Consider the following 230,686-nt stretch of genomic DNA (forward strand, 5'->3'; position numbering starts at 1 on the left):
GCGGCGGCGCAGAAGGTTTTCATGAATCGGAGCGTCGGTCTTTGCCGCGTGGGGATCGGCGGTCCCTTTCAATGATCGCCGCCAAGGAACGAACATTCGGCCGGCTGCACTCGGAATCAATGAAGAATGCGGTCTCCATCGGCACGAGATACTCCACGGCGGAATTGATCCCCACCAGATCGCCATGGGAATCGAGGACCGGGCCGCCGCTGTCACCCGGCTGGAGCGGCACGTCGATCTTGAACTTGCGGTTGCCGGTAAACGGGCTCTCCGGTGTGAGTTCGGTGGAAAGCTTGCCTGGGGCCGAGCGGAAACCGGTGGCGATGCCCGCGTGGATCACCGGCGTGCCTACTGGCAGCCATTTTTCCGGTGAGGTCCAGTGGTAGTAAAAAGGTGTTGGGATCGGCGCGTGGAGCACGGCCACGTCACCACCATAGGAGCGCCAGACGATGCGTGCCTTCGCGATGCGGACATTGCCGCTATTCCGATAGACCACGAAGACCCTGCGGCCAGCGGACTGGGCCAGCACGTGGTCCGCGGTGATGAAATAGCCGTCATTGCTGACCGGCGTGGCGGAGCCGCCATCGGTATCGCCGGGCGAACTGACGAGGGTGAAACGGCTGCCCGGCGAGCCGGAGAGTTCCTTGCGGCTGGTGATCACCACGGCCGTGAGGCGCTGGGACGCGGCGTGGCGTGCCGCCGGGCCGGGGATGGTCGGGTCCGGAGGAGGAGCCGAACAGGATTGCAACGATACCGCGCCGACCACCGCGAGCATGAGGCACTTGAGCGAATGTTGCATCCCGGGACAGTGATACACGGTTCCGGTACGGAGTCACCGGGTTTTGTGTTAGGCGGGCAAAGTTCACGCTTCCCGGCAAGGAGCCGTGGATGAAGAAGCGACATCCCTATGCCAACAACGCCTCGACCGCTTTCCGGTAGGGTGAGGGCATCGCCAGTGTGGCGATGGCTTCCTCCGGATGCCAGGATTCGCCCTCGCGGGCCGGGGCGTCCGCGCATTCGTGGATGTGCATCGTCACGTGGAAACGGGTGATGCCGTAGGTGCGGGTGGCGATCTCCGGCAGGTCCGCGGTTTCCTCCGGCGTGCGTTCCGGCAGCTTCCACAAGCCCTGCCGGCGCTTGCCCTGTTCCTGATGGAGAAGGATGCGGCCCATGCGGTCGCGTGCCCAAAGGACATGGGTGTGGATGCGCTCGGTCTTTGGCTTCGCGGTCTTCACCGGTAGGGCGGATGGTTCCGGGGTTTTGCAGAAGGCGGACACCGGGCAGGCCAGGCAGTCCGGCACGCCGGGACGGCAGAAGGTCTGCCCCAGCTCCATGATGGCCGAGTTGTAGATGCGCGGGCGATGCGGATCGGCAAGGCGCTCCGCCACTTCCCACAAATGCTTCAGTCCGGAGGGCGAATCGACCGCGTGATGATAGTCGAGCAACCGCGCCAGCACCCGGGCCACATTTCCATCCACCACGGCGGCGGGCCGGTCGTGGGCGAAGGCTCGCAGGGCATTGGCAGTGTAGCGACCGATCCCCGGCAGTTTTTGCAGCGTATCGAGCGAATCCGGGAAACCGCCCGCCGCAGTGACGGCCCGGGCTGTTTCCCGCAGCATCCGCGCGCGGCGGTAGTAGCCGAGGCCTTCCCACGCTTTCAGCAGCGGTTCGTCCTCCGCCACCGCCAGTGTCGCGGGGTCCGGAAAGAGAGAAAGAAAGCGCGTGTAGTAACCACGTCCCAGCACCGTGGCGATCTGGGTCTGTTGGAGCATCACCTCGGACACCAGCACCGCCCATGGATCGGTGGTCCGCCGCCATGGGTAGTCCCGGCCGTTTTGTCCGAACCACACTGCCAGCGCGTCTCGGAACGGCAGAGGTTCATGGAGGGGATCGCGGGTGGCTCGGGGTTTCAGCACGCGGCGACGATGGCGCGGAATTTTCGGATTTCGATTTCCGATTTCAGGAAGGTACGCTCGGGGCATGTCGCTGACGTCCTACACCGCCCCGCTTACCGCCGCCCAGGCGCAGACCCTGCGCGAGGTGTTAGAGCGGCAGGGCTTCGACTTCGAGCCGAAGCAGTACGCACTCTACTCCGCCCGCAAGGGCAAGCTGAACGTCACGGTCTATGAAAAAGGGCCGAAGGTGCTGGTGCAGGGGAAGGAGACGGAGGATTTCATCACCTTCACGCTGGAGCCGGAGATCCTCGGCGAGGCGAAGCTGGGCTACGAGGAGGTGAACGATCCCGAGATGTTCGCCCCGCACTTCGGCATTGATGAGAGCGGGAAGGGGGATTTCTTCGGCCCGCTGGTGATCGCCGGAGTCTATACGGATGGCAGTGTGGCCCGGAAGCTGATGGAGGCCGGGGTCATGGACTCCAAGCGCATCTCCAGCGCCGCGAAGATCCGCAAGCTCGCGGAAATCATCCGCAATACCCCCGGCTGCCAGTCCGAGGTCGTCGCCATCGGCCCGGAGAAATACAACGAGATGCACGCGTCCTTTGGCAATCTCAACCGCCTGCTCGCCTGGGGCCACGCCCGGGTGATCGAGCTGTTGCTCGCGAAGCGCCCGGACTGCCCGCGCGCGCTGAGCGACCAGTTCGCCCGGCCGGAGGTACTCCAGCGGGCGCTCAAACAAAAAGGCCTCTCCATCCAGCTCGACCAGCGGACCAAGGGTGAATCCGACATCGCCGTGGCGGCCGCCTCGATCCTCGCCCGTGAACGCTTCGTCACCTGGATGGACAAGACTTCCGAGGCCTGCGGAGTGACCCTGCCGCTGGGCGCATCCGCCGCCGTGATCGCCGCCGGGAAGGCCCTCGTGGCCGCCTGCGGGGCCGAGGCGTTAGGGAAGGTGGCCAAGCTCCATTTCCGGACTACCGGTGCCGTTCTCGGATTGTCAATGGCTTCTGACGATGAATCTGCGGAGGATGGCACGGAATCCGCATGATTTTTTCCGTTTTTTTTAGCGGACAATCGGGCCCGCTCATGTAGTCCTCCCCCCGCAGCTTTCCTGACACATCCCATGGCCACCATCACCAAGCGCGAACTCGTCATCAAGATCACGGACCAACTCGGCGAACGGGGAATCGAAGTCACCCAGCAGGTGGTCTTCGATGTCGTCCAGTCGCTCATCGACGAGATCACGGAGTGCCTCGCCCAAGGGGATACCGTCGTCATGCGCAATTTCGGCGCCTTCCAGGTGCGCGAGATGAAGGCCAAGATCGGCCGCAACCCGAAGAACCCGGACAAGGACGTCCCGATCCCGGCCCGCGCCGCGGTCAAGTTCAAGCCCGGCAAGGAAATGAAGGAGAAGGTGGCCGCCACCCTCCAGGTCATCCGCGAGCGCGACAAGGCGTGAGCACTTCCCGGCAAGCCTGTTCCAACCCCCGTCCCGATCCGCGGACGGGCTGGCGGCTTGCCCCTCTCTTCCTCCTTCTGGCGCTGACGGCGCTTCTGTTTCCGTCCTGCGCCTATCCGGGCGGCTACCGTGGCTATCAGACCCGCGGTTACACCACCCGCGGCGAGTATTATCAGCCGATGAGCGTAGAGGAGGCGCTCAACTACCAGGAAAGCGGCGTCGCCTCTTGGTATGACGAGTCCTCCTTCCTCGGACTGAAGCGCGGCACCACCTCGCTCGGCGAGAAGGTGATGCCCTGGCATCTCATCGGCGCCCATAAGACCCTGCCGCTGCCGTGCATGGTCCGGGTGACGAACCTCCAGAACGGTCGCAAGGTGAAGCTCCGCATCAACGACCGCGGCCCCTTCATCGCCGGGCGCCTGTTGGACGTTTCTCCGCGCGCCGCACGCAAGCTGGGTTTCAGCGAAAAGGGGCTGACCCGCGTCCACGTCGAGGTTCTCTCGGTGGGGGACGGGTCGTATGAAAGAAAACGCTCCCGCAAATGGTTCTTCGGGTTACTCTAACACCCGATGAAAGCCCTCCTTGCTCTTGTTCCCGTCCTCGCCCTGGCCTCCTGCGCCACCAGCCCGCTCGCTCCGCCCGCCGGTCCCGGCACCGTTGACCACATCGTGCTGATTTGGCTGAAGAAGCCGGGCAATGCCGCCGACAAGCAGGCCATCAGCGCCACCGCCGATGAGTTCCGTGCCATCCCCGGCATGAAGTTCTACGACAAGGGCACCGCCCTGCAGAGCGACCGCCCGGTGGTCGATGACTCCTTCGACTTCGCGCTGGTTTCCCGCTTCGAGTCCGCCGCCGCCCTCCACGCCTACGAGAACCACCCGCTGCACCAGAAAAAGGTCGCCGAGGTGCTCAAGCCGCTGTCGAAGAAGATCGTGGTGTATGATGTGACGCGGTAAGTGTCATCTCGCATGGGCTGGCTTCCCGCCCGCGCCATCCCCGAGCTGCAGCTCGCCCTCGCCGCCAAGTTCCTTGGCTGATCTCGCCAAGGAACTTGGCTTCTTGCTTCCCATAGCAACAAGGACGGCGACACCAAGCAGGCCGAAGCCATCGACGAGGATATGGACCCCACATCAAGATCGAGCGATAGAGCGAGGGGAGACGGATTCTCTGCTCCGATCAACTTGCGAGGTGGGGAGAAACGAGATTGCTGGGCTTAGTTATATAGAATCCAAAACGATTATTTTCTAATTTCAAGAGAGTTGAGATGAAGAGGTTTGAAATTGCTTGAACCTATGATCCGAGTTTGCGCTAATCATGCACGTATGCCTCTCAATACACATACCATGGAGATCGGAAATCTAGTCGTGAAATTTGGCGACAACCTCAATCTTTTGGATTTATATGATGAAGTGGTAAAACCTGCATTTTTCGATAAAACGCTAAAGCGCATTTACGACCAAACAGAGTATTTGTTAAACGGTTGTGCATTGGTGCTATTAGATCAACAAGCGCCCACAGTCGGAATTGTGGGAAGGCTCGTTAAAGATACCATCCTAGAACGGGAGCAAATTTTCGATGGATCCAAATTGGTTGATGCTGACGGAACCCTCGAGTCTTCCCCCTCTTCGATGTTTGTGTTAATACTCAATAATCACAGGTTGCTTTATGTTAAGGAACATCGAGGATCGCCCTCTATGGAGGTTTTTCGAAGCACTATCGCCAAATTTCTCAAAATCAAGCATAGGACTTTTATTGAAGCTAAATTCAAAGCCTCAGAAGAGGATGAAAATGGGAAGAGATTAACTAAGAAAAAGTTGGTCGAAATCTATCCGTATCCCGAAGTCGATTTGACCCACGTTGGATCAAACGAAAGCGTAAGAGATTTCATTCATAAATTTAAAACCATTGAGTCTGTCACGACTAAATTGGTCCCGACTAATAGCGAGCTGGACAATGATCTGATGTTCGATGCTGTTAGGGATGCGCAAAAAAGAATCAACAGCAAAAAGACTACGCTGAGATATGAAAATAACGAGGGACTCAATAAAGAAGAAACTATAGATCAAATATCCTCTCTCGCATCACAAGGTAATCACGAGTTTAGTCTCGCAGGAGAAAGTCCCTCGGGAGGCAAAATGAAAGGCAATAACGATGATCTAAAAATCCAAGTTCCGATTGAAAAACCCTCGAGGAAAAATAAGCGAGAATCCAAGTCTCTTTACCAAAAATTTGTGGCGTTGGTGGAGAGTAATATTGTTCAAGTGGGCAAGCAGGGCCGAAGAACCCTAAATAAAATTTCTGAAATATCCCAAAATCTCCTTCCATGAAATTAGGCTCACTTAAGCATGAAGAGCTTTTAAAAGAAAAAACTCTATGGGCAATTTACAAAAGATCGTTATCAATTAAAGATTCCATTTTTAATTGGAGTTGCGGTATATTAGTCTTTATTTTGTTTTTTGCATATTGTTGGGTAGAGCCTGAGACCAAAAACATTCATAATCTGCTGCTGAAATTAGCAGAACTGGGATTCAATTTTGCCGTCAGCATATTGGGGTTCCTGATTGCTGGATTCACTATTTTTGCTTCCCTTGCTAAGCCGGCACTTTTGCTGACAATGCTCAAGCATCCCCATAAATCGAGCGGCATGAGCTATTTGAAATATAATTTCTTTACTTTGGTTCGTGTGTTTATCTATTTTTTGGTGTTTGCGGCTTTACAGATTGGAATAATTGCCATGGGTCAACCCGAAGGGTTAATATACGCTCTTATAAAGAGATTGTCGGATTTGGAATCGATTCTCTATTTTGGAAATAGATTCATGTTGATTTTGAGCGCCACATTCTGGGTATTTGTGCTCATGCAGTTGAAGTCATTCGTTTTCAACGTGCATCATATTGTTATGACCATGATCAAGTTTGATGCTGTTAGCCACAATGCACGAGTCAGAGATGGCGAGCAAATTTGAGAATGAAAATAATTTCCTACTCATGTGGCTCAGCTTGATTATTTGTGTTTAATCACTTTTTGAGGGGTGGGGATACCTCAGATCAAAAGCCGTGGAGTCAGATTCAGGCCCGGTATGTTTAGTCGCACCAATAGTTCGCAAGTTGGGTATTAGGCCATTACGCAAAAATCTGCGGGATTGGCTCTACTTGTCGGCTGCTTGGCACAGCACTGGTGGCCGGCTTTGTTTCAAAGCCTTGTAGAGCTTCCCCGAGGGCCTGCCGCAGATTCATTGCGCCCGATCGCGGAGCTGGCGCTTGGCGGTTTCCCAATCAAGCTCGCGGATGTTTCCGGTCGCCACTTCGCTGGCCGTAGAAGCGAGAGCGTCGCGCTGCCAGGCAGGAGAGTCGAATGTGGATTCGTCAGCCGCAAGATCCTCCCAGAGAAGGTGCATGGCTTGCAGCTTCTCGATCCGGGACATGGTCCTGAGATCCAGCGCGGTCACAACAGCGATGTAGCATGCATCCGGTCGCCCGGCAAGGCGGGACCAGCCCGCTTACCAGGACAGATCGCTACGCGAACACCTCCGCGATCGGCTTGCCCTTGTCGGCGATTTGGAAGGGTCGCTGGCTGGGGGACATGATCGTCAGGTTCCATGGCAGGCCGAGGGCGGCCGCGATGGTGGCGTTGAAGTCCTGCACGTTCACCAGCTTGTCCTTCACCTTGGCACCCGAGGCGTCGGTTTCGCCATACTTGAAGCCGCCCTTGATGCCGCCGCCTGCGAGCAGGCAGGTGAAGGCTTCCGGATGGTGGTCGCGGCCCATCTTGTGCTCGGTGTTGATGACCGGGGTGCGGCCGAATTCGGTGGCGACCACGACGAGGGTATCCTGCAGCTTGCCGCGCTTGTGGAGGTCTTCCAGCAGAGCGGCGTAGGCTTGGTCGAATTCCTGGCAGCGTCCCTGGATGGCGGTGAAGTTGTCGTAGTGGGTGTCCCAGCCTCCGAGCTGGACTTCCACGAAGCGGACGCCGTGCTCGACGAGGCGGCGGGCGAGCAAGCAGCCCTGCGCGAAGCGGCCGGTGCCGTAGAGCTTGCGCGTTTCTTCCGTTTCCTGGCGGATGTCGAAGGCGGCGAGGTCCTTGCTGTTCATGAGGCGGATGGCCTCGCGGTAGAGCTCCTCGTAGGCCTTCACGTCCGCATTGGCGTAGCGGTCGTGGAACTGCTTGTTGAGCTTGTCGGCCAGCGAGAGGCGGCGGTCGAAGTCCTCCGGTGGAACATCGCCCGGGCGCTTCGAATCCTGCAAACCGTCCGTCGCATTGCCGACGAGGGCCGCGCCGAACTTGGCGCCGAAGAAGCCGCCGCTGGCGAATTCCGCGGAGCTGTCCACAGCCACGAAGCCGGGGATGTCCTGGTTGATGCGACCGCCGAGCTGGAGCACCCACGCCCCGAGCGCCGGGTGCTTGATGGTGCCACGCAGCGCGTAGCTGGTGTGCATGATGTAGGTGCCTTGCTCGTGGGCACCCTGGGTGGAGTTCATCGAGTTGATGACGGTGATCTTGTCCATCATCGCGGCGGTCTTCGGCAGATGCTGCCCCACCTGGATGCCATCGACCTTGGTCGGGATCACTTCCATCGGCCCCATCACGTCCTTCTTCTTCGGCTTCGGATCGAAGGTGTCGAGGTGGCTCATGCCACCATTCATGTAAAGGTAGATGACGTGCTTGGCCTTGCCTTTCGGTCCGGCGGCAGGAGCAGTGCCGGCGGCGGCAGCGGTCGCCGCGCTCAAGAAGGGCAGCACATGAACGCCGAGACACATGCGGGCCGCGGTGGCCATGAAGCGGCGGCGGGTCGGCTCATCGCCGTGCGGGATGTCGTCGGGCAGGTTCATTGCAGGAAGAGGAATTCGGAGGACATGACCAGGGCGGAGACGATGTTGCGGTAGCCCCGTTCCGGGGAACTCTTCACTTCATCGAGCATCCAGCCCATCTCCTGGTCGGTGGGCGGGCGGCTGAGAATGGCGAGGTAGAGGCGGCGGATCTTCTCGTCGTTCGACGTGGCCCCCTCGAGGGTCTTGTAGAGCGCGGCCTTCGGGTTGTTCACGAGCTGGCGCTGCACGAAGCCGTTCATGAGCGAGAGCACCTGGCCCACGTTCGGCTCGCGGCTGGAGGCATCCACCACCTCGCGGTTCGATTGGCCGAAGAGGTAGAGGAAATGGTCGCCGGGCGCGGGCGAGGGCAGCTCCGAGGCGCGGACCTGGGCATCCTTGTTGTAGGTGTGGATGCCGCTCATCATCATCGATTCCCCACCACCGCCGCCATCGGACTTCACGTCCTGAAGCAACTTTTGGAAGTAGGCGCGGACATCGGATTCTTTCTGCAGCGCCAGCACCTCCTTCGAGACCTGGATCATGTTCTTCTTGCCGACGAGCACCGGCTTGCCACCCACATAGATACGATCGTCCAGCGTGCGGCGCGGTTTCAGATCGGGATTGCCACCGGAGAGAGTGATGAGGGAATCCCAGATCTGCTCGGAGCTGAGACGTTCGATCTTGCGGCCGTGGAAGTCATCGCCGCCCGGAACGATGGACGTGTCCGGGTTGGTTGCGAACTGGAAGGTGCGGGTGTAAAGCAGCACGCGCTGGTAAGCCTTCATGTCGAACTGGAGATCCACCATGAGCTGCTGGAGATAGCCCATCAGCTCCGGGTAGTTCGATTTCTCCGCCTCCACATAGGTATCGACCGGCTCATAGACGGCCTTGCCCATCACGCGCTTCCACATGCGATTGGCGATGTTCGAGGGGAACTGTGGGCCGGTTTTGGAAACAACCCAGTCGGCGAGCTTCTCGCGGCCGTTGTTCTCATCGCGGCGGTCGGACATCAGCACGATCTTTCCGAAGGGCGTGCGGCCACCCACCAAGTCGCCGGGTTTGCCGTTGTGATACTCGGCCTGGTAGTCCTGCGGCAGGGCGATACGGCCGGAGCCGCCGCCTGCGAGGCTCATCCCATACACGCGGTCCCACATCACCTGGGCCACGGAGTATTCGGGGCCGCGGCGCTCGTCCTGCCGGGTGAGTTCGCTCCAGAGCGGCTGCATCAGCTTCTGGTTGAGTTCGCCCTGGCCGTTGGTGAAGGCGGCGAGCTCGTAGAAATCCTTGCGCTCCGGCTTCTCGTCCGGGCTGGCGTGGTTGTCGTGGCACTGGGCGCACTCCATCCGCGAGGCGAGGAAGATGCGCATCGAGTTCGCGATGTTGTCCAGCGGCATGCCGCGGTCGCGGGTGTAGTAGCCCACGGAAGCGGTCTGCGGATCCCAGCCATCGCCATTGCTGGCGAGCAGGCGGCGGACGAACTCATCCCACGGCATGTTGCTGTCCACGGCGCGGCGCACCCAGTCGCGATACGGGGCCATGCTGGCACCACCGCCGCCGATGCGCTGGTCGGTCAGGCGCAGCAGGTCGAAGGTCCAGTTCGTCAGATGGCTGCCATAGCCGGGCGAGTTGAGCAGGTAGTTCACCAGCTCCTGGCGCTTGTTCGGATCGGAAATGTCCAGGAAATCGCGGGCTTCCTCGCCAGTGGGGATGCGGCCGATGGTCACGAGGAAGACGCGGCGCAGGTAGGTGGCATCGTCCGTGGTGGCGGGGACGGGCAGCTTCTGCTTCCGATACCAGTTCGCCACGTGCTGGTCGATGGTGAGCGCGGCCTTCTTGAGGTAGGCCGGGTCATCCTTCGGAGCCTTCATGCCTTGGCCGCAGGCCAACGGCGCGGCCGCGACGAGGCCAAGCACGGCCATGGTCCATCGAACGAAAAGGGGTTTCATGGGTTTCTGGGCTTTGCCAACGTAGTCAGGACCCTTGTTGGCGTCAACCAGACCCTACGGAATGGACCCGTTCCGCATTTCGGGTTTCTGCGTATTTTTTCAGCTTTGTGTCACGGTTGCGAGTTGAGCGGCGGGTGGAGACTCGCCGGAAGACAGGGATTCGGGCAGATTCCCGCACCGTCCCGCAGCCGCGGGCAAGTATCGCCAAGGGCTCATGGTTTTCTGTTAGTGTCTTTCCGGAGCGCCCGTAGATCCTGCCCGTCTCATTGCATTCCACAAACCCATGAAATTTTTCCAACCCTCGCTTCCCGCCGTCTTGCTCGCGGCAGTGGCGGGTGTCGCCCCGCTGGCGGCTCCAGCCGCGACCTTGCCCGCCGGATTCGCCGAAACCCGGATCGCCACCGGCCTGAATCCGGTTACCATGACCTTCGCTCCGGACGGGCGGCTGTTTCTCTGCGAAAAGCAGGGCCTGCTGCGCGTGATCGAGGGCGAAAAGCTGGTGGAGAAGCCGCTGCTCGACCTCACGGCGAAGGTGGATGGCTGGAACGAGCGCGGGTTGCTCAGCGTGTGCTTCGATCCCGACTACGCCCGCAACGGCTGGATCTACGTCTATTACACCCACAACCGCAAACCGGAGGACACCAGCCACCAGTCCAGCAACAACCGCGTAAGCCGCTTCACCATCAAGGGCGGTGCGATCGACCCCGCCACGGAAACAGTGATCCTGGAGCTTACGGACCTTTCCAAGATCGGCTGGCACAACGGCGGCGGCCTCCGCTTTGGCAAGGACGGCAAGCTCTACGTCGGCACTGGCGAGAACGCCAATGGCGGCTACGCCCAGGACGGCGGCAACCTGCTCGGAAAACTGCTCCGCATCAACAAGGATGGCTCGATCCCGAGCGACAATCCCTACTACCGCGAGTTCAAGGACCAGAACCGGGCGATCGTCGCGCTCGGCCTGCGGAATCCCTTCAGTATCGCGGTGCAGCCCGGCACGGGTCTGCTTTACCTGAGCATGGTCGGCGCGAACTTCGAGCAGATCGAACGCTACGAAACCGGCTCCGCTCCGGAGGCGGTGAATTACGGCTGGCCGGACATCGATGGCCCTCCGAAGAACAACCAGAAGCAGCCGCCCGGCTATCGTGCTCCGGCCTATGCCTACGATCACGGCAGCGGCAAGGGCGTGGCACTGTGTGCGGGGGATTTCTACAATCCCGCCAAGCCGGGCGCGGATGCGTTTCCCGCCGAATACACCGGGAAGTTTTTCTTCAGCGACTACGGCGGCTGGATCAAGCTGATCGATCCTGCAAAGCCGGAAACGCGGCTCGATTTCGCCACCGGCATCGACCGCCCCATCGCCGTCGCCACGGCACCGGATGGTGCGCTGTGGTATATCGAGCGCGCGGGCATTCCTGGTGGTTCGGATGCTTCCAATACCGCCAGCAAGAATGGCTCGTTGTGGCGCATCCGATGGAGCGGTGGGGGGCAACCGACGAAGCTCGCGATGGTCCGCCAGCCGGGCGGAGCGAATGTCGGCACATCGCTCGGGGACATCCAGGTGGCCTTGCAAGGCGAGGATGGAAAGACGCTCACTTCTGCAACGGACAGCATCACGATTTCGCTCAACGCGAATCCGGGGAACGGCAGGTTGATCGGCTCCACCACGGTGGCGGCGGTGAATGGTGTCGCCAGTTTCTCCGGGCTCTCCGTCGACCAAGCGGGGCGGGGCTACACGCTTCGTGCCAGCAATGGCAAAGGAGAAGTGACCAGCGCCGCGTTCGACATCGCGAATGGAACCGCAGCCCCAAGGATCGCACCCGGGAGCGGGAACTTCACCGGTCCGGTCACGGTGCGGATCGTAAGCGACACGCCGGGAGCCACGTTGCGTTACACACTGGATGGCAAGGACCCGACCGATGCTTCGCCGGTTTACAGCACGCCATTCCAAATCACCGCGAATCAGACGGTGAAGGCCATCGCCGGCAGGAAGGGTCTCACCGCCAGTGCCGTGGTCAGCGCGGATCTCAAGATCACTGGCAACAAACCCTATGGACTCGATGACCGTCCGCCGGTTGCCGGACTGAAACTTCCTGCCACTGCAGAGGCAGGCCTTCCCGCCACGCTCTCCGCCACCGGTATTTTCGCGGACCGGAATCTGACGCCGAAGCCGGGAGTGGTTCCATACTCGCTCAATAGCGGCGCGTGGGCGGACGGCGCGCGCGTCCAGCGTTGGATCGCGCTGCCGCCTTCGGGCAGAATCAGCTTTTCATCGACTGGAGAGTTCACGTGGCCGGGCGGCACCGTGTTGGTGCAGCATTTCGAAATCGCTTCGCGTCGTCTGGATACCCGCGTGCTGGTGCTCGATACCACCGGGAAGTTCGGCTACGGAGCCAGCTATCGCTGGCGACCGGACAACAGCGATGCGGATCTCGTTCCGGAGGGCGGTCAGGAGGAAGTGCTGAAAGTCGCCGATGCTGCCGGAGCAACACGCGAACAAACGTGGACCTATCCCGCGCGCGGCCTCTGCGTCATGTGCCACACGCCGAATGCGGGTTTCGTGCTCGGTCCCAAGGCGCGCCAGCTCAATGGCAATCACGCTTACCCCGGTGGTCGCACGGACAACCAGCTCCGCACCTGGAGCTATCTCCAGATGTTCGAGAAGGCTTTGGATGAATCCGCGATCAAGGGCTACGCGCATACCGTTGCGATCAATGACGGCAGCGCCACGGTGGAAGCCCGCGTGCGTTCCTATCTCGATGCCAACTGCGCCCAGTGCCATCGCCCGAATGGAACCGGTGCGCTGTGGGACGCCCGGCTTGACACGCCGCTGTCCGGACAGGGAATCCTTGGTGGAGAGGTGCGGAACACGCTCAACATTGAGGGAGCGAAGATCGTCGCCCAAGGCGATGTCGCGAAGTCGATCCTGCACCACCGCATGGCCTCGACCTCGCTCACCGAACAGATGCCTCCGCTCACCCGCAACGTGCCGGATGCCGAAGCGTTGAAGGTTCTGGAACAGTGGATCCGCGGCGAGGGGAAGAAATAGAAACCACGTTCAGCTTTCCTGAGCCTGCGCATGCCGTCGGGCTTCGAGGATCGCACGGCGGGTGACGAGGCCGACGAGTTTCGGTGTTTCCGCACGGTCCACTACCGGCAGGCGGCCGATGCCATTGCGGATCATGCGATCGGCGGCATCGGAGAGCGGTTCTTCCGGATGAATCGTCACCGGCCGGGTTACGCCGGCTTCCAGAATGGTGCTGTGGGGCGCGATCTCCAATGCGGCGAAGAGATCGGCACGGGTGATAATGCCGAGGAGCGTGCCATCCGTTGCGGTGATGGGGATCAAACGCACGTCGTGCCACGGCGAGCCGTGAGTGCCGAGTCGTGCGGCGATTTCCGCCACCGTGTGCTGGGGTGCGGCGGTGAGAGGCTCGCGTTCCATCACCGCATCCACCTGCAGGGCGTGGAGGAAATCCGGCTCGTAGTCGCTGGGGATGCGCACGCCGCGGCGGGCGAGTTTTTCCGTCATGATCGTCTCCCGCATCAGCACGCGGGACACCAACACCGCCGCGCCGCAACCCAGCAGCAACGGCCCAAAGGCCCCGACCGCATGCGTTGCTTCAAAGGCGAAGGCCACGGACGCAAGGAATGCCCGCGAGGCTCCCGCGAACGTCGCCGCCATGCCGATCATCACTCCGAGTCCCACTGGAAACGCCTCGAAGCCCGGTACTCCGTGCAGCGCATGGGCCGCCAATGCGCCGAAGGCTCCGCCGATGGTCATCAGGGGCGCGAGCGTGCCACCCGAGGTGCCGCTGCCGAGCGCCACCAACCATGAAATGAACTTCAGCACTGCCAGCGTGGCGATGGCCTTGAGGGCCATTTGTCCATCCAGCAGTTCGCGCAGGTTGTCATAGCCCACGCCGAGCGTGCGCGGTTCCATCCAGCCGATCGCACCGACGACGACTCCGCCGATGGCGGGCCACCACATCCAATGGATGGGCAGTTTCTCAAATTCATCCTCCAGCGCATACACCGCCTTGGTGATGCCCACGGCCAGCAAGCCGCATACACCACCGATCACGAACGACCCGAAGGAAAGCGGCAGGTCCGGCGTTTGGTTGAACGCCAGCGGGAACATCGGCAGCGGTTCGTGGAAGAACGAGCGCAAGGCCATCGCCGTGCCCGTGGCCAGTGCCACCGGTAGGAAACTGCGGCCTCGGTATTCGAACAACAGCAGCTCGATCGCCAGCAGCACCGCCGCCAGAGGCGTGCCGAAAATCGCGGTCATGCCCGCCGCCGCTCCGGCTGCCAGCAGGATCTTCCGCTGCACCGGACTACTCGGCAGCCATTGACCGAGCAGGGAACCGATGGCACCGCCGGTGGCAATGATCGGTCCTTCCGCGCCGAACGGACCGCCGGTGCCAATGGACACTGCGGCGGAGAGCGGCTTGAAGATCGCCACCCGCGCCGGGATGCGGCTGTCCGCGGTGCCGATCGCCTGCATCGCTTCCGGGATGCCGTGGCCGCGGATCGCCGGACTGCCCCAGCGTGCCATCACGCCGATGATGAGTCCGCCGATCACCGGCACGGCGATGCCCCAGGCACCCCAGGTGGAGAAATCCGGCTTTGATTCCGCTGTGGAAAAGACGCCATGGAAGGCAAGATTCGTGCACAACCGGATCAGGGCGATCAGACCAACGGCGGTGAGGGTGACGATGCCGCCGAGCAGCACGGAAAGAAGGGGCACGCGGGCGCGTGACCAGAGCGAAGGAATCATGAAGGATCGAGCGTGGAGAGAAAGTTCACGATTTCCGGGCCGAGGTGCTTCAGCTCGGTGCGATGCACGCGGCTGAGACGCTCGAGACGGGCGGAGCCTTCCAGGGTGAGCTCCAGCACCATCGCGCGGCGGTCTTCCGGAGACGGTCGCTTGGAGACGAGGCCGGCTGCTTCCAAGCGCTGTACCAGTTCCACGGTGGTGTGGTGGCGCAGTTTCAACCGTTCCGCCAGCACACCGACGGTGGTGGTGCCTGCCTCCCGGCCGCGGATGGCGAGCAAGGCTTGGTGCTGCTGCGGCTTCAGTCCCTCCTGGGCGGCAGCACGCTCACTGAAATGAAGGAAGCGGCGCAGGGCGTATCGGAAGTCCGCCAGTCGCTTGTAGTCGGAGTCTATGAGGAGCGGCTCGGTCATTGGCGGGAGTCATTTATATCGTAATGCGATATAAATCAAGTGGGATATGTTACGGTGGGTCTTTAGCTCCTGCCGTGCCAGTGCGGAAAGTTCCCGGTCCTTGACGAGTCCGCGACCACCACGACAGTCGCGGGCATGAGTGCTCCGCAGATTCCGCGTGATCAGGGGACGACGGCCTTTTCCGGAAAGGCAGGAGACTATCAGGCGGCTCGTCCTTCCTATCCGCAGGCGTGGTTTGCGGCTTTGGAAGGGGAAGGTTTGCTCGGGCCGGGGGAGGTGATCGCAGACATCGGCGCAGGCACTGGTTTGCTCACAGCGGGTTTGCTGGATCGGGGCGCGATCGTTACAGCGGTGGAGCCAAATGACGCGATGCGATACGCGTGTGATGAATGGCTTGGAGGGCGCGAGAGCTACAGCAGCGTCTCCGGCACGGCGGAAAACACTTCCCTGCTGGATGCGTCCGTGGATCTCATCACGGCGGCACAAGCGTTCCATTGGTTCCAGATCGAGGAAGCGCGGCGCGAGTTCCTGCGCATCCTGAAGCCCGCCGGCCTGGTGGCCCTGATCTGGAATGACCGCATTCCTGAAGACCCGCTCCAGCAAGCTCTGGCGGAAATCATGGAGGAGCTCGGCGGGGTGATGCGGAATGCCGTGCTGTCCCAGGAAAACAAGGCAGGGGTGCCCGCGTTCTTCAATGGGCCGTATCGCACGCTGGAGTTTTCCAACGAACAACTGCTCACCCGCGAAGGATTACATGGCCTGTTGTTCTCGCGCTCGTACATGCCGCGCCGCGATAGCGTGGAAGGCGCGCGGGTGGTCGTGGAAACGGACCGCGTCTTCGACCGCTTTGTGGAAGCGGAGACAGTGCGGATTCGTTACCGCACCGTCACGATGCTTGGTCGGCCGGTTACGGCAGGATCATGAACAGGCCGCCGCTGCTGGCCCAGTTGGCGATCTTGGTCGGCACCCAGCGGCGCTCGAAGCTCGGACCCCACGAATCGCTCACCGCGAGTTCATCGGTCTTCTCGTTGTAGCCGATGATCATGCAGATGTGGCCGTTCTTGTCGGGCTTCGGCAGCTTGGCGATCTCGGCGGCCTTGGTGGAGATCTGCGTGATGTAGGCGCTCCAGTCGGACACCAGCTTGCGGTTGGAGGTGTTGTCGTTGGCAGCCTTCGCATACTCGTCCACCGCATGCATGGTCCACATGACCGGCACGCCTTCGTCGATGTAGCGCTTCACGTCGCGGATGCGCAGTTCCTTCACCGGTTCGTCCTTGGTACGGCGGCCCTTGCTGTAAACGGCGCGGCGGACGTTCTCGAGGAGCTTCTCCACGGAGGTTCCGCCGCCCACGCCGGTCCCGCCGATCATGGCCAGCAGATACATGTCCGCGTCGATGCCCATGGTACGCATGGCGCGCTCGAAGGTGGCGGGCACGCAGTAGCCCTTCGGCCCCTGGTCCACCATCGGGATCTGGGTGGCATAGACATCGCCGTTGGATTCGCGGACCACGCTTTCCTTGCGGTGGCGGCGCACGATCTCGCCCTTGGTCGCGATGGTCTTGCCTCCGGCGGCGGCGAAGTCGAGCGGCACCATCTGTAGTGAAACGTACTCGCCCTCCTCGGAGGACAGCAGCAGCGACTGGCCATTCCAGTCCCAGCGCTTGATCTGGCGGCGGGTCTTGCCTTCGCCGAAGCGCTGGATCACCGGTGCGCCGAGAGCCTCCGAGATGGATTTTTCAATCGCGGCTTCGTCCCGCTTCATCGCGGCTTCCAGTGTGTTCGCGGTGGCCTCGGTGCCACCCTCGAAGTGATCCTGGCCGGTGCCGGCCTTGCTTCCGAAATCACCCTTGTTCGCATAGACGATCGAGAGGCTGGTCGCGTGGCCTTCGCCATCCGCATAGAGCGCCACCGAGTAGGGGCGCGCATCGAACAGCCGGTAGCTGTCGCCCGCATAGAGCCGCCAGCTTTTGCTGTCATTGGTGGAGGATTCCTCGCGCAGGGAAAGTGCGGAGGCGATCCCATTGGCGGCGCGGGCCTCGAAGGGGGCGCCGCTGAAAAGCTTGTGACCGGCGGTGCCGTTCAGCTTGGTGATCTCCTGCTCGAGTAATCCGGCGGCTTCGTCGAAGTATTTCTGGTCGGCGGGGAGGAGGAAATCCGGCTTTACCTCGAACAGCCTGCCATCCGCACGACGGCGCAGGAGGTAGATGCCGTCCGCCTTTCCTTCGAAGCGGACGTCGATTTTCGCACCGCTGCCATCGCCTAGCTGCCGCCAGTCACCGACGGCAGCCCCGGCAGGGGAGAAAGGAAGAAGCGCCAAGGCGCAAACAGGCAATGAACGGAATCGCATCCCTGCAACCAACCCGTTTTCAGCCGGATGCGCAACCCGGCTTCGCGGAATTTACGCGAGCGCAAGGCGGGAATCCTCGGCGAGCTTCGCGGAGAGTTCCGGCCAGCCGCCCGGCACCTGCATGTTGAAGCAGTGGAGGTAGACGGCGACCAGCTTCGGGTCGAAGCCGCCCTCGACCAAGCGGTCCACGGCGGTGTTGAGGCGTTCGGCGTCGATCTTCTTCGGCAGGTCGCCGACCACGGAGCCCTTGCCGTCGTGCGGGATGCCCATGCCGTCGCAGAAGGCGGCCAGCATGCCCTGGTTGCCAGCCATCAGCCAGGCTTGCAGCAGGTGCTCGCCGATGGTGTCGCAGGCTTTGATCTGGAGGGTCTTGGCGATCCACGCGTATTGCTCGGCCATCGATTTCTTCTCGACGAAGACCGGGCGCAGCTTGCGGTTCTGAGCCAGGGTGGCCACGGCGGAACGATAGACGTTGCGGTCGTTGGCGCGGAACCAGTCCAGCATCTGGGTGATGAGGGCGGGATCGACGGCGGAGTAAAGTTCGTGGGATCTCACGGCGGGAAATTCGGTCCGGCAGTCAAGACGGGCTGTCTGCCGGTGGCAAGGGCGGAAAAAACGGACCCGGTGCGGGGAGAAGGGCTGTTGCCGCCTCCCGCCCGCGCTTGTCCGTCCTCCGGTCCTCTGTTGGAATCGGCTGATGTCGAACGATCCCTATCGGACTCCCGCCGCGCCGCCTCCGTTGCCACCACCGTCATCCGGGCGGATCGGGGATGACATGGGGATGAGGCTGCTGCTTCCGGTTGGGCGGTCCATGTGGGCGGTAGCGGCTGGATATTTAGGTCTGTTTTCCTTTTTCATCTTACCTGCACCGTTTTCCCTGCTGGTTTCGCTGATCGCGATCCGGAAGATCAAGGAGAGTCGGCAAACCGCGAAACCCCTCCACGGCATGGGACGTGCGGTATTCGGATTGGTGATGGGGATCCTTGGGACTTTGGCGCTGCTCTTTGCCCTCTACCTCAACTTTGTTGCCCGGAGTCGTCTCTGAGGATGGAATCTCCGCCCCGATCCGGAATGGCAGCCGGTGGGCGATTTTGCTAACAAGGTTTGCCATGATACGCTGCCTGCCCCGCGGGATCTGTTCCCCATCCTACCACCTCGAAGGCGAAGGTCATCAGGCAGAGATCCTGTTCAATGCCTTCGGTGAAGGTGGTGAACTGGTGATCGATGGCCGGAGTCTCACGGTCGAGAAGCAGGGCTTTCTCAGTGGGAGTTGGGCGCTCGTGGACGGCGGACGGGTCATGGCTACGGCCGGCAAGACCTCCGCTTTCACCCGCACGATCGAGGGCGAGGGACCGTCCGGCGCTTTCCGGTTGAACGCGGAATCGGTTTTCGGACGGACGATGTTGCTGGAAACCCGAAACGGCACGGCGGTGATTTCACCGGATCATGCCTTCACCCGCCGGGCGTCGATTGGTGGTCCTGCGGCGGATTTCACCACCGCCTGCTTCGCGTTCTGGCTCACCGGGATGCTCTGGCGGCGTGCCGCGAAGAATTCCTCCACGGCTCATAGTCATCCCGTGGGGTGAGGTGGCGGTCGGTGTGGAATGGTGCCACGGGATTGTAGTTTGCGCATCGGCGCATCCGGGTCATCTTCGCGGCGATGCCCCATCGCGTGGAAATGTGGCGCACGCTGCGCTGGCTCGGAATCGCCGCGGTGCTGACCGTCGCGCTTTACCTGTTCGTGCTGCGGCCGTTCGAGCGCGCCGCGGCGGGTGCCAGCGCCACGCTGGAACACAGCCTCGACAAGGTGCTGGCCGCGGTCACCAATTCGAATACCCGCGTCGTCGAGGGACGGGCCGAGATCGCGGAGACCTCGGAGATCACGGAGCTTTCGCTGCTGGAGATGCGGATGAGCGCCACCCGTTCGTTCGAGAAAGAGGACTTCATGCTGAAGTATTTCCCGCTGGGCACCAAGAAGGTGATTCTGCGCGGGCATTACCGGGTGAAGGCCGGTTACAAGCTCAAGCCCGGCGTTTCCCTGCGGATCGAGAAGGGGGAGCCTGTGGCCAGCTTTCCCCGTGCGGAGATCCTCTCGGTGGAGCTGATCGACTTCGACGTGCTCAACGAGGAGAACGGTTGGTTGAACAAGGTCACGCCCGTGGACCGTGCCGCCGTGTTGCGTGAGTTGCGCGAGCAAATGCGCCAGGAGGCGGAACGCAGCGGCATTCTGGAAACGGCGGAGTCCACCTTGAAGACCCGCCTGCGCGATCTGCTCGGCACCGACTCCGTGCGGGTCGAACGCCAGGAGCGGTAGGCGTGCGTCCTCCTTTTTTTCGTGCCGCCCGCAAAAAGTTGTAACCTTTCGGCCGCCTTTTTCGGAGGGTGGGCATGGAAAGCACGCCGACGAATGCCTCCGATCCCGATGACGCGACCTTGCTCGGCCGCTGGTCCCGCGATTGCTGCGAGCGTTCGTTCCACCTGCTGGTGACGAAATATGCCGCGTTGGTCCATCAGGCCGCCCGGCGCCTCGGCGTGGATGACACCATTGCGGAGGAAGCCGCGCAGGCGACCTTCATTCTGCTCGCGCGCAAGGCTTGCACCCTCGCGGACCGCCACTCTTTGGCCGGATGGCTTCACGTCACCGCCATGCACCAGTCCCGCAACCTGAAACGCCGCCAGATCCGCGAATACCGGAAGCGCCACCGTTATGGAAACGAGTTCGATGGTCCCTCCATCCCCACGTGGGATGACGGGCAACCCGAACTGGCCCGCGCGATGGCCGCCCTGCGCCCGGGGGACAGGGAGATCCTGTTGCTCCGCTTTTACCGAGCCCTGAGCGTGAAGGAAATGGCCGGTGTCACTGGCCTTTCCGTGGAGGCCGCCCAGAAGCGGCTGACCCGTGCGGTGGAGCGGCTGCGTCTCAGCTTGTGCGAACGGGGTGGGGTGTCCTCTTCGGCCGCCCTCGCCGCGTGATCCCGACCGCCCTCTTTTCCTTATGACCAAAAAGACCGCCCTCATCGCTTCCGCCGCCGCCATCGTAGCCGGAGCTGGCATTTGTGCCCTCCTGCAGCCATCCGCCGCGACGAAAAACAATACCGTTCCCTCGCTGGCGACCAGCAGGGACAAATCCGTTACTGATCCCGGGAAGGGCGATGGATCTTCCGCGCCCGGCCGGGCCAACCGCGAGCGCCCCGCCACGACGCTGTGGCCGGATCTTGCCGCGAAATACGGTGAATCCCGTACCAATCTTTCCCGCCATACCATCGACGGATTCCTCGGCCTGCTCGATGAAGTCCTCGTGCTGGCGGAATCCGCGGATGATCTCGGCACGCTTGCCGGAAAGAAACCGGGCGACGACCCGGATCTGGGAGATCTGCCCGAGAAGCTGAAACTCACCGCCGAACAGAAAGCCGCAGCCGCCAAGCTGGTGGCCGAGAGCCAGAAGCGGCAGGTGGAGGAACTCCGCAAGTTGTCCTCGGATCTCCGCAAGGAGCCCAAGCCGTTGGTCGAGCTGGCTCTCGTCGCGGATGCCGCGGCCCGCAAGCAGATCACGCAGGAGGAGTACCAAGCGAAGGTAAAGGAGGTGGATGCCGCGCTGAAATCTTCGTTGGGAAGACCCTCGTTGAAGCTTCAGGCCGGAAATGGCGGGGATCAGGATGCCCTGCTCCGCGATCCGACCGCCCGCGCCGGATTTGAGAAGCTGCTCGATCCCACCCAGTCTGAAGCGTTCCAGGAGATGGTTGCCGCCCAGCCCCAGGGAGAGAATCCGGAGGAGAGCATTGCCGACACCTTCAAGCCGATGGAGTTGGAGAAGCTCGACCAAACCCTCACTTCCACCAAGTCGATGATGGAGGGCGTCCGGAAGATGATGGAGGGCATGAAGACCCTGCCGAAGGAGGCGCAATAACAGCCTGCCGCGGCAGGGGTACGGGACGTGGGGTAGGAGATCCCAGTGATTCGTGTGTAAACGCGCTCCCGTATGCCCTGCCGCTGGCATGGGCGGAATCATGACTTCGTTTCATGCCGGTGGCGTGTTCGGCGGGTCGGGACTGCGGGATCTGCGTAAGTTCACGGAGGTCTAACAGGGCAATTTGCATCCGCCCGAGATCTCGGGTGGACATTCGGGAAAGAGAGGCTTCGTTGGGCGCGTCTCCACCTTCGTGAATCCCCACGCCGTGACGGTGACGCCGCGGCCTCTCCTGCCATGTGGATCGTCCTCTTTGCCCTCCGCTACAAGTACACCATCGGAGTCTTCGCCATCCTGATCCTGCTGTTCGGGGTGATGTCCGGTAAGAAGATGTCCACGGACATCCTGCCGCGGGTGGAAAGCCCGGAGATCACGCTGGTATGGAACTACACCGGCCTGAACGCCACCGAGATGGCATCCAAGATCACCTCGTTCTCCGAGATCGCCACGCTCAACAACGTGGATGACCTGGTGGAGGTCCGCTCGGAGACGTCCAATGGCGTGAGTCTGGTGAAGTTGAAATTCCAGCCCTATGCGGACATCAACACCGCATTGGCGCAGGTGACTTCTGTTTCGCAGACGATCCTGCGGCGCATGCCCACCGGCACCACGCCGCCGCTGATCATCCGCACCAGCCCGTCGAGTGTGCCGATCGTGCAGCTCGTGATGTCCTCGGACACGATGACGAACGGCCAGCTCTTCGACTACGCGCGCCTCTCACTGCGCGGCAAGATCCAGAGCATCCCCGGCTTGCGCCTTTCGCTGCCGTATGGTGGTGCCGCCCGGCAGGTGATGGTGGATCTTGATCCGGACGCGCTCAATGCGTTCGGTCTTTCCGCCGCGGATGTGACCCGCGCGATCAGCACACAGAACCTGACGCTGCCCTCCGGCTCTCTGCGCGAAGGCGCGCGCGAACTGCCGGTGACGCTGAACGCCAGCCCGGACAACGTGCAGGCTTTCCTCGATCTCCCGATCCGCGCCGTGAACGGTAAGATGATCCTGCTGCGCGATGTGGCCAACGTTCGCGACGGCGAGGCGCTGCCCACCAATCCGGCACGCCTGAACGGCCAGAACGCCGTGATGGTGTCCGTGCTCAAGCTCGGCAGCGCGTCCACCGTGGATGTGGTGAACGGCATCCTCGAACGCATGGAGGAGATCCGCAGGGAAGCGCCTCCGGGCATGACCATCGAGCCGATCTTCGACCAATCGGTGTTCGTGAAGTCGGCGGTCGATGGCGTGCTGAAGGAGATCCTGCTGGTGGGCGGCCTCGTCGCGCTGGTAGTGCTGCTGTTCCTCGGCTCCTGGCGTTCCACGCTGATTGTGCTGACCTCCATCCCGTTGGCGCTGCTGTGCTCGATCATGGGCCTCTATCTGGTCGGCGCGACGTTCAACCTGATGACGCTCGGTGGTCTCTCATTGGCGATCGGCATCCTCGTGGACAACGCGCTGGTGGAGATCGAGAACATCAAGCGGCAGATCGCGCTCGGGAAGGGCGTGAAGCAGGCGATCATCGATGGCGCGCGCCAGGTGGCGTTCCCGGAGTTCGTGTCCACGCTCAGCATCTGCATCGTGTTCCTTCCGATCTTCCTGCTCAGCGGCACGGCCTCGTATGTGTTCCGGCCGCTGGCGCTGGCGGTGGTGTTCTCGATGATCGCGAGCTACTTGCTCTCCCGTACTTTGGTGCCCACGCTGGCCTCGTTGATGCTGCCGGCGGAGGCGCGGAAGGAAGCGGAACTCCGCGCGCGGACGACGAAACGCTTCGGTCTTTTCAGCATCCATCACGGCATCGAGCACGGCGTGGACCGGCTCGGGGAGGTGCAGGGCGGCATCCTCGGCTGGGTCTTGCGCCACCGCTGGGTGGTGATCATTCCAGTGCTGGTGGCGGTGGCCATCGGCACGTTCTCCGGGATGCACGCGGGCCGTGAATTCTTCCCCCGCACGGACGCGGGCCTGATGCGCTTGTTCGTGCGTGTGCCGACCGGAGCGCGTGTCGAAGACACCGGCATCGTGATGGCAGAGATCCAGCGCGAGATCCGCAACATCATCCCGGCGGAGGATCTTGCTTTCGTTGTCGAGAACATCGGTGCGCCGAACTCGGTGAACCTCGCGTGGGTGGAGAGTTCCTCGATCAGTTCCGCGGATGGCGAAATCCTCGTGCAGCTCGCTGAGAACCATCGCCCGACGATGGGCTATGAGAAAGCGGTGCGCGAGATGCTGGCGGAAAAGTTTCCGAAGGTGCAGGCCTTCTTCCGTCCCGCCGATGCCACCAGCCAGACGCTCGCCTCCGGCTCACCGACCACTTTCGAAGTCCGCTTCTCCGGCCGAGATGTGCCGGGTAACATCGCCCTTGCGAAAGAACTGCGCGAACGTTTCGCCAAGGTGCCCGGTGCCGTGGATGTCACGCTTCGAGAGGTGCTCGACCAGCCCGGCTACCTGATCCGCGTGGACCGTGCCCGCGCGGCCTATCTCGGCGTGACCGCTCAGGACGCGTCGAACGCCATCCTGGCCGCGCTCGGCAGCGGCGGCACCGTGGCGCCGAACTTCTGGGCGGATCCGGAAAAGGGCGCGTCCTATGACGTGCAGATCCTGGCCCAGCCCACGGCGCTGAACTCCTCCGAGCAACTGCTCAATCTTCCGATCCGTCCCAGTGCGGGAGGCGAGCCGGTGTTGCTCCGCGCCTTCGCAACCTTGGTCGAGCAACGCACGCCCGCGAGCGTGTCCCGCACCACCTTGCAGCCGACTTTCACCGTGGTGGGGAACGTGCAGGGGCGCGACCTCGGCAGCGTGACGAACGAGCTGGAAAAGATTCTCGATGAGATGAAGCACCGGCTGAAGGAGCAGAAGAAGGTCGGCACGGACATCAAGCTTCAAGGCCAGGCCGCGCTGATGGAATCCGCCTACTCCGAACTCATCGGCGGTCTTGGTCTCGCGGCCGTGCTGGTGTTCCTGGTGATGGTGATCAACTTCCAATCGTGGTCGCTGCCCTTCGTGGCGATCAGCGGTCTGCCGCTCGCCGTCTCCGGTGCCGTCGCCGGGCTTTATCTCACGAACACACCGCTCAGCGTGCCCGCGCTGATGGGCGTGATCATGGTGGTGGGTGTCTCCACCGCAAACAGCGTGCTGGTCAGCAGCTTCGCACGGGATCGCCAGGTGCTGGAAGGTGCCACCGCCGCGGAGGCCGCCATGGATGCGGCGACCACCCGCCTGCGCCCGGTGATGATGACCGCGCTGGCGATGATTCTTGGCGTGATTCCAATGGCTCTCGGCCACGGCGAAGGCGGCGAGCAAAATGCTCCGCTCGGCCGCGCGGTGATCGGTGGTCTGGTCTTCGGCACCTTCGCCTCGCTGTTCATCGTGCCCGTCATGTTCGCCATCGTCCGCCGCCGCTGGCAGCCGCCGGTGGAGGAAACCGTCCACATCGAACCGTCTCCGCTCGCCGATCCGGCTTGAACCTCCTGCCCCTCCTTATGCCGTGAAACGTTTCATTCCGCTTCCGCTCTTCATCGCCTGCGTCACTCCGGCCTTTGCCGACAAGGTCCAGGTCAAGGTGGTCACGCCCGCTGCGGCGACCGCGCCGCGTGCCTTCGAGGTGCCCGCCCGCACCGAGCCCGCCGAGTCCGCCACCATCTTCAGCCGAGCCACCGGTGTGATCCGCGAGCGCAAGGTGGACATCGGCGATCGCGTGAAGGCTGGCGACGTGCTGGCCGTGATCGATGCTCCGGAAATCGCGCTTCAGATCGAAGCCGCGCAAGCCGCCATCGACCAGGCCACCGCCAAGGCCAAGGTCGCTCGCACCGTTGCGGACCGTGCGGAGGGATTGCTCCGCGAAAAGGCCGTCTCGAAGGAGTCGTCCGAGCAACAGTCCGCCACGGCGGAGGAATTGGAGGCTTCGGTGCGTGCTTCGAAAGCGGAACTGGGTCGCCTCAAGGAACTCCAGGGCTTCATGATCATCCGCGCGCCGTTCGATGCCACCATCGCCGCGCGTAAGATCGATCGTGGCGATCATGTCAACGGAGACCCTTCGTCGGCGGATGCCTGGCTCTTCCAGCTCTATCGCATCAATGAGCTGCGCGTGGTCGTGCAGGCCGCGCCGGACCTCGCGTTGCGGGTCGCGGAAGGCACGGAGGGCAAGGTGGGGTTCCCCGAGCTGCCCGGCCAGCGTTTCACCGCCAAGGTGACCCGCACCAGCCGCGCGCTCGAAACCACGTCCGGCACCATGCGCGTGGAGCTGATGTTGAAAAACGAGGACCGCACCCTGCCCTCCGGTCTCACCGGCAGCGTGACCTTCGATCTCGCGCCCGCGCCGGGCACTTTCCTCGTCCCGAACAACACGTTGCTTGTCCGTGGCGGCCGCACCTACGTCGCCGCCGTGCAGGATGGCAAGGTGAAGCTGGTGGAGGTCGCGCAAGGTCGCAATCTCGGCGAGCAGGTGGAGATCACCTCCGCGGGTCTCACCGGCCAGCCGGTGATCGTCAGTCCGAACGCGCTCATGCGCGAAGGTGATGAAGTGGAAGCCGTGCCGCTGCCGCCGAAGAAGAACTGAGATTCCTCTTCTTCGTAGCCGGAGTCGTGAGACTTCGGGCGGGGGGGGGATGTGGATCATTCCCGTTAGCTACGATCCATCTCGTAGTTGTCAGGCCTTTCCTATGGAAAGCGCGGCTTCCCATTCGACGTGCTCGCCGGGCAGCCCGTGCTCCATCAGTGACGCGCGGACTTTCTCGAACGACGGCTCGATGATCCCCTCGCGTTCGATCTGCACCTGATCCGCCTCCCATTCGGGATTCACGTGCTTCGCCAGCACCCAGCACGCCCACGCCCGCGCGGTGCGGCGCTCGATTGCATGACCGCTCATGCGGGTGGCCAGATGCTGGTAGTGGCGGCGGGGATTGCCGAGGAAGCCGCCACGATCCTCCTGGCGGAGAATCCACCCGACAGCCCGGTACGGAATCGGATGATTCTCGAGAACCGCTGCATCCTGCGTGCCGCACAATGTGGCACCCATCGCACGATTCAACATCAGCAGCGCCTGCGCGGGCAGGCCTTCCAACCATCGGGATTGTCCGCACAGCAGAGCTTGCCGGTAAAACTCCGCGCCGCGATTCCCATCGCGATGCTCAGCCAGTCGCGATGCCGGATGGCGCTCGCCACCGATGTCCGGCAGATGCGGACACGGGGTGGTGATCGTCGTATCGACGGGCTTGGCCATGGTCGGCAGCTTCGCCGGATTCGCGGCCCATGCAAGCGGTGGCTCCAACGGTTATAGCTCCTGCGGCTTTTGCTGGCCTCCACGGGACTGTTCTGATGAACTGGTCTCCGCGCCATGAACCGCATCGACCGCCTTACCGGCATCATCCTGCTGTTGCAGAGCCACCGCGTGATCACCGCGGAGCAGATCGCCGCGCATTATGAGATCAGCGTGCGCACGGTGTATCGTGATCTGGCGGCGCTGGGGGAGGCGGGCGTGCCGATCATCGCGGAGGCGGGTATGGGCTACAGCCTGATGCGTGGCTACCACATGCCGCCGGTGATGTTTACGGAGGATGAAGCGGCGGCCCTTTTCATGAGCGGCGAGATCGCCGAGCAGATCGCGGACGAGTCCTTGCGCGACTCGCTGCGCGCGGCCTTGCTGAAGGTGCGCTCGGTCCTGCCTGCGGATCGCCGCGACTATCTCGACCGGCTTTCCGAGCGAACCAAGGTGTGGCTGAGCCGCCGGTCCGTGCAGGAGGACGAGGAATGCCATCAGGCGTTGATGCGCTTGCAAGAGGCCGTGGTCCGCCGCCGTTGCACCGCACTGCGTTATGATGCGGGCAACCGTGGCGAGATCACCACCCGCATGGTGGAACCGTTGGGAGTCGTTTTCTACGCTCGCCAGTGGCATCTCATCGCCTGGTGCCGGATGCGGAAGGCGATGCGTGATTTCCGGCTCGACCGGCTGGTCGACTGGGAAGTGACGGACGAGTCCTTCCTAGGGCACGAGGATTTCTCCCTCAGCGAGTTTTTGGAGGAAGCGATCCGCGGGCGGGAGCTGGTTCCGGCCACGGTGATCTTCCACCCGCAGGTCATGGAACGGGTGCGCGGCGAGATGATGTGCGCCCGGACCCGCGAGACGCGGCTGCCCGACGGACGCTACCAGGTCGATACGTTGACGGGTTCTCTGGAGTGGCTGGCCGGATGGTTGATGAGCTTTGGAACGACGGTGGAGGTGGCGGAGCCGCTGGAACTGCGGTCGATGGTCCGGAACCTCGCCTTCCAGATCGCGGAGGCCCATGCAGGAGCTTTTGAAAATATTCCAACACTCCTGACATAGGGTTGTCAGTGGCATGGGTTTGGATGTGGACGTCCTCCGATGAGCGGGGACGAAACCATCACCTCAAACGAATCCAACCCTATGAAAAAGAACGCCCTGAACTGGTTCGAAATCCACGTCGCCGACCTCGCCCGCGCCAAGCGCTTCTATGACACGATCCTGGACACCACGCTCCAGACCGTGGAGTGCGAAACGGGCTGCCAGATGGCCATTTTTCCTCACGAGCAGGGACAGGGCATCGGTGGTGCGCTGACGAAGATGGACGAATGCGGCCCGGCGGCCGGTGGCACCGTGGTCTATCTGAATGTCGAGGGTGACCTCGATGGAGTGTTGTCCCGTGTCGTTGCCGCGGGAGGCAAGATCGTCCGCGAGCGCATGGCCATCCCGCCGCACGGTTTCATCGGCATCATCGGTGACACCGAGGGCAACGTCGTCGGTCTCCACAGCATGGTGTGAACCTGTGGCTGATCCCTGCTTCCGGAATATTTCCGGAGGCAGGGATGCTTTTTGCCAGCGGAGGACAAATGATCCCGGCGTTTCCCATTGCCATCCTAACCGCTTTACCCTTCGCGCTCCGTCGGCTTGCATGTCTCCGGATCATGGAGACGCAACCCCCTGCGCGTACATTCTGGTGCTTCATCAGCTACCGCCACGCCGATAACAAGGATTCCGGCCGCCAGTGGGCGACGTGGCTGCACCAGCAGATCGAGACCTACGAGGTGCCGTCCGATCTGGTCGGCACCGTCAATGGACGGGGCGATACGATCCCCGAGCGGATCTTTCCCGTCTTCCGTGATGAGGACGAGTTGCCCGCGAACGCTGATCTGGCCTCGCCGATCTACCGCGCGCTGGATGCCTCGAAGTTCCTCGTCGTGCTGTGTTCGCCGCGGGCGGTGCAGTCGAGCTACGTTGCGGACGAGATCGTGTACTACAAGAAGATCGGCCGCAGCGACCGGGTACTCGCGGCGATCCTCGATGGCGATCCGCGCGACAGCTTTCCAAGACCCCTGCAACATCCCGTCGATGCGAATGGAGTGTTGATTGAAAACGAGCACGCCGAACCCATCGCCGCGGATTTCCGTCTCGTCGATGACACGCAGGGGTGGACCAGTCCGGAGGCTTACCGGCAGGCCTTGGAAGGCAATGGCGTGGCGCGCAAGGAAATCGACCGCCTTGTGACCGACTACAAGGGCCGCCTCGAACTTGGGAAACTCAAGATCATCGCTGGTGTGCTCGGCCTGCCGCTCGGCACGCTGACGCAGCGTGACAAGGTCTATCAGCTAGAGAAAGAGCGCCGCCGCGCCCGCATTTTCCGCCGGGTGACGGCAGCCATGTCGGTGCTGCTCGTTGCCGCGATTGCCGGCGGCGTGTTTGCCTCGATCAAGCAGCGCGAGGCGGAAGCCCAGAGGCTGGCGGCCGTTTCAGCCCGTGACGCGGAGGCCACGGCGCGTTCGCTGGCGGAATCGCGGCGTGTCGAGGCGGAGGATGCGCGGGGTGTCGCGGAAACGCGCCGGACCGAGGCGGAACAGGCGAAGACGCTCGCGGAGCAGCGCCGCGTGGAATCCGAGTCCCGCCTCGCGAAGAGCAACATCCTGCTCGCGGACCGCCTCACCCGCGAGGGCAACACCATCGATGCGGCGAGCGCCTTGTGGGAGGTGCCGGAGCACGAGCGCCAGTGGGACTGGGGCTATCTGCTCGGCCGCGCGTATCCGGAGACGGGCTATTTCCAGATCTCGAATGCGGATGGCGTTCCCCTTGCGGCGCAGGCCTGCGCGCTCGATCCTTCCGGGCGCCAGGCGGCGTTCTGGGGCGGGGATTTGTTGAAGCGCATCCGCATCCAGCCGGACGGTGCTGCTACGATGGATACCGTAGCCGTGAAAAACGGCGTGGCGCAGGCGGTGGTGAGCCGCTCCGGTGCCATGGCATTTCTGGATGGCAACGTGGTGCGCGTGATTTTGCCGGACGGCAGGGAGGCACCCCCGCTGGAACTCGCGGACCAGGAGCCGGAGATTTTCCCGCCACTTGCCTTCCTGGACGATGCCGGAACGATGCTGGTGCTGAAGTCCGGCGAGTCCTGGCGGATTCTCCGTGCGTCCGAGCAGGGTGTGGCTGAGTTCGGGCGGATCGAGGAGAATTTCGAATCGGAACGTTTCTGCGGCAGTTCGGCGGACGGGCATCGCTGGCTCGCCGCATCCTCGGATACGGGAGTGACCGTGTACGATGAGGAAGGCCGCATCGTGGACAAGATTCCCGGCGTCTGGCAGGGAAGCGCGGCCATTTCGGAGGATGGGACGGTGGCGGTCGGAGACATCACCGAGTCGGTGGAACTGCGCATGCCCGATGGCAAGCACCGCAAGCTCTTCACCGGCGAAGAGGGAGCGATCTCCCACTTGGCCACCGGTTGCACGTTGCGGTGGATGGGCAAGCGGCTCTTTGTCCGTACCGCGCATCAGGTGCGGATGTGGGATCTGCGGATGAAGCCGCCGAAGGGAGAAGAGCTTTCGCCGGGAGTGTGGGAAATCCCCGGTGAGAGCACGGTGCGCATGGCAGTCGGCGATGCGTGGATCGCCGTGACCCTGGTGGATGGCTCCATCGCCATCGCCTCGACCGATGATATGACCGAGATCCAGCGTTTCCGCGGGCATTCCGGAGAGGTGCGGGATCTGCGCTTTCCATTCGATCATCTCCTCGCCAGTGCGGCGACGGATGGCACCCTGCGCTATTGGACGCCCGGAACTCACACGCGGATGGGCACGCAGACCGCGGAGATCAAGGATTCCCTCTTCAAGGGGAATCCCGATGTGTGGCCGGGCCTGGCCAAGGAAAACTCCGATGTCGGCCTACTGCCGGTGGGACCTGGAGTTCCGCCAGGGACGACCATCAAGGTGTCGTCTCCGGACGGGCGCTTTCATGCCACCACCGGCGAAGACGGACAGGTGCGTCTTTGGAAAGGCGATGGCACGGAGCCGTCGATCGTGTTGCCTGCACTTGGCAAGCGCGGCATCGGACTGGCCTTTTCGAAGGACGGTCGCAGCTTGGGCGCGGAATCGTTCGTGCCAGGGGAGTTTCTGGATTTCGAGCAGGAGTGGAACACCGAGCCGTGGACGCGTGTGCAGCTCGGGATTGATGCGTCGGCCGATTGGCGGAAGGCATACGAGCAGGTTTTCGAGAAGCGCTTCGAGGCCGCTTGGAAGACGCAGGGGAGGTGAGGCGCTACGTAAGAAGATGCGAAGCCTCAATTTCTGCAGAGCCCGATCGCCCTTCGCACGACCTCGGCGGAGTGACGGAAAGCAGTTGCCTCGGCATCATTCAGCACGGGTTTCAGCACTTTCTCGATTCCGCCGCGACCCACCACGACGGGCAGGCTCAGGCAGACATCGCTGACGCCTTCATAGCCATCCACCCGTACGCTGAGAGGCATCGTCCGTTTGTCGTCCAGCGCGATGGACTCGAGAATGGCGGAGGCGGACATGGCGATGCCGTAGCTGGTGTGACCCTTGCGGCGGTAGATTTCCTGGCCCATGGTCGCAGCTTGTTGGAACATCGCGCGCCGTTCCGGGGTGTCCGCGATCCGTTCCGCGCCCGCATGGGCCATGCTCATGGCGGGGAACTGCGTGTCACCGTGTTCGCCGAGGATGTAGGCGCGGAGATCGTCCGGATAGATGCCGAGCTCGCGCGAGAGCAGGTGCCGGAAACGCATCGAGTCCAGCAGTGTGCCGGTGCCGAAAACCCGCGAGGCCGGCCATCCGGTGATACGCAGCGCCTGCCAGGTGAGAACATCCACCGGGTTCGTCACCATCAACAACAGCGCGTTTGGCGAGGCTTCCACCAGCGGAGGCAGCATCTTTTCGAGCAGTCGCGTGTTCGCCGGTCCCAATGCGAGGCGGTCTTCCACTTCCTGCGTTGCCGAGGCGCAAAAGACGATCACGTCTGAGCCCGCTGTATCCGCTACCTCTCCGGCACGGATCTTCACCGGCGCGGGATAGAACGATTCGCCATGCGCGAGATCCAGTGCCTCGCCGTGCATGCGATCGAGATCACGTCCGACCAGCACCAGTTCGCGGGCGAAGCCGCGCAGTGTCACGGCAAACGCGAGGGCCATGCCAACCTTTCCCGGCCCGATGATGGAGAGCTTCATGACAGTGAGCCTAACTGCTGCGACATCCGATGAAAGACCGGGATGGGACGGAGATGAAACTCAACAAACATTGACCATCTGTATTTTCCGTGGATGTATCGCGGATATGACAATGCAACAACAGCAGTATCCCCGGACTTCCGGTCTTGCGATCGCCAGTTTGGTGACGGGGCTTCTGGGCCTGGGGTTGGTGGCCGTGATCTGCGGACACATCGCCCTCTCACAGATCAAGAAGTCCGCGGGCGCGCTCACTGGAAAGGGCATGGCGGTCACGGGTCTGGTCGTCGGCTACGTGACGATCGCGCTGGTGATGCTGCTCATGGTTCCGATGCTGTTCATCGGTGCCAGGGCTTGGAAGAAAGGTTCCGATCGCGCCGGCTGCATCATGTATCAGCGCAATGTCCAACAGGCGGTCCGCACCTATGAGGTCGCCAACCGTCTCAAGCCCGGTGCCCGGATCGATTGGGGCAAGGTCACCCTGCCCACCGGCACCAGCCTCACCCAACCCTGCCCGGCGGGTGGAGCCTATGTCATCAGCGAGACGATTCCTTCCGTGGGTGACATGGTGGTGGAATGCCCGCACGCGGGTGTGCCGGACAAGCATGAGCCGGCCGATCACCACGATTGGTGACCGGCATTCCCGCCGGGTGGCGGTTCCTCAGCGGGCCGCCACCAGATCGTAGCCGCGCCAGTCGCCGATGGTCACATCGGCGAAGCTGCCCACCGGAATGGTCTCGTCCACATGGACGGAGCCATCGATTTCCGGCGCGTCCCATTCGGTGCGGGCGATGCCGGGTTCTTCAACGAGGACGCGGACCTGCTTGCCGACCTGGGCCTGGTTGGTCTCACCAGCCACCTTCTGGAGTTCCTGCATCGCACGGGACCAGCGGCTCTTGCGGGTCATGTGGTGGACGTGGTCGCCCATCTTGTAGGCGCGGGTGCCTTCCTCCTTCGAGTAGGAGAACACGCCGGCGCGCTCGAAGCGGAACTCACGGATGAACTGGAGAAGCTCTTCGAAGTCCTCTTCGGTTTCACCGGGGAAGCCGACGATGAAAGTGGTGCGGATGCCGAGATTCGGGATGCCCGCGCGCATGCGGCGGAGCAGGTCGCGGATGTAGTCGCCGTTGGTCTGGCGCTGCATCAGCTTGAGCATGTTGTCCGAGATGTGCTGGAGCGGGATGTCCACGTACTTCGCGACCTTGTCGCACTCGGCGATGGTCTGGATGAGTTCGTCGGACCAATGCGCCGGATGGGTGTAGAGCAGGCGCACCCAGAACTCGCCTTCGATCTTGTTAATCTCGCGCAGCAACGTGGCCAGCGATTCGCCCTTGGTGGAATCGACCGGGGACTTCGGGTTCGGGCGGGACTCGGTCCACTTGTCCATGCCGAAGTAGGTGGTGTCCTGGGAGATCAGGTTGATCTCCTTCACGCCGGATTTCACCAGAGCTTCCACTTCCTTCACCACGGACTCCTGTGTGCGGGAACGGTGGCGGCCGCGGATCTGGGGGATGATGCAGAAGGTGCAGGTGTGGTTGCAGCCCTCGGCGATCTTCACGTAGGCGAAGTGCTCGGGAGTGAGGCGGAAGCGCGGCGTGGTGTAGTCCGGCACGTACTGCGGCTTCAGCGTCACGAAGTCGCGCGGGTCTTCCGTGGCGGCGGGGCCTTCGGTTTTCTGGACCTCGGCGTCGTTCTTCTTGCCGAGCAGGTTTTCGATGATGGGCGCGACCTTGGTGATCTGGTCGAGGCCGATGAAGGCGTCCACTTCCGGCATGATGCCGGGCAGGTCCTTGGCGAAGCGCTGCGACAGGCAGCCCGCGACGATGATCTTCTGGCGGGCGCGCTCCGGATTGGTGCCGCGCTCGTTGACCGCGCCGAACACCGTGTCGATCGACTCCTGCTTCGCCATGTCGATGAACGAGCAGGTGTTCACGATCAGCACGTCCGCCAGATCGGCCTCGGAGGTGAGCGTCATCCCGGCTTCAGCCAGATGGCCCATCATGACTTCGGAGTCGATGAGGTTCTTGGCGCAGCCGAGCGAGATGAGACCGACGGTGGTGGACATGGTGGAAAGGGGTTCGGAAATCAGGGCAAAAAACCGCCCGCGGCGGTGATGGTCCGGCGCGGGCGCGGATGAAAGGGGAAATATGGTCCCCGGGCAATCCAACAGTTCAGAACTGGGGCGGCACGATCAATTCGTCGCCCGGCTGCGGCTTGAACTCGCCGAAGCTGGCCATCGGACTGCCGATCGCGCCTTCCGGCGTGATGTCGGTGATCTTGATCTGGCCGAGGATGCCGGTCTTCTTGCGGATGCCAAGGACGGAGCCGACCTGGACATAGGCTGGCATCTTGATGTCCATGACGACCACTCCGCCGAGCTGCGGGTCTTCCTGGTATTCCTTCACCACGGCCATGACGAGGGCGTCGGAAATCTCCCGGGCGCGGCGCATCTCCTGATTGCGGGATTCGAGTTCGCGGCGGTTGATCAGCAGGTTCTCGTCATCCGCCACGCGGGCCTTGCGCTCGGCCTTGCTCTTGTCATTGGCGAGCTGCTGGAGTTCGGCATCCTTGGCGGCGAGCTGGGCCTTCGCTTCCTCCAGTTCGGCGGCGGAGGGTGCGGGTGTGGGAGCGGGTGCCACGGGGCGGGCGGTGAGGGCCTCCCGTTCGGCTTTCAGGCGCTGCATTTCGAGGTTCAGTTCCTCGATCTGCTGCTTCATGCGGAGCTGATCGTCCGGCGGGGCAGTGGCGACGCCCTGTTTCATGCCGTTCCACGACATGGCCAGGGCCCCGATGAGGAGGGCCACGGTGGCGCCGAGGAGGATTTTCATCGTATCCATGGCGGGGGAAGGTGGTGGGGCGTCCGGCGAATGTCAACGCGCCGGGTGAGCGGGTTTCAGCCCGCCGCCCGCCTCGCCGGTGATCTCCACCCGCGTTCCCACCCGGCACTTCTCGAAGATCAGCGGCTGGATGGCGGCGGGGATCCGGATGCAGCCGTAGCTCAGCGCGGACCGGGGCACGACGTAGCCGACGTGCAGCCCGACGCCGTCCCAGGTCAACCGCATCCAGTAGGGCATGGAATAGCCCTCATAGACGGCGTCCTTCGGCGGTTTCGGCAGATCCGTGGAAGGGCCGAGATCGGCTCCGGATTTCGAATCCCTGTAACGACCGTAGCGATTCGAGCGCTTGTCCGCGATTTTTTCCGTGATCCGGAAGGAGCCGGTCGGCGTTTCGTGGCCGGGCTTGCCGGTGGAGACGTCGGTTTCGACCACCACCGCATCGTGGGCATCGAGAATCCGTGCCTTTTGCTCGGTCAGGTCGATTTGAACGTGGGTGTCCTTCGGATGAAGGGCGTCGTAGCGGGCCCGGTCGACGTGGAACACCGGCTTCGGTGGCTCCGGTGGCGGCGGGGTCTTCCACGTGCAGGCAGACAGCAGGAGGGGCGAGAGACAGAAAACGGTGCGACGAATCACGCCCGCGACGTTAGGAAGACGGCGCGCGCGTTGGCAAGTGGAGCGGAGCGCCGCCTTTGTATCCGCTTGGGGAAAGAGAAAGCCGGAAACCTTGCGGCTTCCGGCTTCCTGATGCGCGGGTTTTTGGAAACGGGTCGGAATCAGGGATTCAGGATCACGCGGTAGAAGGCTTTGCCCGCCGGGGGCTCCGGATCCATGTAGAAGGTCGCGCCAGCCTCACCCGCCACGACCGCGATGGTCTGCCAGCTTCCGGCTGCAAGCGTGGTGCTGCGCTGCACCGTGAAGGTGAATCCCGCGGCGCTGGTCCAGTAGATGCCGCCGCCGCTGAGCAAGGCCATGAAGCGGGAGGTGCCGTCATTCGGGATCATGCCGAGACGGTATTCGGTCAGGTTGTCCGTACCATCGCGGTCGTAGTCACCGCCGGGGATCTGATCGAGATTGCCGAAGTAGGCGGTTTCCCAAGCGTCCGGCAGTCCGTCTCCATCGCTGTCGCCTTCCGTGAAGCGGGTGGTGGCGATGAATTCGGAGGCATCAAGCACCCGACTGCTGATGCGGATCTCATCCAGATCGCCGGTGAAGCTGTCGAAGCCCGTGAAATTGCCCGCTGCATTGTATTCCGTTTGTCCGATCACCCAGGAGGCATTGGCCACGGTGGTGGGGAAGGCTCCGCTGATCGTGGTGCTGCCTTCCAGCACATAGGCATTGTCACCGGGTGCCTTGAGCCACAGCGAGAGGGTGTCCGCGCTGATGGTGACCGCGGCGGAGTACCAACTTCCCGCGCTGATGGTGCGGGTGCTGACGACTTCATGTGCGGCGGGTGCGGCATCCACCATCCCCGCCACCACCTTGTTCGCCGCATTCAGTTTCAGCGTGAAGGGCGCCTGGTAGGGGGCGGTGGCGCCGGTGGGGTTGCCTCCCTTGCCGATGATGCCCTGAGCGGTGCCGGTCAGGGTGGTGCGGAACGAGGCCTCCACCGTGTAGGCGCTGAAGACCATCGTATTGATGGGGGCGGTGCCGGGTGTGTAGATATTGTCGCAGGTGTAGCGGTTTCCGGCCACGGCGGTGAAATTGAGCGAGGCCCGGTTCATCGCCCGCGTGTTGGGAACGGTCCAATCGGCCGCCCGTGTGGTGTAGGTCGGCGCGGTGTAGTCGGCGTAGGTGATCATGTCATTGCCGCTGCCGCTCACATCCTTCACTGCTCCCGCGACTTGCGGATAGGGAACGAGGCCGGCGGTCAGCTCCTCAAAGCGCCAGTAGGCGAGGGTGGGCGGGGCGGTGTCCGCCGCCTTGGGATTGGTGCCCGCGTGATATTCGATCAGATCCGAGCGACCATCGCCGTCGCTGTCCGCGGTGCCGTCCACATGGGCGATGGCTTGGGCGAGGCTCTCGTTTGCCAGGCCGAAGTAGTGGATCTCCCAGCCGTCCGGCAATCCATCGCCATCCTGATCCGGGGACGAATACAGGTTGGTGGGATTGGTGTTGGCGGTGAACTCGGCCAGATTGCTGTAGAGATCGCCATCCGCATCGACTCCCGGTTCGCAGGAAGCCGGACTGCCGAAGAAATGCGTCTCCCATCCATCCGCCATCTGATCGGTATCGGCATCCGGGAAGCTGAGGCGGCTCGCGGGATCGGTCTGGGCGGTGAACTCCTCGAGGTTGGTGTTGTAGTCGCCGTCCGGATCGTCGGTCGGGAGGCTGGCAAGGCTGCCGAAGTAGTGCCTTTCCCAGCCGTCCGGAAGGCCATCGGTATCCGTATCCGGGAAGGAGTTCCGGGCATTCGGGTTGGTGGAGGCTGCGAACTCCTCGGCATTCGTGCACCAGTCATTGTCCGGATCACCGGTGCCGGTTTGGTCGAGATTGCCGAAGTAAGCGGTTTCCCAGGAGTCCGGGAGGCCGTCGTGATCCGAGTCGGTGGGAATGACTGTCAGCAGTCCGGTGGCGGTGGAGAAGCTGTAGTTTCCATCCGGGGAGACCCAGACATTGCCTGCCTGAAACCAATCCTGCACCGCGAAGGTGGTGCCGAAGGTGGCGGCCATGCTGTTCACCACCAGCAGCGGGTAGGTCGTGCCCACCGTGGTGGAGGCACCGGTCAGGTTGATGGTGAAGATGCCATTGAAGGCGAATGGCGTGGCGGTTCCGGTGCCTGACACCGTGTTATACGCGCCCGAGGTGCCGAGCGCGAAGGCCAGCTTGCCGGTGGTCGCGGTGAGCACCGCGCCGCTGAGGCCGTTCACCTGGATATTGCCGGTGTAGGTATTGGCTCCGCTCAGAACCACTTGGCGACCGGAGGTGGAACCGTTTGAAGACAGCACAAGCGTGCCGCTGCTGCCGACGACGGGGGCATTGAGCGTGATCGTGGCGTTGTTCGCGAAAACAGTGGAGGTGCCCGTGCCTGCGACCGTGATCTGGTTCCCCGCGATGATGAAGGCGGTGGAGCTGTTGCTGGCGTTGTTGATGGTCGCACCATTCCACGTGAAGTTGTTCACGGTGATGGTGTTGATGTTGGTGCCCCCCTTGTAGACGAGGGAGGAGCCGTTCAGAGTCAGTGAATCTCCGCCGAAGGTGAAGTTCGTGGTGGCGTCCGCGGGAGTGCGCAGGCTGAGCCCGGTGGGAACGATGTAGGCATTCCCCGCCGCCGGGGCCTGGTTGTTCGACCAGGACAGCGCCGCGTTGAAGGAACTGGTGTTGATGGCGTTAGTGGCGGTGAGGGTGACATCCGCCGCGAAGGCCGGGGAGACCGTGGCCATCGCTGCGGCAAGCATTGTCCTAAAATAGCGTTTTTTGACGGATTTCAGACAACCGAGAGGGGTTCTATGAGTCGACTTCATGGGAGGTTTGAATTTGTATTAAAGCGATAATAACAATATTCCGGACTGTGGCGCACTCGCTGGGTCGCACCTCGTTAAAAGATTGATACATAAGGTAATTTTCGATTTTCACCGTAGGCTCGAAGCGGGTAATTAGATTGTATGATTACGACTAGTGCGTCGGCATCCTCCCGGTGAAATGCAATTCTCGTAGTCTCACGTAGGCCGGTTTTCCGTGGAAAACCGCTCATGGGGCCAAGCGTGATTTGGGAAAGGGAAGGGGGTGCCGGAAGGCACGGGATGGTGTCGCGGAGGTGCGTCCGCCACCTCGGATGCCCCGGAAATCACCGGGGTTCCCCGGTAGTTGACCCGTCCGGGACCCGTTGCTAGCGTCCGCCCCCTTCCCATGAGCGCGGACGCCCCGAACTACAAAGACACGCTGACCCTGCCGCAGACGACTTTCCCGATGCGCGGGGATCTCGTTGAGAACGAGCCGAAGCGTTTGGCGAAGTGGGAGGAGTCCGGGCTCTATCAGCGGATCATTGCCCGCCGCCAGGAGCAGAAGGCCCCGAAGTTCATCCTCCATGATGGCCCGCCGTTCGCGAACGGTGATGTCCACATGGGCACCGCCCTCAACAAGGTGCTCAAGGATCTCGTCGTGAAGTCGAAGACGATGGCGGGTTATGAAGCCCCGTTCATCCCGGGTTGGGACTGCCATGGTCTGCCGATCGAGTTCAAGGTGGTGAAGCAGGCCGCCGGGCTGGAGCCCGCGGAGATCCGCCGCCGTTGCACCGAATTCGCGGAGAAGTTCATCGATATCCAGCGCGGCTCGTTCCGCCGTCTCGGCGTGTTCGGAGACTGGTATAATCCCTACGTCACCATGGCCCCGGGCTATGAAGCGGAGATCCTGCGCGTCTTCGCGAAGCTGGTGGAGAGCGGTAGCGTCTATCAGTCGAAGAAGCCCGTGCAATGGTCCTATGGCGCTCACACCGCGCTGGCCGAGGCCGAGGTGGAGTACAAGGAAAAGGAAAGCCCGGCGATCTTCGTGAAGTTCCCGCTTTCCGCCGAGGCCGCGTGCAACCTGGGCGCCGCTGGTGCCTCGATGGTCATCTGGACCACCACCCCGTGGACGCTGCCCGCGAACCTCGGCGTGGCCCTGCATCCCGATTTCACCTACATCGTCGGCCGTTTCGAGCGCGATGGCCACGAGGAGACCCTCGTCGTGGTCCGCGAGCTGGTGGAGACCTTCGAGCAGAAGACCGGCGTGAAGCTGGTGGAAACGCTCCAGGAGCGGAAGGGCCGCGAGTTCGAGAACCTCGAAGCGCACCATCCGTTCCTCGACCGCACCTCGAAGCTGATCCTCGGCCAGTTCGTCACCACCGAGACCGGTTCCGGTGCGGTTCACATCGCTCCCGGCCACGGTGCGGACGACTATGTCGCCGGCCAGCAATACGGCCTCGGCCTGCTTTCGCCGGTCGATGACGATGGCAATTTCACCGTCGAGGTCGGCGTGCCGGAACTCGTCGGCCAGCACGTTTTCAAATCGAACGACCGCGTCATCGAGATCCTTGAGGAGAAGGGCGCGCTGCTTGGCCGCGAGAAATACATCCACTCCTATCCGCACTGCTGGCGCTCGAAGACCCCGATCATCTTCCGCGCGGTGGAGCAGTTCTTCATCTCGCTGGAAACCCTGCGTGGCGAGGCGCTGAAGGCCATCGACGGCGTCGAGTGGCTGCCCGCGTGGGGGCGCAACCGCATCTACGGCACCGTGGAATCGCGCCCGGACTGGTGCATCTCGCGCCAGCGCACCTGGGGCGTGCCGCTGCCGGTGTTCTTTGATGAGAACAACGTCGCCATCCTTTCCTCGGATCTCGCCTGCAAGGTCGCCGATCTCGTCGAGAAGGAAGGCACCAACGTGTGGTTCGAGAAGACCGATGCCGAACTCGCCGAACTGCTGGGACTCCCGGCGGGCGTGAAGAAGTGCAAGGACACGCTCGATGTCTGGATCGACTCCGGTTGTTCGCACGTCGCGGTGATGGAGAAGCGCCCCGAGCTGCACGCTCCGGCGGATCTTTACCTCGAAGCCACCGACCAGCACCGCGGCTGGTTCCAGAGCTCGCTCATGATGAGCATCGCCTGGCGCAAGGCCGCGCCCTACAAGGCCGTGCTCACCCACGGCTTCGTGGTGGACAAGGACAAGAAGGGCAAGCTCTCCAAGTCCGAGGCCGAGAAGGCCGGCAAGCCGATCGACGCCGCCCACTTCTACAACAAGTACGGTGCGGACATCGTGCGCCTGTGGGTGTCCTCCGTGGACTGGCAGAATGAAGTGCCGTTCAGCGAGGATCTCTTCAAGCAGGTGGCCGAGCCCTACCGCCGCCTCCGCAACACGCTGCGCATCCTGCTCGGCAATCTCGATGGCTTTGATCCGGAGGCTGACCGCGTCGCGCCGGAGGATATGCCGTTGCTGGACCGCTGGATCTTGGAGCGCCTCCACTCCGTGGTGGCCGAGTGCCGCAAGGCCTACGAGGGCTACGAGTTCCGCAAGGTCTTCAACGCTCTCAACCAGTTCTGCACCACCGATCTCTCCGCCGTTTACGTGGACGTGACCAAGGATCGCATGTACTGCGATGCCCGTAGTTCGCTGCGCCGCCGCGCTTCGCAGACGGCGATGTTCGATGTCTTCAACGCGCTGGCGAAGCTGCTCGCGCCGATCCTCGCCTACACCGCGGACGAGGCGTGGGAGCATGCCGGGTTCTGCGACAAGAGTGTTCACGAGCACGACTTCCCGGAGCCGGATGCGGCCTACGCGCCGGGCAAGGCGACGGAGGACGTCGAGCGGTTGTTCCAGATCAAGGCGCTCATCCAGACCGCGATTGAAAAGAGCATCCAGGCCAAGGAATTCACCCGCAACAACGAGGCGGAGGTCGATCTCATCGTTCCTACGGGAGAGTCCGTAATTGCCTTGCTGAAGGACAAGGAGCTGGCCAACGAGTTCTTCATCCTCGCCGGATTGAATGTCACCGAAGGCGCGGAACTCTCCGCCATCGCCCGCAAGACCAGCCTCTGCCTCTGCCCGCGCTGCCGCCGCCACGAGCCGTTGCTTGAAAGCGGTCTGTGCGAACGCTGCGATGAGGTGATCGCCGTGGTGAACGCCTGACTCCCACCACCATGCCCTCCCTGAAGAAGCTCCTGCTTTTCATCACCCTGCCGCTCTACATCCTCGACCAGTGGTCGAAGTGGTGGATCGTGCTGAATTTCCCGGCTCCCGTCCGGGATCTGGAGGGGAATCTCCATTGCTATGCGGAGGTGAAGATCCCGGGCTTCTTCAGCCTTTCCCGCGTGCATAACCAAGGCGTCGCCTGGGGCATGGGCAACGGCTCGGACTGGGCGCCGATCGTCTTCCTGTTCGTGCCGCTGATCGCCCTGACCCTGATCCGGGTGTTCTGGAAGAAGGGCCTCTTCAACAACCTGTTCTCGCGGATTGCGGTGGCCCTGCTGGTGTCCGGAATTCTCGGAAACCTGACCGACCGGCTGACCCAGGGCTTTTTCCTGGAGGAGTTGAAGGGGGCTCCTTTCTTCCACCGCCTTGCCGCCGGGTATGTCGTGGACTTCCTCGATTTCACCATTCCGGTCGTCAATTACCAGTGGCCGTCCTTCAATGTGGCGGATTCCTGCATCTGCGTGGCCGCCACCCTGTTGTTCATCAGCGGGCTGAGGGAAGAGAAGGCGAAGGAGCGCAAGAAGGCCGCTGCCTCGGCCTGACTTGCCAGTTGTCCGTTGTTAGGGCATGATCCCGCAGTGGCGACCGGCGTGAGAACCATCGGATGGGCGGCGTGGCTGTGGATTTTCCTGGCCATGATGCCGCTGGCCCGTGGCCAGGTGATGGCCGGTTTCTCCGAAGACGGCGCGCCGCCGCCGCGACCGGCTTTCAATGTCCAGGATGATGCCGGGCTTTTCACCCGCAATCCGGAGGTGCTGCGCGGCATCTCGGACCGGTTGCGGGCGCTCGAGCAGAAGCACCAGTTCCGGATGTATGTCCTCATCGAATCCGTGGTCATCGGAGCCACGCCGGTGGATCTGGCGGCGAAGCTCCAGCAGGCCTGGCTTCCGGATGGGGATGGGGTGGTGCTGGTCTATGAGGTGGACACGAAGACCTTTGGCATGGGGCGTCCCTACGACTCGGGGGATGTGACCCGCCCCGGCAAGGGCATGCGCATTCCCTCGTTTGTGGCGGCGGATGCCGTGGAGCGTATCCGCAGCCAGCTCACCGCCAGCCAGCAGGATACCTCGTCCGATCCGGCGGAATTGCTCGACCGCCTGACGACGCTCTTCGTCCAGGAGTTCGGAACGTATCTCGACCGCAGCACCCAGCCGACTCCCGGGGATGCCTCGACGGAGAAGTTCTTTTGGATCGGCGGCGGCTTGGTTTGTGTCCTCGGCGGTGCGGTCTGGTGGACGGCACGGCGCTTCCGCAGGTCGGAGCAGGTGCTGCGCCGGGTGTTCCGGTTTCCGCCGGTGCCGGACGAACAGAGGCTCGGAGCCCCGTTTGGCGCGATGGTCAGTTCGCGCCCGTTTTCCCCGCCCGGGTCAGCGAATCGACCTTGAGCGGGGTTTTCCGCACCGGCAGATGGTGAGGAAGCAGCGCGGAGAACAGGTGGATGAGCGGAAAGGTGGCCAGCGCCAGCAACAGGCCCAGCACGATCGCGCCGAGGATGAAGTTCCCGGCATGCACGGTGCCCACGACCGGGAAATTTTTCTCCATGCTCAGGATTTCCGGCAGCGGCAGGTGGAAGTGCTTCTGCACCCAGTTGCCCAGGAACAGTTGGGCGGCCCACATCGGCGCGTAGGTGAAAGGGTTGCTCAGCCAGCAGGCGGCCATCGCAAACGGCACATTCGCCCGCATCCGCATCGCCACGATGGCGGCGAACAGCGACTGCGCCGGGATCGGCAGCACTGCGAAGAACATCCCGACCGAAAGGCCGGTTGCGACCGTGTCCCGGCAGGGCTTCCACAGCCGCCGCTCGAACAGCGGATGGGTCATTTTCCGCCACCATCCACGGTGCCGGAGCTTCGGATGGCGGAGGGCACGATACATCTTCCGGACCATCCGGAGGTAGCGATGTTTCATTCCCGTTCGCACGGCCGGAACATCCGTCCTTCCCGACCGTGACGCAACCGCAAATCCCTTGCCGGACGCAGGCAACATCGTCACGGTGCCACCGCACATGGAACATTGGCAATCGCTCCTCCTCGGCCTGATCGAAGGCATCACCGAGTTCCTCCCGATCAGCTCCACGGGACATCTGATTGTCGCCCAGCGCCTCATGGGCATCGGCACGATCTCTCCGGCGGACAAGGAAGCGGCGGACGCCTTCGCCATCTGTATCCAGGGCGGGGCCATTCTTGCGGTGCTCGGACTCTACTGGAAGCACGTGAAACAGATGCTGCTTGGCTTGATCGGGAAGGATCCCGGAGGCCTGAAGCTGCTCTTTAATCTCATCGCCGGATTCCTGCCAGCTGCCGTGGTCGGGCTGGTGCTGCATCATTGGATCGAGGACCACCTGTTCGGCCTGTGGCCGGTGGTAACCTCCTGGATGGTGGGAGGCGTGGCGATCCTTGCCGCCGTCTGGTGGCGGAAGAAGAATCCGGACACGAGTAACAAGCGCGAGCTCGGCCACCTCACTTGGCAGCTCGCCCTCATCATCGGCCTGCTCCAGTGCGTGGCCATGTGGCCGGGCACCAGCCGCAGCCTGATGACCATCGCCGGCGGCCTGCTGGTCGGTCTTACGGTCCGCGCCGCGGTGGAATATTCCTTCCTGCTCGGCGTCCTCACCCTCACCGCGGCCACCGCCAAGACCGCCCTCGACAAGGCCCATGCCAGCGGCCCGGAGTTCGCGCACCACTTCGGCACCGCCAAGCTGATGCTGCACCAGTTCGGCGCGGCGAATCTCGCCATCGGTGGCATCGCCGCGATGGTGTCCGCCTTCCTCGCGGTGAAGTGGCTGGTGGGCTATCTCCAGCGCCACGGGTTGGCCGTGTTCGGCATCTATCGCGTCGCCATCGGGGGGATCGTGGCCGCCTTGATCCTGACCCACACCTTTTCCGCCTGAGCGGCGGAAACCTCCCGGAATGTCCGACTCCGAAGCCCCGGTTTACTCGCCATGGCGGGCGGGGTGGTATGCCGCCAAGGCGAACCTGATTCCGGGTCTGATTCTCCAGGCCGCGGCCATCGCCCTGCTGGTGGCTTATTACCAGAGCCAGACCCTGCGCGAGGCTCTCGGCCATGTGGAGCAGTGGAAGGCGGCGGGCGGGTACGCCTATTCCGCCACCAGCAGCGCGTTTTTCTGCGGCCTGCTGCCGTGGTTGTTCCGGATGGCGATCCCATCGCTGCGGCCGCGTTCGCCTTTGTCGGAACTGATCTTCGGCCTCGTTTGGTGGGCGGTTTCCGGGATCATCGTCGATGTCTTCTACACCGCCCAAGGACGTTGGTGGGGCACCGGCACCTCGGTTGGTGTCATTGCGGTGAAGATGCTCATCGACATGGGGATCTACACGCCGCTGTGGGCCGCGCCCGCCAATGCTTTGCTGCATCTTTGGAAGGCCCGCGGGTTTCCGCTGAAAGGCCGCATTTTTGCTCCCGGCTGGTATCGCCGCATCGTCCTGCCTAACCTCCTGCCGAACTGGATGGTGTGGATCCCGGGTGTGGCGGTCGTTTACAGCCTGCCGCCGCTGCTGCAACTGCCGGTGGCAAACCTGATCTGCTGCTTCTGGGCGCTGCTATGCATCAGCATCGCGGGGGAGACGACGGAAGGGCCATAGTGCCTTGTATGGTTTCCCTGAATATCACGTCTTCAGGGAGGGTTTTTTGATTGCTCCTGCGTGGGTGGAGGAATGCAATCGCGGGGATGATTCTCCGCGGCACCCGAACCGGCCTCCGCCTCGCCTTCATGCTGGCGTTGGCAGTGCTGATGCTCTCCGGAGTCGTGCGCGCCCAGTCCACCGTGCGCATGCCGCTGGCAGATGGGTTCGATTTCCCGGTGGGGAAACCGAATGGCGCGGGCTACTACATCGCGCGCGGTGTGCGCCTCACGTCCCCCATTCACTTCGGCGAGGACTGGAATGGCCGCAATGGCGGCGATACCGATCTCGGCGATCCCGTCTATAGCTGCGGCGACGGCGTCGTGACCTGGGCCTACAACGTCCACCAGGGCTGGGGGAACGTGGTGCTCATCCGCCATGCCTACCGCGACCCCGCCAATGGCCAGGTGAAGTACTGCGATTCCCTCTACGGCCACCTCAACGAGATCATGGTCAAGGTGGGCCAGACGGTGAAGCGCGGAACCCAGATCGGCACCATCGGCAGCAACTTCGGCATGTATCCCGCGCACCTTCACTTCGAAATCCGCCACAACATCGCCATCGGCATGCAGCGTGAGTCCGTGAACCGCGATTGGGTGAACTGGGCCGTGCCGACCGACTTCATCAACAAGTACCGCCGCCTGAACCGCGAGTGGGGCCAGGTGTCCGTGCCAACCGGCACCTACACCGAGTATCAGGGCTTCAAAGGACTCTGAGATGGCGATCCGAGCCCGACAAAGCACCGGGTCCAGCGTATTGCTGGTGATCGTGGTTGCCTGCCTGTGGGGCTGGGGGCAATGGAAAAAGTCCCATCCTTCCGCGGACGCGCCGCCTGCCACCAAGTCGTCCTCCGTTCCCACCAAGACCGCTCCTTCCCCGGCTTCCACCGACCGACAGGGGCGCTACGACGTCTATCGTGGCTGCACCTTGGCAAACGAGAAGCACAACGATGGCGACAGCTTCGAGGTGCGTCTCCCGGACGGCCGCACCGAGGTGTTCCGCCTCTACTTTATTGATACTCCGGAAAGCCAGTTCCGCACCTATCGCGGTGGCGATGACAATCACACCCGCATCAAACAGCAGGGCGATTACTTCGGTATCAGCTCGGAGCAGGCGGTGGACATCGGGCGCCGGGCGAAGGAGTTCATCCTGCCCCTGCTGGCGAAGCGCCCGTTCACGCTCTACACCGTCTGGGACAGCCCTTTCAACGACCAGCGTTACCATGCATTCATCGAGGTGGAGCAGGAAGGAAAGACGCGCTGGCTGGACGAGTTGCTGATCGAACGCGGCTTCTGCCGGATCTTCACCAAGGGCGCGGACATGCCGGACGGTACGCCACTGAACCGCCGTAAGGATCAGCTCCACGCCATGGAGCGCGAGGCGAAAGCCCGCCGTGCCGGGGCTTGGGGATTGCGTTGATTCGGTTGGCCCGGTTGAGTTGCGGGGTGTCCGCCGCCGCTTTGATCGACTCGTCCCGCCGCCTTGAGTCCGCTCTCCATGGAGCCCGGTTTTCTCCACCGGTTTCCCATGCCTACAATCCGCTGGAATACGCCCGCGTCCCACATGAGCTCTATCTGTCGAAGTACGGAAAGGGGAAAAAGCGGGTGCTTTTCCTCGGGATGAATCCGGGACCCTTCGGCATGGCCCAGACCGGCGTGCCCTTTGGCGAAATTGCTGCGGTGCGTGATTGGATGGGGATCGAAGCGCCGGTTGGCAAGCCGGTACCGGAACACCTGAAGCGCCCGATCGAAGGCTTCGCTTGTCCGAAGTCCGAGGTCAGCGGCCGACGCCTGTGGGGCCTTTTCGCCGAGCGCTTTGGCACGGCGGAAGCGTTCTTCAAGGATCACTTCGTGGCGAACTACTGCCCGCTGGTGTGGATGAGTTCCACCGGCGCGAATCTCACGCCGGACAAACTTTCCTCCGCTGAGATGGAGCCGGTGGAGCAGGCTTGTCTCGCCCACCTTGCGGAAGTGATCGGGATTCTCCAGCCGGAGTGGCTGGTCGGAGTCGGCGCGTTTGCGGAGGAGCGCTTGCGCCGTGCGGCGGCAAAGGCGGGCGGGGAGTTCAAGATCGGCCGCGTCCTGCATCCGTCGCCCGCTTCGCCCGCCGCCAACCGCGGCTGGTCGGAAGCCGCCACGAAGCAACTCGTGGCCCAGGGTGTCTGGAGCGCATAGACGCTGGTGTGTATAAAAGCAGAGTCGGGCGATTATCGAATCTCCACTCCTCCCCTATGCCAGCGGGATTTCGTGTTTTTTGTGAGACTCGATTTCGTCCGACTCTTGGAAACAAAGTCGTCCGGAAAAGCAGAACCGCAACCGTCCTTACGGAACTATTAGAGTGTTCGGTGGAGCATCGGTTTCGGCCGAAAAGACAGAGGGCGGAAAATAAAATGTGAGATCGCGGGCGGGGAGGCACACCCCGGGGAGTGGACGTGCTCATCGTCCCCGATTGCTTCTCTCACCATCCTCCCCGGGAAACCATGACGTCCTGCCCTCTCGTTGCTTCGTGCCTTTTCGCCGCCGCCTCCATTGCCCAAGGAGCGGTGGTTCTCAACAACGGCAATTTCGAAAACACCGGCGGCACCTTCCCGACCGGGTGGACCACGCAAACCGGCTTCGGCACGCCCACCGCCACCACAGGGCTTGTTGTGGGAAGCACCACCGCCGCCAATCTCTCCGGTGGCAGTGGCACGACCAATCAATCCATCTACCAGGATTTCGCCCCGACCACCGCGGACTCTCCCGCGAATTTCCAGTTGGATCTCGCCTTCCGTATTTCCGCGGAGGCCCAGACCGCGCGCATCCGCTTCCGAGGCAACAACAACGCCACCGATATCATGGCGATCCGGTTCACCGCCACCAACACCGGCACCACTGATTCCGTGGACGTGTACAACGGGGCCTTTGTCACTGGTGTGAGCGGCATCACCATCACCGCGGGAGCGACCAATTTTCTCCGCATCACCGGTAGCAATTTCGGAACCGCGTCCGCGACCTATACCATCGGGTTTTCCACGGATGGCGTGAACTACGTGACGGGAGCCGCCTCCACCGCGTTCTTTTCCGGGAACCGCGCCGTGCCCATCGAGACGCTGGTGTTCGAGGGGGGCACCACCGCGGGCACCAGTTTCCGGGTGGACAATGTGTCACTCATCCCTGAGCCATCCATCGTGGGGTTGGGAGGGCTCGGGATGCTGCTCGTGCTGCGCCGCCGCCGTTGAATCCGGGTACAAAAGGAGAGCCGGGCGATTTTCTTGATCTTCACTCCTTCCTTCAAACCTGAGTTCGGAATTCGTGTTTTTACAGACCAGTTCGTCCGGCTCTTGGAAAGACAGTCGCGCGGGAATGACTCCGCGCAACTGGTTTTCAGAAACTATTCCGCTGTTCAGCGGAGCAGGTTCCATGCGCTGACCAGCGCCTTCAGGCCGGCCATCTCGATGGAGGGATCGACTCCGCAGCCCCAGACGATGCGGCCGTCATCGTGCTGCACCTGGACATAGGCGGCGGCATTCGCGTCCGATCCGCCACGCACGGCGTGGGAACGGTAGTCGGTCACCTTGAAGTCCTTCAGACCGATGCTTTCCAATGCGTGTACGAAGGCGTTGATCGGGCCGTTGCCGGTGCCCTTGATCTGCTTTTCATCGCCATCCAGGCGCACGGTGGCCTTGCACTCCACATTGCCGCGCGTCTCGGTGTGGTGACCCAGTTCGTAGTCCACGACCGTCAGCGGTGAGGTGAGGTTGGTGAAGCGCAGATAGAAGGCATCGCGGATCTCGTCCGGGGTCAGCTCGCGGCCCAGTTGATCGGCCAGATCATAGACATACTTGCCGACCTGCGGGTGCATGGCCTTCGGCAGATCCAGGCCATGCTCGCGGTCGAGGATGTAGGCGATGCCGCCTTTCCCGGACTGCGAGTTGATACGGATGATCGCCTCGTAGGAGCGACCGATGTCCTGCGGATCGATGGTCAGATACGGAACGCCCCACGGCACCGCGGGATCGATGGCGGTTTCCTTTTCACGACGGTCCAGGCCCTTCTTGATCGCGTCCTGGTGGGAACCGGAGAAGGCGGTGAAGACCAGCTCACCCGCATACGGCTGGCGTTCGGAGACGATCATCTTGGTGATGCGCTCGTACACCGCGCGGATCGCAGGCAGGTCGGAGAAATCCAAACCGGTCTCGATGCCGTGGCCGTTCATGTTCAGCGCCACGTTCACGATGTCCAGATTGCCGGTGCGCTCGCCATTGCCGAAGAGCGTGCCTTCCACGCGGTCCGCGCCGGCCATCAGGCCCAGCTCGGTGGCGGCGGTGCCGGTGCCGCGGTCATTGTGGGTGTGCAGCGAGACGATGACCGAATCGCGGCGGTCCAGATGACGGATCATCCACTCGATCATGTCTGCATGGATGTTCGGCGTGGTCCACTGGACGGTGTCCGGCAGGTTCACGATCATCTTCTTCTCCGGCGTCGGTTGCCAGACACCGATGACCGCGTTGCAGATCTCCGCGGCGAAATCGAGTTCGGTGTCCGAGAACGATTCCGGCGAGTATTGCAGGATCACCTCGGTCTGCGGAATGGTGGGCACCAGCTCCTTGACCAGCTTCGCACCATCGACCGCCAGCTTCTTGATGTCCTCGCGCGAGGCATCGCTGAAGGTCACGCGGCGTTGCAGCGGCGAGGTCGAGTTGTAGATGTGGACGATCGCGCGCTTCGCTCCGGCGATGGCTTCGAAGGAACGGCGGATCAGGTGCTCACGGGTCTGTACCAGGATCTGGATGGTCACATCCTCCGGGATGCGGTCCTCCTCGATCAGGCGGCGCAGGAAATTGAACTCGGTGTCCGCGGCGGACGGAAAGCCGACCTCGATCTGCTTGAAGCCGATCCGGCACAGCAGGTCGAAGAACTCGAGCTTCTCCTCGACCGACATCGGCTGGGGCAGCGCCTGGTTTCCGTCGCGGAGGTCGACGGAACACCAGATCGGGGCCTTGGTGATGGTTTGGTCCGGCCAGGTGCGGTCAGGCAGCCGGACGGGCGGGAAAGGTCGGTATTTGGAAATCGCGGTGGAATTCATGGAAAAATGGAAAGCGGGAAAGTAGTTGGTTCGTGCCGGGTGGCGGAAACAAGATCCGGCCCGCGAACAAATGCGGGACAACGGATGACCGAAGATAGTAAGAGGGTAAAGTTCAGCGGGAGGCCAACCCTAGAAGGAGGTGGCCGAGCAGAAGGAGCTCGCTGGACTTGATGGTCACGGCGGGAAGTTGGGAGATCGGACCGGGGCTGTCAAGCCACCCCCGCCAGGATTCTCAGCGCCACTGTCGCTCCGAACTTGATCGGAATCTTCCTGCCCCTACGCTCCCCGCGTGTTCCAGATCGTCTTCAACGAAATCAGCGCGGCTGAAATTTCCCAGCTCGGCACGCTCGAACAGCTCGAATTGCTCGATGAGTTCAAGGTTTCCGAAAAGGATCTGGAGAATCTCGATGGCGACCGCTTCGGCAAGATCGAGCGCGATGGCAAGACGCTCTACCGCTTCCGTTCGAAGGACTACCGCTTTTATTTCATCGTGAAGGATGGCTCGGTCATCGTCCATCGCGTCCTGCACAAGGGCACGTTGTCCGATTTCCTGTTCCGCTCGAAAATGCCCGTCGGCGAGGACGAGGAACTGGCGAAATCCAAGCACTTCTGGAAGCTCATCGACGAGGGCCGCAATGCGAAGCGGGTCTGAGGGACAGTCAGATTTTACTTCCGCCGCCGGGAACCCGTCCGATAGGTTCCGGTAACGATGAAATGGGCGATTTATTTGGTTCTGGCAGTGCTCGTGGCGGGCGGGTGGATGTATCATTTGAAGCCCGATTCCGCGATCGCCCCTCTTCAGGAGAAGATTGCCCACGCGGAGGCCTCCGGTGAGAGCGAGGAGCTTGAGAAAATCGACAAGTGGCGTGCCGACATCAAAGGCAAGGAGGATGAGAAGACCTTCACTGGCATCCTGCTGGCATTCCTTTCGGCCGGTCTGGTCGGAGTCGTGGTCGTCATGGAGGTACTGCCCGCCGTGGCCCACCGCTTCACCCACGCGGTTTACGACAGCGCTGAAGAGGTGGAGGTGGACGTGATGCACGACGCCCGCTCGAAGGTCGCCCAGGGCGATTACCACGGTGCGATCGAAGCCTTCCGCACGGCGGCTGCGGCCGATCCGATGAACCGCCTGCCATGGGTGGAAATCGCCAAGATCCAGCGCGAAAACCTGGATGACCCGATGGGCGCGATCCAAACCTTCCGCACGGCGCTCGAAAGCCAGGAATGGGAGCTCAATGACGCCGCCTACCTTCTGTTCCGCCTTGCCGAGCTTTACGATGAAGATGCCAAGGACCGCATGACCGCAGCTTCCATCCTCAACCAGGTGATGGAGCAGTTCCCGAACACCCGCCACTCGGCCAACGCGCGCCACCGCCTGCACGAGTGGGGCCTGATCTGATGCCATGCAGCGGCGGTTGGGCGGCTTTTTCCGGCTGAACCCGCTGTTCGGTGGTGCATTGGCCGCGGTGATCGTCATCGCGGCTTGTGGTGCCGGGCTGGCGTGGGGAATCGCCGCCGCCTTGGTCATCGCCGCGTTCGCTTGGTGGCTTACCGGCTGGCGCGGCGCGTTGTTTGCTCTCCTTTGTGGTCTCGCGGCGGAAGGTTCCCTCTGGAAACGGGAAGCCGATCGCACGGCGGCCACCCGCGCTTTGACCAGTCAGGTGCGACCCACCGTGGCGGGACGCTTGCTGGCGGACGCCCGTCCGACCACCGGCGGCTGGTCCGCGCCGGTCAAGCTGGAGAACGGTGGCGCGAAAGTCTGGTGGCTGGGAATTGGCGTTCCCCCTGTGGAGGACTCCCGGGTTGAGTCCCGTGGCAAGTTTTCCGATGCGGAAGCGCCGCGTAATCCGGGGGAGTTCGACCAGATCCAGTGGTTCCGGCAGCAAGGCCTCTCGGCGATGTTCTCGGCGGAACCGGGAACCATCACGACGGACAAGTGGGCGGAGGCCGCCGCGTGGTGGCGTCGGAAATTCCGCGAGGCGGTGACTGTCGGCCTGCAGGAGGACAGCCAGGAAGCGCAGGTGATCCGGGCCGTGGTGGTGGGTGAGTATCCGCGCGGCGAGGATGAGTTGATTGCCGCCTATCGGGACAGCGGCGCGCTGCACGCGTTTTCCGTCAGCGGCATGCATGTGGCCTTGGCGGGCATCATCGCGTGGTGGCTGCTCGGTCGTCTGCGGGTGAGTCGCCGTGTAGCCGTTCCGCTGCTGATCGTGTTGATGTTCGGCTACTCGTGGATCAGTGGGAATAGTCCGCCAGCGCTGAGATCCGCGTGGATGGGGGCGGTCTTTCTCAGCGCGTTCCTGTTTCGTCGCGAGCCTCGTTTGCTGAACTCGCTCGGGCTGGTGCTTCTGGTGACGGCGCTATGGGAAGGGCGTCTGTTGTTCCTGCCCGGTGTGCAACTTTCCTATGGAGTCGTCGCTGTGATCGGTCTGCTCGGAGGCCCGTTGTGCGAATGGCTGGGCCGCTTTGCGAAACACGATCCCTATATCCCCGGCGTCTTGCTCACCGATGGCCAGCGGAAGTGGTATTCCTTTCTCCGCAAAGGAACCGACAACATAGCGGTGGCCGCCGTGGCCTGGCTGGGATCGACCCCACTCACTCTCTGGCATTTCCGAATGAGCACGCCGGTCGCGGTGCTGGCCGCGATTCCGATGTCACTCGGGATCTTCGCGCTGATGGTGCTGGCGGCGTTTTCGACCTTTCTGTTTCCCTTTTCGAAAAGCGCCGCCGCATGGGTGAATCAACTCAACGGTCGGGTGGCGTATGGCTGCACCTCGATGGCGGGAACTTTCGCCAGCCTGCCGCTCGGAAACACCCACTTCGACCGCGTCCCGAAGCCGTTCCTGCTGGTCTACGATCTGGAATATGGAGCAGGAGCCACCTGCTTCGCATCCGATTCCGGCTCGGTGCTGATCGATTGCGGCGACCGCCGGACCTTCCACCGCACCATCGCCTCCTCGTTGAAGAACCTCGAAGTGAGCCCGGACGCCGTCGTCCTCAGCCACGCCGATGGCGGCCATGTCGGCGGCGGTGTGGAGCTGCTTCAAACCGCGAAGATCCGCCAGGTGGTCATGCCGGTCGAGAAGGCCCGCAGTTCCCTCTACAAGGTCTGGCAAACGGAAGCACCTGCCGCCGGGGTGAAACTCCTCGCCGCCCGCGATGGCATGCGGCTGCCCTTTCCCGCGGGCGCGGAATTGGAGGTCGTCTCCGCGCCCGATCCGGCGGGGAAAGACGGTGTGGCGGACGATCGCGTGGCCATCTACCGCCTCCATTGGCAGGGCTGGCGCATTCTTCTCGTGAACGATGCCGGAGAGAAAACCGAACGCCGCCTCTTGGAAGCCGGAACCGATCTGAAAGCAGATGTCTTGATCGCCGGGCATCACCGCACGGATCTCTCGCTGAGCGATGACTTCATCCAAGCCGTCGCGCCGAGGGCCATCATCGCCAGCAACTCGGTGTTCCCCGTCTCCGAGCTTCTCGATCCGGACAAGGTCGCTTGGTGGCGGGAGAGGGGAATCGCGGTCTTCGACCAACGCGAAAGCGGCGGCGTGACCGTCCGGGTGGAGAGCGATGGCGCGTTGGTGATCGAGGGCTTCGCCAACCACGCGGAGCGCAGGTTCACCCGATGAACCTTGGGGACACTCCATTCTGATTGAAGGTCCCCGGAGGCTCCGTATCATCCGCATCATGATATCTCCCCGGTCGTGGGTTTGGATGATGTGCCTGATGAGCCAGGCTGGTGCGACGCCACTCTCCGACCAAAGGAGCATCCATCACGCTTGGTTCGCTTCCTCGGGCGACCGGATCGTTACCTGCGCCGCAGAAACCCGGTTTCGGTTCTGGGATTCCACCACGGGAGAGCCGGTTCCGACCGAGATCGACCAATTTGCGGGCGGAAGGGATTCCTGGAGCCACGTCGATCTGGCGGGCAAGTGGATCCTCACCGGCTCGAAGCAAACCGGCAGCCGGTTGTACGATTTCCAAACCGGGAAGGCACTGTCTCCGATGATCTCCGCATTCTTCAGCCGTGAAGAAGCCAACGCGGTGCTTTCGCCTGGAGGCTTCCGCCTGATCGCTTTCGAGCGACCGGATGTGGCTGGAATCTACGATACCAAGACGGGGCGGAAGCTCACGGAAATCCCTCTTTCTCTATCCTCCGATGATGGCGATTCCCTCCCGGAAGGTGTCTTTGAGGAAAACGGCAAGCGGGCGTGGATACTCGACACCGGCGGAGTGATCCGTTGCCTTGATACCACGACTTGGAAGGCATTGGGAGAGACCATCTGGCATCCCGGGGAAGGATATTTCAAGGGGCTGGAGATCAGCGCGGATGGCCGTTACGTGCTCGCCTATAGCGACGTTGCCGATTGTGGGGGCAAGGGAGTGGCGTGTGTCTGGGATGCGCTCACCCGTCGTCCGGCCGGCAAGCCGGTTGAGCGATCCTGGGGTGCTGCTGCGGAGTTCGTCGAGGGCGGGAAACGGGTCCGGTTCTCTTTCGGGCGTGGAGCCAGCTATGTCGCACAGTTGCCCTCATTGAACCCCGACTACTATCTCCCGGTGGATGATGAAATAGGTAGTCCAGGGGTGCTGTCCGCCGATGGAGGGAGCACATTCGTCAGTTGGGGACGGGATGAAACCATTGTCTTCACCGATGCCGCCACCGGCGCCTCGCGAGGTAACTATCACACCCATCAGCCCATCGTTGCCGTGGTGGCCAGCCCTGTGAAGGATCGCGCGGTGGCGTTGCTGGGGCAGACCCCGAAGCTGGGCGAAAAGCCCTCTTCGTTCACCTTGGAGAGGGTGGATCGGAGAGAGGGAGCCGTGCCGGGAGAGCCGCTTTCATGCTCGGCTTCCGCCACACTGATGAACGAGGATGGCTCGCTGGACTCTTGGGTGCCCATGCAAATGTCCCCGGATGGGACGCGGGTGATGCTCCTCGCCAATGGCCGGGTCAGAATTTTCCAAGTTGCGGACCTGAAGGAACTCGCTTCCACCGCCCCCGTTTCCACGCCGTAGTCGATGCGTTCAGGCGGTTGCCGGTTTCCGCACCTGCAGCCGCCACATGCATTTCCCTTCCGCCTCCCACTGGATCTGGAAGTCGGTCTTCGGGTAGAAAAACGAATCCTCCTGCCACTCCAGCCGTTCGAAGCGGCCGAATTTCCCCATCTCCTCCACGCCCCACTCATAGTATTCCGGGTGGTCGGTCATGAAGAGGAACTCGCCGCCGGGCTGGAGAGCAGTCCAGATGGCCTCCAGAAACGGCTGCTGGATCAGGCGGCGGCGGTGGTGCTTCGCCTTCGGCCACGGGTCGGGGCACAGCAGGTGCAGGCGGCTTACGGATGCGGGCGGCAGCAGCCACTCCACCGTATAGCGGCTTTCCAGCCGCAGCACCTTGGCATTGGGGAGCCCGGCCTTGCCAATCCGCTTGCTCACCTTGCGGACACGGCCCAGCAGGCGCTCCACTCCGAGAAAATTACGCTCCGGGAATTGCTCCGCCATTCCGAGCAAGAACGAGCCATCGCCGCAGCCGAGATCGATCTCCAGCGGCTGGCCGTTTTCGAACACGTCCCGGGGCTCCCAGCGCTGGAAATAGTCCGCAGGGACGAACTCGGCGGAAAACGCGGTGCGGGAACGGGGTGGCTCGGCGGCGGTCACAGGCCGGATCGCAAACCGGCCCGGGGCCGTCCGGCAAGCCGATTTGCGCCTGTTGGAAAGGTGGGTTCGACTTGACGCTGTTTCCCGTGCGTCCCTAGCCTGCCGGAACGCAACCGGGGCCGCCGCCCTGCCACCCGATCAACCAAACCACCTTTCCGACCGTGGACCTTCAGGAAATCCGCAAGATCGTCGAGCTCATGAACGAGCACGGCCTGACCTATTTCGACCTCACCGGTGAGGATTTCCACATCAAGATGAAGAAGGGCCCGGATCTCGAGGCCCTGCGCGGCCTGATCGGTTCGATCCCCGCCGCCGCTCCGGCTGCTGTTGCCGCTCCTGTTGCCGCCGCTGGTGCTCCGGCTGCCGCAGCCGCTCCCGCCGCCGAAGGCGCGGAAATCACCTCGCCGATGGTCGGCACCTTCTATCGCAAGCCCGCTCCGGACGCCGCGAACTTCGTGGAAGTCGGCACCGCCGTTTCCGAAGGCCAGACCCTCTGCATCATTGAGGCGATGAAGGTCATGAACGAGATCAAGGCCGAGCGCTCCGGCACCATCTGCGCGCTGGTGGCCGAAGACGGCAATCCGGTCCAGTTCGGCGACGTCCTCTTCCGCATCAAGTGATCGGTTTCCGTTCGGAAAACTGAATCCTGCAACTCGCAAACCTCCTCATGTTCAAGCGCGTCCTGGTCGCCAACCGCGGCGAAATCGCCCTCCGCATCATCCGCGCCTGCCGTGAGCTCGGCGTCGAGTCCGTGGCCGTCTATTCCGAGGCGGACGTGGATTCCATGCACGTCCACCTCGCCGATGAGGCAGTCTGCATCGGACCCGCTTCCAGCAAGGAGAGCTACCTGAAGCCGGACCGCATCATCGCCGCCGCGGAGATCACCGGCGCGGATGCCATCCACCCCGGCTACGGCTTCCTTTCGGAGAACGCCCGCTTCGCGGAAATCTGCGCCACCTCCGGCATCAAGTTCATCGGGCCGTCCGCTTCCGTCATCTCGATGATGGGTGACAAGGCCACCGCCCGCGCCACTGCGGTGGCAAATGGCGTGCCGGTCACTCCGGGCTCCGGCATCATGGTCGATGCCGAGTCCGCGCTGAAGGAAGCGAAGAAGATCGGCCTGCCGGTCATGATCAAGGCGACCGCCGGTGGCGGTGGCCGCGGCATGCGCCCCTGCTTCAAGGAAGAGGACTTCATTTCCCTGTTCCGCGCCGCCTCGAATGAAGCCCTCGCGGCCTTCGGCAATGGCGAGTGCTACCTCGAAAAACTGGTGCTCAACCCGCATCACATCGAGTTCCAGGTCATCGCGGACACCCACGGCAATTTCATCCACCTCGGCGAGCGCGATTGCTCCATGCAGCGCCGCAACCAGAAGATCATCGAGGAATGCCCCTCACCGCTGCTTTCCCCGGAACTGCGCGAGCGCATGGGCAAGGCTTCCGTCGATCTCATCAGCGCCATCGGTTACGAGAATGCCGGCACCATTGAGTACCTCGTCGATGAAGCGGGCGAGAACTTCTACTTTATGGAGATGAACACCCGCATCCAGGTGGAGCATCCCGTGACCGAGGAAGTGATGGGCTGTGAGCTCATCAAGGAGCAGATCCGCGTCGCCGCCGGCGAACCGCTCTCCCGCCACGTGCTGGATGCTTCCCCGCGCGGCCACTCCATCGAGTGCCGCATCAATGCGGAAGATCCCTACAACAACTTCTGCCCCAGCCCGGGCAAGATCGACCTCTGGTACGCTCCGGGCGGCAAGGGCGTGCGCGTGGACACCCACGTCTACTCCGGCTACACCGTGCCCCCGCACTACGACTCGATGATCGCCAAGCTCATCGTGACCGGCGCCACCCGTGAGATCGCCATCGCCCGCATGAAGCGCGCCCTCGGCGAGTTCATGATCCGCGGCATCAAGACCACCATTCCCTTCCAGCTCGAAATCATGAACCATCCGGATTTCGTCAACGGCACCTACGACATCGGCTGGGTGACCCGCTACCTGGAAGAGAAGAAGGCCTGAGAAGGCGGCAGCATGTTCGCCAGCGCGAAACTCTACGCCATCCTCGATCTCGGCTATGTCCGGCCGGAGGATGCGGCCAAAGTGACCGCCGGGCTCCTGTCCGGCGGTGCTCATCTTCTCCAGCTCCGCGCCAAGGGCCGCGATCGAGCTACGATCACCGCAGTAGCTCGCGAATTGATCCCGCTGTGCCGCGCCGCCGGGGTGCCGTTCATCCTGAACGACTATCCCGATCTCGCCGCCGGGCTGGATACCGATGGCGTCCACATCGGCCAGGACGACGGCCCGCTCGCTGATGCGCGGGCCATTGTGGGTGAGGGAAAGATCATTGGCCGCTCGACCCATTCCCTGGAGCAGGCCGAGGCAGCCCTGGCGGAAGGATTCGACTACATCGGGTTCGGCCCGCTGTTCCCGACCCCGACCAAACTGGGCCGTCCCGGCATCGGCATGGAAAACGTTGCCGAGATGGAACGCCGCGTCGGGTCGAAGATCCCGGCCTTCTGCATCGGCGGCATCAAGCGCTCGAATCTTCCCGAAGTGCTCGCCGCAGGCGCGCGCCGCGTGGTGATCGTGTCCGATCTCCTCACCGCCGAGGACGTGGCCGCAGCCACCCGTTCGGTGGTGGCCAGGCTCTTCTGAGCTTCCCGGCGGATCTTTCGCCCTTCCAAAGGGTTTTCCCTTGAGCCTTCCGCCTGCGTGTACTCTCATCGCGGCTCTGGTCGGTTAGATCCTTCCAGATCAATCATTCTTCTTTTCTCATGGCCACTCCCTCTGCTGTCCTCGTTGGTGGAACGATCGCGATCGACCACGTCAAAACCCCGGCGGCGGAAGCGGAGAATCTGCTGGGTGGCTCGGCTTCGTATGCCGCCTTGGCCGCGTCCTATTTCACCTCGCCCGTCCACCTCGTAGGCATCGTCGGCCAGGATTTCCCACCGCAGCACCTCACGATGCTGGAATCGCACGGCGTGACCCTCGATGGCGTCGAGCGATCGCAAGGAGACTCCTTCGCCTGGTCCGGCGAGTATCATGAGAACATGAACGACCGCACGACCCACAGCGTCTCGGTCAATGTGCTCGAGGACTGGGAGGTCAAGGTGCCCGCCGCGCTGGCCGCCAGCCCGATCGTCGTGCTCGCGAACATGTCCCCGGACAACCAGCTCCAGTTGCTCGACCAATGCACCGCGCCGGAGCGGTTCGTCGTTGCGGACACCATGGACCTCTGGATCAACATCGCCCGTGGGCGCCTGCACGAGGTCCTGAAGCGGATCGATCTGCTGGTTATCAATGAAGGAGAAGCCCGCGATTTCATGGGGACCTCCAACCTGATCCTGGCGGGTCGCCGCCTTCTCGAAACCGGCCCCCGCAATGTGGTGATCAAGCTTGGCGAATTCGGAGCCATGCTCTTCTCCGAACAGGAAACCGGCTCCGCCGATTGGGCGCTTTCCGAGAATACCTTTTTCCGCTGCGCCGCTTTCCCGCTTCGCGAGGTGGCCGATCCCACCGGGGCTGGCGACACCTTTCTGGGCGGTCTTGCCGGCCATTTGGCTTCCACGGGCAAAACCCGTTTCGGCTTCGAGGACATCCGTCGCGCGGTCGTCCAGGGTTCCGTGGTGGCATCGTTCACCTGCGAGGCATTCTCCACCCGCCGTCTGGAGACGCTCGATACTGCGGAAATCGCCCGCCGTCTCGATCTCTTCAAGCGTATGAGCGATTGGTGAATTCAGGGACACGCTTTGCGGATCGCAGTTGCATGCCTAAAAAGTTTTGCGGTGTCCTCAATTTCGGCCTTCCGGCCTCCCGGGAAGCTCCCACGGCATCCCTAACAAGGAGGATTTTTGCCTTTTGCGGCATAAATTTTTAGGCTCGTTCTTCAAAATTTGTATGATTGTAACCATCTTAAAATAAATGGTTTGTATTCAACTGGGCTGTTGGGGGGCCTAGGGTTCCTAAAATGCACCCGGAAATCCGCAGAATTTCCTTGCGCAGAGGACCCGCTCCCTGTTCTTTGGCTACGAAACCTACTGCTCCGTGGTCGCCGTGTGCGTGACGATTGCGTCACGGGCCCACTGGGTTAAATCCTCGACGTCCCTCCAAACCGACCTTAAATCCAACCCGTCATGAAACCATTTCACTCCTTCGCCATGCTCGCCGCGATCGCCGCGGTCGGTCAGGCATTTGCTGTTGACGCCACCACCACGCCGGTTGGCTATGAATCCCTGCCTTTGACTGCAGGCTTCAACTACGTTGGCCTGCGTCTGCAGTCGCCGGTGGTTGTTGCTGGCAAGCTCACGGCGGTGACGGCAACTTCGATCAGCGATTCCAGCGTGAATTTCGGAACCCTGCTGACCGGAACCTCCACTTACATTCTTGAAGTGACGAACGCCAATGGCGTCACCCAGGAATTCTTGGGTTCGAGCGCGAGCGGCAGCACCATCACTCTTCCGGTGGACCTGACCTCCAAGGCTGCGGTCAATGACTCTTACAAGATTCGTGCTGCGGCGACCCTCAATTCCGTCTTCGGTGCCAGCAATTCCGCTGGGCTTGGCACGGGTTTCTTCGGTCCCGGCACGGACTTGGTTTACCTTCCGAACGGTGCGGGTGGTTTCGACCAGTATTATTATGACGATGGCCAGGCAACTTGGGCGGACATCAACGCCAATCCGGTGAACGGTGCTCAGGTGGCAATCCCATACAGCGATAGCGTTATTCTCAGCCTTGGCGCCCCGGTTAATCTGGTTGTCAGCGGCGAGGTGAAGACGACCGCGACTGCCTACGCCCTTACTGCGAATTCCTTCAACTACACCGGCAGTGTTTATCCCGCCGGCTCGACCCTTGCGTCGGCCTTTAACGCGGCTCTGCCGAACATCGACAAGGGCTTCTTCGGTCCTGCGGGCGACATCTTCTACGTTTCGAACGGAGCGGGTGGCTTTAACCAATATTACTACGACGATGGTCAGGCCTCCTGGGCCGACATCAATGCCAATCCGGTGGATGCAACCACCATCTCCCTGCCTTCCGGTGTTGTGATCTACAACGATGGCGCTGCTGCCAACCTTGTGGCTTCCGCTCCGGCCAGCTATTCCTCCCTCTGATTTTTACGAAGCCAACATTCCAAGCGATTTTTGATCTATGAAATTAACCGCCTTTTTTGCCGCCCTTGTGGCTACCGTTTCGATGGCAAATGCCGCTGTCACGGTGACCGTTCGTAACTTCAGCAGCGCTACCGTGGGTGTTCCGATCGTGAACTCCGCTGGCGTGCCGCTTGACCAAGGTCAGGCCTTTGCTTCTGCCGGTATTTTCACCTCCGTGCCGAATTTCAGCACCGCGACTGCCGCTCAGATTCTTGCCGCATTCACTCCGCTTGACTCCACTCCGGTGGCTTTGAATGCGACGTTCGACGGTCTGTTCAGTGCTGCTGACATGAGCGGTGGTGCCTATCCCGGTGGTTTCTCCGGTTCGAACGCTTACATTGTTGTGGGTAACAACGCGACCCTCGCGAGCTCCACCGCAGTTGCCGTCTATTTCGTGTCTGGCAACGTGTTCACGCCTGTTGACGGTGTGGGTAACGCCAGCGTGACCCTCAGCGGCACCACCACTGCCGGTTGGGTGTATGGAACGCTTACGCCTGTGACCGTGCAGCCGAGCTTGGCGAATGCGGCGTTCACCACGGGTGTCCAGCTGATTTCCGCTCCTGTGCCGGAGCCTTCCGCCGCCCTCTTGGGTGTCTTTGGCGCTCTTGGCCTTCTCCGCCGCCGTCGCTAATACGGTTTCTGAGAAGAATTTTCAAAAGGGGCGGGTTTTACCCGCCCCTTTTTTTTGGCGAAAGAGAAGGAAAGAAGAGAAGCTCGAATCATTTCGTGGGAATTCGTTTCCGGAGTGGCGCGTTTCGGCGGCTGTTGCCCCAATAGTCCCACTTGAATCGAGATGAGAAGCCGGTAGCTTGAATCCAACGGATCAGATGCGAAAGGAAACCTTGTTGATGGGGGCGGGAGGGCTTGTGGTGGTCGTCACTGGATTCTATTTCCTGCGACCTCCAGCCACGGAGGTCAATTCAGGCAGCGGAGTGGCAGCGGATGGTCATTCTGCCGGGCGACCCAAAGCTGCAGCCGCTACCGAGACCCAGCCTCGGCCGCTGGTAGGAGGGAAACTGGTGGTCGTGGAAGGGCGGGTGGGACCCAAGGCAAGCCAGGGAACAGTCAGGCTGAAGCGTTTGGACGGAGCCCTCATTTCCGCCCAGGAGCTGACCATTGAAGAAGATGGCGGAGTCATCTTGATGGCCCCGGTGACAGTAGTAATGGAAAATGGAGGAGAAGCCATTCTGCGGGAAGGCTCCGTGACGGTGGACTTGGATGGCCTGATGAAGCCCTCGGGTGGAAAATTCGAAGTGGTCCGGCAACCAGCGAACCATAAGGGCGCCCCGGGCAAAGCTCCCGAGCTCCCGGCGCTGCCGCCATTACCTGAAAAGCGTTCGGAGTGACGGCTTCAACCCATCAGGGGTCTTCATCTTCGTGGTGCCCTCGCCCGGGGCCCCGGCTACATGGAGATCAGTTCAAGGAGTCGATTCGAAGGGATCGGCCTTGCGGAGGTGAGAATATCTTCAGGAGGTGGCGGCAGATTCACCCAGCTCCGGCAGCCACCGTATTTTGGAGCATAGGGGAATTCCCAAGGTTCGGCGAGTTGGCTGACTTGGACGAGCGCCACGTGGATGCTGCCTGCTGTCATGCCTTTGCCTTCCCAGTCGAAGCGCTCGCGGACAAGGTCGGGAGCATAGATGTGATAAGGTGCCAGAGCTTCGACCTGCGACCAATCGGCCAAGGTCTTCGCCCAAATGGCTTTGGCGTGGTGCGTGATGCGAACGAGGTCGCCGGGCTGCCACTCGGGCATGGGACTCACCGAGCCCTCGGTCACATGATCGCCCTGGGCATGGAATCGGGTCGGGAAGAGAAAGAAGGATTCGTGGGCGAAGGAAAAACCGGCGCGCCCTTCATGAATGCCACCCTTGCGCAGGATTACCGTCTGGCGGCCGGACGCGAGCGCGTCACAAACCACCTGCCATTCCTTGAAGCCGATCGCGTCTGACATGGGTGAAGACTCCGGAATCCGGATTCCAGAATCCAGAGAAGAAATCGGGGATGGGTAGGGGAGGATGTGCTCTGGACTCCGGAGGGCGGGGCTACTAGCGTCCCGCCCATGTCGAACGTCACCACCCGCTTTTTCCATACGGGAAGCGCCACCGATCCGATCCGTTTACGCGACGGCGGAGAGATGGAGGAGGTGACGCTGGCCTATGAAACCTGGGGTGAACTGAATGAGGATCGTTCCAATGCGATCCTGCTGTTTCACGCTCTTTCCGGTTCGCATCATGCCGCCGGCTTCAATCCGGATATTGAGGCGATCAACGGCATCTGGCAGCCGGAGCTGCATGAAGGCTGGTGGTCCGACATGATCGGGCCGGGCCTCGCGCTCGATACGAACCGCTATTTCATCATCTGTGCCAACTACCTCGGCGGCTGCTATGGTTCCAGTGGCCCCGCGTCGTTGGACCCGGAAACGGGCAAGCCGTGGGGCTCCAGGTTTCCTCATGTGACTGCCGCCGATCAGGTGGAGATCCAGGCCCGCTTGCTGGACGACTTCGGCATCGGGAAACTGGTGGCCGTGATCGGACCTTCCGTCGGTGGCCTTCTGGCACTGGCCTTCGCCACAAGATTCCCGCACCGCGTGGCAAACGTGGTTTCCATCGCTTCCGGCTATAAAACCACGGTGCTCAACCGTCTGGTGCTGTTCGAGCAGATTCTCGCCATCGAGAACGATCCGAACTTCAATGGCGGTGACTACTACGAAGGTGCTCCGCCGCTCTACGGCCTGGCACTGGCCCGTATGATCTCCCACAAGACCTTCGTCCACCTCGATGCGATCGAGCGCCGCGCCCGTCAGGACGTGGTGCAGCCGGATGACGTGCTGGCATGGTACCGTGTGCGGGACCAGTTTCAGAGCTATATGCTGCATCAGGGGAAGAAGTTCGTGAAACGCTTCGATGCGAATACCTATCTCCGGATCAATGACATGTGGTCGCGGTTCGATGGTGCGCAGGAAGGGGATGCCGGTTCTCCGGAGGATCTTTTCGCCCGGGTGAAGGATGCGGGCCAGAAGTGGCTGGTTTTCTCCATCGACTCGGACTTCTGCTTTTATCCCGAGGAGCAAACGGAACTCGTCACCCACCTTGAGAAGGCCAAGGTGGATGTGATGCACATCACCGTGCATTCGGACAAGGGTCACGACTCGTTCCTGCTGGAACCGAATCTGTACACGCCCCATATCGCGTGGGTGCTGGGTCGCGCCTGAGCAGACCCGGTTCGGTGGAAGAGCTGCTGCAACACATCCCGCTTCCACCAGGAGAGCGTTGGGGTGGGTTGTGCCTTCGTTCCTCTCCCGCGAAATGCCGCATGTTCCTACGTAAAAACCAGTTACGTGATGGGATATACGCGATCTCGTTAAGCTTGCTTAAGGATTTTTAATTGTGCGCCGACCTGTTGTGGCCGATTTTGTGCCCGCGCGATTCGGCCTCCCAAGTCCCCCACATGGCGGGCCGCCGTTCAAAGTTCACTCCCCCTCCCTATGAAAAATATCTCCCTCGCGGGACTACTGTGTCGTCGTGCCCTCGTTCTGCTGGCCCTGACTCCGGCAGCCATGGCGGCCACCGTGTTCACGGAGAACTTCTCCAGCACGACCCTCGTTGACAAACCGAACTCCTATTTGGGCGGTTACTATGGCAACCCGGTGAATTTCGGTGAATGGGCCCGCTCTGGTCCGACCATCAGCCTGTCTTCCGGCACGCTCCAGGTCTCCAGCGACAGCGGCTACCGGGGTGCGGCGATCCTGCTTTCCCCATCGCTGTTTCCCTCCGCCGGAGCCTACACCCTTTCGTTCGATGTCGTCAGCTACACCGGTGATGCCAATGACACGGCCACCGTGGCCGTCTGGCAGGGTTCCGGCTACGATATGAGCCGCTCGAGCGGAAATGCGCTCATCCTTCACACCCAGACCGGCCAATTGCAGGCCCTCGGCTCGGCGAGTTCCAGCATGCTGGTTTCGGGCAGCTACAATGCCGCGGCAACCGGGGTGACACTCGATTTCAACTACGATGGAGTTAGTACTGTCGCTCTGTTTTTCGGAGCGACCACCGGTGGTTATCCGTTCCCCACGGTGCGGTATGACAATATCTCCGTGACCTCGAAGGCTGTGAGCGCGGTGCCGGAACCTTCGGCCGTGGCCATCCTTGCGCTGCCGCTCGGGCTCGCCCTGTGGCGCCGCAACCGCCGCGCCTGAGCTACAGCCTCCATCGTGCGAAGGGAGCCTCCAGAGTGCAGGCTTCCGCACTCTCCAGTACGCGTGAGCAGGTCAGCCACCCGTCCCGGATCTCCACGCAAGTGGCTTTGCCGGGAGGGAGGAAGGCACCCGTATTGATCACCAGCCTGCCGCGTCGCTGCCAGATTCCGCCGAGGTGGAAATGGCCGATGACGACGATCTCGGCCTTTGGGAAAAACTGCTCTGCGAATTCGGCGGCAGCACCTCCCTGTGAAAGCCACGCGTAAAGCATGTTGAGCGCCCGTTGCGGCGGGTGGGCCGCTTCCCAGACGCGCTGCCACAGCTTCTTGCCCTTTGGGAACACCCGCGGCACCAGATTGCGGGCGATTTCCCGCGCCAGCCGGAGCCGTTCTCCGGCATCGCACGCGGCGGCATGATGTTCCCGCCAGAGACGGCGGATCATCTCCTGGCCATGGATCGCTTCCCGGCTCCAGGGCGAGCCATCGAAGAACAATGCGTCGCCGTGGGTAATCAGGATACGACCACCGGCCAATTCCAGCCAACCGGTGCCCGGCCAGCCCGGATCATGGTTCCCGGAGAGGAAGACCGGCTCGGCACCTTCCTCCGTGCAGATCGTCCGCAGTTCTTCCAACATCTTGGCCGACCGCTCGCGGAATGGAATCGCCAGCTCCTGCCACGTGTCGCCATTGAAAATGACCGTGCCCGCTCCAGCGATGAGCGGCCGCAGCGATTCCACCTGTCCGATCCGTGACACACGGTGACCCAGGTGCAGGTCGGACAGGATGCGGATGGGTTCCTTCATTTGCCGCCGCCCCGGCGCTGGCGGACGGCTTCGTAGAGGCACACTCCGGTGGCCACGGAAACGTTCAGGCACTCGACTTTCCCGGCCATCGGAATGGAGGCCAGGAAATCGCAATTCTCCTCGGTCAGGCGGCGCATGCCTTTCTCCTCCGCGCCCAGCACCAATCCCAGCGGACCCTTCAAATCGAGCTCATAGATCGATTTGTCCGCACGGTCGGAAGTGCCTACCAGCCACAGCCCGCCGGCTTTCAGCTTCTCCATCGTGCGCGCCAGATTGGTGACTTGCACGAAGGGCACATGATCGGAAGCCCCTACTGAAATCCGGCGGACGGTATCGGTGATGCCCACCGCCTTGTCCTTTGGCGCGACCACGGCATGAACGCCCGCGCCATCGGCGGTGCGGAGGATCGCGCCGAGATTGTGGGGATCCTGCACACAGTCGAGGATCAGGACGAACGCATCCTTCTTGTCCGCGAGCAGGGCGTAGAGATCCTCTTCATCCATCGAGGGCGTGGTTTCCTCGGTTTCACGGACGTGGCGGTTTTCGCGTGCCTGGTGTTCGTGGCGGCCGGGGCCGCGCGGACGTTGCTTCATGCGCGCGAGCATGGGGAGGCGGGGGAAGCCGGGCAATCCCGGATCGGTGGATGCGTTCATGACTTGCCGAAAAACGCGGGACCGGCGAGGATGCGGGAAACCGGAAATCTCATGAAACTGGACGACCTGCGGGAGAGCGAGAATGTGGATGACAATCGGGGTAGGGGCGGTGGCCGCGGCGGACTGGCCCTGGGAGGTACGGGCACGATCATCGTGGTCGTCATCCTGCTGCTGATGGGGAAGGACCCTCGGGCGCTCCTCAATATGGCGGATCAAGGCGGGCCGGTTGCCTCCGCTCCGGCTTCACCAGCGGATGAAAAGATGGTGTCCTTCGTGAAGAAGGTGCTCGGCAGCACCGAGGATGTCTGGACCGTGGAGTTCCAGAAGCTGGGCCGGAACTACGACAAGCCGCGCCTCGAAATCTTCACCCAGCGCACCCAGTCCGGCTGTGGCCTGGCGGATGCCGGGATGGGTCCCTTCTATTGTCCTGCCGACCAGAAGGTGTACATCGATCTCTCCTTTTACCGGGAGTTGAAGGAGCGCTTCGGCGCGCCCGGGGATTTCGCCCAAGCCTATGTGATCGCCCATGAGGTCGGCCATCACATCCAGCACGAGCTCGGCTTGTCCCGGCCGCTGGACGAGGCGCGGTCACGTGGTGCCAGCCAGTCCGAGCAGAACGCGCTCTCCGTGCGCCTGGAACTCCAGGCCGATTTCCTCGCAGGCCTGTGGGCGCGCAAGCAGGATGACAAGAACAAGTTCCTCGAACCCGGGGACATCGAGGAGGCGATGCGCTGTGCCCAGGCGATTGGCGATGATACGCTGCAGAAGCAGGCCCAAGGCCGGGTCGTGCCGGATTCCTTCACCCACGGTTCGTCCGCGCAGCGGGTGAAGTGGTTCATGAAGGGCTACCAGACCGGAGATATCCGGCAGGGCGATACCTTCAGCGCGCGGGATTTGTGAGAGGCGGACCTACCGCTCGATGCTGAAGCCGCGCACGCCTTCCAGCAGCGGAATGCTTTCGCTGCGGACGTGTTGGATATGGTGCGCCACAGCGGACTCCTCGGTGATCTCTTTGAGGAAGTCCTCGAGCTCGTCCTTCTCCCCCATCATCTGCATCTCCACCGTGCCATCGGGAAGATTCCGCACCCAGCCGCAGACTTCGAAACCGCGGGCGAGATCCTTGGTCGTGTAGCGGAAGCCCACACCTTGGACGCGGCCTTCGAAGATGACGCGTTTGGCAATCATGAGGGGCCAGCGTGGGTGTAGGCCGCGAGCCCGTCGAGGAACATCTGCACCGCGATGAGGATGAGCAGCAACCCCATCAGCCGCTCCAGCGCGGCCGTGCCCTTGTTGCCCAGCAGCTTCAGGATCAGCGGTGAGATCAACAGGATCAAGGCGGCTGCTCCCCATGCGATGCCGAGCGCCAGCGCGGATTGCGTGCGCTGGTCGGGATATTTGTTCGCGAGCAGCAACAGCAAGGCAATGGACGAAGGACCTGCGATCAATGGCACGGCGAGAGGAACGATGAACGGTTCGTCGGTGGTCGCATCCGTCAGCATCGACTTCGCGGGAAAGACCATCCCGAGCGCGATCAGGAACAACAGGATGCCACCCGAAATGCTCAGAGTCGCCGGGCGTACTCCGAGAACCGAAAGAATGGTCGAGCCCGCGAGCAGAAACCCCAACAACACGATGAGGGCGAAGATCAACTCGCGGATCATCACGCGCCGCCGCTTCTCCGGGGCCACCTTGGCGAGAATGGTGTGGAAGATCACCATGTTGCCGAAGGGATCGAAGACGAGGAACAACGTGAGGGCGGTGGCCGCGAGATTCATGACGATGATGGAAAAGACAAAACACCCGTGGCCGCGGAGCCACGGGCGGGATACAAACGAACCGAAGAAAAAAGCTGTGGCGGCTCAACGGCGACCCGCCGGTTTTGCCGCCGGTTGGGCTCCCTTGAACGGGTTGTCTTCCGGCTTGAAGGGCGCGATCTTCAGCTTGCTGCCGAAGATGTCGTCGGCCGTGCCTCCCTTGACGCTGGTGTAGGAAATCGGAGCGCTGCGCTTGCCGTTGGAGTCGTAGGTATAGACCAGATAGCGGACCGGCATCTCCTTGCTCGGATTCTGTGGATCGAGGCGCTTCACCCGCGAGTCGAACATCTGCTCGGCCACGAGCTGGCCGTCACTCTTGCGGTAGCCGTAGCTGACCTTGAAAAGCTCCGTGCCCAGTCCGTCGAAAATCTTGCAGCTGATCGGGTTGGTGTTCGCATCCATCCGATAGATGGTGCGGAGCTGCACGTCCCCCCGCGGCGAGAGATTCCGGGTTGTGAGCGTCTTGTTGTCCGGGCTGCGTTCGAAGACGGTTTTCGAGCCATCGTCCTGACGCATCACGCGGACGTTCGGGCCGTCCACCGCGTCGATGCCTTTCTCGGCGGAGAGGCCCGTGCCTGCCGCTGCGAAAACCAAAGCGAGAACCGAATTCCGGATTGTCAGGCTCATCATGGAGCGCAAGCTAGAGGGAGCCGGGTGTTAGGGCAAGCGGCAGTTTTTCGCATGAAATGGAGGATCAAAGGTCGCGGATTGGACCTCTCGCGGGGCGTGGTGATGGGGATTTTGAACGTCACTCCGGACTCCTTTTCCGATGGCGGACGTCATGCCGCCGTGGAGTCGGCGCTTGAGCATGCACGCCGGATGATCGCGGAGGGCGCGGAAATCATCGATGTGGGAGGTGAATCGACCCGTCCCGGAGCGGCGGAGGTCTCCGCGGAAATCGAAATCGCCCGGACCACACCGTTGATCCGGGCGCTGCGGCGCGAATGGGACGGCTTCATTTCCATCGATACCTGGAAGGCGGCCGTGGCTGCGGAGGCCTTGGCCGCTGGTGCGGACATCGTGAACGACATCTCCGGACTGACCCGGGATCCCGGCATGCCGGATGTATGCCGGACCAGCGGCTGTGGCGTGGTGGTGATGCACATGCAGGGCACCCCGGGAACGATGCAGATCGCTCCACATTATGAGGACGTGGTGGAGGAAGTCCGCGCCTTCTTTGCGGAACGGCTGGAGACATTGGCGGCGGGAGGATTGGACCCGGCGGCCTTGTGCTTCGATCCCGGCATCGGCTTTGGGAAAAGCCATGAGCACAATCTGGCTTTGCTTCGGAATCTCCCGCGCCTTGCACCGGATGGCTTCCCGCTGCTGCTGGGAATCTCCCGGAAATCCTTCATCGGGCGCATTCTGGGCAGCAGCTACATCGGAGAACGGGACTGGCCCACGGTCGCGATCACCGCGTACACCCGCAGGATGGGCGTGATGCTGCACCGCGTGCATGAGGTGCGGCCGAATGTCGAGGCGCTGCGGATGATCGAGGCCATTCTCGGCCCGCAGTGAGTGGCCGGAGGATCTCCCGTCCGTTCAAGGAGCGGGCTTCTGGCTGACGGCGTAGCGGTATTTCACCACCGCGTCCACCAGACCGGCGGCCACCGCAGTGCGATAGTCGTCGTTTTCGATCAGGCGTGCCTCGTAAGGATGCGTCACGAATCCGCATTCCACGAGAATGGCGGGATGAAGCACACCGCTGAGTACGCTCCAACGGGCGCGCTTGATGCCGCGGTCGAAGGTGTTGGTGCCGAGCCGGCGCAGTACGGACCCATGCGCCGCGGTCGCCAGCGCGATGTTGGCGGAGTCGTGCTCGTTGCCATTGAACATGCTGTAGTCGCTCGACTTCAGGCCCTTGCCGTAGTGGGCCACGCCTTGCGGGGAAAGTGCGAAGGTCTCGATGCCACGGGCGGCACGTCCGCCGGAATTGAAATGGATGCTGATGTAGATCGCGTTTTCCTTCACCGCATTGGCCACGTTCACCCGCTCCTGGAGCGAGAGATACACGTCGCTGTTGCGGGTCATGACCACCTTGAAGCCTTTGGCCTCCAGCATGGTCTTGACCTTGGAGGCGACCATCAGGGTGTAGCCGGCTTCAGTGCCGAGTGGATTGGTGGCGCCGTTGTCCTTGCCGCCGTGGCCGGCATCGAGGATCACCGTGCGGAAATCACCGCCGTTCTGGATGTAGTTCGGACGCAGGACCGGGTCGATGAGTTTCGCCAGATCCATCCGTGAAACCACGGCCTTCGCGCCGGAAGTGGCGACCGGATAGCTGAAGACGAACTTCACGCCGTTCATCACGCATTCCTGTGAGCCGACCTTCAGTTCCATGATGACCTTCGCATTCTCCAGCCGGATGGCATCTCCGGTACGGGTCATCTTGCCGAAGTTGTAGAACCCCTTCAGGCTGTCCACCGTCACGTAGTCGCGGTCATTCATCTTGATGACCTCCCATGGGCCTTGCATCTCGGCCCGTGCGGATGGGATGAATCCCAGCAACACGGCGGCCGCAAGGCAGCAGGGCTTGATGGCGGAGAGGAGGGATTTTCGCGGCATGGCGGCAGGGATTTTCGCGATCGTCGCTGAGGGGCCGTATACGCCGATTCCCCGGCCATGACAACGTCATTTCCGCGGTCCTTCGGATGAACGAAACAACAGGTCAGGGAATGCCATCCAGCTCTCGACTTGGCAGCGGGCCGTCGCCTAGGCTGCCCTCATGCTGCATATCGAACCCGTTTCATCCGTCCGCGCCCGCTGGGGCGAGGGTGCGATCTGGTGGAAAAACGCTCTCTACTACGTGGATATCGAGGGCCACCAAGTCCATCGCTACGATCCCGCCAGCGGTGAGGAACGCTCTTGGAATGTCGGCCAGCGGGTCGGCACCGTGGTGCCAAGGGACGGCGGCGGACTAGTCATCGCCGGAGATCATGGATTGCTTTTTTTGACCGAGGAAACCGGTGAATTGACCCCCATCGCTGATCCGGAACCTGACAAACCGGACAATCGCTTCAACGACGGCAAGTGCTCCCCGGACGGCCGCTTTTTCGCTGGAACGATCAGTTTGGTGAAGAAAACCGGGGATGCCCGGCTCTACCGTCTCGATCCGGACCTGTCCCTGCACGAAGCCTTCGGGCCGGTCACGAATTCCAATGGCATCGTCTGGTCCGGTGACAGGAAGACTGTCTATTATATTGATACGCCACGCCGCGAGGTTCTGGCCTTCGACTATGACAAGGGCCATCTCCGGAACCTCCGCAGCGTGGTTTCCACCGAGGCGATCGACGCTTCTCCGGACGGCATGACCATCGATTCCGGGGACCGCCTGTGGGTGGCCTTTTGTCACGGCGGCTGTGTGGTCTGCTACGATCCGACGACTGGCGGGGAAGTGCGCCGCGTGGAGATCCCCGCTCTGGAAACCACCTCCTGTGCGTTTGGTGGACCGGGTCTGGCGGATCTCTACGTCACCACCGGCATTCACAAATCCGTGGAGGAGGAGCACGGCGGCCGCCTGTTCGTCGTCCGCGGGCTGGGGGTGAAGGGCGTGGAGGCCAATGCCTTTGCTGGATGAGGTCAACTCATCACCCAAGCTCCTACCGATGATTTTGCTTGATGTCTCGCGCTGAAAAAGCGGTCTTAAACCCCGATTTCCAAATTTTCCCAAATCCATGAAGAAGGTTTCCCTCATTGTGACCCTGATGGCCTTGGCCGGTCTGGTGGCGTGCAAGCCCTCCGGCTCCTCCGGAAAAACCCGCGTGGCGGTGATCCCGAAAGGCACCACCCACATCTATTGGAAGTCGGTTGAAGCCGGTGCCAAGAAGGCTGCGGACGAGCTGGGCATCGAGATGACCTTCATCGGGCCGCAGAAGGAAGACGACCGCTCCCAGCAGATTGACTTGGTTCGCAACCAAGCCCTTCAGAACGAAGCCATCGTCCTCGCCCCGCTGGATGCCACCGCGCTTCGTGACGCGTCCAAGGAAGTGGCGGACTCCGGCAAACCGGTGGTCATCATCGACTCCAGTCTCGCGGACAGCGCCTCCTTCATCACCAGCTACGTGGCCACGGACAATGTCGAGGGCGGCCGCATCGCCGCACGCCGCCTCTCCGAGGTGCTCGGCGGCAAGGGCAAGGTCGCGGTGCTCCGCTACATGCAGGGCAGCGCTTCCACCGAGGACCGTGAAAAGGGATTCTTGGAGGAAATCAAGAAATTCCCAAATATTGAGGTGGTCAGCTCGGAGCAGTTCTCCGGAGCTACGGCCAGCACCGCACAGGACACCGCCACCAATATCCTCACCCGCTTCGCGGAAGGGGATGCCCTCTCGATCCAGGGCATCTTCTGTTCGAACCAGACCAACACCTTCGGGATGCTCCAGGCGCTGCGTGGCAAGAACGTCGCGGGCAAGGTGAAGTTCGTCGGCTTTGACTGCGATGCCACCTTCTTGGATGCGCTCAAGAAGGGCGAGATGAACGGCACCATCCTGCAGGACCCCGTCAACATGGGCTACCTCAGTGTGAAGACCGCCGTGGCCAAGCTCCGTAATGAAGCGGTCAAGCCGCTGATCGACACCGGCGCGACGCTGGTGACTCCGGAGAACCTTTCCGATGAGAAGGTGGCCGCCCTGATCAAGACCCAGGTGCCCTGATTGATCCCCTTTCGGATCTGGTCGAATCCCCGGCATTCATCCATCGTCGCCCGATGTCGAACGAGTCCCATCCGCGTCTGCTGATGCGTGGCATCCGCAAGACCTTTGGTTCCACCATCGCGCTCGGGCGGGTGGATCTGGAGGTGCTGCCGGGTGAGGTTCATGCCCTTGTCGGCGAGAATGGCGCGGGGAAGTCCACCCTGATGAAGGTGCTGTCCGGCGCGCACTCGCCGGACGAGGGTGAGATGCTTCTCGATGGCCAGCCATACTCTCCGCGTAATCCGCTTGAGGCGCGCGCGCGTGGAGTGGGGATGATCTATCAGGAGCTTTCGGTGGCTCCCCACCTGACGGTGGAGGAGAACATCGTGCTCGGCATGGAGCCCGTGCTCGGTCCTTTCGTGGACCGCCGCACGATGCGAGCCAAGGCCTTGGAAGCGCTGGCCCGCTTCGACCATCCGGATCTCCGTCCGGACATGCGCGCGGGGGATCTCTCCGTGTCCGCCCAGCAGTTGATCGAAATCGGCCGCTCGCTTGCAATGGGCTGCAAGCTGCTGGTGTTCGACGAGCCGACCTCATCGCTTGCCCAGAAGGACATCGAGCGCCTGTTCCAACTCATCGACAAGCTCCGCGACCAAGGCATCTCCATCATCTACATCTCCCACTTCCTGGAGGAAGTGAAACGCCTCGCCAGCCGCCTCACGGTCCTGCGTGACGGCTCCGTGGTGGGCACCCGTGATGTGGCCACTTCATCGCCGGATGAAATCGTGTCGCTCATGGTGGGCCGCGACGTGGAGGACCTCTATCCGCGCACGCCGCGCACGCCCGGCGATACGCTCCTGAAGGTGCAGGGCCTCGCCGGAAACAAGAAGCCGGTCTCGGCTGGATTGGAACTCCGCCGTGGTGAGGTCGTGGGCATCGCGGGTCTCGTCGGCTCCGGCCGCACCGAGTTTGTGCGCGCGTTGTTCGGCCTTGATCCGATCCGTTCCGGTGAAGTGGTGATGGCCGGCGCCTCTGGCGCCGCCAACCCCCGCAAGCGTTGGGGACAGGGCATGGGCATGCTCAGCGAGAACCGCAAGGAAGAGGGCCTCGCATTGAATCTTTCCATCGCCGATAACATCACAATGACCTGTCTGGAGCGGTTCGGCTCGGCGGGCAGCGTGATCCCGTCGAGGCAGAACGCCGCTTCGAAGAAATGGATCGAGCGTCTCGGTATCAAGTGTCAGGGACCGTCGCAGAAGATTGGCGCTCTCTCCGGTGGAAACCAGCAGAAAGCCGCCTTCGCGCGGTTGCTCGAGCATGATGTCGACGTGCTGCTTCTCGATGAGCCGACGCGCGGCATCGACATCGCGGCGAAGGCGAAGATCTACGAGGCCATCAATGAGATCGTCACCGATCCGGTGCGCCCACGGTCCGTGATCATGATTTCCAGCTACCTGCCGGAGCTGTTCGGCACCTGCGACCGCATCGCGGTCATGAGCCAGGGCCGCCTGACCCGTGCCGTGCCGGTGGCCAATCTGAAGCCGGAGGACGTCATGCGCGTCGCCACCGGCAAAGCCGATGACCTTCCCGGTTGAATCCGCATTCCCCACTCATTCCATGTCTCTCCGTTCCGTCTTCACTCTTCTCGGCCCGTTCCTGGCTCTGATCGTCATCTACTCCATCTTCGGGGCGATGAGGCCGGTCATGTTCTCGTCCGATGTCATGCTGAGCGTGCTGACCCAGACCGTGATCGTGGCCACTGCCGCCATCGGGATGACGCTCATCATCATTTCCGGAGGCATCGACCTCTCGGTGGGATCGATCATCGCATTCGCCTGCGTGGTCGCGGCGACTTTGATCACGAAAGGCTATCCACCGGTGGCGGTGTTTGCGGCGACGATCGGCTTCGGCGCACTCTGTGGTTTGTTCAATGGCAGCCTCACGGTGGGCCTCAAGCTGCTGCCCTTCATTGTCACGCTTGGCACGATGCAGATCTTCCGCGGCGGTGCGAAGGTGTATTCCCACGGCTCTCCGGTGAACCTTCCTTTCGATGTTACCGTTTACAAGGCATGGATGGGTGGCAAGGGTCTGCCCTACGGCGTGTGGATGATGATCGGGCTTGTGGTGTTGTTCACCGTGATCCTCCGCTACACCCGCTTCGGCCGCTATGTGTTCGCCGTCGGCTCGAATGAAAACACCGCCACGCTCTGTGGCGTGAATGTGCCAAAGGTGAAACTGCTCGTTTACACCATCGGTGGTGCGATGGCCGGCCTTGCCGCGATGATGAACGTGGCGAAGTCCTCGCAAGGCGATCCGACCACGGCGATGGGCCTGGAGCTCGATGTGATCGCCGCGGTGGTGATCGGTGGTGCCAGCTTGTCTGGTGGTGAGGGATCGGTGCTCGGTGCCTTGATCGGCGCGCTGCTGATGACCACCATCCGCACCGGTTGCGTGCTGCGTGGCATCCCGACACCTTGGACGGAGATCATCACCGGCGCCATCATTGTCATCGCCGTGATCATCGACCGCCTGCGCCACCGCACGGCGGCCTGAAGTCATCTCAGCAATTCCTCCCGCCAGGCGTCATAGTCGTCCGGCGCGGATCGGGGAGATTTCGGCCTCCTCGGATGGGACGAGAGCGGGTTCATTTCGCCGGCCCGTTGAAGGGATTGCGATGGGACGATGCATCGGTGGGCGCGTCCTTCGCGGGGGTGCTTTCCGCCGTGCCTGGCGTGGCAGTCGTCGTGACGGGCTTCTGGCTTTCGCCGATCCAATCGCCCCAATGGCCGAGGAAGAACTTTTTCTCCTGCGTCAGGAACTTGTCCGAGTGACCGAGGATCGGTCGCAGCGAGGTGGTCATCTGCAGCGTGACCAGTGCGAAGACTCCGCTCCAGATGACGAGCGGTCCCTTGCGGTTCGCGCCGGTGGAAAACACGGCGGTCTTGAGAAAGCGCAGTCCGAAGAGCAAGGCCACCAGCCATGCTCCGATACCGAGCGCGCCGACGAAGCCATATGAGTCGGTCGATTCGGCGAAGATCCACACGGCCGGTGCGAAGCCGAGCAACAGGAGTCCCGCGAGGGCAAGCGCTCCCGCGAAGCTGGCGGCGAGCTGCTGGACCGAAAGTCTGCCACCCGCCAGCGTGGAGAAGATATAGAGGCTGGGGAAACAAATCGCAGCGGCGATAGCCACACCCGCGGTGATCTTCAGCGGCGCGGCCCAGAGTTGCTCATGCTTGTGGAAGCAGCCGATGACCACGCCGAAGAGCAGGAACGACACCAGCATGATCCCGGCAAAGCGGCCCGTGGCCCCATGGCCGGGTTTGGCGAGGCGGTGGACGAGTTCATACGGACGGCGCAGCAATGCTTCGAAAAGCGTGCGGAGATCGAGCTTGTCCGGCAGCGGTGCATCCAGCGGCGGCGGAGTGGCGGGCTCGGGAGCGGGTGGAATTTCAGGCGTTTCCATGGTGGTGGTCAGTTGGAGGGTTGGGTGCGGAAGGCGGAGAAAACCGGTACGCCGATCACGATGATCGCGAGCGTCAGCCAAATGCCGGCGGTGAATCCATCGCCGGCGATGTGGACGAGGGAACCCCAGATCGTTTCGTAGAAATTTCCCTTCAGTGGCTGTGGCCGCAGGAATTCAACCTCCATCCCGGGCAGTCCGAAGAACGGGCGCAACACCCACGAGAACTGGGCGCCGAGAAAGCCATTGCCCGCCAGCCAGGCGATGAGCGTGGCGCGGGCGGCGGCGCGTGTGGGCGCACGGGCTGCGAGCAGCCGGTAGAGGTGGGAGTTCGCCACCACGCCCGCGAAGCCGATCAGGAAGGTGTGGATGACCTGATACGCGGCGTAGGCCGTGTCCGCTTCCGGAGTCCCCGGCACGGGTGCGTTCCACGCGAGGAAGAACGTCACCGGCGCCAGCGATCCGAGAATCAGTGCGGACACGGCCGTGGCCATGAGGAGAGCCAGAAACGATTGCCGGATGCCCAGGCCGGTGCCGAGCAGCAGGGCTAGCAGGCCATTGAGCAGTCCATTGCATCCCAGCGTGAGCGCCACCAGCAGCGGCATCTTCACCGCCACGTATCCCGCCATCAGCGGCGAGCGCCACCAGCCGACGGTGAAGCCATAGAAAGCGAGGCCGATCACCGTGACCATCGCCGTCTGCCACACGCGCCGCGAGCCCGGCTCATCAAGCCAGGAAGCGTCGGGTTGGAGAAACGAACGCAGGGTCACGGCTTCAATGAAACGGAGCGTGGTGAAGGCTTCATTCGTACTCCGTGGCATTTGCGTGAAGATTCGGAGAATGCCTCACCGATCTTCGATCACGGTTTCAGCGCGCCAGGGGCTGTTGAGCGGATGAAAAAGAGCGGACCAGAACCACGGCGAAACGTCGGTCCACGTTTGGCCATTGGCTTCGCTCACGATCCGCTCGCGGATGGTGAGGTCCTGCCCCGGACGGCTTGCATTGAAACGCGACCAACGGCTGCCATCGCCGTGTTCCTCCACGATGGCATCCGTGGTGAGAAACCCGGCGGCACGCAGGCAGTCCCGCGAAGGATGAAGGCGGCGGGTCGCCTTGGTGACGCGACGCAGGATCACCTGCCGGTCGCTCCAGGTGAAGCTGCCGAGTGTGCCCGGAAACCCATTGGCGAAAGCTTCTTCCACCGGCGTGGCAGGCAGCGGTTGCAGCGGAAGCGTCACTCCCGCGAAGGAAAAGACCGCAGGCGGGCTGGAAAGCGGTGCGGGCGAAATGTCGCGATGAGAGAGGATCGACAACCACGGCCCGGCCATGGCGGCGAACACCAGCACCACCACGTCATGACGATGGATGGGAAGGACTGGTGCGGATGAAGAAACCGCGCCACGGCTTCTTGCCGCGAACCACCACATCACGCCGAGCACCATGGAGGTGCAGAGGAGTCCCGCGCCTTCATGGAAGATTCCGGCGGAAGGGAGCTTGCCGCAGGTTTCCGCCACCAACAGGAGCGCCCGCAGCATGTTCGCGGGAATCGCGAGCATGGCGGCCATTGCCAGCAGTGCTATCGAACGGTCGATGGACAGCCGGTGAAAGGCGGAGAGAGCGGCTCCGGCCGCGAGGATATGCCACAGCATGCGGATGCCGCTGCACGCGGGATCGACATTGATCGTTTGCCCGTCGGTGAGGATTCCGGTTCCCGCGCGGGAGGCCGTCACGCCACTGAGATGCAGGATCTCCACCACGCCCGCGGCGGACAGCGCCCGCAGCGGATACCCGGCCCAGAATTGCAGCGAGGCGATGACCGGCAGGGACAGCATCAACAGCGCGGTGATGCCAGGCCTACGATGCATGCCGTAGAAAAGAGCGACTCCGGCGACTGCGGTCGCGGCGCGCAACAGCGGTGGAAGCCACGGCGTGGCCAATGCGCTGGCCAGCAACAACAATGCGCCGCCGCCACGCGAGAGGGGGGTGGGGCGGATCGAACGGCGGTCGCGCCATGCCAGTAACAGGGCCAAGCCGAGCGCGGCAAGGCCGAGCGGTTCATCGCTGCCATCGTCCAGCCGCCGGATGAACCAGACGATTACCGGCAGCAGCGAGGCGGCAATCAGCCACACGGTGAGCCAACCGCGCGATGGCTTGTCCGGCGCTGGCGCGGTATGACCTTCCGTGATCATGGCCGGTGGCAGGGAAACCAAGGCGTTCATAAGATTCAGCGGCGGCGTTGAAGGGCCAGCAGGGTGACCAGCAATGAGATCAAACCAATGGCGTCCGGCTCGGGGACGGAGCCGTTGACCACGATGGGCTTTGGCGTGGTGCCAATCGCGCTGTTCGAGACACCTGCGGGAAGCGGCAGCGGTTGCTTCACGGTCTGGGCCAGTCCGTCGAATCCGCGTGGCGTTTCATCCACCGCCACGAATGAGGTGTAGGGCGTGAGCAGTTGGTAGGTGAGACCCAGCGCGGTGACTTCGCGGATGCTCTCGGGGCTCGCGACGGGAATGCTACGATCCGAGGTTGGCACCAGTTCATCCTCCAGATGGCGCACACGTTCACGCGCCCACAATACCGGCAGCGCGGGGTGATCGGTGCCGCTGGCGGTGGCTTCCGCAAGATCGACGGATTTCTCGAATACTTCGCCGTGTCCCGCGATGCCGCGGATGATAATGCGGCCCTTTGCTTCTCCGCTCCAACGACCGGCGATCACCAGCGGGCGGTTGGCGAAGAGATCGGGATACGGCGAGGGTTCGATGCCGCTGAGTTCCACACCTTCGGCTTCCACGCGGATCTTGGCCAGCACCGGGCTGGCGATTAGATCGCGGAAGCGGGTGACGGTTCCATTCACCTCGGAGGGCTGGGTGATCACGAACGGCTCGCCTTGTCCGGCGCGGGCCATGCCTTCGATCAAGTGGCGGTTCACCGACGAACCGATGCCGACGGAAAACAGGTTCGCTTGTCCGAGACGGGAGCGGATGCTGGTGAAGACCTCGCGCTCGAATCCCACAAAGCCATCGGTCATCACCACGATCGAACGAGAGCGACCTTCGCTCCCCGGCAGTGCGAAGGCGCGGTCCAGTGCCTGGCCGAGTTCGGTGCCACCTCCCGATTGCTGTTTGGTGATGAAGTTCCGGGCCTGCTCGACCATCGCCGGCGTGTTGGCCACCGGACTGAGCGAAAGCACCTCGCTGCCGCCGGAAAAGGTCACGATGTTGAACGTATCGTCGGGCCGCAGCACCGAGGTGAGCTGGGTGAGCAGATCCTTTGCGGTTTGCAGCGGGAAGCCCTGCATCGATCCCGAGATATCGAGGACGAAGACATAGTCGCGCAGTGGGATGAGGTCGGGTGTGACGCGTTTCGGCGGTTCCACCTGGAGCAGGAAGTGGTTTTCCTTTTCACCCTTGTGCAGCAGCAGGCCTGCGTCCACGCGATCCTGGCCGAGCTTCCAGCGCAGGATGAAATCGCGGTTGGCAGCTTCTTCCCCGGTCTTTGTCACCAGCTTCACGGCGGCCGTGCTCTTCGATTGGAAGTCCACGTTCACCGGATGGCTGGTACACTTCACTTCCGCCAGAGGCAGCGCGGTGGAGAGATTGACCGCGAGCTGGAAGCCTGCGGGCGAGGGCTTGCCTTCCTCCAGATGCGGATTGGCGGACCACGTTTCCGTGGCCCCGCCCATCTGATGACCGTAACGCGGGCCGACCACCGTGGGAAAGACGAACTCGTAGGTGCCATCGGTGGCGGGAATGCTTTCCGACCACTGGACGGTGACGTGGATGTCATCCCCGGGCAGAATGTTCGCCACGGACATTTGGAAGACGTTCGGTCGCTGCTCCTCCAACAGCGCGGCGGTCCTCTTCTGCGACTTCGCCTGCTCGTATTCGGTCTTCGCCGCGGTCTTCTCCTTGATGCGTGCGGTGATCGTACGTCCGCCGGTAGCCAGCGTCATGCCATGGACGGCGGCGCGGGTGGAGGCGGGGAAGACGTAGATGGCCTCCATCGGCTTGTCGCCGGTGTTGGCATAGACTTGTTCCAGCGAGATGCGTGCGATGGTGCCGTCGATCCACACATCCGCCGTGCTCGATTTCAACGGCAGGTTGCCGCCGGACTTCTCGCCGCTTGCCGTAGTGGCGTGGAAGTACGGTGCGGCGGTGGTCTCGCCGGGAGACGCGGCGGCGAGGAAACCGAATACGGCGGCGAAATAGATCAGGCGGAGCAGGACTTTCATGGCGGTCGTCTGTGTGGACGACGCGATGAAGAGGTCCGTGTGTGAAACGCTGGTCCGGCTCCGGTGAAAGCTTCGTGAAACCCGTGTGAACGTGGTGGTTAGACGAGGATATCCTTCACCACCTTGCCCGCCACATCGGTCAGTCGGAAATGGCGGCCTTGGTGGAAGAATGTCAGCTTGGTATGATCGAGCCCGAGCTGGTTGAGGATGGTGGCGTGGAGATCGTGTACATGCACGGGATTCTCCGTGATGTTGTAGCCGAAGTCATCGGTCGCTCCGTGGATGATGCCAGGCTTGATGCCGCCGCCCGCCATCCACAGCGAGAAGCACCGGGGGTGATGGTCGCGGCCGTAGTTGCTGGCAGTGAGAACGCCTTGTGAATAGGCGGTGCGGCCGAACTCGCCGCCCCATACCACCAGCGTGTCCTCGAGCATGCCGCGTTGTTTGAGATCCCTCAACAGGCCCGCGCAGGGCTGGTCGATTTCCTTGGCGAGGCCGGGCAACTGTCTCGGCAGGTTGGCGTGGCTGTCCCAGCCGGGATGGTAGAGCTGGATGAAGCGCACGCCGCGCTCGGCGAGGCGGCGCGCCTGCAGGCAATTCGCGGCGAAGGAGCCGGCCTGCGCCACATCCGGTCCGTAGAGATCGAGCACCGATTGCGACTCGTTCGCGATGGTGGTGGCCTCCGGCACGCTGGTTTGCATACGATAGGCCATCTCGTATTGGGCGATGCGCGATTCGATCTCGGGATCGAGTTCCTTTTCGAACGAAGCGCGGTTGAGGTCGCCGAGCTTGTCGAGCAGCGCGCGCCTGCCGCTGCCGCAGATGCCATCGGGATTGGTGAGGTAGAACACCGCGTCCTGGCCGGGCGAGAAGCGTACGCCCTGATAGCGTGAGTCGAGGAATCCACTGCCCCAGAGGCGGGCGTAGAGCGGTTGATCGGTCATCTTCTTGGTCACCAGCACCACGAACGCGGGCAGGTTCTCATTCATGCTGCCGAGGCCGTAGTGGATCCACGAGCCCATGCTAGGCCGGCCGGCAATCTGGGAGCCGGTCTGGAAGAATGTCATCGCCGGATCGTGGTTGATGGCCTCGGTGAACATCGACTTCACCAGACAGATGTCATCGATCATGGCGCCGGTGTGCGGCAGCAGTTCGCTGACCATGGTGCCGTTCTTCCCCATCGGCTTGAATTTGAAGTGGGAGCCAGCGAGCGGGAGGATCGCCTGGCTTCCGCTCATACCGGTGAGGCGCTGGTTGCCGCGCACGGAATCGGGGAGGCCTTCACCGTTGCGTTCGCGCAGGAGTGGCTTGTCATCCCAAAGGTCATGCTGCGCGGGGCCGCCGCTCATGAAGAGATAGATCACGCGTTTCGCCTTCGGTGCGTAGCCGGGGAGAAGTGGCGACACGTTCTCTCCAAGCGCGCGGTTGCCGAGCAATGATCCGAGCGCGAGGCCGCCGAGGCCTGCGGACATGCGCGAGAAGAAATGACGGCGGGTGATGAAGAAGGGATCGGCCATGGTCAGCGGAGGGTGATGGCTTCGTCCAGATTGAGCACGGCGTTCGCCAGCGCGGCGGATGCGGCGAGTTCGGGAGCAGGCAGGTCCGCGGGAGCTTTGAGATCACCGACCTTGAGATAGGCTTCCGCCTGCTTCGGGTCGGCTTGGAAGGTTTCGAGCTGGGAGGCATAGAGCTCGTCCAGCAGCTTGCTTTCCCGGGCGTCCGGTTGCCGGTCGAGCGTTTCACGGAAGACCCATGCGGCACGCGCGGCGGGATCGCCGCCGCCTTCCTTCATCATGCGGATGGCGAGCGCGCGGGAGGCTTCCACGAACTGCGGATCATTGAGCATCACCAGCGGTTGCAACGGCGTGTTCGTCTGCTGGCGTTTGACCACGCACACCTCACGGCCGGGTGAATCGAACGCGAGCATGCCGGGTGGGGGGGCGGTGCGGCGCCAGAAGGTGTAGAGGCTGCGGCGGTAGATCGCGGGCGCGGCGTCGCGTTTGTATTCCGGGAGGAAGTTGTTGAGCGCGCGCCAGGTGGCGGCATCGGGCAGATAGGGCTTCACCGAGGGGCCGCCGATGGTGGCCTGCATGAGGCCGGAAAGCGCGAGGGCCTGATCGCGGAGTTCTTCGGCAGGCAGGCGCTTGGCCGGGCCGCGGGCGAGCAGCACGTTCGAGGGATCGCGCTCGCGGAGGGGACGTGATGTTTTCGAATCCTGGCTGTAGGTGGCGCTGAGCACGATCTGGCGGCAAAGGCGTTTCATGTCCCAGCCGTGGGCGATGAAATCGCGCGCGAGCCAGTCGAGCAGTTCGGGGTGCGAAGGCAGTTCGCCCTGCGCGCCGAAGTTTTCCGAAGTCGCGACCAGACCGCGTCCGAAGAAGTGCTGCCACACACGGTTCACCTGCACGCGGGCGGTCAGCGGATGATCCGGCTGTGTGAGCCAGCGCGCGAGGCCGAGGCGGTTGCGCGGAAGATCGGCGGACATCGGTGGCAGGGCCGCGGGAGTTTCACGCGGGAGAGCATCACCTTGCGGTGCATCGTAGGTTCCGCGGGAAAGAATGTAGGCCGGGCGCGCCTCTTTCATTTCCTCCATGACGGGGAGTTCCTTCACGCCGTCGAGGGTCTTGCGGAGCGCGCTGCGGAGACCTTCAAGATCGGCCGTGGCTTTGCGCAGATCCGGATCAATGGCGGAGAAATAGAAGTCGCGGAGCTTGGCCAGCCCTGCATCATCCTTGGGTTGTCCGGCGATCTGATCGGAGAGCGACTTGTCCTCGGCAAGAGCTTCCACTTCAAAGGGGGTGATGGCGCGCTTGTAGAGGCGGATGTCATCGACGGCACCATCGCGCAGTCCGGAATCGCGGACGCGCTCGCCGAAGGCGAAGCCGCTGCCACTGCCGCTGTTCTTCGAGAGATGATCGCGCACGGTGTCCAGCGGAGCGGCCTGGCCATTGAGGAAAACCTTCAATCCGGCGGCGCGGGAGGAACCATCGTAGGTCACCACCACATGAGTCCATTGCCCGGAAGGAACGATCGGTTGCGACCGCACGGAAATGCAGTTACCCGGCCATTCGCGGGAAACCTGCCAGCGCAATCTGCCGTCTTCCAGCAGCAGCTCGAAACCATTGTAGCCGGGATCATAGCCGGCGCAGTTGTGGAAGACGACCTGACGCTTCGAGACGGGTCCGGGCTTCAACCAGAAGGCCATCGAAACGGGGTCCTCGCGGTTGGTGATACCGGGGTTGCCGAGGTTCAGCGGATCATCGCCAGTGAAGGACAACGCCTGGCCGCGATGGCCCGGCACCAGCTTGTTCTTGGGATCGGTGGTCGCGGGTTTCTTCGGATCGGCGGTGTTGTCGAGATTGTTCCGATCCAAGGCATCCAGATCACAGGAGACCATGAGATCCACAGTGGGGCCGGAAGGTGCGGCGAGCCATGCCTGGAACGCGGCTTCCTTTTCCGCACGCTGTTTTGCGAGAGCCGCTTCCGCCTGCGTGATCGCGGCGGTTTGGGCGGCAATGGCGTTGTCCTGCGTGACGGTGGTGAGCAGCAGCGAGGGATTCGGCTGGATCGAGCCATTGCCATGAAGGAGGCCCCACTCGTCGATCGAGTTGAAGAACGCCCCAAGCGAATAGTAGTCGTGCTGGGTGAGCGGGTCGTACTTGTGATCGTGGCAGCGGGTACACTCCATCGTGAGGCCGAGGAAAGCCGTGCCGACGGTGTGGACACGATCCGAGACACCTTCCTGCCGGAATTCCTCTTCCACGCTGCCGCCCTCCTGGGTCTTGCGGTGGACGCGGTTGAAGGTGGTGGCAATGCGTTGCTCGCGGGTGGGGCTCGGCAGCAGGTCGCCCGCGAGCTGCCAGGTGATGAACTGGTCCCAGGAAAGATTGCGGTTGAGCGCATCGATGACCCAATCGCGATAGGGCCAGGCATTGGTATCGAGGTCGGACTGATAGCCATAGGAGTCCGCATAGCGCGCGACATCCAGCCAATCGACGGCCATCTTCTCTCCGTAGTGGGGGGAGGCCAGCAATCGTTCCACGGCCCGCTCTCTCGCTCCGTTCTCCTTGTCGGCGAGGAAGGCATCGAGTTCCGCACGTGTCACCGGCAGACCCGTGAGGTCGAAAGTCACGCGCCGCAGCCAACGCTCCGGAGACGCAGGCGTGGATGGCGTGAGGCTTTCCTGGTCGAGACGGGCGGCGATGAAGCGGTCGAGATCCTCCTTTGGCCAGGCGGCGTCTTTCGGAGTGGGAACCGCAATCGAGGCGGGCAGCGGTGAAAAGGACCAGTGCTTCTCATAGACCGCACCTCCGGCGATCCAGCGGGCGAGCAGATCACGCTCGTGATCGTTGAGTTGGCGTGGCGATTCCGGCGGAGGCATGACCTCCTTCGGGTCCTTCTCATGGATACGCTGGATCAGATGACTTGCGGCTGGGTTGCCAGGCACGAAAGCTTTTGCGGCGAGCGCATCTTCGCGTCTGTCGAGCCGCAGATCCCCCTTCCTTCCCGCGGAATCCGGGCCATGGCACTGGATGCACTTGTCGGAAAAGATCGGCCGGATATCCTTGTTGTAGGTGGGCACCGGCTCGGCGGCATCCGCAAGCATCGCACCGGCGAGGAGGCCGGGTGCGAGCGCGATGGGATGGAAGGATCTGGGCATGACAGGAAGGCCGCCTTTGTATCCCATCGTGAATTCGGAGGCGTTCGGTTGTCCGCATGAGCGGATTTCAAACACGACGATCGGAGACAAAATGCGGCGTAGCATTCAACGCCGGGACATCGCCCGGACTATCAAGCTGACGCATTTGTGGGGTTCAGACGAGGGGCAGGCTGAACGTGGCGGTGGTGCCTCCCTCTTCGGCAGGCTCCAGTGTGATCAGCCCCCCGTGCAGCTCTGCGGCCTCCCGGACCAGCGTCAGGCCCAGGCCGGTCCCCTTCCGACCCATCGTATGATGGCGCAGGGAGTAGAAACGGTCGAAGATCCGTTCCTGGGCATAGTCGGGGATACCGGGGCCGTGATCGCGGATCGTAAGGGAGACCCGATGATCGGAAATGGTGGTGTTGATCTTCACCACCGATTCATCGGGCGAGAAGTCGATGGCATTCTCCAGCAGGTTGGTGACCGCGGCGCGCAGGATGAAGGCATCGCCGCGCACGGGAATGGCTTCTTCCGGAGGCGACCAATCGAGCCGGACACCGGCGAGTTCCGCCAGCGGCTTCGCCTGGTCGATGGCTTGGGCCACCACCTGGTTGAGGTCGAGCGTTTCGGCGGAATCAAGCCGTACCTTGCTTTCGATGGCGGAGAGTTCCAGCAGGCGGTTGATGAGCCGCTCGGTGCGGGCGGATTCGGCACGGATGTTTTCGAGGAAGCGATGGCGGGTTTCCGCGGGCATGTCTTCGTCCAGCAGCTCTGCCGCACCACGGATGGCGGCCAGCGGACTTTTCATCTCGTGGGTCAGGGTCTGGATGTAGTGCTCGACGTAGGCGCGTCCTTCCAGTGCTTCCCTCATCGATTCCAACGCGTGGGACAGGGTATTGACCTCGCGGCCGATGCCGATCTTCGGCCGCTTCGGGCGCTCGCCGCGTTCGATCGCGCGGGCATACTCCGTGATCTTGCCGATGGGGCGGTAGAGCCAGAGGAATACCACGGTGATCAGAAACAGGGTGCCGCCGCCGATCAGGATGAAGGCGCGGTAGATCACCTGCTTGCGCTCCTTGATCATCGGGAGCGCGTCGGCCTGGGGCTTGAAAACCGTCAGCACACCGGAGGGATGCGCGGGATCACCCACCGGAGCGGCCACATAGAGGATCGAGGAGTTGGAGTCGGCCTGATCGTTGCGGCTGCTGCGGGCTCCGTACTCTCCTCGCAAGGTGAGTGCGACGTCCCGGCGCTTGGAATAGTCCTGACCTTCGCGCTTCCCGCCTTCCGAGTCGAAGATGACCCTGCCCAGGGCATCGGTGAGATAGACGTTCGTTCCAACGTTGTGCTTCGTGTGCTCGAAGATGGTTGCGACGAACGTCCGCTCATGCGCGCCATCGAACACCTCGCGGAGGTGGTCGGTGTCGAGCTTGCCGTGCTCCATTTCATTTTCCACCAGCTCCGCGAGCAGGTGCGCGGAGTCCACCATCACTTCCTCGGTGGCTTGGAACGTCTGGGGCTCGACTCCGGACAGGAAGTAGGTGGCGAGCTGGTAGAACCCCAGCACCATGATGAAGCCGATGAAGAAGAGGGTGACCCGGGTGAAACGCACTGGCTCAAATCCTAAGGTGCAAATTCAAAATCCGGAAAGAACATCCGCAGCCGTGGTTCATGCCGTGAAGGAAAGCAGGTAACCGAGGCCGCGGCGGGTTTGGATATAGTCCTCGGCCCCGATCCGGGCGGCGCGGAGTTTCGAGCGGATGGACTTCACGTGGGCGTCCACGGTACGGTCGGTGACGGCGCCCGGATCTTCCCAGGCACGGTCGAGGAGTTGGTCGCGGGTGAACACGCGTCCCGGGTGGGAGAGGAGCACCAGCAGCAGCTTGTACTCATGGGCGGTGAGATCGAGCGCCTTGCCGTGGCAGTGGATGCGCATCGCCGAGGTGTCGTGATGCAGGGCGGTGGCGGGAGCGGCAACCGTGGGCGCGGTGCCGGACGGGGCGGTTGTTTCACCGTTTCCACCGGCGCGGCGGAGGATCGCCCGGACACGGGCGACGATCTCGCGGGGAGAGAAAGGCTTGGTCACATAGTCGTCCCCGCCGAGTTCCAAGCCGAGGATGCGGTCGATTTCCCCGTCGCGCGCGGTCAGGAAGAGGATCGGGACCGTGCTGCTTTCGCGCAATTTCCGGCACACATCGAGGCCGGTGATGTCCGGCAGGCCGATATCGAGGATCACGAAGTCGTGCTTTTTTTCCGCGAAGGCATCGAGCGCCTCGCTGCCGGTCAGCGCGTGCGTGACCTCCAGTCGTTCTGTTTCAAGGGCATAGACGAGAGTGTCGGCGATCGCCGGTTCATCTTCGACAAGGAGGACGCGGGGCATGAGGTTATTCCAACCTCCTTCCGTGAAATGCCAATGAAGAATGGACGAATTCGACCTGCCTAACGAGGCGCGTGAGGGCTTGATCCCTTGCGGTCCGGTCCGGTAGTGTCACCCGAGTGAGCCGCTGCGTATTTTCCCTGATCCACCATCCGCCTGCCGGATTCGGGAGCTTCGGACCTCGAACCGAGCCAGAAAACCGGTGATGCAGCACTCCATGGGAGCACGTCCGCTGAAAATGTTCCTGTCCGCCGGTGAGGTGAGCGGCGATTTTCAGGCGGCCCAACTGGCGCGGACGCTCCAGCGCATCCACCCCGGAGTGGAACTCGTCGGCTACGGTGGTGATCACATGCGGTCCGCTGGGGTGGAAATCCGCTGCGACACCGCGGGCTGGGGCTACGTGGGCATTCAGGAATCGCTGCGATTTCTCCCGGAAATGCGCCGCGCCCGGGCCAAACTGGCGGAACTGCTCAAGACCGAGCGCCCCGATCTGGTGGTGCTGGTCGATGGCGAGGCTTTCAATGAGCGCCTGGTCGCCGTGCTCCAGCGCGAGCGGATTCCTTTCGTCCACTATTTCGTGCCGCAGGTTTGGTTCTGGGGCCGCTGGCGTGCCCGCCGGATCGCCCGGCAAGCCTCGCTGGTGATCCCAGCCTTCCCGAAGGAGCTGGAGATTTTCCGCGAATGTGGTGCCCGCGCCGAGTGGTTCGGTCATCCCTTGCTGGATCTGGTCGAGAAGTCGGAAGAACCCTGCAACGAGGGTGGAGAGGATCGCCGCCCGGTGGCTCTCATGCCGGGCAGCCGGGTGCAGGAGATCGAAAGCCACGCGCCCACTCTCATTGCCTCCGCCAAACAACTGCGGAAAAAGAATCCGGGAATGAAATTCCTGCTTCCGGTCGCAGCCCAGCACCTCCGCGCGCCGCTGCTGCGCATGATCGAAGCTGCGGACATGACCCACGCCATCGAGCTGCGCCCCGGCTGGTCCGAGCGTGTGGTTTCGAAGTGCCGTCTGGCACTGGTGGCCTCCGGTACCGCCACGCTGGAAACCGCCCTCGCAGGCGTGCCGATGGTGGCCTTCTACAAGGTCCGCAAGTTGACCTTCTGGGCGGCGAAGCTGCTGGTGAAGAGCCGCTTCGTGGCGATGCCGAACATCCTGCTGGACGAGTCCGTGGTGCCGGAACTGCTGCAGGAAAATTTCACCGTCGATTCGATCGTCTCCGAAGCATCCGCCCTGCTGGATGATCCTGCTCGTGCTGCGGAAATGCGCCGGAATCTGGCCCGCATTCCTGCGGTGTTGGGTGGTCATGGCGCCATCGAGCGCGCGGCGTGGGCGCTGGTGCATCTCACTGCCGAGCACGAAGCGGTACCCGTGGGCGTGCCCTGCCAACTGAAATCCGCCTGAGGAGCCGCGCCGTGTCCCGCTCCCGCCGGCTGCTGATAGGAGTCATCACCGCGTGCCTCATCCAGCTCGCGAGGCTGGTGGTGCGGACCAATTTCTTCCTGGCCCGCTGGCTTCCCGACCGCTGGTTGGCGAGACTCGGCCATCCCGTTGCCGTTTTCATGCGGCATAGTCACAAGGACAAGATCCTGTCGCGGATGGAGCAGGTGCTGGGGCCGTTCGAGTCGGAGGGTGGGCGGGAGCGCGTTTGGCGGCTTCATTTGGAACACATCGGCCGCTGCGTGTTCGAGCCGTTCCAGATGTACTGGTCCACCGATGAGGAGCTGGTGGCGAACATCACGATTTCCGGTGAAGATCTCCTTCAACAAGCTTTGGCGGAGGGAAAGGGCGCGGTGCTGTTCCTCGATCACATGGGGAATCCCGGCTCGTTGGTCGCGGCCTTCGGTCTCCGTGGCTACGACGTGGCCATCGCGGGCAATCCGGTGATCGCCGTGGAAGACATGGTCGCGCGGTTGTTCAAGCGCGGGCGGGTGGAACGCGTGCTGCTGGGGGACCGCATGCCCGCCCGCATGGCGGAGATTCTCAAGCGCAACGGACTCTTCGGCATCTTCATCGATTTTCCGGTGGTGCTGAAACACAATGTCATCCTCCCCTTCGGCCGGACCGGTGCGAGCGTGAACCTCGGCCCTGGATTGCTGGCTCTGCGGCAGGGATCGCCCGTTTTCAGCGTCACCAGCACACGGACCGGCCCGAACCGGCATGAGGTGGTGGTGAAACCCCTTGCCCGGCCCAATCCCGCGCCATTGCGCCCGGCTGCGGCCGAACTGGTGGGAAATGCTTTTGATTCCATGGTCGAAACCCTCCGCGTTCATCCCGATCAGTGGTGGCCGTGGGACGAGGTTTGTCTTGAAAACCCTCCTGCTTCCTGTCTCTCAAACGAGCAATCCGCCCCGATATGAGCGCCACCCAGACCCCTGCCCGCACCCCGGGGCCCTCGCGCCTGGACCTTCTGAAGCATTTCTTCCGTTCCGGCTTCCGTTTCGTGGAGGCTCTCACGGAGGAGGCGGAAAAACACGGTGACACCTTCGTCCTGCCGCTGGAGGTGCCGACCTATATCCTCCGCAATCCGGATGACATCAAACACATCCTCGTCTCCAACCCGCTGAACTACCACAAGACCGGTGGCCTGACGGTGGGTGAGAAGGTGATCGGCCAAGGACTGGTGAGCAGCGAGGAGCCGTTGCACGGCAAGCAGCGCCGGACGATGCAGCCGATGTTTCACAAGGCATCGATCTCGAAGTTCACGGAGATGATGCTGGAGTCCACCGCGTCCCACACCCGGGATTGGAAGGACGGCGACTCCATCGACATGTCGCTGGAGATGATGCACCTCACCATCACCATCGTGGGGCTGTCGCTCTTCAACGTGGACCTCTATCGCGAAGGCCGCGAGCTGGGCATGGAATTCAACCGCGCGCTGAATCTGGTCACGCGCATCCAGCTCATGCCTTTCCTGCCGAAGTGGGCGATGGGCTCGCTCCAGCGCAAGCTTGACGACAGCATCTCGAAGATCGACGAGGCGATGGCAAAGATCATCTCCGACCGACGCAAGCTGCCGGAAAGCGAGTGGCCTCACGACCTGCTCAGCATGATCCTCGCATCCCGCTACGAGGATGGCTCGCCGATGCCGGACAAGCTGGTGCGGGACGAGGTGGTGACCATCATCCTCGCCGGTCATGAGACGGTGGCGAATCATCTCAACTGGACGTGGTACCTGCTGGCCCGCCACCCCGAGGTGCATGACAAGCTGCTCAAGGAATGGGACGAGGTGCTGGGAGGTGAAGAACCTTCCATGGAGCACATGGGACGCCTGCCCTACACGCTGATGGTGCTGGCGGAATCCATGCGCCTTTATCCACCGGCGTGGACGTTGGCGCGTCGCGTCGTTGCCCCGGAGAAGCTGCCCAGCGGGCTGGAGCTGAAGGCGGGCGACGAACTACTAATTATGCAGTACGTCTCGCACCGGAATCCGGCGTATTTCCCGGAACCGGAGAAGTTCATTCCCGAACGCTTCTCGGCGGAGAACAAGGATTCCATCCCGAAGTATGTGTACTATCCCTTCGGGCTCGGGCCGCGCTTTTGCATCGGCGAGGGTTTCGCCCGTTTGGAAGCGCTGCTGTTGCTGGTGAAGATGGGGCGTCGCTTCCGCTTTGAAATGGCGCGGTCGGGCGAGGTGCGGCCGGAAACCCTGATCGCCCTGCGTCCGCGCAAGGGCCTGCCCATGATCGTCCGCAACGCCCGCTGACCCCGGTTCGTTTCCGCATGTCGCAGAAGCCTGAAAGCCGGATGCCAGCAGGGGTGCCGGATCCGCCGTGGCGGATTTCAGCAGCCTGCTGGCTGGTGATCGTGCTGTTTCATCTGCTGCGCTGGATGCCGCGGCGTTGGATGTACGGGCGGGTCTCGAAGCGGCTCGGTTTGGCCGCCCGCCATCATCTCAAGGAGCGCGTGATGGATCACGTGACCCAGGTGCTCGGTGAATTCGAGTCGGCGGATGCGCGGGAAAATTTCTGGGAATCCCATGTCGATCATCTCGGGCGCTGTGTGCTGGAGCCCATCGACCTGAGCTGGATGCCGCGCGCGGAGATGTTGGAGCGGATCGAAGTCGGTGGTTGTGAAATCCTCGATGAAGTCCGGAGCGAGGGCAGGGGAGCGGTGTTGTTTCTCAACCATCTCGGTAATCCTGCGACGGTCGTCGGTGCGCTGGGGCCCCGTGGGTATGATCTGGCCATCGCGGGCAATGCGATCAACTACGCGGACTCGAAGGGCATGTACCGCCTTGACCGGTTGGAGAATCTCATCCAGCGGATGTTCCGCAGCGTGGATGTGGAGCGCGTGTTGCTCGGTGAGGAACTGCCGGCAAAGATGGCCCGGGTGCTGGCGCGGAACGGTTTCTTCGGGATGTTCATCGATTTTCCGGTGGAGGAGAAACACAACGTTGCATTGCCTTTTGGCGGACGGCTGATGGACGCGCACATCGGTCCCGCCCTGTTGGCTTTGCGCCACCGCGTGCCGGTGTTGATGGTGACCTCCCATCGGACGGGTGAAAACCGCCACCGCCTGGAGATCACGCGGGTGCCACTGCCGCCTCCGGAGCTGCGGTTGCAAAAGGCGGCTGAAGAATTGCTTCGATCCGCGCTGGGCCAGATGTTGAATTCCGTCCGGCAGCATCCCGATCAGTGGTGGCCGTGGGACGTCGTCCGCCTTTCCCCTTTTCCTTCTTCCGAATCATGACCGAACCCATCAAGCCGAATGGACGCGCCGGCGAGCCAGTGCCCGGCAGGCTTGAGATGGCCGCACGGCATTTCTTCGGGTGGGTTTACACCTCGACGTTCGCTTGGTTGAGGAGCCTGCCGGATGACCGGGCCATCGTCCGCGCACGGAAGTTCAGCAAGCTCTTCATTCACGCGGAGGAAGTCTTCGCGCGGCGGAATGTGCCGCTGGCCAATGATCCCGCGCTTGCGGAGGAAATTCATGCGGGCCGCTTCGAGTATCTGAGCCGCCTCCATGTCCACATCGCCAAGCTGCAAGGAGCGGGTCCGGAAGGTGTGCTCTCGCAGGCGGTGGTTTCGGGAGAAGAACATCTCGTGGAAGCATTGGCTCAGGACAAGGGCGTGCTGATGGTTTCCGCACATGCGGGAACGTGGTGGCATGCTCCCGCGGTGGCGGCCTCGCTGGGGCATCCGGTTTCCTCGGTGCTCACGCAGCATTTGCCGAATGCCATCGTCCGTTATCTGGAACAGGTCGCACGTGAACTCCACTGCGCGCTGACCTTCGTGCGCATGGGAGCTTACGAAGGGGCGAAGGCCGCCTTCCGTCAGAAAGGCATCTTCTATCTCTCCTTCGACTTCGCCTCGCGCTCCGACCGCAGCATCTGGATGCCGGTGGGGAATCATGGCGTGTTTCCGGTGGATACCGGCCCGGGGGTGATGGCGGTGCGTCATCAGGTGCCCGTCGTGTGGGTGGATACCTGGCACGATGAACAAGGGCGGTCCAACATCCGCTTCCTGCCCGCGATCCAGGCAGGCAAGGGGACCGGATATTCCGCACCCGGTCTGGTGTTGGAGTATTTCCGGAAGCGCCTCGCCGACCAACTCTCGCGGAATCCGCAGCAGTGGTGGTTGCTTGGCCACGGTCATTTGAAGGCGCGCTCCGAGATTCCTGCGGATCCCGTGTTTTCCTCCTCCCAATCGCATTCCGCATGACCCAGTCCACCCAACGGCGCGCACCCGGACCCGGCATCGCCGCCTTTGTCGGCAATGTCCTCCGGCACAAACTCAACTTCGTCGACTATCTCGTCGAACTCGCGTCGCGTCATGGCCATCTCTATTCGCTGCCCATGGCGGTGCCGACCTTTGTGATCCGTGATCCAGCGGACGTGAAGCATTTGCTCGTCAGCAATCCACTGAACTATCACAAGACCGGCAGCTTGACCGTGGGGGAGAAACTGTTGGGCCAGGGGCTCGTCAGCAGCGAGGAACCGCTTCATGGCAAGGAGCGGAAGATGATGCAGCCGATCTTCCACAAGTCGTCCATCGCCGGATTCGGCGAGATGATGGCCGGCGCGACGGAACGCCACATCGCGAATTGGAAGGATGGCGACCACCTCGACATGGCGGAGGAGATGATGCATCTCACCATCTCCATCGTCGGCCTGTCGTTGTTCAGCATCGATCTCTATCACGAAGGCCGTGAACTGGGGAACGAGTTCGGGCGTGCGATGAAACTCGTAACCCGTATACAACTGCTGCCGCCGCTGCCGTCATGGATCACCGGCGGTATCCACCGTCGTTACGATGAATCCATCGCCATCATCGATGCGGCGATGACGAAGATCATCTCCGATCGCAAGGCACTGCCGCAGGAACAGTGGCCGAACGACCTGCTCTCGATGCTATTGTCCGCGCGCTATGAGGATGGCTCCCCGATGCCGGACAAGCTGGTGCGTGATGAGGTGGTGACCATCATCCTCGCCGGTCATGAGACGGTGGCGAATCATCTCAACTGGACCTGGCACCTGCTCTCGAAGCATCCCGACGTTCACGGGAAGATGGCCGCTGAATGGAATGAGGTGCTCGGAGACCGGGTGCCCGCCATTGAGGATGTCGGTCGCCTCGCCTACACCAGCGCGGTGCTGGCAGAGTCGATGCGCCTCTATCCGCCGGCATGGACGCTGGCGCGGCGGGCGGTGGGCGAGGACCGTCTGCCATCCGGCATGGAGGTGAAGCCGAAGGACGAGTTCCTGATGCTCCAGTACGTCTCTCATCGTAATCCGGACTGGTTCCCTGACCCGGAAGCATTCCGGCCGGAGCGCTTCGAAGCCGGGAACAAGGAAGCGATCCCGAAGTTCGCCTACTATCCCTTCGGGATGGGGCCGCGCTATTGTATCGGCGAGGGCTTCGCCAAGCTGGAGGCGATGATCGCGGTCGTGCTCATCGGCCGCCGCTTCCGCTTTGAGATGGCGCGGAGCGGTCGCGTTGGAAAGGAAACCCTCGTGACCCTGCGGCCGCGGAAGGGGCTTCCCATGATCGTCCGGAAACGCTCCTGATAGTGTCCGATGATCCCCCCTCGTCATTTCGTGCCCGAGATCCACGATGTCCATCCGGGCATGGAGCGGGAACTCGATCTGCTGCTGAATGCATTCCCGGAAGCCGCGCGTCCGATGGCGATGATGCTGGTGGTGCCGGACTGGTCGGGAAGCTTTCCGCTCGACCGGCATCCGGGATTCGTCCGGCGGCTGAAGGAATTTCCGGGGCGCAAGGTGCTCCACGGCTACACCCACACGCTGGGGCGGAATCTCTTCAACACGCTCTTCTACGGCACCGAAAATCATTCGGAGTTTGCTTCGCTCTCTCCGGCGGTGGCGAAGGAACGCCTTGCGCGGTCGAAGGCGCTTTTTACGGAAGCCTTTGGTGAGGAGCCTTCGTGGTTCTGCGCTCCCCGGTGGGAGCAGAATGCCGCCGCGCGCGAAGCATTGGGTGAACTGGGCTTCGAGGGTTTCATGCTGTCCGGGCGCTATGAAACCCTGTCCGGACAAAAGGTGGAAATACCCGCCGTATGTTTCGATGACGGAGACTTGGGATGGCGGCATGCCGTGAACCGGGCGATCCGCCGTGGTCAATTCCGCCGCTGGCTGGCGGATGGCACCACCTTCCGGCTGACCCTTCATCCCGCCGAATTGTCCGTGCCGGAAACCTGGCGCCAGGTGACCGACCTGATGAAGACCCTTCAGGACGAGGGCTGGCAGCCGCTTGAATTCAGCGAAACGTGGTTCTCATGAATGCCGATCCGCGGGTTTCCATCGTGGTGGCTTCTTATAACGAAGCCGGGAGCATCGCCGCCTGCGTTCGTTCGTTTGCAGCCCAGCGTTGTGATGGAGGTTTCGAGATCATCATCGTGGATGACCGCAGCACCGACGAAACCGGTGAAATCCTCGCCTCCCTGAATCTCGATCTGCTGCGGGTGATCCGAATTGATCGCTTCGAGCATGCGGTACTGACTTCGCGACAGGTGGCGCTCGATACCGGTTTTCGCGAAGCGCGCGGAGAGATCCTGGTGGTCACGGATGCGGATGCGATCGTGCCGGAGGATTGGGTCGCGGGATTGTGCGCGAGGCTGGATGAAACTAGAGCGGACTTGGTTGGCGGTCCTGTGCGCTTTGCCGCCCGGTCGGACGGGGGCAACCGGTCGAACGCGCTCATGCAGACGGTGGACGGAATGTTTTACATCGGCGTCTGTTCGGTGCTCAACCGGCTTGGATTCAACTCGGGCTTCGTCTTCGGCAACTGCGCGTTCCGGAAGGACGCCTACTTCAAGATCGGCGGCTATGAGGCGATGGGCTTCGGGCTGACCGAGGATCTGGTGTTCGGGAGAGCGTTGAGAAAAGCCGGTGGTCGTATCGCGTTCGTGGCACAGCCAGCGGTTTCCGTCCGGGCTTGTAGCTCCTGGCGGGTGCTGCTGGATCGTGCCCAGCGTATCAGTGCGGGCGGCTGTTCCGCGCTGTCGGTATTGCTGGGAGTCTGGATGCTGCTGTGGGTGATCACCGCCGTGGGCGCGATGATTGCGCCCGCATGGTTTTTGATCCCGTTTGTCATCCGCTGGCTGGCGGGGGCCGCATTTGTCGCCTGGTGGCTGGCGCGCGGCGGTTTGTGGAGATTGCTTCCCGCGGCGTTGATCTTTGAACCGGCGGCGATCCTGACCGGCCTCGCGGTGATGTGGCGCGGACGGAGGGTGAAACGGGTCGAGTGGGGCGGCCTGACCTACGACCGCTGATGCTTCGGCTTGCTGGAGCCGGCATGGATTTTCCGCCACATGAAGCTGGGACGGTGGATCCAGTGTTTCCAAGTGCCGGCGAAGCGATGATAGACGTGCCCTCCGCTGAAGGCCTTTTTCCGGAGCAAGCGCAGGCCGTGTGAAACCACCGCGTCCTTGTCCATCACCTCCTGGAAGCTGTGGCCGCCTTTCTCCACGAATTCGATCAACGCATTCGTGAACACCACCGGGCCGGTGCGTGACAGGGTGGCATAGCGGTCCGATCCCTTCACATTCAGGATGCTGGCGGCCACGTGTTGGAGTACGAGTGCGAGGAACGGATGCCGTGCCTCCGCGGCGAAGGTCCATTGGCAGTACTGCGTGGGATGATCGCAGCGGAAGCGCTCGAATCCGACCAGCGCCCGGTCCTCCTCCCGGATCCAGTGATCGCAGGGCTCCAGGCATGCGGTGTCCGCATCGGTGTAGAGACCTCCGCGGGTGTAGATGGTGACGTAGCGCCACAGGTCGGTTTTCTCCACCTGCTTGTCGAGGCGGTGATAGAGATCCACGATGTCGATCCCGAGATCATCCAGCACGCCTTGGCGCTCGCTTTCGAAGAGCTCCTCGCAGTCCCGGTCGTCGAAGAGATGGAACCGGTAGCCGGGATTCATGCTCTGCCAGCCGTCGAGATACTCGCGCATCCACTTCGGCCACGTTTCCGGGGCTTTGTTTTTCCAGGTTACGTAAATGTCGCGCGGGATCACGGGGCGGATTGGAGTATGGCGAGGTTCCGCGGCGTGCGCAGGCCCGTCAAGGGTTGAGCAAGGAACCGGCGGGATGAATTTTGCAACTTTTTCCACACCGGCTGTTTCATGTGCGAACGGAAGCATCCGTCATCCCATCCTCAATTCATGAAACAACACCTCACGATCCTCGCGGGATTCTCCGCCCTCGTCATCAGCACCCAGTCGGCCCGCGCCGAGGGGGAAACCGAAAAGCCAGCCGAGCAGCGCGGCGGCGGCGCGGCCAAGGAGCGCATCCTCGGCAAGTTCGACACCAACAAGGACGGCGCCCTGTCGAAGGACGAGGTGGCTGCCATGCCCGAGCGCCTCTCCAAGCGCTTGCTCGAGCAATGGGACACCGACAAGAACGGCGAGCTTTCGAAAACCGAGATCGACGCCATCAAGCCCCCGGCGGGTGGCGGCGAGCGCCCGAATCGTCCGAAGCGCGACGGTGGCGAGCCGAAGAAGGAAGGCTGACCCAATCTCCAACAGAACGACTGCGGAACGCCGGACGGTGACGTCCGGCGTTTTGTTTTGGTGAAAAGAATCCCGCGCAACTTTTCGCTGTTGGAGCGCTTTCATCGGCAGACGGGCGATCCCCGTCGTTCCACCATCCACCATGAAACGATACCTCATGCTGCTCGTTGGTTCCACCGTGTTGCTGGCGGTTTCCCCTCTGGCCTCGGCCGCGGAGGGTGCCGGCCATCACAAGCATCACCGCCACGCGCACAAGCACCACAAGCATCGTCATCACAAACACCACCATCATCACAAGCATCACGCGTGACGGATGAAATGACGCCACTTTGCAAGTGGTGCGTATCTCACGCCGGACGGCAACGTCCGGCGTTTTTGTTTTTCAGAACCGGCGGGTTTATTTCCTGCAATTCCAATCGATCTACGTGATTCATCGTATAAGCAAAGGGGCCACCGGAAAACCACGTATCTATTTGCGAACGATTGGAGGCAAATCCGGGAATGGCTCCTTGACCGGGCGGAGCTGCGGGCTTAGCGGATGCCTGCCTTTTAGGAAATATCCGTGTCTATAATTGCATGAAACTCAAGAAACGAGCTTTGTTTGTGGCCCTTGGCCTGATTCTCCCTGCTTCCGCATCCACCTACAACTGGCAGGTCGCCGGAACCAACGACAACTGGAGCACCGGTGGTGTGGATGCCAACTGGTTTGTCGATGCGGGCACTGTTCTCTCTCCATGGGTGGATGCGAATGACGCCGTCTTCAGCGCCGCCACCGGTGAGACCGTCGCATTGAACGGCACCGTGGCACCTACTACGACCACCGTAGGATCTTCCAACGGAAGCTGGACCTTCAGCGGCACCGGCGTGCTCGGCGGCACCGGCACGCTCGTCAAGAATGGCACCGGCACGCTGACACTGGCGAACACCACCGTGAACACCTACAGTGGCGGCACGACGATCAGCGGCGGTACGCTTTCGATCGGCACCGGCGGCACCGGTGCGGCCACGTCCACCGTCGGCGCGCTCGGCACGGGCGCGGTGGCGATCAACGGTGGCGCCACGCTGAAATTGTGGATCAAGAACGACAACGCTGCGACCGCTCCCTGGACCTTTGCCAATGCCATCAACATCGACGGTGGCAACATCCTGAACGAGGACGGCATCAGCACGGTTTCCGGTGCGGTCACGGTCGGGGCTTCCGGCGCGACCTTCCGCAGCAAGTGGAATGGCAAGGCGCTCAAGCTTTCCGGCGTCATCTCCGGTGCCGGCGCGGTGACCGCCGCTCGTGCTGCGGATGGCGGCGGTGAGGCGGGAGCCACCGTGATTCTTTCCGGCGCGAGCACCTATTCCGGCGGCACCACCGTCGCTTCCGGGACTCTCCAACTGGGTGACAATGCCGCCACCGACTATGGTGGCACGGGCCGCATCGTCGGCACCCTCACGGCGAACACCGGCACCACGGTGATACTCGCGGGCAGCAACGTCTTCGGCTACAACACCGGCGCCAAGGTCAATGCGGTCAACCTCAACGGCGCCACGCTCAACCACACCGGCAGCGCCGACAATGGCTGGGGGGTCGCCTACACGCTTACCGGCGCGACCATGCAGACCACCGTCGCGGGAGGCAGGTTCTCCTTCGGCAACAACACTTCGGTCACCACCGTGGCCTCCGCGAACGCTTCGACCATCTCGGGGCAGATCAATTTCCGGGAGAACAACACCGGCAACACGGTGCCCTTCAATGTGGACGATGGCGCTGCTGCCACCGATCTGCTCGTGAATGCGAATATCCAGGGCGGAGCGGTTGGTCTGACCAAGTCCGGCACCGGCACCATGGTGTTGAACGGCGCGAATACTTTCACCGGTCCGTCAACGATCAATGCAGGCTCGCTGGTGCTCGGATCCGGGGGTTCGCTGGCATCTTCCGCGGTTACGGTGAATACCGGAGCCGGGTTCCAGGTGGCCGCCACGGGGAAAACGCTTCCGGCGCTGACCGCCAATGGCACCACCACCCTTGGTCTTGCCGCGCGGACAGCCGCGACCACGACGGTGACGGGCGCCGTGACTTTCGGAGCGGGAGCCGCCACGACGGTCAACGTGCTGCCCTTGAACGTTCTCCAGGTCGGCCAGGTATATGACCTCGTCACTGCGGGGAGCATCACAGGTTCCTCCACTTTCACCACCGCGCTGCCGGCTGGTTCCCGCGCCGCCGGTACCACCGCCATCAACGGCAACAAGATCCAATTCACGGTCACAGCGGGCACGGGCAATCTGGTCTGGAACGACGCAGCCGCCACCGGCGTGTGGGATCTGAACACCACGGCAAACTTCAACAACGGTGGCTCGAACGACGTGTTCAAGGTCTCCGATGCCGTTACGTTCGATGACACCATCGGAGCAGGCACCCGGAACATCACGTTGACCGGGGCTCTCTCGCCCGCCCAGGTCACGGTCAACAATTCCTCCGGCGACTATACCCTGGCGGGTGCCGGCAGCCTCACTGGCGGCGGAGCTCTCGTGAAGAGCGGCTCATCGAAGCTCACCCTCGGCTCGGCGGTCTATGGCCTGACCGGTGCGGTTACGGCAGGTGGTACCGGCACGTTTGACCTCGGAGCCAAGACGATCACGCCCTCCTCGCTCACGCTTTCCGGTGCGACTCTCGCCAATGGCACCGTTTCCAGCGCGAGTGTCGATGTGCAGTCGGGCACGTCCACCGCGGTGATCTCCGGCTCCGGTACGCTTGCGAAGACAACGGGCGGAACGGTGACGCTGAATGCCGCGAACACCTACACCGGCGGCACCACCGTCTCGGGCGGCACATTGGTGGCCGCGACCGGAAACGCTTTGGGAACCGGTACCGCCACGATCAACGCGGGAGGCACGCTCGATCTGGATGTCGGCTACGGGCTCTCCAATACGATGACCGTCAATGGCGGCACGGTGGCGATCAAGCGGGGCACGACTTTCACGGTGGATGCACCCACGCTCGTATTCGCGGGCACCGGTGGCACGGTGACTTCCTACGCCGGAACGGGTGACACCGCGACCCTCCAGGGCTTCGATGTCAACAGCACCGATATCCAGGTGAACACCGCGTCCACCGGCACCATCGACTCCAGCGTCGTGATTTCCACCCGCACCTATGGCTTCCGCTTCGATGTCAATGGTACGGGCAATCTTGTGGTGGCCGGTCCCATTACGGGAACCGGAGCCGCGGCAGGTGCAGTGGAGGCCGGCACCATGATCGGCACGGACAGCACGGCGATTTGGAAGCGCGGCTCGGGCAACCTCACCCTGACGGGTGCGAGCACGTTCACGGCGGGCACGAGCGTGCCCATGACCAGCATCCAGGATGGCTCCCTCACCCTTTCGGGGGGGAGCAACCGTTTGCCGGTGAACTCCGCGGTTTATCTGGGCAACACCGCCAACACGAGCGGCAAGCTCATCCTGAACGGCGTCGACCAGACCATCACGGGTCTTGCGAAGATCGGCACGGGAACCGCTTCCGCCGTTGTCGGCGCCTCCGCGGCGACCTCCACTCTCACGGTCAACAACACCAACGACTACGTCTTTTCGGGCAGCATCGGTGGAGCGACTCCGACCGAGAAAAACATCGCCATCGTGAAGAGCGGCACCGGCAAGCTCACGCTGTCCGGCACCAACACCTACTCGGGCGATACCACCGTCAGCGGTGGCATTCTCTCGCTGGGTGCGCCCTCGCTCGGCGATGCATCGAACCTGCGGGTCAGCGATGGCTCGGTCCTGGACCTCAATTTCTCCGGCACCGATACCGTCGGCAAATTGTATATCAATGGTCTCGAAACCACCGCGGGCACCTGGGGAACCAGCCTGTCCGGCGCCACGAACAAGGATGACATCCACTTCACGGGCACCGGCGTGCTGAATGTGACCGGGCTCGCGGCCGCCGCCTATGACAACTGGGCAACCCTCAAGGGGCTGGACTCCGGTAACAACGGCAAGACCCAGGACCCGGACAATGACGGTGTGAACAACTTCGAGGAGTTCGCCTTCGATGGCGATCCGAAGTCCGGTGTCTCCGACGGCAAGACCGTGGTGAAGGTGGCAACGGTCAACGGGCAGTCCGTTCTGACTTTGACGATGCCGATCCGCACCAACGCGGTGTTCCCCGGTCCGGTCAACCCGGGTGAACTGGTTTCGGCGAGTGTGGATGGTGTCATCTATCACATCCAGGCCGGATCGAATCTTGTGACCTTCCCGTTCGGAGTGGATCAGGTGTTAGGGTCCGATGTGACAAGCGGATTGCCAGCGAACCTGCCGCCGCTCACCTCGGGCTGGAGCTATCGCTCGTTCTATGTGCCGGGTTCCGATCCGGCGGGCAATCCGCGTATTTTCATGCGCGCGAAGGTCAACGAATGATCCGCCGACCGGCCGTTTGAATGATTCAGCCCGCTCCGTTCGCCCGGAGCGGGCTTTTTTTGTGATCGCGGTGGGTAATTGGCATGGAATAAAGGGAGGCGTCTTTTCGTAGACCCCTCATCTGCATGTTTAAGCCCGTCCTCCTGTCTCTTGCCGTTTCCGCCGTGCCCCTTGTGGCCAAGGAATCCTATGAATTGTCCGCTCCCGTGGCCGAAGGCCTGGATGATCCCATCGAACTGACCGTCCTGCCGAACGGCGATCTGTTCGTGATCGAGCGCGAAGGCCGCGTCCTGCGTGTTTGTCCGACAACCGGCGGCACTTTCGAGATCGCGAAATTCGATGTTTCCGCCCTGCGTTCCAACGACCCGGACAGCCCGGTCGCGCGCGAGGAAGGATTGCTCGGCATCACGCTGGATCCGAAATTCGCAGCCAACGGTCGTCTCTACATCTACTACAGCGATCCGGTCAAAACCATCAACCGCTTGTCCCGCTTCGTATATCGCGATGGCAAGATCGACCGGACTTCCGAGAAGATGCTGTTGGAGATCCCTGTCGAGCGGGACCGCAAGGTCTGTCACCAGGGCGGTTCGCTGGCTTTCGGGCCGGATGGCCTGCTCTACCTCAGCACCGGGGACAATACCAATCCGTTTGAAAGCAACGGCTACGCGCCGATCGACAACCGGCCGGACCGCGTCCAGTTCGATGCACAGCGCAGCTCGGGCAATACCAACGATCTCCGCGGCAAGGTGCTGCGCATCCGCCCGACGGAGGATGGCTACGAGATTCCCGCCGGGAACCTTTTTCCGAAGGGCACGGCCAAGACCCGGCCGGAGATCTACGTGATGGGCTGCCGGAATCCCTACCGCATCTCGCTCGATCCGAAGGTGGGCACGCTCTACTGGGGTGAGGTCGGTCCCGATGCGGGAGACAATGGCCCGCGTGGGCCGCGAGGCTATGATGAGGTGAACCAAGCCCGCAAGGCGGGCAACTACGGCTGGCCCTTTGTGATCGCGAACAACCTGCCGTATCCGATCGTGGATTTCACCACCGGCCAGCCTGGCGGGATGACAGATCCCGCCGCGCCGAAAAATCCCGGCGCGCGCAATACCGGCCTGCCGGTGCTGCCGCCCGCGAACTCCGCCTTCATCTGGTACCCCTACGCGGACAGCCCGGAATTTCCCGTGATGGGGAAGGGCTCGCGCAATGCCATGGCGGGTCCGGTGTTTTACTACAACGCTTCCCGTAAATGGAACATCCTCGGCAAGGAGGACGACCACACGCTGCTCACCTACGATTGGGCCCGCGGCCGGATCTGGAAGGCCAAGCTGGGCGAAGGCGAGAAGCTCGTTTCGCTCACGCCCTTCGCCGACAAACTGGTGCATCCCATCGACATGGAGCAGGCTGCGGACGGCACGATCTGGGTGCTCGAATACGGCACCAACTGGTGGTTCAACAAGGATGGCCGCGTCCGCCGTCTGCGCCCGGGTACCGACAATCGAGCTCCTGAGCTCGCTGCGGAGGCCGTGGCGGGACAGCCGGGCACCTTCACCGTGAAAAACACGTCGGATGCGGACGGAGATACGGTGTTCGTGCATTGGTTCCTCACCACCGGAGCGGGCGAAAAGGATCTCGGTACGGAAGCCACGGTGAAAGTGGCGGAGGGCTCCGGCACCGAGTTGCGGGCGGTGGCCGCGGATGGAAAGGGTGGGGTGACGATCAAACGCTTCCCGCTGGTGAAGCAGGACGCACAGCCCGCATTGGCGCTTGAGTTGGAAGGAAAGCCGAAGTCGCTTGGTTTCGGGGAGACCGTGAAGTTCCAGGTGAAAGCTCCCTCCGCACCGGATGCGAAAACGGTGTCGGTCCGTGCCCGCTATATCCCACCCACGGGGCATGATGCGGGTGGTCCGGAGTTCGCGCCCGGGATCCAGGAACTGGTGACCTCGCGGCTGTGCCTTGCCTGCCATCAGGTGGATCAGGCTTCCGTGGGGCCGAAGTATGTGGACGTCGCCCTGCGCTACCGCGATCGCGCCGATGCTGTGAATTATCTCAAGGATCGTGTGCTGAAAGGCAGCACCGGCGATTGGGGCGAGGTGCCGATGCCGGCCCAGGCGATCAGTGAGGCGGAAGCGGACAAGATCGTGAAGGCGATCCTGCATCTCGGTGATGGGATCTCCGCGACGAAGGGCACGCTTTCCGGCGAGCTGAAACTTCCCGCAGCTCCTGCCAATGCAGCGCCGGGTGGAGCATGGGAGATCACTGCGGAAGCCACCGGCTATCTCACCACCCGCGCGCGCGTGAACGCGAAGTGAGGCTTGATAGCTATGGTTGGAGCGCGGACTTCAGTCCGCTTTTGAATGTGGCAGCGAAGCTGCTGAACAACAGATGCGGACTGAAGTCCGCGCTCCGACTACAGCGAACGACCTTAGGAGAAATTCTGCGCGTCCATATCGAAGACCACCGTCACGTCATCCGGTAGCGAGGTCTTTTCCAAGACCTGCTGCACGTGACGGGACAGCGGTCTCGCCGCCGGGCCGCGCAGGGTGATCTGGAATCGGAATTGGCCATGGGATTTCACCAGTGGTGACGGCAGCGGTTCGCCGATGTTCAAATGCGGTGGTGCATTCTCCAGCAAGCGCCGGTGCAATGTCTGGAGCGTGAACTCCGCGCGCCGTTCATGCGTGGATCGTGCCGTGAGCACCGCGCAGTGGGCGAAGGGCGGGAAGGAGAACTGCTGGCGGAACTCCAGTTCCTGATCCGAGAAGCCATCGAAGTCATGCTGGCGCGCGTACTGGATGGAAGGCGAATGCGGCGTGAAGGTCTGCACGATCACTTCGCCTTCCAGTTCGCCACGGCCCGCACGCCCCGCCACCTGGGTGAGCAGTTGGAACGTGCGCTCGCCCGCGCGGAAATCCGGCACATGCAGGCCCACGTCTGCATTGAGGATGCCTACCAGCGTCACGTTCGGGAAATGCAGCCCCTTCGCGATCATCTGCGTGCCGATGAGGATGTCGATCTTATGGGCCTTGAAAGCATTGAGCGTGTCGCGAAGCGCGTGCTTGCGACGCATCGCATCCGCATCGATGCGCGCGAACTTCGCCTTGGGCAGCAACCGCTGCAACACGTCCTCCACCTTCTGGGTGCCGTAGCCCTGCAGGACGATTGAGGGATCATGGCACTCCGGGCATTTGCGTGGTACTACCGCCTGATGGCCGCAGACGTGGCAGACGAGGCGGTCATCGGTGCGATGATACGTCAGCGCCACGGCACAATGCGGACATTGGCAGACATGGCCGCACTTCGGGCATTGCAGCGACCGCGCGAAACCGCGGCGGTTCAGGAACAGGATCGATTGCTCGCCTTTTTCGAGACGTCGTTCGAGCGCGGTACGGAGCCGGTCGGACAGGATCGGATGCGGCCCTTTCTGCTTCATCGCCTCCAGCTTCATGTCCACCACGCGCACCAGTGGCATCGACTGCCCATCGGCGCGCTGGTCGAGACGGACGAGGTGATACTTCCCGCTGCGCGTGTTCTGCCACGACTCCAGCGAGGGCGTCGCGGAGCCCAGCACCACCGCGCAGGGCTCGAAAGCGGCGCGCAGCACCGCCACATCGCGGCCATGGTATCGCGGCGGATTCTCCTGCTTGTAGGAATTCTCGTGCTCTTCATCGACGAGGATCAGCCCGAGGTCCGGCAGCGGCGCGAATACCGCCGAGCGCGCGCCGATCACGATCCGTGCGACACCCTTGCGGATACGGTGCCATTCATCGAAGCGTTCGCCTTGGGAAAGGTTCGAGTGCAGCACCGCCACCTTGTCCTGCATCCCGGCGAAGCGCGCCTTGAAGCGCTGCACCGTCTGCGGGGTCAGGGAAATTTCCGGCACCAGCACCAGCACCGTCTTGCCGAGATCGAGCGCGTGCTGGGCGGCCTGCAGATACACCTCGGTCTTGCCGGAACCGGTCACGCCGAGCAGCAGGATCGGTTTGCCCGGTGTGGCGATGGATTCGTTGATGACTTCGAGTGCCTTCGCTTGTTGGGGTGTCAGCACGAGCGGTTTGGATTCCAGGATTTCCTCCACACCATCGGCTTCCGGATCGCGGCGGACCTCTTCGGTTTCGATGCGCAGCAGCCCGGCTTTTTCCAAGGCTTTGAGGGCGGCATTCGAGCCCTCGCCCAGATCGGCCACGGCCAGCCTTCGATCCGGAGCATGCATCAGCAGGCTCAGCAAAGCATGCTGACGGGCCGCGCGTTTCTCCAGCTTCGCCAGGACATCCTCGGCAGGCGGAGCATCCAATACGGCGATGCGACGGGTCTTCGCGGAATTCTCTTCCGTGCGGACCGCTTCCGGCAGCAGCGACCGAACCACCGACTCCAAACTGGATCCATAGTAGTCCGCGATCCAGCGTCCGGTTTTCAGCAGCACCGGCGTGATCAACGGCTCCGGATCCACCAGCGATTCCAGTTCTCGCAGGGCGAAATCCTCCTGCGGACTTTCCGCAAGCGAGAGCACGGTGCCGGTGGCGGATTTTTTCCGCAGCGGAACCCGCACGCGGCAACCCGGCTGGACGGGAAATCCGGCGGGAATGGCGTAGTCGAAGACGAGCTCGGAGGGGCCGTCGATCAGGACGCGGGCATTGGGCATCGGTGCCCGGGAGTTCTAAACGCGGATCGGCCCGCTGGGGCGCGAAAAATTCAGAAGGATGCGGGAACCTGTCAGGCGGAGGGAGCCACCAGGAAACACTCGGCATCCAGCGTGGTGCCTGCGGGCAGCGCCAGACCACCTTCCGGCAGGGCCGGGCCATGGACGGAAACCGCGCCATGGTCACCGTGCCGCAGGTAGAAGCCCGGCAGCAGTTTGCCCCACGTTCCGGCCTTGCGTCCGGCCTGCGGCTCGCTGGTGGCGTAGGCGAGCGGTGGGTCCGGCATCGACATCGCGATGATCGTGCCTTCCAGCGCCAAGCACGGGCAGTGGACCAGTCCCGGTTTTTCGACGGAAATAAGGGCTTCCGGGCTGAAATCGTAGAACACCACCGAGGCATCGGCCGCATGCTGGATCGCCTCCCGCAGGACCTGTCCTCCGATCCAATGCTGGATAAACCGGGCGCTGAAGGTCGGTTCGAGTCGGCAAGTGGTGTCGAATTGCTCCGGGAACGCGGTGGTCAGGGCAAACAGTTCGTCCGGCAGTGGATCTCCGGCGAGCGTCGCATAGCTGCCGCGGCGTTGCAGCGCGTTGATCTGGCCGAGCTGGTAGCCATTCGCCCACAGCAGCCCGTGGCGGGTGTCCACGCCTTCTTCCTGGAAATGAATCCCCACGGCGGCGGCGGAAGCCTCCAGCATCGCATCGCGGACCTCTTCGAGATCCGTGGTTTTCGCATCCAGCGCCGGGCCGAAGGCGACATTGACCGCGTGAGGCAGCTTGTGCGGCAGCTTGCGGAAGAAACGTCCGCCTTCGAAGGAAAAGATCGATCCCCAGGCTCCGGCCGTCCACACCGGCACCAGCGGACACTTCGCCATCCGTGCGATCAATTCGAAGCCGCGCTGGAGCTCGGACAGCGTGCCGGTGCGGGTCAGTTGGCCCTCCGGGAAGAGGCACAGCACGTCGCCTTCCTTCAGGGCATCGGCGGCGGTGCGCAGCGCCTCGCGGGCATTGCCGCGTTCGATCGGCACGGTTTGGAAAACCTTGCAGAACGCGCCCACCCACGGGTTGTCCATGAAGGTCGCGTCCATCACGAAGCGGACCTTGCGCGGACACGCGGCGGAGAGGAAGAAGGCGTCCGCCCAGGTCACGTGGTTCGGCAGCAGCAGCACGCCGCCGTGTTTCGGGACGTTGTCCTCGCCCGCCACGCGGACGCGGTAGATCGTTTTGATCAGCGCCAGACCGATCAGGCGGATGAAATCCGCTCCGAAGTGGCGGAACGTGATCGCCGCCATGAACAGCGAGAACGCGGTGATGAACAGGAACTGGACCGCGAACGAGACATGCGCCGCCTCCAGCACCAGTTGCAGCGCCACCGCCACGATTCCGGCGAGACTGTTCAAGAGATTCGACGCGGAGATCACCGCGCCGCGGCGCTCGTCGGATGGCTTTTCCTGCACCATCGCCTGCAGCGGCACCAGGAACACGGCACCGGACGCGCCCGCAATGACGAGCATCACCAGCATCAGGATCGACTGTGGATCGGCGAAGGCGAGGATGGCCGAGGAAATCGCCATCAACGTGGCACCCAGCGGTGCAAGGCCCAGTTCGATGTTCCGGCGGCTGATGAAGCTCGCCAGCACGCTGCCGCCGATGATGCCGATACCGGGCATCGCCCACAGCCCGGCGAAGGCACCGCCGGTGCCCGCTCCGCCATGGAACATGTGCTCGGCGATGGAGAGGATCACCAGATTGATGAACCCGCCGAAGCCCCAGAAATAGGCCACGCCCAGTCCGTAGAGCAGCAGCGAGCGGTCTTTGAAAAACTCACCGAGGTCACGCAGGTGGCTGATGGCTTCGTTGAAAGAAAACGGTCGGTTGGAGTTCGGCTGGCTCTTTTGGGTGACGTGGGCGAGACCGATGGACAGAAGGCACAGCCCGATGAGCGTCCACATGGGTACCAGTGCCGCATCCCAGCCGTGATCGTGCTGTTTCAGCCCGTGGTCGAACCACGCACCCCCTGCGATCTGTCCGGCCAGGATGGCCAGGACCACCGTCCCTTCCATCACCCCGCTGGCGAAGCCGAGGCGGCGTGCGCCCACGTATTCCTTCACCACGCCGATTTTCGAGGGACTGAGCAGCGCCGCCTGGAGGGAAATGAAGAAGAAGGCGGTGATGCAGAGATCGAGGTGCTTCAGCTTCAGGGAAAAGATCAGGAAACCCAGCACCGCGAGCTGCATCCATGAGGTCCAGCGGATCACGGAGGTTTTGGCGAAACGGTCCGAAAGCCAGCCGGCGGTGGGCGCGAAGAGCACGTAGGGCACCACCAGGCAGAGGGCGATGATGTGCTTGCTGGTGTCTGTCAGATTCGGGTCGAGGGCGACTCTCTTGGAGAAGATCCACGCGGCCAGCGGCATCAGTACGAACTTCGCCGCGTTGACGTTGAAGGACTGGAGGATCTGGAGGAAGACCAGGGACCAGAAGGAGGCCCACTCCCGGCGGGTCGGTTGCTTGATGTCGTCTTCCAGCATGTCGGGCCGGAAGCTAACGGTTTCGGGCCGGGGAGGAACCCAAAATTGGCTCCCACCACCCACCCGGCCTGCGATTCCGGCCGGGCGGGCGGGGGAAATCCGCTTCAGCGGGTGGTATAGCCGCCGTTCGCGAAGATCGTCTGGCCGGTGATCCACCAGCCATCCGTGACCAGGAATTTCACCAGCGGCACGATGTCTTCGATCTTGGTCAGGCCTCCCAGCGCTGAGGCGGACTGGTGATAGGCCACGGCTTCGGGGGATTCCTGTCCGTAGAAAAACGGCGTGTCCATGGGCCCGGGGGCCACTGCGGTCACGGAGATTCCCCGCGGGCCGAACTCCTTCGAGGCCGCCCGGGTGAAGTGTTCCACCGGGGCCTTCATGCCGCCGTAGGTGGAATACCCGCCGGTATAGGCGGCGAGCAGGGAGGTGACGATCGAACAGATCTTCCCTCCATCCTCCAACTGGCGTCCTGCCTCCTGGATGAAGAAATAGGCGGCCTTGGAATTGATGGCGGACATCGAGTCATATTCTTCCTCGGTGGTTTCCACGAAGGGCTTTTTCAACACCTTGCCGACCGTGTTCACCGCGATGTCGATGCGGCCATAGTGCCGCTTGCAGGCTGCGAAAACGGCCCGGACGTCTTCGACCCGGGTGAAATCGCCTTGGAAGGCGAAGGCTTCGCCTCCAGCGGCCTGAATATCGGCCACGGTTTTCCCGGCGTCAGCCCGGGTGGCATCGCTGTTGTAGTGGACGAGGATTTTCGCGCCTGCGGCAGCGAAGGTGCGGCTGATCAGGCCTCCGAGGTTTTTGGCACCTCCGCCGATCAGGGCGACTTTTTGATCAAGGGTATGGGGGGACATATGATTTCAAGGGATTCGGCCACTTTCTATCATCTCATGGAATCGTCCACAGGAAAGGTGGATGAAATTCATCTGCTGGAGTCATGCGGGATTGGCCGGAGCCGTCATGAGTTCCACACTCGGGTATGAAACTGGTGGTCTTGGCCGTTCCCAATGCCTCCCGCAGCGAGATCAGCGGCTGGGAGGATGATCCACGCGCCGGGCGGGTGCTGCGGGTCCGGATCGCCGCGCCGCCGGTGGAGGGGAAGGCGAATGCCGCACTCCGCGATTTCCTCGCGAAATCCCTTGGTCTGTCGAAAGCCGCCGTGGTGCTGGAAAAGGGCGATGGCTCACGGGTGAAGACCTTCCGGATTCCGGATGGCACCGCTTTGCCTTGAGCGGGGCTTTGGCATCCGCTCCAAAGCTTTCGGCATTTGGAACAATCCGGTCACTATTCGGGACTTGGCTTGGCCGGAAAAGCTCCGCGGTATCCGGATTGAATGCGCTCCCTCTCCACTCCCCGTCGTGTCCTGCTTCTGTTGGCCGCGGCTTCGTTTGTCGCCTCCGCCCATTCGGACAGTGTCCTGGGCATGCTCGATGATGTCCTGGTGACGGGAAAGGCCGAGGACGTGATCGGCGAGGCCACCACCTCGTCCTCCGGTTATGCCAGCCATGAGGAATTGATGGAGCGGCCCTACCTGCGCCGCGGCGAGCTCTTGGAAACGGTGCCCGGAATGGTGGTCACGCAGCACAGCGGTTCCGGCAAGGCGAACCAGTATTTCGTGCGTGGTTACAACCTCGATCACGGTACCGACTTCGGCGTGTTCGTGGATGGCATGCCTGCCAACATCCGCTCCCACGCCCACGGGCAGGGATACTCGGACATCAATTTCCTGATCCCGGAATTCATCGGCCGCCTCGACTATACCAAGGGTCCCTACACTGCGGAAAATGGCGACCTGACCACCGCGGGTACCGCGAAGTTCGGCCTCGTTGATTCGCTGGAGCACGGTTTCCTGTCTCTCACCGCGGGGGAGGATTCCTATTTCCGCTCGGTGCTCGGGGATTCGTCCAAGGCGGGTTCCGGAGTCCTCACCTTCGGCCTGGAAGCCAGCTACAACGAGGGTCCGTGGGTGCTGCCGGAAGATGCGCATCGCCTCAACGGCTTGCTGAAGTGGCATCAGCACGAAGGTGACGACGAATTCTCAGTCACACTGATGGCGTCCGATGGCAAGTGGCGCTCCACCGACCAGATCCCGCAGCGTGCGGTGGACATGGGCCTGATCGACCGCTTCGGCTACATCGATCCCTCCGATGGCGGGGATTCCCAGCGCTACAGCTTGTCCGCGAATTTCAAGCACCGCGAAGGCCGGGTGCTGTGGGAGGGCAATGTCTATGCCGGGTTCTACCACCTCGATCTTTTCTCGGACTTCACCTACTTCCTGAATGATCCGGTGAATGGCGACCAATTCCGCCAGAGCGATGAGCGGATCTTCGGCGGCGCGAACATCAAGGCGACCCTCGACGATCTGTCCTGGTTCGGCCACGAGACCCGTGTCAGCGGCGGCTTCCAAACCCACAACGACTGGATTCTCGATCTGGGCCTCGCCAATACCTACCGCCGTGCGGACCTCTCGGTGGTTCGCGAGGACGATCTGTATTCCGGCAACTACTCGATCTGGGGCGAGGCGGAGACGAAGTGGACGCCGTGGTTCCGCTCCGTGGCCGGGCTTCGCGCGGATGCCTTCGCCTTCAGCGTGAACAGCAGCCTGCCCGCAAACAGCGGCACCGAGACCGACTTCATGGTCAATCCGAAGCTCAGCCTGATCTTCGGCCCGTGGGACAAGAACGAGTTCTATGTGAACGCCGGTACCGGCTTCCACAGCAATGACGCCCGCGGCACCACCCTGCACATTGATCCCTCCACCGGCCTGCCGGCTTCGCCGGTCGATCCGCTGGTGCGGACCTTCGGCGCGGAGGTCGGCTGGCGCGCGCACCCGACCAAGACGCTCGCGACCTCGCTGGCGCTGTGGACGATCAAGAGCGACTCGGAACTGATCTACGTGGGCGATGCCGGAAACGTGGAGGCCGGTGGCGCGACCACCCGCATCGGTGTGGAAGCCACCGCTTACTGGCGTCCCACCGATTGGGCGTCGTTCGATGGCGAGCTGGCTCTCAGCCAAGGCCGCTACGACGATCCGAATCTCAGCGGCGGGCCATGGATCGAGAACCAGGTGCCGGTGGTGCTTTCCACCGGGATGACGCTCGGCGGAAAAACCGGCTGGTTCGGCGCGCTGCGCTCGCGCTGGTTTTCAGCGCGCCCGCTCACGCCGGACAAGCGTTTCGAATCGAGCGAATCGTTCCAGGTGAACGCGCGCGCCGGTTATCGCACCGAGTGCTGGGAACTGGCGCTCGATGTATTCAACCTGCTCGACCGCGCGGACAACGACATCGAATACTACTACACCTCCCGTCTTCCCGGCGAACCGCTCGGAGGCGTGGATGACTACCACATCCATCCCGCGGAACCACGGTCCGTGCGTGTGACGGCGACGTACCGCTGGTAATCGTCATCTTCTCCACCAGCCATCTTGCGTTTTTGCGGACGCGGTGCTAACCAACGGTTCGATGAGCCGATGGTTGAGGCAGCTCGATCTGCGATGGAATTCCTGGCTGAGTGCCAGGCCCTCGGCCGACGCTGAAAAGGGGCCACTTCCCCATGAGGATACCGGCCTTACGGCCTGGTGCCAGGAGACCGCGAAATCGCTCGATCTGCCGGAGCTCGCGCGGCGTGTCCGGGTCACTTGGAACGGCCGCATGCAGACAACCGCAGGTCGCGCATGGTGGCCGGATCGTCTCATCGAGATGAATCCGAAGCTCAAGGACTTCGCTCCGGAGGAGCTCTGGCGCACGCTCCGTCACGAGCTGGCGCACCTCATCGCCTACGAGCGCAGCGGCCGCCGCCGTATCGAGCCACATGGCGAGGAATGGCGCGTCGCGTGCGCCGAGCTGGGGATTCCCCATGAACAACCGTATCACTCGCTGCCGCTGAAGCGCCGCCGGATGAAGCGGAATTTCGCCTACACCTGCCCGTGGTGCTTGGAGACCTTCCGCCGCGTGCGCCGCATCCGCCGGGTGGTGGCCTGCTATCCCTGTTGCCAGAAGCACAGCGCCGGAGCCTTCGATCCGCGCTTCAAACTGGTGGAGCAGAAGCTGAACTGAGGCCGTTCCCGCCTGTCGGCCGGGAGCTCTGTTTCCTGATGGGCCTAGGGTTCCACGGCGGATTAACACCTTGCCACTGAACCCTTTCCCCTTTTGTCTCCCCCCATGCCGACCGACTCGATCCTCTCCACCGCCCGACAGTACCTCGGCGTGGACCCGACCGTTTCCGTCACGCTGGAACCCATCAAGCGCGGGGCGTCCGGCCGAACCATCGTGCGGGTGAAAACTCCCGGCCGCGATCCGTTCATCGGCGTCCATTGGACCGACGAGCGCGCGGACAACGCCAATTTCGTCCCCGTCGCCCGGTTCCTGAAGAAAGCGCGCATCCGCGTTCCAGAGATTTTCCATGAGAATGCCAAGCGCCATGTCGCGCTGGTGGAGGATCTCGGCGACATCGATCTCTATTCGCTCCGGGAGCAACCGTTTGCGGAGCGCGAGCCGCTGTACCGCTCGGCGCTGGGGCAGATCGACCGGCTGTTTTATGCGAAGGCTCCGAAGGAGTTCGAGTTGATGCCGCCATTCGATGCCGCGCTCTACCGTTGGGAGCAGGAGTATTTCTTTGATCACATGGTGGAAGGCCACCTCGGACTCGATGCTGGTGTCCTGCGCGAGGACCCGGCTTTCATCGCGCTGGCGGAGCGCCTCGGCTCGGGTGCCCGCCATCTCGTCCACCGCGATTTCCAGTCCCAGAACCTGATGGTCAGGGATGGGGAAACCTGGCTGGTCGATTTCCAAGGCCTGCGCCGCGGTCGCCAGGAATACGACCTCGCCTCGCTGATCTTCGATCCCTACCTCGACCACTCCGCGGAGGAGCGTGAGCGGCTGCTGGAGATCTGGGAGGAGATCGCCGATGAGCGCCCGGAGACGTCCATTTTCCACGAATGCGCCGCCCAGCGGCTGATGCAGGCGCTGGGAGCCTACGGCAATATCCTCAAACGGCGCGGGGACGAGTGGTACCGCCCGCACATCGCGGTGGCCTCGCGGCTGCTGATGGAAGTCGTCACCGGCACGCCTCTGGAAAAACCGCTCTCCGGCGTGCTGGCGGCTGCCGTGGCCTGATCCTTTTCCGCGATGGTGAAGCTGTTCCAACGCCGGTTCCGGGTGCTGCTTGCAGCGGCTCTTGCCGGATTCGGCGTGTGGAAACTCTCGACCGACACCCCTTGGCTGCGGCCGGTGGACCGGGCCTCCTTCCAATCGGTGGCGGGTGCTTTTGCCAATCCGCCGTTTTTCATTTCAGGGGAGGGGACCTACCAGCAGCCCTGGGGGCTCCGCACGCTGGCCGCCCCGGACCGCAAGGCGAAGGGAACGCTGCCGGCGGCGCTCTCCATTGGCGATGACAAGGACGGTGTTTTCCAAGCCTCGCCACCGTCACCGGTGGACTACGCGGTGATCCTGCGGAACCTGGACCGGCTGGGCGTGAAGCACGTCGCGATCGGCGCGGTGATGGCGTGGGACTCGTCCGATCCCTATGCGAGGGAGGCGTTTTCCTCCCGGCTCAAGGCTTTCGAATCGGTGACGGCGGTTTCGCCGCTGAGCCGCGCGCCCACGGAGGATCCGATGCCCGCGGAATTCGCCCGGAGTTCCATCCCCGTGGACCGGGTCCGGGGTGATGTCAGCAAGCTGCCGGTGGTGAATCATCTGCCGGTGCCGCGCACGGTGCTGGGAGATGGCGCGAATTTCGCCGGATTCTCGGAATTGGAGTCGGAGCCGGCATCCGAAGCCCGGCCTTTGGCGGCACGCTGGGGTGACCGGGTCGTGTTCGCCTTTCCAGTGGTGGCGGTGATGGCGGAAAGGGGGCTTGAAGCCGAAGGCGTGGATCTACGGCTTGGCTCGTACTTGAAGCTCGGTCCGGAAGGCCCGGTGATCCCCGTGGACGAAAGCGGGCGGGCCACGGTCGCTTTCGCAGAGAAGACCGATGCCACTCCTGTCGAGTTCGTGCTGGATGCGGAATCTCTCGCTTCGGATGGCAGCGTGCTCATCCGGGATGACCGCACGGTGGCGGATCGTTCGGCAGCGCGCTTCTCCGCCGCCGTGGCGCCGTTCATGGCCGCGATCCGTTCCGAGGCCGGGCTTTCCCCGCCCCGGGAATTCCGGCGGCTGTCTTGGGAAGTGGAGATTGGTCTGATTTCCCTGCTGGTGGTTTTGCTCGTGATCGCGGCGGCACCTGGCAGCTTCCGGGTGAAACTGTGGTTTGGCATTTTTCTCGGCCTCCTGCTCGCGGCGCAGATCATCACGATGAATTTCTCGGTGTGGCTGCCGGGCTTGTCCTTTCTTGGTGCTCTGGCCGGAGGGTTCATCGCCGCATGGCCGTTCGAACGGAGTCGGAAGACGGGTGCGGCCGTGGTTTCCGCAGCGGTGGTTGAGCCCTCCATGCCCGTCCATGCGGAGAAAAAGCCCGTGCCGGTGCAGGAGGAATTCCACTTGGAAGCGGAGGCGGTGACCATTCCACCGGAGCCCGCCGCGAAGCCCGTTCCGGAGAAGAAAGCCGCCCGCAAGAAAGAGACAGCCTCACCGCCGCCTGCTCCCGCCAAGAAGGCAGCCAAAAAGGCCGCGAAGAAGGTGGCCAAGAAAGCACCCAGGAAGAAAAAGTAAGCCGCCGCAGCTCCCGCTTTCCAATTCCCCGCCAACCTTTCAGATTTCCCGCCCGCTCATGAGCCTCCAGCAAACCATCGACAAAGCCGACGCTCTCATCGAAGCCCTGCCGTATCTCCAGGCCTTCCGTGGCAAGACCTTCCTGATCAAGATGGGAGGCTCCGCGATGGAAGATCCGGATCTCGTCGCCAAGGTGATGCGGGACATCGTGTTCCTCGAAGTGGCGGGCATCAACCCGATCGTCGTTCACGGCGGCGGCAAGGCGATCTCCGCGGCGATGAAGGATGCCGGGCTGGAAGCGAAGTTCGTGGGTGGCTTCCGCGTCACGACCGATGAGGCGATCGACATCGTTTCGCGGGTGCTTTCCGAGGAATTGAATCCCGGCCTTGTCCGCATGATCCGTGATTTCGGCGGCAAGGCGGTCGGCATCGCGGGCACGGATGTGTTCATTGGCGAGAAAACGAAGGGCATCGATCCGGAAGGCAAGCGCGTGGATATCGGTCGCGTGGGTGAGGTGGTCGGCTGTCACCTGGAGCACATGGATGCCGCCCACAACGCGGGCATCGTGCCGGTGATTTCGCCATTGGCGGCGGAACTGGCGACCGGCAAGCCGCTCAACATCAATGCCGACCTCGCCGCCGCCGCGCTGGCCAAGGAACTGCGCGTGGCAAAGCTCGTTTACCTCTCGGATGTGCCGGGCCTGATGAAGGACCCCTCCGATCCCTCCACGCTCATCAAGTCCGTCAACCGCAAGGAGGCCGACGAGCTGATTGCAGATGGAACGATTTCCGGAGGCATGATCCCGAAGATCCGCAGCGCCGTGGATGCTCTGAATGCCGGTGTCCGCAAGGTCCACTTCGTGGACGGCCGCCTGCCCCATGCGTTGCTGCTGGAAATCTTCACCGATGGCGGCATCGGCACCGAAGTGGTGCGGTGATCCATTCGGGGTTACCCGTCGCCGGAGTGATTGAAACTGCCTCGTTTGAGGAAGACCACAGTCTGGCGCATGGCCTCACGGTTGATCATGAGGAAGGGATGGGCGGTGGCGATCACCAGATGATCGGCCATTCCTTCCAGCCGCGTGCTGGTCACCGAGACTTTGCCATCATCGGGGCCGGGAATCATGAGGCTGTTGATCCAGTTGATCGAGCGGCTTCCGGCGATGATGCCGGCCCGGAAAGCCGGGGCTCCGAGTTTTTTGGGCACCGAAGCCTCCCGGGTGCCGAGCTGGCCGCCCGCCGGGCCATGGATCCAGGTGAAGAGTTTCCACCTGCCGAGCCGGTCAACGACCTCGCTGCCGGCGTTCGGTGGTCCCAGCATCACCACATTGCCAATCGGAGCGTCCGGATGCCTGGCCGCGTATTCACGCACCAGAATCCCGCCGAGCGAGTGGCAGACGAAATGTACTTCCACCGCACCCATGGAGCGACAACGCTCCAAGGCACCGCCGACCACTTTCTCTCCCAGCATGCCGATGTCCGCCGAACGCGACGGGTAGCCGGCGTTCACGACCCGGTAGCCCGCGGCTTCAAGGAAGCGCTGCATCGGCCGCATCGAGCGCGGTGTCCTGCACAGGCCGTGCAATAGCACGACCTGGACGTGTGCGGGCGGAGGAGAATCAGCGGGCATGATCGCACGTCATGCTATGCCAGCTTCGGCAATCGGGATAAATCGATAGTTTTCCGAGTATCATCGGCAGAATCAATGAGAGGAGGCAGTCCCCCTCAAATCGGATCCAAGCGCTTTTTGAATGCGACGGGGGCGATGGCGATACAGGAAACGATCGAGATGACGATGAAGGCGACGAAGATGGAATCCCACCCCCAGCGCTCTTCCAGCCAGATCGGAACCTTGGCGGAGCAGAGGGCTCCGATCGATCCGATCCCATTGATCACTCCGGCGACGGAGGCGGTCTTGGCGGCTCCTCCCAGGTCCTGTGCGGCGGTGCCGGAGACGATGGAATCCGCGATGTAGAGAAACGCTCCGATTCCTGCGAGCCCCATGCCGTGGGCGAACAGGTTGCTGCCCGCGGCTCCACCGAGCTGCCGGTAGAGGACAACGACGAGGGTCATGATGAGCAAGGCCACAAAGGCCAGCCGGGTGCGGTTGTCGGGGAACCAGCGTGCGGCGATGTAGCCGCTGGGGAGAAGGCCGATCACACCTCCGATCTCGAAGGCGAGCGAGGTATAGGCCGCGGTGTCATTGCCGGCTTTGGCAACCTCCCTGAGATAGAGTGGCAGCCAGGCGAAAAAGGTGTAACGGATGAACTTGATGCCCGTGTAGGAGATGCCGAGCAGCAGCACCGAAGGATGGCGGATGACTTCGGAGAAGCTTTTCTCCCTCGCCTCCGGTTGCCGTGTGGCGCCAGGGCGGATGTCATCTTCTTCCTCGTCATAGCCGGCATCTTTCGGCCGGTTGATGAGGAACAAGCCCTGCACGATGCCGACCACCAGCACGATGAGTCCCGCGGCTTGGAAGAGGTGCTTCCAGCCATAGTGTTGGACGGTCCAGCCCGCAAGGGCGGTGGCGGAAAGGCTGCCGAAGATATAGCAGGTGAGCCAGAATCCCATCACGCGGCCGCGCTTCAGCGGCGAGACCCATGAGGAAACGACCTTGCAGGTATTGGACCAACCGGTGGCTTGGAAGAAGCCATTGAGCGTGTAGGTCACGATCAGCAGCCCCATGAGAGGGAACACGCCGAAAGCCAGAGTGGCCAAGGCGGACAGGATCATGCCGGCGCAGATAGTGATGCGGGGGCCGATCCGGTCGCCGAGATAGCCGCTCACGCCCTGCCCGATCATGTAGAGAAGACTGAAGCCGAAGTTGGCGTCCCCGATGAGTTGCTTGCTGTAGCCCGCGTCGATCAGGGCTCCGGTGGCCACGCCGAGGTGCTTGCGGGTGAAGTAGTAGAAAAAATACGCGAGGTAGGAGAGCACCACCATTCGCGTTTGCATGGAGAGCGGGGCGCGCCGTGCGGAACCTGCTTCCAAACCGGCGGGGGAAATCGAAACGCTCTGATCCATTGGAAACCCGTATCGTGAGTGGCGGCGGCGTTTCATACAATGGCAGGAATGCAAGGACAATGGGTGATTTGACAATAGCCCTGTGAAAGGAATGCCAAGTGGTTAGTGGATTCGCCAAAATTCCATGGCCGAATTTGCGGCGGAATGTCCGTAAATGATCCATGTATATTTTTGATTATGAGTATTTTGCAACAAAAGTTAGTCTAACATTTTTGTTGCCAGAAGGCGGCGGATCTGGAGTTGTTTTGCGATTCCTGGGGTCTCCGTTTTGCAGGAGGAGATCGCGGGGATACTCCGCATCCGGTGCCATCGGTGCAGGTCATGCGGGGCGTTCGTTGCCCATCGTATCCCAGAAAAACCATGAAAAACCCGTACCGGACGCTCGCATTTGCGGGCGCATGTGTCGGCGGCGCTGCCGTCGTCGCACTCTGGCCGCAGGCTGTCCGCCTGTGGCATTCGGAACCGGCCGTCCCCCTTGCGGACGCTGGTTCGATCCATCCCGCCGCTTCCACCAAAGCGATGGCTCCAACCTCCCAAGCGGCCAAACCGGTTGCGACGGAGCCGGTGAAACTCACCGATGTGGAGGGGCGGGATCTTTTCGCACGCCTGGGCGAACTGGAAAAGGGCGGCCACCTGTCGCTGCCGTTGCCGGGTGGTGCGACTCTCGGCGGTCGCATCGGCCATGTGCTGCATCACCCCAACGGCGCCGTCACCGTGGGTGGCGCACTCGATGATGGCAGCGGAAACTTCGAACTCGCCCGCGAGTTCTCGGGGCCGCGCGGTTTCATCCTCCAGCGGGGCCGGCGCACTTCGTACGAGTATGCGAATGATCCCTCGGGCAACCTCACCGTTACCCAGGGATCGAGCGAGCGCATCCTTTGCGACACCATGCCGAAGCCCGTTGACCAACCGCCCGCCGATCCGAAGGAGAGCGCGGAGGGAGAGGCGATCGCGATCTACAATGGCGGTGAGACCGTCGGCATGATCGGTGATCCGGTGCCGATTCTCCACAGCCGTCCGCAGGCAGCGGCGACCATCTATCTGGACCTCGATGGCCAGGTGGTGGAGAACAGCGGGTGGAGCTCCGGACGGATCGTGGCGAAGGCCCACAACATGACCACGGCCACGATGACGGACATGTGGCAGCGGGTTGCCGAAGACTACGCGCCCTTTGATGTGAACGTGACCACCGACCTGCAGGCCTATCTGAAGGCTCCGCAGGGCAAGCGCGTCCGCTGCGTGGTCGCCCAGAACGGGCCCGCCAGCGACAGCGCCGGCGGTGTCGCCTTTGTCGGCTCGTTCACCTCCTCCGGTGACGTCGTGTGCTGGGGCTACTACACGGGCAAGGCAGGGGCGGAAGTCTGCTCCCATGAAGTCGGACACACGCTCGGCCTGGGTCACGATGGAACCTCCACGGAGGGTTACTACGGTGGTTATGGTAGTGGCGAAACCGGCTGGGCTCCGATCATGGGTGTCGGCTACTACAAGGAACTCACGCAGTGGAGCAAGGGCGACTATCCCGATGCGAACAACACCCAGGACGACCTCGCGATCATCGCGGGCAAGGCTCCGATACGTGCGGACGACCATCTGCCGCTCGCCAATGCCCAGGATGCCAGTCCATTGACGCTCGATTCATCCGGCAATGTTTCCGCCTCCGGCGTGATCCAAAGCCGCGATGACGTGGATGCCTTCGTCTTCACGACAGGCGGTGGCGCGGTGACGCTGAACTTCAACCGCTTTCCGACGAGTCCGAATCTCGACATCAGCGCCAAGCTCTACGACTCCTCCGGCACGCTGGCGGCGTCCTCGAATCCCTATGGCGATCTCGATGCATCGATCAGTGCCACGCTGGCGGCGGGCACCTATACCGTGACGGTGGATGGTGTCGGCCAGGATACCTGGACCACCAGCGGGTACGATGACTACGATTCGCTTGGCCAATACACGATCACCGGCACGGTGGCCGCGCCCGGGTGGCGCTTCCGCATTCCGGTGAGCGCGCTGGCGGGTGCATCCGTCGGCACCGTGGCTCCCGGTACTGGATCGGCGTATTCGATCACCGGAGGAAACACCGGCAGCGCCTTTGCGATCAATTCGGCCACCGGCAAGCTGACCGTCGCCACCGCGAGCGCGCTGGCTTCGCAAAAGGTCTTCACGCTCTCGGTGGCCTGCACCATCGGTGGCAGCGCCACCACGCTGACCGTTCCGGTGAGTGTGGCCCAGGATCGCGGCCTGAAGCGCGAGCTCTATACCGGCATCACCGGAACGAACGTGACCGATCTGACTTCGAATGCGGCTTACCCGAATTCTCCTTCGTCCACTTCGGTGGTGGAGATCTTCGAAGCTCCCACCAATGCGGCGGACAACTTCGGCGAGCGTGTTTCCGGCTATCTCGTCGCACCGGGTACCGGCAGCTACCAGTTCTGGATCGCCTCGGATGATTCCAGCGAGCTGTGGCTGTCCACCGATGCCAATCCGGCGAACAAGGTGAAGATCGCCTATGTGAACGGCTACACGCCCGCGAGAACATGGACCACCTATGCCTCGCAGGCTTCGGCCTCCATTTCGCTCACCGCCGGACAGCGCTACTACATCGAGGCGCTCCACAAGGAAGGCGGCGGCGGTGACAATCTCGCCGTGGCCTGGCAAGGCCCGGGTATCAGCCAATCGGTGATCGGCTCGGAGGCTCTGGAGTATCCCGGCGCCCGTCCGAACCGCGCGCCGGTGCTCACCAACTCGACCTTCCGGATTTCCGAAGGCGCGACCACTGGCACGACCATCGGCACGTTGCTGGCTTCGGACCCGGAAGCGGGTTCCGTGCTGAGCTACACCATCACCGCGGGCAATACCGGCAGCGCCTTCGCGCTGAATTCGTCCACCGGGGTGCTCACCGTGAATGGAACGCTGGGCTTCGCCTCGCTGCCCACCTACGCGCTGACCGTGCAGGCGACAGACGCGGGCGGACTCACCTCCACCGCCGAGATCATCATCGAGGTCAGGCCGCTGGGCATCAAGCGCCAGGTCTGGACCGGCGTGGCCGGTTCCACCGTCGCCGATCTGACGGCGCTGGGGACGTATCCCAACAGCCCGAACAGCACGTCCTACATCGACATCTTCGAGACGCCGGTGAATTCCGCGGACAGCTACGGCCAGCGCCTCAGCGGCTATCTCCGGGCTCCGGATTCCGGAAGCTACACGTTCTGGATCGCTGCGGATGACGCCAGCGAATTGTGGCTTTCCACCGACATCAATCCCGCGAACAAGGTGAAGATCGCCTTCACGACCGCCTGGACCAATTCGCGCGAGTGGTCGAAGTATGCCTCGCAGAAATCCGCGTCCGTCACGTTGGAGGGCGGGAAGTTCTACTACATCGAGGCGCTGCACAAGGAAGGCGCGGGCGGCGACAACCTCGCGGTCTCCTGGTCGGGTCCGGACTTCGGCCAGGTGATGCTCGGAGTTCCTCATGTCACCCAGCAGACCTACAACCACGGCGCTCCGGTGTTGAATGACCTGACGGTGAACACGTCCGATCTCAATACCACGGTGGCGACGCTGGAAGCGAAGGATTGGTCGGATCCCGGGACATCACTGGCCTACACGATCACCTCCGGAAACAGCGCGGGCTATTTCGCGATCGACTCGTCCGGTGCTCTGACGACGACCGTGCGCCCGGTGCCGGCGGGCACCTATGTGCTGACGGTGAACGTGGCGGACAACGGGCCGACATCGCTCTCCGATACGGCGAATGTGACCGTGAACGTCTATCGCTCCACGCTGAAGCGCGAGCTGTGGGCCGGCCTGAGCGGCGGCAATATCACCGACCTCACCGGTGCGGCGGCGTATGCGGGCTCTCCGAACGCCATCGACTACCTCGGCGCGGCGGAATACAGCAACATCGGCGACAACTATGGAGCTCGTACCAGCGGTTGGTTCACCGCGCCGTCCACCGGCAGCTACTACTTCTACGTGGCTTCGGACGATGCCAGCGAGTTGTGGCTTTCCACCAATGGCGACCCGGCGAACAAGGTGAAGATCGCTTCCGTGAGCGGTTACACCGGCGTCAAACAGTGGACGGCGCAGGCTTCCCAGAAGTCGGCTTCCATCGCCCTGACCTCCGGCACCAGCTACTATCTGGAGGTGCTGCACAAGGAAGGTGGAGGCGGTGACCATGTGGCCATCGGTTGGCAGCCCACATCCGGCGGTTCCATCACGGATCTGCCGGCCGCGAATCTGGGCGTCTATCCGCCTGCGGGAACGGCGGCCAACGACCTCACCGGTGCGGACATCGGCAGCGTCGGAGCCGCCGGCAGCAGCAGTTACAACAACGGCGTCTATGCCGTTTCCGGCAGCGGTGCGGATGTGTGGGGAACGGCGGATGCATTCCGCTTCACCCGCAAGGCGATCACCGGTGACTGTGACATCCGCGCCCGCGTGACCTCGCAGACCAACACCGATCCGTGGGCGAAGGCGGGAGTGATGATCCGCGAGACGCTCGCGGCGGATTCGAAGCACGCCGATGTCGTGGCCACTCCCGGCAATGGGTTTGCATTCCAGTACCGGACCACTGCGGGCGGAACCAGCACCCATGTCGCCGGACCGGCGCTCAATGCCAACCTGAACAACTGGGTCCGCCTGGTAAGGGCTGGCAATCTGTTCACCGCCTACTCTTCGGCGGATGGAGCAAGCTGGACGACCATCGGCTCAACCACGATCACGATGGGTTCGCCGGTTTACGTCGGCCTCATGGCATGCAGCCATGTCAGCGCCACGCTGAGCGCCGCGACCTTTGACAAGGTTTCGGTGGTGGCCGTGCCAAGTCCCTGGCTGTCCTCGGACATTGGTTCCGTGGCCATCGCAGGCGGGGCGGTTCATGGCAGCGGCGTCTTCACGCTCAATGCATCCGGAGCGGATATCTGGAGTGCGAACGATGCCTTCCGCTACACCTACCAGTCCGGCACCGGAGATTGCGAAGTCACGGCCCGCGTCACCGGTGTGGCGAACAGTGATGGATGGGCGAAGGCGGGTGTGATGATCCGGGAAACGCTGGCCGCCAATTCGGCGAACGCCACCATGCTCGTCACTCCGTCCAATGGAGCCTTGTTCCAATACCGGTCCGCCACCAGCGCGTGGTCGAGCAGCGTGCAGAACACCGGCGTCGCCGCGCCGCTGTGGGTGCGGGTGAACCGCACGGGCAACACATTCACCGCCTATCGTTCCAGCGACGGAACGACGTGGACGACGGTCGGCTCCACGACCATCACCATGGGTACGAATGTTTACATCGGCCTCGCCGAAACGAGCCACAACTACGGTGTGCTCGGTCAGGCGCAGGTGGACAACGTCACGGTGACTCCGTAACAGGCACCGCATTCCAGCGGGCGGTGGAGTGATCCGCCGCCCGCTTTTCGTTTCATGGCAGCTTTTGCCAGGCGTCGATGCCACCGGTGACGTTCAGCACGTTGCTGAATCCGGCATCAAGCAGCGATTGGACGGCGCGCGCGGAACGGCGGCCGGATTTGCAGTGGATCAGGATCTCGCGGTCGCGTGGCAGTTCGTTGATGGAATCATCGAAGGAACCGAGAGGGATCAGGCAGCTGCCGGGGATGCTGGCGGCGGCATATTCGTCCGGCTCGCGGACATCGACGAGGATGCCTTCGAAGCCGCTGTCGAGGCGGCGCTTGAGTTCCTCGGCGGAGATGGCGGGGAGTTCCGGATTCATGGAGCAGGAGGTGGAGGCAAGGGTTTCGGGATTGCGGATGGAATCGATGGATGGGTGGTCGCCGCAGAGCTTGCAGGCGGGATCGCAGCGCAGCGTCAGCGTCCGGAAGGAACTGCAGAGCGCGTCGTAGCAGGTGAGCTTGCCCAGCGGGACCTCGCCGATGCCGAGCAGCAGCTTGATGGCCTCCATGGCTTGGAGTGAGCCGATGATCCCCGGCAGCACGCCGAGAACGCCGGCCTCGTTGCAGGACGGAACCGCGCCGTCCGCAGGCAGCTCCGGGAGCATGCAGCGGTAGCACGGTCCGCCGAGATGCGGGGCGAAGACGGTCATCTGGCCATCGAAGCGGAAGATCGAACCATAGACGTTCGGCTTCTTCAGGAAGAAGGAGACGTCATTGGAAAGGAAGCGGGTGGGGAAGTTGTCGGTGCCGTCCACGATCACGTCGTAGGGGCGGGCGATGGCCTCCGCGTTGTCCGGCGTGAACATCTCCGGGTACAGGTCCAGATGCACATGCGGAGACAGTTCGCGGAGACGGGCGGCGGCGCTTTCGAGCTTGGGTTTTCCGACCCACGATTCGCCATGGAGGATCTGGCGCTGGAGATTGGAGCGGTCGACGGTGTCCGGGTCCACCAAACCGATGCGGCCCACGCCTGCTGCGGCCAGATACAGGGCTGCGGGACAACCGAGTCCCCCGGTGCCGATCAGCAGGACGGAGGAGGCCTTGAGCTTGCGCTGGCCCTCCTCGCCCACTCCCGGAATGAGAAGATGGCGCGAGTAGCGTTCGCGGTCGTCGGCGGTGAGCGGAGGAAGCATCGCTGGGGAGGAATGAAGGCCTTTCCGGGGTCCGTGCAACCGTAATTTCCCGGCTCCAACAATCGGATTCCCCCTTTCGGAAACGCGCATCCGGGGTTATCCATATGCCATGGCCGAAGTTCTTTCGACGTTCCTCCTGCAGCCGGGCGATCCGGCCCCCAATTTCTCGCTCCCGACACCCCGCGGGGAAATCCTCAGTCTGGGTGATGTCTTGGGAGCCAATGGCTTGCTGGTGGTGTTCGCCTGCAACCACTGTCCCTATGTCGTGCATCTGGCCGATGCGCTGGGCAATTTCGCCCGCGAGATCGAGGCGCGCGGCGTGGGTACGGTGGCGATCATGTCCAATGACTTGGAGAAGTATCCGCAGGATGCTCCCGACAAGATGTTGGAGTTCGCCCGCGAGCACTCCTGGGATTTCCCGTACCTGGTCGATGAGGATCAGAGCGTGGCGCAGGCGTATCGTGCGGCCTGTACGCCGGATTTCTTTTTGTTCGATGCGGAACTCAAGCTCGCCTATGCAGGCCAGTTCGATGATTCGCGTCCGCGTGGCAGCCTCCAGCCGCATGGTGGCGACCTGGGTGAAGCGGTGCGCCGCATGATCGCAGGCGAGCCGCCGATGGCGCGCCCTTATCCGAGCAGCGGCTGCAACATCAAGTGGAAGCCCGGGAACGAACCGGCGTGGTTCTGAGCCTTTGCACGTAGTTCCTCCTTCAGGAGGGTGGGGAGGATTCCGAATGGAAAATCGAGCGTTCCTGTCGAAGGAGGCGATGTTCTTTTTCAGGACGGGGCCGCTGCGTGAATCTGGTTGGCTTCACCCCGCCCGCCTGAAGGCGGAACTACGTACGAAGAATTACGATATGTATCGTACTTCCTGCAGGTAGAGCCCGTCGGAGGGCGCGCAGAGCGGGGATTTGCCATGGGGGAGGCCGGCGGGTTGGTCCAGCAGTTTCCGGAGGTCGTCCATGCGGATGCGGCCCTGCGCGGCATGCACGGCCGCGCCGGTCATCAAGCGGACCATCTTGTACATGAAGCCATCACCGCACCAGGTGACGCGATAGCCATCCGGCAATGCCTCGAGCTCTGCGGCGGTGATGGTGCGGTGCCAATCCGTTTCCGGAGTCTCATTGCCACGGTTCGCGGCGAATCCTTGGAAATCGTGGCGTCCGGTGAACACTTGGAGCGCTTCCTGGAACACATCGGCGTCCAACAATCGCGGCACGTGCCATGCCAGACCGGCCTTGAAGGGGGACAGCACCGGATCGGTGCAGAGATCATAGCGATAGACTTTCGCGACTGCTGAAAAGCGTGCGTGAAAATCCGGAGCCACCTCTTCGCAGGAAAGAATGCGGATTGTTGCGGGCAGCTTGGTGTTCAGTGCCGGAACCCAGTTGTAGGGGTTCATCGTCAGATGCTCCGGAGCATCGAAATGCGCGGTCTGGGCCAAGGCATGCACGCCCGCATCGGTGCGACCGGACCCTTGCAGGGCGATGGGCTCCTTCGCGGTCAGTGCCAGCGCTTCCTTGATGTGGTCCTGGACGGTGTTGTTGCCGACCTGGGACTGCCAGCCTTCATAGGAACGACCGTCGTAGGCGATGGTGAGTTTCAGGCGCACGGCTAACAGGTTTCTTCCATCCAGAGGTTGAGGATTTCCACCGCCGCGGCCTGGTCGATGACCGACTTCTGCTGCCTCGCCTTGCGCCCTGCTTCGCGGAGTTTGCCAGAGGCGGCGCTGGTGGTGAGGGTTTCGTCCACGAACACCAGTGGCAGTTCCGGCAATTTCTCCTGAAGCTTCGCTGCGAAAGCCCGGACCTTTTCCGCGGACGCGCCTTCGCTGCCGTCCATCCGCACCGGCAGTCCCAGCACCAAGGTCTTGATGCGGCGTTGGGCGACGATCTGCGGAATCCGCTCGAGCGGATCGGTTTTCGTCCGGTCGATGGTTTCCACCGGATGGGCGAGGATGCCGAAATCGTCCGTGGCGGCGACACCGATGCGGGCGTCGCCGTGGTCGATGCCGAGGGCGGGATGGTGCGGGTCGCTCACGCGGAAAATTCAGAGCAATTCCGGCGGTAGCAGGTCGACGAGCTTTTTGATGCCGTCCGCCTGATGGCGGTTGGCGATCAGGAGCGCGTCCTCGGTCTGCACCACGATCAGGTCGTCCACGCCGAGCAGCGCGATGCGGCTGCCTTTGCGCGCGTTGAAGACGATATTGTTCTCGGACTCGAGTTCGGTGATCGGCTGGTTGACACGGTTGTGCTCGCCGGACTTTTCGAGGTAGTTCGCGACAGACAGCCATGAGCCGACGTCATCCCAATCGAAGGTGGCCTCGATGTTCAGGACGCGGGCGGCTTTTTCCATCAGCGCGTAGTCGATGGAGATCGGGGTGAGCTTCGGGAACTGCGCGGCTACGGTGGCGGCGATGTCGCTGGAACCGCGCATTTCGGAAATGAAGCGCGCCAGCTCCGGCGAGTGCTTGGCCAGTTCGCGGATCACGGTCGGCAGGGACCAGACGAACATGCCCGCATTCCAGGAGAAACCACCGTGGGTGAGGAATTGCTCGGCGAGCTCGGGCGCGGGCTTTTCGCGGAAGCGCTTCACCTCGCGCGGCTTGTGTTCGAGTTCCACGCCCGGGATCGAGGCGCGGTCGCCGCGCTCGATATAACCGTAGGACGGGCATGGCCAGGTCGGGCGGATGCCGATGGTGACGAGGCCGTCCGAATGTTCCGCCGCGGAGATGGCGTCCCGCATCACGGAGTGGTAGGCCTCCACGTCCTGGATGAGCTGGTCGGCGGGCAGTACCATCATGGTGGCGTCCGGATCGCGGGCGGCGACGAGACCGATGCCGAGGGCGACAGCCGGCGCGGTATCGCGCTTGGCGGGTTCGGCGAAGATGTTTTCCGCAGGCAACATCGAGGCGACTTCACGGACCCCGGCTTCCTGCTGCGAGTTGGTGAGGATCAGGATGTTTTCAAGAGGCACGAGGCCTTCGAGGCGGCGGATGGTTTGTTCGAGAAGGGTATCGTCTCCGAAAAGCTGGAGGAGCTGCTTCGGGCGCGTGTTCCGGCTCAGCGGCCAGAAGCGCGTGCCGGATCCTCCGGCGAGGATCAGGGCGTAGGTTGCACGGGAGGATGGCATGGCGCGGCCATCCTACCGGCGGTCCGGCGATCGGGAAGCGGAAACGAGGTTCCTTCGTTTCCGGGGTTGTCGCGGGGTGACAAGTTGCTAGATTGTCCGCATGCAGACTGACTCCGCGGACACGCAGCGTGACTGGATCGAAACCACGGCCCTGGTGGCTCCCGGCCTTCTTGGTGCGGCGGCCGGGATGCTGTTGTCCGATCTGATGCACCGCAACGCGCGCCGTGGCGTGGCCATCGCCCTCGGCGGCCTTGGCATCGCGGCGCTGGTGCCGCTGCTTGTCGGCGGCATCGCCAACAAGGTCAACGGCCCGGAATCCGCACGTGGCGCGCGCCGCCGTCTCGCTGGCATCCGCGATGCCGGTGACGGCCTCTCCGATTTCCACGATGTGGATGAGGACTTGCGCGAGCAGGGCGTGATCTGATCAAGAAGCAAGGAAGGTTCCTCCTCCCTGAACCCGCCTGAAGGCTCAACTCCTTTAGAGTCCCGCCATGCCGGTGCCGCCGCTGAGCCAGATCCCGTCCCACGTTGTCGCCTTGGACGACTACGAGGCGCTGGCTCGCGCGCACATGGACGAGGCCGCATGGGCCTACATCGCAGGTGCTTCCGCGGACGAATGCACGATGCGGGAAAACCACGAGGCTTTCTGCCGCCTGAAGCTTTCCCCGCGCGTGCTCGGCGACTTCACCGGCGCGAGTACGAAGATTGAACTCTTCGGCCGCACCTTCGCCCATCCGGTGTTTCTCGCACCCACCGCCTTCCACAAGCTCGTCCATCCGGATGGCGAACTCGCCACCGTGCTCGGAGCGGCGGCAATGGAGGCGGGCATGGTCGTCAGCACCTCCGCCACGGTGCTGTTGGAGGACATTGCCGCCGCGGCCCGGATGCCGCTGTGGTTCCAGCTCTACATGCAGCCGGATTCCGCTCACACGCTGGAGTTGGTGAGCCGTGCGGAAGCAGCAGGTTATGAAGCGTTGGTCCTCACCGTGGATGCCCCGGTCAGCGGCCTCCGCAACCGTGAACAACGCGCCGGATTCCAGATCCCCTTCGGCATCGAGCCGGTGAATCTCCGCAATCGCCCGGCGTTGCCATTGTGCGACTCCGTGTTCGATCCCGCCTACATCGCACATCTGCCGCGCTGGAAGGATCTCGCCTGGTTGCGATCCCACACGAAGCTGCCGATTATTCTCAAAGGCATCCTCTCCGCCGCCGATGCCGCCCTGGCCTTGGATGCAGGAGTCGATGGCATCGTCGTGTCCAATCATGGCGGACGTACGCTGGATGGAGTACCCGCTGCGATTGATATGCTCCCCGCGATTGCGGATGAAATCGGCGGGCGTATCCCGATCCTCATGGATGGTGGCATCCGCCGCGGCACGGATGTGCTGAAGGCCCTCGCCCTCGGAGCCTCCGCCGTGATGGTGGGCCGCCCGATTCTCTACGGCCTCGCCGTTGCGGGTCCCGTCGGTGTCGCACACGTCCTGAAAATCCTCCGCACCGAATTGGAGGTCGCCATGCTTCTCAGTGGTTGCCCGACCATCGCCTCCATCTCGCGCGAGGTCTTGGTGTGACCGTGGCGGCGGTTTCCAACCCGCCAAGCTCTGTCACTCTCCCAACACCCGCTCATACGCCCGGATCACCTTGCCGGTCATCGCCTCCAGCGTCACCTCTGTCGCCACCAGATCGAACGACGGCTGCAACCGCGCCTTCAGTCCCGGCAGATCCGCCAGCGCGTGCTTCAATCCGCGCTCCAGCTCATCCACCGAATACGGCTGCATCAGCGCCTCATCCGGCAGGAACTCCGCCGCGAAACCCACCCGTGTGGAAATGCACGGCACCTTCATGTGCAGCGCTTCCGCCAGCGTGTAGGGACCGCCCTCATTCCGGGACGCCACCACGAACAGATCCGCGCAGCCCATCAGGCCCACGGCATCATCGCGATGCCCCGCCATCCACACCCGGTCATGGAGCGCATGCCTCTCAAGCAACGTCTCCAGCTCGGGCCGCTGCAGGCCCTCGCCCACCATCCACAAATAAAACCCCGGCACGCGGGCCATCGCCTCCAGCAGCAGATCCATGCCCTTTGCCGGAACCAAGCGGCCCACGGTGCAGAACACCGGCTGACCGTTGGCGGGAAAGGGGGGCTTCGTCGCCATCGCCGCCTCACGGGTTCCCGCAGGCGGGGGAGCGATCGAGTTCCAGATCACCGTGGCGGGCAGCCCCTTGAGGGATTCCTTCACCTGGGCGCTCGCGGTGATGATCGCATCGTAGCCGCGGAAGGGACGGTTGGTGGACTTCGTGTTCTGGACCGTCGCCACCCGCTTGATCCCCGGCAGGAAGCGGCGGATCGCCTTCACCAGCGCCCCGGCCTTGTTGGCGTGGGCATGGACGATCTGCGGCTTGCGGCTGAGAATGTTGTTCCGCAGCTCGAGGAGGTTGAAGGGATTGATCCGCCCGCGGTCCATCCGGTGCGGGACAAAGGTCACCTGCGGCGAAAAATGCGGGCGCATCGTCTCATCCGCCACCACTGAAACCTCATGGCCGATCGCGGCCTGGCGGTTCGCCAGTTCGATGACGTTCTTCTCCAGTCCTCCTTTTTCGCCGACGCTGGCGAGCACATGACACACGCGGATCACGGGGGCAGGCTAGGAAACCCCGGCCGGATGCCAAGTTCCAACGCCGTTTGCAAATTGCCCCCTCCGAACTTGATCCCCGCGCCGCCGCCCCCCACGCTGCCCGCCATGAGTCTGTTGCGTCGCTTCAAGGATTGGAACGAAATCCGCTGCTGGGAAAGCAAAGGCCGGCCTTCGCCGCCGCCGCATGCCATCAAGCAGCAGGTCCTCCGCGAGTTCGCGCAGCGCTACGGCCTCGAGGTTCTGGTCGAGACCGGCACCTTCAAGGGCGACATGATGGAGGCCATGAAAAAGGACTTCCGCCAGCTCTACTCCATCGAACTGGCCCCGCATTTCCACGAGCGCGCCGTCCAGCGCTTCGTCAGCGACCCGAACATCACCATCCTCAAGGGCGACAGCGGCAAGGTCCTCGAAACCCTCGTCCCCAAGCTGGAAGGCCCGACCCTGTTCTGGCTCGACGGCCACTATTCTAAGGGCGACACCGCCCGCGGTGACGAGGACACCCCGATCATGCATGAGCTGGCGCATATCTTCGCCCGCCCGGAATTGAAGTCCGTCATCCTCATCGATGATGCCCGCTGCTTCATGGGCCAGACCGAGCAGGTCTATCCCTCGCTGGAAAGTGTCCGCGAGTTCGTGGCGAAGCACCGCCCGGACTTCACCTTCGACATCGATACGGACTCGATCCGCATCGCTCCGAAGTCCTGACCCAGGCCATGAGCGAGAACGTCCGCGCGGACAAGTGGCTGTGGGCGACGCGTTTCTTCAAGACACGCTCCGCCGCCGCGAAGGCCTGCGAAGGCGGCAAGATCAAACGCGCGGGCCATCCGGTGAAGCCCGCCACCCCCCTGCATCCCGGGGATGTGCTGGAGGTGCCGTTTCATGATGGCCCGGGCATCCGCACCATCACCGTGACGGGCTTGATCGATCAACGCGTCGGCGCGCCCCAGGCTCAGGCCTGCTATATGGAAAGCACGCCTCCCGAAGTGATTGCGGCGAACAAGGAGTTCCTGAAGGAGAAGCACGAACGCCGCCTCGAAGGTGGCATGCTCGGCCGCCCCACCAAAAAGGACCGCCGGGACATTCAGAAGTTCCGGGGATTCTTTGAATGAGATACGGGGTCTGGCAGGTAGCGCGAAGCTGAGCTTCGCGTGCGTCTCATGGAGCTTTCCCCAAGAGGGATGCCCCGATTCGCAACGTCCCCCTCCCGCACGCGAAGCCAAGCTTCGCGCTACACTGCCGCGCGCCCGACGAAAGATCCGCGAAAATTTTCGATTGCCAATATACCAATAGGGGGTATATGTATATGCATGAAGCGCGACGACAAATCCCGCAAACCCCTTCTCACCCGCGTCAACCGCATCGCCGGGCAGGTGCAGGGCGTGGCCCGTATGATCGAGGAAGACCGCGACTGTGCCGAGGTGCTCAATACCATCTCCGCCATCCATTCCGCCTTGCGCGGCCTTGAATCCACCCTTCTCGAGGATCACGTCCGCCATTGCGTCTGTGATGCCGCCAAGGAGCCGAAGCGACTCGAACAGCGCCTCGATGAAATCATCACCCTCTACAAGCGCCGCTTGGCCTGATTGCCATGAAACAACCTTCCTGCCACACTCCTGAACCCGTGCCATCCTGCTGTGGTGGCAAACCCCAACCGGTGGAAACTTCCGCGCCCAATCCCTCCTGCTGCGGTGGTGGTGGCGAAGAATCCGCTCCCTCCTGCTGCGCGCCTCCTTCTTCCGGGAAGAAGCGCATCGATTGGCTTTTCTGGGCGTCCATAGCTCTTGTGGCCATCGGCATGGCCGGGCACCTCTGGTTTCCCGCGGGGCCGAAGTGGTGGCACGAGTTCTCGCACGGCACCTATGAAATGATGATGAAGGCCTGGTGGGGGATTCTCGCCGGTATCATCGCCGTCGGGGTGATCGGTCGGCTGCCGCGTGAACTCGTGCTCGGCTTGCTCGGCAAGGGCGGCAGCTTCTCCGGCATTCTCCGCGCGACCTTCGCCGGTACGCTGCTGGACCTGTGCAACCACGGCATCCTGCTGGTAGCGATGCAGCTCTATCGCAAGGGTGCTTCGCTTGGGCAGACGTTGGCCTTCCTGATCGCCAGCCCGTGGAACTCACTCTCGGTCACGCTCTTGCTCGCGGCCATGATCGGCTGGAAATGGACCGTCGCCTTCCTGCTGCTGTCGATGATCATCGGCATCATCACCGGTTGGATCGTGGACAAGCTGGTGAAAGCCGGACGTCTGCCCGCGAATCCGAACGCCCATGAACTGCCCTCCGACTTCCGATTCGGCCCGGCGTTCCGCACCGCGATGAGCGATCTCAAGCCGACCCCCTCCAATCTCGGCCACATGCTGAAGGACGGTCTCGCGGAGTCGAAAATGATCCTGCGCTGGATTCTGTTCGGCATCGCCCTCGCGGCTTTGATCCAGGCCTTCGTGCCGGATGATGTGTTCTCCAGGTTCTTCGGCCCCAGCTTGATAGGCCTCTTCATCACCTTGATCGCCGCCACCGTCATCGAGGTCTGCTCGGAAGGCTCCAGCCCCATCGCTGCGGATCTCATCACCCGCGGTGCCGCGCCGGGAAATGCCTTCACTTTCCTGATGGCCGGGGCCGCCACCGACTACACCGAGATCGTGGTGCTGCGCCAGACCACCGGTTCATGGAAGGCCGCGCTGATCCTCCCGCTGTTGACCACTCCGCAGGTTCTGATCATCGGCTGGTTGCTCAACCAAGGCTGGTGACAATCCACTTGCGACCCTGCGGAGCGGGCTCCACCCTGTTAGCGAAGGTTTCTGATCCATGCGCCGCGAATTCCGCCTCAAACACGCGCTCGCCTGCTCCGCGGCGGTCCTGCTGGTGGCGGTGATCGTCGGCACCTCGATCTACGGCACCCGGCAGAATCTGGACGATTTCGCCGCGATGCTGCATGCCCGCGAAACCCTCCTGGAGGTTCAGCGGCTGAAATCCGCCGTGCAGGATGTGGAGAGCGGCCAGCGGGGGTTCATCATCACTGGCACGGATAGCTATCTGGACCCCTACCGCAGGGGCCGTGAGGATGCCGCCGCCCATCTTGAAAAAGTCTCCACCCTTGCCCGCGGGGATGCGTCGATCGCGGCTCACGCGGCCGCCTTGCGCCGATTGATCGCCCGCAAGCTGGGCGAGATCGAGGATGTCGTAGGGGTTCGGCGCACGGGAGGCTTCGATGCTTCCCGTGAGATCGTAGAAAGCGGGGTGGGTAAGGAACTGATGGATCAAATCCGGGATGAGTTTGCGGCCATGGAGAGCGAGCTCCAGGTCACGATGTCCTCTCATCAGTACAGCGCCATCCAAAGCCTCAAGCAGACCAACAACGCCATTGTGGTGTGCGGCATGATCGCCCTGGCGGGTGGTGCCGTGTTTTCGTGGATGCTGTTCCTCTATCTCGGGAACCAGGATAAGCAGCACCAACTCAGCGTGGAGAAGGAAACCGCGCAGAAGGCGGACCGCGCGAAGAGCGAGTTCCTCGCCATGATGAGCCACGAGATCCGCACGCCGATGAATGCCATCCTCGGCTTCGGCGAACTCCTTCACGACTCCGCGACCACCACCCGCGAAAAGAAGTTCACCGAGGCCATCCTCACCAGCGGCAACTCCCTCCTCACCCTCATCAATGACATCCTCGATATTTCAAAGATCGAGGCTGGCAAGATGGAGATTCACAGCGAGCCCGTGCGGATGGATGAATTGGAGCGGAACCTTGCCGTTTTCTTCGCGTTCCGCGCTTCGGAAAAGGGGCTCGACTACCGGGTGATCCTGGACCCCTCGGTACCGCCCGTGCTGGTTTTCGATCCGCTGCGGGTCCGGCAGGTGCTGCTGAACCTCATCGGGAACGCCCTGAAATTCACCCGCGTGGGATCGGTCGCCGTCAAAATAGGCCCCTTCAAGCCGATGGGGGGCAAGTCCCGCGGCATTCTGAGATTTCTCGTGGAGGATACCGGCATCGGCATTCCGGAGGACGAGTTGGAATCCGTGTTCCGCCCCTTCTTCCAGATTGATTCGCATGACCGCCGCGAGTTCCAAGGCACCGGCCTGGGGCTGGCGATCAGCCGTCGCCTTACCTCGATGATGGGTGGTTCCCTCAATGTGGCCAGCCAGGTCGGCAAGGGTTCGAAATTCCGATTGGAACTGCCGGTCCAATTAGCGGACGAAGGCGAGTTGGAGGAATTGCCGGACGCCCCCGCGGAGGTGGATTTCGATCGCCTTATTCCTTCGAAGATTCTCGTCGCGGATGCCGGGGAGTTCGACCGGGAGGTCATCCGTGGCTTCCTGGCGGACAGCGACCATCAGATTTTCGAGGCGGAGCGCAGCGAGGAGGTGGCGGACATCTGCGGGTGCCACCGCCCGGATGTGATCCTTTTGGATCTGTGGTCGCCGGGATTGGATGGCCGTGCGATCCGCAAGAAGCTGAAGGCTGATCCTGCCACGCGGTCCATTCCGCTGATCGCGGTTTCCGCCACGCCTTTGCTCGACGATGGTTCAGGCCTGAGTGCCTTGTTTGAGGGTGCGCTGGAAAAACCCATCAACCGCGCCGCCCTTCTCGCCCAGTTGGGAAAAATCCTGCCTGCCCGTCAGACCGCACCCCGGAAAGCCGCTCGCGGGGATACCTTGGTGGACGGCGGCTGGAGATTGGAAAGGCGGACCACTGCCGAATGGTCGGATCTGCTCGCCGCCTTGCAGGGACCGTTGGCCCGCGAGGCGGAACGCCTTGCGGCTGTCATGCCGATGCAGGCGTCGCTGGAATTCGCGAAACGCCTGGCGGCCCGGGCCGATGACTCCACGCCGCCGCTTGCCGGCTTCGCCGCGCAGTTGCAGGGACATCTGGAAGCCTTTGAAACCGATGCTGCGGCTGCATGCCTGCGGCGTCTTCCCGCACTTGCGGACTCGCTTACCACCGCTCTTTCCACCCATACTGCTCCGTGATGCATCACCCGCGTTCCGTCATCCTTGTCATCGACGACGAGCCGAAGAACATCCAGGTCGTCGGTTCCCTGCTGTTGCGCGAGGGCTACGAAATCATCACCGCCCGTGGAGGTGAGGAGGGACTGGCGAAGGCCCGCGAGGTGAGGCCGGATCTGATCCTGCTGGATGTGATGATGCCCGGCATCAGCGGCGTGGAGGTGGCGTGCCGCCTGCAGGACGACCCGGATTGGCCCGCGGTCCCCATCATTTTTCTGTCCGCCGCCACCGACAAGACCTTCATCATCGAGGCTCTCTCGGCGGGTGGCGTCGACTACGTCACCAAGCCCTTCCATGGGCCGGAGCTGCTGCGCCGCATCGAACTCCATCTCGGCTTGCGTCGCACCAGCCGCCGGTTGGAGGAGGAAATCGCCGAGAAGAACCGTCTCGTCGAGGTCCTTGCCCATGACCTGAAGAACCCGCTCGGCTCCGTCCGCTTCTCCGCCCGCCTGTTGGAGGAACAGCAGGCCGGGCCGAAGGTGGACCGTCTCGCGGGGATGATCCTGGAGGCCTCGGATCGCGCCATCGAGATTGTCGAGTCACTCTTGGAGATCCGTTGGGTGGAGAATGCCAAGGCCACTCTGAAATCAGAGCCTCTGGATCTGGCGGAACTCCTGGCCGAGGTGTCCAAGGGTTTTTCCACCCGTGCCGATGAGAAGGGCATCGATCTCCGAAGCGCACCCGTCGCGGGAGCGGTGGTGGTCGTCGCCGACCGGGGATGCTTGCTGCGGGTGCTGGAAAACCTCCTCTCGAATGCCCTGAAGTTTTCTCCTCCCGGCACCACCGTCACCTTGGCGGCGCGTCGTGATGCGGATGTGGGCATGGTTTCGATCGAAGACGAAGGGCCGGGCATCCCGGATAGCGAAATCCCGCGCCTGTTCCAGCGCTATGCCCGCCTGAGCAGCCGCCCGACCGGCGGGGAATCCTCCACGGGACTCGGCCTCAGCATCGTGAAGGAATTGACCGAGGCGATGGGAGGCTCGGTGGGCTACTACACTTCTCCCGGAGGCGGCGCGGGATTCAGGCTGAGGCTGCCGCTGGAAGCCTAGGTGGAAAACGAAAACACCCCGGAACCACGCGGATTCCAGGGTGCCTCGGGGGTTCCTTGGGGAGAAAAGTATCAATGGCTGCGGCTGCCGCGAGGGTCTTGTGGACTCTGGCCGCGTCCTTGGCTCCGGCCTTGGCCACCGCCGTTCGGCGGGCCACCTTCGGAGGGCGGCGGTCCGGGTGGGCGACCCGGCGGGCGCATTTCTTCCGGGCTCAGTTGGCCGTCGCCGTTTTTGTCGAGTTTCTTCAGGGACTCGGCGGCCGCTTGAATTTCATCGGCGGAGATGATGCCGTCGTGATTGAGATCGAGCGCGGCGAAAAGGGGCGGTGGCGGAGGCTTGGGCCGGTCCTCGTTTTCCATCGGTGCCGGTTGCTGGTCATAGGCGGCCGGAGGTGTATCCTCGGTGCCACTGTCCTCGCCGTCGCGGGGCGGAGGAGGAGGTGGTTGCACTTCATCCATGGAGATTTCACCATCACCATTCCTGTCGAGAGAGGAGAGGTCGGCGGAAGCCTTGGCCAGTTCGTCGGCGCTGATGGTGCCGTCCTTGTTGGTATCAAGCACCCGGAGAATAGGACCCGGCGGACCCGGCCGCGGAGGTGGCGGCGGTCGATCGTGGTCTTGAGCCGAAGCGAGTGAAGCGAGGGCCGCGAGCAAGGCGGCTGTGGTCGTGGTTTTCATAGTTCGATGAGATGGGGCGGCCCTCATGGATCCGCTGAAGATGGAACCATCCACTTGTTAAGGAACTATGTCTGAGATGGCGGGAAATTGTGAAATTGGTGTAAATCACGTGGGCTGTCTTTTTTGTAAAGATGGGGTAAAACGGTTCGCTCGTCGCACCCTCATTGGGTGATGATCCCCCCAAACTCCCGGCATGAATTCCACTGAATCCGACAATGGAAGACCCCTTTTGCTGGTCGATGACGACCGCAAGCTCTGCGGACTGATCCGTGACTATCTCACGCCGCTGGGCTGGAAGGTGGATATCCGCCACACCGGGCCCGAGGGCTTGGAAGCTGCGGTTCAAGGAGGCTATCAGGCGGTGATTCTGGATGTGATGATGCCCGGGATGGATGGGTTTGATGTGCTGAGGGAGCTGCGGAAGCGTTCGGATGTGCCCGTGCTCATGCTGACGGCGATGGGGGATGAGGCGGACCGCATCGCCGGCTTGGAAACCGGTGCCGATGACTATTTGCCGAAGACCTTCTCGGTCCGCGAGTTGTTGGCCAGGTTGCGGGCCGTCACCCGCCGGCACGCGGGGCCTTCCGAAAAGAAGGGACCCAGCGAATGGGCTGCGGGCGAGCTCCGTCTGTGCGAGGATTCCCATACCGCGGTCCTCGGTGACCGGCCTCTGGAGCTGACCGCGCTCGAGTTTGCCCTTCTCACCGAACTGCTTCGCTCCAAGGGGCGAGTGAAAACCCGCGAGCAGCTCATCGAGCAGGTGTCCGAACGGCGTTTTGATATTTTTGACCGTTCGATCGACGTCCATGTTTCGGCCTTGCGGCGGAAACTCGGAGACGATCCGCGGGAACCGCGGTATATCCGCACGGTGCGGGGCGTCGGCTACGTGCTCGGCGATCCGGATTCCCGTTCATGAAAAGTTCCTGGCGACACTCCCTGCTGGCAAAGATGCTCGGCTGGCTGGCGCTGCATCTGTTGGTGCTCGCGCTCATCTTCGGGGGATTGCTCGCTCTTCAACTGAGACTGGGGCTGGATTCCCTGCTCGCCGGACGCACCGGTGATCACCTGAAGGACCTCGGAGAAGTGGTGGGTGCGGAGTTGCGCGCGACCCCGCGCACGGAGTGGCCCACCGTGCTTTCCCGCCACTCCGCCAGCCGCGGTTTGCAGTTGGATGTCTGGCAGCCGCCGGAGCGATGGGAAGCAGGTGCTTTCAAGGGAGTGCCCCGTAATGTCATGGACCGGATCCGGGAAGCCCGCCTGCCCCAGTCCCAGCGTTCCCAGAATCCTCCGCCACTCCAGGGGCGGCCACCCGGAGATCGTCCGCCGCCCCCGCCGCCTCGCGCGGGTGGCGATGACCTCTTTGATGGCGGATTGCTGGGGGATGGACCGCCCGAAAACCGCCGCCAAGGCCCGCCGCCAGGGCGGCGGAATGAACAGGATGAGGACTTCCAGCCCCCCCGGGGTCGCCCGTTGCCCGCATCCGCTCCCGTGTTTCTTGTGCGCGGTGAGAGCGGTAATGGATACTGGGCCGGTATCGAATTCCCATTGCGTCCGGCTCCAGGAACCGGAGGTCCCCAGCACGCGTTGCTCATTGTCCGCAGCGAGGATCTGTCCGGCAATGGCCTGTTCTTTGAAATCAGGCCGTGGATTTTCGGCGGATTCGCCGTGTTGGCGGTCAGCGTCGCTTTTTGGGCGCCCTTTGCTCTCAGCATCACCCGCTATGTGGGGCGCCTCACCCGGGCCACCGAGCGGATTGCCGAAGGAGACTTCCAAGTCACCGTGGAGACTTCCCGCCGTGACGAACTCGGTCGGCTTGGAGTCGCCGTAACTGAAATGGCGGGGCGGCTCGATCGTTTCGTTTCCGGCCAACGCCGGTTCCTCGCGGACGTGGCGCATGAACTCTGCGCACCGCTCGCCCGGGTGCGCACCGGCATCGCCGTGCTCGAACAGACCGTCCCGGAAGACAACCAGGCCCGGCTTCTCTCGGTAGATGATGACGCCGGCGAGCTTGCCCGCCTCATTGATGAAATCCTCGCCTTCTCTCGCGCCGGAGCCGGACGCCCCCAGCTCCGCACGACCGAATTGGAGCCGTTGATCAGGGATGTGGCCGCGCGGGAAGGGGAAGAACTTGAGATCGCCTTCATTCTTGAACCTGATCTGACCGCACATGTGGATCTCCGGCTGTTGTCGCGTGCCTTCGGCAATCTGGTGAGGAACGTGAGAGTTCATGCAGGTGCGGGCGCCAAGCTGGAGATCATGGCTCGCCGCTTGGGCGCACAACTCTCGGTCACCTTTCGGGACAATGGTCCGGGTGTCCCTGCCGAGGACCTCCCCAGACTGTTCGAACCCTTCTACCGTCCCGATCGCTCCCGTACCCGGGATACCGGTGGTTCCGGTCTTGGCCTCGCCATCGTCCGCACCTGTATCGAAGCATGCGGTGGCCGGGTCTCCGCCTCGAATCCTTCCGAGGGAGGGTTTGAAGTCGCCGTGTCCCTCCCGGTCGAGTGACCAACTCTCAAGACCCCCTGTCGGGTCTCGCGACAGGTAATGCCGCTCGCCGGGAACTGCGTTCGCTCCCAGAGCCCTTCCTCAGAGATCTTCGTATGTAGCCGGAGTCGTGAGACTTCGGGCGGGGTTGACTCACCCTCATCCCAGCACCCCAACGTGGAAGCATGAAGGGAATCTGCACTGAAGGGACCCCAATCTCCCCGTACAGCGACTGGTTCCTCTCTTCTTCTCTTCTCTTCTCTTCTCTTCTCTTCTTCTCCCACCTTTCAAAAACATCCCCTGCGCGGGGTCCTCCATGGATCTGTTAGAGAGTTGGATTGGAGCGTGTTGCGGGGTGGAAACCCCGCTCCATTCCGCTCATTTCCGGGGTTCGTGTGTGGCGTCTCCCGCCTCCTTCTCCGCCCCTTTCTTCACCCTCTCCAACGCCTCGCAATCCATTCTCCATCAATCCTCCGTGAATCTACTATTACTGTAGTAATAACACTCTTCTCCGCCCTCGTGCTCTCCTACCTCCCCTCATGAACCCGATTTCGTCCCCCTTCGTCGCCGGAACCCGCATTTGCCCCCTGTTGGAGGGTGGAATGAGGGAGTTTGGGTGACGTTGTCGTCAGATTTTTGGCGGATTCTTTTATTGATTTTGAGCGGATTGCGACGAGAATAGATGCCCTTTTGGAAAAAAGATCACGAAAGGCATTGACCCGCGGGGTCCGTTCAGGGTAGCTTGCGCCCGTCGCCGCTACGAAGCGCGACACGAGAGACCGACAGCCGGTCGCGGTGGAAACACCCGATCGGCTTCTTAGTCCCCTCGAAACGGATCTTTGACAATGCGGCTCAGCACGAACGGTGCCAACACTCTGGAAAGAGTCTCTGGCATGGCGGTTTGGAAGCTGAGCGGAAAGAAAAAGGCTAAATTGTGTGCTGCGCGCCTTGAGAGGTGCGCAGGCTGAACCAGGAAACCTGGTCAGTAGGTCCAATTTAAGCAGGCTCTTTAAGAGTCTAGCACTATATTTTACGGAGAGTTTGATTCTGGCTCAGAACGAACGCTGGCGGCGTGTTTAAGACATGCAAGTCGAACGGATTGAAGTTGTAGCAATACCGCTTCAGTCAGTGGCGCACGGGTGAGTAACACGTGAGTAACATGCCCTTCAGTGGGGAATAGCCCAGGGAAACTTGGATTAATACCCCATGGTCTCGCAAGAGTAAAGGCGGCCGCAAGGCTGTCGCTGGAGGATTGGCTCGCGCCCTATCAGCTTGTTGGTGAGGTAACGGCTCACCAAGGCAACGACAGTGCACTGGTCTGAGAGGACGATCAGGCACACTGGAACTGAGACACGGTCCAGACACCTACGGGTGGCAGCAGTCGAGAATAATTCACAATGGGGGCAACCCTGATGGTGCAACGCCGCGTGGAGGATGACGGTCTTCGGATTGTAAACTCCTGTCATCCGGGAGTAAGACCTGGCTGTGAATAGCAGACAGGGTTGATAGTACCGGAAGAGGAAGGGACGGCTAACTTCGTGCCAGCAGCCGCGGTAATACGAAGGTCCCAAGCGTTGTTCGGAATCACTGGGCGTAAAGGGTGCGTAGGCGGTTAGGTAAGTCAGATGTGAAATCCGGGGCTCAACCCCGGAACTGCATCCGATACTGCTTGACTTGAGGACTGGAGAGGTGACTGGAATTCTCGGTGTAGCAGTGAAATGCGTGGAGATCGAGAGGAACACTCGTGGCGTAAGCGAGTCACTGGACAGTATCTGACGCTGAGGCACGAAGGCCAGGGTAGCGAAAGGGATTAGATACCCCTGTAGTCCTGGCAGTAAACGGTGTGCGCTTGGTGTGAGGGATTCGACCCCCTTGTGCCGGAGCTAACGCGTTAAGCGCACCGCCTGGGAAATACGGCCGCAAGGCTAAAACTCAAAGAAATTGACGGGGACCCGCACAAGCGGTGGAGTATGTGGCTTAATTCGATGCAACGCGAAGAACCTTACCTAGGCTTGACATGCATCTCTAAACACGTGAAAGCGTGTGACCCTTCGGGGAATTTGCACAGGTGCTGCATGGCCGTCGTCAGCTCGTGTCGTGAGATGTTGGGTTAAGTCCCGCAACGAGCGCAACCCTTGTGACTAGTTGCCAGCGGGTAATGCCGGGAACTCTAGTCAGACTGCCCAGATCAACTGGGAGGAAGGTGGGGACGACGTCAGGTCAGTATGGCCCTTACGCCTAGGGCTGCACACGTACTACAATGCCCAGTACAATGAGAACCGAGACCGCGAGGTGGAGGAAATCTATAAAACTGGGCCCAGTTCGGATTGGAGGCTGCAACTCGCCTCCATGAAGCCGGAATCGCTAGTAATGGCACATCAGCTACGGTGCCGTGAATACGTTCCCGGGTCTTATCACACCGCCCGTCACATCATGGAAGCCGGTCGCACCCGAAGTGTTCGCGCCAACCGCAAGGAGGCAGAGCCCTAAGGTGTAGCTGGTAACTGGGATGAAGTCGTAACAAGGTAGCCGTAGGGGAACCTGCGGCTGGATCACCTCCTTTCTACGGAGAATGCCAAACAGCTGGTCTGTCACTGGCAAGGTCGACTCCTCCATCATGCAAATGATGGTTTGGGAGCGAGAAGCGAGCAATCGCCCTCACAACATTCAAATCCTTTGACTTGCGTAAACCAGCATGGTTCGCAGCGCACGATTTAGTCTTTATCTTTTCATTCGCACCTCCAGAGAGGGGTATAGCTCAGTTGGTAGAGCGCCAGCTTTGCAAGCTGGATGTCCAGGGTTCGAGTCCCTGTGCCTCCACCAGCTGAGAAGTTGAGAGAAGTTAGTTGAGAGATGAGAGTAATCTGACTCTCAGCCATCGACTCTCGACACTCAACCAACTAAAGGGCCTGTAGCTCAGTTGGTTAGAGCACGCGCTTGATAAGCGCGGGGTCACTGGTTCGAGTCCAGTCAGGCCCACCATCTCTCAAGAGTGAAGCGAATCTGCATTGTAGGAAGAGAGTCCGCTCTTTGACATCCGCATGGAGAAATAAGTTTTTCCTGACTGCATATTGATTGCTCATATGAGCGCTCTTTACGTGGTCTTGGAATACTCTAAATTCCCAATTAATGTTTATGGCAATTTTGTTGAACACTCAGCAATGAGTGAAGACTCAACGATGGCTGATTTCGAAAGGAATCAAGCTACGAAGGGCACACAGTGGATGCCTTGGTGCTAACAGGCGATGAAGGACGTGATAAGCTGCGATAAGCTTCGGGGAGCGGCAAATACGCTTTGATCCGGAGATTTCCGAATGGGGTAACCTGGTGGTGTTAATACGCCATCGTTTCTTTCTGAATCAAATAGGGAAGAAGACGCGATACCCGGTGAAGTGAAACATCTCAGTAACCGGAGGAAAAGAAAGAGAATCGATTCCGTCAGTAGTGGCGAGCGAAAGCGGAAGAGCCCAAACCGGAGACTTGTCTCCGGGGTTGTAGGACCCCGACGTGGGAGTTGTGACGATAGGAGAAGCGCATGGAAAGGCGCGACACAGAGGGTGACATCCCCGTATCCGAAATTCGATCGACCCCTAGGGTGTTCCTGAGTAACACAGCACACGTGGAACGTTGTGTGAATCTGCGCAGACCACTGCGTAAGGCTAAATACTAGTTAGCGACCGATAGTGAACCAGTACCGTGAGGGAAAGGTGAAAAGAACCGCTGTGAGCGGAGTGAAATAGAACCTGAAACCGTGTGCCTACAAGGTGTCAGAGCCCTTCGGGGTGATGGCGTGCCTTTTGCTTAATGAGTCTGCGAGTTAGTATCTGTGGCGAGCTTAAGTTCTTCTGGAACGGAGGCGAAGCGAAAGCGAGTCCCAATAGGGCGACATAGTTGCAGGTGCTGGACCCGAAGCGGAGGTGATCTACCCTTGGCCAGGTTGAAGCGTAGGTGATACTACGTGAAGGACCGAACCGGTGAATGTTGAAAAATTCTCGGATGAGCTGAGGGTAGGAGTGAAAGGCTAATCAAACCCCGTGATAGCTGGTTCTCCTCGAAATGCATTGAGGTGCAGCGTTATGTGCTGATGAGTGGGGTAGAGCACTGAAAGGGCTAGGGGGCATACCCGTCTACCAAACCCTATCAAACTCCGAATACCACTCAATGGAGCATAGCAGTGAGACGGTGGGGATAAGCTTCATCGTCAAAAGGGAAACAACCCTGATCAGCAGCTAAGGTGCCTAAATTACGCTAAGTGGAAAGGATGTGGAATTTCACAGACAGTGAGGATGTTGGCTTAGAAGCAGCCACCATTTAAAAAGTGCGTAATAGCTTACTCATCGAGAGATTCTGCGCCGAAAATGATCGGCGATAAGCGTAATACCGAAGCTCTGGGTGTCACATTTATGTGGCGCGGTAGAGGAGCATTCTCAGTGCCTTGAAGCGGGAGGGCGACCGACCGTGGAGTGCTGAGAAGAGAGGATGCAGACATAAGTAACGATAAGACCGGTGAAATCCCGGTCCGCCGTAAACCCAAGGTTTCCAGGGCTACGTTTTTCGTCCCTGGGTTAGTCGGGACCTAAGGTGAGGCCGATGGGCGTAACCGATGGACAGCAGGTTAATATTCCTGCACTTGCGAACCTTAAACTAGGATGACGCATGGATGGAGGTAACTAAGTAATTGAATTCCGAGGTGAGGCTACGGCCGATCCGCATTACCGAAGTCCGTGCCTAGAAAAGCCCTAGCGCATGCTAAGCAACCCGTACCGCAAACCGACACAGGTGGGTGGGTAGAGTATACCAAGGCGTAAGAGTGAACCCTGGTTAAGGAACTCGGCAAATTGGCCCCGTAACTTCGGGATAAGGGGTGCCTGATTTCCAGGCCGCAGTGAAATGGCCCAACCGACTGTTTAGCAAAAACACAGCATTGTGCCAAGACGTAAGTCTACGTATACGATGTGACACGTGACCAATGCGGAAAGATTAAGGTAAGAGGTTAGCCGCAAGGCGAAGCTTTGAGCCCAAGTCCCCGTGAATGTCGGCCGTAACTATAACGGTCCTAAGGTAGCGAAATTCCTTGTCGGGTAAGTTCCGACCTGCACGAATCGTGTAACGAGTTGGGCGCTGTCTCAACCAGGTGCTCAGTGAAATTGTAATGGCGGTGAAGATGCCGCCTACCCGCAGAAGGACGGAAAGACCCTATAGACCTTAACTGTAAGCTGTCATTGGTTTTTCGATTTTCATGCTCAGCATAAGTGGGAGGCGTTGATGTGGCCCTTTAGGGGTCGCGGAGCCAACAGTGAGATACCACCCTTGGGTGTTGGAAGATCTAACCTCGACCCGTGAATCCGGGCGGGGAACAGTGTCAGCCGGTCAGTTTTACTGGGGCGGTATCCTCCTAAAGAGTAACGGAGGAGCGCGAAGGTGGGTTCAGCACGGTCGGTAACCGTGTGTCGAGTGCATAGGCATAAACCCGCCTAACTGTGAGGCCAACAAGCCGAGCAGATACGAAAGTAGGCCTAAGTGATCCGGCGGTAGAATGTGGAATTGCCGTCGCTCAACGGATAAAAGGTACCTTAGGGATAACAGGCTGATTTCGCCCAAGAGTTCATATCGACGGCGAAGTTTGGCACCTCGATGTCGGCTCGTCGCATCCTGGGGCTGGAGAAGGTCCCAAGGGTCCGGCTGTTCGCCGGTTAAAGCGGCACGCGAGCTGGGTTCAGAACGTCGCGAGACAGTTCGGTCCTCTATCCTCTGTGGGCGCAGGAAAATTGAGGGGTTCAATTCCTAGTACGAGAGGACCGGAATTGACGCACCTCTGGTGCACCAGTTGTTCTGTCAAGAGCATGGCTGGGTAGCTAAGTGCGGAAGAGATAAGCGCTGAAAGCATCTAAGCGCCAAGCTCCTCCCAAGATGAATTTTCCCTGAAGGATCGTGGAAGACTACCACGTTGATAGGCTGGAAGTGCAAGTGTGGTAACATATTCAGCTTACCAGTACTAATCATCCGTTCGGCTTGATTCCATCGGAATCGTTGCCGTTGTTGAAAGGGATTTGGATCCCGAGACCGTGTGAGAGGCTCGAGTGGATCGGTTAAGTTAGGAAAATGAAGTTCTCCGTGTGGATGTCAGGGAGCGGACCGCGATAGGAATCGAAGGTCCGCTGCTCTAATCCTTTAACTTGAAATGACGAAGCTGAAGCTGTTCGTCCTCAGAGTCCCAGTTTTGACGGTTGCCCATACAACAGGCCACTGACCAAGATTGCCCTCTGGTGACCACAGCGCGGTGGAACCACCCGGTCCCATTCCGAACCCGGAAGTGAAACGCTGCAGCGCCGATGGTAGTTGGACGATAGGTCCTGTGAGAGTAGGTCGTCGCCAGGTATTTGCCCGTCCTTGTCGAAAGATGAGGACGGGCTCTTTTTTTGCTCAGATGGCGTGCGGGTGGACGCTGCCTGTCTGCCTGTCGCGCGTGTCTGCCCCAGAAGCACGGCACCCGTGCTTGATGAGGCAATCCAATGACGCAAGCGCACCCTCGTGACAAAACCGGCAACAAAGAGCCGGTCGGGCAAGCGGAGGACAAGAAACAACATCTGCATTTTTGCTGCGGACTGGTTCTGAATACGTTAGTAGGTGCTGCGTGCGTTCGCTCCCCCTGTTGCTTTTGACGTTGGTGATGGTGTTTTCGGCCAAGGAGGCTCGCGCCAGCGCCTATGATGATTGGATTGCTGGTTATCCTGGCATTGTGGATCCTTCTCCACGCGGGGATGCGGATGATGATGGCATTCCGAATGGGATCGAGTTCGTCCTCGGCACTCGTCCCGACAGCCCGGATGCTCGGACGGTTCTGCCGGAGATGGCGCTGGTTCGGATTACTACGCCCGGCGTCGTACCTCCGGGAGATTATCTGAAAGTCACCTGGCGGCGCGCGGATCGTGCCAACGAACTCGATCCGTCAGTCGAAATCTCCACCAATTTGATGGATTGGAGAGCAGCCGCCGGCGGCACGGAGGGCATTGTGATCCGGGAGTTTGCAGAAGGATACGGTCCTTTTCTGGATCGTGTGGAGGTTTATATTCCCATGGCTCTCGCGGTGAATGGCCGGTTGCTGGCCCGCTTGAAGCTGCCTTCCACACAAGCGTGACTTGCACGCGGGACAGGGAGGACCAAACTCCCGGCGTGAATGTTCTCGTCACCGCCGGCCCGACCCGCGAGCCGATTGATCCGGTCCGCTACCTGAGCAACCGTTCTTCGGGCAAGATGGGCTATGCCATCGCACACGCGTTCGCGCATGAGGGACACCGGGTGCTTCTGATTTCAGGTCCAACTTCCCAGCCCATCCCCGATCATGTGGACTATCTGCCGGTGACGACCGCAGAGGAAATGCATCAGGCGGTTTCGCGTCACATCGCACGAATGGACATCGCGATCTTTGCGGCGGCCGTGGCCGACTACACACCCGCTCATGTGGAACCGCAAAAGATCAAGAAAACAGGTGCCCGTCTTACCTTGGAGCTGGTTCGGACTCGGGACATCCTCGGCTCGGCGCGGGAGCCCTTTGGATTTACCGGAACGCTGGTCGGGTTCGCTGCGGAGACGGAAAACCTCGAACAAAACGCCCGCCACAAGCTGAGCTCGAAAAATTGCGACCTGATCGTTGCCAACGATGTTTCCCAGCCCGGTACCGGCTTCGATTCGGACCGGAACGAAGTCATTCTCGTGTATCCCGATCGCAGCGTGGCATTGCCTGCGGACGACAAAGTCCACCTTGCCAATCACCTCGCCGAAGCCATCCTCGAACTCGCCGCCGGCAAGGCGGATCGCTGATTTCTTCCTCCTGCCCTCATGACCGATCTCGAACTCGCCGTCCACGCCGCTCTGGAAGCGGGCAAGCTGCTTCACTCCCACTTCGGCCAGGATGCCGCGGTGGATGAGGCCACCCATCACGATATCAAGCTCGCTCTCGACAAGCAGTCCCAGGATCTCATCACCGGCATCCTGCTCGGTGCGCGTCCGGATGACGCGCTCTATGGCGAGGAGGGCTTGGCGGGGAATCAGGATGCAGCCCGCCAGTGGATTGTCGATCCCATCGATGGCACCGTGAACTTCTACTACGGCATCCCCCATTTCTGCGTCTCCATCGCCCTGCGGGTGGAGGGTGAGATCACCGTCGGCGTCATCCATGATCCCATGGTCGGTGAAACCTGGACTGCGGTGAAAGGTGTGCCGCCCCAGCTCAATGGCAGGGCGATCTCGGCCAGCCCGCGCACGGAGCTGGAGGAGTCCATCCTCTTCGTCGGCTGCGGCAAGGATGGCGACGCCCTGAGCATCGGACTGGAGCGCTTCAAGAAAGCCTCCCTGCGCGCCCGCAAGATGCGCATGATGGGTTCCGCCGCGCTTGGCATGGCTTACATCGCCTGCGGCCGCCTCGATGGCTACATCGAGTCCCGCATTTCCCTGTGGGACATTGCGGCAGGCAAGTTGATCGTCGAAGGGGCCGGTGGAGCGGTGGACCTGCACCCCGTGCCCGGCAAGCCGGACGTGTGGTCGATCGTCGCCACCAACGGCAGGATCCCGATCGCCGAAATTCTCTAACCTACCTCTCTACTCCCATGGTTGGCATTGGCTACGACGTTCACCGTTTCAAGGAAGGCCGCCCGCTCGTGCTGGGTGGCGTGACCATTCCACATACCCATGGTCTCGATGGTCATTCCGATGCGGACGTGCTCTGTCACGCATTGGCGGATGCAGTGCTCGGCGCTCTGGGCCAGCCGGACATCGGGTTCTTTTTCCCACCCGGCGATCCGACCTGCGCTGGAATCTCGTCGCTGAAAATTCTGGAGAAATGCCGGGATCTCGCCGCCGAGGCAGGAGTGTCCATCGTCAATGTGGACGCCACCCTCGTGGCGGAAGTTCCGAAAGTGCTGCCTCATCGTGAGGCCATGCGACAGAATATCGGGGCAGCCTTGGGGATCGCGCCCCAGCGGGTCGGCATCAAGGCCACGACGAACGAAACGATGGGCTTCGTCGGCCGCCGGGAAGGCATTGCCGCGATGGCCGTCGCCCAGGTGGCTTGACCGATTGTTCCACGGACGCTATTCTCACCCACGTGTTCACGGCGAAAGCCCCGAAGCCCCAGAAGCGCCCGTACTTGGACGCTTGGCTCAAACGTACGCGGCGGCAGCTTGCCCCCAGCGGACGCCTGTCCGAGGCGGCCCTGATCCTGGCCCGCGAGGAGGGTGGTTCCCATGACTCATGGCGGCTGCGCCTCAGGCAATTTCTGGATGGAGCGGAGACTCCTTCTCTGGAATTGCTCACCCGGATCGATGCCTTGTTGGCTCCTGTGAAAGCCAAGGTTGCGGTGGTGCAGGGCCAAGTGGCCTTGTTCTAAAACTGCCCTTTGGGACAGGCTTTGCAGGCCTAAACGGCTATACTCCTATTGGCCAAAAGGTCTGGCATTGCACATGGCACGGCGGATGCTGGTCGCGTGATAACTCCGTTTGCAAGATGCAAGCGTATATCTTATCTTTTTTGAATTCGTAGATTGACGGAACGCTGGCCTGCTGTTGCTTCTAGCCGACCGTCCGGCCCGACGGGAAAACCCGCCCCAATTTTTCCGATGCATCGTCTTCCGTCTCGTTCCAGCGTGTTCAGATTCCGTCTGGCCTCCTTGCTGGTCTTCATCGCTGCGGGTTTGTTTTTGGCTGCGCTTGGCGAGATCGGCGCGGGATTGTTCCACGACACGCGCAGCGAGGTTTTGACTGGTTTGTGCCTGCTGGGCGGAGCGTTTGTGACATTCCTGATTCATGTGGTGGTCGCCAGCCGCGCACGTTGCCCGCTGTGTACGATCCCGCCCTTGCTGAAGAAAGGCTGCCAGAAAAGCCGGAAGGCCAAGCGTTTCTTCGGCAGTTACCGGCTGCGTGTGGCAGGTGGCATTCTGTTCCGCGGGGCCTTCCAGTGCCCCTATTGTGGAGAGCCGACGAAGCTGATGGTGCGCGAGAAGCCGTTGGGCGGGATTGACAGCCAGTTGGGCGGCACCGAAGGTTCAGGCCTTCGCTGATGAAAAACGCCCGAAAGCTCGCAATCGGCGCGGCAGGCTTGCTCCTTGCCGCCTCTTCCCTTTCCCTCGCGGAACCGACCATGCCTGAGACTCCCAAAGACGTAGCCGCCGCTCCCGCTGATGCTGAAAAGACCGCCTCCGGTCTTGTTTCGAAAGTCCTGACGAAGGGCACCGGCACCGAGCATCCTTCCGCCGCGGATACCGTGACCGTTCACTATTCCGGCTGGACCACGGACGGCAAGCTGTTCGACAGCTCCGTGCAGCGCGGCGAACCGACCAGTTTCCCGCTCAATGGCGTGATCAAGGGTTGGACCGAAGGTGTGCAGCTCATGGTCCCCGGCGAAAAGCGCCGCTTCTGGATCCCGGCGAATCTCGCCTACGGTGAGAATCCGGGTGGAGGTCGTCCGGGTGGCCTGCTTGTGTTCGATGTCGAATTGATTTCCATCAAGCAGGCTCCCAAGGCTCCGAAGGACGTGGCCGCCGCGCCTGCCGATGCCGAGAAGACCGCTTCCGGCCTCGCCACCAAGGTGACCACCAAAGGCACCGGCAAGGATCACCCGAAGGACATCGATACCGTCAAAGCGCACCTCAATCTCTGGAGCTCGGACGGTACGCTCATCAACAGCACCGCGGAGCAGGGCGAACCGGCGGAAATCCCGCTCGACGCACTCCGCATCGGCGGTCTCGCCGAGGGCCTCAAACTGATGGTGACCGGTGAGAAGCGCACCATCTGGATCCCCTCCAAAGTCGCCTTCGGTGAAACGCCGCCTCCGGGCGCTCCGGCCGGTGGCCTTGTGGTGGAAGCCGAGCTTATCGGCATCACCCAGGGCGTTGAACCGCCACCTGCTCCAGCCGATGTCGCCGCCGCGCCTGCCGATGCCGAAAAGACCGCTTCCGGCCTCGCTTCCAAGGTTCTGACCAAAGGCACCGGCACCGACCACCCGAAGGCTTCGGACACCGTGACCGTCCACTACTCCGGCTGGACTACCGATGGCAAACTTTTCGATAGTTCCGTGAAGCGCGGCACTCCCACCAGCTTCCCGCTCACCGGCGTGATCAAGGGCTGGACCGAGGGAGTGCAGCTCATGGTTCCCGGTGAAAAGCGCCGCTTCTGGATCCCGGCCGATCTCGCCTACGGTGAGAGCCCGGGTGCCGGTCGTCCGGGCGGTCTGCTCGTGTTCGACATCGAGCTGATCAAGATCGGCAAGTGATCGCGCCGTGACCGGATCGTCTCTCCGTATCCTGGCACTCGCTGCGGCGGTGTTTTCGGTGTCGTGCGGCCACAAGAGCCGCCCGGCACCGCAGCCGGTGACCAAGCCGGCTGTCACTGCCAAACCTGCGGCACCCGCCCAAGGGCGCGTCTCGGTCATCGACATGAGCGCGTTGTTCTCGCTCCAGCAGAGCGGGAAGGTGCTGCTCTACGATGTCCGGCCGTCGTTCGTCCATGGCTTCGGTCATCTGGCGGGAGCCGTCAGTTGGCCGCGCGGCTCGTTCGACCAGGACTATGCCCGTCATGAGCCGGAGATCCGCGCCGCATTGGCTGCGGACAAAAATGTGGTGCTGTATTGCACCGATGCCGCCTGTCCGGATTCCCGGGCGGTGGCGGCCCGGCTTGCCGAGAAGGGATTCTCCGTCTCGGTGCTCGAAGGTGGATATAACGCCTGGAAGGACGCCGGCATGCCGGTCGAGTGACCGGCTTCTTTCATCTTCAACCTCCTACTCCATTGTCCATGTCCACTCCCTCCTTCTCCAACGTCACCGTCGATGCCAAGGCCAACGTCTATTTCGACGGCAAGGTGGTTTCGCACACCGTCCGCTTCGATGACGGCACCAAGAAGACTGTCGGTCTGATCTACGCGGGTGAATACCACTTCGGCACCGGCGCTCCGGAGCGTATGGAGATCATCGCGGGTGAGTGCTCGGTGGTGTTGGATGGCGCTTCCGAGACGCTGAAAGTGGCCGCGGGTTCCCACTTCGATGTCGCCGGCAACAGTGGTTTCACGATCCACGTTGCAGAAGGCATTTGCGAATACGTGTGTTCGTTCCTGGAGGCGTGACAAATCCCGCCGCCGCTCGCCATCCGGCGGCAATTTCGCTGGCGCGGACCCGGGTTTTCCGGATGATCCGCGCCGTCCGATGTCGCGATTCCGATCCATGACCGCCGCTTGGGCGCTGCCGCTCTGTGTGGCCGCCGCTCTCAGTTCCTGCATCCGTATTCCCGTCTCCACGGATCTGAAAAAAGTGCGGGTGGCGGCGGTGATTCCGGCCGCTTCCAAGGTGGAAGCGAAGGGAGCTGCGACTTCGAAAGATCCGGATGTGATGGTCTGGATGATCGCGGACAATCTTCATACGGGCATGGTCTTTCCGTATGACTGGCTGCTTGAGAGCGGCTTCCGTCCGCCCGCGGATTTCCCCAAGGCCAAGTATGTGACCATGAGCTGGGGCAATCGCGAGGCCTATCTCAAGAAAGCCTGGCTGACTCCATGGCAGGCCGTCCGCGCGCTGTGTTGGCCCTCGCCCTCGGTGATGGAGATCATTCCCTTCGACTACAATGTGGTCGATGTCTGCCACTACCAGCACGTCTGGAGGAAACTGGTGCCGCGGGATCGTGGCCCGGCCGTTGCCTCCTTCCTGAATGGCTGCGTGAGCCATCATCCGGATGGCACGCCGATCGTGCTCGGCACCTCCAGTTGGGGCAAGGGTGTGGTCGTCGAGTCTCCGTGGAAGTACAACATTCCGCGCGTGTGCAACATCTGGACGGTTCAGGTGATGGAAGCGTGCGGCTGCGAGGTACATCCGTGGGGCGCGATGACCGAGAACGGCGTCGTGAAGCAGGCGGAAAAGCCGCGCAATGGCTTCCAGAAGATCTGGGATGCCTACGACAAGCAGGACGCGAAGGAGTGAGGATTGGAGCCGTGGCGGTTGGAAACCGCGCCACGCTTCAATGCCGTGCGGCGCAGCGCTCCTCAAGCTCCACCATGCAGGCTTCCAGCACGGTTTCGTCCATCTCATGGGCATCCGTGCCCTTGCCGGGAGCGGTGAGCAGGAGGACGGTGAGGCGCCCGCCGAGGTGCTCGCGGAATTCCTCCAGTCCGTCGAAGACGCGGCGCTTTCCACCCGGGCCGCGGAGGTCCATCGCCGTGTGATACAACGGCAGGCGTAGTAGTTCCACCACGCGCAGCACGCGTTCCGCCGCTTCGGACGCGAGCAATCCTTTCTTCGCCGAGTAGAGCGTGTCCAATGACATGCCGATCGACACCGCGCGCGCGTGGTCGAGTTGATAGCCGCTGAGGGCCTCCAGTTTGTGCGCGGCCCAGTGGCCGAAATCCAACGGACGGCTGCTACCGCATTCAAATGGATCTCCGCCCTCCGCGATGTGGCGTGCGTGGAGCAGGGCGGAGCGCTCGACACAGGTCTCCAGCACGGAAGGTTCCAAAGCCGCCAAGGCTTCGGCGTGTTCCTCGATCCAATCGAAGAACGCGGCATCTTTCACCAATGAAACCTTCACCGCCTCGATCAAACCGGCGCGGCGGGTCTCCTCATCCTGCGAGTGCAGGAAGGCGAAGTCGTTCACCACCGCGAAGGGCACGGCAAATGCCCCCACCCAGTTCTTCTTCCCGAAATGATTGATGGCGCATTTCACGCCCACGCCGCTGTCATCCTGCGAAAGCGTGGTGGTGGGGAAGCGCACGAGTCTCACGCCACGATGAGCGGTGGCGGCGGCGTAGCCGACCGCATCGAGGAAAGCTCCACCTCCGACGACGATAAGATACGAGTGCCGGTCGATGTGGCCGGAGTCGATGAGTTCCCATACGCGGCGTACCAGCGCATCATCCTTTTTGACCGTCTCACCGCCGGGCAGCACATCCACACCACGAACATCGAGCCCGGTGGCATCCAGATAGCTCTGCATGTCCGCTGCAAGGGACGGCCACGCTTTTGCGACATTGGCTTCGATTACTGCCAGCACGCGGCGGCCGCCGCCTTCCCGCAACACCTCCTCGAGCGCCGGATTGCCAGGCGAAAACGCATCACGTGTGAAAACGATGCGGTGCTTGAAAACGAGAGGGATTTGGAAATCGTGACGGGACATCGCCTGCGGAATGTTAGCGCCGTTACGATGTGACGCTACTGTTTCTTGCCCCATGAGCACTCCCGAGACTCTTTTCACCACCCGCTGGCTGGGCGTCTACCGCATCGGAAAGTGGGATTTCGTGCGCCGTCCGCAGACGGATTCGTGCGTCGGCATCCTGGCGGAAACCGCGGAGGGGGAGATCGTTTTGATCGAGCAATTCCGTATTCCGGTGCAGGCCACGGTGATCGAGATTCCGGCGGGACTCGTTGGGGATGAGGAAGAATTCGCCGGAGAAGACCTTGCCGAGACAGCTCGCCGCGAGCTGCTGGAAGAGACCGGATACGACGCCGCGTCCGTGAAGTTGCTCGTCCGCACGCCGACATCCGCGGGAATGACTTCGGAATTCACGCACTTGTATCACGCCACCGGCCTCGTGAGGCGTCACGATGGCGGGGGAGTGGCGGGAGAGGACATCAAGGTGCATCTGGTGCCGCGTGCGGAGATCCGCACCTGGCTGAAGGCGAAGGAGGCGGAGGGTTTCGTGCTGGATTTCAAGATCCACGCCGCGCTTTGGCTGGCCGGTTTGTAATGGTTCGTAAGAACCCGTAGGCAGGGACGCGTAGGTGGGGCGTTCCTTATGTTCCGCCGCCGCTTTATCCAGACCACCTGCCTGGCCACCGCCGCCATGGCCCATTCGTTGCGGGCTGCCGAGCCCGCTGCTCCGCGCATTCGCATCGCCCTGAAGTGTGGCATGGCCTCCTTCGGAAAGAACCTGGAGGAGAAATTCCGGATACTGAAGGAGATCGGCTACGATGGCGTGGAGCTGGATTCGCCCGGCGGTCAGGACAAAGCCGAGGCGCTCGTCGCATCGAAGGCCACCGGGCTGCCCATCCACGGCGTGGTGGATTCGATCCACTGGACCGTCCGTTGCTCCGATCCTTCCGAGGACGTCCGGGAAAAGGCGTTGGAAGGCCTGCTCACCGCGATCCGTGAATCCCATGCCGTCGGAGGTTCCGCCGTATTGCTGGTACCCGGTGTGATGGATGACAAGGCGACCCATGATGAAGCGGTGGAGCGCAGCATTCCGGTGATCAAGCGTGCCCTGCCGCTGGCCGCCGAACTGGGTATCCGCGTGCTGATCGAGAACGTCTGGAACAAGATGTTCTACGATGAAAAGGGCGGGGATGCACAGGGGGCGGAGCGGCTTGCTGCCTATATCGACCGGTTCGACTCGCCATGGGTGGGCTCGTATTTCGACATCGGCAACCACCGGAAGTTCGGCAAGCCGGAGGAATGGATTCGCACGCTGGGCAAGCGGATCGTGAAGCTCGATGGCAAGGATTGGAGCCGCGAGAAGGGCTGGGTGGATCTTGGAGAAGGCGATGTCGATTGGCCGGCCGTGAGGGCTTCGCTCGCAAGCATCGGCTACACCGGCTGGGCGACCGCCGAGGTGAAAGGCGGCGACCGGGACCGTTGCGCGAAGGTGCTGGATGGCATGCGGCGTTGCTTGCTCGGCGCGTGATCGCGGGCTAGGTAGCCGCGTGTCCGATGACGATTATCCACTCCGCTTCGGCGGGATTGGTCGCCTCTATGGTATGGCCGCGCTGGACCGTTTCCGCGCCGCCCGTGTGGCGGTGATCGGGATCGGTGGAGTGGGGTCATGGACTGTGGAGGCCTTGGCGCGCTCCGGCATCGGCCATCTCACGCTGGTGGATCTCGATGAGATCTGCGTGACCAACGTGAATCGCCAGCTCCATGCGATGGATGGGCAGGTGGGTCGGCAGAAGACCGAGGCCATGGCTGAGCGCGTGCGGGCGATTTCGCCCACCTGTGATGTGCAGGTGCTGCCGACCTTTTTCGGCGAGAAGAACGCGGCGGAGATCCTTTCCCAAGGCTTCGACTACGTCGTCGATGCGATCGACACCGTGCGGCAGAAATCGCTGCTGCTTGCCGAGTGCAAACAGCGTGGCATTCCGGTGGTGACCTGTGGTGCGGCGGGTGGCCGGCGCGATCCCTCGCGCATCCGGGTGGCGGACGTGGCCCATACCATTCATGATGCCCTACTGATGCAGGTGCGGAAGCAGCTCCGCTCGAAGCATGGTTTCCCCAAGGCCTCCACCGGCAAGAAGGCGAAGAGGTTCGGCATCGAGGCGGTATTCACCGAGGAGGCAGCCGTGTTTCCGCAGTGCGATGGCAGTGTGTCCACGGACAAACCGGACGGAACGAACCTGCGCCTGAGCTGCGAGAGCGGCTACGGCACCGCCGCGCCGGTGACCGCGACCTTCGGCCTCATCGCCGCCAGCCGCGTGCTGGAGGGATTGGCAAAGTGAGAATTTGGATTTAGCCGCAAAGAAGCGCAAGAGACGCAAAAGGAAGAGGCATAGGTCTTTGCTTTTGCGACTTCTGCGCCTTTTTGCGGCTGAAATTTTTGATTCTCCACCAACGCAAAAAGACGACCCGCAGGTCGTCTTCTTGAAAAACTGGATCAGGCCTTGAGGCCCGGAAGTCTTACTTCACGCCCTTCTTGGAAAGGCGGGTGCCCTTGGTCGCACCCTGGCGGGCCTTGAACTTCGGGTTCGTCTTGCAGATGACGTAGAGCGTGCCCTTGCGGCGGACGACTTGGCAGTCGGCGTGGCGGCGCTTCATCGAGGCGAGCGAGGAGAGGACTTTCATGACGGGAAAAGGTTGGTCCGGATCGGGCCGGGGCGCGGAGACTACCCGGCGGCAAACCCTTGTAAAGCCGTTTCTTTTCAAAAAATCCGGCCCGGGAGTGGCGGATTTCCCGCAGGGGCGGGGATTGGATCTCAAAAACCCGCAGGGCGGTCACGTCCGGAGTGATAGTTTTGGCGTGCTCCGGTCCCCCGGATCATGCCAAATCCGGGCGCACCGATGGCCGAGACCTTTTACCAGAAAACCACCACCGCTCCGGCCTCGTCCTTCGATGTCTCGCTGCGGCCACCGGCGTTTTCCGAGTTCATCGGCCAGGAGAAGGTGAAGGAGCGCCTGCTGCTCATGATCGAGGCGGCGAAGCAGCGCGGTGATGTGCTCGACCACGTCCTGCTCTCCGGCCCGCCCGGCCTCGGCAAAACCACTCTCGCGAACCTGATCGCCCGGGCCGCAGGCTCCCAGCTCCATACCACCTCCGGCCCCCAAATCGAGAAGGCGGGGGATCTCGCCGGGGTGCTGACGAATCTCCAGAAGGGGGACGTCCTGTTCATTGACGAAATCCACCGCCTCCACCCGGCCATCGAGGAATACCTCTACCCGGCGATGGAGGACTACCGGCTGGACATCATCATCGACTCCGGCCCGTCCGCGCGTTCGATCCAGCTCAATTTGCCGAAGTTCACCCTCGTTGGCGCCACCACCCGCTCCGGCATGCTCACCGCGCCGCTGCGCTCCCGCTTCGGCCTGGTGAACCGGCTCGACTACTACTCGCTGGAGGATCTGGCGAAGATCATCGAGCGTTCCGCCGGACTGTTGGACATCGCCATCGAGCCCGCCGGGGCCCGGGAGATCGGCAGCCGCGCCCGTGGCACACCGCGTGTGGCGAATGCGCTGCTGCGCTGGGTGCGCGACTACGCCCAAGTGAAGGGCGACGGCGTCATCACCGGCCCGATCGCGGATGCCGCGCTGGCCATGATTGAGATCGACTCGGACGGCCTCGATGAAATGGACAAACGCATCCTTGAGGCGATGATCTACAAGTTCGGCGGCAATCCGGTCGGCCTGAATTCGCTGGCGGTGGCCGTTGGCGAGGACGCGGCAACACTGGAGGAAGTGCACGAACCATTCCTCATCATGCAGGGCTTCATCCAACGCACCCCGCGAGGCCGCTTGGCCTTGCCTGCGGCTTATGGCAAGATCGGCGCTCCGATGCCGCCTCCGCCGGCGCGCCCCGAAGACCCACAGGGTTCCTTGTTCTGAATTTTCCGCCCATGGCCCATCACCACCATCACCACTCCAAACCCGCCACCGTCACGGTCCAGGATTTCATCGACCGCTGCCGGGAAGCCGGACTGCGCCGGACGAAGGCGCTGGAGGAGTTGATCGCCACGCTGTTGGAAAGCGGTCGCCCGATGACCCTGGCGGAGTTGGCGGCATCCGAACGCCTCGCCAGCCAGTGCGACAAGGCCACCGTTTTCCGGTTGCTCCAGCGGCTTACGGAAAAGGGATTCGTGCGGCGGCTGGGCCTGCATGAGCGTGCGGCGTATTTCACGCTGCTCGTGCCGGGGAGGCATCAGGATTACCTCATCTGTACGGAGTGTGGCACCATCGAGCCGGTGAAGGCTCCTTGTCCGGTGCATGAGCTCGAAGAAGAGATCCGCGTGAAGACGGGCTACAAGAACCTCTATCACGAGCTGGAGTTCTTCGGCGTGTGTCCGAAGTGCGCGTAACAACGAACATCATTCCACCACCATCCGGCCGCCGCGGCGTCGCAGATGACGTCCGCCGGGGAGATTGACGCAGGTGGATTTGTTTTCCGGTTCGAGCAAGGCGGCGGCTTGTTTGAGCAGCTCGCGGTCGAGATCGCCGATGCCGTTGGAATGGAGGAAACGGAAGATGGCCGCGCGTTGCAGGGCGGGCGGGAGTTCGCGCATCGCAGGGACATGCAGGCGGCCCTGGGGGTCGAGGACCTTGGCCTTGTCCAGAGCCCAGCCGAGGATTTCATCCTGGTCCTCGCCGGCATCCGCGGCGCGCCAGAGCGAGGGCACCACGTCGCGGCCGCTGATGAGGGAAAGCTGGGGGATTGCCTCGTGGCGCAGACGGTTGCGGGCGGTGATCGGCTCGGCATTGGAGGCATCCTCGCGCCACGGCAGATCGAGTTCGTGGAGATAGCGGCGGAGTTCCCAGCGGCGGACGCCGAGCAGCGGTCGGATCAGCTCCAGCTCGCGGCCTTCCACCGTGATCGTCTGGTGCTCGCGCATGCCCTTCGCTCCGTACGATCCGCGTAGTAGATTCCAGAGCACGGTTTCGGCCCGATCGTCGGCGTGGTGGGCGAGCAGCACGCGCGGACAGCGATGGCGTTTCGCACAGGCGGCGAAGAAGCGGTGGCGCGCCTCGCGGCCGGCGGTCTCGAAGGATTTGCCAGAGGACTCCGCCAATGCGGCGACATCCTCGGTATCGATCTCACAGGCGAGACCATGGGCGGCACAGAGTTCGGCCACAAATCCGGCATCGAGACTCGCGGTCTGGCCGCGTAGGCCGTGGTTCAGATGGCAGACGACCAACTTCCGTAAGCCCGCGTTGAGAAGCAGGTGCAGCAGTGCCACGGAATCCGCGCCGCCGGACACGCCGACCAGAAATTTCTGGGCGTGCGGCGTTTCTTTCAGCCATGGAATCTCCGGCACGTAGGGCACAAGGCGGTTCCTAGCACGCGCCGTCCGGGAGGAACAGGGAAACGAACGGCCCGGAACGGGTGAGGGAAAAGGGGCCGAAGAGCCGCTCCGGTGTGCAAAGGCTGTCCATCAAAAATCCGGAGCGGCACGATCTCTTCGGGGGGAGAACCAGCGTGTTTTCTGCTTTGGGACGGAAGCCACGCGGGTCGAAAAACTGTCTCTCCCCCGGTTGCCATGCCGGGCCGGGCCGCTGCGAAGAGCGGTGGATCGATCTGGGGTGGGGGGGAGTTGCCGAACGGGGATCAGCCGGACGACAGAAGCACGCTAACTCCTTTCCGGCCGTTGTGCACCCACGTGATCGCGTAAGCGGATTTCAAATTTGAAATTTCAAATCTCAGAGGGTGGACCGAAACCCCGGTTAAAGGTTCTTCGTCCCGTTGGGACGAGGAAGGTCAGCCCCGACTTTCCGGAGAATGGGCTCACGCTCTGGAGCCGCCTCCCCATTTCGGTACACGCTCTCGGATTTTAGAGGCCTGCCGCGGGCTGCTGCTGCGAGATGCAGTGCAGCGTCCCTCCCTCCTCGACCAGATCAAGGCAATCAATCCCTGTCACCTCCCGGTCCGGGAAAAGCTCGCGGATCAGTCCCAGCGCGCGGTCATCGTTACGGGCCTGGCGGAAGGTCGGGACCAATACGCCGTTGTTCACGATCAGGAAATTCACATAGGATGCCGGCAGCACCGGCAGACGCCAGCCGGGGACTTCGCAGGCTTCCGGCAGGGCGATTTCCACCACGTCGAAGCCGAAGGACTTCAGCCGCTCCCAGTTGTCCTCCAGCACCGGATGATTCGGCGAGGTACGGTCCTTCTCGCGGCAGGCGACGATGGTCTTTTCGTTCACGAAGCGCGCGAGGTCGTCGATGTGGCCGTCGGTATCATCGCCTTCGATACCCTGTTTCAGCCAGAGGATGTCGGACACGCCGAGGGTATCGCGGAGCTTCTGCTCCATCTGCTCGCGGGACAGATGCGGGTTGCGGTTCGGGTTGAGCAAGACTGCCTCGGTGGTGAGGAGCTGTCCGCGCCCGTTGATTTCGATGGCACCTCCCTCCAGGATCATTCCGCCTTCGAAGCGCCGCAGGCCGAGCGTGTCCGCGATCCGGCGCGGGATGGCATCGTCCAGATCGTAGGGCGGAAACTTGCCGCCCCACGCATTGAAACCCCAATCGGTGATGGCCAGTTCGCCGGTGTCACGGTGCTTCACGAAGATCGGGCCATGGTCGCGGCACCACACGTCGTTGTGGATGTGGTCGAAGAGTTCAATGTGTTCCGGCACCGCCTTGGCGCGGTTGCAGGCGGCCCGGATGGCGTTGTGATCGGCGGCGGGCGCATTGATCCGGCACGGCTCATGGCGGGAAATGGCGGCGGCGATCTCCGCGAATTTCGCCCAGATCAGATCGCGCTTGCTGCCACCCCAGTGGCGCGGGTCATCGACGGGCCAGGAAAGCCACACGGCTTGCTGGCGGGTCCATTCGGCGGGCATCGAGAATCCAAGGTCGGCGGCGGTCACGCCGGGAGATTCCGGCCGGGAGCTGTCGTTGCCAAGTTCCAACGGCTCCCGGATTGGCAGAACGCCCACGCTTTCTGCCAATCTCGCAAACCCGCAAGAATGTTGGGGACTGTGACGTTCCAGCCACGTAATTTTTTGCGATCATGAAACGACGTGGATTCCTTGGAAGTGTGACGGGTGGAGTGGTGGCCGGCGCGGCAGGTTTGACACGCGCGGCGGAGACGGATTCCCCCAAGGCGGCAGCCGGGACGCTGGTCACGACACCTGCTGTGCACATGGCCCCACGTGCCGATGGTCTGGAAGTGGTGTGGGCCGTCAGCCGTCTTTCGCGTGGTTGGGTGGAGTGGAAGGGGGCCGATGGCGCAACCGGCAAGGCTCATGAGGACGCATTCGGATTCGTGCCGCAGGGCGACCGCATCGTGCGTGTCCGCGTGTCCGGATTGAAGCCCGGCGCGAAGTATCAACTGCGTGCGGTGACCGAATCCGGTGATGCCACGCCGGTCCGTGAGGAAAGCCCGTGGAAGGAATTCCGATCGCTCGATGGCAAGGCGGACTCCACCAAATTCGTGGTGTGGAATGACACCCACCAGAATGATGAAACCATCAAGCGCCTGCATGAGGCCACTCCGGCCGCGGATTTCCTGCTGTGGAATGGCGATACCTGCAACAACTGGATCACGGAGGATCTTCTGGTGCCGACCCTGCTCAAGCCGGCGGGCCAGGACGTGAGCGCAGGCCGCCCGATGTTCGTCGTGTGGGGCAACCATGACGTTCGGGGCAAGTGGGCTTTCAAGATGCCGGAACTCATCGCTACGCCCAGTGACCGTCCGTTCTACGCCTTCCGTAGTGGTCCGGTGGCCTGCATCTGCCTGCATACGGGTGAGGACAAGCCCGATGATCATCCCAGCTTCGGCGGGCGCGTGGCCTTCGAGCCGCTGCGCGCACAACAGGCGGAGTGGATGAAGAAGGTGATCGAGCAACCCGAGTTCAAGAACGCTCCGTACCGCGTGGTGTTCTGCCACATCCCGCTGCGCTGGACGCAGGAGAAACCGAAGGACTACGCGGGCGGTGGATACGATGACTACAGCGGATTCAGCCGCGACGCCTGGCACGACGTGCTGGTGAAATGGAAGACGCAGATCGTGATCTCCGGCCACACCCACCGTACGGCGTGGATTCCGGGCACAAAGGAGTTCCCCTACGCGCAGCTGGTCGGCGGTGGCCCGAAGCCCCAGGCGGCGACATTCATCGAAGGCTCCGCTGACAAAGCCGGACTGAAGTTCGTGATGAAGGATTTGGATGGCAAGGTACTCCAGGAGGCGGCCTTCAAAGCTCTCGCGTGAACCATTGAAATCCCCGCATGTCTCCGGCACATAGCCAAGGGGACAGGCGGCGGGCATGGCCTACGCTTGGAACAAGCTCAGGCCGCTCGCCCGGTTGCATTCACTTCCGGAACATGAAGAACACCGCGCCAGCCAGGCACAGCCCGGCGTAGGCGTAGTTCCATGTCAGCTTCTCCTTCATGAAGAAGACCGCGAAGGGCACGAACAGCGACAGCGTGATCACTTCCTGGATGATCTTGAGCTGTGCGGTGGTGAAGACCTCGGAGCCGATGCGGTTGGCGGGCACTTGGAAGAGATATTCGAAGAGCGCCACACCCCATGAAATGAACGCGGCGATCCACCACGGCTTGCTCTTCAGCTCCTTCAGGTGGCCGTACCACGCGAAGGTCATAAACACGTTCGAGACGCAAAGCAGCAGGATCGTTCGCAGGCCGGGCATGCCGCAGCGATACGGCGGCATGTCCGGGTTCGCAAGCCGTCACTGGCAGCAGTGGATCGTGCGTGTGCAGCTATCCACCTCCTGCGGAGCGACTTCTGTTGGAGCGGGGCCGGCCGCTACGGGTGTCAGCATCGCCGGAGGAACCGCGGGATTGGTATTGAGCCGATAGAAGGCCTTTCCGGTTGGCGGGGTCGCATCCGTGTAGTTCTGGATCGTGCCGTTGCCGGTGCGGGTGACCAGTGTTGTCCAGCCTCCTGCCGCCAAGGTGGTGCTGCGCTCGAGGCGGTAGGTGAAGGTGGAGGTGGTGGCCCAGGTGAAATTCACCGGGCCTGTTTTCGGTTTCACGTTCGCGGCGATCCATTTCAGCGGCGGAGCCATCTGCCAACCGATGTCCTTCAGGGCTGCCAGGTCCAGATCCGTCATGGCCTTGTGATACTGCCCCACGGAGCAAAGGCCGGGGTCCATCAATGCGATCTGGGCGAACCCATGGGGTGCTCCGAAGCTGCCGTAGGCTTTGCTCAGGATGTTGTCCGGATTCGTGGGATCATATCCATCCGGATACTCGCAGGTGGCATCGTCCCGCCAGTGGTAGCCACCGGATTCCAAAGGAACATTGCTGCCGTAGGTGGCGGTCGAGTTGGTTCCCGTGAAAACACCTCCGGAAACCTTGGCTTGCCAGGATGGCGCGGTACCGATGCCGAGCAGATGGCCCAGTTCATGAAGTGCGATGGAGATGAACGGCGACAGATCCTCGTCATTGGTCGTGGTGGAGAAATTCCAATCCAAGGTATTGTCGAAGGTGATCATGCCTCCCCACGGACCGAAGTCGGTCTTCGGGCTGGCCAAGGCTCCGGCCTGCCCCCGTGAGTTGACCAGATTCGCCCAGCCGGAACTACCGCTGAGACTGTAACCGCCAGGACCACCGTAACCGGCGGCCCCACCCAGAGGGCGTCCGCCCGCATAGACGATGATGGTGTCCGCGGGAACGACCAGATTCGGAATGTTGGTCTGGACCCCGGTGCCCGGGTGGACGATCACCGCCGTCCATGAGTTGCCCGCCGGCCATTCGCTTTTGTCGATGCGTGACAGGTTGTCGTGAAGAACCGTTTGGTAAAAGTCCGCGGCGGCTCGCAGCGCGGCTTTCGCCCCCGGTTGGTTGAAGAAGCCGTTGGTGTCGTAGGTGTAGTCGAGTTTGATCTCCAGAGCGTGGCTCGGGAGGGCCGCTCCGAGGAGAACGGCGAGGATACCAGGGACAGCAGGTTTGTAAGGGTGCACGGACCATCAAGCACCACGAAAGCGTGCCTCGGTCGAGACGCAAACGGTGGGATTGCCGTCACACGCGCGAAGACGTGTGGGAAGAGTGGCCGATTTTACATCTTCCAGTGCTCCGCCACCCACGGTGCGGGCAGCACGCGGTGATGGATGCGCTTGCCCTTGTGGCCCTTCGGCGCGTCCACCGGATCGGGGTGGCCATGGAAGACGAGGAATTTCGCGCCCTTTGGCTTGCGCGGCGCGATGAAGAGATTCAACGGGAAAGTCGGGCGGCAATGGCGCTTGAACGAGGCCACCCATTCCTCCGGCCACCAGTATTTCTCCTTCATCGCATAGGTGAGGAAGGCCTGCTCGGTCTGGAATTTCGAGCGGTCGTCGGCATCCTCGATCTCGCGGATGAAGGTCTGGTAGATGTAGTCGGACTTGCCCGCGTCGAAGCGGAAGATGGAGGAGTTCCCGATGTCCGGGCGGCCGCGGGTGATCTGCTTCCGGGCCTCGATCCAGTTGTGGATGATGCAGTTCTTCCCCGGCTGGTAGTCGAAGAAGCAGTCGATGTCCTCGAGTATCACCAGGTCGAGATCGAGGAACATCGTCGGGCCTTCCAGGTTGGCGAAGCCGTCCTTGGTGAGCACCAGCTTCATGAAAACATTCGGCCACTTCGCCTGCTTGATGCCCGGGTTTTCCGGGAAGGGAACGGTCTCCACCTCCGGCAGCAGGTCGGTGGTATCGTCCGTGATGCAGAGGAAGCGGAAGGGCCGCTTCAGGTGCCGCTGCAGCGAGCGGAACAGGATGTTCACGTAGGGGGCCGGATAACGGGTGCCCCATTTCATGCAGACGATATTGACGGAGGACGACACGGGAAAGCGGTGCGGATTGGCGGGAAAGGGTGGCCTCAGGGGCGCGGGGTGGCGAGGAGTTCCTGATACACGCCGACGGTTTGGTCCAGCATGCGTTGCAAGGTGAACGGATGGGAAGCCGGAACCTGCGGGCGGTGATCAAGGAAGCTACGGACCACCGAGGAGGCCTTGGCGGTGTCTCGCGGCGGAATTTTCCCTGCAGGGAAAAGCTCCTCAAGCTGCTCGCCCACGCCGCCATGGTCGTAACCGGCCACCGGCACGCCCAGCGAGAGCGCCTCCAGCGTGGTGCGCCCGAAGGACTCCGGCTGGCTGGTGAGGGAAAGCACCACGTCCGAGATCGCGAGGATGTTTTTCAGGTCCGAGCGGTTGCCGGTGAAGGTCACCTGCCGGTGCAGGCCGGAGGCATCCGCCAGCGCCTGGATTTCAGCGAGGTAGGCCTGTTTGCGGGGATGAGCCCCCCCGGCGATCACGCCGTGGATTTGAGGGTCGTTGAGCGAGCCGAGGATTTTCAGGAAATCCTCGTGACCCTTCAGCCGGGTGATGCGTCCGGGCAGGGTGACGAGCTTCTTGCCGCGGGTATCGGGAAAATCCGTCTCGAACTTTTTCCGCCAGTCCTCCGGCGGCTGCCAGCCGTGCGGGTAGTCCACCGGGTCGACACCACGATGGATCACCCGCAGCTTGTCCGGCCGGGCGCGCGGATAGTGGTCGATCACGAACTGGCGGATGCTGTCCGAGACACAGATCACACGCTCGCCGCAGGTCATGATCTCCGACCAGCGGTTCACGGAATTGAAGCCATGCACGGTGGTGACCAGCCGTGGCCGCGTCTGCGGGTCCATCTTCCGCCAAGCCAGCCATGCCACCCAGGCGGGGACGCGCGAGCGCAGGTGCAGGATGTCCGGCTTCTCTTCCTCCAGCCATTTGCGGAGCTTCGGCACCATCCGCAGCGTCGTCAGGCGCTTGCGGCCGATCGGCCACGCGAGGTGCCGGGAGCCTTCGTATTCGAGGGTATCCACCATCCGGCCGCCGCCGGAAATGACGATCGACTCGTGCCCGTGGGTTGCGAGGTGGCGTGCCAGTTCCAGCGTGCCGCGTTCGACGCCACCACTGTCCAGCTCCGGTAACAATTGGACGACCTTCATCTCGCCTGCGGATACCATCGTTCCAAGATCAGCGCGGCGCAACGGTCCGCTTCGCGAAGCGCTCGCGCCGGGGGCGGCAGGGTGCCGGTCCTGCTCCAGCTTTCAAAAGGGGTCGCGAGTCCATCCTCGACCAGTTGGTCGATGCCGCGGGCGACGCGGCCGGATTTCTTGCGTGGCACCGGCAGCAGGCCGACGCGCGCGCCACTGCTGAGGGATTCGTAAATCATGGAAATGCTGTCCTCGGTCACCCACACCTCCGCGGAACCGGCGAGGCGCGCGGGCAACCAGGCGCGGTCGGTTTCCTCATGAGGGAAGAGTTCGATATGTGGAAAACGTGCCCGGATCTCGTCGCGTACGCCTTCCGGAGTCCGGCGGGAATCGGTGAGCGCCCAGCTTTGGCCGGGATTGGCGGCGGTGATGCGGCCGATGGCATCCAGCGTGACGGTGGAATCCCAGCCATGGGTGGACGAGGGGCCGCCGAGCAGGACTAGTCCGCCGGAACGGGTTGGCTTTTCGCTGTGCCGCACCCGATTCAGCGCGCCCACGGTGGGGACGACATTGTCCCCGGGGATACCGCCGTGCAGGTCATGTTGCGGCACCAGACAGAGATCGAAAAGCCCACAGGGCAGGCTCGGTTTCATCAGCACCACACACGGCGTGCCGGTGCGGCGGGCCAAGCCGATCATGGCCACGTGGGTGGCGTGGCCGGCCCCCACGACCAGACCGGGTGTTCCCAAGCCGTGGGTTTGGCGGAAGGCGCTCTTCAGCCGCGCAATGGGCCCTTTCACCCCGGACAGGTCGATCCGATGCACGGTGACGGCCAAGCGGCGGCCGATGGCCTCGATCAGGCCGAGCGATTGGTTTTCGTGGCCCGGCTTGCCGTCGGCCAGTTGCCAGATGTCGAGGGAGTCGTTCACGAGGCTCCCGAGGATGGGGTGGCGGCCAGCGCGTCCGCAAGTTCTCTCCATCCCTCCGCATCGGTGGGGCGGGGGAAGCTGCGGGTGAAGGGCTTGCCGTTTCCGCCGCAGCCGATCACCGAACGCAGGCCGAACCGCCGTGCCGCCTTCGCCAGATCACGGTGACCATCCAATACCAGTGCGAAATCCAAGGGTGCGGGGTGGTTGCCATCGCTGCGCTGGAGGACACCCGGCAGGTGCTCCGGCGGGCAATGTGGATCCCACCACACGCGTTGGATGCGGTCGTCGTCCGGCAGCGACGGCAGGTGACCGTCGTCCAGCACATCGATGCGGGCGTCCGGGCGGATTTCCAGAATGCGCTCCAAGGCTGCTACCGATTCCGGCGCATTGGCGGGAAGCGTGGCGACCAGGCGTGTTGGCACGCTGGCCTCCTTCGAGGGCTCGGTGGGCGATTGCTTGGTGTAGAAACTCAGCGGCCGGGTGCGGTCCACGCGCCAGCGGTCATGGAACCAAAAGACGTCCGTGATGCTGTCGCGCATCGCCGTCTCCAGATGCGCCATCAGTTCCGTCGTATCGACCTTGTCCGGCAGCGAACGCAACCGCATGACCCAAGTGCCGTCATTGCTGCTGGAAATCGAAAGCGTCACGATCCGGCTCTTCGCACGCCGGGCGAGAAGGCTTGGCAGCGGGGTGCAGGAGGAAAGGCGGCCGAAGAACGGGCACAGCTCGCCGTGACCGCCGGCGCGCTGATCGCTCATGACGGTCACCAGACCGCCCTCGCGGATCGTTTTGGCCGGTCCGTTGAAACCATCGTGCTTGCTGAAAACGGAAGCGCCTTGGGCGGTGCGGCGGTCGACCGTGAGCGCGTCCAGCAGGGGATTTTCCAGCGGGCGGTAGATCGGTCCACCGGAGGTGTAGTTGCCGAGATAGGAGTGGGCCTGCGCGAGCATCTCCCAGTTCCCCATGTGCGACCACGAAAGCACCGTGCCGAGTCCGGCCGCCGCGCGGTCCGCGAGGTGATGGGCTCCCTCCACCCGCAGGTAGGGGCCGAGCTCCTCCGGCTCCATCAGGGCGGAGCGCAGGCTGCCGAGCAAGTTCCGCCCGGCGCGGCGGAAGGTGTCCCGCATCAGCCGCTCGTGATCTTCCGCAGTGGGTTTGTCGGCGGCGGTGGCGATCCGGAGGTTCCGCATCACCAGTTTGCGATGCTTGGAGGAAACCATCCGCACGCCGCCTGCCAGCACCTCCCCGGCGATGGTGACGACATCCAGCGGGATCTGGCCGAGCACGCCTTCCATCCAGCGGTACAGCGCATACTCCACCCGGTGGGCGAGGCTGGGGCGCTTGGAAGGCTCGGTCATGAGCCCGCGATCCTGCCCGCCACCCTCCCACCGGGCAAGCCCATGATGACGGGAGCTCCGGTAGCGGTTCGCGCGGGATTTTCTTTCCGCCGCCCGTCCCGATCAGGTAGGAACCCCGCGCGGCTTCAACCGCCGCACCGCAAGCTCCCGTAGTTCAACGGATAGAACGAGGGTTTCCTAAACTCTAAATCTGGGTTCGATTCCCGGCGGGAGCAGCTTCTCGGTAAAAAGGAAAGAAGCAGGCTCCGGTGAGGGAGCTTGTTTCCGTGGCTTCTTCAGAGGCATGTCGGCCAATCCGGGTTTGGTCGGAAGGGAATCGTTTTTGGCGCGCATGGCCGAGCACCGGCGGACGTCAATTTTTGACCAAGCAAACGCAGGCAATTTTCAGGTGGACGATTTTTTCAGTGTGTATATACATTCTCCATATTTGTCCAAGTTGAATCAGTCTGTCTCAGGTATCAGTTTCCCCTCGTCCCCGGCCCCCCAGCCAGTGCTCTCCTTGAATCGGAGCAGCCGGTTTGGAGAGATGGCTGGGAAAGGCCGATGCGTCGGAAGATCGACTCCGCTCTCCGCATTCGCGCCAGTGCGAAGGATGCCCACCCATTGCGACGGCAAGGCCCTTCCGCTCCTTGAAGATCCCTCGTTACCGCCGGATCTCTCTCCCTCTCTGTTTGTTGTAGCAAGAATATTACCATTACCCATCCCAAGTCATTGCCATGAAACCCCGTCGCCAATTCGCCTTCCTCACCACGTTCGTCTGTGCGCTCTCCGCGCCGGTCGTCCACGCCGCTGTCGTCAACAAGGCGGCCACCGGCACCAATCTTGCCGCCGCCGCGTCATGGAGCGCCGCTCCGGCCAGCACCGATGACGCTACCTGGATCAGCACTTCGCTGACCGGTGCTCAGACGGTGGACTCTCCCGTCACCTGGAACAGCATGAACTTTGCGGCCTCGGGTGTGACCGCCGATGTGAGCATCACCGGCTCCGCGATCTCGCTTGGCAGCGCGCCCACCACTTCGGGTGACGTCGTCGTCAATAGCAGCGGCAAGAACATCTCCATCGCCAGCGATCTCGCTCTGACCGGCGGATACGCCGCGGTCCCCACGGTTGGACAGGGCGCCACCAACCGCATGCAGCTCAATGCCGCCTCGGGCACGTTGACGTTGAGCAAGGTCACCGCGTCCGGATCCGCGACAACGGGCGACGTCAATCTGTGGCTGCGTGGCGCCGGCACCGGCGTCCTCAACGGCGTGCTTGCGGTGGACGGCCAGCTCGCGAAGGGCGATGCTGGCACATGGACGCTCAATGGCAGCAACACCGCCGCCTGGGTCTTCACCAACAACGGCGCGCTCCTTGCCGGTAACAACGCTGCATTCGGCACCGGCACGATTTACCTCGGCTCGGGCGGTGGCAACATGACCCTGGCGTCTTCCAGCAGCACGGCGCGTAGCTTCACCAACGCGCTCGACTTCGCTCCGGCCAGCGGCGCTTTCACCGGTGTTGCAAATTTCGGCCAAACCACGGGTGGCACCGGCGACCTCGCTTTCTCAGGCAACGTCAACCTCGGTACCGCCGTGCGCGGCATCGCCACGAATGCGAACACCACCCTCTCTGGCATCGCCTCCGGTGCCGCGGGCGGCCTCACCAAGACGGGCACCGGCTCCCTCACGCTCACCGCCGCGAACACCTACACCGGCGCTACCACCGTCAGCACCGGTACCCTGAACCTCAACCAAGGAGGAGGATCCGGTACCATCATCGGATCGCTGACCATTTCTTCGGGCGCGACGACGAATATCAATACCGCCAACGGACTGGGCAATGCCCAAAACACCCGCGTTACCGCTATTACGATCAACGGTGGCACGCTGAACTTCGCGAACACCGGCAACAACTCCGCCACCTCCATCGGCATCAGCTTCACCGGCGGTACGCTCACGGGCATCGCCAGCAGCAAGTTCGACCTGCGAAACAACGGGATTGGCGACACCAACGTCACTACCAACGCCGCGGCCACCACCGCCATCATCAGCGTCCCCACCCTTGGCACCCCCGGTGGCAACACCACCATCACCACCGCCAAGGGCACCACTCCCTCCGGCGTCGACCTGCAAATCAGTTCCAATTTCGTCAACGACGCCGGCAGCGGCAGCGCCGTCGGCGGCGCCACGCACAACCTGACCAAGGCGGGTGCCGGCACCCTGCTCCTGTCAGGCACGAACACCTACACCGGAGCCACCACCGTCAACGCCGGCACGCTTGTTCTCGATTACACGACGAACAACACGGCCAAGGTTCCCGCGACCAACCTGGTGACCCTCGGCGGCGGCACGCTCCAGTTCACCGCCAATGCTGGCGCGGCCACCTCCCAGACCATCAATGGCCTGACCCTTTCCGCTGCCTCCAGCATCGCCCTGAGCACGGCGGCCGGCCAGATACTCACCGCGGACTTCACCGGCACCGGCGCAGGCGTGATGACGGGCCTTGCGAACGGCCTCAACGTGATCACCACCGGCACCGGCACCGCCCAACTCAAGATCCCCGGCACCACCGCCAACACTCCGTTCCTGCCTTCCGTCAGCTTTAACTCCACTCTCTTCGCGAGAACGGATGCGAACAACTACGTGCAGGCCGTCAGCACGGCGAACAACACCGCGTCCGACCTGAGCACCTGGGTCTCCGGTGCCACCACGTATGGCACCACTGGCAGCGCCTTCACCAACTCCGTGGGCAGCGGCGTCGTCATCGATGGCATCGGCTTCAATGATGCCGCGGCACGCACCGTGACCATCGGCGGCGGCAATACCCTGACCCTCAACCAAGGCATCGTTGTCTCCGGGGCGGTGGGCAACAACGCGTCGCTCATCACCGGAGGTTCCATCCGGGCCGCCAGCGGCGGCACGCTGACCGTCCTCAACAACGATCTCACGAACAACCTGACCATCGCTTCGATCATCGCCGACAATGGTGGATCGGGTCTGTTGAAGACCGGCTCCGGCACGCTGGTGCTCTCGGGTGCGAATACCTACACCGGCGTCACCGCCATCAATGCGGGCACGCTCAGCCTCGGCGCCATCAAGAATCTCGGCATCGCCAGTCCTCTCGGTGCTCCCACGACGCTGGCAAACGGCACTATCGCGATGGGCTCTGCGACGGTCGCCGGGACGTTGCTCTACACGGGCACGGGTGATGCGACCGACCGCCCGATCGATCTGGCCGGCCTGACCGGTGGCGCGGTGATCGACCAGTCCGGCTCGGGCCTGCTCAAGTTCACCAGCGCGTTCACCGCCACGGGCCTGGGCAGCAAGACCTTGACCCTCCAGGGCTCCACGGCAGGCACCGGTGAAATCTCCGGCGCCATTGTGGACAACTCCGGCACCAACACCACCTCGGTGACGAAGGCTGGCACCGGCACCTGGACCCTTTCCGGAAACAACACCTACACCGGCGCGACGAACGTCAACGCCGGCACCTTGGTTGCGGCAGGTTCGGTCGGGGCATTGTCAACCGTCAGCCCGGTGAACCTCGGCTCGGGGACGCTCTCGGTCAGGAATGACGATTTCGGCACCATCTCCCAAGGCAATAACCTGACGCTCTCGGGCTCGCTCACCACGACCATCAATGTGGGCAACAACGGTGGCGCGACCACCGGCAGCACCATCGCCTTTGGCGCATTGAACAACGGTACGGCCTCCAACGCATTCGTCAGCACCATCAATTTCACCGGTTCCAACGGATATCTTCAAAGCTTCAGCGCCCTGAACCTGCCGGGATCGACTGGTAACACAACTACACTGAACCCCACGACGACCTCCGTCACCATCACGGGCAATGTGACCAACCGGCAGACGAGCGGAGGCTTTGACACGCTGACGCTCGGCGGCACTTCGACGGGGAATGCCATCAATGGTGTCATCTCCGACTCCGCCATTTATACAGCCGTCGGCGCCGGTGATACCCGCATTACCAAGACCGGCACCAGCACTTGGACGCTCGCTGGAGCAAACACCTACCGCGGACCGACCACCATCAACGGCGGCACTCTGGCGGTGACCGGATCCCTCGCCGGGAGCGCGGTGGCGGTGAACTCGGGTGGCGCGCTGAGCGGCACCGGCACGGTGGGTGGCGCGGTGACCGTGGCCTCCGGCGGCGCCGTGAACCTGATGGATAGCACGACGAGCAATCTGACGCTCTCCAGCACCCTGACCCTTGCTGCCAACAGCAACCTGTATTTCGACCTCGGCACCTTTGCCACGGACATGCTGACGACCGGTGCCATCACCGGTGGGGCAAACGCCATCATCAACCTGCGCCAACTGGCCGGGACCCCGATCAACCCCGGTCTCTACACCCTGGTCAACGGCGCCTCCGGCAGCACCGTCGGAGCCACTCTGGCGACCACCCGTGCGGGAGGCTATCTCTTCAGCCTCGACACGAGCTTGCCCGGACAGATCAACCTCAATGTCAGCACCTCCGTCGCCGGACCCGCCACCACCTATTGGAGCGGTGCCACGGATGCCGTGTGGGGAACAGCGGGCAACTGGAATACGGACGCTACCAGCAACGTCAATACCGGAGCCGTTCCCGGACTCGGAACGGACGTCACCTTTGCCACCACCACCCCGGTGGCGGGCAACCTCACCACCACGCTCGGTGCGGACTTTGAAATCAACAGCCTGACCTTCAGTTCCGGCACCACGGGAGCAACCATCGCCGGCACCAACATGCTGGTGCTGGATGCCACCAACGGCATCACCTCGAACAACACCTCCGGCACCAATACCATCTCCGCCAAGGTGGGAATGGGCGGCAACCAGACCTGGACGGTTGTCGGCGGCGGCACCCTCGCCATCTCGGGTATCATCAGCGATTTGAGCGGAGGCTATGCGCTCACCAAGGCCGGATCCGGCATGTTGACGCTCACCGGCGTGAATACCTACACCGGCGGCACCACCGTCAGTGCCGGTACCCTGCAACTCGGAGATGGCACCACCAACCCGACGATCAATGGCAACTACGCCATCGCATCGGGAAGCACGCTCCGCCTTCTGTATAACACCGCGGGTGGGGCTGCGCCGACCTGGTCGAAATACACCGGCGCGGGCACGCTCGCTCTCGGATCGGGCAAAACCTTTGACACCAGCTGGGGCACGGTCGCCCTTGGCTCGGCCTTTACCGGCACGCTGCAGGTTGAACAAGGCCGTGTCATCACGGATCCTGCGGCCGGTGGCGGCCTGGGAGGCACGACCAGCGTTGTCGTGACAAACGGCGGCCACTTGGGCATGTGGCAAGGTGGAACCTTCAGCCAAAACTTCACCATCGCCGGCGTCGGTTACGGCGAAGGCGGCGGATTCAACGGTGCATTGCGCCTTGGAAACTCGGGCATCACCACGACTCTGAATGGCTCCGTCACACTGGCCGGAAACACCACCTTGGTCGCAGCGACCGGAGGATTCGGTGTGATCAACGGCAACATCGGTGAATCGACCGCCTCCGGCCTGACCATCGGCGACGGATCGGGCGTTGCCGGAACCTTTATCCTCAGCGGCACCAATAGTTACACGGGTGCGACGACAGTGAATCTGGGCATGCTGGCACTCACCAAACGGGCGGCGCTCTACAATGGCACGACAGCCTCTTGGACGGCTGCCAACCTGAACGTCGCCTCCGGGGCGACCGCCGCCTTCAATGTCGGCGGAGCGAACGAGTTCACCTCGGCGGACATCGATACCCTCAAGGGCCTCAGCAACGTAGGAGCCGCCACGGCCACCCAGGGCTTCAAGAACGGTTCGATCCTCGGCCTCGATACCACCAACGCCGGCGGCAATTTCACCTACGCCACCCCGATCACGAATCACGTCGGCACGGTGACCGATACGCTCGGACTCAACAAACTCGGCACGGGGAACCTCACGCTCACCGGCGTGAACACCTATACCGGCACGACGGCCGTCAATGGTGGCACGCTGGTCATCGGAGGTTCGGGCTCGTTGAACTCGGGAGCCTATGCCGGTGCCATCACCATCGCTTCGGGTGCGACATTCAACCACGCCTCCTCCGCCGCACAAACGCTCTCCGGCGGCATCTCCGGTGCTGGAGCTCTGACCAAGACCGGCGCGGGTACGCTCACGTTCAGCACCCAGAAGACCTACACCGGTGGCACGATGGTCAGCCAAGGCATCCTTGACATCACAGGCGGCGGCGGTGCCAACGGTGCCATCCGCGGCGTCGCGACCGTCAGCGCTGGGGCCACACTGCGTCTGAGCACCGGCGATGCGACCGGATACGACGGGACCACCCGCCTGAGCACCCTCAACCTCGTGGGCTCCACGCTCAACGTCAACACGGCGGCCAACCAGACGCTGGGCAGTGCCACTGTCAATATGACCGGCGCGAGCATCACCGGCATCGCGGGCTCGAACCTCGACTTCTTCGCGGGTGCCTCGACTCTGAACAGCCTCGCCTCGTCCACGACCTCCACCATTAGTGGCACCACCCTCGCTCCATTGCGCCAGGGCAACACCACCTTCACCATCGCGCCAGGCACGACGGCCTCCGGCATCGACTTGGACATCCAGGGGATCATTAGAACCTCGCCTTCCGGCGATGCGGCCACCGCCGTGCTGACGATCACCGGCGGTGGCACGGTCGCCTTCTCCGGCACCAACACCATCACCGGCAGCGCCACCCGATCCCTCGCCGTGACCGGCACCGGAACCACTCTGATGGTCGGCAATGGTGGCACCGCCGGCACGCTGGGCACGCTGAATGTTACGAACAACGCGACGCTGACCTTCAACCGTTCCGACGCGGCCGGGAGCTTCTCCAACATCATCTCCGGAACCGGTCAGGTGAAACAGAGCGGCACCGGCACCACCACGCTGACGGGTGTGAACACCTACACCGGCACCACCAGCGTCACTGGTGGCACGCTTATCGTCACCGGCTCCACGGTGGCGGCGAGTGCGGTGAATGTCGCCATCGGTGCCACCCTCGGTGGCACCGGCACCGTTGCTGGCACGGTGACCTCCGCGGGCACGATCGCCCCGGGAACCACCGGCACCGGCACGCTCAATACCGGCGCCGTCACCCTGACCGGCACCTATGCCTGCCAGTTGGACGGAGCGAACAGCGACAAGCTGGTGTCCTCCGGCAGCCTGACCCTCACCGGTGCCACGCTGGCGATCTCCACGATCACCACGCCGACCGCGCCGAGCTACGTGATCGCCACCTTCACCGGTGCCACTCCGACGTTCACCACCGTGACTGGCATTCCGTCCGGCTACAGCCTGGACACCAGCACTGCGGGACAGATCAAGCTGACGAATTCGCCGTTCATCGCCTGGGCCGGTTCGCAGGGGCTGACCGCCGCCAACAATGGCGTGCTCCAGGACCCGGATCACGACGGTGTCTACAACCTGCTTGAATACGTGTTGGGGGGCAATCCGCTCACCTCGTCGCAGTCGGAGCTGCCGGTGCAGCAGCTGGATACCAACATGCTGCACTTCTACTTCCTGCGCAGCAAGCAGTCGAAGCAGGACACCAACGTGACCGTCCAGTGGGGAACCAACCTCGGCACCTGGACGGACATCGTCATTCCGGACGCCGATCCGAACGATGGCGTGGTCCAGATCGACGCGACCAACCCGGTCTTTGACAGCATCACGGTGAATATTCCGCGGAGCAACGCTGTGAACGGCAAGCTCTTCGTCCGCCTCAAGGCGACTCCGAAACCCTGAACCGCATAACCCGGACTTTCCTGCCGTCTCCGGCAGTCATTTTCCGGGTAGATGCAATGACATGAAAGCCCGATCCGGATTTTCCGGATCGGGCTCTTTCGTTAGCGATTGCTCAACCTGGTTCCGTGAAAGGACGGATGGTTCGGCGGAGGCTTACTTGCCCGTATGCTCGAAGTCGCTCTGCTGGCGCTCGACCTCGCGGTTGCGGAGGCGGTTGAGTTCCTTTTCGGTGGCTTCGAGTTTGAGTCGCAGGGAGTCGACGGTGTCGCCGCCATCGTTCTGCACGACGGCCTTGCCGTGGCTGGGCTCGGGGATTTCGTCCTGGATGAAGCGGCCGGGCGCGGGGGCGGTTTCGAATTCGAGGACACCGGTCTGCGGCATCTGGGCCCCGGCGGGAACGAAGCGGGCGACGATGCGGATCTTGCCGGGCTTCGCGCCGACGCGGATCAGGGCCGGGGCTTCACCCCACTTCAGGATGCGCGGATTGGCACCGACGGAGACATCACCGATGAGCTCGCCCGCGCCGGTGACTTCGAAGGATACCGCGCCATCGTTGAGGCGCTTGATGGTGCCGTTCTTGTCCTGAAGCGCGGCGACGATCGGGATGACCGTGGAACCATCCGCGAGGATCTTCTGGCCGCCGTTGTCGATACTCAGGCCGATCTTCACCGCGAGCTGGGCCGGGCGGGAAACATTCGTGCACACCACCTTGCCATCGATGATGCCCTCGGCGACGAGCTGAACGTCGTTCGGCTTGAAGGCGCGGCTGAGCTTCTTCGCTTCCATGAAGTGGAAGGCGTTTTCAAAGGTGACCATCGGGATGCGCGAGCGGGTGCCTTCGGCGAAGGGGATGGCCTTCTCGCCGAAGACCTTGCCGTTTACGCTCAGGCGGACGGAGTCGCAGTTCGAATAGACGGTGACATCTTCCGGAGAGAAAGGCGTCATCATGTTGGCGACGAAGACGGTTGGGCCGCTGTCGACACCCGGCATGATGAGTCCCGGAGGGCGCTGGGCCTTGAAGAGTTCATAGGAGAACTTCGGACGTCGGAAGGCATCCATGATGCCGCCGAGGAACGGATCCGGATGATAGCCGCGCTGGTGGTCGAAGGCATGCCACATGGTGCCGCCGAAGTGCTCCGGACCGGCGCGGAACAGCGAGTCGAGGCAGGAGTAGGCATACGAGGGTTTCGCGTAATGCTTGGCCTGTACGAGTTGCGGCACTTCGCCCCAGGCGCGCGCCACACGGCTCGGTGAATTCTGTGCGCCCCAGTCGTCCACGTTGTCCCCCCATTCGCGGGTGAAGTAGACCTTGCTCTTGTCATACTTGGTTGCGGTGTCGAGACCGTCGCCGGACTTCGGATGAGCGAAGAGTACTTCGAAATGTTCATGACCGTCGGCTTCCGAGTCCGCAGCGGTGTAGCAGCCGGGATAAGGATACTCGGCGTGGGTGATGTCGTGCGCGTTCTTCGCGAAGTCCGCGGGATAGCTGGTTTCGTTGAGGATCGGTTCCCACAGCAGCACGGAGGCGTGGTTGCGGTCGCGGCGCACCATGTTGCGGATGTCCGAATAGACGCGCTGGCCGAAGATCGGCTCCTTGTTCCAGAACTGCCAGCCCGGCGTGTTGACGATGACGAGCATGCCGAGCTCATCGCAGGCATCCATGAAGGCGGGGTCCTGCGGGTAGTGGGCGTTGCGCACCACACGGAGCCCGGCTTCGCGAAGCTTCAGCACATCGAGCCAGTGCAGGTTGTTGCTCAGCGCGAAGCCGATGACGGCGTGGTCCTGGTGGCGGTTCGCGCCGATGAGTTTTTCCGTGAACGGCTTGCCGTTGAGGATGAAACCCTGCTCGTGGGTGAACGCGATCGTGCGCAGGCCGACGCGGCTGCGGCAGCCGTCGATGACCTTGCCGTCTTTGTCCTTCACCCGCACCAGCAGGTTGTGGAGCACGGGCGCGTCCGGCGTCCACAGCGCGGGCTTTTCCACGGTGAGGGCAACCTTGGCATGGTCGGCGGATTTCGCGGAGAGGGTCACGGGGGCTTCAGCGGAGGTCACGGTTTTGCCGGCGGCATCGGTCAGCTCGCATTGCACGGTATAGGTGCCCGGTTGATCGGTGGTGTTTTCCACCTGGACCTGCACGCCGGACTTGGCCTGCTGGTCGGTGAGCTCATCGGTGTGGAAGAACACGCCGCCGCCCGCTACTTGATCGACGGCGTTCGGATCGGTGATGTGGACGCGGTTCGTGGTCACCAGCCACACGTCGCGGTAGATACCGCCGAGGTAGCAGTAATCGAGATTCTTCTGCGGCTTGCCGGGCGGGTAGGTGGGGTCGTCGCTGTTGTCCGCGAGCACTGCGACTACGTTCGGTTTGCCGGGTTCGATGGCGGCGGTGATGTCGACGATGGCGGGCAGGAAGCCGGAGTAGTGTTCGCGCAGCAGCTTGCCATTCACCCAGACCTTCGATTTGCCGAGGATGCCTTCGAAGTGGAGCGACACCAGCTTGCCCGCGAGATCCGCGGGTGGGGTGAAGGTCTTCCGATACCACGCCGGTCCCTGGTAGTTCGAGGTGCCGCTGGTTTCCTCCGGCAGGGCGGTGTCCACGCCGTGCGGAGTGGAGACGGATTGCCACTCGCGGTGGTTGAAATCGCGGGCTTCCGCGCCCTTCACATCGCCGCGATGGAAGCGCCAGCCGATATTGAAGTCCGCCACCTCACGACCGCTGCCCGCGAGATCGTAGAAGCCGGCCTTGGAAAATTCAGGCTCCCGCTCCGGCGCGGCCTGGAGGACGGAAATGGCACCCAATAAGAGCAATAGATGGCGGATCATGTGATGGAGGATATTTCGCGAAACTCCGGAGTGTTACGAAACGAGGCCCGCAACACCGGGAAAGTGACGTGCTTTTTCAAGAAACCGGCATTCCAACGCATTCCGTGCGGCTGAGGAACGAAATTTCCGCTTTCCGGGGAACACCCGGGAGGTCCGGCGAAATCACCCTTTGCCTCCGCGCTCCTTGCGGTGGTGCCTTCCTGACAAAGCCCCCAACGTCCTCATTGCATGCCCTTCTCGTTCCGCCTGATTTCCCTGCTGGTGCTCCTCGGTGCACCGGTGATGCAGTCCCATGCCGCCACGGTGCTGATCGATGCCACGATGCTCAATGGCAGCTTCGAAACCGGTGCCAGCACGACGGTTTTCAACAACTGGGTCGCTCCCTCGGGTGGTTCGATCCAGCGCCAGAACAACATGGCCAGCGCTGGCGGTTGGTCGCTGGTGGTTGGACTGAGTGCCGCGAATGTGCCCATCGGCGCGGTGCTCAATACCACGTATGTGCTGACGACCGGAGACACCTTCAGCCTGAGTTTCGACGTTCGTGGTGCCTTTCAGGCCGAGACCACCGACCAGATGAACTGGACGCTTTTCTATACCAGCGACAACACAATGACCGGCACCCAGACGGTGTTGTTCTCCGGCACGCAGGCGGTGGGAGGTTCCACCTATGCCTCCACGGGCACGCTTCCGACCGCAGCGGTCGGAGCAGGTGCCGCCGGGAAGATGTTGTTTTTCTCCTTCATGCCGGGCTCCGGGTTCACGTCGGACGAGTATTCGCGTGTGGACAATGTTTCGTTGAATGTCACCTCCGTGCCGGAGCCTTCGGCATTCGGAGTATTGGCCGCCGCTTCACCGCTCTTGTTTTTCCGCCGCCGCGTTCTGCGCCGCGCCTGACCTCTTCTTGAATTCCATGGGTAACATGCACGCGTCCGGGGGTCTTGGTGCCTCCGGGCGTTTCATGCCTTCCAAGGACAAACCTGAAACTTCATCGTCGTATACGCCATCATCCATGATCCGACTTTCATTGCTTCTGCCAGCCCTTTCCCTCGGCGCCGCATCCGCGGAGCCGGTGGACTTTCGCCCGATGGTCCGCGATGCGATCGCGCGCGGAGAGAGGCGCATCGTCATCCCCCCCGGTCGCTATGTGTTGGGACCGGAGAACAACGGCAAGGTGGTGTGGTCGCTCAACAATGTGAAGGACGTCGAGATCATCGCGGATGGTGTGACCTTGGTTTCCACGAAGCCGACGCGGGCGCTGAACTTCGATCACTGCACACGCTTCACGTTGCAGGGGCTCACGGTGGACTACGATCCGCTGCCATTCACGCAGGGCACCGTGATCAAGACCGCCGATGACAAGGGATCGATCGAAGTGCGCCTGCATGACGGCTATCCGGCCAAGCCGTGGTCGCGGGTGGATATCATGGACCCCGCGACCCGTTTCCGGAAAAAGGGCATGCCCTTCCTGTGGGGATCGAAAGCGGAGATGACCGGTGAACGCACCGTGCGCGTTTCATATCCGAAGATCGCGGAAACGGCGAAGGTCGGTGATCTCATCACGCTCAGCACCGGACAGGATGCCGATGGCATTCCGCATGGAGTCAGCATTGGTCACGGTGATCAGGTTACGCTGCGCAATGTGTCCGTCTTCAGTGCTCCCGGCATGGGCATTCTGGAATGCGATGGCGAAGGCAATGCGAAGTATCTCGGCTGCAAGGTGGTGCCCGGTCCGAAGCCGCAGGGAGCCACCGAAGAGCGCCTGCTCTCGTCCTCATGGGATGCCATGCAGAGCAAGACGATCCGCCGCGGTCCGGTGGTGGACAAGTGCGAGATCCGTGATGCGGGTGATGATTCCTGGAGCGTGCAGTCGTCGGACTTTCTCGTCGTGAAGCGGGAGGGTCGCGAGATCGTGATTGCCAGCCGCGATGACTACATGGATGGCGTGTTCGTGGGCGACAAGCTGCTCGCCAGCCTCGGCGGACCGGAGGCGGTCATCACCGCCCGCAAGCGGCTCGACCGTGGCGCGGCCGGGCTATCGCCGGAAGTGGTGACCAAGCTCGACAGCGCGCAGCAGTGGTCCACGTGGAAGGTCTCGAAGTGGTGCCTCGCGCTCACGTTGGATCGTGATGCCCCCTTCGAGGTGGGCACGTCGGTGTTCTCTTCGGATCGTATGGGCAATGGTTTCGCGTTCACCAACAACAAGGTCCACAGCTCCGGCCGCGTGCTCGTGAAGGCGGCGGGATTGGTGGAGGGCAACATCCTCGACATGCCGCATGCGATCAGCGTTTGCCCTGAAGTGCCCGGTGATGCGGCGGCGGGGATCGATGGCGTGATCATCCGCAAGAATATCATCCGCAAAGCCGGATTGTTTTGTCCCGCGCCATGGTCGGCGGCTGCGGGTGCCATCTCGGTGACCGCGGGCGTGAAGCCGCCGGTCTTCCGCGCGCCGGGTCTGTTCCGGAAGGTGCTCATCGAGAACAACACGCTGGAAGACTGCCCGGTGGCGAATGTGGTGGTGACCTCCACCGATGGTGTGGTGGTGCGGAACAACCGCTTCGTGCGGCCCTTGCAGGAAAAGATCAACAACACCGGTGCGAGTTACAACGTGCCGCAGGACCGGGTCATCTGGATCCGCGATTGCACGGGCGTGAATGTCACCGCGAACGACATCGTATCCCCGGGGCCGATGGCCAATGCCGAACCGGTCTTCATCGCTCTTCCGCCTGCCGGAAGTCCGTGAGCAGGATTGTTTTCCCGAACCAGGCGTGCCATGAAATCCCAACTGGAACGCGAGCCCTGTCCCGCCGCAACGACCATGCCCGAGATCAATGAGTTCGCCGAAGTCGTTCGGGAGCACCACGCCAGTCTGCGCTATTTCATCCGCTCGCTGGGGGTGCAGCAGGCGTGGGTGGATGACGTGGCGCAGGATGCCTTCGTGATCGCCTACCGCAAGTGGTCGGAGTTGGATCACACCGCGAACGTCGGTGCATGGCTGCGCGTGATCGCGCGCAACGTGGTGATGAATGAGATTTCCAAATCCAGCCGCCGCCAACGCATCCTGGACGAAAACATCACCGCGATCCTGTTGGAGAACCAATCGGAGTCTTCCGCTCCGGAGTCGCTCGGTGATTACGGTATCCGTCAGGGTGCCCTGCGCGATTGCCTGGGACGCCTGCCGGAGCGGACGCGGGGCGTGGTGGAGTCGCGCTATTTTCACGACCGGAATTCGAGCCAGATCGGCGAGGATCTCAACATGAAGGCTACTGCCGTCCGGAAGATTCTATTCCAGGCCCGCCAGTTGCTCGCCGACTGCCTTCAGGGTAAATCCATCTACGACGCACAAGGATGAACGACCTCGATCCATCCAACTTTGAAGATCTCGCCGCCCGCTATGTGGAGGGTGAACTTGATGATGCCGGGCGAGCCGAGTTGCTGGAGCTGATCCGGCAGGACCCCCCGCTGCGCACGCGGCTTTCCAACCAGCTCGCCTTGTCACAGGCGATCAGCGATCTGAAGCCCGGTCGTGATGAAGACGTCTTCGTCCGCGATCTCACCCGCCATGTCGTGTCGGTGGCCAGCGAGGACTCGGATGTGTTTGTCAGCAAGGTCACGCAGCGTGTGGGGCGTCCGCGCCGCATACGGTTGATGGCGGTTGCCGCGACCGTTGCCATTCTCGGCGTGTCGACATTCCTGTTGGTGCCGAGGTTGAAAGGAGATGCCATCGCGCGCTTGGTGCAACTGGATGCCCAGGGGCGCGAGATCTCCAGCCGTGATGTCCGTGCTGGATTCAAGAACACGCTGGAGTCCGGCTTGTGTCGTCTCGATTTCGGAAATGGCGCGGTGGTCGCGCTGGAAGGGCCTGCATCCTATGAAGTGCTTTCACCGCTCTCGATGCGCATCCATTCCGGCAAGCTCAACGCATGGTGTCCGGAATCCGCGCATGGCTTCCAGGTGCTGACCAAGTCCGCAAAGGTCACCGATCTCGGCACGTCCTTCTGTGTCTCCGCGCGCGATGATGGCAGTGCCGACTACATGGTGCTGGTTGGTCAGATCGAGGTGAGTACCCGTGGTGACGTGCGCAGGATTTCCCAAGGTGTCGCGCTGGAATCGGATGCATCGAAGAAGCTCAAGCCGTTGGACTTCGAACCATCGGATTTCTCCCGCACCTGGCCGCTGGCTTCCGGGATACTTTCTACGGCAGGTTCCGTACGTCCCGCGCCTCCTGGAACGCCCGAGCAGCTCGCGCGCCTGGAAAACAACGACGCGGTGATGGTGGTGCCGGAACGCCGCGATGTTCCCTTCTCGGTGTCGTTCCCGGCGGAACTGGTAGATGCGGGGACGGTGAAGAGCGGGCAGGCTGCAAACACGCGGACGATTTCGGTTAAGCCGGGCGCGCGCCTGCGCAGCTATCTGATCCGCTATAATCCGATCAAGAGTGAGGACCACCATTGGGAAAAAATCGAGGGCGAAGTGACCTTCGACCGCCCGATCGTCGCGGTGTGCGCGCTGGGTTCCACGCTGGATCAAACCGATGCCTTGTTCGCCACCGGCAGTTGGAAACTGCCCGCGATGAAGAAGGAATTCCGCGGCATCGATCTCGACCAGCCGCCACAGAGTCCCGACCGTGTGACACTCTCGGCGGACCGGCGCACCGTACACGTGCTCTTCAATGCCGCCGTGTCCACCGACGAAGTCCGCGTGTTGATCGAGGAGCCGTCGGTGAACCTGCCGTAGCGGAAGTCACGGTTCCGAAACCTTGAAGCGGAAGAACTTCCTCGTGTCCGCCGGATTGAGCGGGACCTCGGTCATCGTGTCGCTGGTCTTGTAGAGACCGCTCGTCTGCGGAACGTCCCACGTGTTCCAGTTCAGGAGATCGTCGCTGCTCTCGATCTTGTAGTTTCGATAGGCCTTGCGAATGAACTTCAGCTTGCCCGCCTGGGTGTCGACGGTGGCCTGCCAGCCGCCGTTTGGAGCCAGCGGCGAGCTGCCAAGCAGGTATTCCTGGTAGTTCGTGAGCCCATCGCCATCTGGATCCTGATCCTTCGCGCCGAGCGGATTGCCGGAGGCAAAGAACTGGCCGCGCCACGTATCGTAGAGCGGGCGGGATGGTAGCTCGGACTGGATCCACTCTGTCACCAGGTTGATCGCGTCCTGGTCGATCACGTTCGATGCCAGCGGGGGCATGCGGCTGTAGCCATTGGTCACGGACATGCGGCTGAGCACGGCGGAGTGGGTGCTGTCAGCAGGTGCGATCAGCTCATCACCGGGATTCTGCGGCACGGATACGATGCCGTGGATGAGGCCGGTTTCCTCCAGCGTGAGCTTCGCACGGCCATCCCATGATGGTCCGGCTCCGCCCTGCTGGTGGCAGTAGGAGCAGTTCACATCGAGGTAGGAACGTACCCGCGCCTCCACCGGCACGCTGGTGTCCGTGAGAGCCGGATGCTTGGGTAGGGCCGCCGAAGGGCCGGGCTCGTTGGAGAGATAGCCCCAGAGTTGCAACAGGTCCATCTGGTTGCCGGTGGTGCCGTTGATCGTGTTGAGGCGGTTGAGCTGGCGGGTGTTGAAGGAGAGCGCGTTTCCATTGATCGGCGTATGGCAGCTCATGCACTGCGAGCGACCGGGGATTCGCCATTGCTGGGTGGTGGGAGTGCCGTTGACGGAAACGGTCAGTGGGAAATCAACACCACCGTCTTCGACGAGGTTCGCTTCCGTTTGCGCGTCATTCCACCGGTAACTGACGCCGTAGGCTCCACCGGAGTTCTTCACGAGCACGCGGGTCTCGATGCGCTTCTTCGTCGCGGGATTGCCGCGGTCCATTTCCATGTCGAAGTGCTTCACCCAGATCTGGCCCGCGGGATAGGTCCACGCGCCGTCCTTTGAGAAGGTCATCTTGCTGGTGCCATCGGGGATGGAGAACCAACGCTGCTTCACCGCGTTGTCACTCCAGAAGGTGACGTTCGGGGTATAGGGAATGAGGCTCGGAGCGGGCGACAGATCGGTGAGATCCGCGAACAAACCGGTCGCGCTCAACGTCGTCGGGAAGCTGTTCGTCGGTGTGGCAGGAGCGATGCGCATGATGCGGCCGCCGAAGTAGTCGGACACCAGCACGTCGCCGTTCGAGGGATCGGTTCCGAAGTTGGAGAGAAACGCCTGGCCACCGATGCGGACCACCGTCACCTCGCCCCCGGGAACATTGCCCGCGCGGGTGAGCGACCAGATGTTGCCGGAAACCTGGTCGCCGAAGATGTAGGAGCCTTTCAGGCTCGGCAGTCGGTCGCCGTGATAGACCACACCGCCGATGATCGAGTTGCCCTTGAAGTTCGAGTCTCCGGCGAGCGCGGCGTGGTTGTATTCCCAGATCGGATCGATCGATGTGTAGTTCGCCGGTTTCGCCGGCCAACCGGCGTTGGTCACGTTGATGTCATGAAGGCCTTCGCGGTAAACCCAGCCGTAGTTGCCGCCCTTGGTGATGATGTCGAGTTCCTCGTAGCGGTCCTGCCCCACGTCCCCGAGCCAGATCTCGCCATTGGTGTCGAAGGAGAAACGCCAAGGGCTGCGCAGGCCGACTGCGAAGAACTCGGTGCGGACCGTTGCCGGGTCGACCGTGAGTCCGTTGAAGGATGTGGCTCCCACCCATGGGTTGTCCGCGGGCACCGAGTAGCGGGCGACGCCGTTGTCGCGTGGCACCGCGGCATGCATGTTCGGCTCGGGGTTGCCCGGCTTCTTGTCCACATCGATGCGGAACAATCCCGAGAAGAAATCCTTGTTGATGCGCTGGCTGTTCAGTCGGAAATCGTTCGGGTTTTCCTCATCACCCACCGACCAATACAGATAGCCGTCCGGGCCGAAGTGGAGGTCGCCGCCGTTGTGGTTCGGGCCTTCATCGTATTGCTCGATGAGGATCAACTCCGACGAAGGATCGGCCACGGGTGCCGCGGCGGTGAGCTGGTTCTGCGGGACGGTGAAACGCGAGACCCGCTCATAGAAGCCGGAGCTGCCCGCCTTGGTGGCGGAGTAGGCGAGGTAGAAGTAGCCGTTGCTGGAGTAGTTCGGATGGAAGGCCAGGCCTAGCAGACCGCACTCGCCATTTGCGCCGCCGGTGATCGTTTCCGCAGGGGTGCGTGACGGTGTCGCGATCGCGGTATTCAAGTTCAGGACCGTTGCGGCCGTCGGTGATGCGGCGGTGACGTCCGGGATCACTTTCAACAAGCCGCCGATTTCGCAGACGAACAGCCGCTTGGTGTCGCCGGGAGGCGTGGTGAAGCAGAGCGCCTTGGTGAAGCCCAGTCCGGGGAAGGCGTTCACGACCGCGATCGCATTCACGGGCGGATCCTGCGGCATGCCGAGGTTCGGGTTCGCGAATCGACCGTCCGTGGAAACGTTCACGGTCACCGTGCCCGGATCGGAGATGCCACCAACACCGGTCACGCGATAGGTGAAGGTGACCGGCGTGGCGGAGGTGCCGGCATGGGTATAGAGGATCTTTCCGTCCTTCACCATGGCGGTGCCGGTGGTGGGGGCTTGCGCGATCTGCAGGGTGTTGCCGAGCGGGCCGCCGGTGTCATTCGCCAGCACGTCGACCAGCACCTTTTGCCCCACACTGATGGTGGCGGAGTCCGCCGTTGCCACTGGAGCCGGGAAGACGGTGGCCGCGCCCGCGTTGTAAGAAGTGGTCACTTCGCGTGCGGTGATGGCACGGTCGTACATCCGCAGGTCGTTGATCGAGATGTTGGCGTTGTTGTCCGCGGTCCAGATCGAGCGGCCGATCCAGTTGTTCACGTCGGAGAGTTCGGTGATGCGGTAGGCGAGATCCGCGGAGCCCTGGAGCACCGCATTGCGATACCACTTCACGCGGCAGCCGGGGGCGCCATAGGCTCCCGCGCCGTCCTCCACGGTCATCACGATGTGATACTCCGTGCCCGCGGTGGTGGAGGTGGAAAGGTCCGTGTCGATAGTGACCTTGTTGGCTCCGGCGAGCAGGCTTTCCAAACGATGGCTGCCGAGCACGGCGTCTTTTTCCAGAGACAACAGCAGGTCATCGACCGACTGGCTGGTGCCGGGGGCGGTGGTGTCGTCGATGATTTCACCCGCGACCGCGCCGGCGCCCTTGGTGATGCTGGCCTTGCCGAAGTCGAAGATGCGTTGCCAGGTCTTCGAGGAAACGGGTGTGACCCAGGCTTCCCAGCTCTGGCTGGGATTGGAGGAGATGAGGCCGTTCGGCAGATCGATGTAGGCGGAGATGTTGGCGGCGGTTTGGTTGCCGGTGGTGGTGCCGGGGAGCACGATCTGCGTGCCGGTGAGCGTCGCGCCGTTGCCACGTACGGTGGCTATCGTACCTTTACCGCTGGCGGTGAAGGGGGTGCCGGACGGGGCGTTACCCGCCGCGGCATCGAACGACCAGCGGTTCACCGGGATCGGAGCGGGGGCGGGTGGTTCCGGTGGTCCGCTGGAGGGATCGGCCCCGGCGTTGTAGCTGGCGAGGATCTCGGAGGCTCCGAGCGCGCGATTATAGATCCGCAGTTCGTTGAGGGAGAGATTCGAGTTCGAGTCGCCGGTGTATTGCGAACGGCCGATCCAATTGTTCACGTCCTGCATCTGGCTCAGATGGTAAGGCAGGCTGAGGGAGTTCTGGAGGATGCCGTTGCGATACCAGCGCGCTTGGCTGCCGGACGCGCCGTAGGTGCCGCCGCCATCCTCCACGACCAGTACATAGTGGTATTCCGTGCCAGCGGTGGTGGCCGCGGCGGAGTCCGTGAAAATCGCGGCTCCGTTGTTGATCTGTCCTTCGAGGCGATGGGTGCCGAGATTACCCGCCACGTTCAAGGACAGCACGAGGTTGTCATAGCCCGCGCTGGCACCGGGAGCAGCTCCGCTGTCGTTGATCTCGCCCGTCACGGCGTCCGTACCGGTGGTGAGGTTGCCACGGCCGAAGTCGAAGAGCCGTTGGTAGTTTTTCGATGACAACGGAGTGGCCCAGGCTTCGAAGGTGATGCTGTTGTGAGCGGAGACGATACCGTTCGGCAGATCGAGATAGGCGGAGATCGTCGAGGCCGGTTGGTTGCCGGTGGTATTGCCGGGCAGGGTGACGGCGCTGCCGGAGAGCGTGGCGCCATTGCCCTTCAAAACAACCGGCATTCCGCCGATGGTGTCGGTGAAGGTTTGTCCGGAAGCAACCTCCGATGCGGCGAGAGTCGTGAACGTCCATAGGTGGTCTGGTGTGGGAGGCGTGGTCGGTGTCGCGAGTTGGTCCGGACCGGCGGCGTAGTTCGTGGAGATTTCCGCCTGGGTCAGCACATGGTTGTAGAGCCGGACTTCGTCGTAGGATGCGTTGGCGTTGTCGTCGGTGGTGTAGAGCGAGCGCCCCAGCCAGTTGTTCACGTCCTCGAGTTGCGAGAGCCGGAAGGGGACGTCCTTGGTGGCGATCTGGGTCGCGTTGCGATACCAGGTGATGCGTCCGCCGGTGGAGCCGTAGGTGCCCACGCCATCGGCGAAGGTGAAAACGTAGTGATACCCGGTATTGGCCGTGGTCGCGATGGCGGTGTCGGCGGCGATCGCGGTGCCGCCGTTCAAGCGGGCCTCCATCCTCTGCTGGCTGAGATTGGTGCCGATGGTGAAGGATAGCATCAGGCTGTCCGACGAAGTCGTAGCGCCGGGTGTGGTGCCGGTGATGTCGATGATCTCGCCTGCGGCTCCGCCGCCGGAACCTGCTGTTTGAACGCGTCCGAAGTCGAAGAGCCGCGAGTAGTTCTTCGCCGAAATCGGGGTGGCCCAGATCTCCACGCTAAGATTCGTCTTTGAGGAAATGATGCCGTTGGGCAGATCGATGTATCCGGAGATGAAACCCGCCGAGCGGTTGCCGGTGGTGGTGCCGGTGAGCTTGAGGGCGGTGCCGGTGAAGGTGGAGCCATTGCCCCTCACCGTTGCGAGCGTGCCGGAGACGCTATCCGTTACCGTCGTGCCGGAGGTGGCATTTCCAGCCGCGTTGTTGAACGACCAGCGGTTCACCATTTCGCCGCGCAGCGGCAGGATGCCGAGACCGACGGCCAGCAGGCAGATCCCTCGGATAGATGACGTGGGAAAACGGGGGTACATGGGTTTGCGATGCAATGCGCCGGATGCAAGACGACGGATCCGGCCTGCGGCATGCCGGGCCGGATGGGGTGGGTTTTCGCTCCGCCCGTGCCGTCCGCAGGGTGGCGGGGTCGGGATTGGGCGAGGGTGATTGAATCTAAGGGCAGTCCGCCCAATGGCTTGTATGATTTGGTCTCGAATGTGGCGGCATCCGTCATTTTGGGAAATGATCCGCATTTTTCCGGCGAAATCCCCTCATGTCGGATCGATACAGGAATGAGACTTCTGCATACAAGCGGCCTGCCGGGGACCGGATATGCTGGCAGATCCATTCTCCGGCTCTCATGCGGGAACCGGGGGTGGCTTGCATGTTTCCGCCCTGCCGATGAACACGCCCTCGATACTCCATCGTGTCACCCAGAAGGATCTGGCGAAGGCCCTCAAGATCGCGCAATCCACGGTTTCGATGGCCTTGCGGGACGATCCGTCCATTCCTGCCGGCACGCGGGAGGAGATCCGTCAGGCGGCTCAGGAGATGGGCTACCGGCCGAACCCGACCGGAACCGCCCTCGCGCACTTCCGGGCATCCTCGCGGAACCAGCCGGTGCATGCGGCCCTGGCGTGGCTGAATTGCTGGGAAGACCCGCTGAAACTGCGGTCGTATGGGGAGTTCGATGGTTATTGGCACGGGGCGGCGGACGCGGCGGATTCCTTCGGCTACCGGCTGGAGGAGTTTGTGGTGGATCGCCGCATGACCTTGGAGCGGTTGGGAGGGATTCTGCGCACCCGCCACATCCACGGTATCCTGCTGCCGCCCGGGCCCTTGCCGGCAGGATGGGAGCGCTTTGATTGGGAGGCGTTTTCCGTGGTGAGGCTGAGCCATCCCGCGCGACAAAACGATCTGGTGGCCTGCACGGTGGCGGGGGATCAGATGAAGAACGGACTGCTGGCGTTCGATTCGATGCGGCAGCTCGGTTATTCCCGCATCGGATACTGCGGCTTGTATTGGCAGGAGCGTCTGTTCTGCGCGGGCTATTTGTGGGGCCAGCATCATGCGGAGGAGGAGGCGAAGGTGCCGCCGCTGCTGTTGGGCAATTCCGAGCGCGACGAATGGTGGCAGCGGTTCGGCGCATGGTACGAACTCCATCGCCCGGATGCCATTCTCACGGATCTGCCGGAGGTGCCGGAGATGCTGGCGGCGATGGGACGAAAGGTGCCTGCGGATGTCGGCCTGGCCGCGATGGGCGTGCTGGACTGCGGCATCCGGGCGGGGATCAATCAGAACCCGCGTGAGATCGGGAGGACCGGGGTGACGGTGCTGACCTCCCTGATCCACGAGCGGAACTTCGGGCTGCCACCCGTGCGCCGCTCCATGCTGATCGGTGGATCGTGGGTGAATGGCCCGGAACTTCCGAACCGGAGGATTCACCCGGACTGCCAAACGTGAACTTCCGCCGTGCGGGATCAGCCCCGGCATGCTGGACTGCGCCGGATGAATCGTGCCGCCCTCACCCTATTGATCGTGGCCGCCGTTCTATATGGGATCGCCATGCTGGTGCCCATGGGCGGTGACAGCCGCGGCTGGAGCTTGTGGGTGGAGGTGGTGGAGATTTTCGGTTCGAAGGATTGGCAGGAAGAAGCTCAGTCGCGGAGCGCCGTCCTCGCGGCGGGTTTCGTGACGCTGTCATTCCTCGCTATGGGCGGGCCATTCCTGTTTCCGCTGGTGCGGGCTTCGCGGCCGACGTGGTGGGTGGTCGTGGTTCTGTGCGCGTTCCCTTGTGCGGCGGTGGCGGTGTTATGGCGGTTGAGGGAAGGGGAAGACCTGCCCGGAGGATCGTGGTGGCTGGTGGCCGCCCTGGTGGCACACCTCGGAGGACTGTTTTGTGTGAGGGGGGCGGCTCGAAAGGTGGACGCATGAGGGTGTCCGTCCTGATGTCCTTTCGCAACGCGGCGGCCACGCTGCCTGCGGCGTTGGCAAGCCTGCTTGCGCAGACGTTCCAGAACTGGGAGTTGATCGCGGTGGACGATCATTCATCGGATCACTCTGCGGAGATCGTGGAAGCGGTGGCCGATCCGCGCGTGCGTCTGACCCGTTTTCCGGAAGTCGGGTTGGTTCCGGCGCTGCGTCATGGCAGTGGGCTGGTGGCCGGAGAATGGCTGGCACGGATGGATGCAGATGACATCTGTGATCCGCGGAGATTGGAGAAGCAGCTCGCTTTTGCGGACACCCATCCGGAGCTCGATGTGATCGCCTGCCAGGTGAGCGTGCTCGATCCCATCGGGGAAGGTCTGGTGCGTTATGTCGATTGGGTGAACGGCCTCGCGGATCACGAGGCGATGGCGAAAAGCCGGTTCATCGAGAGCCCGGTGGTGAATCCCAGCGCGATGATCCGCCGTATCGCGTTTGATCGTATCGGTGGGTACCACGATCCGCTGTGGGCGGAGGATCATGATTTTTGGCTGCGGCTGTTGGAGGACGGCGCGAGGTTCGGCCGGGTGCCGGAGGTATTGCTTCAGTGGCGCGATTCGGAAACCCGGCTGACCCGCACGCATCCGCGTTATGGAGACGAGGCCCGCTCGCGGATGCGCGCCCACTATCTCGCGCGCCTGCCCGGAGCGAAGGAACGGGGGATCGTGATTGCGGGTGCCGGCCCGATCGGCAAGTTGCTGGCTCGCCACCTTGAGGATGAGGGAGTGGTCGTACGCGGGTTTTTCGATGTCCATCCGCGCCGGGTCGGCGAGTGCATCCGGGGAGTGGAGGTGGCGGACAGCGCCGGTCTCGGCATCCGCTGGCGGGAGTCCACTCTTGTTTCCGCAGTCGGGGTTCCCGGTGGCCGCCAAGTGGTGAGGGAGCTCGCCTTGGAGCGGGGCTATCGGGAAGGTGTGGATTTCTGGTGCGTGTGCTGAACCGAGGGCATTGAAATGTCCCCGGTTCCGGGCCAGTATCCCGGATCGTGAAAAAGATCCTCATCGTCCCGTCGTTCCTCATGGCCTTGGCTGCACCGGCCTTCTCCGAACCTCTCTTCAACGGCAAGGATCTCACCGGATGGGCACCGAAGGGCGCGGACGTTTGGACCTTTGAAAAGGATGTCCTCACCGGGAAAAGCAACTCGAAGAAGCAGGGCTCGGTCCTGTGGTCGGAGGCGAAGTTCAAGGACTTCACCCTGGATCTCGACTTCCGCTTCTCGGGGGATGTGGACTCCGGGGTCTTCCTGCGCACCGAGAACGACCAGATCCAGATCGGCACCTCGCGCTCGCTGAAGCGGGATATGACCGGTTCCCCCTACATTGGCACGATCGGTAAGTATCCGGTGGAGGCCCACGACGTGAAATCGCTGCTCAAGGAGGGGGAGTGGAACCACTTCAGCATCACCGCGAAGGGCGGCCACTACGTCGTCCTGCTGAATGGCAAACAGGTGCTCGACTACACTTCCGACACGGCCGCCAAGGAGGGTCCGATCGGTCTCCAGGTCCATCCGGGCGTGGACATGATGATCGAGTTCAAGAACGTGGATCTGGTGAAAGGCTGATTTGTTTCCCGGACGATGGAATTTGTGGCGTTCCGGACGGACCTTGATAGGGTCATCAACACCGGGTTTCCAGCAATGTTGGAATAAACCGGCCGTATATCGTCTCTTCACCGTGATGACCGGCCGGAAATCTTCCTTGCCGGCATCCGGAACCACCAAAACGAACCACCACATCATGAAACCGACCCAATCCCTCGTCGCCGCCGCCATCGCCGGCGTCTTCGCCGCCGGAGTTGTCGCCACCAAGGCGGCCCCGATCTCCACCCCCGTGAATGCCGAGAAGGAAGGCTGCCCGGGCAAGGACGGCTGCCCCGGCAAGGACAAGAAAAAGAAGGAAGAGAAAAAGGAGGAGAAGAAGGAAGGCGGCACTGTTGCCGAAGCCGAGAAGGAAAAGGAGAAGGAAAAAGAAAAGGACAAGTGCTCCGGCAAGTGCAGCGGCAAGGACGGCTGCAAGGGCAAGGAGAAGAAGGAAGGCCAGATCATCTGAACCTCCATTCCGGTGCCGTGGGGTGGCATTCATCCCACGGCTTCCCGGGTTTCCCTGTCCCGTCATGACCGATCCCCGATTCACCGGCGGCGTGTCCCTGGGCACGGGCATCGGCCTGCGGGTGCCGCACTACCGGCACATCCTCTCGGAAAAACCCGCCGTCGGCTGGTTCGAGATCATTTCCGAAAACTATATGGTGGATGGCGGCCGGCCGCTCGAAGTGCTGGACCGCATCCTTGAGCAATACCGGGTGGTCCAGCATGGCGTGGGCATGTATCCCGGCAATGCGGGTGGACTCGACTTCGATCACCTGCGCCGCCTCAAGCGGCTGATCCGGCGGACCAACACGCCATGGATCTCCGACCACCTCTGCTGGGGCAGCGTGGACGGCAGCATGAGCCATGATCTCCTGCCGATTCCCTTCACCTTCGAATCCGCGCGCAAGACCGCGGAGAACCTGCGCATCGCGCAGGACTTTCTGGAGATCCCGCTGGCGGTGGAAAATGTCAGCAGCTACGCCGAATTCCATGATGATGAAATGACCGAGTGGGAATTCCTCGCCGAAGTGGTGGAAGCCGCCGACGTCGGAATCCTGCTCGACGTGAACAACATCTACGTCTCGTCGTTCAACCATGGCTTCGATCCCATGGATTACGTAAACTTCGTCCAGCCCGAGCGGGTGGCACAGATCCACATCGCCGGGCATTCGAAGTATGAGCGCTTCATCGTGGATACGCACGACCACGCGGTGATCGATCCGGTGTGGCATCTGTATGCCCGCGCGATTGAACGCTGTGGTCCGGTGGCGACTCTTTTGGAATGGGATGCCCGGATTCCTTCTTTCGAAGAAGTGTGGACAGAGGCGAAGAAATCCGAGCAGTGGCGCGGCAGCGTCGGCAACCCGGAGGCCGGAGATCATGTCGCGGCTTGAGCAACTCCAGCGCGAGTTTTTCGCCGCACTTCAATTCCCACTGCGCGGACCAAGCAGGGAGCTGACGGATCTGCCGCCGACGGAGGAACCGCATGCCGGGAAGTTCCTCGCCATCGCGGAGGACATCATCAAGCCGGGGCCGCAGCTTTCATCTGCGGAGCGTCTGGAGCTCTACCACCGCCAGTATTGGTATCGCCTGCTGGATTCCGTGGGCGAGGACTTCCCGGTGCTGGAGAAGATGCTGGGACAGGAACGGTTCTGGACCTTGATCGAGGACTACCTGCTTTCGCGGCCATCGCGGAGTTTCACGCTTCGTCATCTTGGTGAGGGATTGCCGGAATTCGCAGCCACCTGGGAACGGGCATCCGAGCAGGAGCGGCCGTGGTTGTATGGCATCGCCCGCTTGGAATATGCGCGCATGGAGGTGTTCGAACGCGCCGAGTACCGGCCGATCCTGCCGGAGGAGCTGGCGGCCCTGGAACTCACACTCCAGCCTCATGTCGTGCGCCTGACACTGCCGGTGCCCGCGGATCTCTGTGAGGAATGGGAAACATTCACCCCACTGCCCCTGCAGTCGGTGGAGTTGGCCGTATGGCGTCTACCCCTGTCCAACACCGCACAAGCGCGCCTGCACGAGACTGAGGCAGTCTTGTTAGACCGCCTTGCGGCCGGGGGCACGCTGGAGGAGATCTTCGCGGCTCCGGTCGATCCGGCACCCACACCGGAACAGGTTTCCGGGTGGTTCGGCGCTTGGCATGAACGCGGTTGGATCGCGGTCAAGCCCTCGGCCGAAGAGGCCATTCCATTTGTCCGCGATCTGGACGAAGGTGCGGAAATCGGCGAGGGCGTGGACAAGATGGGCTCGCAGAGCCGGGCGATGGAGTGAGGTTCAGCCTTGGTTCACGAACAATCCGCGCGATGCCAGATGGGCCAGCCATGCCCGCACATCGAGCGTGGGATTGTCCACATGCCCGAGAGCGACGAGTTCATCGACCGTGCGCGTGCCGTCCATGGCGTTGAGCAGCGTCCGGCGTGAGTCCGGAACCATGCAGGGGGATTGGTAGATGTCCACCAAAGGGTACTTCCTGCGGACGGAGAGTTGGCGCAGATGGTCGAACTTGGGCAGGCGCGGAATGGCGGAGTCGAAGCGGGCCGGTTCGATCCGCAGTTCGATGAGACCCTTCCGGGCCGCGTCCATCACCAGCCGTGCCATTGCGGGCAGACTGAGGGTCGGGTCGAATTGTGCCTGCGGAATGGAGGAAACGCGTTCGAGGACTTCTTGCATCGGCACGGTTTCCGGAGATGTGTCGGCCAGCGCGGAAAAGAAGGCCACTGCCAGCGGGTGCTCGAAGCGTCCGTGTTCCTTGCCGGTGTGATCCACCAACCGCGCGCCTTCCGGGATGCGCTCGAATGTGTGCAGGGCGCGCACCGCGAAGTGGAGGGCGGTGGCGGTGGTGAGCCGGGGATCGACCGGGGCATCGGCACGACACAGCAGGGAACTGCGGAACGTCCGGTTCGTGAGGGTATCGATGGTCTGCTGGAACATCAGCGGATCGCCTGCGAGCGGAGCCAGGCTTTCAGCCGCGCCTTCCGGCAGGGAGAGTGGGAAATTCGCGTGAAGCTGGGATTCCCCCAGATAGCGCAGGCCCGATGCGTGGGTGTGGCCGACGAATTCAAGGAAGGTGACCGGCTGGTTGATCGGGGCGAAATCATCGAAGGAGAGGATGTCCGCACTCTTTGCGAACATGTCGTGAAGCACACTGTTGAGATAGGCGGCCTGTGGCGTGTCCGGGGCCGGCACCGTCGCCAGCCAGGCGAGGATGGCGGCGGGATCGTGACCGATTTTTTCCGCGGCGGGACGCGTCTTCAGCAGGTTGACCAGATCCACCAGGGCCTGGCGATGCAACCAGCCGGGCTGGGTGTTGTAGCTGATGGTCGCGATGCCGGACCCGGAGAGATGGCGGGCGCAGAAACCGACCAGCGCCTGACGCACGTCCGGTGGCACCCAGCAATAGACACCGTGTGCCATGATGAAATCATAGGCGGTGTCACCGGGATCGAAGTTCCGCAGGTCGGTTTCGATGAACTCGACATTGGCAATGCCTGCCAATTCCGCGGTTTGGCGGGCCTCGCGGATCGCTTCACCGGAGAAATCGATGCCGGTGAAGCGGCTGTCCGGCCAGCGCTTCGCCAGCGCGAGCAGGTGGTGGCCGTTCGAACAGCCGATATCCAGGATGTGCGCACAAGAAGGCGGAGGCACGGTCAGGCCGGCGAGCTTGGCTGCGACGGCGGTGATCGCCGGATCACAGATCGGATGGCTCATCGCCGGATAGGCGTTGGCTTGGTAGAGGTCTTGAACCGGGTTGGGCATCGGGATGGCGGTATGGGAGCCGGTGAAGGACCGGATGGCACGGAAAATGCGCCGTGCTTGAACGGTCCAACCGATCCTGCCAGTAAATGTCCCCTGTGATCCGGAGATTCAATGCGTCGCTGACGTTCCGTTCGGTGTGCGCCTTCGTGCTCTCGCTGGCCGGTTACGGCATGGCGGCCGGATTGGTATGGCTGCTCCTGTGGATTTTCCGCGATCACCTCGCCGAACAGCGCTGGTGGCTGCCGGTGGGGATCGTGGGATTCTGGAGCGTGCTCACCACCTCCGGCTGGCGCCGGTGGCGTGCCGGACAGGGGTTTTATGGTCCGGCGGATTCGATGGCCTTTTTCGATTTCAACGAAGAGAGCGCGGGTGGGTGGCTGGTGCAGAACCAGACCGCTCGCATCACCGGTCCGGCCTGGCTGCTTAGCCAGATGTTTCTGACCGGTCCGCTGCAGGCGCTGAAAGGCGCGAGCCTGCTGCGGGCACGGCTGCCTGACGACGTGGCGACGGAGCTCCGGTTGAACGATCTGTTGGAAAGCATCCGCGGAAAAGGCTCGTGGCATCCGGTGGATACCTGGGCCGGTCGCGAGGAGGACATTTCCTCCCTCATCCGTCTGGGCAAGCTCGAGTTCAGCTCGCGGACAGGACGCTTGCGCGTCAAACCGTGAGGGGATTGAGGATGGTGCTCACAGTTTCCTGACCTGCAGGATATCCCACAGCGCACGGTCGCGGCGTTGTGGGAAACACTCCTCCCATGGCCGGAGTGCGCGACCGGACAGGACATCGTCTCCGGCCACCAGCGTTTCATTGAGACTTTGCGGGGTGGTCACACTGCGGACCACGGGAAAGGACTCCAACAACACACGGCGCGAATGCGACTGCATCATGCGATGGCCGGCACCGGTGACCAGATTCGCGGCGAGCAGACCGCCGGGCACCACTGCATCGCGGAGCGTGTCGAGTTGCCTGCTGTTCCATGCATGGGGACGGAAGACATCGGTTTTGCCCGCGAGATAGACATCATCGATGACCACATCGAAGCGGCGCTTGTTCTTGTGCAGCCACTTATAGGCGTCACCAAGGTGGATTTGGATGCGCGTGGCATCCAGTTCCATGTATTCCCGCGCGAGATCCACAATGCCCGGATCGATGTCCACGGCGACCAGTTCCACCTCCGGCAGCAGATGGCGGAGGATGCGGAAAGTCGTGCCACCGGCGAGCCCGAGCATCAGCACCGAGCGCGGCGGACCGGCCGGGCGGAGCAACGCGGCGGCGGCGAGGTTGTCCCAGGCCAGTCCTGTTAGAAAACGGTCGCGCTGCCACCAGGCGTGAATCGCTCCGGCCACACGGAACTCCGCCTGATTGTCCGATTTCCAGACTTCCACGCGTTGGAACGCGGTATCGACAGTGGCGACTTTCGAGAGCGGCATGCAGGCGGGCGGTGACCCAACCTCTTACCGTGATCTTCCTGTGCCGGAGAAGAACAATGCGGAAAAAATCCGCTCAGTCCTCCCATACGATGTCTCCGGCGCTGTCCGTGCCGCCCATCGCCTCCACACGCGCGACCAATACGAGTTTTCTGGCGGAGCGGGCCGAGTTGGGGATGGCCACCGTGAAGCGGTTGGCACGGTTCTCCAAACCGGTCCAACCCTCATGGTCATCCCCGGCGATGATCTTTCCATCCGCCTCCAGCGAGACGCCGGAGATCTGGAGGGCGTTCTGCCCGGACTTGTAGGCGAAGGTCACCTTGAGATCACCATCCTTGGCGGCCCCGGGAGGGACCGGGACGGACAGTCGTGCATGGGTGCCTCCGCGGAAGGTGCTTTTGTTCCAAGCCGGGGCGGAAAGTTCCACCCGTGGCAGTGGATCGATGGCGAGGATGGCCGCACCATATTTCTGCAGCAGCTTGCGGGAGATTTCCACGGTGTCGCCCTTCGGATGGGTGGCCATGGTGGTCTTGCCGGAGTTGATCCAGCTCACCTCGAACGCACCGCGCCGCTTGTTGTAGTCGGCCATGTCCAGTTGCCTGCCGGCGGCGAGTGCGGTTTCCGTGGCATCGAGAAACATTTTCCAACGGGGCAGATAGTACTCGCCGAGCAGGCCGTTCCACTCGCGGTTGGCGTAGTCGGCCAGGTCGGTCTGCGGATTCTCCACCCAGGTGGTGAGAAGCATCCGCGCGATCCGATCCATGTAGGCGCTTTCAGCGGAGGCATTGCCCCACTTGCGGGCGTCGGACACCCAGGCACCCATCAGCCAATCGGCACGGGTTCCGGTCAGTTCATCGAGATCGGTGATGAGGCCGAGCAGGATGTCCTTGTTCTGTTTGAAGGCCGGGAGATCCTTCGCTTCCGCTGCGGCGAGCAGCCGATCATAGATCGCGCGCGAATGGTTGGTGAGCGTCTGGCGGCTGACGTCGGCGAGATCGTAGCGGTAGGTGTCCTTGTTGCCGAGCTGCGGTGCTGCTTTCAGCAGGATGTTCCAGGCCTTGGCCAGATCACGGTTGTCGTAGGACACGCGCGAACCCGGCGACCAGGTGCGGCCTTTGAGATTGGCGTCCAGCCGCGGGCGTGCGGTGAGGATGGAGTTGATGGGGGATTCGGAGGGTTTGGTCGCATAGGCCGTAGCGAGGATGCCTTTCCAGGCTTCCTCGGCGGAAGTACTGCGGGTGCCGTAGCGAGCGTGGAGGTAGTTGTTCACCCACGCGGTGGCGTCCGTGGGCGCGCCGCGCCAGGACATCTCCGTCATGAGTTCATACATCATCGGGTTGGTGTGCGATCCTTCCGGCACCAGGGCGGTGCCGGTGAGGTTCTTCCGGGCCGGGTCGGCCAGGGTGCCGCCGAAGTCCGCGGCCAGTTTCGCCGGATTGCCTTCCAGCGCGAGATTGCCACCGAAGTTGAACAGGAAGCACCACGTCCAAGGTGTGCCATCGTAGCCATTGGCGTGTTTCCAGAAAGGTCGGTAGTCGCAGTTCAGGTCGAGTGCGAGCGATTGATCCTTCCTGCCGGCATCGAACATTTCCTTGTTCGAGGTCTGCCAGCACTGCTTCACCAGCGTGATCTTCGGATCGAAGGCGAGCATGGCATCCTGGACCTGCCTGTAGACCGTGCCGCGGTCCATGCCCTTGGAACTGCCGCCTTCATGGAACGGATCGGCGGCGAGGAAGGAGACATCGCCGTAGATCTTCCGTTGTTCCTCCATGAACGTCCGCGCGATCTTCGCGTAAAGCGGATCGCCGGGATCGAGCATGTCCGGACGGCGGTTGTCGCCGGCCCAGCCGCCCTGGGGGAGCACCCTCGCTTCCGCGTGCTTTTTCGTGAAGCCGGAGGGCAGCATGCCATAGTAGCCTTGGAGGATCGGCTGGATGCCGAGTTCCTTGCAGCGCGTGACGATGTGTTGGCCGAGCCGGGTGCGGGCGTCGATGATCGTTTGGGGCGGAGGCAGCACGCCTTCCATGTTCTGCATGAACTGCCACGGCTGGTGCACGGGCGAGCACAGCCATTGGCGCACTTCCTCCCGGGTGTAGCCGAATTTCTCGAAAGTGTTCTGCCAGACCGCTTCCTGGCCTTCGGTGACGAGGATCAGGTTGATGCCGTGCAACGCCAGCCAATCGAGTTCGCGGTCCCATTGGGCCTCATCCCAGAATGGCATGGTGTAGCCGTGGGTGCAGTAGTTGTAGGCCATCCGGTGGATCACCGGAGAGACGACGCGGATCTTTTCCGGTACGGCCGGAAGTGCGGCGGGCAGCGTGAGGTTGTCGCCGTTCCACGAAACATGCGCGTGGCAGTATTCCTTGAGGTAGTGGTAGAAGGCCGAGGACTGGGCGACACCGGTGTTTCCGCGCAAAACGATCGCTCCGTCCTTCGACTCGATCTCGTAGGTGTCGCGCCCCTCCGTCGCCGGGATCGTTTCCACCTGGATCTTCGCCGCTTGGGAAGGGGCGTAACGATGAATCAATCCGCGTACGGCGGACTCCGCCTCGGCGAAGGTTGGCAGGGACAAGGCAAGGAAACAGAGCAGCGGGCGCAGTGACATCGGATCGGAAAGGAAAAGCGGACTCCTTATATTCCATCCGAACCCCGGTGCTGACACGAAAAACCCGCCCCGGGAATGCCAGGGCGGGCTCTCTTGCATTGCTACCCGGGAAATTTTTCTCCGATCACTCCGTGACCTTGGCGCGGATGAAGATCTTCGCGTTCCCGGCTGGATCGGAACCTGGCACGTAGAACGAACGGTAGCTCCAGCCACCGGTGAGGGCGGGCAGGTTGTCGTGGAGCGTTCCGATATTGGTTCCTGTCACCTGATCGACATTGAACGGGAAAGACGCGAGGTCGGTTCCCGCCTGGATGTGATAGGTGATGCCATCCACCGTGGATGAAACCAGTTCACCGAGATTTCCTGCCGATGGGAATATGGCGGAGGAGCGTACCGGGGTGGTGAGTACGAGCACCCGCTCCGATCCGACGGTGGCGATCCGGACCAAAGACTTGCCATCTCCGGCTCCCGAGAGGGGATTTCTATCGAAGGCGAATTCCATCAGGTTGTTCATGCCGTCGCCGTCGGCATCCTGATCCTTGGCGCTGTTGCCGGAGGTCAGGCCTTTCGAGGTGGCCCAGCCGTCGTAGCCGCTGGCGGCACCGGAGGTCACGGTGAGGGTGCCGCTGCCGGAGAAATGGGCGTCATCCACGTGCGCGGCACCGGAGGTGCTGGAGCCCCATGTGCCGGCAACCTGGAGAATCCCGTCGATATAGAGTTCCGTGATCGTATCGCTGCCGGAGTAGTTCAGGTTGAGGACGGCTCCGCTGGCGGCGAGAAATACCTTCGAAGCATCCGCCAGGTAGGCGCTGGTTAGGGAAAGAGAGCCTTGGTTTACCGTCGTGTTGCCGGTGTAGGTGTTGGCTCCCGCCAGTGTTTGTTTCGCGGTGCCGGTTTTGATGATGGAGATCGGACCGGAAATGATCCCGGAGCCGGACACATCGGCCGGGGTGTTCAAGGTCAGTGCCACCGCCTGGCTGGCCGCAACGTTCACTTTCCCCGTGCCGGTGTCTTTCAAACCGGCGATGGACTGATTGTAGCTCTGGGTGCCCGCCATGTTGTTCAGCCGCAGGGTGCTTGAGACTCCCGTACTGGCGGCGATGATCCCGGTGGGGCTGAGGGTGTTGGCCGCGCCGACGTAGATGATGGCCGAGTTGTGGTCGATGGTGAGGACGCCCCACGTGTTCGAGGTGTTGCTGAACTGCCACTTGGTGCTGTCCAGGATCTGGAGCGTGCCGGTGCCCAGATTGATGGAGCCGGTGATGTTGCCGTAGGTATTCGAGTTTCGGAGAACCAATGCATTGGTATTGGTTCCAGGCAGACAGGTGATGTTGCCCGCCACGGTGGAGGCCGTGGCTGCGGAGGTGCCGCCATTGAGAATCGCGGGGAATCCGGTGGTGGCGGCGGTGGTGTTGTCCAGGGTGATGCTGCCGCTCCAGGTCGCGCCGCTGCCGAGGGACACCAGCGCGCGGCCGCTGCCGGAGTTGACGGGTTTCAGGGTCAGCGCGTTGGTGATGTTCAATCCAGCCGCCACCGCGACCGCGGAGCTGAACTGGTTGCTGCCGTTCACTTTGACGGCACTCGTGCCGAAGGCCTGCGCGTTGGTGACGTTGACCACCGACGCTCCATTGGCGGCGGAGGCGATGGTCGTGGTGCCGCTATAGGTGTTCGCTGCAGCGAGCGTGACGGTGCCATTGCCACCGGCGGAGGTGAGGTTGAGTCCTTGGGTGCCCGCGATGGGAGCGGAGATGATGGCGGGTTTCGCCGTGCCGAGTGCGTTGAGGGTGATCGTCGGCGTGCCGGTGCTGGTCTGGAAAGTCAGTGTGTTGGTTCCCGAGAGGGTCCAGGAGGCCGCAGTGGCGGTGGCGGCGTCACCGAAGGTCAGATTGCCCAGTGTGCGGGCCGTATCGAGATTGATGATCCGGTCCGCGGTGATGTCCGTGGTGAAGGTGGCGGTGGCGTCCGCGCCATCCGCCATGATGCCGCCGGTCCATTTGGTGGTGTCGCTCCAGTCACCGGCGGTGTCGGAGCTCCAGGTGCCGGATGCGGCGCGGGAGGAAACCGACCCGAGCAGGATGAGAAGAGGGAGTGCAAGGAAATGGGGTTTCATGGGCATGCAGATTGAGTGCAATTAAGACGATGCGCATGGGATTGCGCCTCGGCAACCGGGCGGGAGTGGACAAGACCGCGTGGTTTTCCGACTCGGTTTTGGATTCCCTCCATGTCTCCTGTCGGTAGGATGGCGGCATGTGGCGGGGCAAAGGCGAGCAGGTGGCGGATGTGCTCCGGGATCTCATCGCAGCCGGTGAATGGACCGGCCAACTGCCCGGCTACCGCACCTTGGAGCAGCGCCTGAAGGTCAATCGCGAGACCATCGAGAAGGCTCTGCGACGTCTGGAGGAAGAAGGCTGGGTGGGGCCTTCCGCCCCGGGGAAACGCCGGACTATCTGCCATAGAAGTCCCAGCAAGCGCACCGGCCGGCAGAGCTCATTGTTGGTGATTGGTCCACGTCCGCTCCACGATTGTTCCCCGGTGAACCGCACCATGTTGACGCGGATCTTCCAGGAAGCGGAAAGCCGCGGATGGCGGGTGGTGTATCATCACTTCGATTTCGAATTTCCGAGAAGGGCGGTATCGTCGATGAAGCGGTCGGTAGCCGATCACCGGCCGGACCGGGTGTTGTTGCAGACGCCCAGCGAGGCTTTGGAAAAATGGGCTCTGTCGGCTCCGGTGTCCTGCTTCCGACTTGGAGGCAGCGGCTCCGCCAAAGGAATCCAGTCCTTGCAAGGGGTGGGGCTGTCGTTCAGCGGAATGGTCTGCAAAGCGGCGGCCATGCTGTGGGAGCGAGGTCACCGGCGTCTGATGATTCCGATCGTTTCCGGCAAGCAGGTGATGCGGGAAAGGACGATCGAAGCTTCCGCTGCGAGCTGGGCCCGCGGAGTTCCACTGATCGAGCTGGAGGCCATGTTCCCCGACCAAGGCGAATGGCTGCCCGATGTGCTCCGCGGGTTCTGGCCGCGTGAGTTTCCACGCCTGCTGCCCACGGCAGTGATCGTGAAGGAGAGCAATGAATTCCTCTCCCTCCTCAGCTACTGTCACCGCCAGCGGGTTCGGATTCCCCGGGATCTCTCGGTGGTCCAGCTTGCGGGCGACCCGGCGAGTCTGTGGCTGGACCCCCAGCCGGACCGGTTCGAGTTCCCGGTGGAGGCCATGTGCCAGAAAGTCATGCGCTGGCTGGAAAACGCACCGGCAAAAGAAGGTTCCTTTGATTGGCTGGAACCCACCTACCATCGTGGCGGGACCGTCGCCGGGCCGGGAAAGGACTGATCAATAGCGCATCACCCGTGAGAGGAAGCGCTGGCACAGCGGGGACTTCGGCTCCGCGAACAATTCCGCGGGCGGTCTGCTCTCGACGATCTTTCCTGCCGCCAGAAACGCGACTTGATCCGAGACGGCGCGGGCGAAGCCCATCTCATGGGTGCTGAGGATGATGTTCTGTCCTTCCTCCGCCAGCTCCTGGATCAGCTCCAGCACCTCGGCGGTCATCTCCGGATCGAGTGCGGACGTTGGTTCATCCAGGAACAGCACCTGCGGTTCGGATGCGATGGCGCGCGCGATGCCGACGCGCTGCTGCTGGCCGCCGGAGAGCTGGGCAGGAAGTTTGTCGGCGTGGGCGAGCAGGCCGAAGCGTTCCAAGGCGGCCTGGGCGATGAAGCGTGCCTCTTCCGGCTTTTTGTCATGCACTTCCTCCAGCGGCAGGGTGAGGTTCCGCAGCGCGGAGAGATGCGGGAAGAGATTGAATTGCTGGAACAGGAACCCGTTTCTGCGGCGATGGGCGAGCAGGTCCGCACCGGAGTGCGACAATGAAACCCCGAGCAGGGAGACACCGCCCTCGTCCGGTGTTTCCAAGCCGCCAAGCACACGCAGGAACGTGCTTTTGCCGCCTCCGGACGGGCCGATCAGGCACAGCACGCGTGCTTCCGGAACCTCGATGGAGAGATCATCGAGTGCGAGATGCGCGCCGTAGCGCTTGGTGAGGCCGGTGACGCTAAGTTTCATCTCGATAGCGGCGTTCCAGCCGGTGGGATAGCCAGGCGATCGGCACGGTCAGCAGCAGATAGCCGACCGCCAGTGGGACGTAGGCCTCAAGGCCGCCGTAGGTTTTCGCGGTATAGGCCTTGGCTTGGTAGGCAAACTCCTGCACGCCGATCACACTGAGCAGAGAGGAGTCCTTGATGAGCGATACGAACTGACCGGCCACCGCGGGCAGGACGCGGCGCAACGCCTGGGGGAAGATCACGTGGCGATAGACCTGCCCTGTCCTGAAGCCCACGGCCCGCGCGGAGTCCCACTGCGCGCGGGGAATGCTGTCCACGCCACCGCGCAGGATTTCCCCGAGATAGGCACCGGAGAACAACGACAGCAGAAGGATGCCGATCACCAGCTTGTCGTCCCAGCCCCAGCCATCGAGCGTCCGTGACAACAGCGGCGCGAAGATGACGAAATAGCCTACCAGCAACTGCACCAGCAGCGGGGTCTCGCGGACGAACTCAAGAAACAACCGGCACGGCCATTTCAATGCCCACAGGCCACTGCGCTGGCCGAGCAACAGCAGCACGCCGACGACCGTGCTCCCCACCAGCGAACCCAGAGAGAGCAGGATGGTGGTCTTCCATCCTTGGAACAGCAGTTCGCGATACTGCCAGGTCTTCGGCCAATCCCAGCCCTTGAGGCTGCCGAACAGCACCACGCACACCGCGGCGAAGGCCGCAAGCACTGCGGTTGCGACGGTCAGGTTCAGGGTGAGTCGGCGGGCGGGCGTCATGCCGGATCAACGCAGAATGAAGGGGATGCCCTGGCTTTCCAAGAACTGCTTCTCCTCCGACAGATACTGGTCGCCCAGTTTGGCGAAGCCACCGTCCTTGCGGAATTTTTCGATGAAGGCGTTCACCTGTTCCTTCAGCGTGTCGTTGCCCTTGGCGATACCCACGGCCCACGATTCCTCGACGAAGGGCTTCAACAGCGCGCGGGTGGTGGCCGCATTGTTCTTCTGGTAGCGGAAAATACTAAGCTGGTCGTAGATAAAGGCATCGGCGCGGCCTTGGGCGACCTCCTGCACGCAGGCGGTTTCCTCGGTGTAGGCGGTGCGCTTCGCATCCGGCAGCAGGATGGCGGCCCGGCTTTCACCGGTGGTGGAGGCTTTCACGGCCAGCTTGCGACCGGGTTTCTTCAGGTCATCGATGGACTGGATGTCCGAGTTCTTCCCCACCAGCAGCGCCAGGCCGGTGAAGGCATAGGGCTCGGAGAAATCGATGGACTGGCGGCGTTCGTCGGTGGCGGTCATCGAGGAGATCACCACGTCCACACTGCCGGATTTCAGCGCGGGGATCAGGCCGGAAAACTCCATCGGCACGATCCTGACCGGGCGGCCGAGGTCCTTTGCGAGCGCCTCCGCGAGTTTCACACCCACACCGTCCGGCTTGCCGGAAGCGTCCTGCATTTCGAAGGGTGGATAGGTCAGTTCCATCCCCACCCGCAGGGCTCCGCCCGTCCCGGCATCGGCGGCGGGTTTCTGGCAGGCGGTGAGCAGCAGCGCGAGGGCGAGTGTGAAGAGGCGGCGCATGCCTCCGAAGGAAGCAGTCAGGGTGCCGGAAAAGCGAGACGGAAAGTGGTGCCCACTCCCGGCTTTGACAGGCACTCGATCTGGCCGTTGGCCTGATCGACAAGTCTTTTCACCAGCGAGAGGCCCAGGCCGGTGGAATCCTCTCCATCGGTAGGGCGGGCACTCAGGCGCGCGTAGCGTTGGTAGAGGTGTGTCAGGTCTTCCACGGTGAAGCCCGGCCCCTGGTCGTGGATTTCGATGGTGATCCGTGAAGGTGAGGCGAGGGCATGCACCGCGATGGCGCTCTCGGGCGCGCTGAACTTGATGGCGTTGGAAACCAGATTGTCCACGATGTGGCCCAACGCCCAGCGGTCGATGTCCAGCGCCGCGTCTTCCGGATGGAGTTCGGTGAAAAGCAGGATGCTTTTCCGGGTCAGTGCGGTATGAAAGCGCTCGCCCATCTCGGCGAAGAATTCCGCCAGCTTCACCCGCGTGGGACTGGCGGGCTGGGGATCGAACGACCGCCGCGAGCGGCCGACCACATTCCCGATCAGTTCCAAGGCCCGGTTGGTATCCGCGGTCAGGCTGTCCACCAGTGGACGGCAACCCGAAGGCAGCTCGGCGTTTTTTTCGTGGAGCAGTCCGGCGATCATGCGCACGCCGGAGAGCGGATTTTTCAAGTCATGCGCCAGGACTTCGATGAGGTTCACCAGCCGGTTCGAAGTCCGCCGCAGTTCGATGAGATTCGCCACGATCGCGGCAAACTCGCCCACGGTGACCTCTTCCTCCGCGGTCCACTGGCGGGGCTTGGTATCGATCACGCAAAACGAGCCCCAGACCGTGCCATCCTCGCCCGCCAGCGGGAATCCGAGGTAGGCGATGACGCCGAGGTCATGCACGGCGCCGTTGTCCGCAACCCGGGGGTCGCTCCGCGCGTCCTCGATCTTCAGCCGCTGGCGGCTGGTCACCGCGTATTGGCAGAAGGAATGGCTCAGCGGGGTTTCCCGGACTTCCGCAGGCAGGCCGGTGGCGCTTTTGAAAAACTGGCGGGCATCATCCACCAGCGAGACCAGGCACACCGGGGCACCGACCATCCGCGCCGCGAGTCGCGTGATCCGGTCGAATTCCTCCTCGGGAGGGGAGTCCAGCAGACGCGTGGCCTTCAGGGCTGCCAGCCGCACGGGGTCGTTCAGGGGGGAGACACAATGCATGGAGGGTCGTATGATGCGCCAGAATACCATAAATTCCATCCCACGCGGTCACGTCATGGACAAGGCCTGCCAAAATGGGTCATTCATTCTTCACACTTGTCAGGTCCGCGCCCCCCTGTTGGGATCACTGCCGATGACTTGGCGCGGGACGCATGGAATCCGGTGAGAGCCCGGAACAGTCGCGCTGCGGTATCCGGTGACGAATTCCCCATGCCAATTTCCACTCCGGTGGAGGTGAAGGCGGGAAGGAGGCGGCGAAGCTCCGGCTTCTCCACAACCGGGAGTCCGAATACTTCGTCCCGCTCCACTCGTCCCGACACCCGAGCCTCCGAGATATGTGGTGCCGTGAAGACCTTTCCGCGCAAGGAAGGTGACGGGGAGCCAGAGCGTGCCGGGAGTTCCCGGCCCGTTTCGCGTTCTCTTCTCGGGAACCAGAATTGACGAGAACACATGAACCGAAACGCCCTTGTGGTGCTCGCGCTGGCGGGTGCCTCCCTCCCGCTTGCCCGTGCCGCGACCCTGATCACCACCTTCGAATCCCCGGGCCTCGCCACGGAATCGAATGTCCATGATTCCGCCTACACGGACACGGCGAATCAGGTGACCTTTCACAACACCTACAATTCCTCCTTCGATTCGTGGTCCGGCTTCGCCCGTTCGAATACCACGGACACCACCACGCCGGGCTTTGGCAACCAGTACAGTTCGATTGCGGGCGGTGGTTCCGGAGGTTCCGCGACCTATGGCGTCGGCTACTATTCGGCCTATGATCCGCAGCCGACCATCATCTTCGATGGCTACCGCGGCTTTGTCGAAAGCATCGACCTCACCAACATCACCTATGCCGCCCTGTCGATGCAGGATGGCGATGCCTTCGCCAAGAAATTCGGCGGAGTGGATGGCACCGACCCGGATTACCTGTTGCTGACGATTTCCGGCTACGCGGGTGATGCGCTCACCGGGACGGTGAATTTCTATCTCGCCGACTTCCGCTCCTCCAACAGCGCCGAGGATTACATCGTGACGGATTGGCGGACACTGGATCTCAGCTCGCTGGGCTGGGTGAACGAATTGAGGTTCAGCATGACCTCGTCCGATGTCGGTGCGTTCGGCATCAACACGCCGACCTACTTCGCCGTGGACAACCTCCAGTTCGTCCCCGAGCCGTCCACCGCGGTGCTGGCCTTCGCCGGTCTCGCGCCGCTGCTTCGCCGCAAGCGCGCCTGCTGAAACGGCATTCGATTCCGATTTTACGGTTGTTGGTTTGATGGGCGCGCCATGCCTGGCGCGTCCCGTCGGCCATGGTCTTTCCGAAGCGTCATCGCATGAAGCGCCATCACTTCATTCCGGTCGGCCTGATCGTGGCGGGGTTTTCCGCCGCCGGGCTGGCGCTCGGCGAGGAAGAGCCGGAGAGGGTATTACCGGATGTGCTGGTGGAGGCGGTGCGGGACAGCATCGTGCCCGCGCACTACGCGGGCAGTGCCACGATCATCGAGGCGGAGGAGATCAAAAATGCCGGGGTGCGTTCGGTGGCGGAGCTGCTGGCATCAAAGGGCGGAGTGCCACTGACCACCACCTCCGGCAATCTCTCGGACGCCCAGGTGCATCTGCGCGGCTTCGGTGAGAACTCGAACCTGCGCGTGCTGTTGATGGTGGATGGTCAGCCGGTGAACCGCCCGGACATGGGCGGTATTTCCTGGCTGGAGGTGCCCGTTTCCCAGATCGAGCGGGTGGAGATCCTGCGCGGACCGCAGACGGCTTTGTATGGAAACCATGCCGTCGGTGGCGTGATCCACATCGTGACCAGGCAAGGTACCAGTGTTCCCTCCGCCAGCATCGAAATAGCAGGAGGCAGTGATGGACTGCTCATCGGCCGCGGCAGCTTCCGTGGTTCGTATGATGGCAACGATCTGTCGTTCGATCTGGAGCGGAACTACACCGATGGCTGGCGTGACAATGCCGCCAGCGAGGTGGATTCATTCGGCGTGCGGTGGAAGCGCGAGATTTTCCCCGGGACCGTGGCACGGTTGGGCGTTTCCTATGCCGACGAATACGGCGAATTTCCCGGGCCTCTCGGAAAGACCCAGTATCTCACCGATCCACGCCAATCGATCTATGCGGCGGCGGGGCAGGGGAACCAGTACTTCAACGAGCAGGGAACATTCCGTACGGAAGGCAGCATCCTTCTCGGCAAGGGCGGGGACTGGACCTTCGAGGTGCCGGTCTCGACGTTGCGCCGCGACCAATCATGGAACTTCGGGCCGGGTTCGCATGCGGACAATCTGCTGCAAACGATCTCGCTCACGCCGGTATTGAAGCGCGCGGGCGAAACATGGTCCGCGGAAGCGGGGCTCACCTACCGGCATGACGAACTGGACATCACCAAATTCGCGGAGATCCAGCGCCTGCATCAGACCGGGCAGGCTTTGTTGTTGCGGGATGTGGGCGGAGCCTTCACCAAGGCGGAGTGGGAGTATCGTCCCGGCTGGCATCTCAGCGGCGCGCTGCGCTGGGAGGCCGCGGAGCTGGAAGGAGCCAGCCGTGATTTCATGTTCCCATCGGACCCGCTGCTCAACTTTTCCCGGGACCATCGTGAGGACAACTGGGCGGCACGGGCCGGGCTGAAATGGGAACCGGACAAGGATCGATCCGCGTGGCTGCGCTACGACAAGATCTACCGCCTGCCCGCCACCGATGAGATCGCCGCGTATCAAGGCTATCCCCTGCAGGTGCCGTTCAATGACGCGCTGCATGCGGAGACGGGACACGGCGTGGAGATCGGCGGCGAGTGGAAGCCCGGTGGCTGGACGCTCGGCGCGACGGCATTCGCCCAGTGGCTGGAGGGGGAAATCCTCTACGATTACACGCAGAACCTGAACGTGAACCTCGCCGATACTCGCCGCGTTGGCGTTGAACTCAATGGTGGCTATCAAAGCAGCTTCTGGGATGTGGATGTGCGCTACACTTGTCTGAAAGCGGAGTTCGCGGATGGACATTATGAAGGCCGTGAGGTCTATCTGGTGCCCCGCCAGCATGTCTCCGCGACCGTGGCGATGCATCCGCATGTCGATTGGACCGTGCAAGCGGAGTGGCAGGCCACCAGCTCTTGCTTCGAAGGCAATGACTTCCTCAACACCGGAGAGAAGCTGCCAGCCTATCAGGTGACGAACCTGATGATTCGCTACGAACCCAAGCCCGGACTCTCGCTCTATGCGCGGGTCAACAATCTCTTCGACGAACGATACGCCACACTGAAATACAGCGGCGTCTGGTATCCTGCGGCAGGCCGCCAGTTTCAAATCGGCATTCGTCGCGAACTTTGACGCACCCATTTTCATGACCGCCCGCTTTTCGATCCTGTTTCTCGCACCTGCTGTTGTGGCGGCCGGGCCTTATGCGCCCGCTCCACCACAGGCCGCTACCACGGCGATCTCCAAGGATGACTCGCGCTTCGTCGCGTGGGCTTCCGGCTACTGGTCTCCCACCTACGGTCCAAACGTCGATGCCACCTGGAAGACTCCCGACAAGGCACTCGGCAAGGCGAAGGGAGATTCCTACGACATCGTCTGCCTTGGCGACAATGGCAGCATCACCATGTGGTTCCCGCATCCGATCCGAGATGAAGCCGGCGCGGACTTCGCGGTGTTCGAGAATTCCTTCAGCGCCACCTTCCTGGAACTCGGCTTCGTGGAAGTCTCCAGCGATGGTGTGAACTTCTTCCGGTTTCCCACCGCGTCGCTTACGGCCAGCGCGGTGGGTGGCTTCGGCAATGTCGATCCCACCAACATCGACGGATTTGCGGGCAAGTATCAGCAAGGCTATGGCACTCCTTTCGATCTGGCCTCGGTGGCGGATTCGCCGAATCTCGACAAGCAGCACGTCCGCTTTGTCCGCATCGTGGATGTCATCGGAAACGGCACGGCCAAGGACAGCTCGAATCGTTCCATCTACGATCCTTATCCGACCACCGGATCCGGCGGCTTTGATCTGGATGCGATCGGCGTGATCCATCAGAACATCCAGCCGGAAGCGATCGTCTCCACGGTCGCGGGCGGCGCGGTGCAACTGCGGTGGCAGAGTAATCCCGGCAGCAGCTACCGGGTGGAGACCTCGGTGGATCTTTCCATCTGGATTCCTCTGGAAACCAATCCCGGTCCGGCTGCGGCGGGGCTCGCCACACGGACCTATCCGTTCGTGAGCGGGGAGAAGGCACGCTACTGGCGGGTGGTGCGGATTGATCCGTAGAGAGATTCCGGACGTTGCTTAGCTTTCATGAGATACCAGTACATCCGTTCTTCATCTTACTTGATCGCGTAAGGCGGAGGTGCCACTTTGTTAGGGTATGCAAACGGGCTCCCCCCTCCTGTTGGCATCCATCGAGTCGGTCAGGCCTGTGTATCTGATCGTGATGGGTGTGTCGTTGCTGCTGTTCGCGTGGAGGCTTTCGCGCTCCGCGTCGAGATGGGCGGCGCGTCTCATGATGGCGGGAGCGATCCTGCTCTCCATGGGCTACGCGCTGGTGATGCCGATGTATGAGGCGGGCAAGATCCAATATCTTGGCTCGCACCACGGCGACACGTCCTCGGCCCTTGCTTGGCACGTGGTGAAGCTCGTCTCGATGAACGCCGGTTGGCTCCTCTTCGGATGGGGGCTGGCGGTTCACGCGCACCTTTTCAGCAACGACCGCAAGGTCGCGCACTCCGCAACCTTGCTCCCGACGACCCGATGACCGCATTTCTCGAATTCCTTGTCCAAGGCACCCTCATGATCGACATGGCCGGGGTTCTCGGCCTCGCGATGCTGGCGATGGCGGCCATCCGCCTGGCCCGCCGCGAGCATTCCTGGGGTGGCAACATGATGGCGTATGGAGCCGTGGCGATTCTGCTGGGCCGGGTGATCCTGGTGGCGACTCCGTATGTGCTGCCTCCGATGACCTTGGCCAGCCTCGGACCGGTGGCTGTCAGCGCGCATATTGCAATCCCATCCATCCTGCTTTCATTCGGCCTTGCCGGCGTGGTGTGGGGCCTGTGGGGGCATGCCCGCTGGCTGCAGGACGAACGCTGAGCCATGATCCGTATTTTTTCCCGTCGCGCGCGCGGGTTTCCGGTGTTATCCCCCCGCCGGAATGTTCGAGGTTCGTGAGAAACCGGAAATGGTGGAGCGCGCCCTGCTGGTGCGGATCTATTTCGATCCGCGCGAGGAGGACGAGGCGGCTTCGCTGTTGGAAGAGCTCGGGGAACTGGTGTCCACGCTGGGCATCGGCATCGTCGAGTCCGTGCTGGTGCGCAGCCGCCAGCAGCACAAGAAGCACATTTGCGGCACTGGCAAGGCGGCGGAGATCATCGCGCTGGCCAAGGCCCACGAATGCGATGTGATCGTTTTCGACAACCAGCTCGCCCCGCACCAGCAGCGGACCTGGGAGCGTGAAGGCGACACCTGCGTGATCGACCGCGAGGAAGTGATTCTCGATATTTTCGCCAAGCGCGCCCAGACCAAGGAAGCCCGCCTTCAGGTCGAGCTCGCCCGGATGCAATACGCCCTGCCGCGCATGGCGCGGATGTGGGGCCACCTTGACCGCGAAGGCGGCGGTGGTGCCGGAGGCGGCGGCGCGGCGAACCGCGGCATGGGTGAAAAGCAGATCGAAGTGGACCGCCGCATGGCGCACGTCCGCATCGACCGCGCGCGCCGCGAACTGGAAGAGGTCCGCAAGCAGCGCGCCACCCAGCGCAAGGAGCGCGAGCGTTTGGAAACTCCGCACGCCGCGATCGTGGGCTATACCAACGCGGGCAAGTCCACGCTGCTGAACAGACTCAGCGGTTCCGACGTCCTCTCAAAGGACATGCTTTTCGCCACGCTGGACACCACCACGCGCAAGATCGAATTGCCGGACGGCCAGCCGCTGCTGCTCACCGATACGGTGGGCTTCGTCCGCAATCTTCCGCACCGGCTGGTGGAGGCGTTCAAGGCGACCCTTGAGGAAGCCGTGCTCGCGGATTTCCTGATCCACGTGCTCGATGCCACCTCGCCGGAGATCGAACGCTTCCACGACACCACGCTGGAAGTGCTGAAGGAACTCGGAGCCGAGGAAAAGCAGGTGGTGACGGTGCTGAACAAGATCGATCTCGTAACCGATCCCGAGACCTTGCGCGCCTTGGACCGGCTTTTCCCGGATTCCCTGCATGTCTCCGCCGCCACGGGCGAGGGCACCGAACGCCTGCTTCAGAAGTGCAGCGAGGTGATGGCCGACCGTGTCCGCCGCTGCCACTACCGCATTCCCCAGCACCGCGCGGATCTGGTCAGCCTGCTGCACCGCGATGCCAAAGTGCTGACCACCGACTACGAGGGGAATGACATCCTCGTCACCGCCGTGGTTCCGGCATCGATTGCCGGCCGCCTTGAATCATTCACCGAACTGCCCGCGTAACATTCCCGTCCGCATGATCCGCCGATTCGCTGTCGTTCTTCCTGTTTTGATGTTGGTTTCCGGACTCCGCGCCGCCGAGCCTGAGGCTCCGGTCCTGAAGGCCATCCCCGTGGATATCGAGGAGCTGCCGCAGGTCGATCCCACGCCGCAGCGTGTGGCTCCCTCCGCCGTCGCTCCGGCTGCGGCCAAGCCGCTGCCGTCCGCGGAGACGACCGCTCCCACCCGCCCGCCCCGGATGGCAAGCCAACCGGCGATGACGCGGTGCGGATCCAGATCTTCCTCGATCAGGCGTTGTTCGGTCCAGGGGTGATCGATGGCAAGCCGGGGCGTTTCTCGGAACTGGCGATGCAGTCGTGGAACGAGGTCCATGGGCACCCGGCGGAGGACTGGCAGCCGCTCCTCACGGAAGCCCGCAAGACGGTGCCGAACCCCTTCGCCGTGGCAATCGTGCCGGACGTGGTGAAGGATTGGGTCGATTCAACCCTGCCCACCGATCACGAAGGCCAGGCGAAGCGGAAGCGCATGAGCTACCGCAGCGTGATCGAGTTCATGGCGGAGCGGTATCACACCAGTGACGAGTACCTCGCCGTGCTGAATCCGGGCAAGAAGCTCGGCAATCTCAAGGCGCGCGACTCGCTGGTGGTGCCGAATGTCGTTCCTTTCCCGATCGAGATCATCACCGGCAAGAAATTCGAGGCAGATACCGTGATGAGTTCCCGCCATGTGGTGGTGGATACCAAGATCAACCAGGTGCGGATCTTTGAGGCCGCGCCTCCCGCACTCGTGGTTTCCGAAAAGGAAGCCGATGGCGTGGTGAAGGTGCGGCGCCCGAACCGCGGTCTGGTCGCGTCCTTCCCGATCACGCCCGGCCAGCCGAAGTTCATCAAATACGGCATCTGGGAACTCAAGAACTGCCTCGAACTGCCATACTGGCGCTACGACAAATCGCTGCTGGAAACCGGCGTGCGCAGTTCGCAATCGATCAACATTCCACCCGGACCGAACAGTCCGGTGGGCATCCTCTGGGCGGGGCTGAGCAAACCGGGCATCGGCATGCACGGCACCGGTGAACCGGAAACGATCGGTCGTGCCCGTAGTCACGGCTGTATCCGCCTCGCGAACTGGGACGCCATCCGTTTGCCCACATTGATCCGTCCCGGAGCTTCGGTGGAGATTCGCTGAAGGTGGATTCTGCGTAGTAAATTTAGGCAATTCGATCGGCTTTTTGCCGTTTCTTCGCTGACCTCCAGGAGCGATCCTGAGGGCATGTTTCATCTGTTCCGCAGTCTTGTTCCCGCTCTTTTGGTTTCTCCGCTGCTGATGGCGGCGGACGAAGGCACCAAGGGCGCCGATCTCACGAAATCGAAGGGCGATACCGCCAACTCGGAGACGCCTGATCTGAAGGGCTGGGTGCGCCGTACCGATCCGGCGATGGAGAAATGGCGGGACAACCGCTTCGGCTGCTTCATTCACTTCGGCACGTATTCGATTCTCGGCGGACAGTGGAATGGCAAGGAAGTGCCGGGAGCCGCGGAGTGGATCAAGGTCGGGGGCCGCATTCCTTCCGCGGAATACGACAAGCTGGTGAAGCAGTTCACTCTGGAGAACTTCGATGCGAAGAAGTGGGCTGCGGACATCCGCAGGATGGGCGCGAAGTACGTGATCATCACCACCAAGCATCACGACGGCTTCTGCCTGTGGGACAGCAAGCTCACCGACTACGACATCGGCTCCTCACCGACGAAGCACGCCGTGCTCAAGGAGCTCGCGGACGCGGTCCGAGCCGAGGGCATGGACATGTATTTCTACTACTCCATCATCGACTGGCACCATCCGGACTATCGCGCCGCCGATCCGAAGACTCCGGAGGATCAGGCCGCCTACGCGCGCTACCTGGAATTCATGAAAGGTCAGCTCAAGGAGCTGCTCACCGACTTCGGCGACATCAAGGGTCTGTGGTTCGATGGCCGCTGGGACGCTTCCTACAAGAATCATCCGGACATCGGCAAGGGGCTGGAAGCCTGGTTACGCGAGCTGAAGCCCGGCATCGTGCTCGGCGACCGCGTGCGTGCGTATGACAGCTTCGCCGACTACAACTCGGGCTATGAGCGCAAGCTGCCGAAGACCCAGCCGCTGCTCGATTGGGAGGCCTGCATGACCATTCCGGAGAACTCGTGGGGCTATCACAAGACTTGGTCCGGCGTGGGGCGCAAGACGCCGAAGACCCTGCTGGAAATGCTGGTCCGCAGCGCCGCGATGAGCGGGAACTTCGTGCTCAACATCGGTCCGAAGGGGGATGGCTCTTTCAATGAGAAGGACGTGGAGCGCATGGAACCCATTGGTGTGTGGATGAAGAGCAATGGCGCATCCATCTATGGAACCGAAGGTCTCGCCCTGACTCTGCCCGCAGGCACCTACGCCACCCGCAAGGATGACAAAGTCTTCATCCACGCGTTCCAGTGGCCCGAGACCGACAAACTGCCGGTCAAGGGACTGCCGGGAAAAATCAAGTCCTGCACGCTCATGACCAAGGACGGAGCGAAGAGCATCCGCTTTGAAGGGGAAACGTTGCTCGATCTACCGTTGACCGCTCCCGACGTGCTGGACAGCGTCTTCACCCTTGAGATCGAGAAGTGACCTTCTTCACCCTGCGACCGCTCCTTTCACGGGGAGCGGTCCGGGTGGGGGATCAATAGACCGGCTGGGGACGCCCGGCGTTTTCCAAGCGTCTTCTCGCCTGCTCACAGTATTGCACGGCCCGGTCGAGTTCGCCGGAAAGGCGTGTCGCCCGCGCGGCCCATGTTTCCAAGGTGCCGGGAGGTGACTGGCTGCTGCCATTGCTGCGGGAGAGGGCTTCGTCACGCTGGGCGCGCAGGGCTGCAACCTTCGCATTCCATGCGTTGAACTCGATCTGGAGCCGGTCGAGGTCATTGCTGGAACCGGCGGGCGCCGGAGCCAGGTTGCCGCTGGGAACAGGAGGGACGGGAGCGTTGGCCGCCTGCTGGAGCGCCTCGCGTTCGCGTTTGAGCACTTCGAGGCGCTCATCGTCCTTCCATTGGAATCGCTCCTGCCATTTGCCGTCGAGATCGGCGGCGCTGACACGCGCGTTGCCGTCCGAATGGCTGATCTCCAATCCCACGGGGGTCACCCGCAGGATGGTCACGTCCTGGTAGCGGCGTCCGTTGCGCAGGACCAGTTCCGGCATCTTTTCGTTGGCGGCGGCATCCCAGATGCCCTTGCGATAGGTGGTACGATATTTCTCGTAGCTGTCCCCCACGGAAAGCAGCGAGGTCTTCAGTGCCGCGGAACGGGTCCGCAGGGAATCGAGTTGCAGTTGCTGGTCCACCAGCCTGCCCTCGATGGCCTCCAGTTCAGCGGCCTGTTCCAACCTCGGGCTGGCCGTGGCGTCGAGTTGTTTCAGCCGCTGAAGGCGGGGTGTCAGGGAGGTGAGGAGTTCCTCGTTGTTCCTGATGTCCTGGTTGACCGCTTTGTTGGCGCTGAGAAAGGAGCTGCGCTGGTCCGCGGCCACGGAGAGGAATATCCCGCCGAAAACCAGCAGGATCATGCCGCCCACCACCATGTAGGTGCCCGAGTTGTCACTCATCGCTCAGCGGGGCTTGGCTTGCGTGCGGAGAGACTCCACGCGGGCGAGAGCCGTGGCCCGCCGGGTCTGGAGGCTCTTGATCTTGGCTTGGAACGGGGCTGGATTGAAGATGTTTTCCCGCGCTTTGGCTATCTTCATCTCCCGTTCGGTCTTCTCGATCTCCTCTCCAAGCTGGGTGATGAGAATCTGGAGCTTTTCGATTTCCGCCGCGGCATCCACCGTCTGGGTGGCTTTCGCTGCATTGTTGGCCTCTCCGGCCTTTTGGATGCCTTGGTCGATGGTCGTGTTATAGGCGGCGGATTGGTCCCGCTCGCTGTTGATCGCTTCCTTTTTCTCGTTCGGATCGTATTGGAAATGCTCGCCGATCTCGGGAGGAAGGTTCTCGAACTCCACTCGGGCAGTGCCATCCTGGTGCTGGATGTTCATGCCGACGGCGTCCACCTTGCTCACCACCACGGTCTGATAGACCTTTCCGGAGAGCGTCTTCAATTGGGCATAGGTCAGGCCCTTGCCTTCATTGCGGATCTGGCTGCGGTAGGCGGCCCGGTAGGCGGCGTCCTTCGTCTTGACCTGTGCGATTTCCGATTGGATGCGGGAAACCAGGCTCACCTGGGTATCGAGATCGCCTTTGATCTCGCGGGCCTTGCGCTGCATCTGGTCCGCCTCCGCGGCGATGGTCCTGAAGTTGGCGCGGGTTTCGAGAACATTGGTCTGGTTGCCAGCCCAGTCCTTGAGCCGGTCGATTTCCTCCCGTTGTTCCTTGATCACCGATTCGATGCTACGGCCACCGGCCATGCTCTCGTCGAAGACGAAGAAGTAGAGGACGACGAAGCCACCGAGAACGAGGGCTGCCACAAGCGTGCCCATCACACCCGCCCCGCGGCCGCTGGAAATATCGAGTCCCATGGTTGCGGAAGATCAGTTGTTCTTGAGAATGTACTTCTGCCGGTAGTCGGCGAAGTCCTTTTCGGCGGCGGCCTTCTTTGCCTCCAGTGAGGCAATCTCCTTCTCGATCCGGGCGATTTCCGCCGTCTGGGTCTCGATCTGCTCCTTGGCTTTCGCGAGATCCTTGGTGCGGTCGGGGACGGGTTCCTTGAGCTTTTCGTCAAGCAGGGCGACCTCACCCTTGAGGCGGGTGATTTCCGCCTGCTGTTCGTCCCGCTTGCGGACGAGTTCGGGATCTTCCTTGCAGGATGTGAGACCGGCCGCCAGCAGGACGGATAAGATAAGGTAACGGGATTGCATGACGTGTGAACGGAGGAAAAGGAAAGTCGCTGAGGAACGGGGCCTCTTATGGCATATGGTTGCAGAAGGCAAGGCTGTGACGGGAACGTTACCAGCGATAGGTGCTGTAATAGCGGGGAGTGGAGCGACCGTTTCTCCAGATCCGGTAGGTACGCGGGGTTTCCGGGTTTTCCGATTCGCCGAAGCCGATCCGTCGTGAGAATCCGAAATTGGAGTAACCGGAAGAGCTGCCAGGCTGCACCGGGATGTAGGTATGGGGAGGGCGCGCCGGTGTCACTGGCGGGGAGGTCATGAATTGGTTGGCGGCCAGTGTCTGATCGGCTTCGCGATGATAGGCGGATTGTCTCGCCTCGATCTGCCGGACCGCCAGTTGCTCAAGAGATTCATCGAGGCCGAGGCGGTCGCACATTTGTTGATCGAGATCCTCCACTCTCAGGCGAGCGAACCCGGAAGAGTGGCTGATTTTCGCTCCGTCATCCCTGACTTCCTCCACCTTGACCTTCTCGAAGGTCGTCCCCGTGCGGGTGGTCAGGGTGGCGAACTCGAGACCCTTGGCCTTCCGGCGGGTTTCGGCCAGGCGATCGGCATGTGCCGCTGCCAAGGCGGTTTCGAGTAACGGAACATCGGCTCGGAGGGTGTCGCGATAGGCTTCCAGTTCCGCCCGATAGACAGTGAGGCGCGCGGCGGTGGCGATCTGATCGGCCCCTTTGGTGCGCCGGATCTCCATTTGTGCGACTTTGAACTCCGCCAGTTCGCGTTGCTGGACCAGTTCCATGCGTTTCAACTCCAAGCGCCGCCAGACCGGATCGTTGTCCGCCGTGACCTTACGGGAACAAGAATTGGTCAACAGAGCCAAAGGGCAGAGCAACACCCACAGGCGGCGGGGAAACATATGGCCGATTTAATGCCATCTTGGCCATTCGGGCAAGCTTCGTCTGCCGTGTCGCAAGTTCGACACATGTCAATGAACCGGCTGGGACATGTCCCACTGGAAACGCTTTTGCCAAGTCGCGTCCAAATCGGTTGGGGAGATTCTCGCAAGGCCGTCCTGATGGCTGATCTCCATGCCGCCAGCCGTTACCCGGACAATGGTGACGTTGTCGTAGCGCCGCCCGGACTTGAGAGCCAAGGAGGGCAGCTTTTCACCGGCAGCGCTTTTCCAAACGCCTTCCCGGTAGTCATCCTTGTAGGATTTCAGATCGGATTCGAGGCGGTCGATCCCGGCTTTGAGGTCTGCGACGGACTTGATGCGAGCCGAGTTTTCGCTCTCCGCCAACTCCAGCTTGTGAGCCAGAATATCAGCGTCCGCGGCGGTTTGCCTCCGGACTTCGATGGAGTGTTTCGCGGCAGCGATGTCGTCCTCCAGATCCCGGATCCGCTCGGTTTGTTCCTGGACCACGACTTTGAACTCACGTCCATCCGGGGCGACGCTGTCGTTCGCCACGAGGAAGTGCCACGCCGTGCAGACGGCGAGGATGAAGACGAAGGAGATGCCACCGATCACACCCAGCGAGCCGAACCTGCCGTTTTCGGAGATATTTTGAACCATGCCCATGACCGTGGATCAGTGTGATTTGAGAGGATATTGGGCCCGGTAGGAGATGGACTCTTTCTCCCGCGCGGCTTTGGCGGTTTCGAGTTGTTCGATCTCCGGGTTGAGGCGGGCGGCGGCTTTTTCCAAATCCTCCAGGCGCTTGCGGGATTCCTCGACCTCCTTGGTGCGGTCTTTGGGAAGAAGCTTCAGTTCGGCATCCAATCCGTCGAGCTCGGTCTGGAGGCGTTGGATCTCCTTTTCCTGGACCTTGGATTTGCGGGTGACTTCACGTTTGCCGCATCCGGAAGCGAGAGGGAGCAGGCACAGGGCGGCGATCCACCAGAGTCTTCCGATTCGTTTTGCGCCTGCCCGGGTTGATTTCAGATGCCGATCCACTCATTCCATCATGGAGATCCCGGCGGGCGATGCAATCCGCGTGTTTCCGGATCGAGGGGACGTGACAATCCGGTCTTGCCGGGTATGGATGATGGGGATGAATCCTGCTGTTGTTTCGAAGTCGCTTCTGGCCCTTGCCGCCGCCGCCCTGCTTCCGTCCTGTGCCGGACCGAGTTGCTGGGAAGGGGGCATCCCGCTCCGTTCGGGGGGCGAGACGGAAGCCCAGGCCCACGCCGCCGCCGAGGTGCGCGCCGCGGAGAATGTCACGGTCTATCGCGGACTGGCCCACCCGCAGAACGAGAAGGCGCTCTATCGCCGGCAGTTGAAGACCGTGCAGCACACCCACATCCACGGGTTCGATTTCTTCTCCAAGCCCGCCGATGTACCGAAGGCCACGGTTCGGAAAATCCTGGACCTCTACGTGGATCCGACCTCGCACCAGGCTCTCTCCACGAAGGATTTGTGCCACTATCACCCGGACTACGCGTTTGTCTGGAAGACGGGAGCGCAGGAGCATGTGCTCCAGATCTGCTACGGCTGTCACGAGTGGCGTTATTTCTGCGAGCGCGGCGCACTGTGCACGGACATCAATGAACCGGCCTACTTCGACAAACTGACGAAGTGGCTTCCGAAATCCACGGCCAAGGAGTAAGCGGGGCCGCGGCCCACAAAAAACCGGGAGGCCCTTGCGAGCCTCCCGGTTGGTAATCCGGAAACCGGAACAAATGCGGATCAGCGCTTCTTGGAAGGAGCGACGATGCGCGGGTTCACGTCGGTGCCCCAGACGGTGTCCTCACCGGTGGAGAGCAGACCCTTGCCGCCCGGAAGGACGACGGTCTTGGTGTTCTGGTTGATCTGATACGACACGGCGCTGTTGTCGAGACGCAGCACGATGGCCTTCTGGTCGAACGGGTCGGAGTCGAAGGTGCCATCGGAGGATGCGTTGAGCAGCGGGGTTGCGATGATCGGGCGAGCCGAGTTACCGGTGGTGCTGAAGCCGGATTGGTCGTTCATCAGGTAGCCGAAGCCCACTTCGCCATCGGCGAGGGCTTTGTCACCGGTGATGACGTTGTCCGGTTTCTTGGTGTAGGGAAGCTTCGCGAAGAAGATTTCCTCGGAGGTGGTGATGCCGGCAGCGATGAGCTGGCGGAAGTAGTCGTTGGACGTGCCGCCCTGAAGGGTCAGCGAGGAACCAGTGGCCTCCTTCACGCTGTCCGCAGTGGTGCGGTCAGGGAAGTTGGAGTAGTCCGAGTCGAAGTCGAACAACGCCAGACCGATCTGGCGGGCGTTGCTCAGCGCCTGGGTGGACGCGGCCTTCTTCTGCTGCTTCAGGAGCATCGGGGTCGCGATGCCGGCGAGTGCCACGATGATGGCGATAACGACGAGAAGCTCCACGAGAGTGAAGCCCTTGCGCCGTTTGATGGATGTTTTCATACGGTTATGTGTTTTTCGGGTTTGTTTTTGTTCATGGTGGGGCAATCGCCCCGGTTTGGTATAATCCTTCCGTGGAAATCCCACTTCAGGATCGGAAAAAAGTAAGATCAGGCTGCGGGAGATCAAGGGGAAAGCTCGCGCGGCGGTCAGCGGGCGAACGCGCTGGCCAGCGCGGCCAGATCTCCAGCACTCGCACGATCCGCCTCCACAATGGCGGCTTTCTGGAGTTCAATGAGTTCCGAGATTCCCTTGCGAGCCAGCGCGAGCATGGCGGCGGACTCTTCCTCCGTAAATACCGCCTCTTCGCCGCTGCCTTGAATTTCCACGAATTCGCGGTTTTCCGTCATCACTACATTGAAGTCCACGGCGGCGTCACGGTCTTCCGGATAATTCAGATCGAGGATCGCCCCGCCTTCGAAAATTCCGGCGGAAACCGCAGCCACCAGTTTCTTGAGCGGGAAGGCTTTCAGCTTGCCTTGGGCGAAAAGCCGGTTGAGGGCGATGGCGACGGCCACGCAACCTCCGGTCACGGAGGCGGTGCGGGTGCCGCCGTCCGCCTGGAGCACGTCGCAATCGACCCAGATCGTGCGTTGGCCGATCTTGGTGAGATCCACGGCGGTTCTCAGGGCGCGGCCGATGAGGCGCTGGATTTCCGAGGAGCGCCCGTCGAGCTTGCCGCGGACGATGTCGCGCTGTTTTCGCTCCAGCGTGGAGTAGGGCAGCATGGAGTATTCCGCGGACAGCCAGCCGCCTTCCACGCGCTGGGCCTTCATCCAGCGGGGGACGTCTTCTTCAATGGTGGCGGCGCAGATCACGCGGGTATTGCCGAAGGACACCAGCACCGAGCCGGTGGCATAGGGGGCCACGTTCGGGATGAATGAAACCGGGCGGAGTTGGTCGGAAGTGCGGCCGTCGGGGCGGGTCATGGGGGGAGAGTCCGGAATCCGGAATCCGGAATCAAGAGAAGAGGGGTGGCCCGCCCGCGCCGCGTCCTTGACCCCGCCGGAGACGTTCGTAATCTGCGGAATGCTGAAAGGTCTGGTTCCGTTTTGGGTGATGTCCGCCGTGGCGGGCGCGGCTCCGTCTTATACCATCGTCACGTCCGAGAGCTCGGCGGCCGACCCGGGATGGAAGGAGGTGGCGGCGGCCTTGGAGGCGAAATACCCCGGGGCCACCCGCGTGACCTGGAGCAAGGATGTATCCGATTGCCTGCCGGAACTGGCGAAGCAGCACCCGCGCTACGTGTGCTTCGTCAGCCCGCTGTCCGAAGTCAGCCTGGATTTCGTCCGCCATGTCCATCGGCTGACCCGGAAGTTCGATGCCGATCCATTCACCGATTGCCGATGGGGGATTTTGACGGGCTTTGATGCCGCCAATGCCCTCCGGATCGCCAAGGAAAGCACGCCGCTCACGATCCGTCAGACGCTGTCCGGCACGGACATCGCGACCGAGCGCTGTGAGAATGCCCGCACATTCAGCGAATTGGAGGCCGGAAAGACCGTTTCGAAAACCGCTGGAGCGGATGCCACGACCAAGACCGGCCCTGCGGATTCCAGTTTTGCGATCGCCTCCGTGCTGGAGCAGCCGGAGACGAACCTGTTCATCACCTCCGGCCACGCCACCGAGCGGGATTGGCAGATCGGCTACCGCTACAAGAACGGCGTCTGGAAGAGCAAGGGTGGTGAGCTCTTCGCGATCAACCTGCAGGGCGAGAAGAAGCCGATCCGCAGTGACAGCGCGAAGGTCTATCTGCCGGTTGGCAACTGTCTCATGGGCCATATCGACGGGCCGGATGCGATGGCGCTGGCGTTCATGAACAGCGCCGGGGTCCGTCAGATGACCGGTTACACGCTGCCCACCTGGTATGGCTATCAGGGTTGGGGGATGCTCGATTACTTCGTTGAACAGCCGGGCCGCTACACGATGAACGAGGCGTTCTTTGCCAACCAGAACGCCCTGGTGCAGCGTTTGCGGACGTATTTCCCCGAGGTGGCTGGTGAGGATTCCGACAGCCCGATGGGCAAGATCGCGAAGCCTATCCCGGTAGGTGCCGAGGCAAAGGAGGCGGGGCTCACCGCGCAGGACGCGCAGGGTCTGTTGTTTGATCGCGATGTGGTCGCCTTCTACGGTGATCCCGCGTGGCAGGCGCGGATGGCTCCCGGGCCGCTGCAGTGGAAGGAAACGTGGACACCGGATGCCACCGGTGGACGTTTGGAGATCAAGCCTCTTGCCGGGGCAGCCAGCTTCAAGCCGGTGAATGAAAACGGTTCTCAGCGTGGCGGTCGTCCGATCGTGCGTTTCTTCGAGCAACGTATCGATCCGGCCAGCGTGGTGATCACGGAGGGCGCTGACCTGAAGCCGGTGATCACGGATGACTTCATCCTCGTGCCCTTGCCGAAAGGCGATGCCACGGATCTGAAGATCGCATTCACGGCGAAGTCGCTTTGAGGGTGCTTCCAACGGACTCCTTTGTCCTTGGAAGGAACGGTTCCCGCCGCCAGCCTGTGCGCGACCGATGAAGGAGCAGCTCGCCGAGCTCGAACGCTGGGGATCCGACGTCATCTTCGGGCGGGCCAAGGGCTTCCGCGCGACGGTGATGCGCATGCTCATGCTCATGCTCTCCGGCGTTTACCGGATCATCGTCCAGAACCGCCTGCGCCTGTATCGCAAGGGTTGGAAGCAACAGCACTACCTCGGCACGCTGGTGGTGAGCATCGGCAATCTCACCGTGGGCGGCACCGGCAAGACGCCGGTGGTCGAGCTCTTGGCGCGCACCCTGCGCGATCGCGGCCGCACCGTTTCGATCCTCAGCCGCGGCTACAAGAGCAAGAAGCTTGATGAGGCTCAGAAGTGGAAACGCGCCGATGGCACGCCCGTGCCGCCCGAACTGATGCCGAAGGTGGTCAGCACCGGCCGCGCGATCCTGTTGGAGTCGAAGTTCGCCGGAGACGAGCCGTTCATGCTGGCCTCGAACCTCGATGGAGTTTCCGTCGTCGTGGACAAGGATCGCGTCAAAGGCGGCCGCTTCGCCATCCGCGAACTGCTCGCGGACACGCTGCTGCTGGATGACGGCATGCAGTATCTCAACCTCGCGCACGGCATCGACATCGTGCTGGTGGACGCCACCGCGCCCTTCGGCACCGAGGCGCTGCTGCCGCGCGGCACCCTGCGGGAGCCACGGTCGAACCTGCGCCGCGCCAGCTATATCTTCATCACCAAGTGCGATGGCTCGTCCAATGAGGCGCTCATCGCACGATTGCGGAAATACAACCGTGTCGCGGAGATCATCGAGTGTACCCACGGCCCGAAGTATCTCCAGAATCTCTTCACCCACGAGCGGCAGTCCTTGGCATTCCTGGAGGGCAAATACGTCGCCGCGATCAGCGGCATCGCGGTGCCGGAGAACTTCGAGCGCCAGGTGGAGAAGCTCGGCGCGAAACTGGAGATCCGCCGCCGTTTCTCCGATCACCATCGTTTCTCGCGCAAGGAGATCACGAAGTTCCTGACCCGCTGCACCGAGCGGGACATGGATCTCATCATCACCACCGAGAAGGATGCCGTGCGTTTCCCGCGTCCGGCGCAGATCGAAGTGCCGCTGTATTTCCTGCGCATCGAGGTGCAGATCCTCAAGGGGCATGATGTGTGGGAGCGTCTCATCGACCGGCTGTGCAGCCCGCCTGCGACGGAGGGGCATGTGATGCGTTCCCGCGGGTCTTATCCGGTGTGATGGGGACGGCTTGGGAAAAGGCCACCGGTGCGAACTTGTCTTGAGTGATCCGGGCGGATGCGCCTAGATTCCCATTCACAAGATGCGAGGCTTGCCAAACCGCTGGATACCACGGGGCGAACCGTTCCGGGGCGGAACAGGTTCGGGCGGCTCGATTCCCGCGATTTTGGAGCATTTGATCCGTCAGCGCGGGCTGCCCGCAGGAATGGACATCGAGGGGTTCCTGAACCCCCGGCTCCGCGACCTGGCCGACCCATTCCTGATTCCGGGGATGGAAGGAGCGGTGGCGCGGATTCTCCAAGCGGTGGATCGGAAGGAAAGCGTCTGCATTTTCGGCGATTATGACGTGGATGGGGTGACCTCGATCACGCTGATGCGCCGCATCCTCCATGCCTACAGCATCGAACCCCGGCACTTCATCCCGCACCGCGGTCCGGAGGGCTATGGCCTGAGCGATGCCGCGCTGGTTCGCTGCATGGCGGAGGGACCGAAGCCGGACCTGCTGATCACCGTCGATTGCGGTACCGTTTCCATCGACGAGATCGCGGGTTTGAAAGCCCAGGGCGTCGATGTGGTGGTGGTGGATCACCATGAGCCCAGCCCCCGCGGCCTGCCGGCCTGTGTGGCGCTGGTGAATCCGAAGCGGGGGAACGATTTCACCTATCTCTGCGCCGCAGGCGTGGTATTCAAGCTGGGCCATGCGCTTCTCAAAACCCGGCCCGTGGACCTTGATCTCAAGGAACTGATGGATCTGGTGGCGGTGGCCACGATCGCGGACATCGTGCCGCTGGTGGGGGAAAACCGGCTGTTGGTCCGCCATGGCCTCAAGCGGCTGCCGACCACGCTGAATCCCGGCTTGCGTGCGCTTCAAGAGGTTACCGGCATGAATGGCCATGCCACCTCGATGGATGTGGGCTTCCGCATCGGTCCGCGCCTGAATGCCGCGGGCCGCATGGATGCACCGGAGGATGCGTTGGCCACGCTGCTGACCGATTGCCGCCGCGTTGCCTTCGATTTCGCCGAGAAACTGGATCGCTACAATCGCGACCGGCAGCAATACGAAACCCAGATCCGCCGTGAGGCGCTGGAGATGCTGGACAGCTCGTTCGATCCGGAGCGCGATCCGGTGATCGTGCTGGGTTCGCGGTCCTGGCATCCGGGTGTGGTCGGCATCGTGGCATCCCGCCTGATGCGCCAGTTTCACAAGCCGACTTTCGTGATCGCCATCGATGGTGACGGCATCGGCAAGGGCTCCGGCCGAAGCATCGAAGGCGTGTCGCTGGTCGAGGCAATCCAGGATTGCCAGCAGCATCTGCTGGCCGGTGGCGGCCACGCGATGGCGGCGGGCCTTTCGATCCAGGAAGGCGAGCTGGATGCCTTCCGCCGGCGCTTCGCGGACTACGTGCTGCGAACCACGGATGAGCGCCAGCGCCAGCCGACGCTGTGCTACGACGCGGAGATCACCTTCTCCCAACTGTCGCTGGATTTCCTTGCCGGATACGACCTGCTGCAACCTTTCGGAAACGGCAATCCGCAGCCGGTTTTCATTTCCCGCGGGATCAGCCTGAGCCGTCCGCCGGTGCATATGAAGAACCAGCACCTGCGCTTCATGTTGCGGCAGGGCTACGCCGAGCAGGACGCGGTGTTCTTCGGAGGTGGCGAGCGGCCGTTGCCGGATCCGCCGTGGGACATCGCCTTCACGATCGACCGGAATACCTTCCGGGGCCGGACCACGCTGCAACTGGTGATCCAGGACGTGCGCGCGGCGGAGTGAGATCAAAAACCCGGACGGCGGCTAGCACCACCGCCCGGGTTTCGGGAAAGAGCGGGCGGCTTACGGCGCTCCCGGTCCCTGGGCTTTCACGCGGAGGAACAGGGCGGAGGCCGTGCCGGAGGTGACGTCCGCCGCCACTTCCAGCGTGTCCTGCGACACCGGAGTGGTTCCGATGACAACGGTCGTCCCACCAACGGTCTCGCCGGAGGAATGCCAGTCCGTCAAATTACCAGACCATTCGTAGGAACCGGAAATGTCGGTGGCGACGGAGCCACCATGGGGATGACGGAAGGTGAAGTGTCCGGAGGCCGCCGATACCGGTGTGAGGCCGGCATTGGCCACGCCCGGATGGGTGCCGAAGAAGTTCTCCAACCCGTTCGGGATGCCGTCGTGGTCGAAGTCATCGCGGAAGCCGGTCATGCCGCCGACCTGCGGGAAGCCTGCGATCCAATGGTTGAAGCCGCCGAGGGTAATGCCCACCACCACCGGATCGTGGTCGGACGCGCGCCATGGCGTGTCGCCATCGTTCACGGTTTTGGCGAAGGCGGATTTGTACTCGGTGTTGTAGTCGAGGAAGACCGGCTCATCGGCGTTGTTGTGCCAGGATTGGGCTCCGGTGATCTGGGTGTGCAGTCCGGCGCTGGCCATCACGTGGTCGAGGTGGCCGAACTGGGCGTCGAATTGATAGGAGTAGCCGCCCTCGCCTTCGAATCGCTCGATCTGGTTCGAGTAGCCCGCATTCTTCAGCGCGGTGATCGGATCTTCCTTGGCGTAGGAATTGAGGTCGCCAATGACCAGGATGTCGGGATCGGCGTCACCGGTCGGATTGGTGGCCAGCCAGGTGGCGAGTGTGTTCGCCTGCTGGGTGCGGCGGTTGTTCCAAGCGCTCTGGCCATCGCCCTGGTCGGTGTCCACACCGCTGGACGGCGGGCTGCCCTTCGACTTGAAGTGGTTCACGCAGATGGTGAACTTCTCATTGGTGGCGATCTGGCGGAAGGTCTGCGCCAGAGGCGGGCGGTTGAAGATCGAAGCCGTGTTTACCACCGCACTGCCGACGGGGGCGACGGTGTTGGACTTGTAGATGATGGCGCAGGTGATGGCATCCGTGCCGATCGAAGAGACTCCCGGATTGCTGAAGGTGTAGGTGGTTCCGGACGGTGCCGCCGCGTTGAGCGCATTGACGAGATCGCGGATGGCACTGGTGGTGCCGAAGCCATCGTTCTCCATCTCGGTGAGGCCGTAGATGTCCGCGTTCAACTGGAGAAGAGAAGTCACGATATGCTTGCGCTGGCGCACCAGTTCTTCCTCCGTGGTGGCGCCGCGTTCGGTGGGGAAGCCGCCGCCCGTGCCATCGCCATTGAAGAAGTTCAGCACGTTCGCGCCGACGACTTTCAACGAACCACCGACCGCAGGCGGGCCGACGCGGGGATTGGCGCGGGTGAAGACCGGGGCGACGGTCGGCTCCAGCATGTAGGAGGTGGCGGAAAGGTAGGTCACCACGCCGGTAAGTCCGGCCACGGTGTCACCGGTACGGAGGGTGTTCTGGACCGGCGTGCCACCGCCGAAGAGATAGGGCGTGGTGTCCGGATCTTCCTTGGACGAGCCATCGTCCACGGTGAGCAGGTTGAGGTTGTTCGCGGCCTGCTTCGCCAAGGCCGGAGCACCGGGGGCGACCACGTTGGTGGGTTGCTGGAGAACACCTCCGGAAGACACGTCGAATTCGCCGTAGCGGCCGAGATAGTAGTTGTTCGTGACGTGCAGCGTCTGCGGCAGAGTGATCAGCATGCCTTCGACTTTCTCGAGCGTGGTGGAGCTGGTGAACGGAAGCGTCACCGTCACCGGAGTCGGAAGGGGGGCTGTTCCCGTCTTGGAAAGAGCGGTGAGGGTGTCGAGCTCGGTGAGGGTATTGAATTCCTTCACGGTTCCCGAAACGCTGATCGTATCGCCGGTGGCCAGCGTGGCGAGTGTCGAAGTCACGGCGGAGGAACCGTTGGCATAGACATAGATGCCCTCCGAGGTATTCGGATCACTGTCGGCGTCAGCATCGGCCGCCTGGAGATAGAAGCCCGCACGGGTTCCATCGCTGTTCAGGTAGAAGCCCGTGACGATGCCGGAGGCGACCACCGTCTGGTTGGCCAGCGGGCTGGCGGAACCGTTGCCTTGGATCGCATGGATCGGCGTTCCGGAACCCGGCTGCGTCATCGTGGTGAAGCTGACCGTGGTGTCCGCGGTGGGATGCAACGAGCCGGTCGCCTGGTCTGTCACGGACGCCGCCGTCACACCGAGCGTGTAGGTCTCGTTGTAGGCCAGCGACGCGGACGGTGTGACCGTGAAGGTGGTCGGACCGCCGGTGACGCTCACGGAAACCGAGCCGCTGTTCGCGCCGGAAAGCGTGATGCCGCCGTTCGCGACCGTGACCGCCGTGTTGAACGTGACGGTAAGCGGAGCGGAAATGCCCACGGCAGTGGCGCCTTGGGACGGCACGGTGGAAGCCACCGCAGGCACCGGATCACCGCCGCCCGAGGTGCTGAAGCTGAAGTCATCGACCGCGAGACCGCAGTCGGCCCCGCTGATGTTCAGGTCCGTCCAACGGATCACCAGTGTCTGGCCGGCGGGCCAGGTGATGCCGGACACGGTACCGGAAATGGAAGCGCGGTTCGCCGCGCCATTGCCATCCAGAGCGGCTCCGGTTGCTCCGGTGGCGGGACCACTGAAATCCAGCGAAGGAACGGCGGTAAAGGTGCCGGAGATCACCGAGGCCGCATTCACCGCGTATTCGAACTTCAATTTGTCGGTGACGCCGGAGCTGCCGCCCTGCCG

The 230,686-nt window shown here is 62.5% G+C and carries 195 protein-coding genes, 2 tRNA genes, 3 rRNA genes and 1 riboswitch (2 of these 201 cut by a window edge); of the genes, 125 read left to right on the forward strand and 75 right to left on the reverse strand.

What is annotated here, in order from left to right:
* From KBB96_RS18575 to KBB96_RS18585, 3 genes are all read right to left on the reverse strand, one after another.
* On the reverse strand, window positions 1-23 hold the beginning of the coding sequence (locus KBB96_RS18575; protein ID WP_211630991.1) for a hypothetical protein. The gene continues 418 nt to the left of window position 1, outside the view; only the first 23 of its 441 coding nucleotides appear in the window; its start codon is at window positions 21-23; the stop codon falls past the left edge of the window.
* Complete coding sequence (locus KBB96_RS18580) at window positions 20-799, reverse strand: S1 family peptidase (RefSeq protein WP_211630992.1); 780 nt, start codon at window positions 797-799, stop codon at window positions 20-22. The genes KBB96_RS18575 and KBB96_RS18580 overlap by 4 nt, the downstream gene beginning before the upstream one ends.
* Before the next feature lie 106 nt (window positions 800-905).
* Window positions 906-1,916, reverse strand: coding sequence for an A/G-specific adenine glycosylase (locus tag KBB96_RS18585; protein WP_211630993.1), 1,011 nt, complete (start codon window positions 1,914-1,916; stop codon window positions 906-908).
* Between the two features lie 64 nt (window positions 1,917-1,980).
* On the opposite strand from KBB96_RS18585, the gene rnhC reads away from it, so the two are divergent.
* From rnhC to KBB96_RS18615, 6 genes are all read left to right on the forward strand, one after another.
* A complete protein-coding gene (rnhC, locus tag KBB96_RS18590) occupies window positions 1,981-2,943 on the forward strand; it encodes a ribonuclease HIII (protein ID WP_211630994.1) in 963 nt (320 codons plus the stop codon).
* Window positions 2,944-3,018: 75 nt separating this feature from the next.
* Window positions 3,019-3,354 carry an HU family DNA-binding protein gene (locus tag KBB96_RS18595; RefSeq protein WP_211630995.1) on the forward strand — a complete coding sequence of 112 codons (336 nt, stop codon included), beginning with the start codon at window positions 3,019-3,021 and terminating at the stop codon, window positions 3,352-3,354.
* Window positions 3,351-3,917, forward strand: a complete 567-nt coding sequence (locus tag KBB96_RS18600; RefSeq protein ID WP_211630996.1) for a septal ring lytic transglycosylase RlpA family protein — start codon at window positions 3,351-3,353, stop codon at window positions 3,915-3,917. The genes KBB96_RS18595 and KBB96_RS18600 overlap by 4 nt, the downstream gene beginning before the upstream one ends.
* A 6-nt stretch (window positions 3,918-3,923) precedes the next feature.
* On the forward strand, window positions 3,924-4,310 hold the full coding sequence (locus tag KBB96_RS18605) for a Dabb family protein (RefSeq protein ID WP_211630997.1): 387 nt from the start codon (window positions 3,924-3,926) through the stop codon (window positions 4,308-4,310).
* A gap of 408 nt (window positions 4,311-4,718) precedes the next feature.
* Window positions 4,719-5,681, forward strand: a complete 963-nt coding sequence (locus KBB96_RS18610; protein WP_211630998.1) for a hypothetical protein — start codon at window positions 4,719-4,721, stop codon at window positions 5,679-5,681.
* Window positions 5,678-6,319 carry a hypothetical protein gene (locus KBB96_RS18615; RefSeq protein WP_211630999.1) on the forward strand — a complete coding sequence of 214 codons (642 nt, stop codon included), beginning with the start codon at window positions 5,678-5,680 and terminating at the stop codon, window positions 6,317-6,319. Before KBB96_RS18610 ends, KBB96_RS18615 begins: the two co-directional genes overlap by 4 nt.
* Before the next feature lie 267 nt (window positions 6,320-6,586).
* Here KBB96_RS18615 and KBB96_RS18620 read toward each other — a convergent pair whose 3' ends face one another.
* The 3 genes from KBB96_RS18620 to KBB96_RS18630 form a co-directional block, all read right to left on the reverse strand.
* The gene (locus tag KBB96_RS18620) at window positions 6,587-6,778 is read right to left on the reverse strand and encodes an addiction module protein (protein WP_211631000.1); all 192 of its coding nucleotides are present in this window, start codon (window positions 6,776-6,778) and stop codon (window positions 6,587-6,589) included.
* A gap of 91 nt (window positions 6,779-6,869) precedes the next feature.
* Window positions 6,870-8,183 (reverse strand): DUF1501 domain-containing protein, encoded by a 1,314-nt coding sequence (locus KBB96_RS18625; RefSeq protein WP_211631001.1) that lies wholly within the window; start codon window positions 8,181-8,183, stop codon window positions 6,870-6,872.
* On the reverse strand, window positions 8,180-10,108 hold the full coding sequence (locus KBB96_RS18630; protein ID WP_211631002.1) for a DUF1549 domain-containing protein: 1,929 nt from the start codon (window positions 10,106-10,108) through the stop codon (window positions 8,180-8,182). The genes KBB96_RS18625 and KBB96_RS18630 overlap by 4 nt, the downstream gene beginning before the upstream one ends.
* A gap of 283 nt (window positions 10,109-10,391) precedes the next feature.
* Between KBB96_RS18630 and KBB96_RS18635 the strand changes: the two genes are divergently transcribed.
* The gene (locus tag KBB96_RS18635) at window positions 10,392-13,154 is read left to right on the forward strand and encodes a PQQ-dependent sugar dehydrogenase (protein ID WP_211631003.1); all 2,763 of its coding nucleotides are present in this window, start codon (window positions 10,392-10,394) and stop codon (window positions 13,152-13,154) included.
* A gap of 9 nt (window positions 13,155-13,163) precedes the next feature.
* On the opposite strand, the gene KBB96_RS18640 is transcribed toward KBB96_RS18635, so the two are convergent.
* Both KBB96_RS18640 and KBB96_RS18645 read right to left on the reverse strand, forming a co-directional pair.
* A complete protein-coding gene (locus KBB96_RS18640) occupies window positions 13,164-14,885 on the reverse strand; it encodes a chloride channel protein (RefSeq protein WP_211631004.1) in 1,722 nt (573 codons plus the stop codon).
* On the reverse strand, window positions 14,882-15,295 hold the full coding sequence (locus KBB96_RS18645; protein ID WP_211631005.1) for a MarR family winged helix-turn-helix transcriptional regulator: 414 nt from the start codon (window positions 15,293-15,295) through the stop codon (window positions 14,882-14,884). The genes KBB96_RS18640 and KBB96_RS18645 overlap by 4 nt, the downstream gene beginning before the upstream one ends.
* 135 nt (window positions 15,296-15,430) lie before the next feature.
* On the opposite strand from KBB96_RS18645, the gene KBB96_RS18650 reads away from it, so the two are divergent.
* Complete coding sequence (locus tag KBB96_RS18650; protein WP_211631006.1) at window positions 15,431-16,219, forward strand: class I SAM-dependent methyltransferase; 789 nt, start codon at window positions 15,431-15,433, stop codon at window positions 16,217-16,219.
* Here the strand turns inward: KBB96_RS18650 and KBB96_RS18655 are convergent.
* Together KBB96_RS18655 and KBB96_RS18660 are read right to left on the reverse strand one after the other, a co-directional pair.
* Window positions 16,203-17,612: a C39 family peptidase gene (locus KBB96_RS18655; RefSeq protein ID WP_211631007.1), complete on the reverse strand. Its 1,410-nt coding sequence runs from the start codon at window positions 17,610-17,612 to the stop codon at window positions 16,203-16,205. The two genes, KBB96_RS18650 and KBB96_RS18655, sit on opposite strands and share 17 nt — an antisense overlap.
* A gap of 81 nt (window positions 17,613-17,693) precedes the next feature.
* The gene (locus tag KBB96_RS18660; RefSeq protein ID WP_211631008.1) at window positions 17,694-18,197 is read right to left on the reverse strand and encodes a hypothetical protein; all 504 of its coding nucleotides are present in this window, start codon (window positions 18,195-18,197) and stop codon (window positions 17,694-17,696) included.
* Between the two features lie 142 nt (window positions 18,198-18,339).
* Here KBB96_RS18660 and KBB96_RS18665 point away from each other — a divergent pair, with 142 nt between their 5' ends.
* From KBB96_RS18665 to KBB96_RS18695, 7 genes are all read left to right on the forward strand, one after another.
* Window positions 18,340-18,687, forward strand: coding sequence for a DUF4190 domain-containing protein (locus KBB96_RS18665; protein WP_211631009.1), 348 nt, complete (start codon window positions 18,340-18,342; stop codon window positions 18,685-18,687).
* Window positions 18,688-18,751: 64 nt separating this feature from the next.
* Window positions 18,752-19,228: a hypothetical protein gene (locus tag KBB96_RS18670; protein WP_211631010.1), complete on the forward strand. Its 477-nt coding sequence runs from the start codon at window positions 18,752-18,754 to the stop codon at window positions 19,226-19,228.
* A gap of 74 nt (window positions 19,229-19,302) precedes the next feature.
* The gene (locus KBB96_RS18675; protein WP_211631011.1) at window positions 19,303-19,956 is read left to right on the forward strand and encodes a DUF4230 domain-containing protein; all 654 of its coding nucleotides are present in this window, start codon (window positions 19,303-19,305) and stop codon (window positions 19,954-19,956) included.
* Window positions 19,957-20,030: 74 nt separating this feature from the next.
* Window positions 20,031-20,615: an RNA polymerase sigma factor gene (locus tag KBB96_RS18680; RefSeq protein WP_211631012.1), complete on the forward strand. Its 585-nt coding sequence runs from the start codon at window positions 20,031-20,033 to the stop codon at window positions 20,613-20,615.
* 22 nt (window positions 20,616-20,637) lie between these two features.
* Window positions 20,638-21,549: a hypothetical protein gene (locus KBB96_RS18685; protein ID WP_211631013.1), complete on the forward strand. Its 912-nt coding sequence runs from the start codon at window positions 20,638-20,640 to the stop codon at window positions 21,547-21,549.
* A gap of 297 nt (window positions 21,550-21,846) precedes the next feature.
* The gene (locus KBB96_RS18690) at window positions 21,847-25,059 is read left to right on the forward strand and encodes an efflux RND transporter permease subunit (protein WP_211631014.1); all 3,213 of its coding nucleotides are present in this window, start codon (window positions 21,847-21,849) and stop codon (window positions 25,057-25,059) included.
* Between the two features lie 22 nt (window positions 25,060-25,081).
* Entirely contained in the window at window positions 25,082-26,152 is a 1,071-nt protein-coding gene (locus tag KBB96_RS18695; protein ID WP_211631015.1) for an efflux RND transporter periplasmic adaptor subunit, read from the forward strand.
* Between the two features lie 90 nt (window positions 26,153-26,242).
* Here KBB96_RS18695 and KBB96_RS18700 read toward each other — a convergent pair whose 3' ends face one another.
* Window positions 26,243-26,815 carry a hypothetical protein gene (locus tag KBB96_RS18700; protein ID WP_211631016.1) on the reverse strand — a complete coding sequence of 191 codons (573 nt, stop codon included), beginning with the start codon at window positions 26,813-26,815 and terminating at the stop codon, window positions 26,243-26,245.
* A 114-nt stretch (window positions 26,816-26,929) separates the two neighbouring features.
* On the opposite strand from KBB96_RS18700, the gene KBB96_RS18705 reads away from it, so the two are divergent.
* The 3 genes from KBB96_RS18705 to KBB96_RS18715 all read left to right on the forward strand — a co-directional run bounded on the left by KBB96_RS18705 (window position 26,930) and on the right by KBB96_RS18715 (window position 31,125).
* The gene (locus KBB96_RS18705; protein ID WP_211631017.1) at window positions 26,930-27,916 is read left to right on the forward strand and encodes a helix-turn-helix transcriptional regulator; all 987 of its coding nucleotides are present in this window, start codon (window positions 26,930-26,932) and stop codon (window positions 27,914-27,916) included.
* An 81-nt stretch (window positions 27,917-27,997) separates the two neighbouring features.
* Window positions 27,998-28,372: a VOC family protein gene (locus KBB96_RS18710; protein WP_211631018.1), complete on the forward strand. Its 375-nt coding sequence runs from the start codon at window positions 27,998-28,000 to the stop codon at window positions 28,370-28,372.
* Window positions 28,373-28,515: 143 nt separating this feature from the next.
* A complete protein-coding gene (locus KBB96_RS18715) occupies window positions 28,516-31,125 on the forward strand; it encodes a toll/interleukin-1 receptor domain-containing protein (protein WP_211631019.1) in 2,610 nt (869 codons plus the stop codon).
* Between the two features lie 26 nt (window positions 31,126-31,151).
* Here KBB96_RS18715 and KBB96_RS18720 read toward each other — a convergent pair whose 3' ends face one another.
* On the reverse strand, window positions 31,152-32,054 hold the full coding sequence (locus KBB96_RS18720) for a lactate/malate family dehydrogenase (RefSeq protein WP_211631020.1): 903 nt from the start codon (window positions 32,052-32,054) through the stop codon (window positions 31,152-31,154).
* A 106-nt stretch (window positions 32,055-32,160) separates the two neighbouring features.
* Between KBB96_RS18720 and KBB96_RS18725 the strand changes: the two genes are divergently transcribed.
* A complete protein-coding gene (locus tag KBB96_RS18725) occupies window positions 32,161-32,685 on the forward strand; it encodes a DUF4190 domain-containing protein (RefSeq protein WP_211631021.1) in 525 nt (174 codons plus the stop codon).
* Window positions 32,686-32,712: 27 nt separating this feature from the next.
* Here the strand turns inward: KBB96_RS18725 and rimO are convergent, their stop codons facing one another.
* From rimO to KBB96_RS18745, 4 genes are all read right to left on the reverse strand, one after another.
* Window positions 32,713-34,116, reverse strand: coding sequence for a 30S ribosomal protein S12 methylthiotransferase RimO (rimO, locus tag KBB96_RS18730; RefSeq protein WP_211631022.1), 1,404 nt, complete (start codon window positions 34,114-34,116; stop codon window positions 32,713-32,715).
* Window positions 34,117-34,222: 106 nt separating this feature from the next.
* Window positions 34,223-34,879: a hypothetical protein gene (locus KBB96_RS18735; RefSeq protein ID WP_211631023.1), complete on the reverse strand. Its 657-nt coding sequence runs from the start codon at window positions 34,877-34,879 to the stop codon at window positions 34,223-34,225.
* Between the two features lie 42 nt (window positions 34,880-34,921).
* Window positions 34,922-35,521 (reverse strand): L,D-transpeptidase family protein, encoded by a 600-nt coding sequence (locus tag KBB96_RS18740; RefSeq protein WP_211631024.1) that lies wholly within the window; start codon window positions 35,519-35,521, stop codon window positions 34,922-34,924.
* A gap of 140 nt (window positions 35,522-35,661) precedes the next feature.
* Window positions 35,662-38,268 carry a LamG-like jellyroll fold domain-containing protein gene (locus tag KBB96_RS18745; RefSeq protein ID WP_211631025.1) on the reverse strand — a complete coding sequence of 869 codons (2,607 nt, stop codon included), beginning with the start codon at window positions 38,266-38,268 and terminating at the stop codon, window positions 35,662-35,664.
* Window positions 38,269-38,734: 466 nt separating this feature from the next.
* On the opposite strand from KBB96_RS18745, the gene ileS reads away from it, so the two are divergent.
* From ileS to KBB96_RS18760, 3 genes are read left to right on the forward strand one after another with little or no spacing between them, the layout of a single operon-like run.
* A complete protein-coding gene (gene ileS / locus KBB96_RS18750; RefSeq protein ID WP_211631026.1) occupies window positions 38,735-41,485 on the forward strand; it encodes an isoleucine--tRNA ligase in 2,751 nt (916 codons plus the stop codon).
* An 11-nt stretch (window positions 41,486-41,496) separates the two neighbouring features.
* Window positions 41,497-42,090, forward strand: coding sequence for a signal peptidase II (locus tag KBB96_RS18755; protein WP_211631027.1), 594 nt, complete (start codon window positions 41,497-41,499; stop codon window positions 42,088-42,090).
* 48 nt (window positions 42,091-42,138) lie between these two features.
* Window positions 42,139-42,933 carry a TPM domain-containing protein gene (locus tag KBB96_RS18760; protein ID WP_211631028.1) on the forward strand — a complete coding sequence of 265 codons (795 nt, stop codon included), beginning with the start codon at window positions 42,139-42,141 and terminating at the stop codon, window positions 42,931-42,933.
* On the opposite strand, the gene KBB96_RS18765 is transcribed toward KBB96_RS18760, so the two are convergent.
* Window positions 42,887-43,456, reverse strand: a complete 570-nt coding sequence (locus KBB96_RS18765) for a DUF2062 domain-containing protein (RefSeq protein ID WP_211631029.1) — start codon at window positions 43,454-43,456, stop codon at window positions 42,887-42,889. The two genes, KBB96_RS18760 and KBB96_RS18765, sit on opposite strands and share 47 nt — an antisense overlap.
* Window positions 43,457-43,514: 58 nt before the next feature.
* Here KBB96_RS18765 and KBB96_RS18770 point away from each other — a divergent pair, with 58 nt between their 5' ends.
* From KBB96_RS18770 to KBB96_RS18795, 6 genes are all read left to right on the forward strand, one after another.
* Entirely contained in the window at window positions 43,515-44,438 is a 924-nt protein-coding gene (locus tag KBB96_RS18770) for an undecaprenyl-diphosphate phosphatase (protein ID WP_226373585.1), read from the forward strand.
* A gap of 19 nt (window positions 44,439-44,457) precedes the next feature.
* The gene (locus KBB96_RS18775) at window positions 44,458-45,147 is read left to right on the forward strand and encodes a hypothetical protein (protein ID WP_211631030.1); all 690 of its coding nucleotides are present in this window, start codon (window positions 44,458-44,460) and stop codon (window positions 45,145-45,147) included.
* Window positions 45,148-45,233: 86 nt separating this feature from the next.
* Window positions 45,234-45,902: a M23 family metallopeptidase gene (locus tag KBB96_RS18780; protein ID WP_211631031.1), complete on the forward strand. Its 669-nt coding sequence runs from the start codon at window positions 45,234-45,236 to the stop codon at window positions 45,900-45,902.
* 1 nt (window position 45,903) lies between these two features.
* A complete protein-coding gene (locus KBB96_RS18785) occupies window positions 45,904-46,605 on the forward strand; it encodes a hypothetical protein (protein WP_211631032.1) in 702 nt (233 codons plus the stop codon).
* 26 nt (window positions 46,606-46,631) lie between these two features.
* A complete protein-coding gene (locus KBB96_RS18790; RefSeq protein WP_211631033.1) occupies window positions 46,632-47,360 on the forward strand; it encodes a uracil-DNA glycosylase family protein in 729 nt (242 codons plus the stop codon).
* Window positions 47,361-47,665: 305 nt separating this feature from the next.
* Window positions 47,666-48,406 carry a hypothetical protein gene (locus tag KBB96_RS18795; RefSeq protein WP_211631034.1) on the forward strand — a complete coding sequence of 247 codons (741 nt, stop codon included), beginning with the start codon at window positions 47,666-47,668 and terminating at the stop codon, window positions 48,404-48,406.
* A gap of 164 nt (window positions 48,407-48,570) precedes the next feature.
* Here KBB96_RS18795 and leuA read toward each other — a convergent pair whose 3' ends face one another.
* Window positions 48,571-50,253: a 2-isopropylmalate synthase gene (gene leuA / locus KBB96_RS18800; protein ID WP_211631035.1), complete on the reverse strand. Its 1,683-nt coding sequence runs from the start codon at window positions 50,251-50,253 to the stop codon at window positions 48,571-48,573.
* Window positions 50,254-50,542: 289 nt separating this feature from the next.
* On the opposite strand from leuA, the gene KBB96_RS18805 reads away from it, so the two are divergent.
* The 4 genes from KBB96_RS18805 to KBB96_RS18820 are packed head-to-tail and all read left to right on the forward strand — an operon-like array spanning window position 50,543 to window position 55,269.
* Complete coding sequence (locus KBB96_RS18805) at window positions 50,543-50,905, forward strand: hypothetical protein (protein ID WP_211631036.1); 363 nt, start codon at window positions 50,543-50,545, stop codon at window positions 50,903-50,905.
* A gap of 57 nt (window positions 50,906-50,962) precedes the next feature.
* Window positions 50,963-51,652 carry a tetratricopeptide repeat protein gene (locus KBB96_RS18810; RefSeq protein ID WP_211631037.1) on the forward strand — a complete coding sequence of 230 codons (690 nt, stop codon included), beginning with the start codon at window positions 50,963-50,965 and terminating at the stop codon, window positions 51,650-51,652.
* A 4-nt stretch (window positions 51,653-51,656) separates the two neighbouring features.
* Window positions 51,657-53,882, forward strand: coding sequence for a ComEC/Rec2 family competence protein (locus KBB96_RS18815; protein WP_211631038.1), 2,226 nt, complete (start codon window positions 51,657-51,659; stop codon window positions 53,880-53,882).
* Window positions 53,883-53,940: 58 nt separating this feature from the next.
* The gene (locus tag KBB96_RS18820; protein ID WP_211631039.1) at window positions 53,941-55,269 is read left to right on the forward strand and encodes a WD40 repeat domain-containing protein; all 1,329 of its coding nucleotides are present in this window, start codon (window positions 53,941-53,943) and stop codon (window positions 55,267-55,269) included.
* A gap of 9 nt (window positions 55,270-55,278) precedes the next feature.
* Here the strand turns inward: KBB96_RS18820 and trmB are convergent, their stop codons facing one another.
* The gene (gene trmB / locus KBB96_RS18825; protein ID WP_211631040.1) at window positions 55,279-55,908 is read right to left on the reverse strand and encodes a tRNA (guanosine(46)-N7)-methyltransferase TrmB; all 630 of its coding nucleotides are present in this window, start codon (window positions 55,906-55,908) and stop codon (window positions 55,279-55,281) included.
* Window positions 55,909-56,069: 161 nt separating this feature from the next.
* On the opposite strand from trmB, the gene accB reads away from it, so the two are divergent.
* The 7 genes from accB to KBB96_RS18860 all read left to right on the forward strand — a co-directional run bounded on the left by accB (window position 56,070) and on the right by KBB96_RS18860 (window position 62,402).
* Window positions 56,070-56,528 (forward strand): acetyl-CoA carboxylase biotin carboxyl carrier protein, encoded by a 459-nt coding sequence (gene accB / locus KBB96_RS18830; protein ID WP_211631041.1) that lies wholly within the window; start codon window positions 56,070-56,072, stop codon window positions 56,526-56,528.
* A 47-nt stretch (window positions 56,529-56,575) separates the two neighbouring features.
* Window positions 56,576-57,928, forward strand: a complete 1,353-nt coding sequence (gene accC / locus KBB96_RS18835) for an acetyl-CoA carboxylase biotin carboxylase subunit (protein WP_211631042.1) — start codon at window positions 56,576-56,578, stop codon at window positions 57,926-57,928.
* A gap of 12 nt (window positions 57,929-57,940) precedes the next feature.
* The gene (thiE, locus tag KBB96_RS18840) at window positions 57,941-58,564 is read left to right on the forward strand and encodes a thiamine phosphate synthase (protein WP_211631043.1); all 624 of its coding nucleotides are present in this window, start codon (window positions 57,941-57,943) and stop codon (window positions 58,562-58,564) included.
* Window positions 58,565-58,683: 119 nt separating this feature from the next.
* On the forward strand, window positions 58,684-59,643 hold the full coding sequence (locus KBB96_RS18845) for a PfkB family carbohydrate kinase (protein WP_211631044.1): 960 nt from the start codon (window positions 58,684-58,686) through the stop codon (window positions 59,641-59,643).
* A 399-nt stretch (window positions 59,644-60,042) separates the two neighbouring features.
* The gene (locus KBB96_RS18850; RefSeq protein WP_211631045.1) at window positions 60,043-61,017 is read left to right on the forward strand and encodes a hypothetical protein; all 975 of its coding nucleotides are present in this window, start codon (window positions 60,043-60,045) and stop codon (window positions 61,015-61,017) included.
* A 37-nt stretch (window positions 61,018-61,054) separates the two neighbouring features.
* Window positions 61,055-61,687 carry a hypothetical protein gene (locus KBB96_RS18855; RefSeq protein ID WP_211631046.1) on the forward strand — a complete coding sequence of 211 codons (633 nt, stop codon included), beginning with the start codon at window positions 61,055-61,057 and terminating at the stop codon, window positions 61,685-61,687.
* Between the two features lie 196 nt (window positions 61,688-61,883).
* On the forward strand, window positions 61,884-62,402 hold the full coding sequence (locus KBB96_RS18860; protein WP_211631047.1) for a hypothetical protein: 519 nt from the start codon (window positions 61,884-61,886) through the stop codon (window positions 62,400-62,402).
* Between the two features lie 56 nt (window positions 62,403-62,458).
* Here KBB96_RS18860 and KBB96_RS18865 read toward each other — a convergent pair whose 3' ends face one another.
* Entirely contained in the window at window positions 62,459-63,007 is a 549-nt protein-coding gene (locus KBB96_RS18865) for a DUF1802 family protein (protein ID WP_211631048.1), read from the reverse strand.
* Window positions 63,008-63,115: 108 nt separating this feature from the next.
* On the opposite strand from KBB96_RS18865, the gene metX reads away from it, so the two are divergent.
* Both metX and KBB96_RS18875 read left to right on the forward strand, forming a co-directional pair.
* Window positions 63,116-64,267, forward strand: a complete 1,152-nt coding sequence (gene metX / locus KBB96_RS18870; protein WP_211631049.1) for a homoserine O-acetyltransferase MetX — start codon at window positions 63,116-63,118, stop codon at window positions 64,265-64,267.
* Between the two features lie 273 nt (window positions 64,268-64,540).
* The gene (locus KBB96_RS18875; protein ID WP_211631050.1) at window positions 64,541-65,251 is read left to right on the forward strand and encodes a PEP-CTERM sorting domain-containing protein; all 711 of its coding nucleotides are present in this window, start codon (window positions 64,541-64,543) and stop codon (window positions 65,249-65,251) included.
* Between the two features lies 1 nt (window position 65,252).
* On the opposite strand, the gene KBB96_RS18880 is transcribed toward KBB96_RS18875, so the two are convergent.
* Together KBB96_RS18880 and rlmB are read right to left on the reverse strand one after the other, a co-directional pair.
* Window positions 65,253-66,053, reverse strand: a complete 801-nt coding sequence (locus tag KBB96_RS18880) for a metallophosphoesterase family protein (RefSeq protein ID WP_211631051.1) — start codon at window positions 66,051-66,053, stop codon at window positions 65,253-65,255.
* On the reverse strand, window positions 66,050-66,706 hold the full coding sequence (gene rlmB, locus KBB96_RS18885) for a 23S rRNA (guanosine(2251)-2'-O)-methyltransferase RlmB (protein ID WP_226373586.1): 657 nt from the start codon (window positions 66,704-66,706) through the stop codon (window positions 66,050-66,052). Before rlmB ends, KBB96_RS18880 begins: the two co-directional genes overlap by 4 nt.
* Window positions 66,707-66,757: 51 nt before the next feature.
* Between rlmB and ypfJ the strand changes: the two genes are divergently transcribed.
* Entirely contained in the window at window positions 66,758-67,606 is an 849-nt protein-coding gene (ypfJ, locus tag KBB96_RS18890; RefSeq protein WP_211631052.1) for a KPN_02809 family neutral zinc metallopeptidase, read from the forward strand.
* A 9-nt stretch (window positions 67,607-67,615) separates the two neighbouring features.
* Here the strand turns inward: ypfJ and KBB96_RS18895 are convergent, their stop codons facing one another.
* The 3 genes from KBB96_RS18895 to KBB96_RS18905 all read right to left on the reverse strand — a co-directional run bounded on the left by KBB96_RS18895 (window position 67,616) and on the right by KBB96_RS18905 (window position 69,150).
* Window positions 67,616-67,891, reverse strand: a complete 276-nt coding sequence (locus tag KBB96_RS18895; protein ID WP_211631053.1) for an acylphosphatase — start codon at window positions 67,889-67,891, stop codon at window positions 67,616-67,618.
* Window positions 67,888-68,481, reverse strand: a complete 594-nt coding sequence (locus KBB96_RS18900; RefSeq protein WP_211631054.1) for a YhgN family NAAT transporter — start codon at window positions 68,479-68,481, stop codon at window positions 67,888-67,890. The genes KBB96_RS18895 and KBB96_RS18900 overlap by 4 nt, the downstream gene beginning before the upstream one ends.
* An 84-nt stretch (window positions 68,482-68,565) precedes the next feature.
* Complete coding sequence (locus tag KBB96_RS18905) at window positions 68,566-69,150, reverse strand: hypothetical protein (RefSeq protein ID WP_211631055.1); 585 nt, start codon at window positions 69,148-69,150, stop codon at window positions 68,566-68,568.
* Window positions 69,151-69,201: 51 nt separating this feature from the next.
* Between KBB96_RS18905 and folP the strand changes: the two genes are divergently transcribed.
* Window positions 69,202-70,038 carry a dihydropteroate synthase gene (gene folP, locus KBB96_RS18910; RefSeq protein WP_211631056.1) on the forward strand — a complete coding sequence of 279 codons (837 nt, stop codon included), beginning with the start codon at window positions 69,202-69,204 and terminating at the stop codon, window positions 70,036-70,038.
* Between the two features lie 24 nt (window positions 70,039-70,062).
* Here the strand turns inward: folP and KBB96_RS18915 are convergent, their stop codons facing one another.
* Window positions 70,063-71,082: an N-acetylmuramoyl-L-alanine amidase family protein gene (locus KBB96_RS18915; protein WP_211631057.1), complete on the reverse strand. Its 1,020-nt coding sequence runs from the start codon at window positions 71,080-71,082 to the stop codon at window positions 70,063-70,065.
* Between the two features lie 160 nt (window positions 71,083-71,242).
* Here KBB96_RS18915 and KBB96_RS18920 point away from each other — a divergent pair, with 160 nt between their 5' ends.
* The 4 genes from KBB96_RS18920 to KBB96_RS18935 all read left to right on the forward strand — a co-directional run bounded on the left by KBB96_RS18920 (window position 71,243) and on the right by KBB96_RS18935 (window position 75,698).
* Window positions 71,243-72,094, forward strand: coding sequence for an SMP-30/gluconolactonase/LRE family protein (locus KBB96_RS18920; RefSeq protein ID WP_226373587.1), 852 nt, complete (start codon window positions 71,243-71,245; stop codon window positions 72,092-72,094).
* Window positions 72,095-72,191: 97 nt separating this feature from the next.
* Complete coding sequence (locus KBB96_RS18925) at window positions 72,192-73,166, forward strand: ABC transporter substrate-binding protein (protein WP_211631058.1); 975 nt, start codon at window positions 72,192-72,194, stop codon at window positions 73,164-73,166.
* A gap of 53 nt (window positions 73,167-73,219) precedes the next feature.
* Complete coding sequence (locus tag KBB96_RS18930; RefSeq protein ID WP_211631059.1) at window positions 73,220-74,740, forward strand: sugar ABC transporter ATP-binding protein; 1,521 nt, start codon at window positions 73,220-73,222, stop codon at window positions 74,738-74,740.
* A gap of 22 nt (window positions 74,741-74,762) precedes the next feature.
* Window positions 74,763-75,698 (forward strand): ABC transporter permease, encoded by a 936-nt coding sequence (locus KBB96_RS18935; RefSeq protein ID WP_211631060.1) that lies wholly within the window; start codon window positions 74,763-74,765, stop codon window positions 75,696-75,698.
* Between the two features lie 91 nt (window positions 75,699-75,789).
* Here KBB96_RS18935 and KBB96_RS18940 read toward each other — a convergent pair whose 3' ends face one another.
* From KBB96_RS18940 to creB, 8 genes are all read right to left on the reverse strand, one after another.
* Window positions 75,790-76,608 carry a hypothetical protein gene (locus tag KBB96_RS18940; RefSeq protein ID WP_211631061.1) on the reverse strand — a complete coding sequence of 273 codons (819 nt, stop codon included), beginning with the start codon at window positions 76,606-76,608 and terminating at the stop codon, window positions 75,790-75,792.
* A gap of 8 nt (window positions 76,609-76,616) precedes the next feature.
* On the reverse strand, window positions 76,617-77,426 hold the full coding sequence (locus KBB96_RS18945; protein ID WP_211631062.1) for a hypothetical protein: 810 nt from the start codon (window positions 77,424-77,426) through the stop codon (window positions 76,617-76,619).
* Between the two features lie 24 nt (window positions 77,427-77,450).
* On the reverse strand, window positions 77,451-78,794 hold the full coding sequence (locus KBB96_RS18950) for an exosortase/archaeosortase family protein (RefSeq protein ID WP_211631063.1): 1,344 nt from the start codon (window positions 78,792-78,794) through the stop codon (window positions 77,451-77,453).
* A 35-nt stretch (window positions 78,795-78,829) separates the two neighbouring features.
* A complete protein-coding gene (locus KBB96_RS18955; RefSeq protein WP_211631064.1) occupies window positions 78,830-80,836 on the reverse strand; it encodes a VIT domain-containing protein in 2,007 nt (668 codons plus the stop codon).
* Between the two features lie 98 nt (window positions 80,837-80,934).
* The gene (locus KBB96_RS18960) at window positions 80,935-82,353 is read right to left on the reverse strand and encodes a DUF1501 domain-containing protein (RefSeq protein ID WP_211631065.1); all 1,419 of its coding nucleotides are present in this window, start codon (window positions 82,351-82,353) and stop codon (window positions 80,935-80,937) included.
* A 2-nt stretch (window positions 82,354-82,355) separates the two neighbouring features.
* Window positions 82,356-85,496 (reverse strand): DUF1553 domain-containing protein, encoded by a 3,141-nt coding sequence (locus tag KBB96_RS18965; protein ID WP_211631066.1) that lies wholly within the window; start codon window positions 85,494-85,496, stop codon window positions 82,356-82,358.
* Window positions 85,497-85,650: 154 nt separating this feature from the next.
* Window positions 85,651-87,087, reverse strand: coding sequence for a two-component system sensor histidine kinase CreC (gene creC, locus KBB96_RS18970; RefSeq protein ID WP_211631067.1), 1,437 nt, complete (start codon window positions 87,085-87,087; stop codon window positions 85,651-85,653).
* Between the two features lie 57 nt (window positions 87,088-87,144).
* Window positions 87,145-87,855 (reverse strand): two-component system response regulator CreB, encoded by a 711-nt coding sequence (creB, locus tag KBB96_RS18975; RefSeq protein ID WP_211631068.1) that lies wholly within the window; start codon window positions 87,853-87,855, stop codon window positions 87,145-87,147.
* Between the two features lie 214 nt (window positions 87,856-88,069).
* Here creB and lpxB point away from each other — a divergent pair, with 214 nt between their 5' ends.
* The 8 genes from lpxB to KBB96_RS19015 are packed head-to-tail and all read left to right on the forward strand — an operon-like array spanning window position 88,070 to window position 96,577.
* A complete protein-coding gene (gene lpxB, locus KBB96_RS18980) occupies window positions 88,070-89,251 on the forward strand; it encodes a lipid-A-disaccharide synthase (RefSeq protein ID WP_211631069.1) in 1,182 nt (393 codons plus the stop codon).
* Between the two features lie 11 nt (window positions 89,252-89,262).
* Window positions 89,263-90,207, forward strand: coding sequence for a lysophospholipid acyltransferase family protein (locus KBB96_RS18985; protein ID WP_211631070.1), 945 nt, complete (start codon window positions 89,263-89,265; stop codon window positions 90,205-90,207).
* Window positions 90,204-91,553, forward strand: a complete 1,350-nt coding sequence (locus KBB96_RS18990; RefSeq protein WP_211631071.1) for a cytochrome P450 — start codon at window positions 90,204-90,206, stop codon at window positions 91,551-91,553. Before KBB96_RS18985 ends, KBB96_RS18990 begins: the two co-directional genes overlap by 4 nt.
* Window positions 91,554-91,570: 17 nt before the next feature.
* Window positions 91,571-92,539 (forward strand): lysophospholipid acyltransferase family protein, encoded by a 969-nt coding sequence (locus tag KBB96_RS18995; RefSeq protein ID WP_211631072.1) that lies wholly within the window; start codon window positions 91,571-91,573, stop codon window positions 92,537-92,539.
* A complete protein-coding gene (locus KBB96_RS19000) occupies window positions 92,536-93,510 on the forward strand; it encodes an LpxL/LpxP family acyltransferase (RefSeq protein ID WP_211631073.1) in 975 nt (324 codons plus the stop codon). The genes KBB96_RS18995 and KBB96_RS19000 overlap by 4 nt, the downstream gene beginning before the upstream one ends.
* Complete coding sequence (locus tag KBB96_RS19005) at window positions 93,507-94,853, forward strand: cytochrome P450 (protein WP_211631074.1); 1,347 nt, start codon at window positions 93,507-93,509, stop codon at window positions 94,851-94,853. Before KBB96_RS19000 ends, KBB96_RS19005 begins: the two co-directional genes overlap by 4 nt.
* A 30-nt stretch (window positions 94,854-94,883) precedes the next feature.
* Window positions 94,884-95,585, forward strand: coding sequence for a DUF2334 domain-containing protein (locus KBB96_RS19010; RefSeq protein ID WP_211631075.1), 702 nt, complete (start codon window positions 94,884-94,886; stop codon window positions 95,583-95,585).
* Complete coding sequence (locus KBB96_RS19015) at window positions 95,582-96,577, forward strand: glycosyltransferase family 2 protein (protein ID WP_211631076.1); 996 nt, start codon at window positions 95,582-95,584, stop codon at window positions 96,575-96,577. The genes KBB96_RS19010 and KBB96_RS19015 overlap by 4 nt, the downstream gene beginning before the upstream one ends.
* On the opposite strand, the gene KBB96_RS19020 is transcribed toward KBB96_RS19015, so the two are convergent.
* On the reverse strand, window positions 96,565-97,320 hold the full coding sequence (locus tag KBB96_RS19020; protein WP_211631077.1) for a glycosyltransferase family 32 protein: 756 nt from the start codon (window positions 97,318-97,320) through the stop codon (window positions 96,565-96,567). The genes KBB96_RS19015 and KBB96_RS19020 overlap by 13 nt on opposite strands.
* Window positions 97,321-97,467: 147 nt before the next feature.
* On the opposite strand from KBB96_RS19020, the gene KBB96_RS19025 reads away from it, so the two are divergent.
* The 4 genes from KBB96_RS19025 (at window position 97,468) to KBB96_RS19040 (ending at window position 104,522) form a co-directional block, all read left to right on the forward strand.
* Complete coding sequence (locus KBB96_RS19025; RefSeq protein WP_211631078.1) at window positions 97,468-97,815, forward strand: hypothetical protein; 348 nt, start codon at window positions 97,468-97,470, stop codon at window positions 97,813-97,815.
* A 142-nt stretch (window positions 97,816-97,957) separates the two neighbouring features.
* Window positions 97,958-98,125 (forward strand): hypothetical protein, encoded by a 168-nt coding sequence (locus KBB96_RS19030; RefSeq protein ID WP_211631079.1) that lies wholly within the window; start codon window positions 97,958-97,960, stop codon window positions 98,123-98,125.
* A 266-nt stretch (window positions 98,126-98,391) separates the two neighbouring features.
* The gene (locus KBB96_RS19035; protein ID WP_211631080.1) at window positions 98,392-102,213 is read left to right on the forward strand and encodes a beta strand repeat-containing protein; all 3,822 of its coding nucleotides are present in this window, start codon (window positions 98,392-98,394) and stop codon (window positions 102,211-102,213) included.
* Between the two features lie 125 nt (window positions 102,214-102,338).
* Window positions 102,339-104,522 (forward strand): PQQ-dependent sugar dehydrogenase, encoded by a 2,184-nt coding sequence (locus tag KBB96_RS19040; RefSeq protein ID WP_211631081.1) that lies wholly within the window; start codon window positions 102,339-102,341, stop codon window positions 104,520-104,522.
* A gap of 113 nt (window positions 104,523-104,635) precedes the next feature.
* On the opposite strand, the gene priA is transcribed toward KBB96_RS19040, so the two are convergent.
* The 3 genes from priA to KBB96_RS19055 all read right to left on the reverse strand — a co-directional run bounded on the left by priA (window position 104,636) and on the right by KBB96_RS19055 (window position 110,237).
* Window positions 104,636-106,852 (reverse strand): replication restart helicase PriA, encoded by a 2,217-nt coding sequence (priA, locus tag KBB96_RS19045; RefSeq protein WP_211631082.1) that lies wholly within the window; start codon window positions 106,850-106,852, stop codon window positions 104,636-104,638.
* A 71-nt stretch (window positions 106,853-106,923) separates the two neighbouring features.
* Complete coding sequence (locus tag KBB96_RS19050; protein ID WP_211631083.1) at window positions 106,924-109,377, reverse strand: MFS transporter; 2,454 nt, start codon at window positions 109,375-109,377, stop codon at window positions 106,924-106,926.
* Between the two features lie 104 nt (window positions 109,378-109,481).
* The gene (locus tag KBB96_RS19055; RefSeq protein WP_211631084.1) at window positions 109,482-110,237 is read right to left on the reverse strand and encodes an SDR family oxidoreductase; all 756 of its coding nucleotides are present in this window, start codon (window positions 110,235-110,237) and stop codon (window positions 109,482-109,484) included.
* Between the two features lie 125 nt (window positions 110,238-110,362).
* On the opposite strand from KBB96_RS19055, the gene KBB96_RS19060 reads away from it, so the two are divergent.
* From KBB96_RS19060 to argB, 6 genes are all read left to right on the forward strand, one after another.
* Window positions 110,363-110,614, forward strand: a complete 252-nt coding sequence (locus tag KBB96_RS19060) for a DUF167 domain-containing protein (RefSeq protein ID WP_211631085.1) — start codon at window positions 110,363-110,365, stop codon at window positions 110,612-110,614.
* Between the two features lie 102 nt (window positions 110,615-110,716).
* The gene (locus KBB96_RS19065; protein ID WP_211631086.1) at window positions 110,717-112,783 is read left to right on the forward strand and encodes a TonB-dependent receptor; all 2,067 of its coding nucleotides are present in this window, start codon (window positions 110,717-110,719) and stop codon (window positions 112,781-112,783) included.
* A gap of 61 nt (window positions 112,784-112,844) precedes the next feature.
* A complete protein-coding gene (locus tag KBB96_RS19070; RefSeq protein WP_211631087.1) occupies window positions 112,845-113,438 on the forward strand; it encodes a SprT family zinc-dependent metalloprotease in 594 nt (197 codons plus the stop codon).
* 105 nt (window positions 113,439-113,543) lie between these two features.
* Window positions 113,544-114,497, forward strand: a complete 954-nt coding sequence (locus KBB96_RS19075; RefSeq protein WP_211631088.1) for a phosphotransferase — start codon at window positions 113,544-113,546, stop codon at window positions 114,495-114,497.
* A gap of 12 nt (window positions 114,498-114,509) precedes the next feature.
* Window positions 114,510-116,030 carry a hypothetical protein gene (locus KBB96_RS19080; protein WP_211631089.1) on the forward strand — a complete coding sequence of 507 codons (1,521 nt, stop codon included), beginning with the start codon at window positions 114,510-114,512 and terminating at the stop codon, window positions 116,028-116,030.
* 58 nt (window positions 116,031-116,088) lie between these two features.
* A complete protein-coding gene (gene argB / locus KBB96_RS19085) occupies window positions 116,089-116,967 on the forward strand; it encodes an acetylglutamate kinase (protein ID WP_211631090.1) in 879 nt (292 codons plus the stop codon).
* A gap of 11 nt (window positions 116,968-116,978) precedes the next feature.
* Here the strand turns inward: argB and KBB96_RS19090 are convergent, their stop codons facing one another.
* Window positions 116,979-117,659, reverse strand: a complete 681-nt coding sequence (locus KBB96_RS19090) for an esterase/lipase family protein (protein ID WP_211631091.1) — start codon at window positions 117,657-117,659, stop codon at window positions 116,979-116,981.
* A gap of 95 nt (window positions 117,660-117,754) precedes the next feature.
* A complete protein-coding gene (locus KBB96_RS19095) occupies window positions 117,755-119,089 on the reverse strand; it encodes an MFS transporter (protein WP_211631092.1) in 1,335 nt (444 codons plus the stop codon).
* Window positions 119,090-119,413: 324 nt separating this feature from the next.
* On the opposite strand from KBB96_RS19095, the gene KBB96_RS19100 reads away from it, so the two are divergent.
* Complete coding sequence (locus KBB96_RS19100) at window positions 119,414-124,414, forward strand: cadherin domain-containing protein (protein WP_211631093.1); 5,001 nt, start codon at window positions 119,414-119,416, stop codon at window positions 124,412-124,414.
* Between the two features lie 52 nt (window positions 124,415-124,466).
* Here KBB96_RS19100 and moeB read toward each other — a convergent pair whose 3' ends face one another.
* Window positions 124,467-125,588, reverse strand: a complete 1,122-nt coding sequence (gene moeB, locus KBB96_RS19105) for a molybdopterin-synthase adenylyltransferase MoeB (protein WP_211631094.1) — start codon at window positions 125,586-125,588, stop codon at window positions 124,467-124,469.
* A gap of 109 nt (window positions 125,589-125,697) precedes the next feature.
* Between moeB and KBB96_RS19110 the strand changes: the two genes are divergently transcribed.
* Window positions 125,698-126,276, forward strand: a complete 579-nt coding sequence (locus KBB96_RS19110) for a thioredoxin family protein (protein WP_211631095.1) — start codon at window positions 125,698-125,700, stop codon at window positions 126,274-126,276.
* Window positions 126,277-126,438: 162 nt separating this feature from the next.
* On the opposite strand, the gene truA is transcribed toward KBB96_RS19110, so the two are convergent.
* From truA to KBB96_RS19125, 3 genes are read right to left on the reverse strand one after another with little or no spacing between them, the layout of a single operon-like run.
* On the reverse strand, window positions 126,439-127,200 hold the full coding sequence (gene truA, locus KBB96_RS19115; protein ID WP_211631096.1) for a tRNA pseudouridine(38-40) synthase TruA: 762 nt from the start codon (window positions 127,198-127,200) through the stop codon (window positions 126,439-126,441).
* A 2-nt stretch (window positions 127,201-127,202) separates the two neighbouring features.
* The gene (gene ruvX / locus KBB96_RS19120) at window positions 127,203-127,628 is read right to left on the reverse strand and encodes a Holliday junction resolvase RuvX (RefSeq protein ID WP_211631097.1); all 426 of its coding nucleotides are present in this window, start codon (window positions 127,626-127,628) and stop codon (window positions 127,203-127,205) included.
* Window positions 127,629-127,637: 9 nt separating this feature from the next.
* Window positions 127,638-128,720 carry a mannose-1-phosphate guanylyltransferase gene (locus KBB96_RS19125; RefSeq protein ID WP_211631098.1) on the reverse strand — a complete coding sequence of 361 codons (1,083 nt, stop codon included), beginning with the start codon at window positions 128,718-128,720 and terminating at the stop codon, window positions 127,638-127,640.
* A 100-nt stretch (window positions 128,721-128,820) separates the two neighbouring features.
* On the opposite strand from KBB96_RS19125, the gene KBB96_RS19130 reads away from it, so the two are divergent.
* Together KBB96_RS19130 and KBB96_RS19135 are read left to right on the forward strand one after the other, a co-directional pair.
* Entirely contained in the window at window positions 128,821-129,144 is a 324-nt protein-coding gene (locus tag KBB96_RS19130; protein ID WP_211631099.1) for a hypothetical protein, read from the forward strand.
* Window positions 129,145-129,211: 67 nt separating this feature from the next.
* Window positions 129,212-130,291, forward strand: coding sequence for an alpha-hydroxy acid oxidase (locus KBB96_RS19135; RefSeq protein WP_211631100.1), 1,080 nt, complete (start codon window positions 129,212-129,214; stop codon window positions 130,289-130,291).
* 33 nt (window positions 130,292-130,324) lie between these two features.
* Here KBB96_RS19135 and KBB96_RS19140 read toward each other — a convergent pair whose 3' ends face one another.
* On the reverse strand, window positions 130,325-131,356 hold the full coding sequence (locus KBB96_RS19140; RefSeq protein WP_211631101.1) for a glycosyltransferase: 1,032 nt from the start codon (window positions 131,354-131,356) through the stop codon (window positions 130,325-130,327).
* A gap of 105 nt (window positions 131,357-131,461) precedes the next feature.
* Between KBB96_RS19140 and KBB96_RS19145 the strand changes: the two genes are divergently transcribed.
* The 6 genes from KBB96_RS19145 to KBB96_RS19170 all read left to right on the forward strand — a co-directional run bounded on the left by KBB96_RS19145 (window position 131,462) and on the right by KBB96_RS19170 (window position 137,405).
* On the forward strand, window positions 131,462-132,061 hold the full coding sequence (locus KBB96_RS19145) for a hypothetical protein (RefSeq protein WP_211631102.1): 600 nt from the start codon (window positions 131,462-131,464) through the stop codon (window positions 132,059-132,061).
* 8 nt (window positions 132,062-132,069) lie between these two features.
* Window positions 132,070-132,465, forward strand: coding sequence for an RNA-binding S4 domain-containing protein (locus KBB96_RS19150; RefSeq protein ID WP_211631103.1), 396 nt, complete (start codon window positions 132,070-132,072; stop codon window positions 132,463-132,465).
* A gap of 198 nt (window positions 132,466-132,663) precedes the next feature.
* On the forward strand, window positions 132,664-132,939 hold the full coding sequence (locus tag KBB96_RS19155; RefSeq protein ID WP_211631104.1) for a metal-sensitive transcriptional regulator: 276 nt from the start codon (window positions 132,664-132,666) through the stop codon (window positions 132,937-132,939).
* Window positions 132,940-132,944: 5 nt separating this feature from the next.
* Entirely contained in the window at window positions 132,945-134,102 is a 1,158-nt protein-coding gene (locus KBB96_RS19160; RefSeq protein WP_211631105.1) for a permease, read from the forward strand.
* Window positions 134,103-134,160: 58 nt separating this feature from the next.
* Window positions 134,161-136,320 (forward strand): CHASE3 domain-containing protein, encoded by a 2,160-nt coding sequence (locus KBB96_RS19165; protein ID WP_211631106.1) that lies wholly within the window; start codon window positions 134,161-134,163, stop codon window positions 136,318-136,320.
* Window positions 136,320-137,405: a hybrid sensor histidine kinase/response regulator gene (locus KBB96_RS19170; RefSeq protein WP_211631107.1), complete on the forward strand. Its 1,086-nt coding sequence runs from the start codon at window positions 136,320-136,322 to the stop codon at window positions 137,403-137,405. Before KBB96_RS19165 ends, KBB96_RS19170 begins: the two co-directional genes overlap by 1 nt.
* Window positions 137,406-137,476: 71 nt before the next feature.
* On the opposite strand, the gene KBB96_RS19175 is transcribed toward KBB96_RS19170, so the two are convergent.
* Complete coding sequence (locus KBB96_RS19175; RefSeq protein WP_211631108.1) at window positions 137,477-138,082, reverse strand: EF-hand domain-containing protein; 606 nt, start codon at window positions 138,080-138,082, stop codon at window positions 137,477-137,479.
* 193 nt (window positions 138,083-138,275) lie between these two features.
* On the opposite strand from KBB96_RS19175, the gene KBB96_RS19180 reads away from it, so the two are divergent.
* The 16 genes from KBB96_RS19180 (at window position 138,276) to KBB96_RS19255 (ending at window position 153,527) form a co-directional block, all read left to right on the forward strand.
* A complete protein-coding gene (locus KBB96_RS19180) occupies window positions 138,276-138,998 on the forward strand; it encodes a response regulator transcription factor (RefSeq protein WP_211631109.1) in 723 nt (240 codons plus the stop codon).
* Window positions 138,995-140,590 (forward strand): sensor histidine kinase, encoded by a 1,596-nt coding sequence (locus KBB96_RS19185; RefSeq protein ID WP_211631110.1) that lies wholly within the window; start codon window positions 138,995-138,997, stop codon window positions 140,588-140,590. The genes KBB96_RS19180 and KBB96_RS19185 overlap by 4 nt, the downstream gene beginning before the upstream one ends.
* A gap of 1,008 nt (window positions 140,591-141,598) precedes the next feature.
* Window positions 141,599-143,132: ribosomal RNA gene (locus tag KBB96_RS19190) — 16S ribosomal RNA — on the forward strand.
* Between the two features lie 342 nt (window positions 143,133-143,474).
* Window positions 143,475-143,551, forward strand: a tRNA-Ile gene (locus tag KBB96_RS19195).
* Window positions 143,552-143,766: 215 nt separating this feature from the next.
* Window positions 143,767-146,589 (forward strand): 23S ribosomal RNA (locus KBB96_RS19200).
* Window positions 146,590-146,831: 242 nt separating this feature from the next.
* A 5S ribosomal RNA gene (gene rrf / locus KBB96_RS19205) occupies window positions 146,832-146,947 on the forward strand.
* The 16S, 23S and 5S rRNA genes sit together here with 1 tRNA gene alongside, the layout of an rRNA operon.
* Before the next feature lie 286 nt (window positions 146,948-147,233).
* Window positions 147,234-147,707 carry a hypothetical protein gene (locus KBB96_RS19210; RefSeq protein ID WP_211631111.1) on the forward strand — a complete coding sequence of 158 codons (474 nt, stop codon included), beginning with the start codon at window positions 147,234-147,236 and terminating at the stop codon, window positions 147,705-147,707.
* The gene (gene coaBC / locus KBB96_RS19215; protein WP_211631112.1) at window positions 147,704-148,390 is read left to right on the forward strand and encodes a bifunctional phosphopantothenoylcysteine decarboxylase/phosphopantothenate--cysteine ligase CoaBC; all 687 of its coding nucleotides are present in this window, start codon (window positions 147,704-147,706) and stop codon (window positions 148,388-148,390) included. The genes KBB96_RS19210 and coaBC overlap by 4 nt, the downstream gene beginning before the upstream one ends.
* An 18-nt stretch (window positions 148,391-148,408) precedes the next feature.
* Complete coding sequence (locus tag KBB96_RS19220) at window positions 148,409-149,158, forward strand: inositol monophosphatase family protein (protein WP_211631113.1); 750 nt, start codon at window positions 148,409-148,411, stop codon at window positions 149,156-149,158.
* 17 nt (window positions 149,159-149,175) lie between these two features.
* Window positions 149,176-149,640: a 2-C-methyl-D-erythritol 2,4-cyclodiphosphate synthase gene (gene ispF / locus KBB96_RS19225; RefSeq protein ID WP_211631114.1), complete on the forward strand. Its 465-nt coding sequence runs from the start codon at window positions 149,176-149,178 to the stop codon at window positions 149,638-149,640.
* Complete coding sequence (locus KBB96_RS19230) at window positions 149,637-149,954, forward strand: hypothetical protein (protein ID WP_211631115.1); 318 nt, start codon at window positions 149,637-149,639, stop codon at window positions 149,952-149,954. The genes ispF and KBB96_RS19230 overlap by 4 nt, the downstream gene beginning before the upstream one ends.
* 279 nt (window positions 149,955-150,233) lie before the next feature.
* Window positions 150,234-150,623, forward strand: a complete 390-nt coding sequence (locus tag KBB96_RS19235; protein ID WP_211631116.1) for a hypothetical protein — start codon at window positions 150,234-150,236, stop codon at window positions 150,621-150,623.
* On the forward strand, window positions 150,623-151,834 hold the full coding sequence (locus KBB96_RS19240; RefSeq protein ID WP_211631117.1) for an FKBP-type peptidyl-prolyl cis-trans isomerase: 1,212 nt from the start codon (window positions 150,623-150,625) through the stop codon (window positions 151,832-151,834). The genes KBB96_RS19235 and KBB96_RS19240 overlap by 1 nt, the downstream gene beginning before the upstream one ends.
* Before the next feature lie 7 nt (window positions 151,835-151,841).
* Window positions 151,842-152,315: a rhodanese-like domain-containing protein gene (locus KBB96_RS19245; RefSeq protein WP_211631118.1), complete on the forward strand. Its 474-nt coding sequence runs from the start codon at window positions 151,842-151,844 to the stop codon at window positions 152,313-152,315.
* A 38-nt stretch (window positions 152,316-152,353) separates the two neighbouring features.
* Window positions 152,354-152,680, forward strand: coding sequence for a pyrimidine/purine nucleoside phosphorylase (gene ppnP, locus KBB96_RS19250; protein ID WP_211631119.1), 327 nt, complete (start codon window positions 152,354-152,356; stop codon window positions 152,678-152,680).
* A gap of 97 nt (window positions 152,681-152,777) precedes the next feature.
* A complete protein-coding gene (locus tag KBB96_RS19255; RefSeq protein WP_211631120.1) occupies window positions 152,778-153,527 on the forward strand; it encodes a DUF2459 domain-containing protein in 750 nt (249 codons plus the stop codon).
* Window positions 153,528-153,564: 37 nt separating this feature from the next.
* On the opposite strand, the gene KBB96_RS19260 is transcribed toward KBB96_RS19255, so the two are convergent.
* Window positions 153,565-154,716 (reverse strand): 3-dehydroquinate synthase, encoded by a 1,152-nt coding sequence (locus KBB96_RS19260; protein ID WP_211631121.1) that lies wholly within the window; start codon window positions 154,714-154,716, stop codon window positions 153,565-153,567.
* A 52-nt stretch (window positions 154,717-154,768) separates the two neighbouring features.
* Here KBB96_RS19260 and KBB96_RS19265 point away from each other — a divergent pair, with 52 nt between their 5' ends.
* The 3 genes from KBB96_RS19265 to KBB96_RS19275 are packed head-to-tail and all read left to right on the forward strand — an operon-like array spanning window position 154,769 to window position 157,028.
* Window positions 154,769-155,287, forward strand: coding sequence for an NUDIX hydrolase (locus tag KBB96_RS19265; protein WP_211631122.1), 519 nt, complete (start codon window positions 154,769-154,771; stop codon window positions 155,285-155,287).
* Window positions 155,288-155,335: 48 nt separating this feature from the next.
* Window positions 155,336-156,220: a sugar phosphate isomerase/epimerase family protein gene (locus KBB96_RS19270; protein ID WP_211631123.1), complete on the forward strand. Its 885-nt coding sequence runs from the start codon at window positions 155,336-155,338 to the stop codon at window positions 156,218-156,220.
* A gap of 19 nt (window positions 156,221-156,239) precedes the next feature.
* A complete protein-coding gene (locus KBB96_RS19275) occupies window positions 156,240-157,028 on the forward strand; it encodes a tRNA threonylcarbamoyladenosine dehydratase (protein ID WP_226373589.1) in 789 nt (262 codons plus the stop codon).
* Window positions 157,029-157,206: 178 nt separating this feature from the next.
* Here KBB96_RS19275 and ykgO read toward each other — a convergent pair whose 3' ends face one another.
* Window positions 157,207-157,371 carry a type B 50S ribosomal protein L36 gene (gene ykgO, locus KBB96_RS19280; RefSeq protein WP_211631125.1) on the reverse strand — a complete coding sequence of 55 codons (165 nt, stop codon included), beginning with the start codon at window positions 157,369-157,371 and terminating at the stop codon, window positions 157,207-157,209.
* A gap of 216 nt (window positions 157,372-157,587) precedes the next feature.
* On the opposite strand from ykgO, the gene ruvB reads away from it, so the two are divergent.
* Both ruvB and KBB96_RS19290 read left to right on the forward strand, forming a co-directional pair.
* A complete protein-coding gene (gene ruvB / locus KBB96_RS19285; RefSeq protein ID WP_211631126.1) occupies window positions 157,588-158,625 on the forward strand; it encodes a Holliday junction branch migration DNA helicase RuvB in 1,038 nt (345 codons plus the stop codon).
* An 11-nt stretch (window positions 158,626-158,636) separates the two neighbouring features.
* Complete coding sequence (locus KBB96_RS19290) at window positions 158,637-159,095, forward strand: Fur family transcriptional regulator (protein WP_211631127.1); 459 nt, start codon at window positions 158,637-158,639, stop codon at window positions 159,093-159,095.
* A gap of 9 nt (window positions 159,096-159,104) precedes the next feature.
* On the opposite strand, the gene tilS is transcribed toward KBB96_RS19290, so the two are convergent.
* Entirely contained in the window at window positions 159,105-160,058 is a 954-nt protein-coding gene (tilS, locus tag KBB96_RS19295; protein ID WP_211631128.1) for a tRNA lysidine(34) synthetase TilS, read from the reverse strand.
* A 504-nt stretch (window positions 160,059-160,562) separates the two neighbouring features.
* Window positions 160,563-161,600 (reverse strand): agmatine deiminase family protein, encoded by a 1,038-nt coding sequence (locus KBB96_RS19300; protein WP_226373590.1) that lies wholly within the window; start codon window positions 161,598-161,600, stop codon window positions 160,563-160,565.
* 143 nt (window positions 161,601-161,743) lie between these two features.
* On the opposite strand from KBB96_RS19300, the gene KBB96_RS19305 reads away from it, so the two are divergent.
* On the forward strand, window positions 161,744-162,943 hold the full coding sequence (locus KBB96_RS19305) for a metallophosphoesterase family protein (RefSeq protein WP_211631129.1): 1,200 nt from the start codon (window positions 161,744-161,746) through the stop codon (window positions 162,941-162,943).
* Window positions 162,944-163,043: 100 nt separating this feature from the next.
* Here KBB96_RS19305 and KBB96_RS19310 read toward each other — a convergent pair whose 3' ends face one another.
* The 6 genes from KBB96_RS19310 to KBB96_RS19335 form a co-directional block, all read right to left on the reverse strand.
* Complete coding sequence (locus KBB96_RS19310; protein ID WP_211631130.1) at window positions 163,044-163,382, reverse strand: DMT family protein; 339 nt, start codon at window positions 163,380-163,382, stop codon at window positions 163,044-163,046.
* A 39-nt stretch (window positions 163,383-163,421) separates the two neighbouring features.
* Window positions 163,422-164,657: a hypothetical protein gene (locus KBB96_RS19315; protein ID WP_211631131.1), complete on the reverse strand. Its 1,236-nt coding sequence runs from the start codon at window positions 164,655-164,657 to the stop codon at window positions 163,422-163,424.
* Between the two features lie 95 nt (window positions 164,658-164,752).
* Window positions 164,753-165,511, reverse strand: coding sequence for a hypothetical protein (locus KBB96_RS19320; RefSeq protein WP_211631132.1), 759 nt, complete (start codon window positions 165,509-165,511; stop codon window positions 164,753-164,755).
* A gap of 35 nt (window positions 165,512-165,546) precedes the next feature.
* The gene (locus KBB96_RS19325) at window positions 165,547-166,653 is read right to left on the reverse strand and encodes a glycosyltransferase family 4 protein (RefSeq protein WP_211631133.1); all 1,107 of its coding nucleotides are present in this window, start codon (window positions 166,651-166,653) and stop codon (window positions 165,547-165,549) included.
* Entirely contained in the window at window positions 166,650-167,570 is a 921-nt protein-coding gene (locus KBB96_RS19330; RefSeq protein ID WP_211631134.1) for a mitochondrial fission ELM1 family protein, read from the reverse strand. Before KBB96_RS19330 ends, KBB96_RS19325 begins: the two co-directional genes overlap by 4 nt.
* Window positions 167,567-168,928 (reverse strand): LpxL/LpxP family acyltransferase, encoded by a 1,362-nt coding sequence (locus KBB96_RS19335; protein WP_211631135.1) that lies wholly within the window; start codon window positions 168,926-168,928, stop codon window positions 167,567-167,569. The genes KBB96_RS19330 and KBB96_RS19335 overlap by 4 nt, the downstream gene beginning before the upstream one ends.
* A gap of 143 nt (window positions 168,929-169,071) precedes the next feature.
* Here KBB96_RS19335 and KBB96_RS19340 point away from each other — a divergent pair.
* Both KBB96_RS19340 and KBB96_RS19345 read left to right on the forward strand, forming a co-directional pair.
* Window positions 169,072-169,143 (forward strand) — tRNA-Arg (locus KBB96_RS19340).
* 501 nt (window positions 169,144-169,644) lie between these two features.
* Window positions 169,645-176,667, forward strand: coding sequence for an autotransporter-associated beta strand repeat-containing protein (locus KBB96_RS19345; RefSeq protein WP_211631136.1), 7,023 nt, complete (start codon window positions 169,645-169,647; stop codon window positions 176,665-176,667).
* 153 nt (window positions 176,668-176,820) lie between these two features.
* On the opposite strand, the gene KBB96_RS19350 is transcribed toward KBB96_RS19345, so the two are convergent.
* Window positions 176,821-179,490 carry a glycoside hydrolase family 2 TIM barrel-domain containing protein gene (locus KBB96_RS19350; protein WP_211631137.1) on the reverse strand — a complete coding sequence of 890 codons (2,670 nt, stop codon included), beginning with the start codon at window positions 179,488-179,490 and terminating at the stop codon, window positions 176,821-176,823.
* 228 nt (window positions 179,491-179,718) lie between these two features.
* Here KBB96_RS19350 and KBB96_RS19355 point away from each other — a divergent pair, with 228 nt between their 5' ends.
* The 4 genes from KBB96_RS19355 (at window position 179,719) to KBB96_RS19370 (ending at window position 184,224) form a co-directional block, all read left to right on the forward strand.
* Window positions 179,719-180,384, forward strand: a complete 666-nt coding sequence (locus KBB96_RS19355) for a hypothetical protein (RefSeq protein WP_211631138.1) — start codon at window positions 179,719-179,721, stop codon at window positions 180,382-180,384.
* A gap of 115 nt (window positions 180,385-180,499) precedes the next feature.
* Window positions 180,500-182,230 carry a hypothetical protein gene (locus KBB96_RS19360; RefSeq protein WP_211631139.1) on the forward strand — a complete coding sequence of 577 codons (1,731 nt, stop codon included), beginning with the start codon at window positions 180,500-180,502 and terminating at the stop codon, window positions 182,228-182,230.
* Window positions 182,231-182,260: 30 nt separating this feature from the next.
* Window positions 182,261-182,839 carry a sigma-70 family RNA polymerase sigma factor gene (locus KBB96_RS19365; protein WP_211631140.1) on the forward strand — a complete coding sequence of 193 codons (579 nt, stop codon included), beginning with the start codon at window positions 182,261-182,263 and terminating at the stop codon, window positions 182,837-182,839.
* The gene (locus tag KBB96_RS19370) at window positions 182,836-184,224 is read left to right on the forward strand and encodes a hypothetical protein (RefSeq protein WP_211631141.1); all 1,389 of its coding nucleotides are present in this window, start codon (window positions 182,836-182,838) and stop codon (window positions 184,222-184,224) included. Before KBB96_RS19365 ends, KBB96_RS19370 begins: the two co-directional genes overlap by 4 nt.
* A gap of 6 nt (window positions 184,225-184,230) precedes the next feature.
* Here KBB96_RS19370 and KBB96_RS19375 read toward each other — a convergent pair whose 3' ends face one another.
* Complete coding sequence (locus KBB96_RS19375; protein WP_211631142.1) at window positions 184,231-189,585, reverse strand: LamG-like jellyroll fold domain-containing protein; 5,355 nt, start codon at window positions 189,583-189,585, stop codon at window positions 184,231-184,233.
* Window positions 189,586-189,949: 364 nt separating this feature from the next.
* Between KBB96_RS19375 and KBB96_RS19380 the strand changes: the two genes are divergently transcribed.
* From KBB96_RS19380 to KBB96_RS19410, 7 genes are all read left to right on the forward strand, one after another.
* Entirely contained in the window at window positions 189,950-191,011 is a 1,062-nt protein-coding gene (locus tag KBB96_RS19380) for a LacI family DNA-binding transcriptional regulator (RefSeq protein ID WP_211631143.1), read from the forward strand.
* Window positions 191,012-191,056: 45 nt separating this feature from the next.
* Window positions 191,057-191,482 carry a hypothetical protein gene (locus tag KBB96_RS19385; protein WP_211631144.1) on the forward strand — a complete coding sequence of 142 codons (426 nt, stop codon included), beginning with the start codon at window positions 191,057-191,059 and terminating at the stop codon, window positions 191,480-191,482.
* Window positions 191,483-191,496: 14 nt separating this feature from the next.
* Window positions 191,497-192,471 carry a glycosyltransferase gene (locus KBB96_RS19390; protein ID WP_211631145.1) on the forward strand — a complete coding sequence of 325 codons (975 nt, stop codon included), beginning with the start codon at window positions 191,497-191,499 and terminating at the stop codon, window positions 192,469-192,471.
* A 47-nt stretch (window positions 192,472-192,518) separates the two neighbouring features.
* Window positions 192,519-193,094, forward strand: a complete 576-nt coding sequence (locus KBB96_RS19395; RefSeq protein WP_211631146.1) for a 3-keto-disaccharide hydrolase — start codon at window positions 192,519-192,521, stop codon at window positions 193,092-193,094.
* Window positions 193,095-193,269: 175 nt separating this feature from the next.
* A complete protein-coding gene (locus KBB96_RS19400; protein WP_211631147.1) occupies window positions 193,270-193,581 on the forward strand; it encodes a hypothetical protein in 312 nt (103 codons plus the stop codon).
* A gap of 64 nt (window positions 193,582-193,645) precedes the next feature.
* Window positions 193,646-194,512: an MNIO family bufferin maturase gene (gene bufB / locus KBB96_RS19405; RefSeq protein ID WP_211631148.1), complete on the forward strand. Its 867-nt coding sequence runs from the start codon at window positions 193,646-193,648 to the stop codon at window positions 194,510-194,512.
* Window positions 194,499-195,398, forward strand: coding sequence for an HvfC/BufC N-terminal domain-containing protein (locus KBB96_RS19410; protein WP_211631149.1), 900 nt, complete (start codon window positions 194,499-194,501; stop codon window positions 195,396-195,398). The genes bufB and KBB96_RS19410 overlap by 14 nt, the downstream gene beginning before the upstream one ends.
* A 3-nt stretch (window positions 195,399-195,401) precedes the next feature.
* Here the strand turns inward: KBB96_RS19410 and KBB96_RS19415 are convergent, their stop codons facing one another.
* Window positions 195,402-196,883: a class I SAM-dependent methyltransferase gene (locus KBB96_RS19415; protein ID WP_211631150.1), complete on the reverse strand. Its 1,482-nt coding sequence runs from the start codon at window positions 196,881-196,883 to the stop codon at window positions 195,402-195,404.
* 86 nt (window positions 196,884-196,969) lie between these two features.
* Between KBB96_RS19415 and KBB96_RS19420 the strand changes: the two genes are divergently transcribed.
* Complete coding sequence (locus tag KBB96_RS19420) at window positions 196,970-197,551, forward strand: hypothetical protein (protein WP_211631151.1); 582 nt, start codon at window positions 196,970-196,972, stop codon at window positions 197,549-197,551.
* A gap of 18 nt (window positions 197,552-197,569) precedes the next feature.
* Here the strand turns inward: KBB96_RS19420 and KBB96_RS19425 are convergent, their stop codons facing one another.
* From KBB96_RS19425 to KBB96_RS19435, 3 genes are all read right to left on the reverse strand, one after another.
* A complete protein-coding gene (locus KBB96_RS19425) occupies window positions 197,570-198,313 on the reverse strand; it encodes a spermidine synthase (protein WP_211631152.1) in 744 nt (247 codons plus the stop codon).
* A 73-nt stretch (window positions 198,314-198,386) separates the two neighbouring features.
* The gene (locus KBB96_RS19430) at window positions 198,387-200,915 is read right to left on the reverse strand and encodes an alpha-N-acetylglucosaminidase (RefSeq protein WP_211631153.1); all 2,529 of its coding nucleotides are present in this window, start codon (window positions 200,913-200,915) and stop codon (window positions 198,387-198,389) included.
* Between the two features lie 124 nt (window positions 200,916-201,039).
* Window positions 201,040-203,025, reverse strand: a complete 1,986-nt coding sequence (locus KBB96_RS19435) for a beta strand repeat-containing protein (RefSeq protein WP_211631154.1) — start codon at window positions 203,023-203,025, stop codon at window positions 201,040-201,042.
* Window positions 203,026-203,162: 137 nt separating this feature from the next.
* On the opposite strand from KBB96_RS19435, the gene KBB96_RS19440 reads away from it, so the two are divergent.
* On the forward strand, window positions 203,163-204,242 hold the full coding sequence (locus KBB96_RS19440; protein ID WP_211631155.1) for a substrate-binding domain-containing protein: 1,080 nt from the start codon (window positions 203,163-203,165) through the stop codon (window positions 204,240-204,242).
* Here the strand turns inward: KBB96_RS19440 and KBB96_RS19445 are convergent, their stop codons facing one another.
* The 4 genes from KBB96_RS19445 to KBB96_RS19460 are packed head-to-tail and all read right to left on the reverse strand — an operon-like array spanning window position 204,243 to window position 207,728.
* A complete protein-coding gene (locus tag KBB96_RS19445; RefSeq protein WP_211631156.1) occupies window positions 204,243-204,974 on the reverse strand; it encodes an amino acid ABC transporter ATP-binding protein in 732 nt (243 codons plus the stop codon).
* Window positions 204,964-205,740, reverse strand: a complete 777-nt coding sequence (locus KBB96_RS19450; protein ID WP_211631157.1) for an amino acid ABC transporter permease — start codon at window positions 205,738-205,740, stop codon at window positions 204,964-204,966. The genes KBB96_RS19445 and KBB96_RS19450 overlap by 11 nt, the downstream gene beginning before the upstream one ends.
* 6 nt (window positions 205,741-205,746) lie before the next feature.
* On the reverse strand, window positions 205,747-206,538 hold the full coding sequence (locus KBB96_RS19455) for a transporter substrate-binding domain-containing protein (RefSeq protein WP_211631158.1): 792 nt from the start codon (window positions 206,536-206,538) through the stop codon (window positions 205,747-205,749).
* 17 nt (window positions 206,539-206,555) lie between these two features.
* Complete coding sequence (locus tag KBB96_RS19460) at window positions 206,556-207,728, reverse strand: GAF domain-containing sensor histidine kinase (RefSeq protein WP_211631159.1); 1,173 nt, start codon at window positions 207,726-207,728, stop codon at window positions 206,556-206,558.
* A gap of 154 nt (window positions 207,729-207,882) precedes the next feature.
* A riboswitch (cobalamin riboswitch) is annotated at window positions 207,883-208,021 on the forward strand.
* A 157-nt stretch (window positions 208,022-208,178) separates the two neighbouring features.
* Here KBB96_RS19460 and KBB96_RS19465 point away from each other — a divergent pair.
* The 9 genes from KBB96_RS19465 (at window position 208,179) to KBB96_RS19505 (ending at window position 216,789) form a co-directional block, all read left to right on the forward strand.
* Window positions 208,179-208,958: a DUF4465 domain-containing protein gene (locus KBB96_RS19465; protein ID WP_211631160.1), complete on the forward strand. Its 780-nt coding sequence runs from the start codon at window positions 208,179-208,181 to the stop codon at window positions 208,956-208,958.
* Between the two features lie 95 nt (window positions 208,959-209,053).
* Entirely contained in the window at window positions 209,054-211,051 is a 1,998-nt protein-coding gene (locus KBB96_RS19470; RefSeq protein ID WP_211631161.1) for a TonB-dependent receptor, read from the forward strand.
* A 13-nt stretch (window positions 211,052-211,064) separates the two neighbouring features.
* Window positions 211,065-211,973, forward strand: a complete 909-nt coding sequence (locus KBB96_RS19475; RefSeq protein WP_211631162.1) for a hypothetical protein — start codon at window positions 211,065-211,067, stop codon at window positions 211,971-211,973.
* 97 nt (window positions 211,974-212,070) lie between these two features.
* Window positions 212,071-212,457 carry a hypothetical protein gene (locus tag KBB96_RS19480; RefSeq protein ID WP_211631163.1) on the forward strand — a complete coding sequence of 129 codons (387 nt, stop codon included), beginning with the start codon at window positions 212,071-212,073 and terminating at the stop codon, window positions 212,455-212,457.
* Window positions 212,454-212,792 carry a hypothetical protein gene (locus KBB96_RS19485; RefSeq protein WP_211631164.1) on the forward strand — a complete coding sequence of 113 codons (339 nt, stop codon included), beginning with the start codon at window positions 212,454-212,456 and terminating at the stop codon, window positions 212,790-212,792. Before KBB96_RS19480 ends, KBB96_RS19485 begins: the two co-directional genes overlap by 4 nt.
* A 61-nt stretch (window positions 212,793-212,853) precedes the next feature.
* On the forward strand, window positions 212,854-214,152 hold the full coding sequence (gene hflX, locus KBB96_RS19490; protein ID WP_211631165.1) for a GTPase HflX: 1,299 nt from the start codon (window positions 212,854-212,856) through the stop codon (window positions 214,150-214,152).
* 13 nt (window positions 214,153-214,165) lie between these two features.
* Window positions 214,166-214,462 carry a hypothetical protein gene (locus tag KBB96_RS19495; RefSeq protein WP_211631166.1) on the forward strand — a complete coding sequence of 99 codons (297 nt, stop codon included), beginning with the start codon at window positions 214,166-214,168 and terminating at the stop codon, window positions 214,460-214,462.
* Window positions 214,414-215,334 (forward strand): L,D-transpeptidase, encoded by a 921-nt coding sequence (locus KBB96_RS19500; protein WP_211631167.1) that lies wholly within the window; start codon window positions 214,414-214,416, stop codon window positions 215,332-215,334. Before KBB96_RS19495 ends, KBB96_RS19500 begins: the two co-directional genes overlap by 49 nt.
* A gap of 84 nt (window positions 215,335-215,418) precedes the next feature.
* A complete protein-coding gene (locus tag KBB96_RS19505; protein WP_211631168.1) occupies window positions 215,419-216,789 on the forward strand; it encodes an alpha-L-fucosidase in 1,371 nt (456 codons plus the stop codon).
* 52 nt (window positions 216,790-216,841) lie between these two features.
* Here KBB96_RS19505 and KBB96_RS19510 read toward each other — a convergent pair whose 3' ends face one another.
* The 6 genes from KBB96_RS19510 to KBB96_RS19535 all read right to left on the reverse strand — a co-directional run bounded on the left by KBB96_RS19510 (window position 216,842) and on the right by KBB96_RS19535 (window position 220,931).
* Window positions 216,842-217,756 carry a hypothetical protein gene (locus tag KBB96_RS19510; RefSeq protein ID WP_211631169.1) on the reverse strand — a complete coding sequence of 305 codons (915 nt, stop codon included), beginning with the start codon at window positions 217,754-217,756 and terminating at the stop codon, window positions 216,842-216,844.
* Between the two features lie 3 nt (window positions 217,757-217,759).
* Window positions 217,760-218,662, reverse strand: a complete 903-nt coding sequence (locus KBB96_RS19515; RefSeq protein WP_211631170.1) for a hypothetical protein — start codon at window positions 218,660-218,662, stop codon at window positions 217,760-217,762.
* 12 nt (window positions 218,663-218,674) lie between these two features.
* The gene (locus KBB96_RS19520; protein ID WP_211631171.1) at window positions 218,675-219,001 is read right to left on the reverse strand and encodes a hypothetical protein; all 327 of its coding nucleotides are present in this window, start codon (window positions 218,999-219,001) and stop codon (window positions 218,675-218,677) included.
* Window positions 219,002-219,089: 88 nt separating this feature from the next.
* Window positions 219,090-219,893, reverse strand: a complete 804-nt coding sequence (locus KBB96_RS19525; protein WP_211631172.1) for a hypothetical protein — start codon at window positions 219,891-219,893, stop codon at window positions 219,090-219,092.
* A 69-nt stretch (window positions 219,894-219,962) separates the two neighbouring features.
* Window positions 219,963-220,550: a hypothetical protein gene (locus tag KBB96_RS19530; RefSeq protein ID WP_211631173.1), complete on the reverse strand. Its 588-nt coding sequence runs from the start codon at window positions 220,548-220,550 to the stop codon at window positions 219,963-219,965.
* Window positions 220,551-220,565: 15 nt separating this feature from the next.
* Complete coding sequence (locus KBB96_RS19535) at window positions 220,566-220,931, reverse strand: hypothetical protein (RefSeq protein ID WP_211631174.1); 366 nt, start codon at window positions 220,929-220,931, stop codon at window positions 220,566-220,568.
* Between the two features lie 97 nt (window positions 220,932-221,028).
* On the opposite strand from KBB96_RS19535, the gene KBB96_RS19540 reads away from it, so the two are divergent.
* Window positions 221,029-221,583, forward strand: coding sequence for a hypothetical protein (locus KBB96_RS19540; RefSeq protein ID WP_211631175.1), 555 nt, complete (start codon window positions 221,029-221,031; stop codon window positions 221,581-221,583).
* An 80-nt stretch (window positions 221,584-221,663) separates the two neighbouring features.
* Here the strand turns inward: KBB96_RS19540 and KBB96_RS19545 are convergent, their stop codons facing one another.
* On the reverse strand, window positions 221,664-222,365 hold the full coding sequence (locus KBB96_RS19545) for a type II secretion system protein (protein ID WP_211631176.1): 702 nt from the start codon (window positions 222,363-222,365) through the stop codon (window positions 221,664-221,666).
* A gap of 146 nt (window positions 222,366-222,511) precedes the next feature.
* The gene (rph, locus tag KBB96_RS19550; protein ID WP_211631177.1) at window positions 222,512-223,291 is read right to left on the reverse strand and encodes a ribonuclease PH; all 780 of its coding nucleotides are present in this window, start codon (window positions 223,289-223,291) and stop codon (window positions 222,512-222,514) included.
* Window positions 223,292-223,391: 100 nt separating this feature from the next.
* On the opposite strand from rph, the gene KBB96_RS19555 reads away from it, so the two are divergent.
* The 3 genes from KBB96_RS19555 to recJ all read left to right on the forward strand — a co-directional run bounded on the left by KBB96_RS19555 (window position 223,392) and on the right by recJ (window position 227,866).
* On the forward strand, window positions 223,392-224,813 hold the full coding sequence (locus KBB96_RS19555; protein WP_211631178.1) for a hypothetical protein: 1,422 nt from the start codon (window positions 223,392-223,394) through the stop codon (window positions 224,811-224,813).
* A gap of 67 nt (window positions 224,814-224,880) precedes the next feature.
* The gene (gene lpxK, locus KBB96_RS19560; RefSeq protein ID WP_211631179.1) at window positions 224,881-226,092 is read left to right on the forward strand and encodes a tetraacyldisaccharide 4'-kinase; all 1,212 of its coding nucleotides are present in this window, start codon (window positions 224,881-224,883) and stop codon (window positions 226,090-226,092) included.
* An 82-nt stretch (window positions 226,093-226,174) separates the two neighbouring features.
* A complete protein-coding gene (recJ, locus tag KBB96_RS19565) occupies window positions 226,175-227,866 on the forward strand; it encodes a single-stranded-DNA-specific exonuclease RecJ (RefSeq protein ID WP_211631180.1) in 1,692 nt (563 codons plus the stop codon).
* Window positions 227,867-227,926: 60 nt separating this feature from the next.
* Here the strand turns inward: recJ and KBB96_RS19570 are convergent, their stop codons facing one another.
* Window positions 227,927-230,686 carry the 3' portion of an ExeM/NucH family extracellular endonuclease gene (locus KBB96_RS19570; RefSeq protein ID WP_211631181.1) on the reverse strand. 465 nt of this gene lie beyond the right edge of the window, so the window shows 2,760 of its 3,225 coding nt (coding positions 466-3,225); its start codon lies off the right edge, out of view; the stop codon is at window positions 227,927-227,929.

Origin of the sequence: Luteolibacter ambystomatis (assembly GCF_018137965.1) — a bacterium.
GTDB classification, from domain to species: domain Bacteria; phylum Verrucomicrobiota; class Verrucomicrobiia; order Verrucomicrobiales; family Akkermansiaceae; genus Luteolibacter; species Luteolibacter ambystomatis.

Excerpts from the sequence above, each read along its gene's own strand:
- KBB96_RS18580 (WP_211630992.1), bottom strand. The coding sequence starts at position 799 with ATGCAACATTCGCTCAAGTGCCTCATGCTCGCGGTGGTCGGCGCGGTA.
- rnhC (WP_211630994.1), top strand. The coding sequence starts at position 1,981 with ATGTCGCTGACGTCCTACACCGCCCCGCTTACCGCCGCCCAGGCGCAG.
- KBB96_RS18595 (WP_211630995.1), top strand. The coding sequence starts at position 3,019 with ATGGCCACCATCACCAAGCGCGAACTCGTCATCAAGATCACGGACCAA.
- KBB96_RS18605 (WP_211630997.1), top strand. The coding sequence starts at position 3,924 with ATGAAAGCCCTCCTTGCTCTTGTTCCCGTCCTCGCCCTGGCCTCCTGC.
- KBB96_RS18615 (WP_211630999.1), top strand. The coding sequence starts at position 5,678 with ATGAAATTAGGCTCACTTAAGCATGAAGAGCTTTTAAAAGAAAAAACT.
- KBB96_RS18620 (WP_211631000.1), bottom strand. The coding sequence starts at position 6,778 with ATGTCCCGGATCGAGAAGCTGCAAGCCATGCACCTTCTCTGGGAGGAT.
- KBB96_RS18625 (WP_211631001.1), bottom strand. The coding sequence starts at position 8,183 with ATGAACCTGCCCGACGACATCCCGCACGGCGATGAGCCGACCCGCCGC.
- KBB96_RS18630 (WP_211631002.1), bottom strand. The coding sequence starts at position 10,108 with ATGAAACCCCTTTTCGTTCGATGGACCATGGCCGTGCTTGGCCTCGTC.
- KBB96_RS18635 (WP_211631003.1), top strand. The coding sequence starts at position 10,392 with ATGAAATTTTTCCAACCCTCGCTTCCCGCCGTCTTGCTCGCGGCAGTG.
- KBB96_RS18640 (WP_211631004.1), bottom strand. The coding sequence starts at position 14,885 with ATGATTCCTTCGCTCTGGTCACGCGCCCGCGTGCCCCTTCTTTCCGTG.
- KBB96_RS18645 (WP_211631005.1), bottom strand. The coding sequence starts at position 15,295 with ATGACCGAGCCGCTCCTCATAGACTCCGACTACAAGCGACTGGCGGAC.
- KBB96_RS18650 (WP_211631006.1), top strand. The coding sequence starts at position 15,431 with ATGAGTGCTCCGCAGATTCCGCGTGATCAGGGGACGACGGCCTTTTCC.
- KBB96_RS18665 (WP_211631009.1), top strand. The coding sequence starts at position 18,340 with ATGTCGAACGATCCCTATCGGACTCCCGCCGCGCCGCCTCCGTTGCCA.
- KBB96_RS18670 (WP_211631010.1), top strand. The coding sequence starts at position 18,752 with ATGATACGCTGCCTGCCCCGCGGGATCTGTTCCCCATCCTACCACCTC.
- KBB96_RS18675 (WP_211631011.1), top strand. The coding sequence starts at position 19,303 with ATGCCCCATCGCGTGGAAATGTGGCGCACGCTGCGCTGGCTCGGAATC.
- KBB96_RS18680 (WP_211631012.1), top strand. The coding sequence starts at position 20,031 with ATGGAAAGCACGCCGACGAATGCCTCCGATCCCGATGACGCGACCTTG.
- KBB96_RS18685 (WP_211631013.1), top strand. The coding sequence starts at position 20,638 with ATGACCAAAAAGACCGCCCTCATCGCTTCCGCCGCCGCCATCGTAGCC.
- KBB96_RS18690 (WP_211631014.1), top strand. The coding sequence starts at position 21,847 with ATGTGGATCGTCCTCTTTGCCCTCCGCTACAAGTACACCATCGGAGTC.
- KBB96_RS18700 (WP_211631016.1), bottom strand. The coding sequence starts at position 26,815 with ATGGCCAAGCCCGTCGATACGACGATCACCACCCCGTGTCCGCATCTG.
- KBB96_RS18705 (WP_211631017.1), top strand. The coding sequence starts at position 26,930 with ATGAACCGCATCGACCGCCTTACCGGCATCATCCTGCTGTTGCAGAGC.
- KBB96_RS18710 (WP_211631018.1), top strand. The coding sequence starts at position 27,998 with ATGAAAAAGAACGCCCTGAACTGGTTCGAAATCCACGTCGCCGACCTC.
- KBB96_RS18715 (WP_211631019.1), top strand. The coding sequence starts at position 28,516 with ATGGAGACGCAACCCCCTGCGCGTACATTCTGGTGCTTCATCAGCTAC.
- KBB96_RS18720 (WP_211631020.1), bottom strand. The coding sequence starts at position 32,054 with ATGAAGCTCTCCATCATCGGGCCGGGAAAGGTTGGCATGGCCCTCGCG.
- KBB96_RS18725 (WP_211631021.1), top strand. The coding sequence starts at position 32,161 with ATGACAATGCAACAACAGCAGTATCCCCGGACTTCCGGTCTTGCGATC.
- rimO (WP_211631022.1), bottom strand. The coding sequence starts at position 34,116 with ATGTCCACCACCGTCGGTCTCATCTCGCTCGGCTGCGCCAAGAACCTC.
- KBB96_RS18735 (WP_211631023.1), bottom strand. The coding sequence starts at position 34,879 with ATGAAAATCCTCCTCGGCGCCACCGTGGCCCTCCTCATCGGGGCCCTG.
- KBB96_RS18745 (WP_211631025.1), bottom strand. The coding sequence starts at position 38,268 with ATGGCCACGGTCTCCCCGGCCTTCGCGGCGGATGTCACCCTCACCGCC.
- ileS (WP_211631026.1), top strand. The coding sequence starts at position 38,735 with ATGAGCGCGGACGCCCCGAACTACAAAGACACGCTGACCCTGCCGCAG.
- KBB96_RS18755 (WP_211631027.1), top strand. The coding sequence starts at position 41,497 with ATGCCCTCCCTGAAGAAGCTCCTGCTTTTCATCACCCTGCCGCTCTAC.
- KBB96_RS18765 (WP_211631029.1), bottom strand. The coding sequence starts at position 43,456 with ATGAAACATCGCTACCTCCGGATGGTCCGGAAGATGTATCGTGCCCTC.
- KBB96_RS18775 (WP_211631030.1), top strand. The coding sequence starts at position 44,458 with ATGTCCGACTCCGAAGCCCCGGTTTACTCGCCATGGCGGGCGGGGTGG.
- KBB96_RS18780 (WP_211631031.1), top strand. The coding sequence starts at position 45,234 with ATGATTCTCCGCGGCACCCGAACCGGCCTCCGCCTCGCCTTCATGCTG.
- KBB96_RS18785 (WP_211631032.1), top strand. The coding sequence starts at position 45,904 with ATGGCGATCCGAGCCCGACAAAGCACCGGGTCCAGCGTATTGCTGGTG.
- KBB96_RS18795 (WP_211631034.1), top strand. The coding sequence starts at position 47,666 with ATGACGTCCTGCCCTCTCGTTGCTTCGTGCCTTTTCGCCGCCGCCTCC.
- leuA (WP_211631035.1), bottom strand. The coding sequence starts at position 50,253 with ATGAATTCCACCGCGATTTCCAAATACCGACCTTTCCCGCCCGTCCGG.
- KBB96_RS18810 (WP_211631037.1), top strand. The coding sequence starts at position 50,963 with ATGAAATGGGCGATTTATTTGGTTCTGGCAGTGCTCGTGGCGGGCGGG.
- KBB96_RS18815 (WP_211631038.1), top strand. The coding sequence starts at position 51,657 with ATGCAGCGGCGGTTGGGCGGCTTTTTCCGGCTGAACCCGCTGTTCGGT.
- KBB96_RS18820 (WP_211631039.1), top strand. The coding sequence starts at position 53,941 with ATGATATCTCCCCGGTCGTGGGTTTGGATGATGTGCCTGATGAGCCAG.
- accC (WP_211631042.1), top strand. The coding sequence starts at position 56,576 with ATGTTCAAGCGCGTCCTGGTCGCCAACCGCGGCGAAATCGCCCTCCGC.
- thiE (WP_211631043.1), top strand. The coding sequence starts at position 57,941 with ATGTTCGCCAGCGCGAAACTCTACGCCATCCTCGATCTCGGCTATGTC.
- KBB96_RS18845 (WP_211631044.1), top strand. The coding sequence starts at position 58,684 with ATGGCCACTCCCTCTGCTGTCCTCGTTGGTGGAACGATCGCGATCGAC.
- KBB96_RS18850 (WP_211631045.1), top strand. The coding sequence starts at position 60,043 with ATGAAACCATTTCACTCCTTCGCCATGCTCGCCGCGATCGCCGCGGTC.
- KBB96_RS18855 (WP_211631046.1), top strand. The coding sequence starts at position 61,055 with ATGAAATTAACCGCCTTTTTTGCCGCCCTTGTGGCTACCGTTTCGATG.
- KBB96_RS18860 (WP_211631047.1), top strand. The coding sequence starts at position 61,884 with ATGCGAAAGGAAACCTTGTTGATGGGGGCGGGAGGGCTTGTGGTGGTC.
- KBB96_RS18865 (WP_211631048.1), bottom strand. The coding sequence starts at position 63,007 with ATGTCAGACGCGATCGGCTTCAAGGAATGGCAGGTGGTTTGTGACGCG.
- metX (WP_211631049.1), top strand. The coding sequence starts at position 63,116 with ATGTCGAACGTCACCACCCGCTTTTTCCATACGGGAAGCGCCACCGAT.
- KBB96_RS18875 (WP_211631050.1), top strand. The coding sequence starts at position 64,541 with ATGAAAAATATCTCCCTCGCGGGACTACTGTGTCGTCGTGCCCTCGTT.
- KBB96_RS18880 (WP_211631051.1), bottom strand. The coding sequence starts at position 66,053 with ATGAAGGAACCCATCCGCATCCTGTCCGACCTGCACCTGGGTCACCGT.
- rlmB (WP_226373586.1), bottom strand. The coding sequence starts at position 66,706 with ATGAACGCATCCACCGATCCGGGATTGCCCGGCTTCCCCCGCCTCCCC.
- ypfJ (WP_211631052.1), top strand. The coding sequence starts at position 66,758 with ATGAAACTGGACGACCTGCGGGAGAGCGAGAATGTGGATGACAATCGG.
- KBB96_RS18895 (WP_211631053.1), bottom strand. The coding sequence starts at position 67,891 with ATGATTGCCAAACGCGTCATCTTCGAAGGCCGCGTCCAAGGTGTGGGC.
- KBB96_RS18900 (WP_211631054.1), bottom strand. The coding sequence starts at position 68,481 with ATGAATCTCGCGGCCACCGCCCTCACGTTGTTCCTCGTCTTCGATCCC.
- KBB96_RS18905 (WP_211631055.1), bottom strand. The coding sequence starts at position 69,150 with ATGATGAGCCTGACAATCCGGAATTCGGTTCTCGCTTTGGTTTTCGCA.
- folP (WP_211631056.1), top strand. The coding sequence starts at position 69,202 with ATGAAATGGAGGATCAAAGGTCGCGGATTGGACCTCTCGCGGGGCGTG.
- KBB96_RS18915 (WP_211631057.1), bottom strand. The coding sequence starts at position 71,082 with ATGCCGCGAAAATCCCTCCTCTCCGCCATCAAGCCCTGCTGCCTTGCG.
- KBB96_RS18920 (WP_226373587.1), top strand. The coding sequence starts at position 71,243 with ATGCTGCATATCGAACCCGTTTCATCCGTCCGCGCCCGCTGGGGCGAG.
- KBB96_RS18925 (WP_211631058.1), top strand. The coding sequence starts at position 72,192 with ATGAAGAAGGTTTCCCTCATTGTGACCCTGATGGCCTTGGCCGGTCTG.
- KBB96_RS18930 (WP_211631059.1), top strand. The coding sequence starts at position 73,220 with ATGTCGAACGAGTCCCATCCGCGTCTGCTGATGCGTGGCATCCGCAAG.
- KBB96_RS18935 (WP_211631060.1), top strand. The coding sequence starts at position 74,763 with ATGTCTCTCCGTTCCGTCTTCACTCTTCTCGGCCCGTTCCTGGCTCTG.
- KBB96_RS18940 (WP_211631061.1), bottom strand. The coding sequence starts at position 76,608 with ATGGAAACGCCTGAAATTCCACCCGCTCCCGAGCCCGCCACTCCGCCG.
- KBB96_RS18945 (WP_211631062.1), bottom strand. The coding sequence starts at position 77,426 with ATGCCACGGAGTACGAATGAAGCCTTCACCACGCTCCGTTTCATTGAA.
- KBB96_RS18950 (WP_211631063.1), bottom strand. The coding sequence starts at position 78,794 with ATGATCACGGAAGGTCATACCGCGCCAGCGCCGGACAAGCCATCGCGC.
- KBB96_RS18955 (WP_211631064.1), bottom strand. The coding sequence starts at position 80,836 with ATGAAAGTCCTGCTCCGCCTGATCTATTTCGCCGCCGTATTCGGTTTC.
- KBB96_RS18960 (WP_211631065.1), bottom strand. The coding sequence starts at position 82,353 with ATGGCCGATCCCTTCTTCATCACCCGCCGTCATTTCTTCTCGCGCATG.
- KBB96_RS18965 (WP_211631066.1), bottom strand. The coding sequence starts at position 85,496 with ATGCCCAGATCCTTCCATCCCATCGCGCTCGCACCCGGCCTCCTCGCC.
- creB (WP_211631068.1), bottom strand. The coding sequence starts at position 87,855 with ATGCCCCGCGTCCTCCTTGTCGAAGATGAACCGGCGATCGCCGACACT.
- lpxB (WP_211631069.1), top strand. The coding sequence starts at position 88,070 with ATGGGAGCACGTCCGCTGAAAATGTTCCTGTCCGCCGGTGAGGTGAGC.
- KBB96_RS18990 (WP_211631071.1), top strand. The coding sequence starts at position 90,204 with ATGAGCGCCACCCAGACCCCTGCCCGCACCCCGGGGCCCTCGCGCCTG.
- KBB96_RS18995 (WP_211631072.1), top strand. The coding sequence starts at position 91,571 with ATGTCGCAGAAGCCTGAAAGCCGGATGCCAGCAGGGGTGCCGGATCCG.
- KBB96_RS19000 (WP_211631073.1), top strand. The coding sequence starts at position 92,536 with ATGACCGAACCCATCAAGCCGAATGGACGCGCCGGCGAGCCAGTGCCC.
- KBB96_RS19005 (WP_211631074.1), top strand. The coding sequence starts at position 93,507 with ATGACCCAGTCCACCCAACGGCGCGCACCCGGACCCGGCATCGCCGCC.
- KBB96_RS19015 (WP_211631076.1), top strand. The coding sequence starts at position 95,582 with ATGAATGCCGATCCGCGGGTTTCCATCGTGGTGGCTTCTTATAACGAA.
- KBB96_RS19025 (WP_211631078.1), top strand. The coding sequence starts at position 97,468 with ATGAAACAACACCTCACGATCCTCGCGGGATTCTCCGCCCTCGTCATC.
- KBB96_RS19030 (WP_211631079.1), top strand. The coding sequence starts at position 97,958 with ATGAAACGATACCTCATGCTGCTCGTTGGTTCCACCGTGTTGCTGGCG.
- KBB96_RS19035 (WP_211631080.1), top strand. The coding sequence starts at position 98,392 with ATGAAACTCAAGAAACGAGCTTTGTTTGTGGCCCTTGGCCTGATTCTC.
- KBB96_RS19040 (WP_211631081.1), top strand. The coding sequence starts at position 102,339 with ATGTTTAAGCCCGTCCTCCTGTCTCTTGCCGTTTCCGCCGTGCCCCTT.
- priA (WP_211631082.1), bottom strand. The coding sequence starts at position 106,852 with ATGCCCAATGCCCGCGTCCTGATCGACGGCCCCTCCGAGCTCGTCTTC.
- KBB96_RS19050 (WP_211631083.1), bottom strand. The coding sequence starts at position 109,377 with ATGCTGGAAGACGACATCAAGCAACCGACCCGCCGGGAGTGGGCCTCC.
- KBB96_RS19055 (WP_211631084.1), bottom strand. The coding sequence starts at position 110,237 with ATGTCCCCCCATACCCTTGATCAAAAAGTCGCCCTGATCGGCGGAGGT.
- KBB96_RS19060 (WP_211631085.1), top strand. The coding sequence starts at position 110,363 with ATGAAACTGGTGGTCTTGGCCGTTCCCAATGCCTCCCGCAGCGAGATC.
- KBB96_RS19065 (WP_211631086.1), top strand. The coding sequence starts at position 110,717 with ATGCGCTCCCTCTCCACTCCCCGTCGTGTCCTGCTTCTGTTGGCCGCG.
- KBB96_RS19070 (WP_211631087.1), top strand. The coding sequence starts at position 112,845 with ATGAGCCGATGGTTGAGGCAGCTCGATCTGCGATGGAATTCCTGGCTG.
- KBB96_RS19075 (WP_211631088.1), top strand. The coding sequence starts at position 113,544 with ATGCCGACCGACTCGATCCTCTCCACCGCCCGACAGTACCTCGGCGTG.
- KBB96_RS19080 (WP_211631089.1), top strand. The coding sequence starts at position 114,510 with ATGGTGAAGCTGTTCCAACGCCGGTTCCGGGTGCTGCTTGCAGCGGCT.
- argB (WP_211631090.1), top strand. The coding sequence starts at position 116,089 with ATGAGCCTCCAGCAAACCATCGACAAAGCCGACGCTCTCATCGAAGCC.
- KBB96_RS19090 (WP_211631091.1), bottom strand. The coding sequence starts at position 117,659 with ATGCCCGCTGATTCTCCTCCGCCCGCACACGTCCAGGTCGTGCTATTG.
- KBB96_RS19095 (WP_211631092.1), bottom strand. The coding sequence starts at position 119,089 with ATGAAACGCCGCCGCCACTCACGATACGGGTTTCCAATGGATCAGAGC.
- KBB96_RS19100 (WP_211631093.1), top strand. The coding sequence starts at position 119,414 with ATGAAAAACCCGTACCGGACGCTCGCATTTGCGGGCGCATGTGTCGGC.
- moeB (WP_211631094.1), bottom strand. The coding sequence starts at position 125,588 with ATGCTTCCTCCGCTCACCGCCGACGACCGCGAACGCTACTCGCGCCAT.
- KBB96_RS19110 (WP_211631095.1), top strand. The coding sequence starts at position 125,698 with ATGGCCGAAGTTCTTTCGACGTTCCTCCTGCAGCCGGGCGATCCGGCC.
- KBB96_RS19125 (WP_211631098.1), bottom strand. The coding sequence starts at position 128,720 with ATGCCATCCTCCCGTGCAACCTACGCCCTGATCCTCGCCGGAGGATCC.
- KBB96_RS19130 (WP_211631099.1), top strand. The coding sequence starts at position 128,821 with ATGCAGACTGACTCCGCGGACACGCAGCGTGACTGGATCGAAACCACG.
- KBB96_RS19135 (WP_211631100.1), top strand. The coding sequence starts at position 129,212 with ATGCCGGTGCCGCCGCTGAGCCAGATCCCGTCCCACGTTGTCGCCTTG.
- KBB96_RS19145 (WP_211631102.1), top strand. The coding sequence starts at position 131,462 with ATGAGTCTGTTGCGTCGCTTCAAGGATTGGAACGAAATCCGCTGCTGG.
- KBB96_RS19150 (WP_211631103.1), top strand. The coding sequence starts at position 132,070 with ATGAGCGAGAACGTCCGCGCGGACAAGTGGCTGTGGGCGACGCGTTTC.
- KBB96_RS19155 (WP_211631104.1), top strand. The coding sequence starts at position 132,664 with ATGAAGCGCGACGACAAATCCCGCAAACCCCTTCTCACCCGCGTCAAC.
- KBB96_RS19160 (WP_211631105.1), top strand. The coding sequence starts at position 132,945 with ATGAAACAACCTTCCTGCCACACTCCTGAACCCGTGCCATCCTGCTGT.
- KBB96_RS19165 (WP_211631106.1), top strand. The coding sequence starts at position 134,161 with ATGCGCCGCGAATTCCGCCTCAAACACGCGCTCGCCTGCTCCGCGGCG.
- KBB96_RS19170 (WP_211631107.1), top strand. The coding sequence starts at position 136,320 with ATGCATCACCCGCGTTCCGTCATCCTTGTCATCGACGACGAGCCGAAG.
- KBB96_RS19175 (WP_211631108.1), bottom strand. The coding sequence starts at position 138,082 with ATGAAAACCACGACCACAGCCGCCTTGCTCGCGGCCCTCGCTTCACTC.
- KBB96_RS19180 (WP_211631109.1), top strand. The coding sequence starts at position 138,276 with ATGAATTCCACTGAATCCGACAATGGAAGACCCCTTTTGCTGGTCGAT.
- KBB96_RS19185 (WP_211631110.1), top strand. The coding sequence starts at position 138,995 with ATGAAAAGTTCCTGGCGACACTCCCTGCTGGCAAAGATGCTCGGCTGG.
- KBB96_RS19220 (WP_211631113.1), top strand. The coding sequence starts at position 148,409 with ATGACCGATCTCGAACTCGCCGTCCACGCCGCTCTGGAAGCGGGCAAG.
- ispF (WP_211631114.1), top strand. The coding sequence starts at position 149,176 with ATGGTTGGCATTGGCTACGACGTTCACCGTTTCAAGGAAGGCCGCCCG.
- KBB96_RS19240 (WP_211631117.1), top strand. The coding sequence starts at position 150,623 with ATGAAAAACGCCCGAAAGCTCGCAATCGGCGCGGCAGGCTTGCTCCTT.
- ppnP (WP_211631119.1), top strand. The coding sequence starts at position 152,354 with ATGTCCACTCCCTCCTTCTCCAACGTCACCGTCGATGCCAAGGCCAAC.
- KBB96_RS19255 (WP_211631120.1), top strand. The coding sequence starts at position 152,778 with ATGACCGCCGCTTGGGCGCTGCCGCTCTGTGTGGCCGCCGCTCTCAGT.
- KBB96_RS19260 (WP_211631121.1), bottom strand. The coding sequence starts at position 154,716 with ATGTCCCGTCACGATTTCCAAATCCCTCTCGTTTTCAAGCACCGCATC.
- KBB96_RS19265 (WP_211631122.1), top strand. The coding sequence starts at position 154,769 with ATGAGCACTCCCGAGACTCTTTTCACCACCCGCTGGCTGGGCGTCTAC.
- KBB96_RS19270 (WP_211631123.1), top strand. The coding sequence starts at position 155,336 with ATGTTCCGCCGCCGCTTTATCCAGACCACCTGCCTGGCCACCGCCGCC.
- ykgO (WP_211631125.1), bottom strand. The coding sequence starts at position 157,371 with ATGAAAGTCCTCTCCTCGCTCGCCTCGATGAAGCGCCGCCACGCCGAC.
- ruvB (WP_211631126.1), top strand. The coding sequence starts at position 157,588 with ATGGCCGAGACCTTTTACCAGAAAACCACCACCGCTCCGGCCTCGTCC.
- KBB96_RS19290 (WP_211631127.1), top strand. The coding sequence starts at position 158,637 with ATGGCCCATCACCACCATCACCACTCCAAACCCGCCACCGTCACGGTC.
- KBB96_RS19305 (WP_211631129.1), top strand. The coding sequence starts at position 161,744 with ATGAAACGACGTGGATTCCTTGGAAGTGTGACGGGTGGAGTGGTGGCC.
- KBB96_RS19310 (WP_211631130.1), bottom strand. The coding sequence starts at position 163,382 with ATGCCCGGCCTGCGAACGATCCTGCTGCTTTGCGTCTCGAACGTGTTT.
- KBB96_RS19325 (WP_211631133.1), bottom strand. The coding sequence starts at position 166,653 with ATGAAGGTCGTCCAATTGTTACCGGAGCTGGACAGTGGTGGCGTCGAA.
- KBB96_RS19335 (WP_211631135.1), bottom strand. The coding sequence starts at position 168,928 with ATGACCGAGCCTTCCAAGCGCCCCAGCCTCGCCCACCGGGTGGAGTAT.
- KBB96_RS19345 (WP_211631136.1), top strand. The coding sequence starts at position 169,645 with ATGAAACCCCGTCGCCAATTCGCCTTCCTCACCACGTTCGTCTGTGCG.
- KBB96_RS19350 (WP_211631137.1), bottom strand. The coding sequence starts at position 179,490 with ATGATCCGCCATCTATTGCTCTTATTGGGTGCCATTTCCGTCCTCCAG.
- KBB96_RS19355 (WP_211631138.1), top strand. The coding sequence starts at position 179,719 with ATGCCCTTCTCGTTCCGCCTGATTTCCCTGCTGGTGCTCCTCGGTGCA.
- KBB96_RS19360 (WP_211631139.1), top strand. The coding sequence starts at position 180,500 with ATGATCCGACTTTCATTGCTTCTGCCAGCCCTTTCCCTCGGCGCCGCA.
- KBB96_RS19365 (WP_211631140.1), top strand. The coding sequence starts at position 182,261 with ATGAAATCCCAACTGGAACGCGAGCCCTGTCCCGCCGCAACGACCATG.
- KBB96_RS19370 (WP_211631141.1), top strand. The coding sequence starts at position 182,836 with ATGAACGACCTCGATCCATCCAACTTTGAAGATCTCGCCGCCCGCTAT.
- KBB96_RS19375 (WP_211631142.1), bottom strand. The coding sequence starts at position 189,585 with ATGTACCCCCGTTTTCCCACGTCATCTATCCGAGGGATCTGCCTGCTG.
- KBB96_RS19380 (WP_211631143.1), top strand. The coding sequence starts at position 189,950 with ATGAACACGCCCTCGATACTCCATCGTGTCACCCAGAAGGATCTGGCG.
- KBB96_RS19385 (WP_211631144.1), top strand. The coding sequence starts at position 191,057 with ATGAATCGTGCCGCCCTCACCCTATTGATCGTGGCCGCCGTTCTATAT.
- KBB96_RS19390 (WP_211631145.1), top strand. The coding sequence starts at position 191,497 with ATGTCCTTTCGCAACGCGGCGGCCACGCTGCCTGCGGCGTTGGCAAGC.
- KBB96_RS19400 (WP_211631147.1), top strand. The coding sequence starts at position 193,270 with ATGAAACCGACCCAATCCCTCGTCGCCGCCGCCATCGCCGGCGTCTTC.
- bufB (WP_211631148.1), top strand. The coding sequence starts at position 193,646 with ATGACCGATCCCCGATTCACCGGCGGCGTGTCCCTGGGCACGGGCATC.
- KBB96_RS19410 (WP_211631149.1), top strand. The coding sequence starts at position 194,499 with ATGTCGCGGCTTGAGCAACTCCAGCGCGAGTTTTTCGCCGCACTTCAA.
- KBB96_RS19415 (WP_211631150.1), bottom strand. The coding sequence starts at position 196,883 with ATGCCCAACCCGGTTCAAGACCTCTACCAAGCCAACGCCTATCCGGCG.
- KBB96_RS19420 (WP_211631151.1), top strand. The coding sequence starts at position 196,970 with ATGTCCCCTGTGATCCGGAGATTCAATGCGTCGCTGACGTTCCGTTCG.
- KBB96_RS19425 (WP_211631152.1), bottom strand. The coding sequence starts at position 198,313 with ATGCCGCTCTCGAAAGTCGCCACTGTCGATACCGCGTTCCAACGCGTG.
- KBB96_RS19430 (WP_211631153.1), bottom strand. The coding sequence starts at position 200,915 with ATGTCACTGCGCCCGCTGCTCTGTTTCCTTGCCTTGTCCCTGCCAACC.
- KBB96_RS19435 (WP_211631154.1), bottom strand. The coding sequence starts at position 203,025 with ATGAAACCCCATTTCCTTGCACTCCCTCTTCTCATCCTGCTCGGGTCG.
- KBB96_RS19440 (WP_211631155.1), top strand. The coding sequence starts at position 203,163 with ATGTGGCGGGGCAAAGGCGAGCAGGTGGCGGATGTGCTCCGGGATCTC.
- KBB96_RS19445 (WP_211631156.1), bottom strand. The coding sequence starts at position 204,974 with ATGAAACTTAGCGTCACCGGCCTCACCAAGCGCTACGGCGCGCATCTC.
- KBB96_RS19450 (WP_211631157.1), bottom strand. The coding sequence starts at position 205,740 with ATGACGCCCGCCCGCCGACTCACCCTGAACCTGACCGTCGCAACCGCA.
- KBB96_RS19455 (WP_211631158.1), bottom strand. The coding sequence starts at position 206,538 with ATGCGCCGCCTCTTCACACTCGCCCTCGCGCTGCTGCTCACCGCCTGC.
- KBB96_RS19460 (WP_211631159.1), bottom strand. The coding sequence starts at position 207,728 with ATGCATTGTGTCTCCCCCCTGAACGACCCCGTGCGGCTGGCAGCCCTG.
- KBB96_RS19465 (WP_211631160.1), top strand. The coding sequence starts at position 208,179 with ATGAACCGAAACGCCCTTGTGGTGCTCGCGCTGGCGGGTGCCTCCCTC.
- KBB96_RS19470 (WP_211631161.1), top strand. The coding sequence starts at position 209,054 with ATGAAGCGCCATCACTTCATTCCGGTCGGCCTGATCGTGGCGGGGTTT.
- KBB96_RS19475 (WP_211631162.1), top strand. The coding sequence starts at position 211,065 with ATGACCGCCCGCTTTTCGATCCTGTTTCTCGCACCTGCTGTTGTGGCG.
- KBB96_RS19480 (WP_211631163.1), top strand. The coding sequence starts at position 212,071 with ATGCAAACGGGCTCCCCCCTCCTGTTGGCATCCATCGAGTCGGTCAGG.
- KBB96_RS19485 (WP_211631164.1), top strand. The coding sequence starts at position 212,454 with ATGACCGCATTTCTCGAATTCCTTGTCCAAGGCACCCTCATGATCGAC.
- hflX (WP_211631165.1), top strand. The coding sequence starts at position 212,854 with ATGTTCGAGGTTCGTGAGAAACCGGAAATGGTGGAGCGCGCCCTGCTG.
- KBB96_RS19495 (WP_211631166.1), top strand. The coding sequence starts at position 214,166 with ATGATCCGCCGATTCGCTGTCGTTCTTCCTGTTTTGATGTTGGTTTCC.
- KBB96_RS19505 (WP_211631168.1), top strand. The coding sequence starts at position 215,419 with ATGTTTCATCTGTTCCGCAGTCTTGTTCCCGCTCTTTTGGTTTCTCCG.
- KBB96_RS19510 (WP_211631169.1), bottom strand. The coding sequence starts at position 217,756 with ATGAGTGACAACTCGGGCACCTACATGGTGGTGGGCGGCATGATCCTG.
- KBB96_RS19515 (WP_211631170.1), bottom strand. The coding sequence starts at position 218,662 with ATGGGACTCGATATTTCCAGCGGCCGCGGGGCGGGTGTGATGGGCACG.
- KBB96_RS19520 (WP_211631171.1), bottom strand. The coding sequence starts at position 219,001 with ATGCAATCCCGTTACCTTATCTTATCCGTCCTGCTGGCGGCCGGTCTC.
- KBB96_RS19525 (WP_211631172.1), bottom strand. The coding sequence starts at position 219,893 with ATGTTTCCCCGCCGCCTGTGGGTGTTGCTCTGCCCTTTGGCTCTGTTG.
- KBB96_RS19530 (WP_211631173.1), bottom strand. The coding sequence starts at position 220,550 with ATGGTTCAAAATATCTCCGAAAACGGCAGGTTCGGCTCGCTGGGTGTG.
- KBB96_RS19540 (WP_211631175.1), top strand. The coding sequence starts at position 221,029 with ATGAATCCTGCTGTTGTTTCGAAGTCGCTTCTGGCCCTTGCCGCCGCC.
- KBB96_RS19545 (WP_211631176.1), bottom strand. The coding sequence starts at position 222,365 with ATGAAAACATCCATCAAACGGCGCAAGGGCTTCACTCTCGTGGAGCTT.
- rph (WP_211631177.1), bottom strand. The coding sequence starts at position 223,291 with ATGACCCGCCCCGACGGCCGCACTTCCGACCAACTCCGCCCGGTTTCA.
- KBB96_RS19555 (WP_211631178.1), top strand. The coding sequence starts at position 223,392 with ATGCTGAAAGGTCTGGTTCCGTTTTGGGTGATGTCCGCCGTGGCGGGC.
- lpxK (WP_211631179.1), top strand. The coding sequence starts at position 224,881 with ATGAAGGAGCAGCTCGCCGAGCTCGAACGCTGGGGATCCGACGTCATC.
- recJ (WP_211631180.1), top strand. The coding sequence starts at position 226,175 with ATGCGAGGCTTGCCAAACCGCTGGATACCACGGGGCGAACCGTTCCGG.